Consider the following 225,170-nt stretch of genomic DNA (forward strand, 5'->3'; position numbering starts at 1 on the left):
CAGTGCCGCAACCAACTTCGAGTACGTTCATGTCCGGCGCAGGCTCCAGCCCCTCGATCAGCCGGTCGCGGCCAAGCAGGTAGTAGCGCCGCGTGATGTCGTAGAAGTGGCGCTGGGTGCGGTAGACGCGATCCATCAGCCTTGCATGGCCGTCCTCGCCCTTTTCCACCGCGCTCATCGCCGTCAATCCTTCAGCACATAGAGGTGGAAGCCGCCATAGATGGAGGAGCGGTCTCGCGCGGTGAAGGCGAGCGATTCTTCCGCCCGGTAGTCCCAGCGCGCGAGGATCGCATCGTCCACGCGGCCCGGCAGCAGCGTCGGCTCGGCGGCGGTGCGGAAGATCACGCGGGCGCCCTTCCTCGCGGTGCGGGTGATCTGCGACCAGAGATCGTTCAGCTGTGCATCCGTCATCCAGTCCTGCGCATCGAGCAGCACATAACGGTCGAAGTTCGCCTCCGGCGCCTCGCGCAGATGGTCAGTATAGGAGGCGTTCAGCACCTCGACATTTCCGGCATGCGCCTGCAGCGCGGCGAAATTCTCGCGCTTGAGATATGGCGGCAGCGGACCCTTGCCGCCCGGTGCGTATTGGCGGGCGAAGGCCTGCCAGGCGAAGTAATTTTCCGAAAGCGGGAATGCGCAGGTAAGGCGCTCCAGCCGTTCGCGGAGAACCACGCGCATTTCGCGCCCGCCGGCCAGCGCCTCATATTGCGCCGGCGGAATGCCGAGGCCGTAAAGCGTCGAATGGCGCGTCGTCAGCCATTTGATCGTCTTGCGCTCGAAAAGCGGCGCAAGCTTCTGGTCAAAGAACCGGCGCTGACTGTCAAGAGTCGGTGCCTCCAGCAATTCGCGGAAAGACACGCCATAGAGACGCGCCGCGAGATGCGCCCAGCCGATGAAATAGCCGAGCAGTCCGTGGCGGTAGAAGCCGCGCGCGAAAAGCGAGATGCGGCGGCGGAGCCCCATCGGCCGCTTGTCCCAATAGGCGCGCGTCGTCTCGTCGAGCTTCGGGCGCAGGAAGCGTCGATAGTCGGCAAGGTTCTCGCGCGCATCGGCTTCGCCGAAGAAGCGGTAGAAGTGGTCATGCGAGGGAAGGCTTCGCGCGCCTTCCCGCTTCAGACGGACAAGCGCCACATGGGCCGGATTGAGGTCTATCGCGGTCACGCGCACAGGTGCTGCCGTGACATAGGAGAGCGCGTTGCAGCCACCCGACGCAATGGCGACGACCCGCGTATCGGGGTTCATGTCCGGCGACAGCGCCATCGCCTCGATGTCCACCTCCGGGTCTTCCCAGATTTGCGGATAGACGAGGCCGGTAAAGAGCCAGGTGAATAGCCGCTCGGTGAGCCCCGCGCGCGACACTGGCTTGTGGCGGTGAACTGCTTCACCGAGCCTTTTCTTCACATCGTGGCGGGCGGCGGGCCTGAGCGTTTCGGTCGTGGCTTCGGCATAACTGTCCGGCAAGGCAGAACTCCGCTCGATAAGGATCGCGGGCGGCATGGCCCGCTTCTCACCTGCTGCTACCTCAGTTCCATGACGGCTGTACGACGATTGCAGGGAACGCGGCTTCCGAATCGCGCGGGCCCGCGTATAGTTGGAAAAACGACGTCAAACTCCCAAGGAAGCACAGCCCCTTTCCCATCTTCGGGTGGCGAGCGGGGCGCCGGCATCATCGTGGCGCGGGACCGCCCCTCGCCGAATAGCGGATGTTCCCCCGTGGAATCGCGCAGGCCGCCAGTGGATCGACAAGTCCATGGACACCCGCTTTGGCGGCTGGTGCCGCTTGTCCAGAAGCACAAATGGCGTTTCTGGGGCGGCATGTCGCTCATCAATGCGGGACGCCTCCTCGAAGCCTTCATGCCGCTTTTCCTGAAACTCGGCATCGATCGAATCGCGGCGGGCGACATGCGGCTGGCAATGCCTGCGCTTGCGATTCTCGGGCTGATGGTACTGCGCTATGCCGCCTTCAATGCGGGGCGCCGCTTCGTGCGCGAGGTCGGCGTCGATGCCGCCTTCGAGCTTCGCCAACGGCTCTACTGGCACCTCGAACTGCAAGGCCCGGCATTCTTCTCGAAATTCACGACCGGCGACCTGATGGCGCGGGCGATCAACGACATCATGCTGATCCGCCAGCTTATCGGCATGGGCACCCGGCTTCTCTTCGTGCTGGGCTTTTCCGGGATCATCGCCTTCATCTTCATGTTCACCCAGTCGCCCATGCTGACGCTGCTGCTGGTCCCGGCGTTGCCCGTCTTTGCGGTCATCGGCTGGGTCATCGCCAAGCGCATCTTCGATCAGTCGACGCTGGTGCAGGAGGGCTTCTCCAATCTTTCCTCGCAGGTGCAGGAAAACCTGAACGGCATCCGCACCATCCAGACCCATGCGCAGGAAGACCGCGAGACGGCGCGCTTCGAACAGGCGTCCGACCGCTATGCCAAGGACTACTACCGGCTGATGTCGCTCAATTCGGGCCTTACCTCGGCCATGCTGGTCGCCACCGGCTTCACCACGCTGGTCGTGGTCGGCTATGGCGGCATGCAGGTGCTTGAAGGCTCGATGACGCTCGGCACCTTCACGGCCTTCCTCTTCTATCTCAGCATGATGCTCGCGCCGATCCGCGAAGGCGGCATTATGGTAACGCTGTTCCAGCGCGGCGGCTCGGCGGCGGCGCGAATCTACGAAATTCTCGATCACGAGCCGGAAATCCGCGACGCGCCGGACGCCGCCCCGCTCGATACGATCGGCGGCGCGCTCACCGTTCACCATCTCTCCTACACCCATCCCGCGCAGAAAGGCGAAGGCTGGCCGGCGCTCAAGGATGTGTCGCTGGAAATAAGGAAAGGCGAGATGATCGCCCTGCTAGGCCGTGTCGGCTCCGGCAAGTCGACCCTGCTCCGCCTCATCGTGCGTCTGCTTGATCCGCCGCCCGGCTCCATCTATCTCGACGGGCGCGACATCCGCATGCTGCCGGTGGCGCAGGTGCGCGGACAGATCGCAATGGTGCCGCAGGATCCGTTCCTCTTTGCGACCCATATCGCGCAGAATATTTCCTACGACAATCCCGACCGCGCGACCGATGAAGTCTGGCGCGCGGCGGAAAGCGCCGATCTCGAAACCACGATCCGCCGCCTGCCGGACCGGCTTGAAACGCTGGTGGGCGAGCGCGGCGTGACGCTCTCCGGCGGCCAGAAGCAGCGCGCCAGCCTGGCCCGCGGCCTTATCCGCGAGACGCCCGTGCTGCTGCTCGACGATTGCTTCTCCTCCGTGGACACGGAGACGGAAGAGTTCATCCTCTCTCGCCTGAAGGAGCTTCGCGGCGGCCGCACCACAATCATGGTGTCGCATCGCGTCTCGACAGCGCGCCATGCCGACCGGATCATCGTGCTGGACGAAGGCCGCATCGCCGAGACCGGTACGCACAAGGAGCTGATCGAGCGCGACGGACTATACGCCACGCTGGAACGCCAGCAAGGGCGTCGCAACGAATTGCAACAGGCGCTTGAGCAGGAAAGCGGGGGTGGCGCATGAGCGAGCCGACACCCGGAAAAAGAGGGAAGCGCGACTACGCCGTTTTCGATGCCGACATCGAAACGCGCGGCTTCGATTTCGGGCTGCTCGTCCGCCTGCTCGCATGGATGCGGCCCTACAGGCGGCAAGGCCTCATTGCGCTCGGTTTCGTTCTACTGGCGGCGAGCTTTGCCGTGCTTGCGCCGGTCGTCATCAGCCGCGTGGTGGTGGACGGCATCCTGCTGCCCGCCTCTGGCGAGGAGGCGCCCGATTTCGGCCAGAAGGCGCTCAACTACGCTCTCGCCACCTCACTCGAAATCCATCCGATTCTTTCGGCCTGCATGCTGTTCGCGCTCTGGACCGTGCTCTGGGCCATCTTCGGGCATGGGTTCCGCATCATGCTGGCGCGCACGGTGCTCAACGGCTTGCGCGACCTGCGCCGCGATCTTTTCGCGCATCTCGAGAAACTGCCGTCGAGCTTCTATGACCGGGTCGCCGTCGGCCGCGTGATGACGCGGCTTACCAACGACATCGAGACGCTGTTCGAATTGCTGGCGGGTTTCGGCGTTCTGCTCGGCGAATTCGTGCCCTTCTTCGTCGCCGTCACGGTCATGTTCGCGCTCAACCCGGCGCTGACGCTCGAACTCATGGTGCTGCTGCCGGTCGCAGCGCTGGCGACATGGGTATTTCGCATGGTCTCGCGACAGGTCTACCGCAATATCCGCTCCACCATGTCGCGGCTCAACGAGAACCTGCAGGAAAATCTTTCCGGTATCGAGGTGGTGCAGCTTTATGGCCGCGAGGAGATCAACTATCAGCGGTATACCGGCATCAACGAGGAAAACCGGGTCGAGGAAAACAAGGCCGTCCGCATCGAATCCTATTACGGCCCTGCAATGGACAGCATGGCCTTCCTCGCCCTTGCCGCCATCGTCTGGTTCGGCGGCCAGCATGTCTTCGAAGGCGCGGCAACGCTTGGCAGCGTGATCCTCTTTGCGCAATTCGCCGACATGATGTTCCGCCCCATCGTGGCAATGGGCGAACAATGGAACGTCGTCTTCCGCGCAATGGCGAGCTGCGAGCGCATATTCCAGGCGCTCGACTGGGACGAAAAACTCGAAATTCCTGCCGAGCCGAAGCCCCTGCCGAAGTCCGGCGCGGGCCATGTCGTCTTCAACCATCTCACCTTCGGCTATACACCGGAGACAGTGATCCTCAAGGATGTGAGCTTCGATATAAAGCCCGGAGAGAAGGTTGCGATCGTCGGCCCTACCGGCTCGGGCAAAACAAGCCTCATCCGCCTTCTCTGCCGCTTCTATGATGTGCCTCGCAATTCAATCCTGATCGACGGTGTGGACATCATGGATGTGGCGCCGTCCGAGATTCGCCAGCGCATCGGCGTGGTGCTGCAGGATTTCCACATATTTTCGGGCACGGTCTACGACAACATCATTCTCGGAAATCCGGCAATCTCGCGCGAGGCGGCGCGGGAAGCCGCCCGCCTCGTTCATGCCGATCCCTTCATTCGCATGCTGCCGCAGGGTTATGACACGGTGCTGACCGAGCGCGGACGCAATCTGAGCCACGGCCAGCGCCAGCTTCTCGCCTTTGCGCGTGTGCTGGCCATGAACCCTGATATTCTCATTCTCGACGAGGCAACGGCAAGCATCGACACGGAAACCGAACTCATCATTCAGGACGCCCTGGCGAAAGTGACGGCGGGCCGCACCTCGATCATCATTGCTCACCGGCTTCAGACGATCCGCGAGGCAAATCGCATCGTCGTGCTGTCCGGCGGCGAGGTGCGGGAAGTGGGCTCGCACATAGAACTCATCACAGCAGGCGGTCTCTACAAGACGCTCTATGAACTGCAGGTACAGGATACGGCGGCGCATTGATGCGCCGCCGCGGCTTCAGCACTTCTGGATGACGGTGGCGCTGTTGTTGTTTCCGGTCTGGTTGGTCGCGGCGTAGTGGTTGTTGCCCTGCTGGATGATGCGCGAGCGATTGTTGTCGCCGGATTGATTGGCGATCGCGGTGTTGTTCATACCGGCCTGAACAACGCTGGCGCTGTTTGCACCCCGCAGCAGGCCGCCGCCGAGCGCTGGATAGACGAAGCTTCCGACCGGGCAGCCGCTGCGCGATCCGCTGAACTTGACGCCAACCGGCTGCGGCGCCCGAGTCGTGCTCAGCACGGCAACCTTTTCGGCCTGCTTGGCCTGATAGTGCTGCACCGTGCCGACCTGTGCGGTCGTCACCTTGGTGCCGTGCCGGTTCTGCACGACGAGCGTATAGCTCCCGTCGCCCACCTGGTCGACGGTGGCGCTGCTGCCCGCCCATGAAGGCGCTGCGAGCACGAGGGAGAGCATCGTCGCGGCAATGGCTGCTATCGGCTTTTTCATCGTCCTTCTCCTGCGATGTCGGCGTTCTCAGGCGAACGCATTGGATGTCTTTTTATGCCGTTTCCATTGACCGCCCGCTGAAGCCGCCATTCATCATGCGTTCAGCTTCGCCTGATAATCGCGCGCGTGATTCATCTCTGTTCATACAGCGCCGGAATTTTTCAAAAAATTCTCTGGTGAACGAAAAATGAATACGCGCTTCAGGCTGCACTCAGGCACCCCCCGATAAAAAGGCATCGTCAACAGGACGCGCCATACCGGACGGTCCCAACCAGGAGATTGCACCATGAAGAAGTTCCTTATCGCCTCGAGCGCCATCGCAGCCCTGCTCGCCGCCGGTATCACCGGCGCCAATGCCGGCAACTCGGCTTCGGTCTATCAGAGCGGCAAGTTCAACACCGGCGTCTACACGCAGAACGGCTACAACAACAAGGGCGTGATCGACACGGCCGGCAACCGCAACAGCTCCAAGGCCGTGCAGCAGGGCCAGTGGAACTACCTCTATCAGCAGCAGATCGGCAACCGGAACTCGGCGCTGACCGACCAGTATGGCCGCAACAACTACGCGGTGACGGGTCAGGAAGGCCGCAATCACACGGCGACGACGATCCAGACCGGCCGCAACAACACGTCGGGCATCGCGCAGATCGGCTCCAACCACACGGCGACGACCGATCAGCTCGGCACGAACAACACCGCCGCGACCATTCAGGTCGGCAATGGCCAGAAGGCCAACACCGTCCAGACCGGCCACGGCAATACCTCGGTCGTCATCCAGGGCGGCTACTAACAGGTCATCGACGGGAGGCAGCATCCCGCTGCCTCCCGCGCCTCGAAACGGGAGCAGACCCATGAGCATGAAACTTACATCGCTGGTGTGCGTACCCCTTCTCTTCGGCTGCGCGGCAGCGATCGCTTCCCCGCCCCTGCCGGCGGCGCCTTACGAGGAATGTGAAATCCGGGCCTTCGACTTGCCGGGCGGCGTGCTGCGTCTCGAAAGCGTCGTCTATGGCGCACCGGGGGCTTATGGCAGCTATCAGGTGTCGATGGTGCGCTCCGGCCCCGGCGGCACATCGAATGTTTCGCAGGGCGGCGACTATGAAATCGGCCCGGACGGCGATGCCGTCGTCTCGGTCACGGAAGTGAACCGCGGTCCCCGCGACCGCTACAGCGCCGTCATGACGATCAACAGCGCCTCTGGCCCCTATCGTTGCGAATTCTGAACGCCGGAACCGACCGGCAAATCGAGCCGCCGCCGGACTTCGGGTTCGGCGGCGTTCGCTTGTCCGGCAGGTGTGATATCTGGCTGGGGCGGGAGGGTTCGAACCTCCGAATGGCGGAATCAAAATCCGCTGCCTTACCACTTGGCTACGCCCCAGCAGGCGCAATGGCCCTTTCGGCAGGGCTCGCGAAGCGGGGCGGAACATACCGGCATCGACCGGGGGGCGCAACCGGCGCTACCCTCACGGAAAGCCGCCCGAAAGGCCCGGAATCGTTCGGGATCGCGCTTGCGGGCTGTGGGTTTGGCGGCTATAACGCCGCCTTCGAACCGGCACGGAGTGTGGCGCAGTCTGGTAGCGCACCTCGTTCGGGACGAGGGGGTCGCAGGTTCGAATCCTGCCACTCCGACCAGGTTCGAAAACGGAAAAAGGCTCCCGGCGCTTCATGGCGCGGGAGCCTTCCTCTTTTCCGGCGCTTGGACATGCCCGGCCTCTTTTGGCTACGATCCCGCCAAAACCCGCAAAAGGCGGACCAGCCCCGTTACAAATGACCGAGGAAGCGTCATGGCTCCCATTCTCTACGACTTCGCCCTTGCGCCGAGCCCGCGCCGCGCGCGCATCCTGCTCGCGGAAAAGGGCATCGCGCATGAGACCGTGCAGATCGATCTGGCGCGCGGCGAGCAGCTGAGCGAGGCCTACCGTTCGATCAATCCCGCTTGTACCGTGCCGGCGCTGAAACTCGACAGCGGCACGATCCTCACCGAGAATATCGGCATCGCCGCCTGGGCGGATGCCGTGAAGCCGGAGCCTGCGCTTCTCGGTTCGACACCGGAAGAAAAAGGTCTCGTGCTGTCCTGGAACGCGCGCATCGAATTCGAGGGCTTCATGCCGATTGCAGAAATTCTGCGGAACACCTCGAAGGGCATGGCCGGGCGCGCGCTGCCGGGTCCGCTCGATTTCGAACAGATCCCCGCCCTTGCCGAGCGCGGCTCGGTCCGCCTCAAGCAATTCTTCGAGATGCTGAACGGGCGCCTCAAAGGCCGCGATTTCATCGCCATCGACCGTTTCTCGCTGGCCGACATCACGGCACTCGTCTGCATCGATTTTGCGAAATGGGTGAAGCATGAGCCGAAGCCCGAACATGCCGATCTGCTGCGCTGGCACTCCGCCATGTCGGCCCGGTCGAGCGCCAAAGCGTAAAACGGCGAATTTGACAGGGGCGTCATTGTTCCTATGATGCGCGCCACTCGATGGTTCCGGGCGTTGCCGCTAGGCCGCGTCAGGAGGCAAGAGGGAACAGGGTGAGGCGTCTGACGCCGATTCCCTGGCTGCCCCCGCAACTGTAAGCGGCGAGGCTCCGTTCCACATACGTCACTGGCTGCACAGGTCCCCCAAGGGCTGGCATCCCGGGAAGACGGAACGAAGCCGATGACCCGCAAGCCAGGAGACCTGCCACCGGGTACGTCATCTGCCGTGGCCGGGGTCTGCCAGGGGGACGGCCTGCCTCTGGGCTACGTGCGCCTCGGGCGATCCGTTTCCATGTCCGTTTCTCCCGCGTCCGGCGCCATGCGGCCGGGGTGGCCGCGCATGAGAGACAGGACCTGAATTTCAATGAACAGGACAGGCTGGGGCGCGATTGCGGCCCTTACATTGGCGGCATATGCCTCCGCACCCGCGCAGGCGGAAGAGACTGAAATCACAACACCGGAACTTCTGATTTCCGCAGGCGTCGAACCAATCCCGACCAAGGAAGCGGCGTCGAGCTACACGATCATCACAGCTAAGGAGATCGAGAAGTTCCAGTATCGCGACGTGACCGACGCGCTGCGCTCCGTGCCGGGCCTTCACATCGTGGAATCGGGCGCACGCGGCACGCTCACCTCCGTCTTCACGCGCGGCGCGAATTCAAACCAGACGCTGGTGACGGTGAACGGGCTTGCGGTGAACGATCCATCCTCGCCGGGCGGGGCGGCCAATCTCGCTAGCGTCCCACTCGACAATATCGATCGCATCGAGGTGGTGCGCGGGCCGCAATCTGCGCTTTACGGCAGCCAGGCTGTCGGCGGCGTCATCAACATCATCACGAAGCGCGGCGGCGGCGATCCGCGCTCCACGCTGCGCGTCGAAGGCGGCACGCTTGGCACGCTCAACACCTATGCGAGCACGGGCGGCAGCTTCGGCGATACCGATTATTTCCTGTCGCTTGGCCGCGAGGCGACGAATGGCAACGATATCACGCCGTCACGCCTTCATGGCGGCATGGGCGGTGAAAAGGACGGCAGCGAACTCGTTTCCGCATCCGGCAGCCTTGGAAAAAAGCTGAACGAAAATCTGGCCGCATCGTTCTTCGTTCAATACTCGAATTCGGAAACGGATACCGATGATAACGGTTCCACTGCCGCCTTCGTCGACACCTATCAGAACTACGACAGCATTTTCGAGATGAAGCGCCTTTTTGTCTCGGGCGACATTTCCGGCAGCTTCTACGGCAACAAGTGGCGGCCGAAGATTTCGCTCGGTTATACGCGGCAGGGAACGGATTCATCCGACTTCCCGGATGCGGGCGGCTCGGTCAATCTGATCATCACCGAGAATGTCGGCAAGACGCTGACGGCAAGTTTCGACAATGCGCTCGACATTCATCCGTCGCATCGCCTCACCTTCGGCGTGTCGCATATGATCGACAAATTCGAGTCGAACGGATTCCGCGATTTCAACGGTTTCATCATCACGCTCAATTCCGAGGCAGACACCAAAAACACCGCTGTCTATCTTGCCGATCACATGACGTTCGGCGAGCGCTTCTTCGCCACGGTAAGCACACGCTACGACGTTCCGGAGGATCACGATAACCGCTTCTCCTTTACGATCGCGCCGGGCTACTACCACCCGGAAACGGATACGCGCCTCACCGTTTCCTACGGCACAGGCTTCAAGGTTCCCTCGCTCTATCAGCGGTTCGGTTTCGATCCCAACAATTTCGGCAATTTCTATATCGGCAATCCGAACCTCCGGCCCGAGAAGAGCAAGGGCTGGGAAGCGGGCATCGAACAGGGCCTCTTCAGCGGAAAGGCGCTTGCCGGCGCCACATGGTTCGAGACGGAATTGAAAGACGCCGTTGCCATCGTATTCATCGGCTTCGACTCGACGGCGGTCAATATCGAGGAGTTCAAGGCGAAAGGTATCGAAGCCTTTGTCGAGATCAATCCCCTCGACCGGCTGACGGCGCGCATCGACTACACATGGACGATCGTGGATGCCGATGTCTTCACCAACACCATGACGCGACGCCCGCGGCACAAGATCGGCCTCACCACGAGCTACGAGCCGTGGGCTGGAACGGTCTTCTCTGCCAATGCGCAGTGGATCGACCCGTACCGTGACATCCCGCGCGACGGCTTCGGATTCTATATCTACCCCGCGCCCTATACGGTCGTGAACATCGCCGCGTCGCACAAGCTCAGCGACAGCGTCAAGCTCACGGCGGCGGTGAACAACATGCTCGACAAGCGGTATGAGCCGATCCACGGCTTCGAGGCGCCTGGCATCGAGGCGCTGGCGGGTGTGACCTTCTCCTTCTGAAAAGCAGTGCAAAAAAGAAAGGCGCGGGAGCAATCCCGCGCCTTTTCGTTTCTGCAGCCGATGCGACTACCGGCCGGTGAAATTCGCCGTCCGCTTTTCGACGAAATGGGCGACGCCTTCCTTGAAGTCTTCGCTCGCAAAGCTCTTCTGCATTTCACTGTCGCCGATGGCCAGCGCCTCGTCGAAACTCTGGAAGGCCGCCTTCCAGACCTGCGCCTTCATAACCGCCATGGAGCGCGGCGAGACGGTTTCGGCCAGCATCGACGCATAATCCATGACATTCGCCATGAAGTTTTCCTGCGGGAAGGTCTTGTTGACGAGGCCCATGCGCTCCGCCTCATCCGCCATCACCTTGCGCGCCGACATCAGGAGATCGAGCGCATGGGCGGGGCCGACCAGCTGCGGCAGCAGCCAGGAAATGCCATGTTCGGCAATGAGACCGCGGCTCGCAAAGGCGGTCGTGAACTTTGCCTCCGAGCCTGCGAAACGGATATCGGCATAAAGTGCGAAAACAAGGCCCAGGCCCGCCGCCGGACCGTTGATCGCGGCGATGATTGGTTTCTTCACCTGCATCAGATAGCCGAAGCGGCCGCCATAATGCGGGCTCACATCGGGGCCAAGGCCGCTTTGGAAATCGAACTTTTCCTCGCGCGCGGCGGCGGCCAACTCGCGGTCTTCCCATGTCTCAGGCTTGATCTGCTGCAGGAGCCCCATATCCGCCCCGGCGCAGAAGCCGCGCCCGGCCCCCGTCACCACGATCGCGCGTACCTTGTCGTCCGCGACGGCGGCAGCCATCGCCTTTTTGACGCTGCGCTCCATGGCCGCCGTCCAGGCATTGAGCTTGTCCGGCCGGTTCAGCGTCAGCACGGCCACCCGGCCCTTCACTTCGTACAGCAGGTCTTCATATCCGGCCATTTCATCCTCCCTTTTCAGGTTCCCTTTGGGGCCAGTATAGGCAGAAAGGGAAGACCTCTGCGACAAACTGCGCCTGGCCCGCTTCACATGGCAATGGCGCCCCGCCCCGTCCAGGCGTAGACTGCAAATCATGGGGACGATCTCGACATATGGCTTTGGGGCCCGGCAGCGCATCGGTGCGGCGCAGCTTCTTGCCTTTCTGGCGATCTTCCTTCACCTCGCCACGCCGCTTTCGGCGCAGCTTTCCTCCGCCGCCGCCGATGGCCTGTTCGAAACCGTCATCTGTTCGGGCGGCGAGTGGAAGACGGTCTATATCGATGCCGATGGCAAGCCGGTCGAACATGCACCGGCCAAGGCGGTCCATGACTGCACCTCCTGCATCCATCATTGCGGCGGTGCCATTCTGTCGGCGCTTGCTGCGCTGCCCGTCCTGCATTGGACATTGCCGCTGCCTGTTGTTGCCGGTCAGACGGCACTCATCGAAGCCCATACGGGCAGCACGCATCCCCGCGGCCCGCCAGCCTGATCCAGCAGACCTGACTTTCGTCGATCGATAACGATGCCCGCCGCGCGCGCCGCGAGTGGGTACATCCCTGTCTGGAGCAGCAATATGAGTTTCCGTGCATCCCTGATGCGCAGCGCGGCCGCGTTGTGCTTCGTCCTTCCCTTGTCCTTCATGGCCCATGCGGCGGAGAACGAGACCGAAGGCAATATGCTTGAAATCGACATCTACCCGAAGAAATTCGAGCGCGAGACGAACCCGCTTTCGGGCCTTCCCGCCCTGCCCGAACGGCCGGGCACGCTCACCGTGCCGAGCGTCGTTCAGACGCAGCGCGAGATGGCCCGCACACCCGGCGCCGTCAGCGTCGTTCCGGCCGCGAAGTACCAGGACACATACGCCCACAACATCGAAGATGTGATGGATTTCACGCCGGGCGTATTCGCGCGCAAGCGGTATGGCGCGGAGGTTCGTCTCTCGGTGCGCGGCTCGGGGCTTTCACGCGGCTTCCATATGCGCGGCCTCGAACTGATGCAGGACGGCGTTCCCTTCAATCTCGCCGACGGCTCTGCCGATTTTCAGGAAGTCGATCCGCTGATCGCCCAGCACATCGAGGTTTACAAGGGCGGCAATGGCCTGCGCTTTGGTTCGTCCTCGCTTGGCGGCGCGATCAACTTCGTCATGCCGACAGCCTATTCGGCGGATGCGCCCAATCTTGTCCGGCTCGAAGGCGGCAGCTTCGATACCTACCGCGTCCACATGCAGGCGGCGCGCATCTACGACAAGACCGATGCCTTCGCTGCGCTGAGCGCCAATCAGGTGGACGGGTTCCGCGACCATGAGAAGGAGGAGAGCATCCGCTTTTCCGGCAATATCGGCCACCGCTTCAACGAGCGGGCGGAAACGCGCTTCTATGTCCTGTCCAATATCGTCGATCAGGAATTGCCGGGCACGCTCACGCTGCAACAGGCGCTCGATACGCCGGAGATGGCGGCGCCCATCAATGTCATCCAGCATCAGCAGCGCAATGTCCGCTCGATCCGCTTTGCCAACAGAACGGCAGTCAAGCTCGACAATGGCGGGCTTGTCGAATTTGGCGGCTATGCGGGCTACAAGCGGCTCTATCATCCGATCTTTCAGGTAATCGACCAGCGCGGCCCTCTCGCCGGCCTTTTCACGCGCTACCGGGACGAGAGCACGATTGCCGGGCACCGCAATATTCTGACGGTGGGCGGCGATCTCTCCTGGGGCGAGGTCGATGCAAAGCGTTTCGTGAACATTGCAGGCTCGCGCGGCGCGCTCACGGCGAGCAGCGTGCAAAGCTCCACCAATGCCCGCCTCTATGCAGAAAATCAGTTCTATGCGCTTGACGATGTGGCGCTGGTTGGCGGTCTGCAAGCGATCCATTCCTATCGCAAGTTCACGAACGATCTCGTGCCGGCGCAGAGCGACGCGACGGACTACTCCTCCATGAGCCCCAAGGCCGGCATATTGTGGGACGTGACGGACAATGCGCAGCTCTATGCGAATGTCACCCGCAGCTATGAGCCGCCGACCTTCTCCGAGCTTGTGCAGGCCACCGTTTTCCAGTTCGTGCCGCTCGATCCGCAGCGCGCCGTCACCTATGAAGTTGGCACGCGCGGCGCAACGGACAGGCTCGCCTGGGATGTCGCGCTCTATCATGCGCGGGTGAAAGGCGAGCTGGTGAACTTCACCGTCGGCGGCGGCATCCCCGCTTCCACCTTCAATGCGGACAGGACCGTCCATCAGGGCATCGAGGCATCGCTGACGCTCGATCTCGGCGCCGTCGGTCTCTCGGCCGCCTTGCCTGAAGGGAGCCGCCTGCTGCTCGAGCAGGCCTATACCTACAGCGATTTCCATTTCGAGGGCGATGCGGTCTATGGCGGCAACAAGCTCGCCGGTATGCCGCCCCATGTCTATGTCGCGGCGATCCGCTACAGATCGCCCGCGCCGAACGGTCTTGGCTGGGACATCGCGCCGAAAATCGAATGGGTGAAGGATGGCGGCTATGCCGACTATGCGAACAGGCTCAAGGTGCCGGGCTACACGATCATCGGCATCGACGGCGGCGTCGATCTGACGAAGGGCGTGCGTCTCTTCGTCGATGCGCGCAACCTGACGGACAGGAACTACATCTCCACCTACACCGCGATCACCGATGCCACGGCGGTCGCCACCAACATCTTCTATCCGGGCGAGGGCCGCAGCGTCTTTGCCGGGGTGCGAATTTCATTCTGAGGACATGAAACGATGAAACATCTTCTTGCCGTCATCGGCGCTGCCGCGATTTTCGCGGCGGCCGCCCTCCCCGCCTCCGCCCATGTCGTGCTCGATCAGGAGCAGGCCCCGGCGGGCAGCTATTTCAAGGCGACTTTCCGCGTGCCGCATGGCTGCGACGGGTCGCCCACCACGTCCATCTCGATCGCCATTCCCGAAGGCGTGATCGCCGTGAAGCCGCAGCCCAAGCATGGCTGGACGGTGAAGACCGAGAAAGCGGCCTACAAGAAGAGCTACATGCTCCACGGCAAGACCGTGACGGAGGGCGTCGTCCGCGTCACATGGGAAGGCGGCCCGCTCGCCGACGACATGTTCGACGAATTTGCCTTCATGACGAAGCTGCCGGACGACCCGGAGATCATGATGATCTTCTTCCCCGTGGTGCAGAGCTGCGAAGAGGGTTCCATCGCCTGGGACCAGCTTCCCGTTCCCGGCTCCGGCGAGCGCCTGCCCCGCCCCGCACCCATGCTGCATCTCACGCATGGCGGCGAGGATGGCGGGCATCATCACCATTGATGCGCCGCGCCGCCCTGCTAGTCTCTCCTGAACGAATGACAGGAGGGACGGCATGGGCACGACGCTGCCGAAAAAAGGCACCGAATGGGGCAAGCTGAAAGGCGAGATGGAGGCGCGCGGCGCCCTTGACGTCAAATGGCGCGAAGGCAAGACCGCCGTCTATGTCTTCAATGCCGGGCCAGATGTCGCAGAGGTCCAGAAAGAGGCCTACACGATGTTCATGTCGGAAAATGGCCTTGGACCGATGGCCTTTCCGAGCCTGAAGCAGATGGAGGACGAGGTCGTGTCGATGGGCCTCGGCCTGCTTCACGGACCCGAAGGCTCGGTGGGTAACATCACTTCCGGCGGCACCGACTCCATCACCATGGCCGTCAAGACGGCGCGCGATTATGCGCGCAAGGTGAAGGGCGTGACCGGGACCTGCAACATCGTCGCGCCCTGGTCGGCGCACCCCGCTTTCGACAAGGCGGCGAAGGTCATGGAAGTCGAGATGCGCCGCGTCGCCTGCGCCGATCTCCTTGCCGATGTGGCTGCGATGGAAAAGGCGGCGGACGCCAACACCATCATGATCGTGGGCTCCGCACCCTGCTTTCCCTATGGCCTCATCGATCCGATCGGGGCGCTCGGCGAGATGGCTGCGAAGCGCGGGCTCTGGCTCCATGTCGATGCCTGTGTCGGCGGCTATATCGCACCCTTCGTGCGGATGAATGGCGGCGACGTGCCGCCTTTCGATTTCGAGGTGCCGGGCGTCATGTCGATGTCGGCGGACCTCCACAAATACGGCTATTGCGCCAAGGGCGCCTCAACCGTTCTCTTCCGCTCGGAGGAACTGCGCGCCCACATGATCTTCGACTGCGCGGACTGGCCGGGGGGGCGCATGGTCACGCCGACACTTGCCGGCACGCGGCCGGGCGGCGCCATCGCCGCAGCCTGGGCGGTGATGAATTTTCTTGGCGAGGAAGGCTACCGCGCGAAGCACCGCCAAGTGACCGATGCCCGCGAGACGATCGAGGCGGGCGTGGCGAAGCTCGGCTTCCGCGTCCTCGGGCGTCCTCAGCTCGGCATCGTCTCCTTCACCCATGACGAGGTGGACCCCTTCGCCATCTGGGGCAAGCTTTTCGAGCGCGGCTGGTTCACAAGTCTCACCACCGAGCCCAAGGGCCTCCACCTCATGCTCTCGCCCTTCCACAATTCCGTCACCGGCACCTATCTCGCCGATCTCGAATGGGCGCTAGGCGAAGTGAAGGCCGGAAACGAAGGCAAGAAGCGCGAGGCGCGGTATAGCTGATCCGGATGAATGAAACGCCTGCCCCTTCTCGAGGCAGGCGTTTCATTTACCAGCGCGAGACGCTGTCAGTTGCCGAACGCGTCGTCGATTTCGCGGCCCGCTTCTTCCGCCGGGCCCGGCTCGTCGAAGGCATCCCGGATCGACTCCGCCGCATCGTCGATTGCCTCGCCCGCCTGTTCGGCAGGGCCGGGCTCGTCGCAGGCGGCAAGGCCGCCCGCCAGCGGCAGAATGAGAGCGATACCGAAGAGTGTCTTGCGCAACATCAGCTGTCTCCGTCTGTGGTGACTGAATGCCGGGTTTATTGCCGCCCGGCCGGTTGCCATGTTGAACGCGCGGCTCCGGGCCCGGTTCCATACGCAGGTGCAGCCATGCCGCAGCGGAAAGCATCGAATACGGAGCGCCCCTCCGTGAATCCGGTTTGCGGTTGCCCGGCGCCTGCTACACTCGCCCGCAAAACAACTGTCACCTGGGGAGGAGACGATGTCTGGAGCGATGATCAGGTCCGGCGCGCGCGCCGAGGAAATCACGGCAATCGGTTTGCGGGCGGCGCGGGCGGCGAGCGGTTTCAAGTCGCTCGGCATCGGCGCGGGCGATGTCGTCGCCGTCTATCTCAGGAACGACTTTCCATTCTTCGAAGCGTCCGTCGCCGCCGGTCTCGTCGGTGCCTATTCGACGCCCGTCAACTGGCACAATTCGCCGGATGAAGCGCGCTACATCTTCGAGAATTCCGGTGCCAAGGCCATCGTCATCCATGCCGATCTCCTGCGCGGCATCGAACAGGCGATCCCGAAGGATGTACCGGTCTTCATGGTGCCGACGCCGCCGGAAATCATGTCTGCCTACGGAATATCTGCGGAAGCGGCCAGGGCGCCCGCGGGCACGGTGGACTGGAGCGAATGGATCTCGAAGTTCCAGCCCATCAAGGCAGGCCCCGCCGAGCCCCCCGGCTCGATGATCTATACGTCGGGCACGACCGGCCATCCGAAGGGCGTTCGCCGCGCCGCGCCGACGGCGGAGCAGGCAGTTGCCTGGGCAAGCATCATCGGCAAGGTAATGGGCTTCAATGCCGAGCATGGCGAACCGCATGAAATGGTCACTGTCGTCACCGGGCCGATGTATCACTCCGCACCCAATGCCTATGGCCTGTTCGGCTTCCGCGTCGGCGCCAATGTGATCCTGCAGCCGCGTTTCGATCCGGAAGAACTTCTGCAGATGATCGAGAAGCACAAGGTCACGCATCTTCACATGGTGCCGACCATGTTCGTGCGGCTTTTGAAGCTGCCGGAGGAGGTGAAGAAGAAATACGATCTCTCCTCGCTCCGCTTCGTCGTTCACGCGGCGGCACCCTGCCCGGTTCACGTCAAGCAGGCAATGATCGAGTGGTGGGGGCCCGTCATCAACGAATATTACGGCGGGACGGAAACCGGCGCCGTCGTCTTCTGCAACTCGCAGGAATATCTCGCCCATCCCGGCACCGTCGGCAAGGCAGTCGACGGCGCGAAGGTCATGGTGATCGACGGGAACGGCAAGGAGCTCTCGCGCGGCGCGACGGGCGAAGTCGTCTGCCGCACCTCGACCATTCCCGACTTCACCTATCATGGCGACGACGAAAAACGCCGCCGCGCCGAAAAGGCGGGCCTGATCTCGCTCGGCGATATCGGCTATCTCGACGAGGACGGCTTTCTCTATCTCTGCGACCGCGCCAAGGACATGGTGATCTCTGGCGGCGTGAACATCTATCCGGCCGAGATCGAGGCCGAGCTTCACAAGATGCCGGGCGTCGGCGACTGCGCTGTGTTCGGCATCCCGGATGAGGAATTCGGCGAATCCCTCTGCGCCATCGTTCAGCCGCAACCGGGGGCGAGCCTGTCGGAGACAGACGTCAAAGCCTTCCTGCGGGGCAAGGTGGCCGGCTACAAGGTGCCGAAAAAGGTGGAGTTCAAGACCGATCTGCCGCGAGAGGATTCCGGCAAGATCTTCAAGCGGAAGCTCCGCGAGCCCTATTGGGAGGCGGCCGGGCGGCAAATCTGAGGCCTTCCCATCCCAAATTTATGCTGCGTCGCAAAATATTTTTAAACTGACATCTTGTCAGTTTGTGCAACGCAGCATACTCTATTCTCACCAGATGCAAGAACCGCCTTCAGGCGGCATCCCCGAAAGGGGTGGAAACGGACGGGCCGGGCTCTCAGTCACTCGTAGTATTTGAGGTAGCCCCATGACTTCCGCTCAGCATCTCGCCTCCCATGTCGCGGCGCATACGAGGTCTCTTGGCGCCGATATCCCCGCACTCCTCCGCCGGGTTCCGGCCGCTTTCCGCGCGCTGATTGCGCGTGGCGCCGCCACTTTCCACGCCGACGATGCCTTCGCCGCGGCTAGCTATACGGTCATCTCGCTTTATGCGGCGGGCCTCGTCGTCCATATCGCGACCAGCTACTGAACGGCCAATTTCCCGGCTTTTCGAGGCGCAGCGGCCCGGCCGCCGCGCCTCTTTTTGCACTCAGCCTCTGCTTGCGCTGCGTAAAGGCGATTCCATATAATGAGTAACCCTTATTAAGTGTGTGACACTTCAGTTTTGAAACGGTTTCAAATGTCCACCAATCAGAACCCTGAACGCAGCACGGGATTCCTGCTGCGCGACAATTCCCGCTTCATGAAAGCCGCCTTCAACGAACGCGTCAGCGGTCTCACCCAGGCGCAATGGGGCGCGCTCGCCCACCTGTCCCGCCATCAAGGGCTCAATCAGGTCGGCCTTGCCGATCTTCTCGAAGTGCAGCCGATCACCGTTGCCCGCCTCATCGACAAGCTGGTGGCACTTGGCGTAGTGGAGCGCCGGCCGGACCCGAATGACCGCCGCGCCCAGCAGCTCTTCCTCACCGGCAAGGCCCAGCCCCTGCTCGATCAGATGTGGGAAGCGGGCGACGAAATCCTCGATCACGCCTATGCCGGCTTCACCGAGGAAGAGCGCATGCAGTGCGTCGAAATGCTGGTGCGGATGCGCAACAATCTCGCGCGCCTGGCGCAAGGCGGCACCCGCAGCCGTCTCGCACAGCTGCAAAAGGCAAGCTGACCCGCCGCCTGTTGCAGCGGCCGCCCGAAGGGTCCAATCTGCGCCCAAACGGGAGGCCCCCATGGCAGTTCAGATTCCTTATGTGCGTGAGATCGAGTTCGAATATGGCGATTGCGACGAAGTCTCGCCGCTGATCCGGCGCGTCGTCGCGAAAAACCCTTCGGCCTTCACCTACAAGGGCACCGGCACCTATATCATCGGCCATGGCGACGTGGCGGTGATCGATCCGGGCCCGCTCCTCAACGGGCATGTCGAGGCGCTGCTGCGCGCGCTCGAGGGCGAAACCGTCAGCCATATCCTCATTACGCATACGCATAGCGATCACTCGCCGGCCGCAAAGCCGCTCAAGGCGCTCACCGGCGCCGAGACCTACGGCTTCGGGCCGCATGGTTCCGGCCAGCAGGGAAGCGACGATGTGCAGGTCGAGGAAGACGGCGACATGGATTTCGTGCCCGACGTGGAAGTCGGGCACGGCGACATCATCGAGGGCGATGGCTGGACGATCGAATGCGTCTACACGCCCGGCCACACTTCGAACCATATGTGCTTCGCGCTACAGGAAGAGAAGGCGCTCTTCACCGGCGATCACGTCATGGGCTGGTCGACAAGCATCGTCAGCCCGCCCGACGGCAATATGGAGCAGTACATGGCCTCGCTCCATCTGCTGCTGACACGCGACGATGAAATCTACTGGCCGACGCATGGCCCCGCGATCACCGACCCGAAGCCCTTCGTGCGCTCCTTCATCGCGCACCGCGAAGACCGCGAGCGCCAGATCATGGAGCAGCTTGCCACCGGCCGCACGCGCATCGAGGAGATGGTGCCCCTCATGTATGCGGCGGTGGACAAGAAGCTCTATCCGGCGGCGGCGCGCTCGGTACTCGCCCATATGGAGCATCTGGTCGCCCGCGGCGTGGTGCGCACGGATGGGCGCCCCACGCTTTCGAGCGATTACAGGCTGGCATAGACGAAAAAGAAATTGTCATTGCCGGGCTTGACCCGGCAATCCAGCAGGTGCGGAACGCGCCGTCTCTCTTCGCATGAATCTTCTGTTCGCGTGCATCGCGCATGTAACTCTGGACCTCCGGGTCAAGCCGGGGGTGACAGTAAAGAACGATGGATGAGATAGCCCCCTACCCCGCTTCCCCGAGCTTCACTTTCAGCGCATGGAGATAGGTGCGGATGCGGTTGGCATTGGCGCCGAGGTCACTTTCGCCGACACGCGAGACGGAGCGCACATCGACAGCCGCGCCTTCCGCCGTTTCGGTTATGCGGATTGCCACGTCGTCCCTGAAGTTCATCACGCGCGTCACTGCCACGGCCTCGATCGTGCCGCGCGCCGGATCGGCCGCAAGTATCTCCCAGCCCTGCGCCTTTGCCGTTTCGAGCGCCGTCTCGAAGATCTTGCCCGGATGTCCGCTCACATTGAGTGTGGCGAGATCGGGATAGGCCTGCCGCTGCAACTCGGCGAGATCGGGCGATGTACGGTCGAGCGGGTTCGAGCTTTCACCGCGCGCCGCAACCGCCGCCTCGAAGGCTGGAGGACTGTCGAGATCGGTCGTGATGTCGTGGATGCGCGGCACCTTTGCGCCCACCATGATCGCCTGTACCACGGGCGCTGCAACGAGTACGCCGAGCACAAGACCGGCAATCGCCGTCCTGAGGCCGGTGCGGCTGGTCACGAAAGTCAGGATCACACCCGCCGCCGACACGACGACGGCAATGATGCCGATCAGCGCCGCCAGCGCCATACCACGCACGGCAATGCCGAAATGCACAAGCTCCAGCCGGTTGCCGAGAATGGAAAGCACCAGCACCGCCAGCGCAACGACACCCAGCCACAATCCGGCGCTCGCGAAGCGCGATTTGCCATCACTCATCGAAATCGTCCCCCTGTTGGTCTCTGCCGCCGCAATGGCGGCGGAGCCTCGCACTCATGCGATTATTCGGCGGCGTTTGCCGTCGGCAGCTTGTAGTCCTTGAACTGCTCGCGCAGTGCGAGCTTCTGGATCTTGCCCGTCGCCGTGTGCGGAATTTCCTTCACGAAGACCACATCGTCCGGCATCCACCACTTGGCGATCTTGCCTTCCATGTAACGGAGGATTTCGTCCTTGGTCGGCTCCTCGCCTTCCTTCGCGATGACGATGAGCAGCGGGCGCTCGTCCCATTTGGGGTGCACCACGCCGATAACGGCGGCTTCAGCAACCTTCGGATGGCCGACTGCGAGGTTCTCGATCTCGATCGAGGAAATCCACTCGCCGCCGGACTTGATGACGTCCTTGGCGCGGTCCGTGATCTGCATGTAGCCCTGCGGGTCGATGGTTGCGACGTCGCCCGTGTCGAACCAGCCGTCCTTGTCGAGGATGTTGCCGCCCTCGCCCTTGAGGTAAGCGCCGGCAATCGCGGGCCCGCGCACCATCAGGTGGCCAAAGGCCTTGCCGTCCGATGGCAGCTCGTTGCCGTCATCGTCGGTGATCTTCATTTCGACGGTATAGATGGCGCGGCCCTGCTTCACCTTCACGTCGATCTGCTTTTCGAGCGGCAGTTCGTCCATGCCGGCCTTCAAGGCGCCGAGCGTGCCCATGGGCGACATTTCCGTCATGCCCCAGGCGTGGAACACCTTCACATCGTATTTCTCTTCGAAGATCTCGATCATGGAGCGCGGCGCGGCCGAGCCGCCGATCACCACGCGGTTGAGCGCAGGCAGTTCCGCATTGGTCTTTTCGAGATGCTGCAGCAGCATCAGCCAGACGGTCGGCACGGCCGCCGTCACCGAAACCTTTTCCTTGTCGAGAAGCTCGAAGATGCTCTGCCCGTCCATGTTCGCGCCGGGCATGACGATCTTCGCGCCGACGGCGGGCGCAGCGAAGGCGATGCCCCAGGCATTGGCATGGAACATCGGCACCACGGGAAGGATCGCGTCGGACGATTTCATGCCGAGCGCATCGCCCATATTGGCGGCCATGGAATGGATCACGTTGGAGCGGTGCGAATAGAGCACGCCCTTCGGGTTGCCCGTCGTGCCGGAGGTGTAGCAGAGGCCGCAGGCGGCGTTCTCGTCCACTTCCGCCCATTTGAAGTTGCCGTCTTCGGCTTCCACGATCTCCTCGAAGCAGAGCGCGTTCGGGAGTTTCGTCTGCGGCATATGGGCCTTGTCCGTCATGATGACATAGGCCTTCACCTTGGGCAGCTTGTCGGCAATGCCTTCGAGGATCGGCACGAAGGTGAGGTCGAGGAAGATGATCTTGTCTTCCGCGTGATTGACGATGTAGACGAGCTGTTCGGCAAAGAGGCGCGGGTTCAGCGTGTGGCAGACAGCGCCCATCCCCATGATGCCGTACCAGGCTTCGAGATGGCGGGCCGTGTTCCAGGCCATGGTGGCGACGATGTCGCCTTCCTTCACGCCGAGCTTCGTCAGCGCCTGGGCGACCTTCCGAGAGCGCAAATGCACCTCTTTATAGGTCGTCCGTGCAATCGGCCCTTCGACCGTCCGCGTCACGATTTCGCGGTCGCCATGGAAGCGCGCGGCGTGGTCGATGATCGTCGTCACGCGCAGCGGCCAGTCCTGCATCAATCCCTTCATGGGCATCCTTCCCCTTGTGTCTGACGCCGGGGTTTCCCGGCTTTTTCCCGTTTTGCGGGCAGTCTAGCGGCGAAGCCGGGGGCGGACAACGCTCGCTTCTGGGCCGCAGTCGGAATCCTTGCCTCGGGCAGCGGCACCCCCTCTAATGGGGGCAAAGAACAGCAAAAAGGCAGGGGGCCACCCATGAAAGAGCTTCATTTCCGCTCCGCATCCGAGCTTGGCCGCATGATGCGCCGGGGCGAGATTTCGAGTCTCGAACTCACCGATCACTTTATTGCGAGGATCGAGGCGCTGGACGGCAAGACCAATGCCGTGGTGGCGCGGGATTTCGGGCGCGCCCGGCAGCTTGCCCGCGAGGCCGATGCGGCGCTCGCCAGGGGCCAGGGCCTCGGCGCGCTGCACGGGCTCCCCATGACCATCAAGGATGCCTATGAGGTGGAGGGCATCGTCTCCACCGGCGGCGCGCCCGTCTGGAAGGATCATGTGCCTGCGAAGAGCGCGACCGCCGTCGAGCGGCTGCAGCGCGCCGGTGCCATCGTCATGGGCAAGACAAACGTGCCCTATCTTTCCGGCGACCTGCAGAGCTTCAACGATATTTACGGCACGACCAACAACCCTTACGCCCTCGATTGCGGGCCCGGCGGCTCGTCGGGCGGTTCGGCGGCCTCGCTCGCGGCGGGCTTCACCGCGGCCGAATTCGGCTCCGATATCGGCGGCTCGATCCGCACGCCCGCTCATCTCTGCGGCGTCTTCGGCCACAAGCCCACCTATGGCATCGTGCCGAAGCGCGGCCATCTGGGCCCTGCCCCCGGCTCGCTCCATGAAAGCGACCTTTCGGTCGCCGGTCCGCTTGCCCGCAGCGCCGAAGACCTCGCGCTGTTGCTCTCGCTCACGGCCGGGCCCGACTGGAAAGATGCCGCGGGCTGGAAGCTCGATCTGCCGGCGCCCCGCGCGAAACATCCGCGCGAGCTTCGCGCCGCCGTCTGGATCGACGATGAGTTCTGCGACATCGACCGCGAAAGCGCCGAGCTTCTTACCAATGCCGCGAAGGCACTTCAGGATGCGGGCGCGAATGTCGACTGGAACGCGCGGCCAGATTTCACGCTGGCCGAGATCACCGAGACCTATCTCGTGATGCTGCATTCGCAGACCGGCGCCGGCATGCCGGACAGCGTGCGGGCGCGCTGGGCGGAGATCCGCAAGAACGCCGCGCCCGGCGACAAGAGCCATCAGGTGCTGCAGGCCATCGGCGGTACGATGAATATTGCCGAGCAATTCATCTGGAAGGAGCGTCAGGCGCAGTTGCGCTGGAAGTGGCAGGACTTCTTCAAGTCATACGACGTGGTGCTCGCCCCGGTGCTGATGCGCACCGCCTTCAAGCATGACCACCAGTCGAACTGGCACAAGCGCGTGCTCGATGTGAACGGCATCACGCGCCCTTACATGGACGTGCTGATCTGGGCGGGCCCCGCCGTCGTCTCCTACCTCCCCGCCTCCGTCGCGCCGGTCGGCATCACCAGCGAAGGCAAGCCCGTCGGCATCCAGATCATCGGTCCGCATCTCGAGGACATGACGACGATTGCGGTGGCCGGGATGCTCGAGGAAATCCTCGGCGGGTTCACACCGCCGAAGGGGTGGTGAGGAGGTAAGGGTGAATTTGAATGTTTATCATATCAAATTCTTGCAAATGCTGGTGAGAGCAAATGCGCGCTTCATTGTGATCGGCGGTCAGGCGCGAATGCTCTATTCGGAACACTGCCCCAGAGACCTCGATATTTGGGTGGACATATCCGCTGATAGCCAAACTCAAATTTTGGATGTTTTGAACAACTGGTGGACAATACACCCTCTACATTCATCGGGAACTCTCCCGTTGAACCTCGGACCCAAAATCCAAATCCACATACCGGAGTGGGATGTCCATTTTCTTGATGACGGCGGCAATCAAGTGCAAATCACAGCAGACGATGGCATCGACATATTGACTAGTCTGCACGACTGGAACTTCGAAGCAGTTTTCCAGAGATGCGCTAGGCGCATTGAACACAACATGACCCTTTTCGTGCTCAATAAATGCGATTCAGCTCTTTCCGACTCTCTGCCCCGCTAACCCCATACCGTCATGGCCCGGCTTGTCCGGGCCATCCACGTCTTTCTTTTGACGATTCAGTAAGGAAGACGTGGATGACCCGCATAATGCGGGTCATGACGAATTAGAGAAATAGGGGTGACCAACCTCGCCCTTTGACACCTCCCGCTTCCCCTCCCATGATGCCCGCAAAGCCACACAAAATAACCTGAGGAGCTCTCCCATGAGCCTGTCCAACGCCGCCGTTCGCGACATCGAGACCGTGATCCATCCCTACACCAACCTCGACACGTTTCGCACAACGGGCCCGATGATCATCGAGCGCGGCGAGGGCATCTATGTGTTCGACAATGGCGGCAACAAATATATCGAGGGGCTTGCCGGGCTCTGGTGCACCTCGCTCGGCTATAACGAGAAGGAGCTGATGGAGGCGGCGGCGGAGCAATATCGCCAGATCCCCTTCACGCACACCTTCGGCGGCAAGAGCCATGAGCGCGCGGCGGAAGCTGCCGAGCGGCTCAAGGCCATCGCGCCCCATGCGGCTTCCAAGGTTCTCTTCTGCGGCTCGGGCTCGGAAGCGAACGACCAGCAGGTGAAGCTCGTCTGGTATTACAACAATGCGCTCGGCCGCACGAAAAAGAAGAAATTCATCTCGCGCATTCGCGGCTATCACGGCGTCACCGTGGCGTCCGCCTCGCTGACGGGCCTGCCCGCGAACCATCGCGATTTCGACCTGCCGATGGCGGGCGTCATCCATACCGACTGCCCGCATTACTACCGCTATGCGGAACCGGGCGAAACGGAAGACGAGTTCACGACGCGGCTTGCGAAGAACCTCGAAGAGACGATCATCCGCGAAGACCCGGACACAGTCGCCGCCTTCATCGCCGAGCCGATCATGGGCGCGGGCGGTGTCGTCGTGCCGCCTGCCGGCTATTTCGAGAAGATCCAGGCGGTGCTGAAAAAATACGACGTCTATTTCATCGCCGATGAAGTGATCTGCGGTTTCGGCCGTACGGGCAACATGTTCGGGTCGGAAACCTTCAACATGAAGCCGGACTCGATCTCGGTCGCGAAGGCTCTCTCATCCGCTTACTTTCCCATCGCCGCCGTCACGGTCGGCGAGGAGATGTATCAGGCGATGATCGAGGAGAGCAGAAAGATCGGCATCTTCGGCCACGGCTTCACCTATACGGCGCATCCGGTCGGCGCCGCCATTGCCGCGAAGACGCTCGAAATCTACGAGAAGCGCAACATTGTCGGCCATGTCCGCTCGGTGCAGCCCACATTCGAGGCGCGCGTCGCCCGGCTTGCCGATCATCCGCTGGTGGGACACACCCGCGCCTGCGGGCTCATCGGCGCCATCGAACTCGTCGCAAACAAGTCCGACAAGCGGGCATTCGATCCCGCCGCCGGTATCGGCGCTGCCGTTGTCGCCGCCGCGCAGCGCAACGGGCTCATCCTCCGCGCGCTGGCAGGCGACATCGTCGCCTTCTGCCCGCCGCTCATCATCACCAATGAACAGGTGAACGAGATGTTCGACGCGGTGGAAAAGGCGCTCGACGAAGTGGAAGCCCATGTGACGAAGGAAGGCTTGCGCGCCGCCTGATGCCCGAACTTCGCTATCAGCTTACCTTTGAAGGCACGGTTGCACCCGAAGACGAGATGGGCGAGCGGATGACGATCTCATCCGTCGCTGCCATACCGGCGGCGCTCAACCCCGTACTCGCGCAGAACGGCCACAGCGCCTATCTCAATGCCGTGGTCGAGACCGACGAATATGGCGGCTTCACCGAGACGGGTGAAATCAGTTTCGGCGCGGGCACCATCCGGTATGTAACGCGCGGCGAAGGCTTCATCGAGGACACGGATGAAGACGACATCCAGCAGGGCTGCGTCATCCGCCGGGTCGAAGGCGGCAGCGGTATTTTCGAGAATGCGACGGGCTATATCGTCTCGACCTTCACGGTCAGCACCAATGCCATCATCCGCGACAGCCAGAGCGCGGTGATCTTCACGATGTGAGGGGCGCAGCCCTCAAACGTGCTGGCCGCCATTGATCTGGATTTCGGCGCCGTTCACATAGCTCGACTGATCCGTACACAGAAAATAGATCGTGCGGGCGACTTCTTCCGGCGTGCCGAGGCGGCGCATGGGGATTTCGGCGACGATCTTGTCCGTTCCCGGCGAGAGGATCGCCGTGTCGATCTCGCCCGGCGCGATGGCGTTCACGCGGACGCCGAGGCGGCCGAATTCCGATGCCATTTCGCGCGTCAGCGCCGCGAGCGCCGCCTTCGACGTCGCATAGGCGCTCCCCGCAAAGGGGTGCACCCGCTCGCCCGCAATCGAGGTCACGTTCACAACCGATCCTTGCGCCGCTTTCAGCTCTTCGACGAGCCCGCGCGCAAGCATCACGGAGGCAAAGAAATTCACCTGAAAAACCTTCGCCCAGGTTGCGACATCCGTATCGAAGACGCCGAGCCGCGAACCGCCGGGCCCCTTGGGCGAAATCGCCGCATTGTTGACCAGCGCATGAAGCCGCCCGCCCTGATCCTTCAGCCGCTCGCGCATTTCGGCGATGGCGGTTTCGGTGTTTTTTACATCGGCCAGATCGACCTGGATATGGTCTTCCGGTCCGGCTTCCCAGGGGCAGTCTTCCGGGAAGGGGTGCCGCGAACAGGTGATGACGCGCCATCCCGCGCTCGAAAAACGTTTCACCGTGGCATGGCCGATGCCCCTGCTTGCGCCGGTCAGGATCAGCGTTTTCCGATCTGCATTGTCAATCTGTGTCATGGGCGCAATCTAGAGGAAGGCGGTCAGTGGCGCCAGCGCCGCCTTCAGCACTTCGTCCGGCGTGTCGGCGGCGTCCACGCAGGTCCAGTCCATTGCTCCCAGATTATAGGAAAGCTGGCGCCGCAGCACATCCACACCGGCATCGGACGGGTCGTCACCGCGCCTTTCGCGCGCCGCAACCCGCGCCTCCAGCACATCCGCCGGCGCTTCAAGCCAGAGCCCTGCAAATGGAAGCCTCCGCTCCGCCGCCAGACGGCCGATCATGGCGCGTTCCTCTTCCCGCGCGAAAACGGCGTCGAGTACGACGCTCGCACCCGCCGCCAGCGCCGCGCCTGCAAGGCGCAGCATTTCCCCATAGACGCGGGCACCCGCACCCGGCGCATAGGCGTCATTCGGCAACCGGTCCAGCGGCGCCACACCGAAAATCCGTTTGCGGATGATGTCGCTCCTCAAATGCAGCGCGCCGAGCGGCGCACCGATCCGCGCGGCGATCCCTTTCGCAACCGTCGACTTCCCCGTGCCTGACAATCCGCCAATGGCAACAAGGCGTGGCGAAGCGGGTTCAAGCAGTCTCTCCGCGAATTCGAGATAGGCGTTTGCGAGCTGCCTTGCCCCCTCGTCCTTCGCCTGCACCGCCGTCACCTTGGCGCGCACCACGGCGCGCGTCGCCGCGAAGAGCGGCAGGAGCGCGAGCCCATCAAGCGCCCTGCCGATTTCATCCTGCGTCAGATGATCGAGATATACATTGAGCGCCCGGCTCGCAAAGCCTTCGAGCCGCCTATCGCTTTCCGCGCGGAAAGCGATATCCATCAACAGGAAAGCGAGATCGTAAAGCATGTCGATCCGCGCGATGTGATCGCTGAATTCGATGCAGTCGAAGATGACCGGGTGCCCGCCGATCTCCGTCACATTGCCAAGATGAAGGTCGCCATGACAGTGACGGACCAGACCTTCCGCGCGCCGTCTGTCAAGCAGCGCATGATGCGTTTCGATCAGCGCCCGGCTGCTTGCCGTTACGCGCGCAGCGCGCTTTGCGTCCAGCACCGTGCCAAGCACGGGCTTCATGTCCTCCACACTGCCTTCGACGATCTTCAGAAAGTTTTCCGCGCCACCGAAGTCGCGCCGCACCTCCGCCTTGCGGTGAAAATCGGCAATGCCGCGCGCCAGCTCCTCCACCATGCCCATGGAAAGTTCGCCACGATCCGCCTTCGTTGCCAGCAACCCGTCATTGCCGAAGCGCCTCATCTCGACGAGCCAGTCGGCGATCTCGCCCTCGTCCCCGCCAAGCCGGAAGCAGCCACCCTCGCGCCGGACCGGCACCACGCGCAGATAGATTTCAGGCGCCGTGCGGCGGTTCAGCTCAATCTCGCTTTCGCAGGCGGCCTTCCGCCGTTCAAGCGTCGAAAAATCGAGGAAAGTGAATTTGACCCGCTTCTTCAGCTTCCATGCGCGGTCGCCGGCCAGAAAGACATGTGAGGCGTGGGTTTCGATATGTCCCACCTTCTCGTCCGCCGCCAAACCATAGGCCTCAGGCAGCAACAGGAAAGCGACGATATTCTGCTGTTCCTCGTCTCCGGTCACACTGCCCGCCTTCAGCTCATCTGGAACTTCGTCAGCTTCTCGGCGCCCGCCGGATCCTGATGGATGATGACTTCAGCCCCCGGAAAGGCAGCATGCACGTCGCGTTCCACCACGTCGGTTATTTCATGCGCGTCATGCAGCGACATCGCGCCATCGAGTTCGATATGGAACTGGATGAAGCTGTAGATGCCGGAGCGCCGTGTCTTCAGGTCGTGCAGGTTCAGCACTTCCTTGTGAGCATGGGCAATCTGCTTGATGCGCTCGCGTTCCTCTTCGGAGAATTCGTGGTCCATAAGCTGGTCGAGCGAGTTCATGACGATCTTGCCTGCGCTCCAGCCGATCAGACCTGCAATGACAAGACCGAATACCGCATCCGCGCGATGCAGACCGAAATAGCCGGACAGCACCAGCGCGGCAATCACCGAGAGGTTCATGAAAAGGTCGCCGCGATAATGGATCGAGTCCGCCTCGATCGCGAGCGAGCCCGTCTGCTTTACCACATGGCGCTGATAGGCGACGAGCCCGAGCGTCAGCAGGATGGCAATGATGACGACCGCGATGCCCGCTTCCGTCGATGCGACGGGCTTCGGCTCGATCAGCCGCGAGATGCCCTCATAGATGAGATAGCCGGCTGACCCGAAAATGAAGATCGACTGGCCGAGCCCAGCCAGCGCCTCCGCCTTGCCGTGACCGAAGCGGTGTTCCTTGTCCGGCGGCATCAGCGAGGCGCGCACGGCAACGAGATTGAGAAGCGAGGCGGCGCCATCAAGGAGCGAGTCCATCAAGGTGCCGAGCATGGCGACCGAATCCGTCGTCCAGTAAACCGCCGTCTTGAGCGTCACCAGCGTCACCGCGACGGCGACCGCGGCAAGGGCTGCCCGGCGCATCAGCCGGTCAGCAGCGCCATTGCGATCCGCGGGCGCGACAGCCGTCACGGAAAGAGCCTTTCCGTCCGCCACGGCGCCGTAGCGGAGTCGCGTTTGAAGACAAGGCGGTCATGCAGCCGGAAGGGCCGGTCGCGCCAGAATTCGATTCGCACCGGGGCAATGCGGAAGCCTGACCAATGCGGTGGCCGGGGCACCTTGCCGAACCCGAATTTCGCTGCAAAAACAGCCACCTGCTTTTCAAGCGCGAAGCGGCTTTCGAGCGGCCGCGACTGCTTCGAGGCCCAGGCGCCGATCTGGCTATCCCTTGCGCGCGAAGCGAAATAGGAATCGGCCTCCTCTTCGCTGACGGGTGCCACGTGGCCGCGCACGCGGATCTGGCGGCGCAGGCTCTTCCAGTGGAAACAGAGCGCAGCAGCCGGGTTTTCCTTCAGTTCCAGTCCCTTGGCGCTTTCGAGATTGGTGTAGAAGACGAAGCCTTCGGCATTTGCGCCCTTCAGCAGCACCATGCGGACATCGGGGAATCCTTTCGCATCCGCCGTGGCAAGCGCCATGGCGTTCGGGTCTTCCTGTTCCTTGTCGCGGGCGAGTTCCATCCATTCATGGAAAAGGGCGATCGGGTCTTCGCTGGTGAAGATTCCGGCCTCGTCCGCGCTGTCCTTGGTCTCGCTCATGTCATCCTTCCGGCTTGCGGATCGGCAGAAAAGCCCGGTTCTCTGCGGCATCCGGCGCGGCTCCCCGCTCCAATCTTGCCACAATTCAGCACTTATATAGGCCAGTCTTATCGCTAGGGGGCGACAAAGCACAGGATCGACACAATGAAATTGGTTAAGGGAATTGCCATTGGCGCCGTAGCGCTCGCGCTCGCCGCCTGTAACCAGAGCGGCTATGGCGGCGGCGGTGGAATCGACAAGCAGACGATGGGCACCGTTGGCGGCGCCGTCCTGGGCGGACTTGCCGGTTCGCAGGTCGGCGGCGGCTCCGGCCGTCTCTGGGCCACGGGCGCCGGCGTGTTGCTTGGCGCCATTGTCGGCGGCGAAATCGGCAAATCGCTCGATCGCGCCGACCGCCAGTATATGGGCCAGACCACCTATAATGCGCTGGAAACCGGCCAGTCTACACAGTGGCGCAATCCGGATTCCGGCCATTACGGCACGGTGACGCCGCAGCCGGCCTATCAGCAGGGCAATCTGACTTGCCGTGAATACACGCAGACGGTTTATATCGATGGCCGCAGCCAGCAAGCCTATGGCACGGCCTGCCGTCAGCCGGATGGTTCCTGGCAGATCAGAAACTGAATTCAATAATCGAGGGGTGGACCGGCAGGCATGAGATTCGTTCGGTCCACCCTTTTTGCCGCGAGCCTTTTCGTGGGGCTTGGCATTGCACTTCCGGGCATCGACACGGCTGCCGCGCAAGGCGCATCCGTCCGCGATCTGCTGGAGCAGGAACGGCCGTCTTCCGCCGAAAATGCAGCCCGCTTCAACGAGGGTGTCGCAGCCTACGATGCGGGCGATTTCACTCGCGCCTTCAATGTCTGGCTCCCCATCGCACAGGAAAACGATCTCGCCGCCATGCGGAACGTCGCCATCCTTCTGCGTGAGGGAAAAGGAGTCGAAAAAGACGCGCAGCGTGCGCTCTATTTCTTCGAACGTGCCGGAAGAGCAGGCCTCGTTTCCGCGCAGGTCAACACCGCTTTCATGTATCTCAATGGCGAAGGAACGGCGCAGGACTACAAGACGGCGTCCTTCTGGTTCCATGCGGCCGCCGTCGCCGGCGTGCCTGCCGCCCGCTACAATCTCGGTGTGCTTTATGAACGGGGCCTCGGCGTCGAGCAGGATCCGGCGCGCGCCCTCGCCTGGTATGCGCTTGCGGCACAAACGGGCCATGAGCTTGCGCTGAAAAGATTAACGGAACTGGTGCCGAGCCTGCCCGGCCCCGAGCCGCAGAAAGAGGAGGACCGGGCCGCTTCAATAACGGCGCCGCCGCCCGCGGAAGCCCGAATCGACACAATGAAGAACCCCGCGCCTTAACCAATTCGTATGCGCCCGCGCCTAGACTGGCCGCCGGTCCGGTTCTGGAGTGACAGCGCTTGCGCGACCCTTATGACATTCTCGGTTTGCATCCCGGCGCGAACAATGCCGAGGTGAAGGCTGCCTATCGGAGGCTTGCGAAGCAGCTTCACCCCGATGCGCAGCACTCTTCAGCCGCGCAGCATGCGCGCTTCCAGGAAGTCACAGCCGCCTACAATCAGCTCAAGGACGAGGCAAGCCGCCGCCGCTTCGAGGCCGAGCGGCTTGCGGAGGCCGCTGCTGCGCGGCAAAGGGCGTTTCATGCCGCTGCCGAAAGCGCCGAACCTCAAGGCGACGATCTCTTCACCGAACTTTTCGAAGGTATTCGAACGGCCGGCAAGCGCGTCTTCCGCGCCCGCGGCGAGGATCGAATCTATCGCCTTTCCGTGAGCTTCCTCGAAGCGGCGAAAGGTGCCACGAAGCGTGTGCGGCTTGCAGGCGACAGGATGCTCGATGCCGCCGTGCCTGCCGGCATCGAGAGCGGCAAGCAGATCAGGCTCAAGGGACAAGGCGGCGAGGGTCATGGCGGGGCGGAAGCGGGCGATGCGCTTGTCACCATCGAGGTGGAGCCCCATCCATGGTTTGAGCGCCGGGGGCAGGACATCCACCTGACCCTGCCTGTAACGCTTGCAGAGGCCGTTCTCGGGGCCAGGGTCGAGGTGCCGACCATCACCGGCATGGTGTCGCTTGCCATCCCGGCAGGCTCCAGCAGCGGCACACGGCTTCGCCTCCGCGGCAAGGGCATTGGCGGGGAATCTGGCGCCAAAGGGGACCAGTATGTGACCCTTTCGATTGCCCTGCCCGAGGCGCCGGATCGGGCGCTCAGGGATTTCGCCGCAAGCTGGGGGCAAGGGCTCAAGCATAATCCCCGAAAGGGTTTTTCCGGTTCCTGACCTGTCTCAAACTGTCGTGAAACGTGATCCCAACCCTCTGAAAATGAGGGGCTTTTTTGTTAGACGCTCCAAGGCTTTTGTGTAGGATGCGGCTCGATTTCAGCAAGTACAAATAGACGGGGACTAGATGAGCGAAGCCATCACCAGCACGGGCCCTGAGCTCAAGGGCAATCTGATGAAGGGCAAGCGTGGCCTCGTCATGGGTGTCGCCAACAACCGGTCGATCGCCTGGGGGATTGCCAAGGCCTGCGCCAACCAGGGTGCCGAACTTGCCTTCACGTTCCAGGGCGAGGCTCTGCAAAAGCGGGTCGTGCCGCTGGCAGAATCGGTCGGTTCCTCGCTCGTCATGCCCTGCGATGTGACGGACGCGGCAAGCATGGACGCCGTCTTCGAGCGGCTCCAGAAGGAATGGGGCCAGCTCGACTTCCTCGTTCACGCGATCGCCTATGCCAACAAGGAAGAACTCGACGGGCGCTATGTCGATACGACGCTCGGCAATTTCACCGCCTCGATGGCCATTTCCTGCTACTCGCTTGCCGCGCTTTGCCAGCGCGCCGAGAAGCTGATGACAAATGGCGGCTCGGTGGTGACGCTGACCTACTACGGGTCGGAAAAGGTCATCCCGCACTACAACGTCATGGGGGTCGCCAAGGCCGCGCTTGAGGCGAGTGTGCGCTATCTTGCGGTGGATCTCGGCCGCAACAATATCCGCGTCAATGCCGTGTCGGCCGGACCGATCAAGACTCTTGCCGCTTCGGGCATCGGCGATTTCCGCTACATCCTGAAGTGGAACGAACTCAATTCGCCGCTGAAGCGCACCGTTACGATCGAGGAAGTGGGCAACACCGCGCTTTATCTTCTCTCCGATCTCGGCTCGGGCGTCACGGGCGAAGTACACCACGTCGATGCGGGCTATCATGTCGTCGGCATGAAGGCCGAGGACGCGCCGGACATGAGTATCGTCTGACGGGCTCCCGCGCCTTTTCCACCCGCCGGTTCACCGCGTAAGGAAGATCCCCCGGGATCGGTCAAACAGGATGTCGCACAACACGTTCGGCCATCTCTTCCGTGTCACGACCTGGGGCGAAAGCCACGGGCCGGCGCTCGGCTGCGTGGTCGACGGCGCACCGCCGCGCCTCGCGCTCAAGGCGGAAGACATCCAGCACTGGCTCGACCGCCGCCGCCCCGGCCAGTCGCGCTTCACGACGCAGCGCCGCGAGCCGGACGAGGTGAAAATCCTGTCGGGCACTTTTGTCGAGGATGGTGCCGAGCTGACCACAGGTACGCCGATCTCGCTGATGATCGAGAATGTCGATCAGCGCTCGAAGGACTATGGCGACATTATCGAGAAGTTCCGGCCGGGCCATGCGGACTTCACCTATTTCTCGAAATACGGCATCCGCGATCATCGCGGCGGCGGGCGCTCGTCTGCGCGCGAAACGGCGGCACGTGTCGCCGCGGGCGCGGTTGCGCGCGCGGTTCTTGGCAGCGGCATCACCATTCGCGGCGCGCTGGTGCAGATGGGTCCGCACAGGATCGACCGCGCGAACTGGGACTGGAACGAGACGGAAAACAATCCCTTCTGGTGCCCCGACGCGAAGGCGGCCGCCGAGTGGGAAACCTATCTCGACGGCGTGCGCAAGAGCGGGTCGTCCTGCGGAGCAGTGATCGAGGTCGTCGCCTCGGGCGTTCCCGCCGGGCTTGGTGCACCGATCTATGGCAAGCTCGATGCCGATCTTGCCGCCGCGATGATGAGCATCAATGCGGTCAAGGGCGTCGAGATCGGCGACGGTTTCGCTGCCGCTGCGCTTTCCGGCGAGGAGAATGCCGACGAGATGCAGTCCACCAATCATGGGCTCGGTTTCTCGTCGAACCATGCAGGCGGGATTCTCGGCGGCATTTCGACGGGACAGGATGTCGTTGTCCGTTTCGCCGTCAAGCCGACCTCCTCCATTCTCTCGCCGCGCAAGACCGTGACCAAGGCGGGCGAAAACACCGAGATCGTCACAAAGGGCCGCCACGACCCCTGCGTCGGCATCCGCGCCGTACCTGTTGGTGAGGCAATGATGGCATGCGTGCTCGCCGACCATCTGCTCCGCCATCGCGGCCAGATGGGAGAGAGCGGCAATGAGTGACGCCGGCAAGACGGGCGACTACCTCACCGCGTCCTATTCCAAGGACAAGGGTGAGAGCGTCGTCTACAGCGCCGTTCTCGCCGCAGGCGCATTGGTCATCTTCGGTGTGCCGCGCGCGCCGGTGATTTCGCTCATCCTTGCGCTCGCCGCCGTCGCCGTTGCCCTCTATCACTGGCCCTATGTCGCGCGCGAGCGCCGCGCCATCGCCATCACGCCTGCAGGCATCATGGTCGACAGACTCGGGCTCCTGCCCTGGAACGCGATTTCCGATGTGCATCTTTTCGAGCGTTATGTCCGCATGATCCGCAATGCGGAACTGCGCATCGCGCTCCGCCGCCCGTTCGACAGCGCCATCGAGAGCCGCCCGGAGATCAATCTGCTTCGGCGCTACATGTATCGCTGCTGGACCGTGATTTCGCCGCAGGAAGTCGCGATCAAGCTGTCGACGCTCGACGCAAAGCCGGAAGCGGTGGAAGCCGCTGTCCGCCAGCACCTGCACCGGCCCGTCTGACGCTTCAATCGCGCCTGAAAACGCCCACCACTTCGAGATGCGGCGACCAGAGAAACTGGTCGACAGGCGTTATGCGCTCGAGCCTGTAGCCGCCATCGATGAGCGCGCGGGCATCGCGCGCGAAGGTTGCCGGATTGCAAGAAACGGACGCCACAACAGGCACCGGCGATTTCGCGATCTCCTCCGCTTGCGGCAGAGCGCCGGAGCGCGGCGGATCGATGACGATGGCGTCGAATTTTTCAAGCTCCGATGCGAGCAAGGGCCGCCGCGCCAGATCGCGCGTTTCGGTGGTCACGGGCTTCAGGCCGAGAGCGGGCCCCTGTGCGCGGATGGCGCGGTCAAGGGCGGCGAGCGCACACTTCTCGCCCTCCACGGCGTGGACGGTGGCGTCACGTGCGAAAGCGGCCGCGAATGTACCGCAACCGGCATAGAGATCGGCGATGCGCTTCGCCTTGCCGATCGCATTGCGGACAAGCCCCGTCAGCGCCGCTTCGCCTTCCGCCGTCGGTTGAAGAAATCCGCCGGGCGGCAGTGCCACGCGAAGACCCGAAAGATTGATCTCCGGCGGCAGACGCTCGGCAACGATCTCACCGTTCCATGAGAGACGCGCGAGACCGGCGGCGCTTGCCTCTCGCCCAAGATCGGCGCGCAGCGGCCCGTCGAGCGGCTTGCCGCCCGTCACATAGACATCGAGCCCGTTGATCGTGGAGGTCACCAGGAGAGACGCGCGCGAGCGGCGCGACAGGCCGCATGTGGCGATCGAAGCAAGAGCGGGAAGCACCGCCTCGATCTCCGGCACGACAAGCGGACACTCCACCAGCGGCACGATATTGTGCGTGCCCTGCATGTAGTAGCCGAGCGTTGCGCCGCTCTTCGTGCGCGTCGCGGCGAAGGTGGCGCGGCGGCGGCTTTTCAGATTCGCGCCGATAAGCGGCGCAATTTCCGTCTCGATGCCGCGCGCCTTCAGCGCGGCGCTCACAAGGCCGTGCTTCCATTCCGCATAGAAGTCAGGCGCGGCATGCTGCATGGCACAACCGCCGCAGCGTGTGAAGTGGCGGCACGCAGCGGCAATCCGCTTCGGCGATGGCGTGATGATCTTCAGAAGTTCCGCCCTGCCCTCGCCCAGCGGCCGGGCGCGCACAGTTTCGCCGGGCAGGACATAGGGCGCATAGAGCGGCCCGTCCGGCGTTTCCGCCACGCCGTCTCCTTGCGCACCGAGTGCGACTATTTCGACATCGATGTCATTTGTCATGGCGCGCCGCGATCAGGAATTCCACATTGCCGTCACCGCCCTCTATAGGGCTTTCCGTCAGCCCAAGCACGCGCCAACCGGCCTCGCCTTCAAGCCACTGTGCGAATTCGCTGCAAATCCGCTGCCGCAGGGCATCATCGCGGACAATCCCGCCCCGGCCGACATTCTCCGGCCCCGCCTCGAATTGCGGTTTGATAAGGGCAACGAGCGTTGCGCCTGGTTCGGCGAGCGCAAGCGATGGCGGCAGCGCCTTGCGAAGGCCGATGAAACTCAGATCGGCGACAATGAAGGAGATGCGTTCGGGCACCGCATCGCGCGTGACATCCTTCGCGTTCAAACCCTCGATGGACCGCACACGCGGATCGGCGGCGACTTCCTTCGCAAGCTGGCCGTGGCCGACATCGATAGCGATGACGCTCGCCGCACCGCGCTCAAGCAGCGCTTGCGTGAAGCCGCCGGTCGAGGCGCCGAGATCGAGGCATGTCGCGCCTGACGGATCGAGGCCGAACGTATCGAGCGCATGGATGAGTTTCAGCGCCCCTCGCGAGACGTAGGGATGTTCCAGACCGTCAATTTCAACGTCGTCGGTATCGCTTACCGTGTCGGAAGGTTTCGCCGCCACTTTTCCGCCGACGCGGACATGGCCTGCCTTGATCGCGCCTTGCGCGCGGGCGCGGGTCGGTGCGAGGCCGCGTTCGACCAGCGCGAGGTCGAGACGCTGCTTTTCCCCGGACATGAAATTTCTCAGACGAGTTTCGGCTGCGGCGCGATCTCGTGGAGGCTCGCAATCGCCGTTTCCTGCCCGCCCAGCGCCGCCAGCACCGTTTCCACGATCTGCGCCGCATTGAGCCCGGCAATGTCGTACATCACTTCGGGCTTGTCGTGATCGATGAAGATATCGGGCAGCGCCATGGGCCGCACTTTCAGCCCGCGGTCGAGTGCGCCGGAGCGGGCAAGGAAATCGAGTACATGGCTGCCGAAGCCGCCGATGGAGCCTTCTTCCACCGTCACCAGCACTTCGTGTTCGCGGGCAAGCCGCGCCACGAGATCCGTGTCGAGAGGCTTCACGAAACGCGCATCGGCAACCGTGGTCGAAAGACCGAGTGCGCCAAGCTGCTCCGCCGCCTTCAGAGCTTCCGCGAGGCGCGTACCGAGCGAAAGGATCGCAACCTTGGTGCCTTCGCGCATGATACGGCCCTTGCCGATTTCAAGCGGCGCACCGATTGCAGGCATATCGAGGCCAATGCCCTCGCCGCGCGGATAACGGAAGGATGAAGGACGATCGTCGATGGCAACCGACGTCGCGACCATGTGCTTCAGTTCCACTTCGTCGGCTGCCGCCATGACGACGAAATCCGGCAGACAGGCGAGATAGGTCACATCGAACGAGCCCGCATGGGTCGGCCCGTCGGCGCCGACAAGACCTGCGCGGTCGATTGCGAAACGCACAGGCAGGCGCTGGATCGCCACGTCATGCACGACCTGGTCATAAGCGCGCTGCAGGAAGGTCGAATAGATCGCCGTGAAGGGCTTGTAGCCTTCTGCCGCAAGGCCCGCGGCGAAGGTCACGCCATGCTGCTCGGCAATGCCGACATCGAAAGTGCGCGCGGGGAAACGCTCGCCGAAGAGATCGAGCCCGGTGCCCGAAGGCATCGCCGCCGTCACCGCGACGATCTTGTCGTCCTGTTCGGCATGGGCGATCAGGCTCTCGGCAAAGACCTTGGTGTAGCTCGGCGCATTGGCTTTCGCCTTCGCCTGCGTGCCCGTCACCACGTCGAATTTCGAGACGCCATGATACTTGTCGGCGGAGGCTTCGGCGGGCGCATAGCCCTTGCCCTTCTGCGTCACGACATGGACGAGGATCGGCCCTTCGCCCGCATCACGCACATTTTTCAGCACCGGCAGAAGATGATCGAAATTATGTCCGTCGATGGGACCGACATAATAGAGCCCCAGTTCCTCGAACAGCGTGCCGCCGGTTGCCATGCCGCGCGCATACTCCTCCGCCCGGCGCGCGCTTTCTTCCAGCCGCTTCGGCAGAAGCTGCGCAAGCTGCTTGGCGAGATGGCGCATCGAGCGGTAGGTGCCGCCCGACAGAAGCCGCGCGAGGTAGGCACTCATCGCGCCCACCGGCGGCGCAATCGACATGTCGTTGTCGTTCAGGATGATGATGAGGCGGCTGTCCATCGAGCCGGCATTGTTCATCGCCTCATAGGCCATGCCCGCCGACATCGCGCCATCGCCGATCACGGCGACGACATTGTTTGTGCCGCCCTTGAGGTCGCGTGCGACCGCCATGCCGAGGCCGGCCGAAATCGAGGTCGAGGAATGGGCGGCACCGAAGGGGTCGTATTCGCTTTCGGCGCGCTTGGTGAAGCCCGACAGGCCACCGCCCTGACGAAGCGTGCGGATGCGATCCCGCCGCCCCGTCAGCACCTTGTGCGGATAGGCCTGATGGCCGACATCCCAGATGATCCGATCTTCGGGCGTATTGAAAACATAGTGGAGTGCGACGGTAAGTTCGACCACGCCAAGCCCCGCGCCGAGATGCCCGCCTGTCTGCGACACGGCGTCGATCACTTCGGCACGCAATTCGTCCGCCACCTGCCGCAAATCGGATTCCGGCAGCGCGCGAAGCTCCGCGGGTGATGTCACCCGGTCAAGCAAAGGGGTCGGATTATCGCTGCTCAACACTCACCTCGGCCGTCAGGGGCCAGACAGGGCACAAGGCCCGTAGCGGGCGCCCGGAAGGGACCGCCCTCAGTTGCGGCGCGTTATAACGAAATGCGGCGCCAGACGCAAAAGATCGGCTCTTTCATCAAACAAATCAAGGTGTTGGACTGCCTGATCGGCGAGCATCCGGGCCTGGGCGCGGGCCCGTTCGACACCGAGGATCGAGACGAAGGTCGCTTTCCCCGCAGCCAAATCCTTGCCCGCTGTCTTGCCCAGCGTGGCGGCATCGCCCTCCACATCCAACAGGTCGTCGGCAATCTGGTAGGCAAGCCCGAGATCATGGGCATAGGCATGGATGGCCTGCAGCGCCTCGGGCGAAGCACGGCCGAGCACAGCGCCCGCCTCGCAGCAGAAGGAAATGAGGGCACCCGTCTTCAACTGGTGAAGCCGGGTCACACCGTTCATATCGAGTGCCTTGCCCTCGCTTGAAAGGTCGATCATCTGCCCGCCCACCATGCCGCGCGCACCGGCGGCGGCGGCGAGGCGCCGCACAAGTTCGATCCGCACCCGCGCGCGTTCATGCGTGTCCGTATCGCCGAGAATATCGAAGGCAAGCGTCAGCAGCGCATCGCCCGCGAGAACCGCCGTCGCCTCGTCGAACTTGCGGTGAACGGTCGGCGCGCCGTGGCGCATGTCGTCATCGTCCATGCAGGGCAGATCGTCATGGACGAGGGAATAGATATGCACGCATTCGGCCGCGGCGGCGGCGCGCAAGGCGGCCTCCCTGTTCACACCGAAAAGCGCCGCGCTCTGGCAGACGAGAAAGGGACGGAACCTCTTGCCGCCGCCCAGCGCCGCATAGCGCATGGCTTCGGCAAGCGGCGCCTCGGGACCGTCGGGCCGCGGCAGCAGCCGGTCGAGCATCGTCTCGACATCGCGCGCGCACTCACCGAGTGCCGCTTCGAACTTCCCGTCATCTGCGGGTGAGGTCATGCGGGATTACTCGACGTCGAGCGGTTCGGTGCCGGCCGCCTCGCCCGAGGCCGACAGGCGGATTTTTTCGACCTTGGCTTCGGCCGCTTTCAGCCGTGCCTCGCAATGAGCCTTCAGCGCCGTGCCGCGCTCGTAGAGTTCGATGGAATTTTCGAGTTCCGCATTGCCGGATTCAAGCTGGGAGACGATCTTCTCGAGCTGCGCCAGCGCCTCTTCGAAGCTCAGTTTCTCGATATCCTTGTGAGCATCGGCTTTCGCGGCGGCCATGTCGTTCTCCTCGCAGCTTCGGGCATCGGTTCAGGCGGTCAGCATCAGGGCGCGGACATGGGCCCGCGCGCTGGCCGCCAGCGCCTCCAAGTCATAGCCCCCCTCAAGCGCCGAGACAACGCGACCATGGCAAAGGCGGTCCGCCGCCTTCACGAGTTCCGCCGTCGCCCAGCCGAAATCCGCCTCGGTGAGCCGGAGATTCGCGAGCGGGTCCGCCATATGCGCATCGAAACCCGCCGAAATGAAGATGAAATCGGGGCGGAATTGCTCGATAGCAGGGATCACCGCATCGGACATCGCGGCGCGGAATTCCTCCGAGCCCGCGCCAGGCGGCAGGCAGCGATTGTATATATTGCCAAGCCCATGCTCGCTCGCGCGCCCCGTGCCCGGATAAAGCGGCCATTGATGCGTCGAAATATAGAGAAGCGAGGGGTCGCACTCGAAGGCGGCCTGCGTGCCATTGCCGTGATGGACGTCGAAATCCACCACCGCCACGCGTTCGCAGCCATGCGCCTTGCGGGCGTGGAGCGCGCCGATGGCAATATTGTTGAACAGGCAGAAGCCCATCGCCGTTTGCGGTTCCGCATGATGCCCCGGCGGGCGCACGGCGCAGAAGCCGTTGCGCGCCCTCCCCGCCATCACCTCGTCCACGGCATGGACCACCGCGCCTGCCGCGCGCCAGGCCGCTTCGAGCGAACCGGGCGACATCGACGTATCGGCATCGATCCGGCGGAAGCCTTCCTGCGGCGCGATCTCCTCAAGCCGCGCTATGTGGCTCTCGGGATGGACGCGGGCGATCTGCTCGCGCGTCGCGCGCGGCGCCTCCACCCGCTCCAGCAGCATGAACTCCTCGGCTTCGAGCGCGCCGAGGACAGCCCGCAGCCGGTCCACGCATTCCGGGTGGCCGGGCGGCGTTTCATGGGCAAAGCAGGCGGCATGGGTAACGAGAAGGGTGGGCATGGCTTCAGCCTAGCATGGGCAGGGCGCGGCCTTCACGCGCGGCGATACCAGTTCACGCCTTTTTCGTCGCGGCTTACCGTCGCGAGGCCGCGGCCGAGGAGGCAGTTGAGATGGGCGAGGCTTTCGCCCGTCGCCATGAAGAAGACTTCCGGGCCGATCTTGCGCCTGAAGAGCGCGGGGAAGACGTCGATGGCGCGTTTCGGCTCGCCGAGCATGGCGTGGAGTTTCGCAAGCCCGTCCTCATGTCCGTCGATCAATTGCGTCAGGCGCTGGTGGAGCCCGTAGAAGGGCTCGTTATGCGCCGGCAGCACCAGCGCATCGTCGGGCAGCGTGGCACGGAGCCGCTTGCAGCTTTCGATCCAGTCTTCCAGCGGATTCTCGTAGGCCTCGGTCGGATGAAGGCTGACATTGGACGAGATGCGCGGCAGCACCTGATCGCCGGAAATCAGAATGCGGTCTTCCTCGCAGAAAAGGCAGACATGTTCCGGTGCATGGCCCGAGCCGACGACGACGCGCCACGTGCGACCGCCGATGGTAATGTCGTCGCCTTCGCGCAGACGGCGGAAAATGTCAGGCAGCCGCGAGACGCGTTCGCCGAAACCGCCGAAGCGCTTGCGGTAGCTTTCGATGCCGCGCTCGCTGAAGCCCGCCGCGCGGTAGAAATCGAGTGCTTCCTTCGGCGCCTCGCGGCCCGTATCGAGCACGAGGTTGCGGCACATCAAAAAGTCGGTCCGCGACATCGAAAGTTCGATGCCCCACTTGCGCGTGAACCAGCCGGCAAGGCCGACATGATCGGGATGGAGATGTGTGACGATGACGCGCGTCACCGGCTTGCCACGGAGTCCGGTCTGAAAAATCTCGCGCCAGAGCGCCTTTACCTCGTCGGAAGCGACGCCGGTATCGACAACCGTCCAGCCTTCGCCGTCTTCCAGCAGCCAGAGATTGATATGGTCGAGCTGGAAGGGCAGCGGCATCCGTACCCAGTGAATGCCGGGCACCACTTCGATCATTTCCGCAGGCCCCGGCACCCGGTCGAAGGGATAGGTGAGACCGGTGCTTTCAATCGGGGCTTGCGAAATATCGGACATCTGAACTCTCGAAACGGGGCCGCCGGACAAGGCGGATCACCCTTTCGTGATAGGCGCATGGGCCCGAGACGTCAAACCGGCGCCGCGTGATGCCTGCCCGACGCTACGGCATCTTCCGCGCCAGCCGCTCGCCGACATAGATCCAGATGGCCAGCAGCAGACTCGTTGCGATCAGCATGGGCCAGGGGCCGAAGGCGAGGATGAGCGGCATGGCAGCCGCCGTGAAAAGGCCGCCGCCGACAATGGGCGCAAAGAAGAGCTGCTTGTAGCCGAAATTCTCGAGCCCGCCGGAACGGTTCTCCGGGTCTGCGATGCGGAAGAGCATGAGGCCGCTCACCGTCATGCCCATGGCCTGGCCGAAATGCGGAATACCCTGCGCGAACCAGTCGGGCCCGAGCATGCGCGGCGCGAGAACGAGCAGCGCCACGATATTCCAGACAATGCCTCCGATAGCGAGCCAGACGAAGGGGCCGAGATTTTCATGGATCGCGGAGAGCGAGAGGGTTGCCAGCGCCGCAACGATCAGAATGTCGAGTGCAGCGCCCGAGATGCGGTTCACCAGCGCACGGTCCACAAGGCTCATGCCGACATATCGGCTCACGATCACCTGCACGATGACACCGCCGAGCATGGCCAGCGGAAAGAGCGGCAGATAGGCGAGAATCCGTGTGCCGTCGCGGCCCCATGTGTTCGCTTCGAGCAGGATCAGCAATTGGTGCAGGCCCCAGCCGATGGCGATGGCAACGGCGAACAGGCCGAGATGGAGCGACATGGGGTCGATCGGCTGGGCGGCATCGCTGGTCTGCGGCCGGGCGGCAAGCTGCGCGGTCGTGTCGGCCGGCGGATCGGGATGAAGTTCCGGCGTCGGCTCCCGCACGCCGGAAGGATCGACGAGCCCGCGCCGCGCCGCCCAGTTGATGAGAACAAGGCCGATCAGCACCGAGCCGACCAGGCCGATGGTCGCAAGGCCGAGCGCGAGGTCCGTTCCCGCCGCAAAGCCCACCGCCTCGAATGTCGGCCCGAGGCCCGCCGCCGTGCCGTGGCCACCCTCGAAGGAAATCTCGATCAGTGCGCCCGCAACCGGCGGCGTCGCATAGAAGGGCGTCAGTACTGCAATGACGAGGCCGAGGCCGACGACATATTGGCCCCAGGCGATTGCCTGCCCGTAGGCGATGACGGGGCCTGCGCGGCGCCAGATCTGGCCGGGGCCCGGAATGATCTTGCCGAGAAATAGACCGGCGAAAACGACATTGATGAGAAGCGCGGGAAGCTGGCGCCAGATGTCGAGCACCCCTTCGGGAATGATCGAGCGGCCGACTTCCGGGCCGGCAAAGAGAAGAATGAAGCCTGCAACCACCGAACCGGGAATAAAGAGCCTCGCAAGCACGGCAAGACGCCAGCGCAGATATTTCGAGACGATCAGCATCACCCAGATGATGGCGAGCGCGAGCGATATCGTGCCGAAATCCGTCATCATCAGCCGAGCTCGTCAACTGCGAGGGCAAAGAGGCTTTCATCGCCCGCGGTCGCGGGGGCAAGCAGCCCATGCACATTGGGCAGGATATTCGCGGCGTAGAACTGCGCGATGGCGCGGCGCGCCGTTGCCGCCCTGTCGATCAGCGCGGCGCGCGCGAGATAGTGGCCGCCTGCCGCCGTCCCGAAGAGGCGCAGATAGGGCGTCGCGCCTGCGAGGCAATCATTCGGTGCGGATTTCAGATTGGCGAGCATGTAGTCCGTCGCCTTGTCGAGCGTATCGAGTGCCTCGTCGAGCGCCGCGCCCACGCCCGTCAGCACCTTGTCGTTCGACGAGCGCGCCTCCTTCGCCGTCTCGCGCATTTCGGCGATAAAGCCGCGCGCGACCTCGCCTTTGCCGAGCGGCAGTTTCCGCGTCACGAGGTCGATCGCCTGAATGCCGTTCGTGCCTTCATAGATCGGCAGGATGCGCGCATCGCGATAGAACTGCGCCGCGCCCGTTTCCTCGATGAAGCCCATGCCGCCATGGATCTGCACGCCGATGGAGGCCGCCTCGACGCCTATATCGGTCGAAAAGGATTTCGCAATCGGCGTCAGCAGGTCGGCGCGGGCCTGCGCCGCTCGGCGCGTTTCCTCGCTGCTGCCGCCATGCGCGCCGTCGATCGCGACTGCCGTCGCGTAGCAGATCGCGCGCGCCGCATCCGTCATCGACTTCATGGTGAGCAGCATGCGGCGGATATCGGGATGCTCGATGATCGGCGCCATTTCACCCGGCGCGAGGGTGGAGCCGAGCGGGCGGCCCTGCTTGCGCTCCTTCGCGTATGAAAGCGCATGCTGATAGGCGGCTTCGGCAATGGCGACGCCCTGCGTGCCGACGAGAAGGCGTGCATTGTTCATCATGGTGAACATGCAGGCGAGGCCGCGGTTCTCCTCGCCGATCAGCCAGCCTTTGGCGCCGCCCTTCTCGCCATAGGACATGACGCAGGTGGGGCTGCCATGAATGCCGAGCTTTTCTTCCAGCCCGATGCAATGCGCATCGTTGCGCGCACCCAGCGAACCGTCCTCATTGACGAGGAATTTCGGCACGAGGAATAGCGAGATGCCTTTTGTGCCCGCCGGTGCATCGGGCAGGCGCGCCAGCACGAGATGGACGATGTTCTCGGCCATGTCGTGGTCGCCATAGGTGATGAAGATCTTGGTACCGGTGATGAGATAGCTGCCGTCGCCCTGCGGCGCGGCCTTCGCCTTCAGCGCATTGAGGTCGGAGCCTGCCTGCGGCTCGGTCAGGTTCATCGTGCCGGTCCACTCACCGGAGATGAGCTTCGGCAGGTATCGGCGTTTCTGCTCCTCGGTCCCATGCGCCGTCAGCGCCTCGATGGCGCCTTGCGAGAGGATCGGGCAGAGGCCGAAGGACATGCAGGCCGCATTCCACATTTCCTGCATGGCGACGGCGAGCGCGGTCGGCAGGCCCTGCCCGCCAAATTCCGGCGTCGCGGCGAGGCTGCCCCAGCCGCCTTCCACCCATTTGCGGTAGGCATCGGCCAGCGCCGGATAGACGGAGACGCCGCCCTCGCCCAGTTCGATGCCGTGTCCGTCCACCGCGCGGTTGAGGGGTGCCAGCACATCGGCGGCGAGCTTCGCACCCTCTTCCATGACCGACGCGACGAGATCGGGCGAAACATCCTCGAAGGCGCCCTGCCCCATGAGGCCGGAAAGCCCTGCGACCTCGTTCAGCGTAAAAGCCATGTCGCGAACCGGCGGGCGATATGTCATGAAGGGCTCCTCAAACACGGGAAAGCGCGGGAAAAGGCTTGTTTCCGGCCTTTTACTGTATTCTCCGGCCCCTGTGTACCGGTTGAAGGAATGGGTTACGTGGCGGATTGCCTCAGCGCGACGGCAGAAGCGATCGAAAAGGCAGGCGTCGCGCTTCGCGAGGGGCGGCTTGTCGCCTTTCCGACCGAGACCGTCTACGGGCTCGGGGCCGATGCGACCAATGATAGGGCGGTCGCGCGGATTTTCGAGGCCAAGGGCCGGCCGCGCTTCAACCCGCTGATCGTCCATCTGACGGGCATCGCGGAGGCGGAAAAGCACTGCATTTTCAACGTCGAGGCGGAGTTGCTCGCCCGCGCCTTCTGGCCCGGCGGGCTGACGCTGGTGCTGCCGCGCCGCGCAGGTTCGCCACTTTCGCTGCTCGTCAGTGCCGGGCTCGACACGGTGGCGCTGCGCGTGCCTGCCCATGAGGTGGCGCAGGCGCTCTTGAAGGCGGCAGGCCGGCCCATCGCCGCGCCTTCCGCGAACCCCTCCGGCAAGGTGAGCCCCACAAGCGCCGCGCATGTCATGGAAGGGCTCGGTGCCGCGCCGGAACTTGCCTTCGTGATCGATGGCGGCCCATGTCCGCTCGGCCTCGAATCCACCGTGATCGGCTTTCCGGACGGCGTCCCAACGCTGTTCCGCCCCGGCGCCGTGGCGCGGGAGGAGATCGAGAAGGTTCTCGGGCGAAAGCTTGCGGATGCCGATGCCGGTTCCGGCGAGGAAGGCCGCGCCTCGCCCGGCCAGCTCGAAAGCCACTACGCGCCGGGCTCGCCGCTCCGGCTCGATGCGACGACAGTTGGAGATGACGAGGCGCTGCTCGCCTTCGGGCCAAACGCGCCGCGCGGCGCGATCTCGATGAACCTCTCGCCTTCCGGCGATCTCACGGAAGCCGCCGCCCATCTCTTCGCCATGCTGCGGGCGCTGGACAAACAGGCATCAGGCCGCACGATCGCCGTCTCGCCCATCCCCATGACGGGGCTCGGCGAGGCGATCAATGACCGGCTGAAGCGCGCGGCTGCGCCGAGAGGCTAGGCAGTTTCGCCGATCAGGAGCGTCGGCACACCGCAGGTCGGCTTGCGGATGGTCGAGACTTCGGTGCCGGGCTTGCGGCCGACACGGACCTCCGACACATCGAGCCCGGCCTTGCCGATACGCGCCGTGGCGGCTGCGACGGAATCCACCTTCCAGGCGATGCCCCAGAACCCTTCGGCCTTGGGCGCCTTCGCCTTGTCGAGCATTTCCACCACTTCGATGGTGAGGCCACCCGCACGGAAGAAAAGCTGGCGGACGCCCCATTCGGGCTTCGTCTGGTCGAGCGCGAGGCGGATGCCGAGCTTGCCGCCGAAGAGCGCTTTGCAGCGTTCGGCATCGGGCGTCATGATGACGACGTGGTCGCAGGCGGAAACCGCCTCACCTTCCGGCACGCCGGCCGAGAGCGGCGCAGGCGGCAGCGCGTCTTCCGGGCTCAGATGCTGGATACCCAGCATGAAAAGGCCGAGCATTTCGTCCTTCGGCATGGCGATGGTGCGCCATTCGCGGATCGCGCCCGTCACCTCGTCGCGGCCCTTGCCATCGACGGGCGCGCCGGATTTAAGCCCCCGCGCATTGAAGGCTTCGGTGGCGGCTGCCGCATCGGCAACGCCGAGCACGATGCCGTAGAGCCCTTCGCCATGCGCATCGAGATGGGCCTTCAGCGCATCGGCATTGGCGCCCTCGGCGATGGGGGCATAGAGTTCCACATAGGTATTCTTCAACCGGTACAACACGTTACCCGTGCCGACGCCGGGATGGACGCCCTTCCATGAGGGCTCGCGGCCGAAGATCGCCGTATAGGTTTTCTCCGCTTCCTTCAGGTCGCGGACGGCGATGATGATGTGGTCGACACAGGTGACTTCGCTCATGGGGCAAACTCCGGCTCGGAAAACGCGCGGCACTCTAGGAGCAAACCGGGCGGCCCGCCAGCGGCCTGAATCTGCAAGGCAATTTGCACTTATCCCCGGGTAGGACGAGTGGGGGTATGATCCATCTAAATCGGATCAAAGGAAATTCGCACCCATGCCCCATTCCCCTGCCCGCCTGAAAGAGATGCTCGACGAAGGCACACGCCAATTTTGCGTGCCGGGGGCGTCGCTTGGCGTATGGACGGGCGACACGCTTTCAGAAGCGGCGGCCGGCGTCTGCAATATCGAGACGAAAGTGCCGGTGACGCCCGAGACGCTTTTCCAGATCGGCTCCATCACCAAGCTCTACACGGCGGCGCTCGCCATGCAGCTTGTCGAGGAAGGAAAACTCGCGCTCGATGTGCCGGTGCGCACCCTGCTGCCGGATTTCAAGGTAAAGGATGAGAGCGTCGCCGCGCGGGTGACGCTCCGCCATTTGCTGTCGCATACCAGCGGCATCATGGGCGATTATTTCAAGGATGCCGGCCGCGGCGAGGACCGGGTGGCGAGGTTCACCGCCATGATGGCCGCGCTCGACCAGGTGCATGAGCCCGGCGAGATGTTTTCCTATTGCAATACGGGCTTCGTCGCCGCGGGCCGCATGATCGAAGTGGCAAACGGTACGACATGGGACAAGGCAATCCGCCAGCGGCTCGCCAAACCGCTCGACACGCCGTCCTTCTCGACGCTGCCGGAACAGGCGATGCGCTACCAGACGGCGATCGGACACCTGGGCCAGCCCGGCCGGATGATGGTGACACCCATCGCCTATCTCGCCGCATCGAACGGGCCTGCGGGCGCGACGCCGATGGCAAAGGCGCGAGATGTCGTCACCTTCATGCGGATGATGATGGCGCTCGGCGTGGCGGCGAACGGCAATCGCGTTCTCTCCGCCGGAAGCGTTGAAGCGATGCACAGCATGAATATCGTTTGCCCCAAGGGCATGAATATCGACGCCATCGGGCTTGCCACCTTCATGTGGGACTGGGATGGCGACGGAACCTATGAAGTGTTCGGCCATGACGGCTCGACCATCGGCCAGGCGGCCTGGGCGCGCTATCACCCGGCAAGCAGCACGGCTTTCTGCCTGCTCACCAATGGCGGCAATGGCAAGGCGCTTGCCGACCGGCTGATCCGCGAGATTTTTTCTGATGCCGCCGGGATTGCGCCGCCCGAATTGCCGAAACCGTACGCCGCTCTGGCCATCGCCCCGGCGCGCTATCTCGGCCGCTATGCAAACACGATGGAGGAAATCGAGGTGAGCGAGGAAGACGGCAAACTCGTCGTCACCGTCACGCCCGCGCCGGACTATGCCGTCATGTCCGGCGGGCCGAAACGCATCTCCCTTGAGCCGGCGAGTGCCGAACTCTTCCTCGGCGTCCCGCCCGGCATGACGCTGCCGCAAAGCTGGCACTTCCTCGGCGACGACGGCACCGGCCGCGCCCGCTGGCTTCATTCCGGCGTCCGCGCGCACAAGCGGGTGTGATAAGAGAAACCACATGAAACCCACACCAGAAATCCTCGCCCGCCTGAAAGCCGTCACCGGCGACAAAGGCTTCATCGCCGATGAACGCGACATGGCGTCCTATCTCGAGGAGCGGCGGGAGCTGTTTCACGGGCGGGCGGCGGCGGTGCTGAAGCCTGCCTCGACGGAAGAAGTCTCCGCCATCATGCGCATCGCGCATGAAGCGGGCATCCCGGTCGTGCCGCAGGGCGGCAATACCGGACTTGTCGGCGGGCAGATACCGGATCAGAGCGGCGAGGCAATTATCCTCTCGCTCTCCCGCATGAACCGCATCCGCGCCATCGACACCGCGAACAACACGCTCACCGTCGAAGCTGGCGTGACGCTCGCCGGGGTGCAAGCGGAAGCGGAAAAGGCTGGCCGGCTGTTTCCACTCAGCCTCGCCTCCGAAGGCACATGCCAGATCGGCGGCAATCTCGCCTCCAATGCGGGCGGCACGCAGGTGCTGCGCTATGGCAATGCGCGCGATCTCGTGCTTGGGCTCGAAGTGGTGCTCGCCAATGGCGATATCTGGAACGGGCTGACGGGCCTCCGGAAAGACAATACGGGCTATGACCTCCGCCATCTCTTTCTCGGTTCGGAAGGCACGCTCGGCATCATCACCGCCGCCGTGCTGAAACTCTTTCCGCGGCCGGAAGCCGTCTCGACCGCTTTCGCCGCCGTGCCGAGCGTCGATGCGGCGGTGAGCCTGCTCCGCATCGCCGACACAGTTTCCGGCGGGCAGGTTTCGACCTTCGAACTCGTGCCGCGCATCGGCCTCGATTTCGTGACGACGCATCTTGAAGGCATGGCGGACCCGCTTGCCGACCGCTCGCCCTGGTATGCGCTGATCGAGATGACGGCTGGAACGCGCGCCCATCTCGACGAGGCGATGGAAGCCTCGCTCAAGGAAGGGCTCGAACAAGGGCTGGTGACGGATGCCGCCATCGCACAATCGGGGACGCAGCATGCGGATTTCTGGCGTTTGCGCGAAAGCCTATCCGATGTGCAACGCCTCGAAGGCGGCAGCATCAAGCATGATGTATCTGTGCCGGTGTCCCGCATGGCGAATTTCATCACCATGGCGACGAAGGCCGTCGAAGAGCGCCTGCCCGGCATCCGCCCCGTGCCATTCGGCCATATCGGCGACGGGAATGTGCATTTCAATCTGAGTCAGCCCGTGACGATGGACAAGGCGGCGTTCCTCGATCTCTGGGGCGAGATGAACGGGATCGTTCACGGCATCGTCCGCGAAATGGGCGGTTCGATCAGCGCCGAACATGGCGTCGGTCAGTTGAAGCGCGACGAGATCGCAGCGACGAAATCGCCCGTCGAAATGGAGCTGATGCGCAGCCTGAAGCGCGCGCTCGATCCCAAGGGCATCCTCAATCCGGGCAAGGTCGTTTGAGATCAGTCCGCGCTCCGCGCCAGCGCGCTGCCGATGGGCAGGTTCTGCGCTGGCACAATCAGGATCTTGTCGATGCGGGGCCCATCCATATCGACGATCTCGAAGCGGTAGCCGTTCCAGGCGAAATAGTCGCCTTCCGTGGGCAGGCGGCCGAACCAGTTGAACATGACGCCGGCCAGCGTGTTCACCTCTGGGCTTTCGTCGCCGGGCAATTTTTGGAGCTTGAGCAGGCGGCGCACTTCATCGACCGAGACAACACCATCGATGATGAAGGAGCCGTCCTCGCGAATGGCAACGGCATTGTTGTTGTTGGCGGCATGGTCGGACAGATCGCCGATCATGGCGAAGAAGATTTCCGACATGGTGATGGTGCCGACGACATCGCCATATTCGTCGATGACGAAGCCCATGAACATGTTTTCGGACTGAAGGATGCTCAGGGCGCGCAATACGCTCGCCGTGCGCGGGATGTAAAGCGGCGGCGACATGCGGGCGAGGAGTTCTTCATTCGTGGCCGGGTCAAGGAACAGGTCCTCAAGCCGCACCATGCCGATGAATGGCCCGTTCGCGCCGCGGCGCACGGGATAGCGCATCTTCTGGTTCTGGCGGATGAGAGACAGGTTGTGTTCCACCGGCTCCGCTGCATCGAGCCAGACGAGCTGCACACGGGGTGTCATGATCTCGGCGACGCGCGTATCGCCGAGATGGAAGACCCGGTTCACGATATCGCGCTCGACATTCTCGATGGCGCCGGCGGCGGCGCCTTCCTCGATCAGATGGCGGATTTCGTCTTCCGTGACCTGCGGCACTTCGCGGCTGGCAAATCCATAGACTTTCAGCACTGCCTCGGTGGACCAGGAGAGGAAAGTGACTGCAGGCGACAACATGCGCGCGAGACGGCTCATGGGCCATGCGATGGCGGCAGCGATCGCTTCCGGGTTCGAGAGCGCGATGCGCTTCGGCACAAGTTCGCCAAGGATCAGCGAAAGATAAGTAATGGAGACGACGATGACACCGAAAGCGACGGGTTCTGCCCAGGGGCCGATGAAGGGCCAGTCCGACATTACCTCGCCCAGGGGCCCTGCCAGCATCGTACCGCCAAAGGCGCCGGCAAAGACGCCGACCATGGTGATGCCGATCTGGACAACGGAGAGGAAGCGGCCAGGTTCCCGGTTGAGGTGGAGAGCCGTTTCGGCGCCGGTGTGCGGAGCACCGGCCTGCTTGCGGCGGGCGACAAGGGCCTGCAACCGCTGACGGCGGGAGGAGACGACGGACATTTCCGACATCGCAAAAAACCCGTTCAACAGGATCAGAACGAGCAGGATGATGATGTTCGAAAGCATGGTGTCCCCGGGGGCTGGGAACCGAGTATAGGGGGAAGCGCAGGGGTTGGCGACGGGGTAAAAACCCCGAAAAAGAAGGTGGAATTCTTCCGCCGATCCGGCCCTGCCGCCGCTCTAGAAGAGACCCATCTGCCGCTTGTCGGGCGATTTGCGCGACCGGGGCTTTTCCGGCGCAACGGCAACAGGCTCGGCCCGCTCGATCAGCGAGGGGTCGTCATTCGCGGCGCGGTTGATCCGTGTACTGACGGAGATTGCTTCCAGAAGATCGTCCGGCGCGGGCCGGAGAAGCGCAAGAAGTTCCTTTTCGCTGGCCGCCGGGTCGAGCCAGATGTCCCAGTCCTTTTCGGCAAGGATCACCGGCATCCGGTGATGGATCGGCGCCAGGGTCGCGTTCGCCTCGGTCGTCACGACGGCACAGGTATCGAGTTCGCTACCATGCGGGTCCATCCAGTTTTCCCAGAGTGCCGCCATCGCAAAGGACGCGCCATCGCGGCGGCGGATGAACCAGGGCTGCTTCGGCCCCTTCCCTTCCGCCTTCCATTCATAGAAGCCATCGGCAGGCATGAGCGCGCGGCGATGGCGGAAGGCGCCGCGGAAGGACGGTTTTTCGGCGATTGTCTCCGCCCTTGCATTGATCAGGAGCGATTGCGGCATTTCCTTCGCCCAGGACGGAACGAGGCCCCAGCGCACCAGCATGAAGCGCCGCTGCCCGGCCTCGCGGATCACCACGGGCACAGGCTGCGTCGGCGCAATGTTGTAGCGCGGCGGGAAATCCGGCTCATCGAGAAAACCGAATAGTTCGCGCATCGCTTTCGGGGGCAAGGTGATTGCATATCGTCCGCACATGGGCGCGAGAATAGGACGAATCGTGCGCGGGGGCGACAGCGGCGATTGTTATGTTGTACCATCGGCAAAGACCGAAAGGAGACGGCATGGCAGCGCGCGGCGCGGTTCAGGCACATACGCATAATCACAAGGCCTGCATTGAGGATGCGCTGGCGACGGCGCGCGAACTCTGCGCCGAGCGGGGCGTGCAGCTCACACCCTTGCGCGAAAAGGTGCTGCAGATTGTCTGGAAGAGCCACAAGCCGGTGGGTGCCTACGACGTGCTGGACGAGCTGAGCCGCAGCCACAAATCGGCGCGGCCGCCGACGGTCTACCGGGCGCTCGATTTCCTGATCGGCGAAGGGCTTATTCACAAGATCGAGTCGCTCAATGCCTATCTCGGCTGCGTAGAGGCAGGCGCGCCCCATGCCGGCCATTTCCTGATCTGCCGGAAATGCGGCGCGACGGAGGAAATCGTCGATCCAAAGCTCGAGGCGGCACTCGACCAGGCGGCGAAACGCGCCCGTTTCCGCGCCGAAAGGCAGGTCGTCGAGATTTCCGGCCTCTGCGCCCATTGCGCCGCATAGGGCCATCGGGCAGGTCACGCCACCGTTTTGATCGGTGCGCGCGATGATCTAAGATTGTGTTTCTTGAGTTTCCCGCAGCGGAGCCCGCTTTTTCATGTTGTTCAGGACAGTTCTCCTATCGGCGGCGCTGACCGTGCTCGCCACAGGGCCGCTTGCGGCGCAGGACGGGCCGAAACCCGGCCGATTCGAATCGGGCTCACGGGCTGGGCCTTTCGTCGCCACGGACAAGTCGCTTACCGACCTCACGGGCGACGGCTACGAGATTCGCGGCAATCTCGGCACGTCACTCATTCTGCAGAAGGGCGTGTCGGTCTATTCCTGCCAGATCCCGCCTGACCCCGAGGCGCTCGGCTTCAAACCCTATTTCGTCTGCGCGGAGCTGCGCGAAGAGAAGCGCGACGCGACGGCAGCGGATGAGACGCCGCTCAGAGGGAATTGACCGCGACAGCGATGGCGCGGAAGCTGCGCCCCTTGAAACCGGAATACCAAGAAACGGGAACGCAAATCAGGGAGACGGAAAGATGAGCTACAAGCCTTTCGACCTTTCGGGGAAGGTGGCCCTTGTGACGGGCGGCAATGGCGGCATCGGCCTCGGCATGGCGGATGCGATTGCACAGGCGGGCGCCGATGTTGCGATCTGGGGCACCAATGAAGAGAAGAACAAGAAGGCCGCCGGCCAGCTCCGCGCGCATGGCGTGAAGGTCTATACGCGCAAAGTGGACGTGTCGGACGAAAGCCAAGTCGTCGACGGCATCGGCGCGACGGTGAAGGAGCTTGGCCGCATCGATTCCTGCTTTGCCAATGCGGGTGTCGGCTTCGGCGCGCCGTCCTTCGTCGAAATGTCGACGGAAGTCTATCGCAAAACGCTTGCCGTGAACCTCGACGGCGTGTTCTGGACGCTGCGCGAAACGGCGCGACACATGGTCGAACGCGCGCGCGGCGGCGACACCGGCGGCTCGCTGGTCGGTATTGCAAGCCTTGCAGCGATTGAGGGCGCGGCGCGCAATGAAGCCTATGCGGCGACCAAGGGCGGCGTGATCTCGATGATGAAAAGCATCGCGGTCGAACATGCGCGCTACGGCGTTCGCGCGAATTCGATCCTGCCGGGCTGGATCGCAACCGACATGACGGCGCAGGCGCAGGCCGCACCGGCCTTCGCCGAAAAGGTGATCCCGCGGGTGCCCGCCCGGCGCTGGGGTGAGCCGGCCGATTTCGGTGGCATCGCGGTCTATCTTGCGTCCGACGCTTCGGCCTATCATTCGGGCGACACTTTCGTGATCGATGGCGGCTACGCGATTTTCTGAGGACGAATGAGCGACAAGCGGAACGGCACGAGCGGCGGCGGCGAGACTGCCGATATCGACAGGCGCCTCATTCTCATGGCGCGCACCATCGTCGTGCTGTTCCGCGAGTTCGAGAAGATCGCGCGGGAACTCGACATCACCATCCCGCAATACCGCTTTCTCCTGTTCCTGAAACGGGGACCGAAGCGCGCGGGCGAGCTTGCCGTGGAAGCTGCGATCCGCAAGCCGACAGCGTCCGGCCTCATTGCCGATATGGAGAAGCGCGGGCTCATTGCGCGGGCGCCCGACAAGGATGACGGGCGCAGCGTCAAACTCAGCCTGACGCCGAAGGGGCTCCAGAAGCACCGCGAGTTCGAAGAGGCGCTTGCGCGTTATTTGCCTTCGCTCATCGATCAGGGCGACCCGGAGCGGATGCTGGAGGCTTTTTCCGAACTCGCCTATATCATCGACAGCAGGCGCGAAAATGCCGGCCCGGTCGCCGTGGACGATCTGATGGAGGATGCGGGCCGGGGTTGAAACTCGGCGCATGCGGAGGGGAGAAACGTCATGAGTCTCGATCTCAATCCTGTGTCGGTGTCCGACTACCGCGAATTCGCACGGCGGAGGCTGCCGACGCAGCTCTTCGACTATCTCGATGGCGGCTCCTATGCGGAAAAGACGCTGGCCGACAATGTGGATGCGTTCGCGCGGCTGAAACTGCGCCAGCGCGTGCTGCGCGATGTCGGCAATATCGACACGCGGGCGGAGATTTTCGGAGAGACATGGACGATCCCCGCCGCGCTTGCGCCGGTCGGCTTTGCGGGCATGTTCGCGCAGCGCGGCGAGGTGCAGGCGGCGAAGGCGGCGGAGGCGTTCGGCGTGCCCTTCACGCTCTCGACTGTCGGTATCTGCTCCATCGAGGAGGTGGCCGCCGCAACGACAAAGCCCTTCTGGTTCCAGCTTTATGTCATCAAGGACCGCGGCTATGCGCGCGAACTGATGCAACGCGCACACAAGGCCGGCTGCACTGCGCTTGTCTTCACGGTCGATCTTGCCGTGCTCGGTTCGCGCTACCGCGATGTTCGCAACGGGATGAACACCGCCATGTCGCTCGGCAAGCGGCTGAAGGTGGCCGCCGATTTCGCGCGGCGCGTCCACTGGATACGCCATGTGGCGCTGGGAGGCCGCCCGCTCGATTTCGGCAATCTGCGCGAGGCGGTGCCCAACGCAAAGGGCTTTGCCGAGTTCGGCGCATGGGTCGCCAAAAACCTCGATCCGTCGATGACCTGGCAGGATCTCGAATGGGTGCGCGAGAACTGGCCCGGCAAGATCATCATCAAGGGCGTGATGGACGCGGAAGACGCGAAGATGGCGATGCAGACGCTGTCGCCGGACGGGATCGTGGTGTCCAATCATGGCGGGCGGCAGCTCGACTCGACACCGGCGACCATCGAAGCCTTGCCCGCAATCCGCGAGGAAGTGGGCGACCGGACGGTGCTATTCCTCGATGGCGGCGTTCGCAGCGGGCTCGATGTGGTGAAGGCATTGGCGCGGGGCGCCGATGCCTGCCTGCTTGGCCGGGCTTGGGCATTTGCCCTGGCGGCACGCGGCGAGCAGGGCGTCTCCGCGATGCTCGGCACGATGCGCAGCGAAATGAATGTCGCCATGGCGCTGACGGGATTCACCAAAACCGGCGAAATAGACGGAAGCGCGATTGCTTGAACCTGCGCATTACTCCGCCTTCACGATGCGGAGCAGCTTGCCGTCTTCCTCATCGGTGAGGATGTAGATGGCGCCGTCGGGGCCCTGCCGGACATCGCGGATGCGCGAGCCCAGATCGGCGAGGAGCCTTTCCTCGCCCGTCACTCGCTCACCATTGAGGGTGAGGCGATAGATGCCGGGCCGCGCGAGGCCGCCGACAAGGAGCGAGCCCTGCCATTCGGGGATCGCATCGCCGGTGTAGAAGGCCATGCCGGAGACGCCGATAGAGGGCGTCCAGTGATGGATCGGGTCTTCCATGCCGGGTGCCGAGCTTTTGCCGGAGCCGACGGCGAGGCCGCTATATTCGCGGCCATGCGTGACGACCGGCCAGCCGTAATTCTTGCCGGCTTCGGGAATGTTGATCTCGTCGCCGCCGCGCGGCCCGTGCTCATTCGTCCAGAGCTTACCAGTTTCGGGGTGAAGAGCGGCGCCCTGCTGGTTGCGATGGCCATAGGACCAGATTTCCGGACGCGCGCCCTCGACGCCGGCAAAGGGATTGTCCTCAGGCACCGAACCGTCCGGCATGATGCGTACCACCTTGCCGAGATGGGAGTTCAGTTCCTGTGCTTCCTCGCGCATGCCGACGCGCGAGCGCTCGCCCAGCGCGACGAAGAGGTGACCTTCATTGTCGAAGACAAGTCGCGAGCCGAAATGGAGGTGGCTGTCCTTCTTCGGCTCCTGACGGAAGATCACTTCCACATTGCGAAGCTGGGGCGAGAGACTCTCGGTGAGATGTCCGCGCGCCACGGCAGTGCCGTTCGTGTTGCCCTCGCCTTTCTCCGCATAGGTGAGATAGACGAGTCGGTTTTTCTCGAAATCGGGATCAAGCGCGACATCCAGCAACCCGCCCTGCCCGCGCGCGACGACTTCCGGCACACCATAAAGCGCGCTGCTAACCTTGCCTTCGGGTGTGACGATGCGCAGGAAGCCCGGCCGCTCGGTGACGAGAAAATTGCCATCCGGCAGGAAAGCGACGCCCCAGGGATGTTTGAGGCCCGAGGCGACCGCCTCGACGCGGATGTTCGTCTTCTCCGTCTCGACGATCTGGGCGGCCGCCGGGGGGGCCAACGAAAGAGCGAGAAGGGAGACGGCGAAACGTAGCGGAAAGGTCATGAAACACCCTATTTCGATGGCTGGATGGGTCATTGTTGCGGCCCCGATAGACCAAAATATGGCGGCGGGGGCCGAAGGCGAGTCCGCGGCTTGACAGGCGCGGCGTGCAGGCGCTTTAGTTAGGTAACCGAACTAATTGACGGAGCCGGCAGGTGCCGCGCTTCCGCGCAGGGAGACTATTCATGGCGATCCGCACACCGCTTTGCGACCTTCTCGGCATCAAATATCCGATCATGCTGGCCGGCATGGGCGGCGTGTCCTACGCCGAACTTGCCGCTGCCGTATCCAATGCGGGCGGCTTCGGCACGCTCGGCATGGCGGGGCTCCAGCCGGAAGAAATCCGTGTGCAGATGAAGAAGGTGAAAGACCTGACCGACAAGCCGTTCGGCGTCGACCTTCTCGCCGCGGTGCCGGAATCGCTCGAGCGCACGGCCGATATCATGATCGAGGAAGGCGCTGCGGCGTTCATTTCGGGCCTTGGCGTTCCGACCAACATTCTCGACAAGCTGCACAAGGCCGGCATGAAGGTGATGAATGTCTGCGGCACGGTGAAACATGCCGTTGCCGGTGAAAAGGCAGGTCTCGATGCAGTCATCGCGCAGGGCACGGAAGGCGGCGGCCACACGGGTAAGGTTGCCGGCATGGCGCTCATTCCGCAGGTGGTCGATGCAGTCAAGACGATCCCGGTGATCGCCGCAGGTTCCATCATCGACGGTCGCGGCCTCGCTGCCGCTCTCGCCTTCGGCGCACAGGGCGTCTGGATGGGTACGCGCTTCATCGCAGCGAAGGAGAGCCACGCGGGCGACATGTACCGGCAGGTCATTGTGGAAGCGAAGGATACGGACACGATCGTGACGCGCTGCTATTCCGGCAAGACGATGCGCGTGTTCAACAACCCCTATGTGCAGGACTGGGAAAGCCGCCCACAGGACATCCAGCCCTTCCCGCAGCAGGCGATTATCTCGACCAAAGCCAATGTCATGGGCGGTATCGGCGGCCAGATCGAAGGCCTCGACCGCGACCGTTCCTGCTTTGCCATGGGCCAGGGCGCGGGCGGCATCCATGAGGTGCTGACGGCAGCCCAAATCGTCGAAAAGACGATGGAGGAGGCCGAGGCCGTTCTCGAGCGGCTCAAGAAATTCGGCTGAAGCGCCTGACGCCAGCGAAGGCCCGAATCCTGCACCTGCAGCCCTGAACAGCAGGGCTTCAGGTCACAGGAGGGCCTTCGGGGCGGAATGGGACGATTTCTGTCCAGATTCGGGACGTATTGCGGCCGCCGCCATGTCATGGCGGCGCTGATCACGCTGGCGCTCGCCCTGCCGGTTCCAGCTTCCGCGGCGAACGCCGCCCTGCCCGCCAAGGCCGCTCAGCTCGCGGAAATTCTGGGCGCCGTGCATCATTTGCGCGATGTGTGCGGCACGAACGAAGGCCAGCTCTGGCGGAACAAGATGATCGAGATGATCGGCGTACTCGGGCCTTCCGAGGCGGATCGGCAAAAGCTCGTCAAGAATTTCAACGACTCCTACTACCGCTACAAGAATTCCTATCCTGCCTGCACCGCCACGGCGGCCCGCCAGTCCGACAAGCTGATGCAGGATGGGCAGAAAATCGCCGAGGAACTCGCCGCCAGCGGCTACGGACGCTGAAACCGGCCATTTCCCCACTCGCCGCCGCGAATGACAGGTGACATGCCTCGCCACGCGTGCCCCTTTGTGACGGGCGTTAACCTCTCTTTCATGAAAGGAGAGACTTTCCGGGCCATTGTGTTACAAGGAAGGAAAGAGGTCCGTGTTTTCGGGCCCCGCAAAATCGCGTGAGATCGCCGGAAGAGAGGACAACATGGCCGGAAACTTTACGAGAGATGCCGGTCTTGGTCCGCTTGATGAGGACGGACACGATGCGTCGCCGCTGACCGAAGAAGAACAGCGGCGCATGGCGCTCCAGAATATTCTCGATGCCTGGGACGACTCGCTCGGCGAAGGTGTCGATGCCGACATTCTCGCGACCACGGCGATCTTCGCCGCCCTTTCGGACATGGTGGAAGCCTATGGCGAGGAAGCCGTTGCCGAAATGGCAAATGGTCTTGCCGACCGGGTGCGCCAGGGCGAATTCACGCTGAACCGCACGCTGAACTGAGACGTGCCTGCGCCAACGAAAAGGCCCGCCCTCCTGACCGGAGCGGCGGGCCTTTCCTTTTCGGGTGCCGCCACGCGCGGCACTACGATGACACGGACTGTCAGATCAGCACTTCGATAAGTCGCGGGCCCTTCTGCTTTACGGCGGAAGAGAATGCGTCGATGAAATCCTCGATGGTCTCCACGCGCGTCGACTCGACACCCATGCCGTTGCCAAGCGACGCCCAGTTCAGTTCGGGATTGTGCAGATCGAGCATGGATAGCGCCTTCGGGCCCGGATTTTCCGCGCCGACGCGCATCAGCTCGATGTTCAGAATGGCGTAGGAGCGGTTTGCGAAGATCACGTTCACGACGTCGAGCTTCTCGCGCGCCTGCGTCCAGAGCGCCTGCAGTGTGTACATGGCGCCGCCATCGCCATGAAGGCAGACGACCTTGCGGTTCGGCGCGGCGACGGCCGCACCCGTTGCGAGCGGCAGGCCCTGACCGATGGAGCCGCCGGTGAGCGAGAGATGATCGTGAGGCGCGGCATTCACCGTCGCGATCATGGAGCCGATACCGGATGTTGCCGCCTCATCGGAAATGATGGCGTTTTCCGGCAGGAAATGGCCGACGACCTGTCCGATGGTGAACTGGTCGAAGGAGGCGCCGGCTTTCGGCAGATCGGGCTTCTGCAGTGGCGCAACGCTTGCCGGCTCTTTCGGCGCGGCAATCGCATCGGCAACGGCTTCAAGCGCGGCGGTGCCGTCTTCATGGGGATGCGCAAGATAGATGATGTCGGCGCTCTCCGGCGTACACCAGCTCGGCTTGCCCGGATAGGCGAAGAATGAGACAGGCGGTTTCGAGCCCACAAGGATCAGCTGCTCGACGCTTTCGAGCGTCTCGACGATCTGTTCCGCAAAATAGGGAATACGCTCGATGACGACACACCCGGCGCCGCGCTGCAGGCGCGGAGCGAAGGTGTCGCACATGATGCGCGCGCCGGACTTTGCGGCGATGCGTCCTGCAGCAACAAGCCCCTGTTCCTTCAGCGCGTGCCCACGCACGAGGATCGCCGTCTTCTTGCCGTTCTTCAGCGCCTTGGCCGCGCGGTCCACCGCTTCGGGCGAGACAGTGGCAGGCGCTATGCGCGGCAGCGCGGGCGCTGCCTGTTCGGCATCCAGCCAGGCAGTGTCGGCCGGAAGGATCAAGGTCGCGATCTGGCCGGGCGGCTGCATCGCGGCCTGAACGGCGCGAGCGCCATCGGCGGCAACGGTTTTCGGCGAGGTGGAAGAATGGATCCAGCCGGAGACGGGGCGCGCGAAGCCTGCAAGGTCGGAGGCGAGCGGCGCGTCATATTGCGCGTGATAGGTCGCGTGATCGCCGACGATATTCACGATCGGCGTCTGCGCGCGGCGGGCATTGTGCAGATTGGCGAGGCCGTTTGCGAGGCCCGGTCCGAGATGGAGCAGCGTGGCGGCGGGCTTTTCGGCGATGCGGCCATAGCCATCCGCCATGCCCGTCACTGCACCCTCGAACAGTCCGAGGATTGCGCGCATACCATCGACCTTGTCGAGGGCCGCGACGAAATGCATTTCCGATGTGCCGGGATTGGAGAAACAGACTTCCACACCGGCGTTTACCAGCGTGCGCACAAGGCTTTCCGCACCGTTCATTTTCCCGATCTCCCTGATCTTATTTTGCCGTTTGACACAGCTTAGAACAAAAACCTGATGACGACACGCGCTAGCACGACGGCACCGAAGACGGCGATGAGCACGCCCGACACCTTGTTCACGATCCGCAGGAGATCGTCGCTCATGCGGTGACGGAACAGGCTGACAAAGCCCGACAGGCCTGCCCACCAGAGCGCCGAGCCCGCCATGACGGCGAGAACCACAGTGGCCGCATGGCCGTAATCGTCGCCGGCGCCGGCAAGGCCCGCGACGCCGCCGAAAATGGCGATAAAGCCGAGCATGGTGGCCGGATTTGTGATCGTGAGGACGAACGTCGTCACGAATACCGCCGCCATGGCGCCGGTATGCACTTCGGGTGGCGCTTCGCTGAAATGCGGCCGCGCAAACCAGGTACGAAGCCCGAGGAAGAGGAGGAAACAGCCGCCGGCGATCTGCAGCAGCGTCTCGATGCGAATCACGAATTCCATTGCCGCCGTGATGCCGAAGGCCGCGATGGCGGCGAAAATCGCATCGCCGAAGGCAGCGCCGCCGCCAGAGAGAAAACCGTTCAGCTGCCCGTAGCGCAATGTGCGCCGGATGACGATGAGATTGACGGGGCCAATGGGCGCCGCAACCGCCAGACCGATTGCAACCCCGTTCGCCGCCAGACCGATATCAACCATGCCGTAAGCCGCCCTTCCCGTCAGACGACCACGACATCATTACCCGGCGGTTCCGCATAGAGTTTTTCGACAAGCGCCGCGCGCCGGCCAAGCGCAACCGCCTGATTGATGTAGCCCTTGTCGGTAAGTTCGCCCGCATCGACGCTTGGCGGCTCAACCATCAACAGCGCGCGGACAACGCGAGTGCTCGAACCAGGATTGCCCTTGTTATGCGTGGCGAGCCCCGCCGCGAGGCGCGCGAGCACCGCCGGATGATGAACGAGATCTTCCACCGCAAGCGACTGGTCGCCCGCAATGTTGCGGCAAGCGGGAACGTTCGGGAACCCGAGAATGCCGATGAAGGAGCGGTCGAGCCCGGCGACCAACGCATCAGCAAGCACGCCATTCGAGCTTGCCACGACGTCGACACGCAGCTTGCCCGCGCTCACCCAGGTGCCGGTCGAGAGCTTGAAGTCTTCGGCAACGCGGCCATCGAAGACGAGGCCTTCTTCCGGGTGATCGGGATCGACGAAGCGTGCGCCGTCGCCCAGCCGGTAGAAGCCTTCTTCGTCGTAGGCTTCAGCGGTCTTTGCCGGGTTCTTGTGATAGCCCTTCGTGATGCAGTCGCCGCGGACGCGCACTTCGAGCTTTTCGCCGACGGGTGCAAGTTTCAGCTCGACGCCCGGCAATGGCAGGCCGAGAAGACCCATTCGCTCTGTCGGCCAATGTACATTGCAGATGGTGGGCGCGGTTTCGGTCGCGCCATAGCCCGACGAGAAGACGATGCGCTCGCCCGCGACGCGGATCGCAACCTGCTGGATGCGTTCATAGAGGTCCTGGCTCAGTGCCGCGCCGCCATAGGCAAGCGTACGAATGCGCGAGAAGAAGTTTCTCGCCAGCGCCTCGTCATTTTCAAGTTCATCCACCAGCATGGTGTAGGCGGCGGGGACGTTGGAATAGGCGGTGGGCGCGATCTCACGGAGGTTCTGCACCGTTTCGGCGAAACCGCCCGGCACCGGGCGGCCGCCATCGATATAAAGCGTGCCGCCGGAGACCAGCAGATTGTTCAGGATCGCGTTGCCGCCGAAGCAGTGGTTCCAGGGGAGCCAGTTCAGCAGTACGGGCGGCTCGTCGCCCTCCTCTTCCACATTGACGCTGCGCGGCATCACCGAGTTCACGCACATCATGCGCTGCGTCGTGATGACGGCCTTGGGCATGCCGGTGGAGCCGGAGGTGAAGAGATATTTCGCCACCATGTCGTAGTCGAGGCGGGCATAACTCTCCTCAACAGCCACACCCGGCTTTGTTTCCAGCAGTGCCGAGAAGGGCGTTCCCATCGAAGCGTCGACCGAGACGAGTTCGACGCCATCGAGCGGCAGCGCCGCAAGGCCGCGCGCGAAGGGCGCCGATTCCTGCATGAAGATGATCTTGGGCTCAACGAGATCGAAGACGTAACGCAGCTTGTCGAAATCCGAACTCATGGTGCTGTAGGACGGCGAAACCGGCGCAACGGGCACGCCTGCGAGGATCGCACCATATGTCATCAGCGCATGTTCGATCGAATTGCCGGAGAGGATCATGACTGGCGTGGTCTGATCCAGGCCACGGTTGAGCAGCGCCTGCGCGATGGCGTTCACCTTCGCATTTGCCTGCGCGTAGGTCAGCAAGTCCCACTCGCCGAAGCCTTCCCTTGCCGGAAGCCGCTTGCCGAGCCAGACGCGGTCCGGCGCTTCCGCCGCCCATTTGCGGATCGGCGCGATCAGGTTGGCAGGCGTTTCGCGCAACGGATGCGGATTGCGCAGCAGGATGGAGCCGTCGGCGCGGCGCTCCACTTCCACCTTGCGTTCGACATATTTCGGATCGCGGAAGGGCGGCAGATTCAGGTCCAAGATCGTCGCGCTCCCGTCAGGCGTTCACATCGACAATGGCGCGGCCGCGCACCTTGCCCGCCAGAATATCCTGACCGAGCTTCGGCACGTCATCGAGCTTCGCGCGGAAGCTCATGGCTTCGAGCTTCTTCATGTCGAGATCGGTGGCGAGGCGGCGATAGGCTTCCTCACGCTTTTCCTTCGGCGCCATGACGCTGTCGATGCCGGCAAGCGTGATGCCGCGCAGGATGAAGGGCGCGACGGAGGCGGGCAGGTCGAGCCCCTGCGCCAAGCCGCAGGCGGCGACGGCGCCGCCATATTTCGTCATCGAGAGAACATTTGCGAGCGTGTGGCTGCCCACCGCATCCACGGCACCTGCCCAGCGTTCCTTGCCAAGCGGCTTTGCCGGGTTCGACAATTCATTGCGGTCGATCACTTCATCGGCGCCAAGGCCTTTCAGGTATTCCGTTTCCGAGGTGCGGCCCGTGGAAGCAATGACGCGGTAGCCTAGCTTCGCGAGAATGGCGATGGCGACGGAGCCGACGCCGCCGGCCGCGCCCGTGACAAGCACGTCGGAGCCGGGCTTCACGCCGTTCTTTTCCAGCGCGAGGACAGAGAGCATCGACGTGTAGCCCGCCGTGCCGATTGCCATGGCCTGTTCATTGGAAATCGCATCGGGGAGTTTCACCAGCCAGTCGCCTTTCACACGCGCCTTTTGCGCATAGCCGCCATTTTGGCCCTCGCCGACCCCCCAGCCGTTCAGCACGACGCGCTCGCCGGGCTTGAAGTTCGGATTGTCGGATTTCTCGACCTTACCCGAGAAGTCGATGCCGGGGATAAGCGGCCAATGGCGGATGATGGGTGCGGCACCGGTGAGCGCGAGGCCGTCCTTGTAGTTCACGGTGGAATAGTCGACGGCGACAGTGACATCGCCTTCCATGAGGTCCGCTTCGGTGATGTTCACGAATTCGACCAGCGGGGCCTTTTCGCCCTTCGACGCGCGGATGGCGCGGAACGTCCCTGTCATTTCCCGTCCTGACTTCTGTTTGATGCCTTGATGGCTTTTTTGGATGCCTATTGGCCGACAAACGAACCCAAATCCGCCCTTCGGTCAAGCGAGCGGAAGGCGGGACGGCAAGACGCTGGCACTCGCCTTTGGTATCGAGTGCTAATGCTTTGATTTCATTGAACGAATCATCGCCGAAACAGAATTGTCAATATCGACGCGTGAATTTTTCGCGACTACGATTCTCGCACTGCGAAGCCCATTTGAGTGCGGCGTTGCCGTCTGGATTGTTCGATCTGGAGGATGAAGCGTGAGACAGGTTTCGGAACTCAAGAAGCTCCTCGATGGCTACCGGCTGGTGACGGCCGAAATTCTCTACCGGATGCCGGATCATCCCAAGCTCCTGCAAAGCTATATCTGGCAGGACTATGATCTCGAGCCGAAATATCCGGCGCTCTCCAAATTCCTCGATTTCTGGACCCGGGAACTCGAAGGACCGATCCACTCCGTGCGCGTGGGCACGAAGCGGCTGATCCATCCAAGCGAATTCCGGCATGCGGATTTCGTGGGGGCGATTCACTAGCGGTTCGCGCCGGTTCTAGCGTCCGAGTTTCGCCAACAGATCGCGCGCGGCCTTTTCGACGGTCTCGACGTCAAGGTCTTCCATGAAATTCTTGCCCGAAAACACGAAGTTTTCGCCCTCGTCCTGCCTGAGCTGATCCAGCGAGCGTGGCACGCGGACGGTGACGGATTTCGGGCCCCAGGGGGAATAGATAGCATCCGCCGTCGGTCCAAAAAGGCCGATGGTGGGCGCGCCTGCGGCGGCGGCGAGGTGCATGAGGCCGGAATCATTTCCGACGTAGAGCGAAATGCGCTCGAAAGCGGCTGCCGTTTCGTCGATGCCGGCGCCGACGAGATCGATACGGCGCTCGGGCGGCACAACGTCCAGAACCGGCTGACAGAGTTCCTGTTCGCCGGGGCCACCGGTAACGAGAAGGTATGCGCCTTCAAGCGGCGCACCTGGCGCAAGCAGGCGGCTTGCAAGTTCGGCGAAGCGGCCGACCGGCCACATCTTGTAGAGCCATGCCGCTGTGGGACCAATGGCCAGAACGCGCATGCCCTCCGGTATGATTTCGCGCGCATGGCGGCGGGCCTGATCGCCGGGCCAGACACGCGGGTCGGGCGGCGGGGACATGCCGACAACGCCCGCATTGTGCTCGACGCGGTGGAGTTCATGATCCGGTTTGAGGATGTGACGCTTCCGGGCGAAGGTCAGCCATGCGGTGGCCGAGCCTCGCAGATCCACCACCGCGATGAAGCGTCGGAAGGCAACTGCCTTCAGCAGTTTCACCCAATGGCCGCCGCGCTTTTCCTTCGGCATTTCGATGATGCGCGTCACGCCCGGCGCATGAACGAAGACGGGCTTTGCCAGCGGTCCACAGGCGATCCAGAATTCAGCGCCGGGATAGCGCTCCATCAGCCCGGCGAGAATGCCGGTCGAAAGCACGGCGTCGCCGATTCGATTGGAAGCGATGAAAAGGATGCGCATTCGGGTTCCGGCGGCGGCAGGCATGAGGGGACGCGATGGAACGGCATGACCGTTCTGGCTCTCAGCCCGGTTTATAGGTGGAGAGGCAGTCAAAGCCAAGTTTGCACCTGCCCCACCGGACGGCTTGCGGATCGGCCGGGCGAAGCCTAAATCTTGGTGTCAAACAAGGCGGGAACCAGATGACTGGGGCAAGGGCCTCGCGGCTTTCGGGGCGCGGCATAGTGCGGATCGGCGGGCCGGAGGCGCGGAGCTTCCTGCAGGGGCTCGTGACCAACAATGTGGACAAGGCCGGCGGGACGCAGCTCGTCTATTCCGCCCTCCTCACGCCGCAGGGCAAATTCCTCTTCGACTTCTTCATGACGAGCGATCCGGCGGACAAGGAAGCCGTGATGCTCGACTGCGACGGCGCGCGGGCGGGCGAATTCATCAAGCGTCTCTCCATGTACAAGCTCCGGGCAAAGGTCGAGATCGAGGACAAGAGCGACGGCTTTGCCGTCATCGCGTTCTGGAACGAAGATGGAAGCCCGATGCCGGACGGGCCGGGCCTGCCCGACCCGCGCCATCCGCAAATGGGGCGGCGCGCAATCCTGCCGGAAAAGGACGCCAATGCCGCTGTCGCCGCCGCGAAAGCAGAGGAAGCTCCCGAACAAGAATGGCACAGGCACCGGATTTCGCTTGGAATTGGCGAGGCGGCGGAAGATTTTGAACCGGATCGGACGTTTCCGCTCGAGGTGAATTTTGCCGAACTTAACGGTATCGATTTTCACAAGGGCTGCTTCATCGGACAGGAAGTGACATCGCGCACGAAGCGGCGCGGCAGCGTGCGCAAACGGCTCCTGCCCGTCCATGTGGAAGGAGACATGCCCGAGCCCGGAACGCCGGTGAAGGGCGGCGTGCGCGAAGTCGGCACGATCCATTCGACGGATGCGGAGTCGGAACGCGCGCTGGCGCTGCTGCGGCTCGATCTTATCGGCAGCGCCATTCTGGAAGCCGGTCAGGCCGAAATCCGGCCCGAAATTCCCGGCTGGCTCGAGGCAAGCATCGAGAGCGGGCATAGCGAAGATAGTGGCGGCGATGGCGACTGAAACCAAACGCTGCCCATGGCCGGGCGAAGACCCGCTTTATGCCGCCTATCACGACGAGGAATGGGGCGTGCCGGAATATGACGACCGGGCGCTGTTCGAGAAGCTGATCCTAGACGGGTTTCAGGCGGGGCTTTCCTGGATCACGATCCTGCGGAAGCGGGAGTCCTTCCGCGAGGCGTTCGATGGCTTCGAGCCGGAGACGATCGCGCGATACAAGCCTGCAAAGGTCGAGAAACTTCTCCAGAACCCCGGCATCATCCGTCATCGCGGCAAGGTCGAGGCGACGATCGGCAACGCGAAAGCCTACCTCGCCATGATGGACAGGGGCGAAGGCTTCGCGGATTTCCTCTGGAGTTTCACGGATGGTGTGCCGATCCAGAACAAGTGGACCAGCATCAAACAGGTTCCTGCCGAAACGCCGATGAGCGTCGCGATGTCGAAGGAACTGAAGAAGCGCGGCTTCAAATTCTGCGGACCGACCATCGTTTATGCTTTCGCGCAGGCGGTCGGCATCGTCAACGACCATCTTGTGACGTGCCCGCGCCACAAGACTTGCTCCGCAATGGCGCGAATTCAAAACCAATAATTAAGCGCGGTTATGCGCTGCTATGCAGGCGCAATCAATGTTCCGCCACATTGTCGGCACATGCGAGCCACGTTGCGCGCGTAGCTTCACGTCCGTTCCAGTCAGCGGAGGGGATTCAAGACATGTTCAAGCGCCCCAAGGGTGTTTCCGACATCGCATCGCCGCCTGCGCCGTCATCAACGCGCAGCGATAGCGAGCCGCCGTCGCCCACACCCGAAGACCCGCGGCCCGCGGACGCCCGCAGCACTGCACCCGATATCGCGGGCACGCGCGCCATCACTCCATCCTATCAAGCAAGGAAGCCGCCCGTGCGAACTCTCCAGCCATCTCCAATCAACACGTCGTCCAGCGCCGCGCCTGCCGCAAATCTGCATGTTGGACGCGGGCTGAAGCTCGAAGGCAAGATACAGTCCTGCGATTCGCTCGTGATCGAAGGCGATGTGCAGGCGACAATCGAAAGCGGCACGCTGACGATTACGGAAAGCGGCGAGGTGCGCGGCGAAGCAACCGTCGAGGAAGCCGAAGTGAACGGCAAGTTCGACGGCACGCTGACCGTGAAGAAGTGCCTCACCATCAATTCGTCCGGCCGCGTGACGGGCAATGTTCGTTATGGCGAACTGAAAGTCGAGCAAGGCGGCCAGGTGAGCGGTGAAATCCGCGCCGCCGAGCAGGACGAGAAGCCGGAAACGCCGCGCCTTGCCGCAAGCTCCGGACGGGAAGAAAAGAAGGCCGAGGAAGAGTCGGCGGCCAATCAGAGCCGCTCGGCCTCCATGGTCTGAGAACCGTTCAAGGCACAAGCCATTCGGCGTGTTCGCCATCCGCCTGAAAGCGGATGCGGGCGCGGCGGTGGCCTGCGCGCGACAGCACGACGATATCTGCCTCGGTCAGGCTGATCTCGACATAGGCAAAGTTTGCGCGGCCCTCCTCCATTCTTTCGAGCGAAGGGATGATGCCGGCAACATCCGCCGGCAGGCCCGAGACCGGCTCCGCCGACGGCGTACCCGGCGGCGCGGTGACGAGATAGGCACGGCGGGACGGAGGGGCCGCGCTCGCCCAGGCCGCTTCGTCGCCGACCCTGATCTCCGCCCGGCCCGAAAGGCGAAGCTGAATATCGCAGGCCGGATCGTAGAAGAGGAGTTCCGCGCGCGGTTCCGCCCCGAGTTCGGCTGCCTTGCGCGAGCGGGCATCCGTGAAGAGGCCCAGCTTGCGTGTGGCGAGGTCCACGGACCGCAAAATCACAGTTCGAACCGCCGGGGCGCCCGAGGCTTTCACCGTCGCAAGCGCCGGTTTACGCAAGGGAGAACTGGGGTTTTCCAGGCCCCGGCGCAGCATGGCGGCGGCCAATGCCACCATACCGTCCAGCGTCAGCGCCCTCAGTTCCGCGTCTTCCAGCGGCGCCGCCGGCAGCTCAGAGCCGCTTCCGTGCCTCTCGTCCATCTGGCTTCCCTTCCAACCTGCCTGCCGCTCCGCTGTAGCATCGGCGGGAGGGCTGTTCTATTTTACCTGCAGTGGCCTAGGGGAAGCCGCTTCGCCCTTCCGTGCAGAACGATAATCAAGCACGGGACGCGGGCGGGCGGCGAGATCAAGAACCGTCAGGTGAACAGTGACCAAAGTCGTCATCAGCGGGACGGGCGTTTTTACGCCGCCCAACTCCGTCAGCAATACCGAACTCGTCGAAACCTTCAACACCTATGTGCGGAAGTTCAACGCCGATAATGCCGCCGCGATCGAACGGGGCGAGGTGGAGGCACTTCAGGAGTCGAGCGTCGAGTTCATCGTCAAGGCGTCCGGCATCGAAGCGCGCTATGTGATGGACAAGTCCGGCATCGTCGATCCCGAGATCATGGCGCCGCGGCTGCGGCAGCGCTCCAACGACGAGCCGTCGATCCTTGCGGAAATGTCGGTCGATGCGGCGAGGAAGGCGATGGCGCGCGCGAACAAGACGCCAGCCGATATCGACGCGGTGCTCGTCGCCTGCTCAAATCTCGAGCGGCCCTATCCGGCGATTGCCGTTGAAGTGCAGGAGCTGCTCGGCATCGAGGGCTTCGGTTTCGACATGAATGTCGCCTGCTCTTCGGCGACCTTCGGCATCCAGACGGCTTACGACATGCTGCGGTCGGGTTCGGTCGATTGCGTGCTGATTGTCGACCCTGAAATCTGCTCGGGCCATCTCAACTTCCGCGACCGCGACAGCCATTTCATCTTCGGTGATGTGTGCACGGCGATCATTCTCGAGCGGGAGGAAACCTGCACGGCGAAAGGCGCGTGGGAAATCATCGGCACGCGGCTCATCACCAAGTTCTCGAACAATATCCGGAACAATTTCGGCTTCCTGAACCGTGCGACGCCGGAAGGCATCGGTGCGAAGGACAAGCTGTTCGTGCAGGAAGGCCGCAAGGTCTTCAAGGAAGTGGTGCCGATGGTGTCGCAGCTCATTCTCGACCACATGGCCGATGAAGGGCTCGATCCGAAAGACCTGAAGCGAATGTGGCTGCATCAGGCCAACAAAAGCATGAACGACTTCATCGGCCGCAAGGTGCTGGGCCGCGACCCGGAGCCGGGCGAGCAGCCGAACATCCTGCAGGAATATGCGAATACGAGTTCGGCCGGTTCGATCATCGCCTTCAGCAAGTTCAACGAAGACCTGAAGGAAGGCGATCTTGGCCTGATCTGCAGCTTCGGCGCGGGCTATTCGGCCGGCAACGTGCTGGTACGGAAACGGGCCTGACGGCGCGCTTCACACGTTGCAAGAACGCAAATGGCCGGGCTTTTGCCCGGCCATCGCATTTCGGGTGGCGTCTTCCTATTTCTTCAGCGGCTCGACGGTGACGATGCGGAAAGTCTGCATCTCGCCATCCTGTTCCAGCACCGACAGATATTCGCCGGCCTTGAATTCGTGGCGGTCGAGCTTGAAGAAGGGTTCGTCGCCTTCCGGCGTGGTGATGTCGTAGTCGATCACCCAGCCCCGGCCGATATGGCGCAGCAGGCCCTTCTGGTCCGGCTCGCCCTGCCAGAAACGGCGCACCGTGCATTCCTTCGAATGAGCCTTCCAGGCTTCCGGATCGAGTTTCATCTCGCCGTCGAGCGGCAGGACAATGTCATAGCCATGCGCGGAAGAGCCGTTCGGATGCACCTCGTTGCGGGCAAGGGTCATATGGACGTGATAGAGGGTCATTCAATTCAACCTTTGCTTACTTAGTGCGCCATGAGCACAGGGATGGTGGCATGCGAGCGGATGTGCTGCGTCGTGCCGCCAAAGAGGAATTCGATGAGGCGGCTCTGGCCGTAGCCGCCCATGACGAGAAGATCGGCCTTCGACTTCTCGGCCTGTTCGAGGAGCACCTCACCGACGGCGCGGCCCGCCGCATCGAGAATATGCACATCGGCCACGACGCCATGCAGCGCGAGAAAATCGGCGAGCGTGGAGCCGGGGCCCGGATCGAGCTCCTTGCCGCCAATGGAGAGAATGGTGACCTTCTTCGCGCGTTCGAGAAAGGGCATGGCGGCGTGAACCGCACTGGAGGCTTCGGGACTGTCGTCCCAGCCGATGCAGACCGAGCCGCCCGCCGGCGCCATCGCCTTTTTCGGCGCGATAAGCACAGGGCGATCGGCCGTCATCATCGCCGCTTCAAGCGCGGTGCCGCCGGCAACACCGGTCGTGCTCTCGCCGAAAACGATCAGATCCGAGAGGCGGCTATGCTTTGCCACCACTTCGTCGCGGCGGCCCGTGACATCGACAAAGCGGACGGAAGGCAATTCTGCCTCGCCGCCCTTGTCCGCCATCGGAATGCCAGCCGCGGCGGCGGCCTTTGCAAGCGACGCCTTCACGCGCGAGGCTGCCTCGTTCGCCCCTTCGCGGGCGGCCTGCATCAGATCCTCGATGACCTGACCCGACACACCATCACCGAGATAGGGCAACGCCTCAGTCGGGTCGGCGCGGGCAAATAGCGCCACAAGCTGTGCCTCGAAAGCCTTGGCAACGGAGAGCGCCGTCGCAAGCACTTCGTCATCTGCCGGCCTTCCAGCAAGCGGCACGAGAATTTTACGAACGGACATGTGTCAGCCTCCTCTTTTCTGCGGACCTTCGACGGGACCGCGTTCCTTTCCGAGCAGCAGCACCGGACAGCCGGCAGCTGCCGAAAGACGTGCAGCATCGTCATCATTGCCGAGCCAGCCGGCATCGACGACCAGAATTCCAACGCCGCCTTGCCGCGAGGCCGTGGCAAGATCGGCAGGCGAAAGGCCCCGCGCAGCAAGGCGCATGAACGGGGCGCCGATGCGCGCGGCTAGCGTTTCGGCAAAGGCGCTGCAGGCCTCGCCGGGGCTCGACCCATCATCGATCGCTGCCACCGGTCTGCCCGGCAGGGGCGATTGCAGCGTTCCGCGCATCGAGGGTGCGGGCGGGACCAGCGCACTTTTCATGCCTGCGCCGCGCGCGACCAGCAACACATCGGCATGCGCCTCGCGAGTGGCGGCCCGAACGGTCCTGCCCACTTCGCGTGAGCCGGTGCCGGCCGCACGGATGACCAGTGTGTCGTCTTCCACGGCATGTTCGGCGAGTGCGGCAAGCGGACGGCCGCGGCGCACGTCGAAGCTCCAGTCGATATGCGCTTCGGAGGCGATGCGAGCGAGCATGCGGCGCGCACTTTCGGCCTGCGCCTTCATGGCGCGGAGCATACGCTCGGCATCGAGTTCGCGGATTTCGCCCGAAAAGGAAATCTCGCGCGCGAATGGGAGGCTCGCTAGATGCAGCAGATTTTCATCCTCGACGAAAATACCCTTCAGCCGCGCATCGACCGAGGCTGCAAGCCGCGCGGCAAGCGCCAACGCATCGCGCGTAACAAGCGATGTGTCGAGGCCGACAACGATCCGCGCCTCTGGCGCATCGCCATTCTGCTCTGACTCTTTCGGGGCTGCCGCCATCACGACCCTTTCTTTCCCGGATTGTCGTCGGAACGCTGCGCAAAGCGGCGCTGATTGTCGGCGAAGGCAGCAAGGCGCTCTTCGGCGCGCGCATAGATCGTGCCCGCCGGGAAATGCCCGTCGGCACCACGAACACCGGCAGGCGCCCCCATCAGCAGTTCGACGCCCTCTTCGACATGCTCCACAGGATAGATCGCAAACATGCCGCGTTCCACCGCATCGACGACATCCTGACGGAGCATGAGATGCTTCACATTCGCGGCCGGGATGATGACGCCCTGGTCGCCAGTGAGGCCGCGCCGCATGCAGATGTCGAAAAATCCTTCGATCTTGTCGTTGACGCCGCCAATGGCCTGTACTTCGCCAAGCTGGTTCACCGAGCCCGTGACAGCAAGGCCTTGCGAAATCGGTGCTTCGGCGAGGGCCGAAATCAGCGCGTAAAGCTCTGCCGACGAAGCGCTGTCGCCGTCGATACCGCCATAGGATTGTTCGAATACCAGGCTCGCATTCATGGACAGCGGGATCTCGGGCAGGAACTGGCCTGAAATGTATCCGGACAGAATGAGCACGCCCTTGGTGTGGATAGGACCGCCGAGCATGACCTCGCGTTCGATGTCTATGACGCGGGTGCTGCCGAGCCCCATACGCACGCGCGCCGTTATGCGGCTTGGACGGCCGAAGGAGACGGCGCCCATGGAAAGAACGGAGAGGCCGTTCACCTGGCCGATGCGCTCCCCTTCCGTTTCGATGATGACGATGTCGCGGGTAATCATCTCAAGGCTGCGTTCGCGCAAACGGTCGGCGCGGCCGATCTGCGCCTCCACGGCTTCATCGACATGCTGCGCGGTAATCGCAATCGCGCCGGCGCTGCGGGCGATATGGTCCGCCTCGCACATGAGATCAACGAGGGGACGCATGACCGTCGAGAGCTTCTCCGCGTCTTCCGCCTGGCGCGACGACCGCTCGATGATGCGGCCGACGCCGGAGCGATCGAAGGGAAGAAGATTCTCCTCGCGGCAGGTGCCCGCGACGAGACGTGCATAGAGAACATCATTCTCCGTTTCGCGGTCGATCTCATCCTCGAAATCGGCGGCGACCTTGAAGAGTTCACCGAAATCGGGATCGAGTTCGCTCAGCATGTAATAAAGATAGCGATCGCCGAGCAGGATGATCTTCACATCGAGGGGGATGGGATCGGGCTCCAGCGTCACGGTGCTGACAAGGCTCAGATATTCGCCCGCGCTTTCGATGAGGATCTTGCGGCGGCGGATGGCGCGCTTCAGTGCATCCCAGGCGAGCGGCTCGCGCAGCAGCTTCAGCGCGTCGATCAGCAGATAACCGCCATTGGCGCGGTGCAACGCGCCGGGCTTGATGAGCATGAAATCGGTGACGAGGGCGCCCATCTGCGGCATGTGCTCAATGCGGCCGAGCAGGTTCGCCATGGTCGGATGATCCTCGTAGAGGATCGGCGCGCCGCCGCCGATATAGCCGCCGGCATCAGCAATATCCTGCGGGCGACGGCTCGTCGTCAGCGTGGCGCGGGCTTCCCTGCCATTGTCGACGGCGACATTCACCTCGTAACGGCGGAAGGGATCGGCGGCCGCAAAGCCGCCACCCCTGCCCTGCATCAGGGCCTGCATGGCCGCCATGACGCGCACCTGCTCCGGCGCCTCATCATTGCCGCCGCTTGCGAATGTCCCGATATTCTCCACGAGATCGGCCATCACCGCATCCAGCCATTTGATGACCTGCGGCAAGCCAGCGAACAGCGCGCGAAGATCGCGCATGGCGCGTTCGACGGAGCGTTCCGCAACTTCACGGTTCAGCTCGCGCACACGCTGATGATGTTCCTTCTGCCAGCCGGGCACATGCTCCAGCGTTTCGGCAAGCTCCTTCTGCAGCGACTGGATGGTCGTTTCGATTGCCTTGCGCTCGGCTTCCGGCAGGTGGTTGAATTCTTCCGGCTTCAGTACATTGCCATCGCGCACTGGCGCGAGCGCGAAGCCCGCAGGCGTGCGCAGCAGCGCAATGTTCTCGGCTTCCGCCTTGACGCGCAGTTCCTCGAAGGCCTGCTCCTGCTTCTCCTGAAACTCCTCGTCAATCGACTGGCGGCGGTTCTGGTATTCCTCGCTTTCGAGGATGGAGGGGATCGTCACGCGCAGATCGTCGACGACGCGGGCCATGCCCTCCTTGAGCTGCCGGCCCGTGCCGGCGCCAAGTTCCAACGCGGCCGGCTTGTGCGGCGTTGCGAAATTGTTGACGTAAACCCAGTCGGACGGCGCGCGCTCGCGCATTGCGACGCCCGCGAGAAAGCGAAGCACCGCTTCATGCTTGCCCGCGCCGTCCGGCCCCAGCACGAAAATATTGTAGCCTTGGCGGCGGATGCCGGTGCCGAAGCGCAGTGCATCGAGGACACGCTCCTGACCGACAAGGCCCGCATGATCGTCGAGTTCAGCCGTGGTCTCGAAATCGAACTGGCTCGTGTCGCAGGCGCGATAGAGGAGTTCTGAAGGTACGGGGTCGACCGCCATTCGCTGTGTTTGCCTCTTTGCGCTTATTCTGGTTCTCGGGCCGGGCGAGTGTGCAGCATATCCCTAGTACCATCATGGTCAAAACAGGGGTTCCGCCGCAATCGGACAGTTCCGCGCAGGCATTTGCCATTCGCGCAATCGACATAAATGACAAAGCTGCGTAAGTTGCGGCACCCATGAGCGCGCAGAAGAACAAACCATCCCGTCCGTCCCGATCGCAGGGGCAGCCCCGCGCATGGCAGCGCATGCTCAGCGGGCGCAGGCTCGATCTGCTCGATCCCTCGCCGCTCGATGTGGAGATCGACGATATTGCCCACGGGCTTGCCCGCGTTGCCCGCTGGAACGGGCAGACGGAGGGCGACCATGCCTTCACGGTTGCCGAACATTGCGTGCTGGTGGACGATATATGCGCGCGACTGCGGCCGGGCTGGCCCGCGAAGTGGCGGCTTGCGGCGCTGCTCCATGATGCGCCGGAATATGTGATCGGCGACATGATCAGCCCCTTCAAGGCGGCGCTCGGCATCGACTACAAGGCGTTTGAACACAGGCTTGCCGCCGCCATCCATATGCGCTTCGGCCTGCCCGCAGAGATCCCCCAGGCAGTCGAGGATCTCATCAAGCGGGCGGACCGGGCGTCCGCCTTTTTCGAGGCGACGCAGATTGCTGGGTTTTCGGATGCAGAAGCGGCAGAGATTTTCGGCCGGCCGCGCGAGCTCACGCCTTTCCAGCTTGAGCCGCTTTCGACAAAGCAGGCCCAAGCGCGCTTTCTCGCCCGTTTTCACCAGCTTTCAGACGCCCTCAGCGACGATAAGTGACCGTTTTCGCTCGACTTACGGCCCCCTTTGCACAAGTCTGTGTTATTCAGGTGGTAAAGTCGATTCAGGCGTAGATGCGGGTCCGATAACAGCATGATGATCTATGTAAGTCCCCTCAGTGCGATTGAAGATGCGATCCGCGAGGTTCGCCCTTCGCATCTCGTGAGCCTGCTCGACCCCGAAACCATGATCGACACGCCAGAGGGCATCGCGCGGGAGCGGCATCTGCGCCTTGGCGTGAACGACATTTCGGAAGAGATCGACACGCTGGTGCCGCCGGGCGCGGCCCATGTCGCCGAGCTCATCCGCTTTGTGCAGGGTTGGGACCAGTCGAGCCCGCTGCTCGTCCATTGCTGGGCGGGGATAAGCCGCTCGACGGCGGCGGCCTTCATCACGCTTTGCGCACTCAATGAGGAACATCCCGAAGAAGAACTCGCGCGGCTTGTGCGGGCGCGCGGCTCCCATGCCCATCCGAACAAGCTTATGGTGCGCCATGCCGATGCGTTGCTCGATCGTGGCGGCCGCATGCTGGCCGCGGTCGAGGCACTCGGGCCCGGCCGCTCCTGCTGGGAAGGCGAACTTTTTTCGCTGCCGCTTCGCCTCGAACAACGCTGAAGCAGCATGACGGCGAAACCGCCAAAAACGTCCGTCCAGTCCGCTGCCGAAGCGGCGATGCGCGCCGACAAGGCCGTCGTCATCGGCCTCAATGCCGCGATCGTGACTGTTTCCGAGAACGAGCCGAAAATCCTGATCGTGCCGCATGACGAGTCGGAAGATTCCGGCGGCTGGGACGCGCTGCCCTTCGGTCCGTTCAATCCGATGCAGCACCGCACGCTTGAAATCGGCCTGCGCTCCTGGGTGCAGGAACAGACGCATCTCGAACTCGGTTATGTCGAACAGCTCTACACATTCGGCGATCGCGGGCGCCATTCGCTCGAGGCCGATACACCGGGGGAGCATGTCGTTTCCGTCGGCTATCTCGCATTGACGCGCGGGCACGACGCGGAATTGCAGGGCGCGGCATGGAGCGACTGGTATCGCCATTTCCCCTGGGAAGACTGGCGCGACGGAAAGCCCGCCATCATCGAACAGGCAATTGTGCCGCTCTTGCGCGATTGGGTGTCGCGGCAGGCGGAAGCAACGCCCGACGAGCTTTCGCGCGGCAAGCGGCGCGACCGGATGCGGCTTTGCTTCGGCGTCGATGGCGTGGCGTGGGACGATGAGAAGGCACTTGAACGCTACGAGCTTCTCTACAGCGCCGGTCTCCTGCAGGAAGCGGCGCGCGACGGGCGGCCAAATGCGCTGACGCTGGCAGACCGGGGCGTGCCCCAGCTTGGACGGCCGATGCAATTCGACCATCGCCGCATTCTCGCAACCGCCATGAGCCGGCTGCGCGCCAAGATCAAATACCGCCCGGTGGCCTTCGAGCTGATGCCGCCCGCCTTCACGCTTTACGAACTGCAGAAGACGGTGGAGGCGCTGCTCGGCCTGCACGTCCACAAGCAGAATTTCCGCCGACTGGTCGAAAATGCGGGGCTTGTGGAACGGACGGGGCGCATGTCCACCCGGACAGGCGGCCGGCCCGCCGAACAGTTCCGCTTCCGCCGCGAAGTGCTGAACGAGCGCCCCGCGCCCGGCCTCCGCCTCGCCCCTTCGCGCAGCCGGGCGAACAGCTGAGATTTCACGAAATATTTTCCCCGCGCTTTTTTGCACGGGAAGGCGCTTGAAACGGGTGGCCGCCGCCCCATTATTTTTGGCGTTGACGGGTGTAATGCTCAGACGTAGCATAAGCCCTATTGGAGAACCCGGCCCCTTTCCGGTTCCACGGGAACATGAAGATGGGTGCCGGTGTTTTTGATACCCTATATATGCTCAAAATGAGTATATCAGGGACAGCGACAGGAGGTCGATATGGCCCTCGCAGGTGACATGCTGCAGAAGACGGGCACGAAGCCCGCGGCGCGCGCGTTCAAGCCGCTGGAGATGCCCGAGCTCGAATATACGCCCGGCCTCGCAAAGGAGATGGCACCTCTCTACGAGAAGGTGAAACATGTCATCCCCTCGGTCGAGTGGCCCTTCTTCGCGCCCTATATCCACGCGATCAACCGGCTCAAGAAAGAGCGCGGCGCCGTCGTGCTCGCGCATAACTACCAGACGCCGGAAATCTTCCACTGCGTCAGCGACATTGCGGGCGACAGCCTGCAGCTTGCCAAGGAAGCGGCGAAGGTCGATGCCGATGTGATCGTCCAGTGCGGCGTTCACTTCATGGCCGAGACGTCGAAGCTGCTCAATCCGCACAAGACTGTGCTGATCCCGGACTCAAAGGCCGGCTGCTCGCTTGCCGATTCCATCACCGGCGCCGATGTGCGGCTGCTCCGCGAAAAATTCCCCGGCGTGCCGGTCGTGACCTATGTGAACACATCTGCCGAAGTGAAGGCGGAGAGCGATATCTGCTGCACTTCCTCCAACGCATTGAAGGTTGTCGAAAGCTTCGGCACGGACCGGGTGCTCTGCATTCCTGACGAATATCTGGCGCAGAACATCGCCAAGCAGACCAGGGTGAATATCCTCACCTGGAAGGGTCATTGCGAAGTGCATGAGCGCTTCACGGCGGAGGAACTGCGCCAGTATCGCCGCGACGATCCGAACATCGTCATCATCGCGCATCCCGAATGCCCGCCCGAAGTCGTGGCGGAAGCCGATTTCTCCGGCTCCACTTCCGGCATGATCAACTGGGTGAAGGAAAACCAGCCCAAGCGTGTCGTCATGGTGACGGAATGTTCCATGAGCGACAATGTGGCGGTCGAGAACCCGAATGTCGAGTTCGTCCGTCCCTGCAATCTCTGCCCGCATATGAAGCGCATCTCGCTGAAGAATATTCTCGAGAGCCTCGTCTATATGCGCGAGGAAGTGACGGTCGATCCGGCGGTGGCCGTGCGTGCGCGGCAGGCCGTGGAACGGATGATCAATCTCGGCAACTGAGCCCGTCCTTTCTAGGCCGCTCATTCGGGAGGTGCCGTCATGGCACAAGGCAACATCGTCGATGCAGGCGACGTTCTGATCGTCGGCGCAGGTCTCGCGGGGCTTTTCACGGCTCTGAAGCTCGCGCCCCGTCCGGTGACCGTTCTCGCGGGCGCACCGATTGGTGATGGCGCGTCGAGTTCCTGGGCGCAGGGCGGCATAGCCGCTGCCATCGAACCGGGCGACACGGCAGAATCCCATGCCGCCGACACGATTGCAGCGGGTGCAGGCACGGTGGACGAGGAAGCCGCGCTGTCGATTGCACGCGACGCAGCCATCCGCATAGAAGATCTGCTGCGCCTTGGCGTGCCCTTCGACCGCGACATCGAAGGCAAGCTCACGGTCGGCCGCGAGGCCGCGCATAGCCACCGGCGCATCGTGCATGTGAAGGGCGACCAGGCCGGCAAGGCGATCATGCAAGCGCTTGTGGCTGCCGTGCGCGCCTGCCCCTCCATCCGCGTGATGGAAGGACTGTCTGCCTATGAACTTGCTATCGAGAACGGGCGCGCTGCCGGCGTTTTTGCACGGCCAGCCCATGCCGCGACGGCACCGCAGCCGCTGCTCATAAAGGCGCGGGCTGTCGTGCTTGCGTCTGGCGGCGTCGGCCAGCTTTTCGCCGTGACGACAAATCCACGCGAGGCACGGGGAGAAGGCGTCGCCATGGCGGCGCGCGCTGGCGCGGTGATCGCCGATCCCGAATTCGTGCAGTTCCACCCGACATCCATCGCCTCGACCCACGATCCTGCACCGCTTGTCACGGAGGCCCTGCGCGGCGAAGGCGCCGTGCTCATCAACAAGACCGGCCAGCGCTTCATGCTCACGATCCATGAGGATGCGGAGCTTGCCCCGCGCGACATCGTGGCCCGCGCGATCCACCGCGAGATCGCGGCCGGGCGTGGCGCCTTCCTCGATGCGCGGGCGGCCCTCGGCGCACGCTTCGCAGAGGCCTTCCCGACCGTTTACGAGACCTGCCGCTCGCTCGGCATCGACCCGGCTCAGTCTGCAATTCCGGTTGCACCGGCGGCGCATTATCACATGGGCGGCATTCTGGTGAATGCGCGCGGGCGCAGCACCATCGAAGGTCTGTGGGCCTGTGGCGAAGTCGCATCCACCGGCATGCATGGCGCGAACAGGCTCGCCAGCAACTCACTGCTCGAGGCCATTGTTTTCGGTGCCCGTATCGCCTCCGATATCGATGGTTCTGTGCCCGGCGCAAGAGCGGGCCACGACATCGCACCGCCGGTCATAGGTAGGCGAGAAGTGGCGGATGCGCCTTTCGTGCAGCAGCTCCGGCAGATCATGTCGGCACATGTGGGCGTCGAGCGCGACGGCGCGGGGCTTGCCCATGCGCTGACGGAAATTCAGCGCCTTGAGCGCGCGGCAGGTGCGGCGAGCCTATTCGGCAATATTGCGACGACGGCGAAACTCATAGCGGCTGCCGCCTTTGCCCGCGAGGAAAGCCGCGGTGGCCACTACCGCACCGATTTCGCCGAGCCGCGCGCCGCCTGGCGGCATCGCAGCTTCATCACGCTGAAGGAAGCAACGCGCATCGCCGACGCGGCGACGGAAGAATTCGCCCGATCGGGCGCCGAGGAAGCACAGGTTACCGCATGATACTGACGCCGCTGCCCCCGCTGATGATCGAGCCGGCGGTGCGCGCCGCGCTTCTCGAAGACCTTGGCCGCGCGGGCGACATCACCACGCAGGCGACGGTACCGGCGGAAGCGAAGGCACGCGTGCTCATCAATGCGCGCCAGCCGGGCCGCATTGCAGGGCTCGATTGCGCGCGCATGGCATTTCGCCTCATCGATCCGTCGCTCAAGGTCGCCGTGGTGAAGGGCGACGGCTGCGATGTGGAGCCCGGCGACACCATTGCCGCCATCGAAGGCCCGGCGCGTGGCATCCTCACGGGTGAGCGCGTGGCGCTCAATTTCCTCGGGCACATGTCCGGCATAGCGACCGCAACGCGCGAAATTGCGCGCGCCATCGAAGGCACGAAGGCGCATGTATGCTGCACACGGAAGACGACGCCGGGACTGCGCATATTCGAGAAGTACGCCGTGAAGGCCGGTGGCGGCATGAACCACCGCTTCGGCCTCGACGATGCCGTCCTCATCAAGGACAACCATATCGCCGTATCGGGCGGCATCGCGGCCGCCATTGCCCGAGCCAGGGAAGCGAGCGGGCATATGGTGAAGATCGAGGTGGAGGTTGACACGCTCGATCAGCTCGACGAGGCGCTTACCGCAGGGGTCGATGCGGTGCTGCTCGACAATATGACGCCGGAGCAGCTTGCCGAGGCCGTGCGCCGCATCGGGGGACGCGCCATCGCCGAAGCGTCCGGCCGCATCACGGCAGCCACAGCGCCGGCCATAGCGGCCGCCGGCGTCGACCTCATTTCCTGCGGCTGGATCACCCATTCCGCACCCTGCCTCGATATCGGGCTCGACTTCGACTCGCTGACCGCCTCCTGACCGCGCTTCCCGCTTTCCCGGCGGCTGAAACTGGACTACGGTCCATAAAATCAGAACAGCAAGCACGGGAGACTCCCTCATGGGACAGGCAAACGGACGGAAGTCCATTTTCATCACAGGTGCAGCGTCGGGCATGGGCCTCGAGACGGCGCGGCTCTTTGCGAGCAAGGGCTGGTTCGTCGGCGGCTATGACGTGAACGGCGCGGGGCTCGCCGCGCTCGAAAAGGAGCTTGGGCCGGACAATTGCATCGTGCGCAAGCTCGACGTGACCGACAAGGACGCCTATGAAGCGGCTGTCGCCGATTTCGGCGATGCGACGGGCGGCAAGATGGACCTGCTCTTCAACAATGCGGGCATCGGCGCAGGCGGGCTTTTCGCCGACATGGACTTTGCCGACAATCTGCGCGTGGTTCAGGTGAATTTCATCGGTGTACTGAACGGTATTCATGCCGCGCTGCCGCTGCTGAAAGCGACCGGCAATTCGCTCTGCTTCACCACATCTTCATCGTCAGCCACTTTCGGCATGCCGGGCATTGCGGTCTATTCGGCAACAAAACATGCGGTGAAGGGCCTCACCGAGGCGCTCTCCGTGGAGTTCAAGCTGATAGGTGTGCGCGCGGCGGATGTGCTGCCGGGGCTGATCGACACGCCGATCCTGCCGGAAGGCGCTGCTGCCAATGCGCCGAAGGAAGGCATGTTCCGCGCCATTCCGCCGGTCGAAGTCGCGAAGGTTGTCTGGAAAGCCTATGGCTCGGACAAGCTGCACTGGTATGTGCCGCCGGAACTCGTCGAACTCGACAAGATGGCGACCAATGCGCCGGAAGCGACGCGGGAACAATTCGCAACGACCGGTCCGCTCGCGGGGCTGCTGGCGCAGGCCGCAGAAGCTGCGAAGAACAAGGGCTGAATTTCAGCGTGATTATGGCCGAGAGGGCCGCTCGCTAGGATTTCATTGTTTCCATGAAACAATGAAATCCTAGCGACATTTGATTTGTCGCGTTTCCGGACGGTGAACCGGATTCCACTTCACCTGGAAATGCTTCAGGAGCGGCCTTCGCGTGCCGGACGATAGAAGATGTGGCGGCCAATCTTCGCCACTTCGACCATGCTCGACGCCCAATAGGGCTGCACATAGTCCGCATGGTAATACATGGCGGGTGCAAGCTCCTGCGCATCGATGCGGCCGAGCGTCACATATTCCGCCGTGCGGCGGGCCTTCGCCCAGGCGCGGCGCTCGTTCGGCCGCTTGTTGAGCGTTGCATCGCAGGTGAAGGAAAATTGGCAGCCGGTCTTGCGGCTCGCGCCCTGATAGACCACGCCGCAAATACTGTCAGGATAGTTCGGCGCGCTCACGCGATTGAGAATGACACGGGCAACCGCAAGCTGGCCTTCCACGGATTCGCCGCGCGCCTCGAAATAGATGCCCACGGCAAGGCAGCGGCGCTCCGCCTCGATCAGCTGCGCGCGCAGGCGAACCAGCGGCGTATCGACATCCATGGGCGAGCCCGGCGCCGGCAGGATGATGCTCGCATGTTCAAGCTGGGCGTCGAGGAAGGAATTGTCGCCTGCAAAGGCACCCGCAAGGTCGCGGCCATGCGAAGGGGCGAGCGCGGTCATCGGCAGGTCGGAGGAGCGGACGGCGACCACGGGGTCGGGCGTCGTCATGGCCGAGACGATGTTGAACGACACAAATCCCAGGCACAGGGCTGCCGCAGCCGTCTGCGCAGCGCCGGAGACAAGGTGGCCCAGGTCGAGCCATTGAAACAATCTACGCATCGTTCTCTAAACCGTCTCTGCTTTGTTGTTCTTGCAGACCCGACGACCACCCTCTCCGGGGTTTCCGGTCCGGCCCCTTTCGGGAACCTCTTTCAAGCCTGTCGGACAGCACCGCTATAAACGTGCCAGAGCCCGATGCCTCTTCGACACCTGGGCAAATATCACTCGTTAATCAGCGCGGGAGGTAACACGGCGATTCAGGCGCAACAATGTCATAATTGCGTCTTAGTGAATGACACGACTTATGTAATTGAAATGAAACGCTTTTCAAGGTGCGGCAAATCGCATCGCAGCAAAAATGCAACGCATGTGACGCAACGTAATATACGCCGCCCACGCATTTTACAGCGACTCAAAGCGTTAACAAACATGACTCAATTTTGCCCAATTTCTTAATCATCCGTATACACACCATCTCGAAACGGGACAATCCGTATCCGGACGATCAAGCAGCAGTTCAGGCCGTGGCGCCGCCGGAAACCGGATTACCACCGCCTGCAAGCGCAGATTGTGCCGTCGCCAGCCGCGCGATCGGTACCCGGTAGGGCGAGCAGGAAACGTAGGTGAGGCCTACTTCCTCGCAAAAGGCGATGGAAGCGGGGTCGCCGCCATGTTCGCCGCAGATGCCGAGCTTGATATCCGGCCTCGTCTCCCTGCCGCGCTCCACCGCAATGCGCACAAGCTCGCCCACGCCCTCGCGATCCAGCGAGACGAAGGGATCCTGCGAGAGGATTTTCTTGCCCATATAGTCGTTCATGAAATGGGCGGCATCGTCGCGGCTGATGCCATAGGTCGTCTGGGTGAGATCGTTGGTGCCGAAGGAGAAGAACTCCGCCGACTGCGCAATTTCGCGCGCCATGAGCGCGGCGCGCGGCAGCTCGATCATGGTGCCGATGATGTATTCGAGCTTCTGGCCTTTTTCCTTTTCGACTTCGGCCGCAACGGCAACGATCCGCTCTTTCAGGAAGTCGAGTTCGGCCTTCATGCCGACCAGCGGAATCATGATTTCCGGGATAACGGCGGCACCCGCCTTTTCGGCCGCGAGCAGCGCGCCCTCGAAAATGGCGCGGGCCTGCATTTCGTAGATTTCGGGATAGGAAATACCGAGGCGGCAGCCGCGATGGCCGAGCATCGGGTTCGTTTCCGCGAGATCAGCAAGGCGGCGGGCGAGCTTGTCCGCATCCGCACCCGTTTCCTTCGCGAAGTCCGCAATCTCCGCCTCGCCTTTCGGCAGGAACTCATGCAGCGGCGGATCGAGCAGACGGATCGTGACGGGAAGCCCGTGCATGATCTCGAAGAGCTGGCGGAAATCGTCGCGCTGCATGGGCAATATCTTATCGAGTGCGGCGCGGCGGCCCTTCGCGTCATCGGCCAGGATCATCTGGCGCACGGCGACGATGCGGTCTTCCTCGAAGAACATGTGTTCGGTGCGGCAAAGGCCGATGCCTTCGGCACCGAACTTGCGGGCCGTCTCGGCATCATGCGGCGTTTCCGCATTGGTGCGCACTTCCATGCGGCGGTGCCTGTCGGCCCAGGTCATGAGCGTGGCAAAATCGCCGGAGAGTTCCGGCTGCAGCGTCGGGATTTCGCCTTTCAGCACCTGCCCCGTCGAGCCGTCAACCGTGATGATATCGCCCTTCTTCACGGTGACTCCGGAGGCGGTGAATGTTTCCGAACGGTAGTCGATGCGGATCGAGCCTGCGCCGGACACGCAGGGCCGGCCCATGCCGCGCGCGACAACCGCCGCATGGCTCGTCATGCCGCCGCGGGAGGTGAGGATCGCGACCGCAGAATGCATGCCATTGATGTCTTCCGGGCTCGTTTCGACGCGCACCAGAATGACATTGCGGCCCGACTGGCGGAGCGCCGCGGCCTCGTCCGAACTGAAGACGACTTCGCCCGATGCCGCGCCCGGCGAGGCGGGAAGGCCCGTCGCCAGAACGTCGCGCGGCGCTTCCGGGTCGAGTGTCGGATGCAGCAACTGGTCGAGCGAGGCAGGATCGACGCGGGAGATCGCCGTCTGCTCGTCGATCAGGCCTTCGGCAACCATTTCCACCGCAATCTTCAGCGCGGCCTTTGCCGTGCGCTTGCCGGCGCGCGTCTGGAGCATCCAGAGCTTGCCTTCCTGCACGGTGAATTCGACGTCCTGCATGTCGCGGTAATGCCGCTCCAGCCGGTCGAAATTTGCCGCAAGTTCGGCGAAGGCTTCCGGCATCGCCTCTTCCATCGAAGGCAGCTTGTCGTTGCCCTCGATGCGCGCCTTTTTCGTCAGGCTTTGCGGCGTGCGGATGCCGGCCACCACATCTTCGCCCTGCGCGTTCACAAGGAACTCGCCGTAATAGGCGCGCTCGCCGGTGGATGGATTGCGCGTGAAGGCAACGCCTGTCGCGCTCGAATTGCCCATATTGCCGAAGACCATCGCCTGCACATTGACGGCGGTGCCCCAGCTGTCGGGAATATTGTGCAACCGGCGATAGGTCTCCGCGCGGCGGTTCCGCCACGAGCCGAAAACGGCGCCGATCGCGCCCCAGATCTGTTCATTCACATCCTGCGGGAAAGGCTTGCCGAGATCTTCCTGTACGCGCGCCTTGTAGCGGACGATCACATCCTGCCAGTCGGCGGCGGAAAGCTCCGTGTCAAGATTATATTCCTGCTCTTCCTTGTAGTATTCGAGGATTTCCTCGAAATTGTGATGATCGACGCCGAGCACCACATCGGAATACATGGAAATGAAGCGGCGATAACTGTCGAAGGCGAAGCGTTCGTCGCCCGCACGCTTCGCAAGCCCCGCCGCCGTCTCGTCGTTGAGGCCGAGGTTCAGCACCGTGTCCATCATGCCGGGCATGGAGGCGCGCCCGCCGGAGCGGACCGAAACGAGAAGCGGGTTCGCCGGATCGCCGAAGGCCATGCCGACCGCCTTGCCTATGGCGGCGAGCGCCTCTTCCACCTGGGCGCGGAGGCCTTCGGGGTAGTTCCGGTCATTGTCGTAAAAGGCGGTGCAGACTTCCGTGGTGATGGTGAAGCCCGGCGGCACGGGCAGGCCGATATTCGACATTTCGGCAAGGTTCGCGCCCTTGCCGCCCAAGAGATCGCGCATCGACGCCGCGCCTTCCGCCTTGCCGTCACCGAAGGAATAGACCCACTTCTTCTCAGCCATCGCACTTGCCTTTGGTTTGGGTGAAGTACCCAACACAACAAAATGTCATGCCCGGACTTGATCCGGGCATCCAGGGGCCGCTTGCTCAGAGCCTTGTAGCTCTGGATTGCCGGGTCAAGCCCGGCAATGACAACTGCTTTGGGTCGCGGGTCAGCCCTCGACCTTCGAAAAATCGGCGACCTCGTGAAGCGCGGCGCGAATTTGAGCCAGCAGCTTCAGGCGGTTTGCGCGAACCTTCGGATCATCGGCATTGACCGTCACCTTGTCGAAGAAGGCATCGACCGGCGCGCGGAGCGTGGCGAGCGCCGACATGGCAGCGGCGAAATCTTCCTGTGCCACGGCATCCTTCGCGCGGCTCGTGGCGGCGGCGATGGCGGCGGCGAGCGCCTTTTCCTCATCCTGAGCGAAGAGCGCGGCATCCGGCGTGGCGTCATAGCCCGCGCCGTCCTTCTTCTCCTCGATGCGGAGGATATTCACCGCACGCTTGTAACCGGCCAGCAGGTTAGCGCCGTCTTCGGTGCCAAGAAATTCCGACAGGGCTTCCACGCGCTTCACGATCAGCACGAGATCGTCCTGACCTTCGAGTGCGAAAACGGCATCGACCAGATCGTGACGGGCACCACGGTCTCGCAGATAGACCTTCAGGCGGTCTGCGAAGAAGGAGAGGAGATCGATCGATGTTGTTGAGACGCTCCGCCCCGACCAATTTTTCCTACCGCCGCCTATGCCAAATGTTCCACCTTTCGCTCGGGCTACGCTAGCTAATGTCAAGTCGATTTCATCGCGGCTAACTTCGAGAATATCGACAAGACGGACTCTCACCAAATTCTCAACAAAAATTCGCGTTACGCCTAGTGCAGCGCGTCTCAGCGCATAAGGGTCTTTCGAGCCTGTCGGCCTCTCGTAAATTGTCCAGAAACCGGCCAGCGTGTCGATCTTATCGGCGAGCGCAACGACCTTGCCGAGCGGTGTTGCGGGAACATCGTCGGTCGGGCCGAGCGGCGAGTAGTGTTCTGCAATCGCGTTCGCGATCTCGTCGCCGAGCCCGTCGTTTCGCGCGTAGTACGCGCCCATCAGGCCCTGCAATTCAGGAAATTCGCCGACCATGCCTGTGGTGAGGTCGGCCTTGGCAAGTTCGCCCGCGACACGCGCCTTCGCAGAATCCGCACCGGGCACGAAGGGCGCAAGCGCCTCGGCGAGCTTGCCGATGCGGATGGCCTTGTCATGCACCGTGCCCAGCTTCGCATGGAAGACGACCTCTGCCAGTTTCGGCAGGCGGCTTGTCAGCGTCTGCTTGCGGTCCTGATCCCAGAGGAAGCGCGCATCGGCGAAGCGGGCGCGCAGCACGCGTTCATTGCCGTTCACGATGGCCTTGCCGCCATCTTCCGCCTCGATGTTCGCCACCACGATGAAGCGGTTGCTGAGTTTCCCTTTCGCGTCGTGCAGCGCGAAATATTTCTGGTTTGCGCGCATGGTGCTTGTCAGCACTTCCTGCGGCACGGACATGAATTCATCATCGATCCTGCCGATCAGCGGCACGGGATATTCGACAAGCCCGGCCACTTCATGGAGCAGCGCCTCGTCCTCGACGAGCGTCAGGCCTTCGGCTTCGGCCAGCGCCTTCGCTCCCGCATGGATGAAATGGGCGCGCTTCGCCGGGTCGAGAACGACCTTCGCTTCCGTGAGCTTCATTTCGTAATCGGCAAAATCCTTCACCGCGAAGGCGGCAGGGGCCATGAAGCGGTGGCCGCGCGTCGTGTCGCCCGACCTGATGCCGTCGACCTCAAAGGGCACGACCTTGCCGCCGAGCAGGCAGAGGATCGAATGAAGCGGGCGCACCCAGCGCAACGTGCCGCCGCCCCAGCGCATCGATTTCGGCCAGGGGAAGGCGCGGATCACGCCGGGCACGATCTCGGCGATCAAATCCGCCGTCGCCCTGCCCTTCTTTTCCGTCACCGCGACATAGAAGGCGCCCTTCTTGTCTTCCTGCACCGTCGCCTGATCGATGGAGGCGAGGCCCGCCGCGCGGAGAAAACCGTCGATCGCCTGTTGCGGCGCGCCGACTTTCGGGCCCTTCCGTTCTTCCTTCACATCGGGCGTGCGCTCGGGCAGGCCGTCGATGACGAGCGCGAGGCGGCGCGGCGTCGCATAGGCGCGCGCATTCTTTCCATCGACGCCCGCTTCCTTCAGCGCCTCGCCGACAAGGCGCACGAGATCCTCTCCGCCACGCTTCTGCATCCGCGCGGGAATTTCCTCGGAGAAGAGTTCGAGAAGAAGCTCGCTCATGCGCGTGCCTCCTGCGACTTCACCCAGGCTTCGGCGCAGCCCTTGGCGAGGGTGCGGACGCGGCCGATATAGGCCTGCCGCTCGGTGACGGAGATCACGCCGCGCGCATCGAGCAGGTTGAAATTGTGGCTTGCCTTGATGACCTGGTCATAGGCCGGCAGCGCCAGCCCCTTTTCGAGAAGCGAGGCGCATTCCTTTTCGGCATCCTCGAAATGACGGAAGAGCATTTCCGTGTTCGCATGCTCGAAATTATGCGCGGAGAATTCGACTTCCGCCTGATGGAACACATCGCCATAGGTCACGCGGTCTTCGCCCATCGCGCCGTTGAAGTCGAGTTCATAGCCGTTGTCGATGCCCTGGATATACATGGCAAGGCGCTCGAGGCCGTAGGTGAGCTCGCCGGAAACGGGGTTGCAGTCGATGCCGCCCACCTGCTGGAAATAGGTGAATTGCGAGACTTCCATGCCGTCGCACCAGACTTCCCAGCCAAGCCCCCAGGCGCCGAGCGTCGGGCTCTCCCAGTCGTCCTCGACGAAGCGGATGTCGTGGTTCGCGGCGTCGATGCCGAGCACCTTCAGGCTTTCGAGATAAAGCTCCTGAATGTTTTCCGGGCTCGGCTTCAGGATCACCTGAAACTGGTAATAGTGCTGGAAGCGGTTCGGGTTCTCGCCATAGCGCCCGTCGGTCGGCCGGCGCGAGGGCTGCACGTAAGCGGCCTTCCAGGGCTTCGGGCCCAGTGCGCGGAGCGTCGTCGCCGGATGGAAGGTGCCCGCGCCCATCGCCATGTCATATGGCTGGAGGATGACGCAGCCCTGCGCGGCCCAGAACGCCTGCAGTTTCAGGATCAGGGACTGGAATGAATTGTCGGGCTTCGCCGTCATGTCGGGAGGCGCTTTCAAGCGGGATCGGCCAGCGGAATCAAGGCCCGCGACCGCGCTGCCTCGGGCGGGCGCAAACTAGCCGCCGCCCCGGTAAGGGTCAAGTTCATGGCAGGAAAAGGGATTTGCGCCCGTGCGGGGTCTCCCCGCCGGACGCAAGGCCGGAGGGCGAAGGCTCAGTCGCGGCGGCTGTGGTCCGGCACGTAGATGCCGTCGCCGCCATCGCGCAGCGTGCCGAGATCGCGCGGTTCCATGCGGTTCTGCGGCCGGGCGCGGGCAAAGGCTTCCCGCTGGCGCATCGCGGCGCGCTGGATCGCCTGATAAGCGGCGTAGAATGCCACCAGGAAAATGGCGGCAAAGACGATCTTCGTCATGTCATCGTCCTCTCAGTACTGGCAGGCCTGTGGCCAGGTGCCGGGCCCACTTGAGCCATTAAAGGCCAAAACGGCTCCAAAGGGAACGCCTCTCGGCTGCGGCAATGAGCCCATCGCCGAGTTCGGCGGCAAATCCCGCCCCAAGCCGGGCGAAAAGCCCCTCGCCGCGGCTCGAATCGACGCCACCGCCCGCCGATGGCCGCCACCAGGGCCCCCGCGAGGAGACGAGCTTCAAACGCACTTCCTTGCCGAAAAGCTCGCGCATCTTGCCGCGGACATCGCCAATGCCGTCGGCGAGGCCCCGGGCCACCGCGCCCTCGCCCGCCCAGAAGGCGCCAGAGAAGATTTCCGGGTCGTCCTTTTTTAGCCGCTCGCCGCGCGCGTCCGAAACTAGCTTCTTGAAGTAGTCATGCACGTCGCCCTGCAGCGCCTTCAGACGGGCAACCTCTTCGGGCTTTTCCGGCTGGAAGGGATCGAGCATGGCCTCGCTCTCGCCGGCCGTGTGCACGCGGCGCTCGACGCCCAGTTTCTCGATCAGGCCGGTGAAACCGAAACCCGCAGAAACGACGCCGATGGAACCGAGGACCGAGCTTTGATCGGCGTAAATCTCGTCAGCCGCGCAGGCGATCATGTAGCCGCCTGAGGCCGCCACATCTTCGGCAAAGGCATAGACCGGCACACCCTTCTCTTCCGCAAGCGACCGGATACGCTTGTAGATCAGAGAGGACTGGACGGGCGAGCCTCCCGGCGAATTGATGAGGAGTGCAACCGCCTTCACGCCGCGCATGGAAAAGGCAGCTTCAAGCGCGGCGGCGACGGCGGCGAGATTGAGCCCGCCGCGCAACGGCTGGGACGGGCCGATGATGCCCGATAGCCGCACCACGGCGACCACGGGTTTCGGGGACCAGCCAGGGGCGACACGGCGGCGGAGCGGGCCGGGAAGGAAAGGCGCAATTCGGTTTCTCATGCCACCATAGATAGGGTGGCGCGGCGGATGCGGCAAGCCGCGCCCTCCGGTGTTCAGCCCGGCTGATCAAGACGGAGGGGAGCACCCTCGCGCAGCAGGCCTTCGGCATGCGGCGTGAAGCGGCCATCCGCCCCATGCAGCAGGAGGCCGGGGCGAAGCGTCAGCGGCGCCCTGGAATCGCGCTGACCGCGCACGATCACGCGCGAGGCGGGCTTGCCTGCCGCCGGCCAGAGCGGAAAGACCTCGATGCCGCCGAGATGGCCCGACATGACGCCGAGCAGCGCCGCAAGCGCATCCGCCCGGTGGACGAATGTCACCGTGCCCTTGGGCCGCGCCATGACGCAGCAGAAACGCACCCAGTCGTCGAGATCGGAGCCGAGCGTCAGGTGATGCGATTGCGCCTTGCTGGCATCGGGCGGCGCGGGGCTCGCCGCCGGATCGTGAAACGGCGGATTGGCGAAAACATGGTGCCAGCTATTGGGCGCGAAGCCCGCCGCTGCGAGATCGCGCACGGGCAGGCCGATATCGCCCTCGGCGATCGAAACACGGTCCGCAAAGCCGTTGCGCGTGATGTTTTCGCCGGCGAGGCGGACGAGCTCCGGCTGCAACTCGAGGCCCGCGACTTCAAGCCCGCTCACACGCGAGGCGAGGCAGAGGCTTGCAACACCAACGCCCGCGCCCGCCTCCAGCACGCGCTCGCCTTCGCGCGCGGGCACGGAGGCTGCAAGCAGCACCGCGTCGAGCCCTGCGCGATAGCCTTTCGCGGGCTGCAGGATCTTCAGCCTGCCGCCGAGAAAGCCGTCATCGGTAACGTCATTGGCCGGCTTTTCATCTGCCCGTGTTGCGCTCATCAGCCGCTCCTCTGAACCTCGTCGAGAATGTTCCGTGCGCGCCCGTAATCGTCATCCACCACCATGATACGCTTTGGCAGGATGCCGAGCGAGCCTTCCGTCAGGCTCATATGGACATCCATTTCGAAGGGCTCAATACCCTCCTCGCGCAGCCTGTGCATGAGAAAGGAGACGAGCACCGGGTCGTTGGTTCGAATCAACTCTTTCAAGCCGATTTGCCCTTTCCCTCCGCGAGATGTGCGGCGAATTGCGCCGCGTTTCACGAGTTATCTAGGTCCTGCGGGCCTTGCCGCACAGGGGGTGTCAACCTATGCTCCCTCATGACGGCAAGATAACACAAGCCGGTTGTGGATAATTCGGGCTGCGAGGCGGCCTGTCCCGAAGCAGGAGTGGCGCGTGGGCGTTGTTGTTCCTCTTGATGAAGATCGCGGGCGCGGGCAGAACGCGATCGCGGAATTGCAGGCGCTGGTTCGCGGCGAGATGGAAGCGGTAGACGATTTCATCCGTGAACGGATGGCATCCGACGTGCCGATGATCCCCGAGCTTGCGAGTTATCTCATCAATTCGGGCGGCAAGCGGCTGCGCCCCATGCTCACCATCGCCGCCTCCAAGATGTGCGGCTATACCGGCAAGCATCACATCAAGCTCGCGGCGACCGTCGAATTCCTCCACACGGCAACGCTTCTCCATGACGATGTGGTGGATGAAAGCGATCTCCGCCGCGGCAAGGAAACGGCGCGGATGGTCTGGGGCAACCAGGCGAGCGTTCTCGTCGGCGATTTCCTGCTCGGACGCGCCTTCAAGCTGATGGTCGAGACGAAGTCGCTTCGCGCGCTCGAGATCATCGCGGATGCGGCCTCGATCATCGCGGAAGGCGAAGTGATGCAGCTTGCCGCCGCCAAGGACACGGGCACGACGGAAGACGCCTATATGCGTGTGATTTCGGCCAAGACGGCGGCGCTGTTTGCCGCGGCCTCGGAAATCGGCGCAGTGATCGCGCAGCGCGAAGGCACGGAAGCGGCGGCCCTTCACTCCTATGGCCGCAATCTTGGCATCGCCTTCCAGCTTGTCGACGATGCGCTCGACTATGGCGGCCGCGCGACGGCACTCGGCAAGAATACGGGCGACGATTTCCGCGAAGGCAAGATCACGCTTCCCGTCGTCCTTGCCTACCGGCGCGGCAATGCGGAAGAGCGTGCCTTCTGGCAGCGCACGCTGCAGGAAGGCAACCGGCAGGACGGCGACTTCGAACGCGCCGTTGAGCTGATGCACCGCCATTCAGCGCTGGAAGACACGATTGCACGAGCGAAGCATTATGGCGCCATCGCCATCGACGCGCTGGCGATCTTCCCGGAAAGCCCCTACCGCGACGCACTGACGAAACTCGTCGAATTCTGCATCAACCGGAACCACTGACGACAGGCGCCGCAACGGCCCACCAGCCGGGATGGGCCGTGGCGAATGCGCTTGCGGCGGCAAGTGCCTCTGCTTCCTTTGCATATATGCCGAAGCAGGTCGCGCCCGAGCCGGACATGCGCGCAAGGCGGCAGCCCGGCGTTGCGGCGATCTGACCGATCACATTGCCGACCACCGGCAGCAGCGCGCGCGCAGGCCGTTCGAGATCGTTCGGCTCGTTCTCGAGCCACGAAACGAGTCCATCGAGCATTACGAAGTCCGGCAAGGAAACGTCCTCGGGCGCAGAGGCGAGTGGCGGCGCGGCGAGCGCGCGAAAGACATCGGCTGTCGATAGGGCCGCGCCGGGATTGACCAGCAGCAGCCAGAATTCCGGCAGGCGCGGCAGTCGCACGATCTTCTCGCCGACGCCGCTCATCAGCGCAGGCGATGGATCGAGACAGACCGGCACATCGGCGCCGAGCGAGGCGGCAAGTCGCGTCAGCGCTGTCCCCTCGGGCGCAACTTTCCAGAGGCGCAACAGCGCGCGCAGCGTTGCTGCCGCATCCGCCGAGCCACCGCCAATGCCCGATGCCACCGGCAGGTTCTTTTCGAGCGTGATGTGTGCGCCTGCGTTGACGCCGCAGAGATCGCTCAAGTCGCGCGCAGCGCGCATAACCAGATTGTCCCGCCCGGACGAGAGCGCCGCGGCGAATGGGCCTTCTATATCGAGCGCCAGATCAGTGGCGGTGCGCGCCTCGATCCTGTCGGAAATGCCGGCGAAGACGACAAGACTTTGCAGCTCATGATAGAGGTCGTTCCGGCGGCCGAGCACGCGCAGGCTCAGATTGATCTTGGCGAAGGCGAGTTCCCGCTTCGGCGCGGACATCACGAGCCCGCTTGCGATTGCGCCTTGGCTTCCTGCTCGGCCTTTTCGCCGGCCTCAAGGCCGAAATCGAGTTTGGTGCGCAGGATTTTCTCACGTCCCGCCTCGGGTTCGAGCGACAAGGCATGGCTCCATTGATAGCGTGCCTCGATGCGGCGGCCGACCTTCCAGAAGGCATCGCCCAGATGCTCGTTGATCGTCGGATCACCGGGCTGCAATTCGACCGCGCGTTCGAGATATTTCACGGCGAGATCGTATTCGCCGAGGCGGTAGCGCGCCCAGCCGAGGCTGTCGACGATAAAGCCGTCATTCGGGCGGCGTTCGACCGCCTTCTCGATCATGGCAAGCGCCTCGTCGAGGCGGTGGTGCTGCTCGATCCAGGAATAGCCGAGATAGTTCAGCACCAGCGGATGTTCGCCGGATAGTTCCAGCGCGAGCTTCAGATCCTTTTCCGCCTTCTCCCATTCACCGAGCCGCTCGAAGCAGATACCGCGCGCGTAATAGAGCGTCCAGTCGCGATCCGTGGGCTCGCCCGCAATCGCGATGGCGCGTTCATACTCGGCCGCAGCCTCCGCATATTTTTCCTTGGTACGATGAATGTCGCCAAGCGCGACAAGCGGTTCGATACGATCTGGGTTTTCCCGCGCGACACGCTGCAGCACGCTGACTGCCTCTTTATTGCGGTCGAGCTTGTCGAGCGCCATGGCGGTCTGGATGCGCGCATTGAGATAAAGCGGCGACGTCTTGCCGATCTTGTCATAGGCGGCAACCGCATCCGCCCACCGCTTCTGCGCTTCATAGGCGCCGCCCAGCAGCGAGCGCGCAATGTCGAAATCCGGCCGCATGAACAGCGCGAGATTGAGATATAGTTCGGCCAGATTGCTCGACGTGTCGCCGGCAAGGGCGCTGCCTAGGCCGTACAGCGCCTCGGCCACACCTTCGCGCGCATTGGCGACGAGCGGCGGCAGCGCTTCGCCTGCTTCAAGGCGCTTGAGTTCATGTTCGGCCAGCGGATGCTCGCCGGACATTTCGAGGAAACTCGTGAGCGCGGAGCGGGCCTCATCGCGCCGCCCTTCGCGCGCGGCGAAGCTTGCATAGGCCTGCACCACGCGGATCGACCCGCCGCCACTTGTTTCCATCGACTTTTTATAGGCCTTTGCCGCGCCTTCACGATCGCCAAGCACATCGAGCATCAGCGCTTCATGGTAGGAGCGGAACAGAGCGAAAGCGGCGCGGCCTTCGAAGGCGGAAATCTTTTCAAGCGCCCGCTCCTTATCGCCCGCGCCGACAGCAGCCCAGGCATGGGTCAGCGTTCCGACAAGAGCCGTGAAGGGGCCGGGTGCCGCCGCGTCCATTTCGGCCGATGCGTCGCCAAAGCGCCCGTCGCGCAGCGCCGCCAATGCCAGCGTCAGCCGCGCCATGCGCTCATCGGGGTCGATGACAGCAAGGCGCCGGGCGAGCGGGACTGCACGCGTCATGTCGCCTGCGGTCAGCGCCGCCATGAAGGCCCGCTCCAGAATAGCCGGGTCGTCCGGCTGGTCGCTGAGTGCGCGTTCGTAAAAGAGGGCGGCCTTGCCGCTGTCATTCACATTGGTGGCATGACGGGCCGCGAGATAGGCGCCGAAAGGCGATTCCGCCTTTTCCTTCGAGAAGACAGAAAACCCATCTGTTCCGGCGCAGCCGCCGAGCACCGCGACGAGGCCTGCCATCGCCATCGCCCTCGCCATACGCAGCAACGGCGCTCCACCAAATCGCGCCGCATCGGAACTCATCATAAGGGGGCCTGCCTTCGCGCCTTCGGAATCAGCCGCTCGCGGGCGGCACAACATCCTGACATAAAAGCAAAAAAAACGGGGGCCGGATACAGCCCCCGTTTTCGGGTTGGTTTTACATATTCGGGTAATTCGGCCCGCCGCCGCCTTCCGGCACCGTCCAGTTGATGTTCTGGGCCGGGTCCTTGATATCGCAGGTCTTGCAGTGGACGCAGTTCTGCGCGTTGATCTGGAAGCGCGGATTCGAGCCGTCGTCGTCACGCACCACCTCATAGACGCCGGCCGGGCAATAGCGCTGCGCGGGCTCGGCGAATTTCGGCAGGTTGTAGCCGATCGGAATGGCCGGGTCCTTCAGCTTCAGATGAACGGGCTGGTCTTCTTCGTGGTTCGTCGCGGAGATGAACACGGAGGAGAGTTTGTCGAAGGAAATCTTGCCGTCGGGCTTCGGATAGTCGATCGGCTTGCAGTCCTTCGCTTCCTTTAGCGACTCGTAATCGGCCTTCTTGTGACGGAGTGTGAAAGGCAGGCCGATACCGAGGTTGTTCATCCACATATCGATACCGCCAAGGCCGATACCGAGGAAGGTGCCGAGCTTCGACCAGAGCGGCTTCACATTGCGAACGCGCTTCAGGTCCTTGTAGACCGGGCTCTTTTCATAAGCTTCCGGGTAAGCAGAGAGTTCGTCACCCTGCCGGCCATCCTTCACCGCCTCGAAGGCCGCTTCCGCGCCCATGATGCCGGTGAGCATCGCATTGTGACTGCCCTTGATGCGCGGCACATTGACGAAACCGGCCGAGCAGCCGATCAGCGCGCCGCCCGGAAAGATGAGCTTCGGCACCGACTGGAAGCCGCCTTCGGTGATGGCGCGCGCGCCATAGGCGATGCGCTTGCCGCCGGCGAACGTGTCCGCCACTGCCGGGTGATGCTTGAATCGCTGGAACTCGTCGAAGGGCGAGAGATAGGGGTTCTTGTAGTTCAGGTGAACCACGAAGCCGACGGAAACGAGATTGTCGCCGAAGTGGTAGAGGAAGGAGCCGCCGCCGGTCGAATTGTCGAGCGGCCAGCCCATCGTATGCTGCACGAGGCCCTTGCGATGCTTCGAGGGGTCGACTTCCCAGAGTTCCTTCAGACCGATGCCGAACTTCTGCGGCTCGCGGCCCTCGTCGAGCTTGAACTTGCGGATCAGCTCCTTCGACAGCGACCCGCGCACGCCTTCTGCGAAAAGCGTGTATTTGCCGCGCAGCTCCATGCCGGGCGTGTAGCTGTCCTTCTGGCTGCCATCCTTGCCGACGCCGAGATCGCCGGTGACGACGCCGCGCACCGAGCCGTCCTCGCCATAGAGCACTTCGGCGCCCGCAAAGCCCGGATAGATTTCGACGCCCAGCGCTTCGGCCTGTTCGGCGAGCCAGCGGCAGACATTGCCAAGACTTGCGATGTAGTTGCCGTGATTGTTCATCAGCGGCGGGAACAGGAAATTGGGAACGCGCAGGCTGCCAGCCGGGCCGAGATAGAGGAAATGGTCGGCTGTGACTTCGGTGTCGAGCGGGGCGCCTTTTTCGCGCCAGTCCGGGATCAGCGTGTCGAGGCCGATCGGATCGATCACCGCGCCCGACAGAATATGCGCACCGACTTCGGAACCTTTCTCGATCAGGCAGACCGAAATGTCGAAATCCTGCTCCGCCGCGAGCTGGCGCAGGCGGATCGCGGCAGACAGGCCCGCAGGACCGCCGCCAACGATTACGACGTCATACTCCATAAATTCGCGTCCGACCGCCGCCTCGCTCATTTTGTATCTCCCTTGGCCAGCTCACCGGGCGCGTGTCAACGCGCCGGACCGCCGGAAAAAACCGGGCTCCGTTATGGTGCGAATGACCTTCATGGTCAATATATTGGGGCGTCCTGTGCGTTAAGACCGCCAGTTGCGTGTAATTCTCAACAAACACCGGACAGAGCCGCGAAATGACTGTAAGTCTCGTCGACGCGGCGTCAAACTGCGCAGCAGAAAAATCCGAACAGGAACAGGAACCGTCCGGCCAGCCATGAGCCCGTCAGGCAACGAACAGCAGGAATTGTCGCGCGAACAGGCGGCCGCGCTTCTCGCCTTCTATGTCGAGGCGGGGGTGAGCGAGGCGCTGGGCGACGAGCCTGTGAACCGCTACGAGCTTGCCGATGCAACAGCCGCCGCGCCCTCGCGCGAGGCGCCGCCGCGCGGTGAGCCAGCGCGCGGAACGAGGCCCGACCCGCGTGGGACTGCCGCGCCGGCGCCCCGCGCTGCGGCACCTTCCTCCATTCCGCTTGAGGATACACAGGCCACCGAAAGCGCGCGCGAGGTCGCGGCGCGCTGCAAGACGCTTGATGCGTTGAGAGAGGCGCTGGCCGATTTCGAGGGCTGCCCGCTGCGCTACACGGCGAAGAACCTCGTCTTCGCAGACGGAAACCCGCAGGCGCGCATCATGCTGATCGGCGAGGCGCCGGGGCGCGACGAAGATCTGCAGGGGCTACCCTTTGTCGGCCGCGCCGGGCAATTGCTCGACCGGATGCTGACTGCAATCGGCCTCGACCGCACAAGCGTCTATATCATCAACACATTGCCTTGGCGGCCGCCCGGCAACCGCACACCGACACCGGCCGAACATGCCGTTTGCACGCCTTTCGTGGAGCGGCATGTCGAACTTGTGAACCCGGACATCCTCGTGCTTCTGGGCGGCGTTGCCACAAAACAGATGCTCGGGACCGATACGGGCATCATGCGGCTCCGGGGGAAATGGGCGAGCGTGAAACTGAGTGATCGGGACGTGCCTGCCCTGCCGACGCTCCATCCGGCCTATCTGCTGCGCCAGCCCGCCCAGAAGCAGCTTGCCTGGCGGGACCTCCTGTCGCTCAAGGCGCGGCTGCAGGGTTAACCAATCCTTTCTTAATTTGCCCCATTTCGACGCGATTCAACCCAGGCGGGCTTGCCGGACAGGTCTCGCCCGCTAAGATGACGCCCATGAAACGGGGGGCTTTTCATCTTGCCGCTGCGCGCGCAGCGGGCCGAATGCTTGTTGCGGCCGCGACAGGGGCCGCAATGCTTGTTTTGCCGACATTGTCTATCGGCGCGGGCGCACTCGCCAGCGAAACGCAAGCGAAGCAGGCATCAGGCATCTGGAGCCCGGAAATCCTCGACGGCGCGGACCGCGAGACCTATCGCAAGCTCTTCGCGGCCACCGAGCGCGGCAATTTCAAGGAAGCCGACAAGCTCGCCGCGCAGATCCGCGACAAGCGCCTGATGGGCCATGTCCTCCATGTCAAATATATGGGGCCGCATTACCGCACGAGCTATGCGGAACTGCGGGATTGGCTCGCGAAATACAACGATCATCCCGGCGCCGCCGACATCCACAAACTTGCGCTGATGCGCCGCCCGGCTTCCGCGGCCGCGCCCGAGCGGCCGCTGCCGCGGCGCTGGCGCCAGCCCGTTCACGCGACCTATGCCGTCGATGACGGCATTATCGAGCCGACGTCGCCGCGCTTCCGCGAGATCGACAAGGAAGTGCGCGATATGCTGCGCCGTGAGAGCGCGGTTCAGGCGGAAGCCTATCTGCGGCGGAAAAATGCCCGCAACACGCTGACAGGCGCGGAATTTGACAAGGTGCGCGAGCGAATCGTCGCCTCCTATTTTCTCGAGGGCCAGGACGAGCGCGCCTACAAGCTTGCGACTGAAATCCTGACATCGCATTGGCGCGAGGTTCCGCTTGCCGACTGGTATGCCGGACTTGCCGCATGGCGGATGGAAAATCACGCAAGCGCAGCGCGGCATTTCGAACGGCTGACGAAAAGCCAGCGCGTATCGCTCTGGACAAGGGCGGCCGGCGGCTTCTGGGCGGCGCGGGCCTATCTCGCGGAAGGAAAGCCCGAGAAAGTCGCGCCCATGCTCGAAGCTGCGGCAGATACCGGCGCGACCTTCTACGGCATTCTGGCGACGCGGCAGCTTGGCCGCGATCTCGCGATCGACTGGGTCGAACCCAGGCTCGACCAGGCATCCTTCCGTGCCCTGACCGAGACACCGGCCATCGCCCGCGCCGTCGCGCTGATGCAAACCGGCAAGCGCGATCTGGCGCGCGAGGAACTGATGCGCGCCCATGCGTTGATCGACCCCTCGCTCGATCAGGCGCTCATCGCACTTGCGACCACCTTCGCCCTGCCCGCCATTCAGCTGCAGGTCGCAAATGCCGCGCATCTGCCTGCGATGGGCACGCGCGATGGCCGCATCATGCTGAATTCGGGGCTCTTTCCGCTTGCCGACTATCAGCCAAGCAATGGCTACAAGGTGGATCGCGCCTTGCTGCTCGCCTTCATGCGGCAGGAAAGCGGGTTTCGGCCGGATGTGACGTCATGGGCAGGCGCGCGCGGGCTGATGCAGATCATGCCGGCAACAGCGAGCCACATCACGCAGGACAGTTCGCTTGCCGGCAGCAACCGCGACCGGCTCTACGATCCGTCCTTCAATGTGACGCTCGGTCAGGAATATATTTCCGAACTGATGGGCTCGGGCGAACCCAACGGCAATCTCTTCATGCTGACGACCGCCTATAATGGCGGGCCCGGCAATCTGTCGCGCTGGCTTTCGAGCATCGATTTCCGGGGCGATCCCTTCCTTTTCATCGAGTCGATCCCCGCTGCCGAAACGCGCGGCTATATCGAGCGCGTCGTTACCAATTACTGGATCTATCGCGAGCGGCTCGGCCAGCCCGTCGGCTCGCTCGATGCGACGGCCTCCGGCACTTGGCCGGTCTATGACAGCATCGGGCGCTGATTTACGCCTGCCGCGACACCCTTGCCCGTTTCGGCTATATGATGCGGCCTTCCCTTCGCGAAAGGCACGCCCATGCCCGGCATAGACGAGACACGCGACTTCATTTCCCTGAATATTGCCGTGCTGACGGTCTCCGACACCCGTACGCCCGAGGACGACAAGTCGGGCGACACGCTCGCTGACCGCATTACCAAGGCAGGGCATCGCGTGACCGCGCGGCGGATCGTGCTGGACGACGAGCCGCTCATCCGTGCCGCGCTCAAATCATGGATTGCGGATGAGACGATCGACGTCGTGATTTCGACCGGAGGCACCGGCCTCACCGGGCGCGACGTAACACCGGAGGCTTTCAAATCGGTCTATGACAAGGAGATCGACGGCTTCTCTGCCCTCTTCCACCGCATCTCCTACGACAAGATCGGCACATCGACCATCCAGTCGCGGGCGACGGCCGGCGTTGCGGGCGGCACCTTCCTCTTCGCCCTGCCCGGCTCGCCCGGCGCCTGCAAGGACGGCTGGGACGAGATCCTCGTCCACCAGCTCGACTTTCGCTTCCGGCCCTGCAATTTCGTCGAAATCATGCCCCGCCTCGAAGAACACAAGCAGCGCAAGTGAGCCGCAGGTTTTTCCCGTTGTCACTCCGCCCGTCACGGCGCACGATTTCCGCTCGAGCGGGAATCATCACGGCGGGAGGCCATTCATCATGCTCAAGGAATTTCGCGAATTTGCCCTGAAGGGCAATGTGCTCGACATGGCGGTCGGTATCATTATCGGCGCGGCTTTCACCACCATTGTCCGGTCACTGGTTGATGACATCATCATGCCGCCGATCGGGGCGCTCGTGGGCGGGGTCGACTTCAGCGACTATTTCATCGCGCTGACGCTTGCCGAAAACGGCCCCACCACCGTCGATGCAGCAAAGGCAGCCGGGGTGCCGGTGCTCGCCTATGGCCGCTTCATCAATGCGATCATCCAGTTCTCGATTGTCGCCTTCGCACTCTTCCTCGTGATCAAGCAGATGAATGCGCTGAAGGCGCGCATCGCAAAGGGCGAGGAGCCTGCCCCTTCAGCGCCGCCGCGCCAGGAAGTGCTGCTGGAAGAGATCCGCGACGCGATCAAGGCGCGCGGCTAGTCCTTCCGACGCATCACATAGAAGACATAGGAATACTGGCCGGGATTGTTCTCGAAGATGGCAATCTCGGCCTCTTCATTCGCAAGCACGCTTTCGGCATCCTCACCGTATATGCCGCGCATCTCCACGATCCGCTTGCGCATCGGCGTGTAATACTCGTCCCACCAGTCTTCCGGCGGCAGCACCTGCGTCGCCATCACCTCATAACCTGCGCGCTCCGCCGCCGCGGCATTCGACGCGATGGTGCCCATGGCCGGATAGGCCGCATCCCAGAAGCTGCGCGCCTCTTCCGAAGGGTTGTCCGTGAGCCAGGTGCATTCCGTGACGGCGACATGGCCACCCGGTTTCAGAAAGCGCCGCCAGAGCTTCAGTCCTTTTGCAAAGCCGACGAGATAAATGGCGCCTTCAGACCAGATAAGATCGAACTCGCCTTCATGGAAAGGCAGGGCCTCCATGTCGGCACGCCTGATGACGAGGCGCTCGTCGCCGATGCCTTCGCGCGAGGCGCGGGCATTGAGCTTTTCAAGGAAGGGCTCGTAAAGATCGACGGCCGTTACGGGCGCTTTCGTCAGCCGCAGCAGTTCGAAGGTGGAAGCGCCCTGCCCGCAGCCAACATCCAGAACTCTTGCGTTGTCGGATAGCGGGGGCAGAAGCGAGAAGGCCGCTTCCGTCGCGCGGCGGCTGCCCGGCCCATTGCGCGGCAGGCCGAGCTGCAGATCGAGAAAGATCTTGAAAGGGTCGAGATCGCTCATCTTGCCTGCCGCCATTTCCTGAAATCGTCGCCCGTATCGATATCGGCGAGTGTGCCGATGACCGCAAGGCTCAATCCCTGCCCGCGGATATTCTTCGCTGTGTCATTGAATGTGTCTTCGCTCGACCAGCGCACATCAGCGAATATCTCTGCGACGCGCGGGCGGCGGCGCAAACCCACCAGCCAATAACCGCCATCGTCAGCCGGGCCAAGCACTGCATCGTGCTGGCCGAGCGCGGCAAAGGCGGATGCGACATGTGTGCGCGTTATGCCGGGAATATCGGCGCCGATGATGATAACCGGGCCCGGCGGCAATTCGTGGAACAGGCGGCCCATGCGCGCGCCGAGATCGCCGTCACCTTGCGTCACGCGCGGAATATCTGCCGGCCAGATGCCGCGTTCATGAACCGCCAAGTCAGGCGCCACCGCAATCACCGTCTGCCAGCGCGGATCGCGCGCCACGCGGCGGATGAGAGATGCGCTGGCGCCCCTGAAAAAGCGCAGCGCCTCCGCGGCGCCTATATCGCGGGCAAGGCGCGTTTTCACTCGGCCGATCTGCGGCCTCTTCGCCATGATGATAAGCTGGGGGTCGAGCGACACGCGGGGCGGCGCCGGGTGCTATTGATAGACCCGCGCGATGACGCGGGGCGGCACGCGCAGATAGTAAAGTGCGAGGCAGAAGAGATTGCGCAGCGTGCGCATGAGGAAACCGTCGCGGATATAGCGTTGCGGGCTCGTGAGGGCCGCCGTGCGCAGCATAACGAGGCGGCGGCGCGGAATGCGGCGCACGAGGTCCACGTCCTCCATCAGCGGAATGTCGCGGAAGCCGCCGACGCGATCATAGAGCCTGCGGTTCACGAGAAGGCCTTGATCGCCATAAGGCAGGCGGAAGAGCGCGCAGCGCAGCGCCACCATGCGCTCCAGAAGCCGCGCCCAGCCCGAAAAATCATCCAGCGCGAAGCGGAAGGCCGCCGCCATCTCACTATCGCGGAAGCGGCCTTTCTCGATCTGCTCGAAGAACTTTTCAACCTCGGAAATCCAGCCGGGTTCCAGCACCGTGTCGGCATGAAGGAATAGCAGCCAGTTGCCTTTCGCCGCACGGGCGCCCGCAGCAAGCTGCTGACCGCGGCCCTTTGGCGAGCGGACAAGCTTTGCGCCGGCCGCCTCGACGATCTCCAGCGTTTCGTCGCTCGAGCCGCCATCGGCCACGATCACTTCCTGCACGAGGCCGCGCACAGCCGCCGTGACCAGCGGCGCCAGCGTGCGGGTCAAGGTCTCTTCTGCGTTCAGGGTCGGAATGATGACGGTCAGCATGGCGCGCAAGATAGCTGCCGCAGGCCGAATTTCAAAATTCGCGTCTAGCGCTGGCGATGCTCCGTGCCAAGGCCGGTGGTGATGAAGACGGCGGTCGCCATGCCTTCAATATCCGCCGTGTGCCAGACGCCCGGCGGATTGACCGCATATTGGCCGGGCGCAAGCGCGACCGTCCGCGTGCCTTCCGGCAATTCCTGATGCAGCACCATGCGCCCCGCGACGCAGAGCACGATCTCCTCGCCCGCCGGATGCATTTCCCAGATTTCCCAGGGCGCCGTGAATGTGAACATCGAGACCAGACGGCCCTCCACGCCGTCATCGTCATGGCGGTCGCCATAGGCCATGTACCAGTCCATGCTGCCGGTGAATTCGGGCTGCACCAACGCCCTGCCGCCAGGGCCCAGATGGACCGGGTTTTTCTCCAGTTCGAATGTGCTCACAGCCGTCTCCTCCCGTCGTCCAAGCCTCTTTCGCCGGAGGGTAGCGGCCCTCGGCACGGGAAACAATGTTCTTGTTATGTTCTTGTGTTTGGCTATACTCAGCACATGACGACGAGTCGCGAAACAGCGCCCCCCGGCCACCCCGCGCCCCATGCCGATTCCCCGGTCGGCACCCGCGCGGCCAAGCGGCCCCACGGGCTCACGGACCATCGCCCTGTCCCCCGCAGGGCGCCCCTCGTACCCCCGAGCGTCCGCGAGCCTCATTTGCCCGAGAGCGGCCGCCGTGGCCGGGGCGCGCTGACCAACCGGAGCGGCCGCTACGAGCCGCAATCGCGCGAACTCGCCGATGACGGCTGGGACAGTCTGGAAGAATTGCCCGCGCTGAAGACGCAGGTGACGGAAGAAGCCGCACGCCACATCATCACGCGCAATTCCTCGCCGGACATTCCCTTCGACCGTTCGATCAATGCCTATCGCGGCTGCGAACATGGCTGCGTCTATTGCTTCGCGCGGCCGACCCACGCCTATATGGGTCTGTCACCCGGCCTTGATTTCGAGAGCAAGCTTTTCGCCAAGCCGAATGCGGCACAGCTTCTGGAAAAGGAGCTGGCCAAGCCCGGCTATGAAGTTGCGCCCATCGCCATGGGCACGAATACCGACCCCTATCAGCCGATCGAGCAGCGATACCGCATCACGCGGAGCCTGCTGGAAGTGCTGTCGGCCTATAACCACCCGGTCACGATCCTCACCAAGTCGGCGCGAATCGTGCGCGACATCGACATTCTTTCATCGCTCGCTGAGCGCAATCTCGTGCGCGTGGCACTATCCGTCACCACTCTCGATCCGAAACTTGCCCGTGCGCTCGAGCCGCGCGCCTCCACGCCCTCGCGGCGGATGGAGGCGATCAGGCTCCTGTCGGAGGCGGGCATTCCCACAAGTGCGATGATCGCGCCGATTATCCCTGCGCTCAACGACATGGAAATCGAGAAAATCCTGACCGGGCTTTCCTATGCGGGCGCCAGGGAAGCGAATTTCGTCATTCTCCGTCTGCCGCTCGAAATCCGCGACATTTTCGTCGAATGGCTGCACGAGCATGTGCCGGACCGCGCCGCGCATGTGCTCTCCCTCATCCGCCAGATGCGCGGCGGCAAGGAGTACGACGCGACATGGGGCGAGCGCCAATCCGGCACCGGGCCCTATGCCTGGCAGATTGCGCGGCGCTTCGAGATCGCAACGAAGAAACTTGGCATCGGCTACGGCCGCCGCGAAATCCGCTCCCTCGACTGCACGCAATTCCGTGTGCCGGGGAGAGGCAAGCAACTCGCATTGCTTTAGATTTTGCACGCAGAGGCGCTGGCCCCCGCCGCTGACTCGCGGCACACTCGGGCGCATGCCTCGCAGGACGACAAAATCCGCGCTGCCCGATTATGCGCTCGAAACTGAAGCGGGGGCGCCGGCGCGTCTTGTCTGCGGTGTGGACGAAGCCGGGCGCGGGCCGCTGGCGGGGCCGGTAGTGGCGGGCGCCGTCCTTCTCGATCCGGCAAATATCCCTCCGGGCCTCAACGACTCGAAGAAGCTCGATACTGCGCGGCGCGAGGCGCTCTTTGCCGCGCTTCAGCCCGTTGCCGAAATCGGTATCGGCATTGCGAGCGTCGAGGAGATCGACCGGCTCAACATATTGCAGGCGACCATGCTCGCCATGACGCGCGCCATCGCCGCGCTGCCGCGCGCGCCGCAATTCGCGCTGATCGACGGCAACCGTGCGCCGAAGCAACTCCCCTGCCCGGCGCGCAGCATCGTCAGGGGCGATGCCACCTCGCTTTCGATCGCGGCGGCCTCCATCGCCGCCAAGGTCACGCGCGACCGGCTTATGCTCGTCCTTGCCCAATCCCATCCCGGTTATGGCTTCGAGCGGCATATGGGCTATGGCACGGCGGCGCATCTTGAGGCGATTTCGCGGCTCGGACCGACGCCCGCCCATCGCCGCAGCTTCGCGCCGATACGCAACATCTTGAGTCCGACGCCCTGACGGGGACTCGATCTTGTGTTCCTCGAATCCGTTAACTTATTGATTCAAAAAGATTATTGACCGCGAATCCGCGCTGACTCATGATCGCCGCCTTGTCATTTCCAAGGGGTAGTTCGAGTGGGGCGCGTCAGCGAGAAGTCCGGGGCGAAGAAAGAAAATCCGGCAGAAATCATCATTCAGGGCGACTGCATCGAGGCGATGAACGCATTGCCCGAGAAGTCGGTCGATCTCATTTTCGCGGACCCGCCCTACAACCTCCAGCTTGGCGGCGAGCTGACCCGGCCCGACCAGTCCAAGGTCGATGCCGTCGATGACGATTGGGACAAGTTTGCGAGCTTCGCGGATTATGACACCTTCACCCGCAACTGGATGCAGGCCGCGCGCCGCGTGCTGAAGGACACAGGCGCAATCTGGGTGATCGGCTCCTATCACAACATCTTCCGCGTCGGCGCGACGATGCAGGATCTGGGCTACTGGATCATGAACGACGTGGTCTGGCGCAAGTCGAACCCGATGCCGAATTTCCGCGGCACCCGCTTCACCAATGCGCATGAAACGCTGATCTGGGCGACGCGCGACGCAGCCCAGAAAAAATACACCTTCAACTACGACGCCATGAAGGCGCTCAATGACGATCTGCAGATGCGTTCCGACTGGATGCTGCCGATCTGCACCGGCGGCGAGCGGCTGAAAGACGATGAAGGCGGCAAGGCGCATCCGACGCAGAAGCCCGAAGCCCTGCTCCACCGCGTATTGCTCGCGACAACCAACCCGGGCGATGTCGTCCTTGATCCCTTCTTCGGAACCGGCACCACGGGCGCCGTCGCCAAGAAGCTCGGCCGCAAGTTCATCGGCATCGAGCGCGAGCAGCGCTACATCAAGGTCGCGCGCGAGCGCATCCGTCAGGTGAAGACGGGTGACGCAGAAGACCTGAAAGTCACGACCTCGAAAAAGGCCGAGCCGCGCGTGCCCTTCGGCACCATCGTCGAGCGCGGGCTGCTGGAGCCCGGTACCGTTCTGACCGATCCGCAGCGCCGCCACGCCGCGCGCGTCCGCGCCGATGGTTCCATCGTCTGCCGCGACGCCACGGGCTCGATCCACAAGATCGGCGCCCATGTGCAGGGGCTCGATGCCTGCAATGGCTGGACCTTCTGGCACTTCAAGACCGACGGGAAACTCAAGCCCATCGACATCCTGCGCCAGAAGGTCAGGGCCGAAATGGGCGAGGCGTAATCAACGCTTCGCGAAGAGCGGCCCCACATCGGGCATGGCGTGGGCGGCGACTTTCCGCATGACGGTCGGCAGCGCCTCGCCGGCCAGCATGCCAAGCGGCACCCATTCCCCGCCGCCCGGCACATGCTTCTTTCGCGTCGTCGCGGTGTAGACGTCGAGCACCAGATGGAAATGGGTGAAGGTGTGTTCGACCGAGCCCGGCACGCGCTTCCACTCCGCCTTGAGCGGAGCGTGATCGAGGCCGGGCTGCGCGCCTTCCGCCGCGCGGCTGTCCCAGGGCGAACCCGGCACTTCCATCATGCCGCCCAGCAGCCCCATTTCCGGGCGGCGGCGGAGCCAGACATGTTCGCCCTTCATCAGCCAGAAGCACGCGCCGTGCCGCACGGGCCTTTCCTTCTTCGGCGCGCGGGCAGGCAGACGCGCGGCGATATCTTCCGCCTTTGCATCGCACATTGCTTCCAGCGGGCAGCGGTTGCAGGCCGGGTTTTTCGGCGTGCAGATGGTCGCGCCGAGATCCATCATCGCCTGCGCGAAGTCGCCGGCGCGATTTGCCGGCGTCAGCGTCGCGGCCCTGGCGCGAATTTGGGGCTTCACCTGCGGCAGGGGGTCACGCAGCGCAAAGAGCCGCGCCACCACGCGCTCGACATTGCCATCTACCACGGTCGCCTGTTTGCCGAAGGCGATGGCTGCGATAGCGGCCGCCGTGTAGGGCCCGATGCCGGGCAGCTTCGAGAGGCCATCCACATCCTCTGGGAACTTCCCTCCGTAGCCGGATGAAATGGTCTTCGCGCAAGCATGGAGGTTCCGCGCCCGGCTGTAATAGCCGAGCCCCGCCCATTCCTTCATCACCTCTTCCACCGGCGCGGCGGCAAGCGCCTCCACCTTCGGCCAGCGGGCGAGAAAACGCATGAAATAAGGCCCGACAGTCGCAACCGTCGTCTGCTGCAGCATGATTTCGGAGAGCCAGACGGCGTAGGGGTCCGCCCGCTCGCCTTTCCGCGCCCGCCACGGCAGCACGCGGGCATGGCGGTCATACCAGCCGAGCAAGGGCGCGGCGGCGGCCTTCGCTGCGGTGTCCGCTACAATTTTCGGGGCATTTCCGGGCGTCCTTGGCATGGCTCCCTTGTCGCCTGCCGCGCCCCGGCCAGTCAATTCACCCTGGCAATTCGCGCTTGGGCCGATTTCGAGTCAGAATGCGCGCCATGACCCAATATGGCCGTCCTGTCGCATCCATGCGCTACCGCCCCGCGCCCATCGGCGCGCGGGTGCTTGGCGTTGCCCGTTCGGCCTTTGCAAAACGCGGCTTTGCCGAAGCCCATATCCTTGCCCATTGGCCAGAAATCGTGGGCAGCGGGCTTGCCGAGTTTTCTTCGCCGGAAAAGCTCGTCTTTCCGAGGGTTTCCGGCGAGGAGGCCAAGGCGCGGCGGCAGGGGGCCACGCTTGTCCTGCGGGTCGACGGGCCGGTGGCGGTGGAAATCCGGCATCTCGAGCCGCAGATCATCGACCGGATCAATGGCTATTACGGCTATAGCGCGGTCCAGCGGCTGAAGCTCGTGCAGGGGCCGCTGCCGCCGAAACCACGGCCGCGCTACCGGAAAATCCGGTCGCTGAAGCCGGAGGAGCGTCAGGCGCTCACGCAAGACCTTGAATCGATTGAGGAACCGGCGCTCAAACAGGCGCTGGAAAAACTGGGCGAGCGCGTGATTGGCGCAAGCCGCAAGACCTAGCCTTCGCGAGTCCCGATTCTCGCGCCATGGCAACAGAAAGGTTTGGTTGAGGGGTCCGTCCCTCGCCGCCATAATGCCCCAACATCTGGTAGGAACGTGTTCCCGTGAATCAAAATAAAGCAATCATCGCAGGCGCCGCCGCCGTTCTTGTGCTTGTTCTCGGCGTCCTCGCCTATTTCTTCATCGGCTCCAATGGAGGCGCCGGGGCGCCCGGCCGCGCGGGCGACACAGCCCTTGAGCGCGAGCTTCTGGTGGCCGGCCCCCTTGGCGATATGGTCAAGGGCGACCCGGATGCGCCGGTGACGGTGATCGAATATGCCTCGCTCACCTGCAATCATTGCGCGAATTTCTCGGTCAACACGCTGCCGCATCTCGTCGAGAATTATGTCGAGACAGGTCAGGTCCATTACATCCTGCGGGAGTTCCCCTATGACCCGGTCGCGACCGCGGGTTTCATGCTGGCGCGCTGCGCGGGCGACGAGCGCTATTTCGGCTTTGTCGACACGCTGTTCGAGCGGCAGACGCAATGGGCCTTCACGCAGACGCCGATTGAGGATCTGAAGGCAATTGCCCGGCAGGGCGGCTTCTCGGAAGAGCGGTTCGACCAGTGCATGAAGGATGAAGCGATCTTCAACCACGTGAAGGAAGTGGCGACACGCGGCCGCGACAAGTTCGCCGTCGCCTCCACGCCGACCTTCTTCATCAATGGCGAAAAGGTCGAGGGCGCGCTGCCCTGGAGCGAATTCGAACCGATCATCAAGAAGGCGCTCGCGGCACGCGGCAAATAATACGGACAGAAGACCGGCGAGGCGCTCTGCCCCGCCGCGCAACAACAGAAGATCGAGACAGACAGTGAAGTTCAACCGCCTCCGCCTTTCCGGCTTCAAATCCTTCGTCGACCCGACCGATCTCATCATCGAGCCGGGCCTTACGGGCGTTGTTGGGCCGAATGGCTGCGGCAAGTCGAACCTGCTTGAAGCCATGCGCTGGGTGATGGGCGAAAACTCGTTCAAGAACATGCGCGGCTCGGGCATGGAAGACGTGATCTTCGCCGGTACGACGGGACGGCCTGCGCGCAATCATGCCGAAGTCGTGCTTTATATCGACAATTCGGACCGTTCTGCGCCTGCTGCCTATAACGAGTTCGACATGATCGAGGTATCGCGCAAGATCGAGCGCGATCAGGGCTCGACCTATCGCATCAACGGGCGCGAAGTGCGCGCACGCGACGTACAGCTTCTCTTCGCCGATGCCTCGACCGGCGCGCATTCGCCCGCCCTTGTGCGGCAGGGACAGATTGCCCAGCTCATCTCCTCGAAGCCGATCAACCGCCGCCGCATTCTCGAAGAAGCGGCGGGCATTACCGGTCTTTATACCCGCCGCCACGAGGCTGAACTCCGCCTCAAGGCCGCGGAAACGAACCTGACGCGCCTCGACGACGTCGTAGCGCAGGTCGAATCCCAGCTTGCGAGCCTGAAGCGTCAGGCGCGACAGGCCGTGCGCTACCGGAACCTTTCGGGCCAGATCCGCGAGACTGAGGCGATCCTCCTTCATCTGCGCTGGGAACATGCCGTTGGCACACTGAAGCAGTCGGAAGAAAAACTCGCCGAGACCGACCAGCGCGTGACGGAACTGACGCGCGAAGCCGCCGCCGCAACGACGATCGAGGCGGAAGCCGCAGACCGTCTGCCGCCGCTCCGCGAAAAGGAAGCGGAAGAAGCTGCGCGCCTCCACCGCCTCACGGTCGAGCGCGAAAACCTCGATGCCGAGGAAGCGCGCGCGAAGGAACAGGCGACGCGGCTCACCGCACGGCTCGACCAGATCGGCCAGGACCTCGCGCGCGAGCGGCATCTGATCGAGGACACGCAGGGCGCGATGGCGCGTCTCGATACGGAAGCCGGGGAACTGCGCGCGGCCGAAGAAGGCCAGGCGCAGGCCCAGCAGAAGGCAGAGACCCGCGTCGAGGAAACACGCGTCACACTGGAAGCGGCCGAAAGCGAACTCGACCGCATCAATCAGGAAATCGCTGCGCTCAATGCGGAGCGCACGAGCCTTGTGCGCAGCGTCGAGCAGGGCCGCCAGCGGATCGAAAAACTGGAGCGGCAGCTCGCCGAAATCGCGCGCGAACGCGAAACCCTGTCGGACGCAGAAGAAAAGAAGGCGCAGATCGCGCTGCAATCGGCCGAGCTCGATGAGGCGGCGGCGCACGTTGCCGAAGCCGAGCGGCTTGCGCTCGAAGCGGAAGAAGCGCGGCGCAAGGCGCAAGACGATGAGAAAGTCTCGCGCGAACCGATGCAGGCGGCAGAGCGCGCCGCGGGCGACCTTGCCGCCGAAGCGAAGACCTTAGCCGACCTTCTCGCCGTCGGCGAGAGCGATCTCTGGCCACCGGTGATCGACGCGATCACTGTCGAGCATGGCTATGAAACGGCGCTTGGCGCCGCGCTTGGCGACGATCTTGCCGTGCCGGAAGATCAGGCTGCGCCCATCCACTGGGGAACGCTTGCGCCTTTCGACTCAGCGCCTGCCCTTCCCGACGGCGCAACGCCGCTTTCCTATTTCGTGAAGGCACCCGCCTCGCTTGCGCGGCGCCTGTCGCAGATCGGCATTGTGGTGTCGGTGGAAGAAGGCCGGCGCCTGCAGACGCAGCTCATGCCCGGCCAGCGCCTCGTCACGCAGACGGGCGCGCTCTGGCGCTGGGACGGCTATACCGCTGCCGCCGATGCACCGACGGCGTCTGCCCGCCGCCTCGAACAGCGCAACCGCCTTGCCGATCTCGAGAAGGAACTCGCGTCAGCGCGCGCCATTGCGGCCGAAGCGCGCGGCGCATTCGATGCAGCTCGTGTTGCAGCCGAAGAGGCGATGCAGCAGGAGCAGGCCCGGCGCGCCGCTCTCCGCGAGGCGCAGGTTGCACAGAACCGCATCCGCGATGCGCTGGCCGCTGCCGAGCGCGCAGCCTCCGCGCAGCTTTCGCGGCTTGCCGCCCTCGCCGAATCCGGCGAGCGGCTTTCGGGCGACAAGGTGGAAGCGTCGCGCGCGCTGGAGGAGGCCGAAATTGCGCTGCAGAACCTGAAGCCCGACGAGGAGCCCCGCGCAAAGGCTGCCGAACTCCGCGACCGCGTGGCCGCGCTCCGTCTCGAGCTGTCGGAAGCCCGCGCCGAGCATGAGGGGCTGCGCCGCGAGGCCGAGCAGCGCACCAGGCGTCTCTCCGCCATCGCGCAGGAGCGCGATGCTTGGCAGCTTCGCGCCACCAATGCCGAACGCCAGATCGGTACGCTGGATGAACGCAAGGCGGAAGCCGAGACCGAACTCAGGGCGCTTGAAGGCGTGCCTGCAGCAATCGAGGAAAAGCGCCGGGCGCTTCTGACGCTGATTTCGGAAGCGGAAACGGCGCGCGGTCAGGCGGCGGACGATCTTGCCACTGCAGAAAAGACGCTGGCGGAAGCGGTGAAACACGCAAAGGACGTGCAGCACCAGCTTGGCGATACGCGCGAGGAACGCGCGCGTATCGACGGGCTCGTCACCGGCGGGCGCGAGCGCCGCGCAGAAGCCGAGGAGCGCATCCGCGAAGTGCTCGAATGCGAACCGGAAGCGGCCCTTGCTCAGGCCAATCTCGAGGACGGCGCGACCTTGCCCGATCTCGAACAGATCGACTCCAAGCTTGAAAGGCTCAAGCGCGAGCGCGAGAGCCTTGGCGGCGTCAATCTGCGCGCCGAGGAAGAATCGCGCGAGCTGACCGAACAGCTCGAAACCATGACAAGCGAGCGCGAAGACCTTGTCAGCGCTATCGCAAAACTGCGTCAGGGCATCGGTAGCCTCAACCGCGAAGGCCGCGAGCGCATGCTCGAAGCCTTCGAGAAGGTGAATGCGAATTTCTCGCGTCTCTTCACCCATCTCTTCGGCGGCGGCGAAGCGCATCTGAAGCTCACCGAGTCCGACGATCCGCTGGAAGCCGGCCTCGAAATCATGGCGCGGCCGCCGGGCAAGCGGCTCCAGGTGATGTCGCTGCTTTCGGGCGGCGAACAGGCGCTCACCGCCATGTCGCTCATCTTCGCGGTGTTCCTCACCAACCCCTCGCCCATCTGCGTTCTGGACGAAGTGGACGCGCCGCTCGACGATTCCAACGTGGAACGCTTCTGCGACCTGATGGACGAGATGACGCGGACGACGGACACCCGTTTCCTCATCATCACCCACCACGCGCTGACAATGGCCCGCATGAACCGCCTCTATGGTGTCACGATGCAGGAACGCGGCGTCTCCACGCTGGTCTCGGTCGATCTCGACCTCGCCGAGACGATGCGCGAGGCGTCCTGACGGCCCCGTAGCACAAGCTTACGCAAGGGAAAGGCCTCCGCTTCCGGGGGCCTTTTTCATGCCCTCGGGAGAGCACAAAAGAGACTCGCGTGCCGCCATTGGCGAGGCCGAATGACGCATGCGCGAAAGGCGTCTGAAATCGCATTCATATCAATGACTTAAACCCCCTCCAGCGGTCCTTGACAGCGTATGACCCTGACAGTAGGGTGCGCGCGGCTTCGGTCCGGAGCGGGGCTCCGAAAGGGCATTTCTGACGGCGGGGCTTCGCTTTGAAACGGAACGAAGACTCCGGCTCTCCCACGGATGGCGAGAAGGCCGCCCAGAAGAGAGAACTCGATCTCCTGGAGGCCCGTATCGCGGCCGCGCGCAAGACGCGAGGCGACGAGCCGACGGGCGGAACGAGGCCGGCGCCGACAGGCAAGATGTCCGATATGGGCGTTGCCATGAGGCTCTCCTCGGAACTCGTGGCCGGGGTGCTGCTCGGAGCCGGCATCGGTTGGTTCCTGGACTGGCTAGTCGGCACGTTGCCGATCTTCCTGGTGATCTTCACCGGGCTTGGAACGGTGGCTGGCGTAAAGAACGTGCTTCGCTCGACGCAGGCGATGAATGCGACGGCGGCGAAGACGACAACGGAATCATCCGGGCAAGCGCCCGGCGACGCAACGGCCGGACGAAAACCCGGCGATACGAACTGAGGCTGAGGCAATACCGTGGCAACAGGCGCCGAACAAGCTGGCGGTTTTCCCGTCGATCCCCTGCACCAATTCGTTGTGCAGAAATACATCCCCCTCAATATTGGCGGCCTCGATGCCTCCTTTACCAATGCCAGCCTCTGGATGGTGCTGACGGTCGTCGTCATTACCCTGTTCACAACGCTCGGTATGGGCAAAGGCTCGATGGTGCCGGGGCGGATGCAGTCGGTGGTCGAGGGCTTCTACACCTTCCTCGCCGACATGGTGCGCGACAATGCCGGCCATGATGCGATGCGCTTCTTCCCCTTCATCTTCTCGCTCTTCATGTTCATCTTTTTCGCGAACATGCTGGGCATGATCCCCATCGCCTTCACGGTGACGAGCCATATCGTCGTCACCTTCGTACTCGCGATCACGGTTTTCATCGGCGTGACGCTGACCGGCTTCGTCCTGCACGGTCCGCGCTTCCTCAAGGTCTTCGTGCCGAGCGGCGTTCCCATCGCGCTTCTGCCGCTCGTCGTCGCAATCGAGGTGATCTCCTATTTCTCCCGTCCCATCAGCCACTCGGTCCGTCTCTTCGCCAACATGCTGGCGGGCCACATCATGCTGAAGGTGTTTGCGGGTTTCGTTCTGACCTTCATGGCAATGGGCGCGGTCGGCTTTGTCGGCATGATCCTGCCGCTCTTCATGATTGTCGCTCTGACGGCGCTCGAGTTCCTCGTCGCCGCCCTGCAAGCCTATGTCTTCACCATTCTGACCTGCATGTACCTTCACGACGCATTGCATCCGGGCCACTAAGGCACGGGCGCGGGGCGCCAAGTTAAACAACGAAATGGTTGCGGCTCCTTGGCCGTTCCCTAACCTTCCAAACGTCCTAACAGGAGCACCTGATCATGGAAGCAGAAGCAGCAAAGTTCATCGGCGCCGGTATCGCCTGTCTCGGCATGGGTGGCGCAGCCATCGGCGTGGGCAACATCTTCGGCAACTACCTCGCCGGCGCCCTCCGCAACCCCTCGGCCGCCGACGGCCAGTTCGCCCGTCTCATCTTCGGCTTCGCCGTGACGGAAGCGCTCGGCATCTTCTCGCTGCTCGTTGCGCTGATCCTGCTCTTCGTCTGATTGATCGCGGTTCGGCCGGCCGGCTGTTCCTTCAGGGGCAGCCGGCGGCAGGCCGCCTGACCGACCGGAGTTTCCAATGATCGACGAAGCAGTGGCTCAGGAAGCGGGTGGAGAACTCGTCGCCGGAACGGAAGTTCCGGCCGATGCGCATTCCAGCAGCTTCCCGCCTTTCGACTCCTCGTCCTTCGAGTCCCAGATCGTCTGGCTGGTTCTGAGCTTTGTCGCTCTCTACCTGCTGATGTCCCGTGTGGCGCTGCCCCGCATCGCCACGGTGCTCGAGGAACGCCGCGACCGTATCGCGGACGATCTCGACCAGGCCGCCCAGTACAAGCGGCAGACGGAAGAGGCGATCGAGGCCTATGAGACCGCGCTTGCCGAAGCCCGCGCCAAGGCGCAGGGCATCGCGCAGGAAACGCGGGACCGCCTGCAGGAAGAGACGGAGCGCCAGCGCGTTTCCATCGAAGCCCGCCTCGCGGAAAAGATTGCGGATGCGGAGAAGCAGATTGCGGCGACGCGCGATGCGGCCCTGCAGAATGTCCGCGCCGTTGCCGTCGATGTGGCGGACACGATCGTTACCCGGCTTCTCGGGGAATCCGACCGCAGCGCTGCCGAACGCGCCGTCGATCGCGAACTGGCCTGAGCCAAGGAGAAAGACACATGTTCGCGTCTGCTGAGTTCTGGATCTTTCTTTGCCTCGTCGCCTTTTTCGGCATCCTTGGCTATTTCAAGGTCCACCGCACCGTGGCGTCCTCGCTCGACAAGCGCGCGGCCGACATTGCGGCGGAACTCGATGAAGCACGCCGGCTCCGCGAAGAAGCGCAGCAGCTGCTCGCCTCCTACCAGCGCAAGCAGCGCGAAGCGATGAGGGAAGCCGAGGACATCGTCGCCCAGGCGAAGACCGAGGCCGAAAATCTTGCGAAGGAAACCCGCGCCAATATGGAAGCGCAGGTCGAGCGCCGCACGAAGATCGCCCAGGACAAGATCGCCCAGGCGGAAGCCCAGGCGGTTGCCGATGTCCGTTCGGTTGCCGCCGATGTGGCCATCGGCGCGGCGCAGCGCGTCATCGCCGAAAAGGTCGATGCCGGAGCCGACGCGAAGCTGATCGAGAAGTCGATTTCCGATCTCGCGACGAAGCTCCACTAAGGGCAACGCTCCGCAAAGAACCCGCCCGGCGAAAGCCAGGGCGGGTTTTTTGTTGCCCCTCAGGCCGGGATCACCGTCAGCTCCGGCCAAATCGCCTTCCAGCGTCCGGCCTTTTCCGCATAACGTGCGGCGCTGAAATTCGCTGCCCGGTTCGGGCGGATGGTCATGGTCTCTATGTCGCCAAAGCCGTGTGGTGCGTAGACGCGGCCATTGGGCGCGATCCCCACCATGCAGGCCGGTGCAAGAAAGCGGTCGATGCCCTCGCAGGATGAGCGGAGCAGCGGATAGTCCGTGCCGAATTTCGTCTCATACCAGAGATGGACGCGGGCCTGATTGCGCAGCTCCACTTCAAGGCCGAGCGGCGCGAAGAGGCTGCGTGCCTGCGCAATCGCACAGTCCTCCGCCTCGAAACTCGTATCCGCATCGAAATAGAATACGTCGTAATCCTTGATGCCATAGCCGGGGCCGCGGCCCGTGAGCCCGTTCCAGACGGACTGAAAGAGCGAGCCCGAAACGAGCCAGCAATCCCCAAGGCCGAGTTCGGGCAGGCGCGCGAGGATCGCGCGGTTCCTCTCATTGGCGAGCGCCAGAGAGAGGAACCGCGCCTCGTCCATTACTCCGCGGCCTGTGCCGGCGAGGGCGGCGCCCAGCGCAGCACCGGCTTGCGGGCGGCGGCCGTCTCGTCGAGACGGCGGCGCGGCGACATATAGGGCGCGCCGGTGAAGCGGGCCTTGTCGTTCGATTTCGCCGCGCGGGCGAGATCCTTCAGCGTCGCGATGAAGAGATCGACCGATTGCTTCGATTCCGTTTCCGTCGGCTCGATGAGCAGCGCGCCGTGGACAACCAGCGGGAAATACATGGTCATCGGGTGGTAGCCCTCGTCGATCATCGCCTTGGCGAAGTCGAGCGTCTCGACGCCCGTGCCCTTCAGGAAGCGGTCGTCGAACAGCGCCTCATGCATGCAGGGGCCCTCGAAGGACGGCGTAAGGTCGTCCTTCAGCGAGGCCAGCACGTAGTTCGCATTGAGTACGGCATCTTCCGCCACCTGGCGCAGGCCGTCCGAGCCGTGACTCAGCATGTAGGAGAGCGCGCGGGTGAACATGCCCATCTGGCCGTGGAAAGCGGTCATGCGGCCAAAGGGCGAGGTGCCGTCCGCTTCCGCATCGGCTTCCGATTCGACGAGACGGAAGCTGCCATCCTTTTCCTTCACCACATAAGGCAGCGGCGCGAAAGGCGCGAGTGCCTCTGAGAAGACCACCGGGCCTGAGCCCGGTCCACCGCCGCCATGCGGCGTCGAGAAGGTCTTGTGGAGATTGATATGCATGGCATCGATGCCGAGATCGCCCGGCCGCACACGGCCGACGATTGCATTGAAGTTTGCGCCGTCGCAGTAGAAATAGGCGCCCACTTCATGCACTGCCTTGGCGATTTCCACGATGTCGCGCTCGAAAAGGCCGCAGGTATTCGGATTGGTCAGCATGATCGCCGCCACATCCGGCCCGAGCTTCGCCTTGAAGGCTTCGAGATCGACGCGGCCTTCGGCATTGGCCGGGATCGCATCCACCTTGTAGCCAAGAAGCGCAGCGGTTGCCGGGTTCGTGCCATGAGCCGATTCCGGCACCAGCACGCGCGAGCGGCTCTCGTCTTCCCCGCGCGCAATGAGCGCCGCGCGGATCGCCATCATCCCGCAAAGTTCGCCATGAGCGCCTGCCTTGGGCGAAAGCGTTACGCCCGGCATGCCGGTGAGTTCCTTCAGCCAGTGGCCAAGCTCATACATGAGTTCCAGCGCGCCCTGCACCGTCTTTTGCGGCTGCAGCGGGTGCACGTCGCCGAAGCCCGGCAGCCGAGCCATCTTTTCGTTAAGGCGCGGATTGTGCTTCATCGTGCAGGAGCCGAGCGGATAGAGCCCCGCATCGATCGAGTAATTCTTCGAGGAGAGCCGCACGAAGTGGCGCACCACTTCAGGCTCCGACACGCTTGGCAGGCCGATGCGGCCCTGCCGCGCCAGATTGCCGAGGCGCGATGTGTAGTCTTCCGGTTCATCGAGATCGACGCCGCAGGCGCCCGGATTGTCGATCTCGAAGAGCAGCGCCTCTTCCAGCTCCAGCGCCTTGTTGCCTGTGAAGGTGTTGTGAGTGCCGCCATGCGCGGTATTCGCAATGGAGGTCGGGCGGCCTTGCTTGTTCATGCCAGACATCACAGCACCTCCCGCAGCGCGGCTTCGTAGGCGGCGCGGTCTTCTTCCGTATTGATTTCTGTCGAGGCGACGATCAGCAGATCCTCCACCTCCTTCACCCCCGGCAGCAAGCGCGAGGCGCGCACGCCGCCGATCACACCCTTGTCCGCCAGCGCATCCACGACTTCCACAGCCGGCTTCGGCGTGCGCAGCGTGAACTCGTTGAAGAAATTGCGATTGAGAATTTCGACGCCCGGCACTTTCGCCAGCCTGTCGGCAAGTTTCGAAGCGGCGGCGTGGTTGATGCGCGCCAGCCGCTTGTAACCCTCTTCGCCCAGCAGCGACATATGGATCGTGAAGGCAAGACAGCAAAGGCCGGAATTCGTGCAGATATTCGAGGTCGCCTTCTCGCGGCGAATATGCTGCTCGCGCGTCGAGAGCGTCAGCACGAAGCCGCGATTGCCGTCCGCGTCCACCGTCTCGCCGCAGAGGCGGCCCGGCATCTGACGGACATATTTTTCACGCGTCGCAAAGAGGCCGACATAGGGCCCGCCGAAATTGAGGCCATTGCCGATCGACTGGCCCTCGCCCACCACGATGTCGGCGCCCATTTCGCCGGGCGGCGTCACCGCGCCGAGCGAGAGAATTTCCGGCACCACAGCTATAAGCAGCGCGCCCTTCGCATGCGCCGCATCGGCAAGCGCGCGCAAATCATGCAGCTCGCCGAAAAAGTCCGGCGTCTGCACGACGACGCAGCTCGTCTTGTCGCAGATACGCGAGGCAATATCCTCGGCCGTGCCCGGCAGCACGGGCGGCATGATCTCGAGTTCGTGGTCGGCGAAATCGGACAGGTTCTTCACGACTTCGGCATATTGCGGGTGAAGCGCGCCCGAAAGCACCGCCTTGCGGCGCTTCGTCACGCGATGCGCCATCAGCACCGCCTCGCCGCAGCCCGTCGAGCCGTCATACATGGAAGCATTGGCCACGTCCATGCCGGTGATCATCGCCACCATGGTCTGGAACTCGAAGAGATATTGCAGCGTACCCTGCGTGATCTCGGGCTGGTAGGGCGTGTAGGAAGTGAGAAATTCCGAACGCTGGATCAGATGGTCGACAGATGCCGGCACATGATGACGATAGGCGCCCGCGCCCACAAAGAACGGCACGGACCCTGCGGAGACATTCTTTCCAGCCATACGGCCGAGAATGCGCTCAACCTCCAGCTCGCCTTTCCGGCGCGGCAGATCGACAAGCCCGTCGCGCCGCGCGCTTTCGGGCACGTCGCGGAACAGTTCGTCGACGCTTTTCACGCCGATCACGCCGAGCATTTCGCGCCGGTCGGTTTCGGTCAGAGGCAGATAACGCATTTCCCGTTGTCCTTTCGCCCGTCAGGCGGTTTCCGGTTACCGATTATTCGAGGCTGGCGACGAATTCGGCATAGGCCGCTTCGTCCATGAGCTTGTCGAGTTCGGAAGGGTCGGCGAGGCGGAGCTTCACGAACCAGCCGTCGCCCATCGCGTCTTCGTTGACGCCGGCAGGCGCTGCCTCGATCTCGCCATTCACGTCGATTACCTCGCCGCTGACGGGCGAATAGACCTCGCTCGCCGCCTTGACGCTTTCGACAACGGCGGCTTCATCGCCCGCTGCCAGTTCCTTGCCGACTTCCGGCAGCTCGACGAAGACGACGTCGCCGAGCTGTTCCTGCGCATAGTCGGTGATGCCGATGGTCGCGATGTCGCCATCGACACGCACCCATTCATGCTGATCCGTAAAACGAATATCGCTCATGACTTTCCCCTGATCCTCTTTGATCCGCCGTAATTGCTAATTGGCAGGCTTGTGAAAACGCTTCTTGACGAAGGGCATGGATGCCACCTTCGCCGGGCGGCCCTTGCCGCGCACCATCAGTTCGACGGCGGTATCGACCCTGGCGGAACCCGCCTCGACATAGCCCATGGCGATCGGCCCGCCGAGGCTCGGCCCATAGCCGCCGCTCGTCACAACGCCGATGACGCGGCCCTTGGCATCGGTGATTTCCGTGCCTTCGCGGGCAGGTGCCTTGCCTTCGGGCAGCAGCCCCACGCGCTTGCGCGCAGCGCCATTTGCGATCTGGCCTAGAATGATCTTCGCGCCGGGGAAGTTCGCTTCCTCGCGGCGGCGCTTGCCGATCGTCCAGGTCAGCGCGCCTTCGACCGGCGTCGTCGTCTCGTCGATGTCATGGCCGTAAAGGCAGAGCCCGGCTTCGAGGCGGAGCGAGTCGCGCGCGCCGAGGCCGATCGGCTTCACCTCAGCTTCCGCGAGCAGCTTTTTCGTCAGCGCCACGGCGTCCGCTTCCGGCACCGAAATTTCGTAGCCGTCTTCGCCGGTGTAGCCCGAGCGGCTCACCATGCAGGGAATGCCCGCGACATTCATGTCCATGCCGGTCATGAAGGCCTGCGTGGCGGCCTCCGGCGCGAAGCGGGCGAAGACATCCGCCGCCTTCGGTCCCTGCAGCGCGATCAGCGCGCGTTCGGGCAGGCGCTGAAGCGCCACGCCGGCGGGCAGGTGCTTTTCGATATGGGCGAAATCGGCATCCTTGCAGGCCGCGTTCACGACGAGGAACAACACGCCGTCCTTCGCTGTCCGCGTTACCATCAGGTCGTCGAGAATGCCGCCCTTCTCGTTTAGAAGCAGCGTGTAGCGGATGGCACCGAGGGCGAGGTCGCGAATATCGCCCGGCACCAGCGCCTCGATGGCGGCGGAAACGGCGGCATGGTCCGGCCCCTTCAGGAAGGCCTGGCCCATATGCGATACGTCGAAAAGCCCCGCCGCATCCCGCGTATGGAGATGCTCGGCAAGTACGCCCGCCGGATATTGCACCGGCATGTCATAGCCCGCGAAGGGAACCATCTTCGCGCCAAGCTCCACATGGAGGGCATGAAGCGGCGTGGTCTTGAGGGATTCCGTCATCGGGCTTCCAGGTTCCGTCCCGTTGGGACTTTGCGAATCGAGATGGCGGCTGCCCAGCGGATTGCTCCACCTGCAGCGCCCCACTCTGTCGCTTAAACCTGAGAGATTTCGCGCCGGGCAGAGCCCGTCACTTACGCCCGTCGGTGAGGACGGACATTTGGGTCCGGCCTGCTTTCCAGAGATTCATCCCCCTGCGGTCCTTTTGCCTGAGAGTTTCCGGGGCGGTTGCTCCTTCGGCGCCGGATATGGCCCAAAGGGCCGGGTCCCGGTCTCTCCCGCAGAGTTCGTCTGTGTAGGGGCGATAATATGGACCGCCCCGCAAGAGTCAAACGAGATACCCCCTGAAAGGCCGGAAAACCGCCGATTTCCGGGGATAAATTGCCTATCGGATCGGTGTATAGGGCACTGTCCGGTTATATTCGAGCTGCTGCGCGGTGAGTTGGAAACCGATCAGGATCTGGTAGATGCGGCCATCGGCCTGCCCGCCATAGGGAATCACGGTTCCGTCGATATTCTGCACGAACCGCATCCGGTTCTGGCCCGGCTCGAAAGTCACCGGCACCTGATAGACCTTCTTGTTGTCGAAGGCATCGAAGCGGCGTGTCACGGCAACGAAGGTGTCGAGCACCAGCGAGCGGGAAGTCGCGGCCGGCCCGAGTTCGGCAATGCCTTCAAAGGCGATATCGACCGTAATGGTCGAGTCGCTCGTGTTGTATTCGCATTTCGAAACCACACGGCCCAACTCCGCCTTTGCCATCACATCCGTCAGGTCCGTGCCAGCACCGCGCACCAGCGTGATGTGGTCCGCGCCCTGAAGCACACCGACAGCAGGACACGGATATTGCGTCGTGCCGCCGGTTTGCGTGCTGCCGCCGAATATGCCGCCGATGGAGCTGCAGCCCGCAAGCGCGAGCGCAGCAACGGTCGCGACAACGGGCGCTAGACCTCCCCGGAGACGGGAGCGGAAAATCGGCAGGCGGCGAAGCTCGGTCGGAAGCGGCATGTGGGTCACTCGATCTGTTGGCTGGGCGGGGCCTCCCGGCGGCGGCAGGCTTTCTTGACTTTCCTTCGGCAGACCCCTCTATTACCGGGCGTGGATGGCCCCTAAAGCCTTGCATTTCATAGGGTTAGGCAAGGCAGGAAAGCCCCCGGCGGCGCCGAAACTCTAACGGAGCGGGACCGGACTCACAAGCTGGACAAGCGCCTCGCCGGCGCCCGCGAGCGAAAGACATGAACGAGACTCTGGCAAAGCCCCCTCTCACGCTGCTGCTGGCAAGCCCTCGCGGCTTTTGCGCGGGCGTGGACCGGGCCATCCAGATTGTCGAGCTTGCCATCGAGAAATTCGGGCCGCCCGTCTATGTGCGCCATGAGATCGTGCATAACCGCTATGTCGTGGAAGAGCTCGAGCGCAAGGGTGCCGTCTTTGTCGAGGAACTGGACGAGGTGCCGGCCGGCGCGAAGGTAATCTTCTCCGCGCATGGCGTTCCGAAATCCGTGCCCGAGGACGCGAAGGCGCGCGACCTCTTCTATCTCGACGCCACCTGCCCGCTCGTCTCCAAGGTTCATGTCGAGGCGGAACGGCTCCATGCGCGTGGTCTCGAGATCCTGCTGATCGGCCATGCCGGGCACCCGGAGGTGATCGGCACGATGGGACAATTGCCCGAGCGCGCGGTGAAGCTGATCGAAACCGTGGCCGATGCGGAGCGTTTCCGGCCCGCCGACCCGGAAAAACTCGCCTTCGTGACGCAGACCACGCTATCGGTTGACGACACGGCGGAAATCGTTTCGGCGCTGCGGCGCCGCTTCCCCTCCATCGCAGGCCCGCACAAGGAAGACATCTGCTATGCGACGACGAACCGGCAGGAAGCGGTGAAGGCCATCGCGCCCCGCGCCGAGGCCGTGCTCGTCATCGGTGCGCCGAACTCGTCAAACTCGATGCGGCTTGTCGAAGTCGCTGAGCGCGCGGGCTGCCGCTATTCGGCGCTGGTGCAGCGCGCAAGCGATATCGACTGGGCGGCACTTGGCGATGTGAAAAGCGTCGGCCTCACCGCCGGCGCAAGCGCACCCGATGTGCTGGTCGAGGAAGTCATCGCCGCCTTCGGCGAGCGTTTCGACGTGACGGTGGAAGAAACCGCCGCCGCCCGCGAATCCGTGCAGTTCAAGCTGCCGCGCGCGCTCGCAGGCTGACGGGGGACAGATGGCTGTCTACACGGAAGTGCCCGACGAGGAACTCGAAGCCTTCCTCGCCAATTACGGGATCGGCAGCCTTCTCTCCTACAAGGGGATAGCCGAAGGCGTCGAGAACTCGAACTACATGCTGCACACCGACAAGGGGGTCTTTTTCCTGACGCTCTATGAAAAGCGCGTGGCGGCGGGCGATCTTCCCTTCTTTCTGGGGCTCATGAACCATCTCGCGGAAAACGGCATCAATTGCCCGACGCCGATCCGCAATCGCGCGGGCGAGATGCTGGGCGAGCTTGCCGGACGGCCTGCCGCCATCATCAGTTTCCTTGAAGGCGTGCATGTGCGCCGGCCGCAGCCGCGCCATTGTGTCGAGGTGGGCGCGGCGCTGGCGCGGATGCATCTCGCAGGCAAGGACTTCAAGCTCACGCGGCCCAATGCGCTCAATGTGGATGGTTGGGGGCCGCTGTTCGATTCCTGTCGCGCGGGTATCGATGGCTATATGCCGGGTCTGGCGCAGGAACTCGACCGTGAACTTGCGGTGATGGCGCGCGAATGGCCGCGCGATCTTCCCGCCGGCGTCATTCACGCCGATCTCTTTCCCGACAATGTGTTCTTTATCGGCGACCGGCTGTCCGGCCTCATCGACTTCTATTTCGCCTGCAACGACGCTTTCGCCTATGATCTCGCCATCTGTCTCAACGCTTGGTGCTTCGAGATCGACGGCTCTTTCAACATCACCAAGGCGCGCGGACTTCTTCAGGCTTATGCGCAAGTGCGCCCCCTCAGCGCGGCGGAGCTTGCGGCGCTGCCGCTTCTCGCGCGCGGATCGGCCATGCGCTTCTTGCTGACGCGGCTTTATGACTGGATCAACCATCCCCCTGGAGCCTTCGTTCGGCCGAAGAACCCCAAGGAATATCTCACCCGGCTTCGCTTCCACCGCGGCGTGACCTCGCCGGCGGGCTATGGGCTCGACGCATGAGTGGTGCCGTCGATCTCTATACGGATGGTGCCTGTTCGGGCAATCCCGGCCCCGGCGGCTGGGGCGTTCTCATGCTCTACAAGGACAATGAGAAAGAGCTTTGCGGCGGCGAACCGGCCACCACCAACAACCGCATGGAACTGATGGCCGCCATTCAGGGGCTCGAAGCGCTGAAGCGCGGCGTAAAGGTGCGCATCCACACGGACTCGACCTATGTTAAGGATGGCATCACCAAATGGATTCACGGCTGGAAGAAAAACGGCTGGAAGACATCTGCGAAAAAGCCCGTCAAGAATGCCGAGCTCTGGCAGCGGCTCGAAACGGCGATCGAGCGGCATGACGTGTCATGGCATTGGGTGAAGGGCCATTCCGACCACCCGGAAAACGACCGCGCCGACGCGCTGGCGCGGCAGGGCATGGCACCCTATCTCGCAGACAAATGAAAAGGGCCCCGCAAGCGAGGCCCTTTCCGTGAATAGTCCGCAGCAGATCAGAGCTGGCTCAACAGGTTTTCCGCGCCGGAGATTTTCGCCTCGCCGGGATTTGCTTCCTTGTTGAGGCTTTTCACCACACCATCCTCGACAATCATCGAATAGCGCAGCGAGCGCCGGCCCATGCCGAAGCCCGAGCCGTCGAAATCCAGTCCGAGCGCCTTGGTGAAGTCGCCATTGCCATCGCCGAGCATCGTCACCTTGCCGTCCGCGCCCTGCTGCTTGCCCCAGGCGCCCATAACGAAGGCGTCGTTGACGGAGAGACAGACGATCTCGTCCACGCCCTTCGCCTTGAAATCATCCGCGCTCTTGATGAAGCCCGGCAGGTGCTGGTTCGAGCAGGTGGGCGTGAAGGCGCCGGGCAGCGCGAAGACCGCGACCTTGCGGCCCTTGAAGAACTCGCCGGTCTTCACGGGCGCGGGGCCCTTGTCCGTCAACTGCATCAGGGTAGCTTCGGGAATCCTGTCACCGACATTGATGGCCATATGCGCCTCCTCATCTGTTGCCGACGCGTGCCCATTGGCGCGCGATGTTGGCGGCATTAAAGCCCCAATCGGCAGCCCATGCCAGCCCGGCAGGCGGCTGTTTCAGGTCACAATTTCTTGTGGACGGTGAAGGCCCCGGCGGGGCTCAGAAACAGGAGTTCCACATCCTCGCCCTCGATCATGGCGGGCGAGAGCGTCTCGACCTCCATCGCATAGCGCAGCGCATCGCCCTCGCGCACCATGCGCGGCACGCCGAACCAGACATTGCGCGGGCCATCGACGATGAGTGCGGGCGGCACGCAGCCCTTCCCGCATCCCGCCAGCCGCACTTCGAGGACCGGCGCAGAATTTTCCCTCCAGCTCACCGTCACTCGCTCCGGCTCTTCAAGCGGCAAGGGCACGCGGGCAAGGGCGGCGCGCAGCATTTCCGCATCGCCCGTTTCTGCGAGCGCGATGCCCTCTCCGCCTGCAGCCACGATGAGCGACAGGGCGCTGTCGCGCGGGATACAAAGATCGGCGCAGACACCGTAGTGCATGGAAAGGTTCAGCACCACCGGCGCACCGGCATCTTCCGGCACAACGTGCAGCGGCCAGCCTACGCCTTGCCTGTATCCGAATGTCGTGTCGCCCGGATCGTCGAAGCGTTCCGGTGCCGGCCAGCGCAACTCGACCGAGGCGACATTTTCCGATCCCGACCAGTCGAATTCCGGCGCGATGCCCGAATCACCGGGCCTGCGCCAATAGGTTTTCCAGCCGGGTGCAAGCGCCATATCTATCCCGGCAAGGAAAGCGCCGTCATGCCGCTCCACAGCCGCGACGAGGCGCAGATGTGTCACCGGGTCGAACGCCGCCGCCGGCGCGGGGTGAAACAGGAATGCCGCTATTGCAAAAAATGCGGCGAACCTTGCCAATATCGTCATTACCGATCCGTCATGTTTGGCGCGCGCACCCGGGCGCGTCATTGTGCCATGTATGTTTCTAGCATGATCTGCCTGCGCCCTGCCTGCCAACAAGGCGTGACATCGGACGCCCAAGGGTGCAGAATTTTCCGGCAGGCGCCTGTTGCGCCCCATCGACGCGGAGGCAACGCAAGTCATGAGCCTTATGTCGTCCGATCTGAGTTGCCGCCCCGGCGAGGATGGCTTCCTTGAGGGCAAGATGCTGATCGCCATGCCCGGCATCGGCGATCCGCGGTTCGAACGCACGGTCATCTATATGTGCGTTCACAATCCCGACGGCGCCATGGGCATCGTCGTCAACAAACCGGCAGACAACATCACCTTTCCCGATCTCCTCAACCGGCTGTCGATCAGTGCGCCGGGTGCGCGTCCACCGAAGGACATCCAGTGCCCCGTGCTCGCTGGCGGGCCCGTCGAGATGGGGCGCGGCTTCGTGCTTCATACACAGGACTACTTCTCGGAGGAGTCGACGCTGCCGGTCGATGAGAATGTCGGCCTGACCGCGAGCGTCGACATTCTGCGCGACATGGTAACGGGCCGTGGACCAAGCCGCGCGCTTCTCGCGCTCGGCTATGCCGGCTGGGCGCCTGGCCAGCTCGATGCTGAAATGCAGGCGAATGGCTGGCTTCATTGCGACCCGGACCCTGAGCTGCTGTTCGGCCTCAACCTCGAAGCGAAATATCACGACGCGCTGGAGAAGCTCGGCGTGAACATCTCGCTGCTTTCCCCGGAAGCAGGACACGCCTGAGGCTGCGGCATCAGCGCTTCCAGTAATGGGCGATAAAGTCCAGTGCCTCCGAGGCGCGCATGGGCTGGCCGAAATAATATCCCTGCCCATAGTCGCAGCCCATCGCTGCGAGATCGGCTGCCTGACTCTCGCTTTCCGTTCCTTCCGCGACCACTTCCATGCCAAGATCGTGGGCGAGCGTCACCATGGAGCGGATGATGAGCGGCGTTTCGCGGTCGGCCGACATGCCGGCGACGAAGGAGCGATCCACTTTCAGCGTGTCGAAGGGGAAGCGTTGCAGATAAGACAGGCTTGAATAGCCAGTGCCGAAATCATCGAGCGAGAGACCGGCGCCGAGGTCCTTGAGGCGTTTTAGCATGGTGGCTGCAAATTCCGGGTTCTCCATGACGAGCGATTCCGTCACTTCGAGCTTCAGCGATCCGCGCTCAATGTCGATGCGGTTGAGCACGCGCTTCACATCCTCGATGAGATCGTGGCGGAGCAACTGCCGGCTCGACACATTGACGCTCGCAAAAAGCGGCTGATCCATTGGAAACAGCTTTTGCCAGGTCGCCAGTTCTTCGCTTGCGGCACGCAATGCGAAACGGCCGATATCGGTGATGACACCGATCTCCTCGGCAAGCGGCACGAAACTGTCCGGCGTCAGCAGACCAAGTCTTGGATGGTTCCAGCGGATCAGTGCCTCGAAGCCGCGCACCGCACCATCGGTGAGCGACATGATGGGCTGGTAATAAACCTCCAGCTCTTTTCGCTCGATCGCCATTCGCAGATCGGTTTCGAGCGAGAGATGATCGTCCGCCTCCTTGCGCATGCCCGGCTCGAAGAGCTCGATCCGCGCCTTGCCGGAACGTTTCGCGCGATACATAGCGATTTCAGCTTCGGTAAGCAGCTCTTCGGGATGTTCATGCGCATCCTCGCAGACCGCTACGCCGACCGAACTGGTCGGATAGACATCGTGACCCGCAACCTCGATCGGCTGACGCAGAAATTCGCTCGCCTGCTCGGCAAAGGCGAGCGCGTCCTCGCGCTCCGTGCGTGTCGTCAGCAGCACGGCAAAGGCATCGCCGTCGATCCGCGCCACCGTGTCGTCGATCGTCACGAGCGATTCAAGCCTGCGCGCAATCGCGATCAGAAGCGCGTCGCCGCCCGAGTGGCCCAGGCTGTCGTTCACGGTCTTGAAGCGGTCGAGATCGATCAGCAGCAACGCGGCGCGCGGGCGCTCAAGAAACCCCCGGCGGCGGATCGCGCGTGCCATACGATCCATGAAGAGCGCGCGGTTCGGAAGGCCGGTCAGACTGTCATGTACACTGTCATGCATCAGCCGTTCTTCGGCGAGCTTCTGTGCAGAGACGTCGCGTACCGTGCCGATGCAGCGCGTTGCAAATTTCTCCGGTCCGGCAACGCAGCTTGCCGTCAACGCCACCCAGCGAAAGACGCCATCTGAGTGACGCATGCGAAACTCAAGCGAGAAGGAGACATTGCCGCGTTCGATATAGGCATTGAGCGCATTGCGATAGGTTTCGCGGTCGGCCGGGTGCATATGCTCCCGCCACGATACTTCGTTCCCTTCCAGCGTCCCCGCATCGAGACCCAGCATCGCCTCGACGGAGGGCGACACATAGAGCTTGTCGTTTGCAATATCCCAATCCCAGACGCCCATGCGGGCGCCGGTCAGCGCGAAGGCGTGGCGCTGCTCGCTGCGAAGTGTGCCGATATCGGCGCGGCGGCGTCCGCCCTGCGCGTGATAGGCGGCCGCAAAGGCAAAGAGCGTCAGCGCGGTGGTAAACACGCCGGCGTTGAACGCAGTCGCAACGAATGTGGGCATCCAGCCCGCCGCGTGAAGCGCCGACAGGAAGCCCGCCAGCGAGAAGAGCGCCGCGCCGGGGATGAGCAGTTGTGCCGGGCGAATACCACGCAGCGCCGCCATGACGACAAGCGGCGCACCGGCAACAAGCGCAACAGCAAGGAAAAGCCGCACATAAAGCGCCGCGGCGGAGACCGAAAGGAAGGCCAGCGGAATGGCGGCGAGAACGGCATAGGAAAGAAGGCGCGCGGCCTGCGACAGACGCACCGAATGGCGCTCGCTTTCGAGGAAGAAACGCTCCAGCGAGAAGACGGTGGACGCGAACAACGACAGAACGGCGGTCCGTGTGACGAGATCCCACCAGGGCGACATCGAGAAGATGGCGGCGAAATAGCCAAATTCCGCTAGCAGCACGAGGAAGCCCGCGCCAAGCAGCGCCGCCGTGGCGCGTGCGGCGGCAACGCGGGTGAGTATGCCAAGCGCCGTCATGTAGATCGCGAAGGCGGCGATCACGGCAAGCATGCCGCCTTCGACGAGCGCGAGGCGCTGCGTGTAGCCGGTCCATGCCTCTTCGTGCCAGAGATAGAGACCCGGCTCGCCCGCGCGGTCCGCATGTAGCGCGATCGTCATGCTGTTTTGCGGGTCGCCGTAAAGACCATAGACCGCAAAGCCTGAGCGTTCGCGATCTGGCAGCGGCATCGGGTCCTCGCCGCCCGCCGTCATCGCCTTGTCGAAGCTCCTGTATGGCCTCGGCCAGAAAAAACCGGCAAGCCCTTCGCCGCGCCTGTCTGCGACGAGAAAACGGATCACCGGATCTTCAGCGCGATTGCGCAGCGCAAAGACATGCCAGACGCCCGTGCCCGTGCCTTCGCCATCCTCGAGAATGATAGTGCCGTCGTCGAGCGCGCCTTCTTCCATGTCGCCTGCATCGGCTGCATCTTCGCTGCCGATGGCCGCTTCGCCATTGACCGGCGGTTCGATGGTGAGGCGCCGTCCATCGGCCTCGTAGCTTTCGGCGAAGGGTGAAATGTCGATGACGGGATGCGGGTCGTCCATGGCGATGGCATCGAGCGCGAGCGCCGTGCCGCTGCCGAGCCCGACCGTCAGCAGCAAAGCTGCAAGCGCGCCTTTCATGCGCGCCGCTCTCTGGCCCCCTTGCCGCATCCCCTCAGAACTCCTCTTCAACTTGTCAGCGCCGCGGATCGTCGCGCAAGATTGCGTAGACGACATGATCGCGCCAGGCGCCGTTGATCCGGAGATAGCCCCGTGCAATCCCCTCTTCCGTGAATCCGCATTTGCGCAACACGGCTCGGGATCGATCATTCTCCGGCAGACAGGCCGCCTGAAGCCTGTGCAGTTTCAACTCCTCGAACACAAAGGGAATGAGCGCCCTCACCGCCGCAGTGACATAGCCGCGGCCGGCATGGCTCTCACCCGCCCAATAGCCCAGTGTGCAGCTTTGCTGCACACCTCTTTGCACGCCCGAAAGCGTGCACCCACCCAGCAAAACATCATCTTCCTCACGAAAGATGAAGAAGGGGTGCGCGTGGTCTTGGCGGATTTCGCGCTGATAGCGGCGCAGACGGCGGCGGAAGGACGGTTTCGTCAGGTCGTCAGGAGTCCAGGTCGGCTCCCAGGGTGTCAGGAAGTCCCGGCTGCTCTCCCGCAGCGCCGCCCATTGCGCGAAGTCGCCAATCTGCGGATTTCGCAGATAGACCCCGTGACCGAGGATTACCGGCGCTACATCGGGCTTCGATATCGAGCGGAGAAATGCCATGAACCGGAGCGCCTCGCCTGCGCGGGGGGCGCCATCAGGACTGCCCCCTCCCCTGAAATCGCGGCCGCCGCGACTCTAATGTGCGAATCTTGCCGCGATACGGTCGTAGGATTCAAGTCCGCCATCCCGGCCATGAAGCGGGCCGATGGCGGAAAGGGCAAGTCCGGGGCCCTTCAACAGGCGGCCGGCATAGCGGCGGACAGCTGCGGCGTCGACGGCGTCGACCTTCTCGATCAGTTCCTCGATCGGCAGGACGCGGCCATGGATCATGTATTGCCGCGCGATCTGCTCCGAGCGCGAGGAGGAGCTTTCAAGCCCCATCATCAGCCCGGCCTTGATCTGTGCGCGGGCGCGGGCAACTTCTTCCTCTGTCGTATCATGGCCGAGGCGGCCAAGCTCGCCCGAGAGAACCGGCATCAGTTCGGCCACATCGTCAGGCGAGGTGCCGGCATAGATGCCGAAGACGCCGGTATCGGCGAAGGACCAGGAAAAGGCAAAGACGGAATAGCAAAGGCCCCGCTTCTCGCGAACTTCCTGAAAGAGGCGGGACGACATGCCCCCACCCAGCACGCCGGAGAAGACCTGCGCAGTGTAATAGTCCGGGTCGCCATAGGTCGGGCCTTCGAAGGCGAGAGCGAGATGCACCTGTTCGAGATCGCGCCCCTTGCGCCGTTCGCCGGCGCGGAAGATCGCCGTCTCGGCGCCATTCGTCTTGCGGTTCGGCAGCGCGCCGAAGCGTTCGCTTGCGAGCTTCACCATTTCCTCATGGCCGACCCCGCCTGCGGCAGCGAGCACCATGCCGGGCGCGAGATAGCGCTGACCCATATAGCCCTGCAGCTCGTCGCGGCTGAAGCCCGACACCGTGTCCACCGTGCCGAGGATCGAGCGGCCAAGCGGCTGGTCCTGATAGGCCGCTTCCAGCAGATCGTCGAACACCACATCGTCCGGCGTGTCATGCGCCTGCCCGATTTCGGAAATGATGACGCCGCGCTCGCGCTCGACCTCTTCCGGATCGAAGACGGAGTTCTGCAGGATGTCGGCAAGAATATCGACCGCAAGCCCCGTATCCTGCTTCAGCACACGGGCGTAGTAGGCGGTCGCTTCATGGGTCGTATGCGCATTCAGGTGCCCGCCCACAGTCTCGATTTCCTCGGCGATGGCGAGCGCCGAGCGGCGCTCCGTACCCTTGAAAGCCATGTGTTCGAGCATGTGCGACACGCCATGCTCATGTGCGGTTTCGTGGCGCGCGCCGGTGTTCACCCAGACGCCCACTGAAGCGGTCTGCAGATGGGACATGCTGTCGGTCACGACAGTGAGGCCGTTATCGAGGCGGGTCACTTCAACGGACATGGGCACACTCCTTCATTTACGCGCACTTCTTAGAAACGGACGGCGAACTCAGGCGGCGACGGACCGCGCGCGTTCGCGGATAAAGGCTTCGACGGCGCCAAGGTCGTTCGGCAGGGCGACAAGCCGCTCCTTGCGCGCGAACAGATCGTGCATGGCGGGCGGTAGATCGGGATGGATGCCCGTCGCCGCCTTCACCGCATCCGGGAACTTCGCCGGATGCGCTGTCGCCAGCGTCACCATCGGCACGGTCACATCGCCGCGCAGCCTTGCCGCAGCGGCAAGGCCGACCGCCGAATGAGGATCGACGAGCTCGCCCGTCTCATCGCGCATCCTCGCAATCATCGCCGCCGTCTCCTTCTCGTCGACGCGCGCGGCGCCGAACTGGGCGCGGATGGCGCCGAGGCGGACAGCGTCGATTTCAAAGCCGCCGGACTGGCCGAGGCTCTGCATGAGCCGCGTCACCGCCGCGCCGTCACGCCCATAGGCATCGAACAGCAGCCGCTCGAAATTGGACGAGACCTGAATATCCATGCTCGGGCTGATGGTGGGGATAACTTTTCCCACCTCGTAGCGGCCAGTCTCGATGGTGCGGGCGAGAATGTCGTTCACATTGGTCGCAACGATGAGCTTCGCGACCGGGAGCCCCATGCGCGCCGCAGCGTAGCCTGCGAAAATGTCGCCGAAATTTCCCGTCGGCACGGAGAAGGCCACGGGCCGCGCGGGCGCGCCGAGCGCCACGGCGCTTGTAAAGAAATAGACGATCTGGGCCATGACACGGCCCCAGTTGATCGAGTTGACGCCGGCCAGGCTCACCTCGTCGCGGAAGGCATGGTCGTTGAACATTGCCTTCACCAGCGCCTGGCAATCGTCGAACGAGCCTTCGATGGCGATGTTGTGGACATTGGCGTCCAGCACCGTCGTCATCTGGCGGCGCTGCACTTCGGAGACACGGCCCTTCGGGTGCAGGATGAAAATGTCGGTCGTGTCGCGGCCGCGAAACGCCTCGATCGCGGCCGAACCCGTATCGCCAGAGGTCGCGCCGACGACCGTGATGCGGCGGCCGCGCTTGGCCAGCACATGGTCGAAGAGGCGCGCAAGAATATGCATCGCCACGTCCTTGAAGGCGAGCGTCGGCCCGTGGAAGAGTTCGAGCAGCCAGTCATTCGCGCCCGTTTGCCGCAGCGGCACAATCGTGCGGTGGCGGAACGTCGCGTAAGCGGCGGCGATCATCTCATGGAGGTCGGCCTCGGCGATGCTTGCGCCGATATACGGCTGCATGACGCGGAACGCCGTCTCCTCGTAGGAGAGGCCCGCCAGCGCCCGGATCTTGCGGTCGCTCATCTGCGGCCATTCCGCCGGCACATAGAGGCCGCCATCGCGGGCGAGGCCCGTGAGCAATGCGTCCTCGAATTCAAGCTCCGGGGCCACGCCCCGCGTGCTGACGTATTTCACCATAATCTCCAGGATGGCCTGCCGCCGGAAGAGACCGGGGCCGAACGGGCGTAACCTAGCCGGGGCCGCTGAGGCTTGCAAACCCCTTCGGCACTACGCGGATAAGTCCAACATTTTCAATTATTTACCGAGGTATCGGGCCTCGATATGGCGGCGGAAGGCGGCAGTGCCGAGGGGCTGGCCGGTGGCCTCCTCGATGATGCCATCGGGCGTCAGGCGGGAGCCCTGACCGTGCACCTTTTCACGCACGAAGCGCGTCAGCGGCGCGAAATCGCCTTCGCCGAGCGCCTCTTCAAGCGCGGGTTCCACATCTTTCGCCGCAGCGAAGAGCTGCGCGGCGGCGAGCGCGCCGAGCGTATAGGTCGGGAAGTAGCCGAAGGAACCGGACGGCCAGTGAATATCCTGCATGCAGCCCTGCGCATCGTCCGCCGGACGGATGCCGAGCAGCTTCTCCATGCCCTCATTCCACGCGGCGGGCAGGTCCGCCGCGCCGAGATCGCCCGAGATCATCGCGCGCTCGAGCCGGTAGCGCAGCATCACATGCAGCGGATAGGTCACCTCGTCCGCCTGCACGCGAATGAGGCTCGGCCGCACGCGGCGATAGTGTCGGAGAATATTGTCCGGCGCCCAGGCCGGGCCCTCGCCGCCGAAGGCCGCCTTCAGGCGCGGCGCAAGAAAGGCTATGAAGGCTTCTGTGCGCGCCGCCTGCATTTCGTAAAGCAGCGACTGGCTTTCATGGATCGTCATGCCGCGCGCCCGGCCGACGGGCTGGCCCCGCCAGTCGCGCGGCAGACCGCGCTCATAGAGGGAATGGCCGGTCTCGTGGATCACCGCCATCAGGCTTTCGGTGAAGTCGCGCTCGTCATAGCGCGTGGTGATGCGGCTATCGTCCGGCACGCCGCCGGTAAAGGGATGATGGCTCACATCGAGGCGGCCATGAGCGAAGTCGAAGCCCATCCGGTCCATGATGTCGCGGCCAATCTTCTCCTGCAGCGAGATAGGGAACGGGCCTTCGGGCACAAGCGCCGGTTCGCCCTTTGCCTGATGCGCCATCACCTCCTGCAGCAGGCCAGGAAGGAAGCCCTCAAGCTCCGCAAACAGCCGGTCGATATCGGCGGCGCGGCGGCCGGGGTCGTAGCTGTCGAGCAGCGCATCATAGGGATCGAGACCCAGAGCATCGGCCTTGGCGGCCGCCTGTTCGCACGTCAGCGCGAGGAGCTTGTCGAGTGCCGGTGCAAGGCCCTCATAGTCGTTTGCCGCCCGCGCTTTCCGCCAGATCATCTCGGTCTGCGACTTCTGGCGCGACAGCCGCGTCACGAGATCGGCCGGCGTCGCTGTCGCATGGGCGTGGATGCGTTGCATCTCGCGAAGGTTCGCGCGGTCCCATTCGGCGAGCCCGTCGCCGGCTTCCGCTGCGCCCGAAAGAAGCTCGCCGGTTTCGGGCGCGGTCAGCGTTTCATGTGCGATCAGCGAGAGCACCGCCTGCTGTTCGGCGCGCGCTTCCGCACCGCCTTCCGGCATCATGGTGGCGCGATCCCAATGAAGCACGGCCTGCGCGCCGCCAAGGGCGGACAGTCTGGCGAACCGGTCTTTCAGCGCCTCATAGGCGGCGGTTGAATTGCGCGACGTCATGACGGTCTGCCGATGCGCCCGTTGGCGCGGTGATAAAGCACATAGATCACGATGAGCACGAGGGCGAGACCGCCCCATGTCAGCGCATAGTCGAGATGATTGTTCGGGATGTCGATGCGTGTGCGCCCGGCCTTCGGCCATTCGCCGGGGAAGGCGCCAGCCTCAGCTTCGACGATAAAGGGCGCGATACGCGCCTCGCCAAGCCCCGACCCCATGATCGCCGGATCGCGCACCATCCAGACATTCTTTTCCGGGTCGTCCACGCCGTCGAACATGCCGCGCTCGGATGGCGCGCGGATGATGCCGGTGAAGTTCAGTTCGCCTTCCGGTACGCCACCGCGCAAAGCCGCCTCTTTCAGGGCAACGGGTACGAAGCCGCGATCGACCAGGACAAGTGCGCCATCGGCAAGTTCGAGCGGCGAGATCACGGCATAGCCGGGCGCGCCCCTTTCACCTTGCGTGAAATAGTGGAACTCGACGGAGAGAAACCGGCCCTCGACAACAACGCGCGTATATTCCTCTTCCCGCGCGTCGTAATCCGCCCAGTCTGCGCTCGCGGGCAGTGGCACCGCTTCCGCGTCCATGCGCGCGGCGATCTTTGCCAGCAAGCCCTCTTTCCATTCGAGGCGCTCCACCTGCCACAACGACAGGCCGATCAGCACCGGCAAGGCCAGAATCGTGAAAAGCGTCGGCCAGAAAAGCGGACGGAAGAAGCGGTTGTTCATGGCTCGAGTTTGCCCTCCGCTGCCTTGTGCCGGTATTGCTGCGCGACAAGCCAGCCCTTGAGCGGGCGGATGAGGCCGATGGTCAGCGCAAGCGTCAGCGGAATCCAGAGCAGCGCGTGAACCCAGTAGGGCGGCGACCAGGTGAACTCCACCCAGAGCACGAGGCCGACGATGACAAAGCCCGCGATCATCATAATGAACACGGCCGGGCCATCGCCTGAATCGGCAAAGCTGTAATCGAGACCGCAGTTCCCGCATTTCGGCGCGAGGTCGATGAAGCTCCCGAACAGCTTTCCTTCGCCGCAGCGCGGGCAGCAGCCGCGAAGTCCTACTTCGAGCGAAGACGGCATGGGCCGCACTTGCGTCATCTGCATGCTCCTGAAATCACAAGGGCGGACCGCTTGCAGCGGCCCGCCCCATATTGCGTCTTTTGCAGACGGCTGTCCTCAGTGCGGTGCGATCGGCGCGCCGTGGCCGCCCCACACATAGATGGCGAAGAACAGGAAGATCCACACCACGTCGACGAAGTGCCAGTACCAGGCAGCCGCCTCGAAACCGAAGTGAGCCTTCGGCGTGAAGTCGCCCTTCATCGCGCGCAACAGGCAGACAATCAGGAAGATCGTGCCGACGATCACGTGGAAACCGTGGAAGCCGGTCGCCATGAAGAAGGTCGCGCCATAGATGCTGCCGCCGAAGGAGAAGGCCGCATGCGCATATTCATAGGCCTGCACGCCGGTGAAGACAAGGCCGAGCGCAACGGTCCACGCAAGGCCCTGCACGAGGCCCTTGCGGTCGTTATGCAGCAGCGCGTGATGCGCCCATGTCACCGTGGTGCCTGAGGTCAGCAGGATCAGCGTATTGATGAGCGGCAGGTGCCAGGGGTCAAAGACCTCCACACCTTCCGGCGGCCACTTGCCGCCGGTGAACTCGGCGCGTGCAACCTGATGCACTTCATCGGGGAAGAGGCTCGCATCGAAGAAGGCCCAGAACCAGGCGGCGAAGAACATCACTTCGGAAGCGATGAACAGGATCATGCCGTAGCGCAGGTGAAGCTGCACGACCGGTGTGTGATCGCCCTTGCGGCCCTCGCGGATCACATCCCGCCACCAGCCGAACATGGTGTAGAACACGATCGCGAAGCCGAGCAGCATGATCCATGACGACGAGCCATGCATCCACTGCACGGCGCCGATGGCCAGGATGAATGCGCCGACCGAGCCGACGAACGGCCAAGGGCTCGGGTCTACGAGGTGGTAGTCGTGATGTTTGGCGTGGGCGTCAGCCATGTCCCCTCTTCTCCGCTTCAGTGCGCTGCCCCGGGGCCGCGCCACCAATCAAATCCCTTTTGAGCCAATTCGCGCCCGGTTTCAGAACGGCCGGTTCGCGACATTGCCTCCAAGTTTCACAATCGTCACAACGAAGAACAGAACGATAAACGCAACCAGCGTCCACGCGATTGCGCGGTTGCGCTGGCGGCGGCGCTCGATCAGTTCTTCGGTCCAGATGGGCGCCTCGATCTTGTGGCGTCCGAGATCGTCGTCTTGCATCCCGCCCTCACATTCCGATCAGCCGCTCGACGAGGAGCAGCGAGAAAACGAGGAAGAGATAGAGAATGGAATAGGCGAAGAGGCCCTTTGCGGCCTTGTCCTGCGCGGCGCCCGGCGCCGTGCGCCAGACGCGGATGGCGAAGGCGAGGAAGACCGCGCCCAGACCCGCCGTCGCCGCGGTATAAAGCGCACCGGCAAAGCCCATCAGGCCCGGCAGCAGCGTGACCGGCACGAGCAGCGCCGAATAGATCATGATCTGGCGACGCGTTTTGCGTTCGCCGGCCACCACCGGCATCATGGGCACGCCGACCTTTTCATAGTCGCCGGACCGGAAAAGAGCGAGCGCCCAGAAATGCGGCGGCGTCCACATGAATATGATCGCGAAGAGGACGATACTTTCGAGCGATACCGAGCCCGTCACGGCGGCCCAGCCAATCACGGGCGGGAATGCACCGGCGGCGCCGCCAATCACGATGTTCTGCGGTGTGCGGCGCTTCAGCCACATGGTGTAGATGGCGACATAGAAAAAGATGGTGAAGGCAAGGAGCACAGCCGCCACCCAGTTCACCAGAACGCCCATCGTCATCACGGAGAAAACGGAGAGGACGGAACCGAAGACGGCGGCTTCCTGCGGCGCCACGCGGCCTGACGGGATCGGCCGGTTCGCCGTGCGCACCATCTTCGCGTCGATATCGGCGTCATACCACATGTTGAGCGCGCCGGACGCACCCGCGCCGACCGCAATACAGAGCAACGCCGTGAAGCCGATCACCGGGTGAATGCCGCCCGGCGCCAGCGCAATGCCGACAAGCGCGGTGAAGATCACCAGCGACATGACGCGCGGCTTCAGCAGCTCGAAGAAATCGCTCGCGCTGCCTTCGCCGCCCTGGCGCAGGACATCCGCACGATCGTTGCTGTAGGCCGTATCCGACATGACTTCGCTTTGAACCTTCTACGCGCGCACTGGTCTTGAAAGAGGCTCCGGCCGGGAATGACCCGGCCGGAGCGGCTTGTCACTTGATCCGCGGCAGTTCCGAGAACTGGTGGAACGGCGGCGGCGAGGAGAGCGTCCACTCGAGCGTGGTTGCGCCTTCGCCCCAGGGATTGTTCGCGGCCTTTTCCTTCTTCATGAAGGCGTGTGCGACGCCCGCCAGGAAGATCAGCACGCCGAAGGCCGAGATGTAGGAACCGATCGACGAGATGTAGTTCCAGTAGGCATAGGCGTCCGGGTAGTCCGCATAGCGGCGCGGCATGCCCTGCAGGCCGAGGAAGTGCTGCGGGAAGAAGATCATGTTCACGCCAATGAACGTGACCCAGAAGTGCAGCTTGCCAATGAACTCGGAGTACATATAGCCGAACATCTTCGGGAACCAGTAGTACCAGCCCGCGAAGATCGCGAAGACGGCGCCGAGCGACAGCACGTAGTGGAAGTGAGCCACCACGTAATAGGTGTCGTGGAGCGCGCGGTCGACACCGGCATTGGCGAGCACGACGCCCGTCACGCCGCCGACCGTGAACAGGAAGATGAAGCCGATCGCCCAGACCATCGGCGTCTTGAACTCGATGGAGCCGCCCCACATGGTGGCAATCCAGGAGAAGATCTTGACGCCCGTCGGAACCGCGATGACCATGGTGGCCGCAACGAAATAGGCCTGCGTGTTGACGGACATGCCGACCGTGTACATGTGGTGCGCCCACACGATGAAGCCGACAACGCCGATCGCGACCATGGCGTAGGCCATGCCGAGATAGCCGAAGACCGGCTTCTTCGAGAAGGTCGAGATGATGTGCGAGATCATGCCGAAGCCGGGCAGGATCAGGATGTACACTTCCGGGTGACCGAAGAACCAGAACAGATGCTGGAACAGGATCGGGTCGCCGCCGCCTTCAGGCGAGAAGAAGGTGGTGCCGAAGTTGCGGTCGGTAAGCAGCATGGTGATCGCGCCGGCGAGAACCGGGAGCGAGAGCAGCAGCAGGAACACCGTCACGAGAATCGACCAGACGAAGAGCGGCATCTTGTGCAGCGTCATGCCCGGTGCGCGCATGTTGAAGATCGTCGTGATGAAGTTGATCGCGCCGAGGATCGACGAGGCGCCGGCGATATGGAGCGAGAGGATCGCGAAGTCCATCGCCGGGCCGGGGGTGCCGGTCGTCGAGAGCGGCGCGTAGATCGTCCAGCCGCCGGCGACGCCGTGGCCGCCGGGAACGCCGGGAACAAACATCGAGATCACGAGCAGGCCGAGCGCCGGAGGCAGCAGCCAGAACGAGATGTTGTTCATGCGCGGAAAGGCCATGTCCGGCGCGCCGATCATCAGCGGCACGAACCAGTTGCCGAAGCCGCCGATCATCGCGGGCATCACCATGAAGAAGATCATGATGAGGCCGTGCGCCGTCACCAGCATATTGAAGAGGTTGTAGTCGCCGCCGAGAACCTGATCGCCCGGGAGCTGAAGCTCCATGCGCATGACGACCGACATGCCGGCACCGATGACCCCCGCGATGATCGCGAAGATCAGATACATCGTGCCGATGTCCTTGTGGTTCGTCGAATAGACGTACCGCTTCCAGCCCGTGGGGTGGTCGGCGTGATCGGCGTGCGCCCCTGCAGCTTGACCTGCCATCTCTCTAAACCCTTCGTTCTTGCTTCACTATCGCAGGTGGAAGACAGCGCCTCAGCGCAGTTCCGTCCCGGCGATCTCGGCGACCTTCACATTATCGTTGGAGACGGCAGCCTGCTGCTGCTGCGTCCATTCCTCGAATTCTTCCTTCGTCACGACGAGCACGTTGATCGGCATGAAGGCGTGACGTGTGCCGCAGAGTTCCGAGCACTGGCCGTAATACACGCCGGTCTTCTCGGCGCGGAACCAGGTTTCGTTCAGGCGGCCCGGAATGGCGTCGATCTTGACGCCGAAGGGCGGCACCGCGAAGGCGTGGATAACGTCGGCGGCCGTCACGATCACGCGGACCGTGGTGTCGACGGGAACGACCATTGCTTCGTCGGCCGCGAGAAGGCGCGGCTGGCCGGGCTGAAGGTCTGCATCCTCGATCATGTTCGAGATGATCGAAATGTCGCCGTGATCGGGATATTCGTAGCCCCAGTACCACTGGTAGCCGATCGCCTTCACAGTCAGCTCCGCCTCGGGCACGACGACCTGCTTGTAGAGCAGGCGGAAAGAGGGGATCGCGATGATAACGAGAATGATGACGGGGATGACCGTCCAGGCAATCTCGATAAGCGTGTTGTGTGTCGTCTTGGACGGCACCGGGTTCGCCCTGGCGTTGAAGCGCACCATGACGATGATGAGCAGCGCCAGCACGAAGAGCACGATCGCGGTGATGATCCAGAGCAGGAGATTGTGGAAGGCGATGATGTCGCGCGCTACTTCCGTCACCGGCGCCTGGAGCCCGATGCCGCGCTCGACCGGTTCCGCATGCGCCACGGCGCCACTGAAAAGCGTCGCCATGAATGCGACGGCGTAAAGGCCAATTCCGTTCAGAAACCGCATGCTTGTCCCCAGCTAGTCAAATCAACGTCCGGACCCAGATCCGCGCACGGCCCCGAAAGGCAGGCGGCGGGATTTGGCCGTCAGAAACCATAAAGCGCCGCTGCCCGCAAGTTCCGACGCGGGCTTGCTTATTCTTTTCCCCGGGCGACGGTTTTCCTGCCATCCTGCGGGAAGGCGACTCGTGGCGAGGAGTATAGTCGACGCGCGGCATCAAACCACAGGCGCGGCCCGGTTTTGCGACGTTTTGCCACAACAACCGGGCGAATCCCGCCCTGGAACTGCCCCGGCCGGTGAAATTCGGGTTCCGGCCTTTATACGGGGCCGAAAAGTCCTAGAATTACGGTTGGATATTTCGCTGGGAGAATCGTTTAGCCATGCGCGACGAGGCGCTGATCCATTTCCATCTTGGCCGCCGGATCTCGGCGGGACTGCTGCTGCCGCAAAATGGCGGCGCGGCACCCGAGCTCTTGTCCGAGGCGGCCCCCTGGCTCGATCCGCGCGATCCCGGCCGCTGCGTGGTCGGCTTCTGCGCCGCCCATCCCGACCTTGTCGGCGATGTCATCGCCCCGCCCCCGCCCGGCTGGGAAAACTGGCGCTTTGTTGAATGGGACGACTGGTTCGGCCGGATCAACGGTGTGTTTCTGGTCGACCTTGCCTCGCTCAAGGTGACGCAGTACCCGCTTTACAGCTGCTCGCCGCATATCGTGCCCTGCGACCTTTCCAGCCTGCCGCGAAGGCTCGTGCCGGTCGAGGAATGGCTCGCGCGCTGACGCTTCTCTCAGATGGACCGATAATGACCGCTTCCTCCGACGATCTTTTCTTCAGCCGCACCGGGCTCGACCGTGCCCGCGTCTCCTCGCTTGTCGGCGATACGCTCAAAGGCGCCGATGATGGCGAGATCTTCATGGAGTTCCGCCAGTCGGAAGCCCTCGGCTTCGACGATGGCCGCCTGAAGACCGCGAGCTTCGACACCAATCAGGGTTTCGGGCTTCGCTGCGTCGCTGGCGAGGCGACCGGATATGCCCATGCGTCTGAATTTTCCAAAGCGGCGCTGAAGCGGGCCAGCGATGCCGTGCAGGCGGTGAAGACGGGTCACACCGGCGTTGCCGCGGAGGCGCCCGCCCGCACCAATACGCATCTCTATTCGGATGAAAATCCGCTGGGCGCACAGAGCTTCGAGGAGAAGGTGAAGCTTCTCGCCGAGATCGACGCCTATGCCCGCGCGAAGGACAAGCGCGTGCAGCAGGTTTCCGCCTCGCTTGCGGGCGAGTGGCAGGCGGTCGAGATCATCCGCGCCGACGGCACATCGCTCCGGGACATCCGCCCGCTGGTGCGCCTCAACGTCGCCATCGTGGCGGGCGAAGGCGACCGTCAGGAAACGGGCTCCTTCGGCGTCGGCGGCCGCATGGGCTATGACGTTTTCATCGATCCCGCGCGCTGGCAGGGACAGGTGGACGAGGCGCTGCGCCAGGCGCTGGTGAACCTTGAAAGCGTGCCGGCGCCTGCCGGTGAAATGGATGTGGTGCTCGGGCCCGGCTGGCCCGGCATCCTGCTCCACGAAGCGATCGGCCACGGGCTCGAAGGCGATTTCAACCGCAAGAAGACCTCGGCCTTTGCAGGGCTGATGGGTGAGCGCGTCGCCGCGCCCGGCATCACGGTCGTCGATGACGGCACGCTGGCCGACCGCCGCGGGTCGCTCACCATCGACGATGAAGGCACGCCGACATCGCGGACCGTGCTGATCGAGGACGGTATTCTTAAGGGCTATATGCAGGACCGGCTCAATGCCCGCCTCATGGGCATGGCGCCGACAGGCAACGGACGGCGCGAATCCTACGCACATCAGCCCATGCCGCGCATGACCAACACCTACATGCTCTCTGGCAATCACGAGCCCGGCGAAATTCTGGCCTCAGTGAAAAAGGGCCTTTATGCCGTTTCGTTCGGCGGCGGGCAGGTGGACATCACGTCGGGCAAGTTCGTCTTTACCTGCACCGAAGCCTATATGATCGAGGATGGCCGCGTGACGCGGCCCGTCAAAGGCGCAACGCTGATCGGCAACGGGCCGGACGTTCTCACCCGCGTCACCATGATCGGCAACGACATGGCGCTCGATCCCGGCATCGGTACATGCGGCAAGGCAGGACAGGGCGTCCCCGTCGGCGTCGGCCAGCCGACGCTGCTTGTGAAGGGGCTTACCGTGGGCGGCACGGCGCGGGCGGCCTAGAGCGCATCAAGAAAATTCGTAATCTCCGCATCGCTCCGCAGGCGGAACACTTGTGCATGGGCGGCGTCGCTGGCCAGCGTCTCTTCCATCGTCGCGTCATGCGTACGTTTGAAGTGCCAGATGAATCGGTAGAAGCCCGGATCGAATTTCTCCGGGCAGCCCGGCGCGAGGTCGGCACGGTTTCTGCCGAATTGCATCAGCGTCCGGCGGAAGGCACGCCACAGGCAGACACGGCGCGGCTGATCCACCCAGATCACCGTGTCCGCGCGCGGCAGGCGAATGTCGAAGGTACGGCTGAAATTGCCGTCGATGATCCAGCGGTCTTCCGCCACGGCTGCAGCGATCTTCGGCCGGAACTCCTCGTAACTGCTTTCGACCCAGCCCGGCTTCCAGAACAAGACGTCCAGATGCACCACGGGCAGGGAAAGTTTCTCGCCGAGCTTTCGCGCAAGTGTCGACTTGCCGCCGCCCGAGCAGCCTATGACGAGGATGCGCCTCACCCCTTCTTGCTGTGGCAGACCGCCTGCAGCTTGTTGCCTGCGGGATCGCGCACATAGGCGCCGTAATAATTCGGATGGTAGTGCGGGCGGAGCCCCGGTGCGCCTTCGCTTGTGCCGCCAAGTTCCAGCGCCCTGGCATGGAAGGCATCCACCGACGCACGGTCGGGCGCGAGAAAGGCGACATGGCCGCCATTGCCCGGAACATGCGCCTCGCCGTTGAAGGGCTTCAGCACGAAGACCTTGGGGCCCGCCGCCGTACCGTAGCTCAAAGTGCCCGGCAGCTTGAAGAAGGGGACGATGCCGAGCGTCGCCAGCACCGTGTCATAGAAGGCTTCCAACTTTTCCGGCTCATCCGCACCGATGGTGACGTGACTGAACATTGGCAAGCTCCCTCTCCAATCATGTTACCCCCGGGGGTCCAGAAGCCGCCACTGGCGGCGTCCAACTTAAAAAAAAAAGTGGTTGCAGCTTCACTTGCCGCCCTGGATGCCCGGGTCAAGCCCGGGCATGACATCCTGTTGTTGGCAGTTTTGAATGACCTCAGAACGCGTATTCCTTGAACACCGGATCGACCGAGCCGCCCCAGCGACCGTGATAGAGGTCGAGCATCTCTTCGGCGGGCGACTTGCCCTTCTCGACGATCTCTTCCACGGCGCGGAGATGGATTGCCTCGCTTGCGCCGACGCCGTCGCCATTCGCGCGCGCATCGAGCCCGGCGCGGGAAATCGCCACGGCCTTGCGCGCCACATCAAGCATCGTGCAGCCCCGGAACGGTGTGTGGAGCCCGTGCTTCGCCACCTTGTCGCGCAGCGCCTGCCGCTCTTCCGCCGTCCAGTCCTTCACGAGATCCCACGCCGCATCGAGCGAGGACTGATCGTAGAGCAGCCCCACCCAGAAAGCCGGCAGCGCGCAGATACGCGCCCAAGGGCCGCCGTCTGCGCCGCGCATTTCCATATAATTCTTGATTCGCGCTTCCGGGAAAATCGTCGTCAGGTGATTGTTCCAGTCGCCCCGTGTCGGCACCTCGCCGGGCAGCGCCGGGAGGCGGCCTTCAAGGAAGTCGCGGAAGCTCTGGCCCGTCGCATCGATATATCTGCCGTCGCGATAAACGAAATACATCGGCACATCGAGCGCATAATCGACCCAGCGTTCGAAGCTGAAGCCATCCTCGAAGACGAAAGGCACCATACCCGCGCGCTGGTTGTCCGTATCGGTCCAGACATGGGAACGGTAGGAGAGATAGCCGTTCGGCTTTCCCTCCGTGAACGGAGAGTTCGCAAAGATCGCAGTCGCGACCGGCTGCAGCGCGATGCCTACGCGCAGCTTCTTCACCATGTCCGCTTCGGACGAAAAATCGAGGTTCACCTGCACCGTGCATGAGCGGTACATCATGTCGAGACCCATCGTCCCGACCTTCTTCATGTATTCCGTCATGATCTTGTAGCGGCCCTTGGGCATGACGGGGATTTCGTCGCGCCGCCAGTTCGGCGTGAAGCCGAGGCCGAGAAAGCCGATGCCGTGTTCGGCGCCCACTTCCTTCACCTGCGCCAGATGGTCGTGCAGCTCGGCGCAGGTCTGGTGCAGCGTTTCGAGCGGCGCGCCCGAAAGTTCGAACTGGCCGCCGGGCTCCAGCGAGATGTTCCCGCTCTTGTCGCTTTCGAGGCCGATCAGCGTTTCGCCTTCGAGGACAGGACGCCAGCCGAAGCGTTGCAGCCCTTCCAGCATGGCGCGGATGCCATGATCGCCGCCATAGGGGATGGGCGTCAGGTTCTTCGTGCAGAACGGGAACTTCTCGTGCTCGGTGCCGATACGCCAGTCGCTTTTCGGCTTGTTGCCGCGCTCCAGCGCAGCCACGAGATCGCGACGGTCGGTGATGGGCTCGGGCCCGGCAACGAGAATGCTCATGCGAGCCCCTTTCCTCCGCGGACCTTGTTGCTCGCGGGGCCAGCCACCTGCCCGACGACGGTCCTCTTACGCGCCGGTCACTGAAGGCTCCGGCATCGCCCAGATGTAGGAGCGCCCATGCCTCATGGCAAGCGCCAATCTCAGTTCAAAAAGTAACAGCGGAACTGGCCACCGGAACAGGCCCAATGCAATTGAGAATTGTTCGAGGGTGCCATCTGCGCGGGGCCGCCTCGCCCCCTCACCAGTCCCCCAGCACCAGCCCCACCGCCGCCAGCGCGGCGATGGCAGCCGTATCGGCACGCATGATGCGGGGACCAAGGGAGATCGAGAGCGTATCGCTCCGCTTGCGGAGCATGTCGCGTTCGGCAGGTGAGAAGCCGCCCTCCGGTCCGATAAGCACGGCAAGCGGGGCGCCTCTCTTGCCTTCGGCTGCGAGCCGCTCCAGCGTCGCGCGCGTGGCGCCGGGGCCTTCGTTCTCGTCGCAAAATAGAATGAGCCGGCCCGGCGCCGTCTCGTTCCATTTCGCCAGGATGTTCGAAAGCTTTTCGGACTCGCGCACTTCCGGTACGGCGACGAGGCCGCATTGCTCCGCCGCTTCCACGGCATTGGCCTGCAGCCGCTCATCTTTCAGCCGCGTGACCACGGTCCGTTCCGTTATGACAGGCTGGATTACGGCGGCGCCCATCTCCGTCGCCTTCTGGGCGATGAAGTCGAGGCGGGCGCGCTTCACCGGCGCGAAGAGGAGCCATATATCGGGCAGCGGCTCCTGCGCCCGCGCCCGGCCTTCCAGCTCCAGGACGCAATTCTTCTTGTGGGCTTCGGCAATCCGCGCCGCCCATTCGCCGTCGCGCCCGTTGAACAGCAACACGCGCTCGCCCTCGCCCATGCGCAGCACATTCACAAGATAATGCGACTGGTCCTTGTCGAGCGTCAGGCTCGCCCCGGCGCCAAGGCTCTCCACCACATATAGGCGCGCCTTGCCGCTTGCGCAGCGCGCGTTCCCATCCAGGCCATCTTCATCTTCGCGATTCTTCATGGGCGGAGTATCCATTCTTTTCCGGTCCCATACAGCCATTCGAGCGCCCCATGCACCCTCGCAAGACCGTCCGCGTCCTACTGCTCGATCCGGCGGATCGGCTCCTCCTCATCCGGATGCACGATCCGAATGTCTCCGATGCGTCGGGGCGGGTGCTCCCGCATGCCTATTGGGTGACGATAGGCGGTGAATGCGAGCCGGGAGAGGATATTGCCACAACGGCAAGGCGCGAGATTCTGGAGGAAACCGGTCTGACGGATGTCCGGCTCGGGCCTCCCGTCTGGACCACCGAGCATGTACTTTGCGTCCATGGCAAGAATCGGCTGATGCAGGAGACTTTCATCCTGGCCCACACCGATACAACCACCCTCAACCGGGACGGGTGGACCGAACTCGAGTGGCATGTCATCCATGAGATGCGCTGGTGGCGCCTTGACGAGCTGCAGGCAACGTCCGAGATGATCTTCCCGGCTTCGCTCGTGCAGCACCTCCCCGGCCTGATCGCAGGGGATTTGCCCGCCTCCCCCATCGCCATCGCGCCCTGAGCAGGGCTGGAATCGAAAGCGAATCGGGGGCAGAACTTTCACCATGAACGAGATGAAGCAGGATCAGGCCCGCGTGGCCGATGCGCAGCCCGAAAACTGGGTGGACACGCACGCACCAGCCTGGGTGCGGCCTTTTGCGCGCCTTGCGCGGCTCGACCGGCCGATCGGCTGGTGGCTGCTGCTGCTGCCCTGCTGGTGGTCCGTCGCGCTTGCAAGCGAGGGCTGGCCTTCGCTCGTGCTTCTCCTCCTCTTTTTCATCGGCGCTGTCGCCATGCGCGGCTCGGGCTGCACATGGAACGACATCGTCGACCGAGATATCGACGCTGCCGTGGCGCGCACGCGGTCGCGCCCGCTGCCCTCCGGCGCGGTGACGCTCAGGGGCGCGCTTGCCTTCCTCGTCCTGCAATGCCTGATCGGGCTGGGCGTTCTGCTCTCCTTCAACAGCTTCGCCATTCTTCTCGGCTTTTCGTCGCTGATCCTCGTTGCGATCTATCCCTTCATGAAGCGCATCACCTATTGGCCGCAATTCGTGCTCGGCCTTGCCTTCAACTGGGGGGCGCTATTGGGTTGGGCGGCCGTGCACGGCTCGCTTTCGGCAGCGCCGCTGCTGCTCTATCTCGGCGCCGTCGCCTGGACCATCGGCTATGACACGATCTATGCGCATCAGGACAAGGAAGACGATGCGCTGATCGGCGTGAAATCGACGGCGCTGAAATTCGGCGAGACGACCCAGAAGTGGCTCTGGTTCTTCTATGGCATTGCGCTCATCGCCTTTGCGGGTGCAGGCGCGGCGGCAGGGCTCGGGCCCTTCTTCTATCCGGTGCTTGCCGTCGGTGCGGCGCTTCTTGTCTGGCAGATCGTCACGCTCGACATCGACGACCCGGCGCGGTGCCTCCGGCTCTTCCGCTCCAACCGCGATTTCGGCCTGCTGCTTTTCGTTGCGATTGTCGCGGGCCAGGTGGCATAGGCGCGGTTCAAGCGACGGGTTTCACATCCGACAGCCTGTCGACTTTCCTCAGGTCCGGGAAGAGCCACATCCAGATCCCGACAACGCCAAGCGTGCCGACGCCGCCGATCAACACGGCCGGCACGGTGCCAAAAAGGGCCGCAGAGACGCCGGCACGGAAATCGCCAAGCTCGTTCGAAGCACCGATGAAAAGCATTTCCACCGCCGTAACGCGGCCCAGCATCTGCTGCGGCGTTGCAAGCGGGATCAGCGTCGAGCGGATATTCACACTCACCATGTCGGAAGCGCCCATGATTGTGAGCGCAATGAGCGTGAGGATGAAATTTTCCGACAGGCCGAAGACAATGGTGGCAGCCCCGAAGATCGCGACACAGGCGAACATGATGTGGCCTGTGCGGCGGCCAAGCGGACGCCAGACAAGCATGAGGCTCACCACAATGGCGCCAACGGCCGGCGCTGCGCGCATGAAGCCGAGCCCCGTCGGTCCGACATCGAGAATGTCGCGCGCATAAATCGGCAGCAGCGCAACCGCGCCACCGAGCAGCACCGCGAAGAGATCAAGCGAGATCGCGCCGAGGACGATGGGCGAACGGCGCATATAGAGGATGCCGGCAATCGCGCGCGACATGGCGCCGACACCCGGTTCCTGCGGCTCCACCTTCGTTCGCGTGCGGATGGCGAGGAAGGCAACCGACACGCAGAGGAAAAGCGCACAGCACGTCGCGTAGACAGTGACCGGTCCCCAGAGATATAGGAAGCCGCCGATCGCCGGTCCGAGGATCACCGACATCTGGAAAGTGGAAGAACTCACCGCAATCGCGCGCGGGAGCTGCGCCTTCGGCACAAGCAGCGGCACGAAGGAGCGCGAGGCAGGCGCCATGATCGCCCGCGCGGTACCGAACAGCGCCAGTGCGGCATAGAACCAGGTGACGTCGCCCGAATGCGTGATCGTCAGGAGAATGAGCCAGCCGGCAGACACCGCTTCCAGAATCCCCGCTGCCGCGACAATGAACCGCCGGTCGATGCGGTCGGCAATGTCCCCCGCTGGCAGCGTCAAGAGCAGCATCGGCAGGAACTGTGCAAGGCCGACATAGCCAAGCGCCAGCGCACTTTCCGTTATGTCGTAGACCTGCCAGCCGACCGCTACCGACATGATGAGCATGCCGAGCGTGCCGAGGAAGCGCGCCGAGATGTAGAGCCGGAAGTCGCGCAGGCGGAATAACGCGGCGGTGGTCGTTTGGTTTTCGGGGAGGTCGTTCATGTCAGTCGCGGGCGGGCCAAGTTTTGCCCCTTATGCCCGAAGCATCGGCGGAAGTCGTGCCTCATCCTCGCAAGTCGTTTTGCCGCAGGGCCGAGACGTTGAATTCGGCGAATGCAGTGTTAGACATGTTGCATCGCAACAATTCTCCGTAAGGAGGAAAATATGAACAAGTTCGTCAAACAGTGGCTCCACTATGCGGCGCTCGCCGCCGAGACCTTCACGGGTCAGGCGCAGTGGTATGAGGCCGAGCAGGCCAAGGCCGCACCGGCCCGCTGCGAGGCGGCAAAGACCCGTGACGAGGCCGATTTTGTGCCGGTTCTTCGCGCCGCCGACTAAACTTCGACTATCGGCATAAGCCCCGGGTTTCCGTGCCCTTCTTGAAGACACGGAACCGGGGCTTTGTCTTGCGCCGGATTCCGGGATTTGCGCACCGCTTGACGTCCATCCCTGAACCATGGTTCATTTCTTGGAGAGTGAACGGAGGTTCATAGCTTGGCTTACCGGCAGACAGACAAGGTGGCGGCGCGGCTCGCGGAAACGCGGGCCGGTATTCTCGATGCCGCGCGCGGGCTCGTGGCCGAGGGCGGTTTTGCTGCGGTGCAAATGTCGGAAGTCGCCCGCAAGGCAGGCGTCGCGACGGGCACTCTCTACCGCTATTTCTCATCCAAGGAAGCGCTCTGCCGCGAAGTGTTCCGCGAAGTGTCCTCGCGCGAGATGGGCAAGCTCGCGGAAATCGCCTTGAGCGATGAACCGGCGAGCGAGCGGCTTGTTGAAGTCCTCCGCACATTTGCCGGCCGTGCAGTCAGAGGCCGCCGCCTCGCCTATGCGTTGCTGGCCGAGCCGGTCGATGTGAATCTGGCCGAGGAGCGCGCCTTCTTCCGCCGCACTCATGCCGACATATTCGCGCGCATCCTCGAAGATGGAATCGAGAATGGTGAGTTGCCCGAAATCGACGTGAAGATCGCGGCGGCCTGCATTGCAGGCGCCATTCCCACCGCGCTGATCGGGCCGCTGGCGCCGCAATCGCATGAGCTCGACCGGAACGCCGATCGCGTGGTCGAGCAAATCGTCAAATTCTGCCTCGCTGGCGTGGGCATCACCCTTGCGGCAGGTGCGGTGAATACCAGAGAACGGAGAACAGTCGCATGAGAGTTCTGGCAAAGGATCTCTTGAGCCCGGAACAGATTGCCCATGTGCGCAAGCGCTCGGACCTGCGCGGCACCTGGCTTGTCTTTCATGCCTGGGCCGTCATTTTCGGCGCGATGGCGGTTTTCGTCGCCTTCCCCAATCCGCTGACTTTCGTTCTTGCGGTCATGGTGATCGGGGCGCGGCAGCTTGGCCTCGCAATCCTGATGCATGACGGCGCACATGGCATTCTCACCGAGAACCAGAAGCTCAACAATTTCCTGAGCCAGTGGTTCTGCGCCTATCCGATGATGGCGGAGACCGGCGCCTATCGCCGCTATCACCTGAAGCACCACGCGAACACGCAGCAAAAGGAAGACCCCGACCTCATTCTCTCGGCACCCTTCCCGATCACGCGCAAGAGCTTCCGGCGCAAGATGATCCGCGACATTACCGGCCAGACCGGATACCAGCAGCGGAAGGCGCAGATCCTCAATGCGCTTGGGCCCGCAGACTGGCCGCTCGCTCAACGCCTCTCGCACTACTGGCAGAAGCTCGGCCGCGCGACGCTCGCCCAGATCGCCGTCTTTGCGGTACTTGCTGCAAGCGGACACTGGTATCTCTATTTCATTCTCTGGCTCACACCGTTCCTCACCTGGCATCAGGCGATCACGCGCATCCGCAACATCGCGGAACATGCCATGGTGCCGGACAATGACGATCCGTTCCGCCATGCGCGGACGACGCTCGCCAATCTGGTCGAGCGGGCGCTGATCGCTCCCTACTGGGTCAATTATCACGTCGAGCACCATCTGATGATGTGGGTGCCCTGCTACAACCTGCCGATGGCGAGGCGCTTCCTCATTGCCAATGGCTATGGCGGACGGATGGAAACCAAAGACAGCTATGCGCAAGTGATCCGCATGGCAACGTCACGGCCCGACGATCAGGATCAGCGGGGGGAAGTGATCCACAATGCACGAAAGCGCCGTGTTTCGGGCATCACGTCGGAAGGTTTCACCGAGGATCAGAACGCCGCCTGAGCAGCGCCAAGCCGGCGCTGCATCCGGCGGGGCCGCCTTTGCGGGCCAGTCTCGCCATGCTAAATCTCTCACCAACAAGGAATTGTCATTCGGGGAGAGAGATATGGCCGAGGCCGGAGCCGCCGCACTGGAAACAACACCTATTCGCGAGGCGCACCGCTTCGATGTGAAGCGGCTTGAAGCCTATTGCAGGGACGCGGTGGACGGCTTTCGTGGCGACCTCGAGGTACGCCAGTTCGAGGGCGGACAGTCCAATCCGACCTTCCTGCTCACGACGACTGGTGCCGGCGGCAACAAGCGCTATGTCATGCGCAAGAAACCGCCCGGGCAGCTTCTCGCCAGCGCACATCAAGTCGACCGCGAGTATCGCGTGATGAAGGCGCTTGCCGATACCGACGTTCCGGTGCCGCATATGTATGCGCTGTGCGAGGACGAAAGCGTCATCGGCACCTCCTTCTATGTGATGGACTATCTCGAAGGCCGGGTTTTCCGCGAGTCCGCGATGCCGGACTCCACCGAAGGGGAACGCCGTGCGGTCTATGCCAATCTTGCCGAAAATCTCGCGAAACTTCACAAGGTCGATTACGAGAAAGTGGGTCTTGGCGACTTCGGCAAGCCCGGCAACTATTTCGAACGGCAGATCGGCCGCTGGATCAAGCAGTATCGCGGCGCGCAGACGGCCGATGTGCCATCAATGGAAGAACTCATCAAATATCTGCCGGAGCACATACCCGACGAGCCGTCGGTCACGATCGCACATGGCGACTACCGGCTCGGCAACACGATGTTTCATCCGACCGAGCCGCGCATGATCGCCGTGCTCGATTGGGAACTCTGCACCATCGGTCATCCGCTTGCCGATGTCGCCTATTGCTGCATGTACGACCTGCTGGGCGTTGCAGGCGGCGCCACGGAGATCGACCGCACGAAAACGCCGGGCGTTCCGACAGAACAGGAATTCGTTGCCGAATATTGCCGCCATGCAGAACGCGGCGGTATTCCGCACTGGAACTTTTACCTTGCCTTCTCGATGTTCCGTCTCGCCTCAATCAGCCAGGGCGTCTACAAGCGCGGGCTTGACGGCAATGCGAGCTCGGAGCGCGCTATGACGCTTGGCGATGCCTGCCGGAATCTCGCCGATCACGCTTGGCAAATTGCCCAGCGGCCCGGCTAATATCGTTTTGCGCCATAAACAGGGTTAGCAACGGGTTAATTTGGCCCTGCGCTCAAGGGAAATTTAAAGAAGTCGCTCTAGGATTCCCCAATCGAGGACAGAATTCGTCCGTGTCGTGAAGGCCGGCAGAATGCCGGATTGGGGAAGAGTGATGAAACGTGCCGTGGGCAAAGGGCCGCAAGACCAGCGCGCCGAATGCGATGCGGCAGCGTCATGTCCGGCTTCCGGCGAGCGCTTCTACCGCGCGCTGGTCGAGAACACCGGCGATATTCTGACCATTCTCGATCGGAATGGCAGGGTCATCTTCCAGAATCCCGCCGTGCGTCATCTGCTCGCCATGACGGAAGAATCGTTCACCGGCAAGCTGGCGCGCGATTTCATTCACCCCGACGATCGCGAACGTATTCAGAAGCGGATACTGGACTGTGCGGGCTCACCGGGTTCGGAATTCGTCGAGGTCTTGCGCCTGTCGCACAAGCACGGGAGTTGGCGCCGGGTCGAGACGCGCGGCCGCAATCTGCTCGACGATCCGAATGTCGCAGGCATTCTCTGCGTCTCTCGCGACGTCACCGAGGCGCATCAGCTCGAACATCAGTTGCGCGAAGCCGAACAGCTTGCCCGCTTCGGGCATTGGCGCTGGATCAAGGGCGCACCTGCGCCGCAATGGTCGAAAGGCGTGGCGCGCATTCTCGGGCTCGAGGAAGACAGGCTGCCCGCCGGCGGCGACTGGTACGAACAGCTGGTGCATCCGGAGGATTGCGACGAATTGCTGTCGAAGTTTCTCGATGCCTTCGAGACGCATGAGCCCGTCACCTGCATCACGCGCCTCCGCTCGGGCAATGGCGACTATCGCCATATCAAGACCTATGCCTATGCGGAAGTGGATGCCTTCAACGAGATCGGGGCACTGGTGGGTCTTGCGGAAGACGTGCACGAGGAAATTGAAGCAGCCGAAGCTCTCAAGGCGAGCGAGGCCAAGTACCGCTTGATGACGGAGCAGGCATCGGACGTCGTCGCACACTACGATGCCGAATCGCGGATGATGTTCATCTCGCCCGCCGTCGAGAACATTCTGGGACGCAAGCCGGAGGAATTCATCGGCAAGCCGGTCTCCGAGGAAATGATCCATCCTGACGACTTCGCCCGCGCGCGCGACGCCTTCGTACAATGCGTCACGACGGGCGATCCGGTCCATTTCGACTACCGGTTTCTGCACAACCAAGGCCACTATATCTGGCTTGAGACGACAATGCGCCGCGCAGTGAATGCCGAGGGCAAGCGCATGGCGGAAGTCGTTGGTGTCACCCGCGACATCAGCGAACGCAAAAGATACGAGATCGACCTTCTCGATGCACGCGAGCGCGCGGAAGCGGCCAACCGAACAAAGTCCCGATTCCTTGCAAATATGAGCCACGAGCTTCGCACACCGCTCAATGCCATTATCGGCTTCTCGGAAATATTGCGGATGCAGATGTTCGGGGAACTCGGCCACCCCCGGTACAACGAATATGCGCAGCTCATCAATGAAAGCGGCGCGCTGCTGCTCGACCTGATCAGCGACATTCTCGACATGTCGAAAATCGAGGCAGGCAAGTATGAGCTTCATGCCGAGGAGCTCGATGCCGCCGCGTTGATCGATTCCTGCGTCCGCCTCGTTCGCGGGCGCGCCGAGGAAAATACCATTCAGCTCGTGAAGAGGATCGATTGCTCGGCAGGCGGCGCGATCACCGCGGATGAGCGCGCCGTGAAGCAGATCCTGCTCAATCTGCTGTCTAACTCGATCAAGTTCACACCGTCGCATGGCGTCGTGACGATCGAAGCCATCGCATCCGAACATTCGATCCGGTTCGTCGTGCGCGACACGGGGCGCGGCATACCGGAGGATCAGATTACGCGCCTCGGGCAGCCCTTCGAGCAGATCGTCACTGACGCCGCCCTTGCCAAGCAGGGAACGGGCCTCGGACTGGCGCTGGTGCGTTCGCTTGCGGAACTGCACGGCGGAAGCATGAAGATCGAAAGCGAAGCCGGCGCCGGCACCTCGGTCACGATCGATCTTCCGAAAGTGCCCTCCTGCCGGATTGGCGGCGATACGGCCCCAGCGGAAGCACCGGACGGAAACGGAGGCCTGCGGCGCGCCGCAGGCTGAAACTTAGCCCGCCATCATGCGCCGAAGGGCTTCGTCCAGCTCGGCAACCACCTTTGCAACGACCGGGTTCTTGCCGATCGCCGCATAATAGGCCTCGGTGCGCGGCAGGCCGTTGAACGGCTGCTCCTGTCCGAACATCGGACCGATTTCCCGGAAGAAAAAGAGAACCGGAACAAGCGCGCAATCGGCCAGCGTCAACTGCCCTGCGACGGCGAAGTCCGGCCCTTCAATATAGTGCTCAAGCCATCCCATTGCCTTGCGCAGTTCGACGAGTTCTTTCGCGACGAGCTGCTGGTCGCGTCCAGCCGGATTGATCTGGCCAAACAGTTTCCCCATCGGACCCATGACATAGAGATCGCCGATGCGGCCGATCAGGCGCATCTTCGCCCGGTCCGCCGGCGCGTCGGGGCGCAGCGACACACCGAGCCCCTTGTCCTCAAGATATTCGCAGATCGTATCCGACTCCGGCACCACGGTGCCGCCATCGACAAGCAGGGGAATCTTTCCCATCGGCGCGAGGCTTGTGAATTCGGCTTCGTGCGCAGGGTCCGGCAGGTCGATCAGCCAGACATCGAGATCCTTCGCATAGATCACCATGCGGCATCGGGCCGCAAACGGCGAGAGCTGCGAATTGTACATCTTCATGCCGGTCTGAATGCTCATCTGCGCTACCTGCCTGTCGCAAATCGTCACTGAAACGGCCGGCCCTTGCGGGACCGGCCGTCTTAACTCTCAGTCAGCCGCAGGCAGTTTGCCCGCGAAAGTCACGGCGCGGCGCCATGATTACTCGGCCGCCGCGCGAAGCTTCGACTGATGCTTCTTGAACTCGAGCTTCGCAATGGTGCGCGCATGCACTTCGTCCGGGCCGTCCGCAAGGCGGAGCGTCCGCATGCCGGCATACATCTTCGCGAGGCCGAAATCCGTGGTCACGCCGCCGCCGCCATGGGCCTGGATCGCGTCGTCGATGACCTTGAGCGCGATATTGGGCGCAGCCACCTTGATCATGGCGATTTCGGCGCGGGCGACCTTGTTGCCCACCGTGTCCATCATGTAGGCGGCCTTCAGCGTCAGCAGGCGCGCCATTTCGATGTCGATGCGGGCGCGGGCAACACGCTCTTCCCAGACCGAATGTTCGGCGATCTTCTTGCCGAAGGCTTCGCGGGTGAGGAGGCGCTTCACCATGATCTCAAGCGCGCGCTCGGCAACGCCGATCGTGCGCATGCAGTGATGGATGCGGCCCGGCCCGAGACGGCCCTGGCTGATCTCGAAGCCGCGGCCTTCGCCGAGAAGCAGGTTCTCGGCCGGCACGCGAACATCCTTCAGGATCACTTCCGCATGGCCATGCGGCGCATCGTCATAGCCGAAGACGGGAAGCATGCGCACGATCTCGATGCCCGGCGCATCCATCGGCACGAGGATCTGCGACTGCTGACGATAGGTGTCGGCCTTCGGATCGGTCTTGCCCATCAGGATCGCGATCTTGCAGCGCGGATCGCCCACGCCCGACGACCACCACTTGCGGCCATTGATGACGTATTCGTTGCCGTCGCGCTCGATTCGGGTCGAAATGTTCGTCGCGTCGGACGAGGCCACATCCGGTTCGGTCATCAGGAAGGCGGAGCGCATCTTTCCTTCGAGCAGCGGCTCCAGATATTCCTTCTTCTGGCGCTCATTGCCGTAGCGCTCGATCACTTCCATGTTGCCGGTGTCGGGCGCGGCGCAGTTGAAGACTTCCGACGACCAGCCGACGCGGCCCATGATCTCGCACAGCGAGGCATATTCGAGATTGGTGAGGCCGCCACCGCGTTCCGATTCGGGCAGGAACAGGTTCCAGAGGCCGGCTTCCTTTGCCTTCGGCTTCAGATCCTCGAGGATCTGAGGCACCTGCCAGGGATTGCCCGCCTTGCGGAAGGCATCCATCTGGTCGGCATAGGTCTTTTCGTTCGGGTAGATGTACTCGTCCATGAACTTCTCGAGGCGAGCGAGCAGTTCCTTGGTTTTGTCGTTGTGTTCGAAATTCATTGTTCTCCCCTTGGCAGTTTTTCTGGGCGGGAGGATCTGTGCCTCCCGTCGCAATGTCGAATGGCGGCACTCTATCGGGTTGGGGGGAGCAAATCACGCAGAAAGCCGCGACGGAAGATCGCGGGGCTCAGCTTCGCCGCACTGCGAAAAAATCACGCAGCAGCGACGCTGCGGCCGTCTCGCCGATGCCGCCATAGACCTCGGGGCGATGGTGGCAGGTCGGTTGTTCAAAGATGCGCGGCCCGTGGTCGACGCCGCCGCCCTTTTCATCTGCCGCGCCATAATAGAGCCGCCGCAGCCGGGCAAAGGAGATGGCCCCTGCGCACATGGGGCATGGCTCAAGGGTTACATAGAGGTCGCAGCCGGTCAGGCGTTCCGAGCCAAGCACCTGGCAGGCCTCGCGGATCGCCAGCAATTCGGCATGAGCCGTCGGGTCCTTCAGTTCGATTGTCCGGTTGCCCGCCTGGGCAATAACCTCCCCTTCCGGGCCGGTAATGACGGCGCCCACCGGCACCTCGCCGCGCGCGGCCGCGGCTTCTGCTTCGGCGAGCGCGAGGTCCATCGGTCGCAAGGCGGCTGCGGGTTCCTTTGTCATGGCCGGACCCTGCCCCGCCGGTCCGGCCATGGCAAGCGGCACCTTCCGGTTCGCCCTTCTGCCTGATAAAGATGGGCCATGACACCTGCTCCCACCCGCTTGCCAGCCAAATCAGTCGAGGCGCCGGACGGCGACCGCATTGCGAAAGTGATTGCGCGCGCCGGCATCTGCTCGCGCCGCGAGGCGGAAAAGCTCATCGCCGATGGCCGCGTCACCGTGAACGGCAAGGTCATCTCCAGCCCCGCGCTCAATGTGACGGGGCGGGAGAAGATCACCGTCGACGGCAAGGAGCTCCCCGCGCAGGAGCCGGCGCGGCTCTGGCGCTATTACAAGGAGCCCGGCCTCGTCACCACGGCGCGCGATCCGGAGGGCCGGCCGACCGTTTTCGACAAGCTGCCCGCCAACATGCCCCGTGTGGTGTCTGTGGGAAGGCTAGACGTGAATACGGAAGGCCTGCTGCTCCTCACCAATGATGGCGAACTCGCAAGGCTGCTCGAATTGCCGTCGACCGGCTGGACGAGGCGCTACCGTGTGCGCGCCTATGGCGTCGTGACCCAGGCCGACCTCGCTCGCCTGAAGGACGGCATCACGGTCGAAGGTGTGCGCTATGGCCCGATCGAGGCAACGCTCGACAAGGTGCAGGGATCGAATGTCTGGCTGACGCTCGGCCTCAAGGAAGGCAAGAACCGCGAAGTGAAGCGCGTGCTCGGGGCCCTCGGGCTTCGCGTGAACCGGCTTATCCGGCTTTCCTTCGGCCCCTTCCAGATCGGCGACATGCAGCCTGGCGAGGTAAAGCAAGTGCCGAACCGTGTGCTGATGGATCAGCTCGGCGCCCATGCGGCGCAGTTCGAGCAGCAGGCTGACGCTCCGGCGCCGCGCCCAATGCAGAAGGCGGGTCACGCGGGCGCAAAGCCCTCGGGTCCGAAGTCCGGTGGCGGCAAGCCCACAGGCAAACCGCCACGCCCGCATCGCGCCGGTGCGCCCGACAAAAAGGGCGGACCGGACAGGAATGCTGCGTCCGGAAACAGGGGTGGTGACAAGAGAGGCCCGGCGCAAAAGGGCCTGGCAAACAAAGGGCCGACGAGCAAATGCCCGATGAACAATGGAAAGCCCCATGCGGATCGTAGGCGGCGCCCTTAGAGGCCGCGCCATCGCAGCGCCGAAGGGCGATCTCGTGCGGCCGACCGGCGACCGCACGCGCGAGGCGCTGTTCAACATTCTCGCTCATGCGGATTTCGACGGCTTCGCGCTCGAAGGCGCGCGGGTGCTCGATCTCTTTTCCGGTTCCGGCGCACTTGGTATCGAAGCCATTTCGCGCGGCGCTTCTTTCGCGCTCTTCGTGGAGGAGCATGCGGAGAGCCGCGCCGCCATTCGCGAGAACCTCGAAACGCTCGGCCTGAACGGGAACGCAAAAATCTACAAGCGCGATGCAACGAAGCTCGGCCCCCGGCCCGGCAGCGTCGGTCCTGCTTTCATGCTGCTTTTCGCCGACCCTCCCTATGGAAAGGGGCTTGGCGGCGCGGCGCTCCTTTCCGCGCGCGAGGGCGGCTGGCTCACCGGGGATGCGCTTTGCGTTGTCGAGGAAAGCGCGCTTGCCGATTTCGAGGCGCCCGATGGCTTCGAGGAAGTCGACCGGCGGCGCTATCGCGACACCGAAATCATATTCATGCGGCTCCGCTGATCGCCGCCCCGCTGCCTGAGGAAATTCAAGTGACCCTGCTTTCCGGCCTTTCCGCCCTTGCCGACGACTATGATGCGCTGCTCTGCGATGTCTGGGGCGTGCTGCACAATGGGCGCGTGGCCTATCCGGGTGTGGCCGATGCCTTGGCGCGCTTCCGCGCCAAGGGCGGGCATGTGCTGCTGCTTTCAAATGCACCGCGGCCTTCCGATGCGCTGCCGGTCATGTTCCGCCAGATGGGCATTCCCGAAGATGTCTATGACGGCATCCTGACCTCAGGCGATGCCACGAAAGCCTTCCTCGCCTCGCATGAACTCGGGACATGCTGCTATCACATCGGGCCCGAGCGCGATCTGCCGCTTTTCGAGAGCACCAATGTGGAGCGCGTCGGCGAGGCATCGGCGGGGTTCATTCTCGTCACCGGCCCGTTCGACGATGAAGTGGAAGTACCGGAGGATTACAGGGCGAGCTTCGAGCAACTGACGGCGCGGCGGCTGCCGCTGATCTGCGCAAACCCGGACATCGTGGTGGAACGCGGCGACCGCCACATCTATTGCGCCGGGGCGCTGGCAAAGCTCTATGGCGAAATGGGCGGCAAGGTCATCTATTTCGGCAAGCCGCATGGCCCGGTCTATGGCATTGCGAGGCAAAGGCTTGCTGCTTTTGCGGGAGCGGCAATAGAGGACAGCCGCATTCTGGCCGTGGGTGACGGGCCCCTGACCGACATCAAGGGCGCTAACGATGCCGGGATCGACGCCCTCTTCATCACCGGGGGCATTGCGGCGGCGGATTGCGGGCAATCCCCCGAAAATCCGGAGGAAGACAGGGTTTCGCATGTCCTGACCCGCGCCGGCGTGCGCGCTGTCGGCGCCATGCCGCGCCTCGTCTGGTGATGCAAGGCGATTTGCGGGGCTGCCCCGCATACTTGACGCTCCTCGGCCGATCCGCCATGACCTGTGGCCTGACATTCCTCCCGGAGCCTCCACCCCGTCCATGAAGATCATCCGTCATTACGAGCAGATACCGCCCGGTCTCCGGGGCGCGGTCTATGCGCTCGGCAATTTCGACGGCGTACATCGCGGTCATCAGGAAGTTATCGGGCGGGCGGCCGAGATCGCGCGGGAGCTTGGCGTACCGCTCGGCGTCCTCGTCTTCGAGCCGCATCCGCAGCAATTCTTCTTTCCCGAACGGCCCTTCTTCCGGCTGACGCCATTCCGCGCCAAGGCGCGGCTCCTCGAGCGCATTGGGGTCGACGTTCTGGCGGCGCTGCCATTCGACGACCGCATGTCGAAAATGCTGGCGCCGGAATTCGTCATGGACGTGCTGGTAAACGGGCTTCAGGCCGTGCATGTCGTGGCGGGCTACGATTTCCGCTTCGGCAAGGGGCGCGGAGGCGATGCGGCGGCACTCGGCTATCTCGGCCACGTGGAAGGGTTTGGAGTCGACATCGTCGATGAAGTGAAGAATGGCGGTGTCACCTTCTCATCGACACGCATCCGCGAACTGCTCGGCAAGGGCGATCCGCGCGGCGCGGCCGAATTGCTCGGCCATTGGTGGACCGTCGAAACGCATATCCAGCAGGGTGACCAGCGCGGGCGCACCATCGGATTCCCGACCGCAAACCTGCCGCTCGAAGATCATGTCGAACCTGCCCTCGGCGTCTACGCGGTGAGGGTCGAGATCGAGGACGGGCCGCACAAGGGCACATATGACGGGGTGGCGAATGTCGGCCGCCGTCCGACCTTCGACAAGCAGGATGTGCTGCTTGAGGCCCATATCTTCGAGTTCGCGGGCGACATTTATGGCGTCCATGCTGCCGTGTCCTTCATCGAATTCATCCGGCCCGAGCGGAAGTTTGACGGGCTCGACAGCCTGAAGGCGCAAATCGCGAAGGACAGCGAGAAGGCGCGCGAAATCCTCGCCGCGCTGCCAAAGGACGCATGAGCGCCGCCTGTGCCGATCCCGCCAGCTTTATCCGCCGCAATACAGCGCTGCACGAGCCGCCGCTTGTGCCCGAGGTGAAGCTCCACCTTGCCACCGAAATTGTGCCCATATGGCAAATGACCGAGGAGGAGCTGGAGAAATCCGGTCTACCCCCTCCCTTCTGGGCCTTTGCCTGGGCCGGAGGTCAGGCGCTTTCCCGCTACATCCTGGACAATCCCGAGATTGTTGTCGGCAAGAGCGTTCTGGATTTTGGGGCCGGTTCGGGACTGATCGGCATTGCCGCGGCCAAGGCTGGCGCAACGAGAGTTCTTTCTGCGGATATTGACGTATTTGCCGTCGCGGCAATCCATCTCAATGCCGCCGCCAACAATGTGAGTATTCAAGGTACCGCTGAGGATCTTGTCGGTGTGGCGAACATGGGTTGGGAAGTCATTCTGGTGGGCGACATGTGCTATGAGCGGCCGCTTGCGGAGCGGATCGAGACCTGGTTGCGGCGCCTTGCAGGCGAAGGCGTCACGGTTCTGATCGGCGATCCGGGGCGGACCTATCTACCCAAGACGGGTCTCGAAAAACTTGTCTCCTATGCCGTGATGACGACGCGGGAGCTTGAGGATACGGATGTCCGAAATACAAGCGTCTGGCGTGTCCTGCCCGGCTGAGTGTTCAGATTTCGACGGCTGAGGTTATTTCCCTGCACAGGGCCTTGCGCGGATTCCTGCTTCCCTGACCCAAGGTCAGGTGATAATTCCGAAACAGAACTTATTGCGGCATCTATATCTGCCGACAGGAGGACGGAATGACCGAGCATGTGCTGAGGGCGATCGACAAGGGCGTGATGACTGTCACGCTGAACCGCGCCGACAAGAAGAATGCTCTGACAGAAGCCATGTATGCGGCGCTTGGCGATGCGCTGGAGGCGGCGGCGAAGGACGCTTCGGTCAAGGTTGTCCTGTTCACGGGCAGCGGCGACAGCTTCACGGCGGGTAACGACCTTGGCGATTTTGCTGCCGCTGGCTCGAAGCCCGTGGACGCCAATGAGGGTGAGCGCCCGGTGGGCCGCTTCCTCCGTCTTATTGCCACAGCGGAAAAGCCACTGATCGCCGCTGTGAACGGCCTTGCCGTCGGAGTCGGCGTTACCATGCTTCTGCATTGCGATCTGGTCTATGCAGCCCAAAGCGCCAGTTTCCAGACGCCCTTCGTTAATCTGGGCCTTGTGCCGGAAGCGGGGTCCACGCTGCTGATGCCCAGCCTTGTCGGCAACCAGAAGGCGGCCGAACTTTTCCTTCTTGGCAAAAAGATCGGAGCAGAGAAGGCCGAACGGATCGGGCTGGTGGCGGATGTGCTGCCGGACGCCGAACTTCTCGCCCGCACGACCGCCATCGCTCAGGAACTTGCCGCCAAGGCACCGACGGCCGTGAAGCTCACCAAGCAGCTCCTGCGGGGCGCCTCGCGGCCCGACGTTGCCAAGCGGATGTCAGAGGAAGGTGCGCATTTCGCGGCCCAGCTCCGCTCGGCGGAAGTGAAAGAGGCGATCAGCGCCTTTTTCGAGAAGCGGGCACCGGATTTTTCCAAGGCAAGCTGATGAGGCCTATAGCGGCCCGCCCAGGGCGGCGAGGCGGCGGCGGATTTCGGCCAGGAAAAGCTGGGTCGGCAGGGTCTGGTCGGCTTCGGGCCGGGTGACGAGGTAGAGCAGGTAGCTCGGCAACATCGGCGCCGGGAGGAGCGGCCAGAGCGTATCGCGCCGCGCCGTCTCTGCCACCGATGTCGGCAGGAAACCGATCCCGACGCCTATGCCGATGAGACGTTTGGCTTCCTCGAGGTTTTCCGCCTCGCCCGCGGGCTCAAGCCCAAGCCTGTAACGCATGCGGAAATGGCGGACATCGTCCGGTTCGTCGGTGCCGGTGACGATGAACCGCTCGCTGCCAAGCATTTCGGGGTTCTGGATGCAGGAGCCGTATAGCGGATGGGAACGGCCGCAATAGAGCTGCTGGTATTCGCGCATCAATGGCTCGTAGAGAAGGTCGCTGCGCGGGGCGCTGTCGAAGGCGATGCAGACTTCGGCCTCGTCCTTCAGCAGGGCATCCACCACGATGCCGCAAGGCGCGATATCGATCCGCAGCCTGATCCGCGGGTGGCGGCGGCGCATCGTATCGAGCGTGGCGTCAAGCTCCGGCGAGTGTACGGCCGAAACCGAGCGGATGGTGAGAAGGCCTTCCACCTCGCCTGCCACCTGGGCCATTTCCCGGGGCAATGCCTGCACCTGCTGAAACAAATGCTCGGCAAAGGCCGCGACGATGCGCCCTTCCGGCGTAAGCGTCACGCCGCGCGCGGAGCGGATGCAGAGTTCCGCATCGAGGTGACCCTCCAGCCGCTTCAGCGCAAGGCTGACTGCCGGCTGCTGCAGGTTGAGGCGGCGCGCAGCCGCGCCGATACCGCCTGAACGGGCGATTTCGAGCAAAATCTTGAAGAGATTGAGGTCGATCCGGTGAAACAGCGCCGGGTCGATGCGGATGTCCTTCTTACGCAACGTGCCATCCTTTCAAGGCGTCCGGTCCCATCCTGCGCCGTCTCATAAATTCGATCAATGCCCGGCATTGACCGTTTCCGTCTTCGACGGCCCAAACCCTCTTGGCAGTCTCACCTGCAGCGGAAAGGAGCCTGCAGGTGAGACGGTTCGGGAATCGGCGGGTTGTCGTGACAGGCGCGGCAAGCGGTATCGGCAAGGCCATCGCCGAGGCATTTGCGAAAGAAGGCGCGATGACGATCGGGCTCGATCTTGCGCCTCAATCCGGCGACGGCTTCGACATTCTCGCCGCCGATGTCACGGATGAAGCCGCGGTGAACGCAGGTGTTGCCGAAGCGGCGGCCCGGCTCGGCAGGATAGACGTGCTCGTCAATTGCGCCGGCATCGAGATCCAGTCGGCCATCGACGCGCTCGAAACTTACGCTCTCGACCGGATGCTCGCCGTCAATCTGCGCGGGCCTATCCTCATGATGCGGGCGGCACTGCCGCATCTCGCGCCCGATGCGCGCATTATCAACATTGCGTCCGAGCTTGCCTTTCTCGGTCGCGCAGGATCGTCCGTCTATGCGGCGACGAAGGGCGCGATGCTTTCGCTCACGCGCTCTTGGGCGCGCGAATTTGCGCCCGGCATTCTCGTCAATGCGGTTGCGCCCGGTCCCGTCGACACGCCGCTCCTCGATTTCGTGAACATGGACCCGGCGTTGAAGGCGCTCGAAACATCGAACCCCCTTCGCCGCATCGGCCGCCCCGAAGAAATCGCAGGCGCGGTGCTTTTCCTTGCAAGCCCGGAGGCGGGCTTCATCACCGGACAATGTATCGGCGTCGATGGCGGCGCCGCGATGAGGTAGTCATGAGTCAATCCGTTCTGATGCAGGAAATCACCTGGCCCGACTTCGAGGCGAAGACGAAGGCGCGCGCGCCCTTCTTCCTGCCCGTCGGTGCAACGGAGCAGCACGGGCCGCACCTGCCGCTCGGCACGGATGTGTTCCTGCCAACGCATATGGCGAAGGAAGTCGCCAAGCGGGTCGGCGGCGTGGTCGCGCCGACCATTCCCTATGGCTACAAGTCACAACCGCGCTCGGGCGGCGGACAGGCCTTTCCCGGCACGACGAGCCTTGCCGCGAACACGCTCACCCTCGTCGTGCGCGATGTGCTGCACGATCTGGCACTTCATGGCGCACGGCGCTTTGTGGTCGTGAACGGGCATGTGGAAAATGCCTGGCCGATCATCGAAGGGATCGACCTTGCGCTGCGCGAAATGCGGCGCGACGGGATTAGCGACGCCGAAGTGGTGCGGCTCGAATATTGGGACTTCATCAAGCCGGAGACGCTCGACCGGCTGTTCCCCGATGGTTATCCCGGCATCGATCTCGAGCATGCCGCGCTCATCGAAACATCGCTGATGCTGCTGATCCGGCCCGATCTCGTGGACGTGCCGAAGACGCCGACTCATGGCCATGCCGAATTTCCAACCTATGACCGCTATCCGGTGCGCCCCGGCCTTGTGCCCGCGACTGGCGTGCTCGCCCGCGCGGCAGGCGCAAGCGCCGAAAAGGGCGAATGGCTGGCGACCGACCATATCGACGGCATCACCGCCGCACTTCTCAAGGAATTCGATCTCTGATGGAGGTATTGCCATGACCGCTTCTGCGAAACTCGATGCGATCCTGAAAGATGTTGCGACGGTGGCCTCACTGCCGCTCGAACGCGCCACGACGCTGCCGCGCGAAACCTATATCGACGAGGAGTTCTTTGCCTTCGAGCGCGACAACATCTTCAAGAAGGACTGGATGTGCCTTGCCCATGTCTCCCAATTGAAGACACAAGGCAGCTTCGTCGCGATTGACCTTTTCGACGAGCCGCTTGTCGTGGTGCGCGGCCATGACGACAAGATTCGTGTGCTGTCGCGCGTCTGCGCGCATCGCGCCATGGACATCATGCCGGAGGACCCCTCCTTCCCGCGCGAGGGCGAGACGCGGCTTCTCGTCTGTCCCTACCACAAGTGGTCCTACGATCTCGACGGTTCGCTTCGCGGCTGCTCCCAGATGCACAAGGCCGAAGGCTTCGAGAAGAAAGACTGGCAGCTTTCCGAGTTCCGCAGCGAAGTGTGGAACGGATTTGTCTTCGTCAATTTCGACGGCGAGGCAATGCCGCTTGCAGATCAGTATGAGGAATTCGGCCGCCTGACTGCGCCGTGGAACGTGGCCGAGATGGAAATCGCCATCGATTTCGAATGGGAATGCGACTTCAACTGGAAGGTGATGGTCGAGAACTGGATGGAGTCATATCACCACATCGGCACGCATGCGACGACGCTCAACCCGAGCATGCCGGGCGAACTCACATGGGCGGATGCAGAGCGGCCCTATTTCATCCGCGCACATCTTCCCTATACGAATAAACTCCGCGCCGAACTGAAGGCTTCGGCCACAGGCGAAGGGCCGAAAGTGCCGGGCTTCAAGCCGATTGCAGGAATCGACGACAATCAGGCAAATGAATGGGGCCTTTATCTCGGCTTTCCCTGCTTCATGTTCCTGACGACGCATGACCGCGCCATCTGGTACCGCCTGCTGCCGGTCTCGGCCGGGCGCTGCAAGCTTCTCACGACGACACTTGTTGCGCCATCGGCGAAGGAAGACCCGGACTATGAGATGGCGCTCGCAAGCGAAGGCGAGATGCTGCGCACTTTCCATTCGGAAGACATGGTGGTGAATGCCGCCGTACAGCGCGGGCTGAAATCGTCGCGCGCGGTGCGCGGGCGGCTCAGCCATCTGGAAGAACCTGTCTGGCTCATCCAGCGCTATCTGGCCGCGCGGGCGGAGGGACGCTATCCGGAGAAGGCAAACCGCGCGCCCTATCACGGGCCGCAGTCAATGCAGGCAGCGGAATAGGGATCAGTAGGCGTGCGGGCGGCCGCCAACGGCAAGGCGGCTGCCCCAGAGCCGCGGCTGTCCGGACTGGCCAAAGGCAAGCGGGCGGCGGGCGGAAAGCGGGCTCGCACCGGCATGGGGCTGCGGATTGGCAATCTGGATGGCCCCGAGCCGGCGTTCGGCGGGGTGGAGCGTACCTTCGCGGTCCTCGACAAGAAGCGGCAGGTTCAGCACACGGCCCCAAGCGCGCCAGCGAGCCGAGGCGTCGACCCCATCCTCACCGGCATAGACAACAAGGCTGCGGGACTCATGGCTGCGATGGCTGAGTTCCACGATGGCAACGAAGGACTTCGACTGCCGGTCGCAGGGCAGGATACGGAGCGCCACGCCGTCATAAGCCGACATGGGCTCCGACCACTCAAACCGGCCAAGAATGGGCGAGCTGTCATAGGCCGTGATGGCATCGCGATAGATGGTGGCAAAGCGGATGAAGCCGAAGGCGCGCTCGACCGGGCCGGTTGCCTTGACGGCAACATGGCACGGCAGGGCGAACGGATCGGCGTCAAACTCGCCACCCCGCCAGATGCGCTTGCGCCGCTTCTGCTGAACCGCTTCTTCGCCTGACAAGGGCAGCTCCCGGTAAAACTCATGACACTTCAACGAGAATATTCCGGTAAGGGTTGGCGGCTCCTTAACGGAACCGCCCATTTCGGCACATTATTTTAGGGGCAGGAGAGACGCACCTTTGGCTTTGGCCGGGCTTTGCGGCATTCTCAGGCCCGCAAGCAGCCCTGAAAATCCGCCGAAAGCCAAGCAAGCCAATGTCCTATGCCTCCCTGCGCGAATTCCTCGACAAGCTCGAAGCGACGGGCGACCTCATCCGTGTGAAGGAGCCTGTTTCGACCGTTCTGGAGATGACGGAGATCCAGACGCGGCTTCTCGCCGAGGAGGGCCCTGCCGTGCTGTTCGAGGCGCCGCTAATGCCGGACGGGAGCCCGGCCTCGATGCCGGTTCTCGTCAATCTGTTCGGCACGGTGGAGCGGGTGGCGCGGGGCGTGACAGCGAATTTTGCGGGCGGCAGCCCGGTCGAGCGGACGCGAGCGCGGGATCTGCGTGAAGTTGGCGAGGCGCTCGCCTTTTTGCGCCAGCCGGAGCCGCCGGGCGGCTTCCGCGAGGCGGTGTCGATGCTGCCGATCCTCAAGACCGTGATGGCGATGAAGCCGAAGACGGTCTCCTCCGCGCCCTGCCAGGAAGTTGTGCTGACGGGAGACGATATCGACCTCACCGCCCTTCCCGTCCAGACCTGCTGGCCGGGGGAGCCCGCGCCGCTCATCACCTGGCCGCTTGTCGTGACCAAGGGGCCGAAGGGCACGAAGGAAGACGACTTCAACCTCGGCATCTACCGGATGCAGGTGCTCGGCCGCGACAAGACGATCATGCGCTGGCTCGCCCATCGCGGCGGCGCGCAGCATCATGCGCGCTGGAAGAAGGAGAGGCGCGAGCCGCTGCCGGCGGCCTGCGTAATCGGCGCGGACCCCGGCACGATCCTCGCCGCGGTGACGCCCGTGCCCGACACGCTTTCCGAATATCAGTTCGCCGGCCTCCTGCGCGGCAAGAAGGTCGAGCTTGCCGACTGCAAGACGGTGCCGCTGAAAGTGCCGGCGGAAGCGGAGATCGTGATCGAGGGCTATGTCTCGCTCGACGAATATGCCGATGAAGGGCCTTATGGCGACCATACCGGCTATTACAATTCGGTGGAGCAGTTCCCGGTTTTCACCGTGACGGCGATCACCATGCGGCGCGAGCCGATCTATCTGTCGACCTTCACGGGACGGCCGCCGGACGAACCTTCGGTGCTGGGTGAGGCGCTCAACGAAGTGTTCATTCCGCTGCTGCAGCAGCAATTCCCGGAGATCGTGGATTTCTGGCTGCCGCCCGAGGGCTGCTCCTATCGTATCGCCGTCATCTCGATGAAGAAGGCCTATCCGGGTCACGCGAAGCGCGTGATGATGGGCGCGTGGTCCTATCTCCGCCAGTTCATGTACACGAAATGGCTGATCGTGGTGGATGACGATATCGATGCGCGCGACTGGAAGGATGTTATGTGGGCGATCTCGACCCGCATGGACCCGGTGCGCGATGTGACGCTGATCGAGAACACGCCGATCGACTATCTCGACTTCGCCTCGCCGGAAAGCGGGCTCGGCGGCAAGATCGGCCTCGACGCAACGAACAAGCTGCCGCCCGAAACGAAGCGCGAATGGGGCCGCGAAATCCGAATGGATGACGAAGTGATCGAGGCTGTGACGAAGAAATGGTCGAAGCTCGGATTGCCGGGCACAGGCAAGCCGATCTGGAAATAGTTTCATGATCCCCGTCACCGACAGGCTCGCCATCGAAGAGGACGAAATCTCGATCAGCTTCATCCGCGCGGGCGGGCCGGGCGGGCAGAATGTGAACAAGGTGTCGAGCGCGGCGCAGCTCCGCTTCGATGCTCGGCATTCGCCTTCGCTGCCGGAGCGGGTGCGGGCAAGGCTCGAGCGGATCGCGGGCACGAAGCTCACCAAGGATGGTGTCATCGTCATCACGGCAAACCGCTTCCGCACGCAGGAGGCGAACAAGCGAGACGCCGTGGAGCGGCTTGTCGAGATGATCGCCGAGGCGGCCCATCAGCCCAAGTTCCGCGTGCCCACGAAGCCGAGCAAGGCCGCCAAGGCCAAACGGGTCGAGGAGAAGGTGAAGCGCGGCACGGTGAAGAAACTCCGGCGCGCGCGGACAGACGACTAGCCGCCATCTTTCGGCCGATCAGGGCGAGTGCCATGCCGGTTTTCCCGTGCTAGCGTCTCCAGGCCCGGCATCGAATCACGCCACGGCGCGGCGGGCAAATGCGCTGCATATCCGCAATCACGTGGCTCACCATCGGAGGACCCCATGGGCTTTTATTCGACGTCGCTCGGCCTTGTCGGCATCTATGCCGGCCTCAACATCCTCATCAATCTGTTCCTCGCCTATCGCGTGTCGGCGAACCGCGTCCGCTCCAAGGTCATGACCGGAACGGGCAATGACGATCCGCTCTACAATGCGTCACGCGCGCATGTCACCAATGTCGAATACACGCCGATCGGGCTGATCGGCCTTGTGGTGCTGCATCTCCTTGCCGCGTCGATCTATGTGATACATGTCGTCGGCCTTGCGCTTACGATGGGCCGCGTCCTCCATGCCATTGGCGTGTCGCGCACGGGCGAGTCCACGCCGCCGCGCCTTGTCGGTACGCTGCTCACCTGGCTTTCACAGCTTGTCGCTGGCGTTGCCTGCCTGTGGTACGTCCTTCTCTGATCCTGCAACTTTCCGGTCTTTCCCATGCGTTCTTCCACCACCCTTCCCGCCGACACCGCGCTCGACATAGCTTCCATGCTGGTCGAGCGGGCAAAGCGGGCGGGAGCGGAAGCGGCGGAGGCGCTTGTCGTCGAAGGAACGTCGCTTGGCGTTTCATGGCGACTCGGCAAGCTTGAGGATGTGGAACGATCGGAAGGCCGCGATCTCGGGCTGCGCGTCTTTATCGGCAAGCGGCAGGCGAGCGTTTCCTCGACCGACCTGACCGAAGCCGCGCTCGGCCCGATGATCGAGCGCGCGGTGGCTATGGCGCGCGTTGCACCGGAAGATCCTTATTGCGGCCTTGCCGAGCCGCATCTGCTTGCCCGCGACTGGCCCGATCTCGACATCGACGACAGATCGGACCCGCCTTCCGCCGAAGACCTTGCCGCCGTGGCGGCGGAGGCGGAGGAAGCGGCGCTCGCCGTCAAGGGTGTCACGAATTCCAGCGGCGCGGGTGCAAGCTATGGCCGCTCGGGCGTGACGCTCGTCACCAGTGCCGGTTTTGCCGGCGCCTATGCCGGCACGTCGAGTTCTTTTTCCTGCTCGGCGCTCGCGGGGGAAGGCACGGGCATGGAGCGCGACTATGAATTTTCGAGCAGGCGCCATGCCGCCGATCTCGACAAGGCTGCCGATATCGGCCGCAGGGCGGGAGAGAAGGCCGTGCGGCGGCTCAACCCGCGAAAGGTGAATTCGCAATCGGTGCCCGTGGTCTACGACCCGCGTGTTTCGGGTGGATTGGTGGGGCATTTCTCCGGCGCGATTTCCGGCGCGGCGATCGCGCGCGGCACGAGCTTTCTCAAGAAGGCGATGGGTGCCGGGGTCTTCTCAAAGAGCATTTCCATCGTCGATGACCCGCACATGAAGCGGGGCCTGCGCTCCAAGCCGTTCGATGGCGAAGGCGTGAAGAACAGGCGGACGATGCTGATCGAGGAAGGCAGGCTGACCACATGGCTCCTCGACACCGCGACGGCGCGTCAGCTTGGACTCGAAACGACAGGTCATGCCGCGCGCGGCACAGGCGGACCGCCCTCACCTTCCACGACCAACCTCTACATGGAAGCCGGTTGCCTGACCGTCCGTGAGCTCATCGCGGATATCAGGCAGGGACTCTACGTTACCGAAATGATCGGCATGGGCGTCAATGGCGTGACCGGCGATTACAGCCGCGGCGCATCGGGCTTCTGGATCGAGAATGGCGATATTGCCTTCCCGGTGAGCGAGATCACGGTGGCGGGCAACCTGAAAGACATGTTCCTCAACATGACGCCGGCCGACGATCTCGAGTTCCGCTATGGCACCAATGCGCCGACCGTTCGCGTCGAGGGGATGACCATTGCCGGCACCTGACACGCGCGAGGAAGATTTCGCGCTGATGAAGGACGCAGTGCAGGAGGCCGGCGCGCTCGCCATGCGCTTCTTCCTGACCGACCACAAGCAATGGTCGAAGGCGCATGACAATACGCCCGTCACTGAGGCCGATATCGAGGTCAACGAGCTGCTGCATCGCCGGCTCGGCGGCGCGCGGCCAAGCTATGGCTGGCTCTCCGAAGAAACCGAAGACGACAGTTCGCGCCTCACGCAGCCGCATGTATGGGTGGTGGACCCCATCGACGGCACACGCGCCTTTGCCAAGGGCAAGCCGCATTTCGTGATTTCGGTTGCCCTTGTCGAAGAGGGACGGCCCGTGCTTGGCGTTTTGTTCAACCCTGCGACGGACGAATTTTTCGAAGCCTCGGAAGGTGGCGGTGCCTTCCTCAACGGCAAACCCATCCATGTGAGTGGGGTCAGCAGAATCGAAGGTTGCAGAATGGCGGCCTTTGCTCCGATGTTCAAACATCCGGCATGGCCCGCACCCTGGCCCGAGATGGAAATTCTTGAACGGAATTCGGTTGCCTATCGCATTGCCCTTGTTGCCTGCGGCGCAGCGGATGCGGCCCTTGCACTCAACAGCAAGAGCGACTGGGATATCGCCGCCGCCGACATCATTCTGCGTGAGGCAGGCGGCCGGATCACCGCGCATGACGGATCCACATTCTTCTACAATCGCAATTCTACCCGTCATCCAAGTCTGCTCGCGGCGGGCCCTGCGTTATATGAAGCGATTTTCGCCAAAGTGGGGGCGATACGCATTCCTTCCTCGCGCTAGGCATCGCGCGGGCGCGGAAGGCCGTGCTATCATCATCGCATATGGCGCTGCCGAAGGCCCCCTTCGGTGCGAGACGTTCGACCGGAGGACCTTCATGCCGCAGCAGCAATTGCTCCACCTCGTTTTTGGCGGCGAGCTCACCCATCTGGACGCCCATGACTTCAAAGACACGTCCAAGCTCGACATCGTGGGCATATACCCAAGCTATGCCGAAGCGCATCGGGCATGGAAAGCAGCCGCGCAGCGCACCGTAGACAATGCGCATATGCGATATTTCATTGTCCACCTGCACCGGCTGATGGACCCCGACAAAAAAGAAGAAGGTCAGCATGAGCACTGAACCCTCAACGCAGGCGCAGCCAAGCGCCCTCGTATCCCTCCTCTATCTCTTTGTCTTCCTGATCGCTGTATTCCTGGCCGCGGCAGCCGGTGGGGCCATCACTGCAACAAGCGTGGACGGCTGGTATCAGACGCTGCAAAAGCCCGCGCTCACGCCGGCACCCTGGGTCTTCCCGATCGTCTGGAACCTGCTCTACTTCATGATGGCGATTTCCGCCTGGCTTGTCTGGCGGGCGGCGGGCAGTTTCGACCGGGCCGGTTTTGCGCTCGCCCTTTTCGGCGGGCAGCTGTCTCTCAATCTTGCCTGGAGCATCGTGTTCTTCGGCCTGCAAAGCCCCTGGCTCGGTGTGGCCGTCATCGTGACACTCGATGCCGCCATTGTGGGGACCATATTGGCGTTTGCCGCCCATAGCCGCCTGGCCGCGCTGCTGCTGGTGCCCTATCTCGCCTGGACGCTTTTTGCCACCTATCTCACCGTGGCAATTGCCATTCTCAACAGTTGATCCGGCGGAAAAAGCCAATCGGTTGATGTATTTACTATATTTCGGCCTTTATGGCGGTGTTTGGCAGGCCATGATATTGTCCGCGCAACCCGCATAACGGGCAGCGCAGGCGCGCCCGCCAGAGACAGGCCAGAATGCCGAAAGCGACAAGCGATACCTCCCCCCGCCCAAACGGACAGGGCGCCGGGACCGATTCCGGGAACACAGCGCTTCCGACCGTGGATATCACACTGGGCGAGGTGATCGCACGGATGGCGCGCGAATATCTGAAGCCGCACTGGAGGCTCGCCGCCGTCGCACTGCTTGCGAGCATAGTCGTGGCCAGCGCGACGGGCGCTGTCCCGCTTCTCATCAAGCATGCGCTCGACAATATCGTCGGTACAGATTCCTGGATGCTGCTTCTGGTCGCGGGCGGCGCCATTGTTGCCACCACGGTTCAGGCGATCGGCACCTATGTCGCGCGCTCCAACATGGCCACGATCGGCCAACTCATTGTGGCCGCCGTTCAAAAACGCATGTTCGCCCGCATCATGCATGCCGACCTCGCCTGGGTCTCTCGAACCCATTCCGGGCGCTTCCTTTCGAGCTTCCTCTACGATGCCAATCGCGTTCGCGACAGCATCACCGTCACGGTAATCGATCTCGGCCAGAACCTCCTGACGGTCATCGCATTGATCGGCGCCATGTTCTGGCTGAACTGGAAGCTGGCACTGATCGGCTGCACGGTCATTCCCTTCGTGGCCTTCGTGATTCGCAAGCTGGGAAAGCGCACCCGCAAGGCGACAAAACGCAATCTCGAGGGATCGGGCGACCTGACAGCCGTCATCTCCGAAGCGCTCAAGGGCATTCGCATCGTCAAGGCCTATGATCAGGAAACGACGGAAATTTCACGCGCCGCCAACGTCGTCGATATGGTGTGCGCCACCGCGCTGAAGGCAATCAAGAGCCGCAACATGGCGAGCCCGATTACGGGGATGCTGTCCGGTATCGGTATCGCTGCCGTCATCTATTTCGGCGGGCGGAGTGTCCAGACGGGATTCCTCACCATTGGCGATCTTGGTGGCTTTCTCTCCGCCATGCTGCTCGCCTATGAACCATTGAAGAAACTCGCCAATACGCAGACGCTGATGCATGAAGGCGCGGCCGCCGCGTCGCGCATCTTCCCCATTCTCGATATCGAACCGTCCATCACCGTGCCCGCGGATGCGAAGCCTCTCACGGTGAACGACGGATCGATCCGCTTCGAGAACGTGCATTTCCACTATGGAGACGGCACACCGGCGCTGAACGGCATAGACATCGAGATTCCCAAGGGGCACACGCTGGCACTTGTCGGCCCGTCCGGCGCCGGCAAGAGCACGATCCTCAACCTCGTGCCGCGCTTCTACGATCCGACCCAAGGCCGGATTCTGATCGACGGGCAGGATGTGCGGAACGTCACCTTGTCTTCGCTCAGGGCTGCAAGCTCGCTCGTGACGCAGGAGCCCTTCCTCTTCGACGATACGATCCGCGCGAATATCACCTACGGCACGTCGCATGCGAGCGACGCCGAAATCGAGGCTGCAGCGCGCAACGCAGCAGCGCATGAGTTCATTGCAGCATTGCCGAACGGCTACGACACGATGGTCGGCGAAGCGGGATTCAAGCTATCCGGCGGCCAGCGTCAACGCATTGCCATCGCCCGCGCCATGCTGAAGGATGCAGCGATCCTGCTTCTCGATGAGGCGACATCGGCTCTCGACACGGCGTCGGAGCTGCAGGTGCAAAGCGCCCTCACCCGCCTCATGCAGGGGCGTACCACTCTCGTCATTGCGCACCGGCTGTCGACAATCAAGCACGCGAACATGATCTGCGTCATAGACGAGGGCCGGGTGGTCGAACGCGGCTCGCATGACGAGCTGGTCGCAATGGGAGGGCTCTATGCCGAACTTTCGCGTTCGCAGTTCATCGCCGAACCCGCACCTGGGCCGGCAGATGCCGATCCCGCCATTGCCGTTGCCGGAGAATAGGTTTCAATGTCGGTTGCGAAGAAACTTCTGAAAAGCGATGCCTTCACGACATTTGTGGCCTGGCTGATCGCATTGTTCATCAAGCTGGTGCGCCGGACCGGACGTTTCGAAATCCGGCGCGGCGAGATTGCCGCCAGTTTCTGGACCGATGACAAACCTTTCGTTGCCGCCACATGGCATGGCCAGAACATGATCCTGCCAACCTTCTGGCACAACTGGCGCGAGATGCGCATTCTCGTTTCGCGGCATGGCGATGGCGAGATCGTTGCAGGTGTTATGCATTTTCTTGGCGTCGGAACCATTCGCGGCGCGGGCGTGCCCAAGGGCGAAGAGCGGCTCCACAAGCAGAAGGGCAAGGGCGGCGCGGGCGCCTTGCGGGCGATGGTGCGGGCGCTCGGCGAAAATGTCTCTATCGGCCTCACGGCCGATTTGCCGCCCGGTCCGGCCCGGCAGGCGGGAGAGGGCATTGTCATGCTGGCGCGGCTCTCGGGCCGGCCTATCGTACCCGTTGCCGCGACGACGCGTGCGCGTATCCGCCTCAACAACTGGGACAGCTTCACGATCAACCTGCCCTTTTCCAAAGGTGCGCTTGTCTGGGGCGAACCCATCTATGTGGCGCGCGACGCAACGCCGGAAGAGATCGAAGTAGCGCGCCAGCGCGTGGAAGACGGGCTGAATGCCGTCGCTGTCGAAGCGGAGGAGATATGTGGCCGCGCGCCTGCCTCGCGCGGTCAAGGAGCGGCAGCGCATTGAGCCGCCGGGCCGGGATGGAAAACAGGTCATCGTCTCTCGCGCTGCCCGTGTACCGCTTGATGACGCGCGCGCTGGCGCCGATTGTACCCTTGCTGCTTTCCCGGCGTGAGGCTCGCGGCAAGGAAGACCCGATGCGCCGCGGCGAACGCTTCGGTTTTGCATCGGCGCAGCGCCCCGGCGGTACTCTCATCTGGATCCATGCGGCAAGCGTCGGCGAATCTCTTTCCGTTCTGCCGCTGATCGACAATCTGATCGCGGGACCGGCCTCGCCTTGCATTCTCGTCACGACGGGCACGGTCACTTCGGCGAAACTCATGCAGGAGCAGTTGCCCGATACGGCGATCCACCAATTCGTGCCGCTCGACCATCCTGAATATTGCGGACGTTTTCTGGATCACTGGAAACCGGATCTCGGCATCTGGGTCGAATCCGAGTTCTGGCCAAACCTCATCGTCGAGGCGAGCAAGCGCGGCATTCCGCTTGCCCTGGTGAATGCAAGGATTACCGAACGTTCGTTCCGCAACTGGCAGCGAGCGCCAGGCTTCATCGGCGACCTGCTCTCCCGCTTCAGGCTCTTGCTGGCACAAGATGGAGCAAGCGCGCAGCGCCTGCGCGAACTGGGTGCCGATACGGTGGCCGAACCGGGAAACCTCAAGCACGATGCATCGCCGCTGACTTACGACCCCGCCGAACTCACGCGGCTGCGGAAGATGACGGGCACGCGGCCGCTATGGCTCGCCAGCAATACGCATGAGGGCGAGGAACGCACCGCAGCGGAAGTTCACAGAATTCTTGCGTCGCGCCATCCGGGCCTTCTCACGGTAATCGTCCCGCGCCATCCCGTGCGCGGTGAGGCAATTGCGCGCGAACTTCGCGCGCTTGGGCTCACCGTTGCGCGCCGCACAGCCGGAGATACCATATCGGCGGAAACCGGCATCTATATCGGCGATACGCTTGGCGAAATGGGGCTCTTCTATTCGCTCTGCGATACCGTGTTCATCGGCGGTACGCTCAACAATACCGGCGGACACAATCCGTTCGAAGCGGCGCGTCTCGGCTGCGCCATCGTGACCGGTCCCTCCGATTTCAACTTCGCGGAGACCTATGCAGACTTCATTGCGAACGGGGCCATGTGCCGCGTTCGCAACGCAGCCAGCCTTGGCGATGCAATCGGCATGCTGCTGACGGATGCAGGCGAACGCCGCCGCATGTCCAGCGCAGCCCTGACGCTTGCCAGCGCCGGCAGCGGTGCGACCGGACGCACGGCAGAAGCGTTGATCGCGCTTTTGCCCGCAACGGCACAGAGGAGCGCCGGCAATGCGTGAACCTCGCTTCTGGTATCCAGAGAACCGCGACTCCGTGCCGCTCGCTTCGCGCCTGCTCGCACCGGCTGGCTATCTTTATGGCCTCGCTGGCCGCATCAGGCGAGGTTCAGGAACGCCGGAACGTGCGGCCGTCCCCGTGATCTGCATCGGCAATGTAACAACCGGCGGCGCAGGCAAGACGCCGGTCGCCATGACCATCGCCTCCCATCTCGTCGGGAAGGGCGAGCAGGTCCACTTCCTCACACGCGGCTATGGCGGGCGCGAAATCGGCCCGATCCGCGTCGATCCTGCGCATCATGGCGCAGAAGATGTCGGCGACGAACCGCTCCTGCTTTCGCAGATTGCGCCGACATGGGTTGCCGCGAACCGGCCCGAGGGCGCTGCGGCGGCGGTGCGCGGCGGTGCGCGCCTTATCGTCATGGATGACGGATTTCAGAACCCGTCGCTGACCAAGGATTTTTCGATCCTCGTCGTCGATGCGGCGGCGGGTCTCGGCAATGGCAGGCTGATGCCGGCCGGGCCGCTTCGCGAGCGGGTGGACGACGCGCTTGCCCGAACAAATGCGCTTGTCATTACCGGGCGCGGCCATGCCGCAGACGGAATTGCAGCGCGTGCAAGGGCGCGCGGTCTGCCGGTATTCAATTCGATCGTTCGACCGCCGGTATCCATCCAATTGGGCGACGGTCCTTATGTCGCCTTTGCCGGTATCGGCAGGCCGGAGAAATTCTTTCGTACGCTTCGCGATATTGGCGTGGAACTCGCCGACGCGATTTCATTTCCCGATCATCACCCCTTTAGCGACCGGGATGCGCGGGCGCTCCTGGTTCGGGCGCGCGAACTCGGCGCCCGGCTGGTCACGACCGAAAAGGATGCGGCACGTCTCATTCATGCGGCCACCGCAAGCCCTCGGGCGCGCCTCGCCGAGGCATCGGAAACGCTGCCCGTGCGTGCGCTGATCGCCGATATGGACCGGTTGATGGAACTTCTTTCCGATGCCGTCTCCCGCGCAAGACGGCGCTGAAGCTGCTATAACCCATTCCCGGCACGAACAAGAAGAATCAACCGGCATGGCCTTCAAGGGCAAAACCAAACATCTGGCTGAGTTTGTGGCACTGCGGCTCGCGCTGGCCTTTTTCGGCTCCATGCCAGTCGATCGTGCATCCGCTGTTGGCGGCTGGCTCGGCCGCACCATCGGGCCGAAGATGGGCGTCTCCAAGAAGGCTCGACGCAATATCGGGCTTGCCATGCCTGAACTCGGCCCGGCCGAGATCGAACGCATCATCTCCGGCATGTGGGACAATCTGGGCCGCACTGTCGCGGAATATGCGCATCTGCCGGTTTTTGCGAAGCCCGAAGAACGGCATCGCCTTGAAGTCGTTCACGCGGAGCTGCTGCGGTCTCTTGCGGCCTCGGGCAATGGCGGTGTCATTGTCTCCGGGCATTTCGCAAACTGGGAAATGCTCCCCGCTGTCATGCAGTTCGAGGGGCTTCATGGTGGCGAAGTCTACCGTCATGCCAACAACCCTTATGTCAATGACTGGCTGATCCGCCTGCGGCAGAAGGTTACGCAGGCAGTGCAGATCCCGAAAGGTGGTGCGGGCGCGCGCGTCATCGTTCGATTGATGATGGAAAAGAAATTCATCGCCATGCTGACGGATCAGAAACTGAATGACGGGATCGAAGCGCGTTTTTTCAATCTGCGTGCCATGACCGCAGGAGCGCCAGCCGGACTTGCGACACGATATGGCGATCCGATTTTCCCCACATTCATCGAGCGTCTCGAAGGCGCTCATTTCCGCGTCACCGTCTATGACCCGATCGTGTCCCGGCCGGATGCGGACCCCGCAGCGGAGGTGCTACGCATCACGCAGGAGATCAACGATTTTCTCGAGGCGCGTATCCGCGAACGTCCCGAGCAATGGCTCTGGCTGCACGCCCGCTGGTCCGAAAAGCGCTGGACGCAGATGAAGAAGCTGGCACAGCGCGGCTGAGACTGGTCAGTTGCCGCCTGTTGCCGCGGCAGCCGAAGGCATGGGCCCCACAAGCCGCTCGGGATCAAGCCAGGCACCGCGCCAATAGAGCCCCCAATGAAGGTGCGGGCCCGTGGCACGGCCCGTGCCGCCGACGGCTCCGAGCAGATCTCCCTGCTCCACGCGGTCGCCCGTCTTCACATCGATCCGGCTCATATGCATCATCAGGCTGGTGACGCCCTGGCCGTGATCGAGAAAGACAAGTCCACCCTCGAAATACATGTCCATGTCGGCAAGCGTAACCACGCCGCCGGCTGGCGCGACGATGGGTGTGCCGGTGGGCGCGGCGACATCGACGCCATAATGAGGGCGGCGCGGTTCGCCGTTGTAGTAGCGCTGCGATCCGAAGACGCCCGAGATCGGCCCGGTGGCGGGCCAGATGAATCCGTCGCGGAACCAGCTCCCTTCCGCGCGCGTCTTGCGCGCCTCATTCTTCACGCGGGTGCTGCGCGCGATCGCTTCCATGGCCTCCGGCGGCGGCGTCACGAATTGCTGCGGCACGCCTTCGACACGCTGAATTTTCCATTCGCGCGGCGCAACGGCAAGGTCGCGCTCGATGGTGCCGCCATCGGGAAGAGTTACGACGAGTTTCGCTGTAGCGCCGTGATCGCGGTCGAAACCGAAGGCAAAAACGCCCTCCTCGTCCGTATCGAGCGCTGTGCCGTCGAGAACAATCTTTGCCCCCGGCACCGCCTTTCCGACTACAAGGCCACCCTGTTCGAGATTGCCCTCGAGTTCCAGCGCGGCTGCAGGCATCGCCAGCACAAGAGAAAAAAGCAGGGCGGCGAACGTCTTCATGCCTTGCCCCGGATTTCCTGCATCCGCTTCAACGATGCCTCCGGTGTTGCATATGGTTCCTGCAGATCGACATTCCAGTAGCGCAACTCGTCCAGAGGAATATGCACGCCCGTCACCGCGCAAGTGACATAGGCGCCCGGATTCACCACGTGATATTCGCCGTCGCCATAGACGAGCTCTGCTTCGCCGCCACCGATCTTGTCGATCCTGTTCATACGCAAACCCTCTTTTCCGGCACTCTAGCCTTTCGAGCCCCGCCGATCAAAGCAGCGTCCCCTGTATAGCGCCGGTCCGTTCAGGTGCGGGCTTTTTCGGCTCTGTGGCGGGCGCAGCGCCTGCCACGGTGACGCAGAGGCGATCGGACGCGAATTCGATTTCGAGAGAAGCACCCGGTGCCTGCCCTGCCCCCGCGCGAACCGGTTTGCCGGCTGCGTCGCGGACGACTGCATATCCCCGCTTCAGAACGCCATGATAGGAGTAACTTTCAAGGAGCTTGCCCGCACCATCGAGCCTGCGGCCCAGATCGGTGAGCTGCCGCCGCTCCGCGCGGCCCAACCTTTCGGCGAGTTGCGGCAAGGCCTTTCTCTCATTTGCAATCTTCATGCGGATCGGCTGGGGCGAAAGTCGCCCGGCGGCATTGTCCAGCTTCGCGCGTTTCACCTCCGCCGCACGCGTCAGCGCTCGGGTCAGCCGCTCGGCTGCATTGTCGAAGCGCTGGCGTGGCAATGACACAATGTCCTGAATGCGCGGCAACCCTCTGGCAAGGCCGCGAAGCTGAGTCCGTGCATTGTCGATTAGCCGCGCTTCGGCGCGCATCAGCCGCGTCGCGCGATCGCGAATATCGGCGATGAGTTCGGCGCGCACAGGCACCGCCATTTCTGCGGCGGCGGTCGGAGTCGGTGCACGGCGGTCGGAGGCAAAGTCGATCAGCGTCGTATCGGTCTCGTGGCCGACAGCGGAGATGAGCGGGATCGTGCTTTCCGCCGCCGCGCGCACTACCACTTCCTCGTTGAACGACCAAAGGTCTTCGATAGACCCGCCACCGCGCGCGACGATCAGCACGTCCGGCCGAGGGACCGGCCCGCCCCTCTCCATCGCGTTGAAACCGCGAATCGCGGCGGCGACTTCCGCCGCACTGGTCTCGCCCTGAACACGCACCGGCCAGACGAGAACATGACGAGGAAAGCGGTCTTCCAGCCGGTGCAGAATGTCCCGGATCACGGCGCCGGTCGGGCTCGTCACCACGCCGATTACCTCCGGCAGATAGGGCAATGCGCGCTTGCGCTCCGGTGCAAAGAGGCCTTCGGCGGCGAGTTTCTTCCGCCGCTCCTCGAGCAGCGCCATCAGCGCGCCGACGCCGGCGGGCTCCAGATGTTCGATCACGATCTGGTATTTCGAACTGCCCGGATAGGTGGTGAGTTTGCCGGTCGCGATCACTTCCATGCCTTCTTCGGGCTTGAAGCGGAGCTTGCCGAAATTCCCTTTCCAGATCACAGCGTCCATCCGCGCCTTGTCGTCCTTCAGGCCGAAATAGCAATGGCCGGAGGAATGGGGACCGCGATAACCGGTGATTTCGCCGCGCACCCGGATATGGCCGAAGGTTTCCTCCACGGTGCGCTTCAGCGCGAAGGAAATCTCGCTCACCGAGAATTCGTGAGCATTGTTGGCGGCACTTTCCGGAGGGGTCATCTGGCTCTTTTCTGGCTCTGCTTTGGACCTGCCCGCGCCGGTTTGCCGGAGCGGAGCCCCATGTTACAAGGGTGCCCTTCGCGCCCCAACCCCTTGCCGGGCGGGCCTGAGCGAATTCCAGGGGACGGCACCCATGAATATTCTCGTCATCGGCTCAGGCGGCCGGGAACATGCACTTTGCTGGGCAATCGCGAAAAGCCCGCTTTGCCAACAGCTCTACTGCGCGCCGGGAAATGGCGGCATCCGTCAGGTCGCCGAATGCGTGTCCCTTTCCCCCACCGATTTCGACGCCATTATCGCCTTTATCCGCGAAAAGGAGATCGGTTTCGTCGTGATCGGGCCGGAAGACCCGCTGGTGAAGGGCCTTGCCGACAGGCTCGACGCGGAGGGCATTGCAAGCTTCGGTCCCTCGGCCAAGGCGGCACAGCTTGAAGGCTCGAAGGGCTTCACCAAGGATCTCTGCGCCGAGTGGGACATCCCGACCGCCGCCTATGGCCGCTTCTCGGACGCCGCCAGCGCCAAGACCTTCATCGCGAAGAAGGGCGCCCCCATTGTCGTAAAGGCAGACGGGCTTGCCGCCGGCAAGGGCGTCATCATTGCGGAATCCGTGGAACAGGCGAACGACGCCATCGACGATATTCTGGGCGGGCGCTTCGGCGTGGCCGGCGCGGAAGTCGTGGTGGAGGAATTTCTCGAAGGCGAGGAAGCGAGTTTCTTCGCCCTGTGCGACGGCACGAACGTGCTGCCGCTCGCCACGGCGCAGGATCACAAGCGCGTCTTCGACAACGACCAGGGCCCGAATACGGGCGGCATGGGCGCCTATTCGCCCGCGCCCGTCATGACGCCGGGCCTTTCGGTGCGCGTGATGCGCGAGATCGTGGAGCCGACGGTACGAGCCATGCGCGACAAGGGCATGCCCTTCAAGGGCGTACTCTATGCGGGGCTCATGATCACGAAGGATGGACCGAAGCTCATCGAATACAACGCCCGCTTCGGCGATCCCGAATGTCAGGTGCTTATGATGCGGCTCGACTGCGATGTGCTGCCGCTGCTGATGGCCTGCCACGCGGGTACGCTCGACAAGGCGGCGCTGCGCTGGAAAGACGAAGTGGCGCTGACCGTCGTCATGGCGGCGGAAGGCTATCCGGGCGACTACAGGAAGAACACGGAAATCAAGGGTCTCGCGGAGGCGGGCGCGGAAGCAGGCGTGCAAATCTTCCACGCGGGCACGAAGGCCGATGGCGGGCGCATCATCGCGACAGGCGGGCGCGTGCTGAACGTGACTGCAACGGGCAAGACAACGGCCGAAGCTCAGGCGCGCGCCTATCGCGCTGTCGAGCGGATCGAATGGCCGGAAGGCTTCTGCCGCCGGGACATCGGCTACCGCGCGATAGAGCGCGAAAAGCTGAACGCCTGAACGAAACAAGCATAGAAAATAACCGGGGAGTGACATGACCATGAGCGCAGCAGAGCCAAGCCGCCAGGAACAGTTTTCCGGCACAAAGGACGTTGCCGACAGCCACAAGTTCGACGAGAAGCGCCTCGAGAAATATATGCAGGCGCATGTCGAAGGTTATGAAGGTCCGCTCACCGTCCAGCAGTTCAAGGGCGGCCAGTCGAACCCGACCTATCAGCTCGTGACGCCGAAGCAGAAATATGTGCTGCGCCGCAAGCCGCCAGGGAAGCTCCTGCCTTCCGCTCATGCAGTCGACCGCGAGTACAAGGTAATCACCGCGCTCCACAGCATCGGCTTTCCGGCGCCGCGCACCTTCTGCCTCTGCGAAGACGACAGCGTCATCGGCACCATGTTCTACATCATGGAGATGGTGGATGGCCGGGTGCTCTGGGAGCCGCTGCTTCCGGGACAGGACAAGGAAACGCGCTGGAAGATCTACGATTCGCTCAACGAAACAATGGCGCAGCTGCACATGGTCGACTACGAAAAGGTCGGCCTTGGCGATTTCGGCAAGCCGGGCAATTACTTCGCGCGCCAGATTTCGCGCTGGACAAAGCAGTATGTTGCCTCCGAAACGGAATCCATTCCGGAGATGAACAAGCTCATGGAATGGCTGCCTGCGAATGTGCCGCAGGATGAGTCCAATTCGATCGTCCACGGCGACTACCGGCTCGACAACACCATCCTCCATCCCTCTCAGCCAAAGGTGATTGCGGTTCTCGACTGGGAACTTTCGACGCTCGGACACCCGCTTGGCGATTTCACCTACAGTCTGATGCAATGGGTGATGCCCGGCCAGGGCACGGGCGGCGGCACGGGTTCGATTCGAACTGCCAATCTGAAGGAACTCGGCATCCCGACGCTTGAGGAATACATCGCCATGTATTGCGAGCGGACGAATCGTTCCGGTATCGAAAATCTTGATTTCTATTTTTCGTATAATTTCTTCCGTCTAGCCGGTATCCTTCAGGGAATCGCGGGGCGGGTGAGGGACGGGACAGCTTCCAGTGAGCATGCAAAACAGATGGCGGCGAATGTGCGTCCGCTGGCTCAGGAAGCATGGCTCTATGCCCAGCGAGCTGGTGCACAATAACAAGAACAAGAGAGTGAGTAGCGTATGAGTTCTGCCGGCATTTCTTCCTGGGCCAGACACGGCTTCGAAATCAACACCGACAAGTCGAAACTCGACAGGGATTCGATCCTGAAGATGCTTGGTGCGACCTACTGGGCGCGCGATGTTTCGCCGGAAAACCTCTGGACCAGCATCCAGAATTCACGCGCCTACGGGCTCTATTCGCCGCAGGGCGAGCAGGCGGGCTTTGGCCGTATGGTCACCGACATGACGCGCTTTGCCTGGATGAGCGATGTCTACATCCTGCCTGTCCACCGCGATGCGGGCCTCGGCAAATGGATCGTCGAGACCATGGTGAACGATCCGGCGCTGGCCTCCGTTCACCGCATCATGCTTTCGACGACCGATGCTCACTCGCTTTATGAGCGTCTCGGCTTTGTGACCATTGGTGAAGATGGCGAAGCCCGGCAATTGATGCAGCTCAAGCGGTAGAACTCAGTAGAAGAACATCGGATTGCCGAGCACTTTCGCGATGCGCGGGCGATAGGATTCTGCATCATAGAATGCGGCAACGTCGACGCGCTTCTTGCCTTCGGTGCATAGGCTTGCGGGCACTGTCGCATACTGGCCGTCGCGCAGAGCCGTCATGAAACCCGAGCGGCCTTCGGCGATTTCCTGCACGGCCATGGTGCCGAAACTTTTCGCCACCATGCGGTCGAGCGCATCGGGGGCGCCCGCGCGCATGAGATAGGCGAGCGACTGGTTGATTGTGTCGATGCCGGTGAGGCGCGTAAGTTCGGCGCCAAGAATCTGGCCGATGCCGCCAAGCCGCTTGCGGCCATATTCGTCGGCCTCTCCGTAATGCTGCCGCTCACCGCCTTCCATCCTTGCGCCCTCCGAAACCACCACCATCGCGTACCGGGCGGGGTTTTCCATCCGGTCTGCGGCGACGAGATCCGCGAGCCGGGCCGGATCGAAGGGCACTTCGGCGATGATCGCCCGGTCGACATCGGCGAGATAACTCGCGATGAGCGCCGTCTCGCCGGAATGGCGGCCGAAGAGTTCCACGACCGCGATCCGCTCATGACTGCCCGTCGATGTGCGCAGCGCATTGATGTATTCAACGGAGCGGGAAACCGCAGTCGAGAAGCCGATGCAGTAGTCCGTGCCATGGACGTCATTGTCCATTGTCTTCGGGATGGATACGGTCTTCACGCCCTGTTCGCCCAAATGCGCGGCATAGGCGAGCGTGCCGTCGCCGCCGATGCAGACCATGACGTCGATGCCGAGATGCTCGATCACGCGCAGGATATGGGGCGTTGCATCTACCGTCCCCTTTTCCGAGGGTTTGAACCTGCCCTTCAGGAAATCCGGCAGATTCTCTTCTAACATCCAGTAGGGATCGATGCGCGTTGTGTGCAGCACCGTGCCGCCCTCGCGGTCGATGGTGCGCACGACCTCGCGGTCGAGGCGCATCAGATGTTGCTCGCTCCCATCCGGGTCATCGGGATTGTAGTAAAGGGGGCCGGACCAGCCACGCCGGAAGCCGATCACCTCCCAGCCGAGTTCGCCTGCGCGGCGCGTCACTGCCTTGATGCAGGGATTGAGGCCGGGCACGTCTCCGCCGCCAGTCAGGATTCCTAGTCGCATGCCGCCGCTCCCCTGTTTATGCACTGCACCCGCGGTTGACCGACGGAAAGTGCTTCACACGTCCCTTCCGCCCGCGCATCCTTGTCATTGCAGCACATTCTAACAGCAAGAACCGCCTCACATGACAACAAGCGGCACCTACACCATCGCCGTCGCGGGCCTCGGGCGCCGGATTGCCACCGTGATCCGCAATCTCACCGCCGCAGCGCCGAACATGCGAATCGTCGCCCATGCGGACCCGGCGCCCACCGGTCTTTCCATGCTCGAAAAGCGTGGCATCGATGCAGGCCGGGCCTTTGGCGATGTCGCCGCCATGCTGCGGAAGACGGGGCCTGACCTTCTGATGGTCGGCTCGCCGAACCACCTCCATCTCGAACATATCAAGGCGGGCCTTGAGGCGGGCGTGCGCGTCTTCACGGAAAAGCCTGTCGTGCGTACCGAGGACGAGACCTGGGAACTTGCCCGGCTCCTCCGCAAGCATGGCCAGAATGCCGTGCTCGTCGGCCTTGTGCTCCGTTCCGCGCCGCTTGTTGCTGCTGTGTCGAAAGCCTTGCAGGACAAGCTTGGCACGCTTGTCAGCTTCGAGGGCAACGAGCACCTCCACCCGGAACATGGGGCCTTTCTGATGCGGGACTGGCGTCGGCATGAGATGCATGGCGGATCGTTCCTGCTCGATAAATGCTGCCATGACTTCGACCTCTACCGGCTTTTCGCCGGCGCCCTGCCCTCGCGCGTCGCAAGTTTCGGTGGGCGCAGCATATTCACGCCGGAGAATGAAGCACTGGCAGATCGCCAGCATGATGGCGGCAAGCCGGCCTATACGCTCTGGCGCGGCGGCTGGAACGCGGGGGAGAGCACATTCCGCTCCGACGCGGATGTTGCGGACAACCAGGTCGTGCTCATCGAATATGAAAATGGCGTGCGGCTTTCATTTCACGCGAACAGCCACGCCGGCATCCTTCAGCGGCGCTGGTATTTCGCGGGGCTCAATGGCGCGCTAGAGGCCGATCTCGTGACGAACCGCCTCACCTTCCGCGATGCTATCGGCGTCCATCCGCCGGAGGTGCAGGAATTTCCGGCGAGCGTCGAAGGCCATTACGGCTCAGACGAACAGATGGGCCGCGACCTCGCCGCGCATCTTCTCGATGGTGCGCCGTTTCCCGTCCGCGTTCACGACGCAATGGTCGCGGGTCTGACCGTGATGGCCGCCGACCGGGCGATGCGCGAGGGAACCGTCGTCGATTGCCGCCCTCTCTGGGCGCGGCTCGATGAGGAACTTGGACGAGGATGATCCTCAGGCGCTGCGCCCGCGTGCCTCGATCGGCCAGATATCGACCAGCACGTCGCTGCGGACCACGTGATAGGCGTCATAGAGGTTCACGGTCGGGTCGCAGTGCGGGGTCATGGCGGTCAGCGTCGCGCCGAGCGCGAGGCACGCGCCATCCGGCAACAGAATGCCGCCCTGCTCGTCGCCGAAGAAGAAATAGCCCGCCCCTTCCGGCGCACCGGAGAGAAGTTTCGGCGGCTCGGCGTCGGTCGAGAAGGATTTGAAGCCGGCATCCGTCGTTGCGAGGTTCTTCGTGTTGTTCGACACGACAGACATCTGCACGAAGAGCGAGGTTTCGAAGGGGAAGCTCGCGCCATTGCCCAGCGCGACATCGTGATACTGCTTGTCCATGAAGACATAGGAGCCGCCTTGCAGCTCCGTCAGCACGCTCGCTTCGGGATCGATATTATATGTGCCAGTGCCGCCACCCGTGACGATGTCGCAGCATAGCCCCGCCGACTTCAGCGCATCGCGCTGATCGCCCAGCACCTTCATTGCGGCAAGCGACTTCTCGCGGCGCTCGGCAAAATCATGGATATGCATGAGATGGCCGCCATAGGCCTGCAGCCCGCGCAGTTCGAGAAATTCTGCGGCGTCGAGCAGTTCGGCGAGTTCGGTCGCGTCATCGCCGGGGCGGATGCCTGTGCGATGAAGGCCGATGTCGAGATCGACAAGAACCTTCAGCACGCGCTTTTTTTCCGCGGCCGCGGCGGCGAGCGCGCGGCCGTTTTCAGGATTGTCGACCACGACCATGAGATCGGGCAGCTTCGCATTGAGCGCCATCAGGCGTTCGATGCCCTGCGCCGTCACGACGGGCGAGGTGATGAGGATGCTCTCGATGCCGCCGGCCGCCATCGCCTCTGCCTCGCCGAGCTTGGCACAGCATACGCCGAGTGCTCCTGCCGCGATCTGCGCTTTCGCAACCGTCACCGATTTGTGCGTCTTGGCGTGAGGACGGAGGCCCAGACCGTTCACCTTGCAGTGTTCGGCCATGCGCGCGACGTTTCGCTCGAAGGCATCCAGATCGAGCACCAGTGCCGGCGTCGGAATCCGCGCCCTTGAGCCCGGCTCCCCGATCATCGCCCGTGCCGCCGCCAATGCTTCGCTGGTCATCACTTTTCCCCCCGGTCCGGTTTGCGCCGCGCATCCTACATGCTCAGCCGGGCGGGACAAATGGCCGCCGAAATGGCGATTGAATTTCCCTGGCCGGAGCGCGACGCTATAAAAGGCGGGGCAGGACATTGTCCTCAGGGGACACAAGGGGTTGGAACATGGATTCGATCACGCTACCGGGCATGATGCTCCTGGCCGCGCTGGCCACGGGTGGCGGCGACGCAAATGTCAGCAAGCCGGAGCTGGCCGGACAACAATATGCCTCGGCGACATGCTCGCTCTCCGGGCAGGCGCGCGCAGGTGCCCGCAAAATCTGCTATTACGACTGCGGCGGCTTCACGCGCAGCGTGGCGATCCCGTCGGCAAAGGTTTGCGCGCACACGATCAGGCGATAATCGGCATGTCGACGGTCAGAAATACTGTTGCCGCACAGAAAGCAGGCGGGCCGGACAAGCGCGAAGTCATCACCACGGCTGCGCTCGACCTGTTTCGCCACTATGGCTACCGCCGCACCTCGATGGAGGACATCGCGCGGGCGGCGTCGGTCGCCAAGGGCACGCTCTACCTCTATTTCGAGAGCAAGGACCGGCTTTTCGACGCGATATGCCGCTCGCTGGCCGAGCAGGTTTCTGAAAATCTGGCCGAAGTGGAGGCCCGCGGCCTGCCGCTGGAAGAGAAGCTGCTGGCGCTGATGGAAGCGAAATTCGGCTTTGTCTACAGTCTGATCCTTTCGAGCCCCCATGCTGCGGAACTCATCGAGTCGAGCCACCAGCTCCCGAGCGCGCCTTTCGAGGACGTCACGGCGGAGTTCCATGACGCCATTCTCAAGCTCGTAAGGCGGGGAGTGAAAAGCGGCGAACTCGACCCGAAGAAGGCCGGTCTCACCGAAAAGGAAGCGGCCGAAACCCTCATTTCGGCCGTTGCCGGCGCCGAAAAGGCCCCTGACGAAGAAAGCTTCCGCAAGCAGCTCAAGGCGACCGTCAGATTGACCCTGCGCGGCCTGAGGCCCTGATTCCCCCGTCCGTTAACTATTTCCGGCTCCGAAGAATCGGCGCCTGAATCCCGGCCGCCTCCTTGACAGGGCCGGGGGGAGCGCCTATCTGTCCGGCTGGCGTTGGCACTCATATCGGTCGAGTGCTAACAAACCAAAAAATACTCAAAACTTTCCGCATCTTAGCGGTTGGGACACAGGAGAAGCCAGAGATGAAGTTCCGTCCTCTGCATGACCGCGTCGTGGTACGCCGGGTCGAGGAAGAAGCCAAGACAGCCGGCGGCATTATCATTCCGGATACGGCGCAGGAAAAGCCCTCGCAGGGCGAAGTTATCGCAGTAGGCCCCGGCGCCCGTGGCGACGACGGCAAGATCATCGCGCCCGACGTCAAGGTCGGCGACCGGGTGATCTTCGGCAAATGGTCGGGCACCGAGGTCAAGATCGACGGCCAGGACCTGCTCATCATGAAAGAGAGCGACATCATGGGTGTGCTTGAAGGCGCCGCGAAGAAAAAGGCAGCCGCCGAGTAAGGCTCACAACCGGACAAACCCGGCGGCGGGCCTTTTCGCTGGCCCGGCCGGACCATCCGATTCAAGAATTCAGAAGGATCAAGGAAAAATGGCTAAGGAAGTCAAATTCGGTCGCAGTGCCCGTGAGCGTATGCTCAGGGGTGTCGACATTCTCGCCGATGCGGTGAAGGTGACGCTCGGTCCGAAGGGCCGCAACGTCGTGATCGACAAGGCCTTCGGTGCGCCCCGCACCACGAAGGACGGCGTGACGGTTGCCAAGGAAATCGAACTCGAAGACAAGTTCGAGAACATGGGCGCCCAGATGGTCAAGGAAGTTGCTTCCAAGACCAACGACACGGCGGGCGATGGCACGACGACGGCGACGGTTCTCACCCAGGCGATCGTGCGCGAAGGCGCGAAGTCGGTTGCCGCCGGCATGAACCCGATGGACCTGAAGCGCGGTATCGAAATCGCGGTCCGGGCTGCCGTCGAAGACATCACCAAGCGCTCCAAGAAGGTGAAGTCGAACGACGAAGTTGCGCAGGTCGGCACAATCTCCGCCAACGGCGAATCCGAAATCGGCGCCATGATCGCCCAGGCGATGGCGAAGGTCGGCAATGAAGGCGTGATCACCGTCGAGGAAGCCAAGTCGCTCGACACCGAACTCGATGTCGTCGAAGGCATGCAGTTCGACCGTGGCTACCTCTCGCCCTACTTCATCACCAATGCAGACAAGATGGTTGCCGAACTCGACGAGCCGCTCATCCTGCTCCACGAGAAGAAGCTGACCAGCCTGCAGCCGATGCTGCCGGTTCTCGAAGCCGTTGTGCAGTCGGGCCGTCCGCTCCTCATCATCGCGGAAGACATCGAAGGCGAGGCGCTTGCCACGCTCGTCGTCAACAAGCTCCGTGGCGGCCTCAAGGTCGCGGCCGTCAAGGCGCCGGGCTTCGGCGACCGCCGCAAGGCCATGCTCGAGGACATCGCGATCCTCACGGGCGGTCAGGTCATCTCCGAAGACCTCGGCATCAAGCTTGAGTCGGTCACGCTCGACATGCTCGGCAAGGCCAAGCGCGTGTCGATCACGAAGGAAGACACGACGATCGTCGATGGCTCCGGCAAGAAGAAGGACATCGAATCCCGCGTCGGCCAGATCAAGCGGCAGATCGAGGAAACGACCTCCGACTACGACAAGGAGAAGCTGCAGGAACGCCTCGCGAAGCTCGCGGGCGGCGTTGCGGTGATCAAGGTCGGTGGTGCCACCGAAGTGGAAGTGAAGGAGCGCAAGGACCGCGTCGACGACGCGCTGAACGCGACCCGCGCTGCCGTTGAAGAAGGCATCGTTCCGGGCGGCGGCACGGCGCTTCTGATGGCGTCCAAAGCCGTCGGCAAGCTCGTCGACGACAACCGCGACATTCAGGCGGGTATCAACATCATCCGCAAGGCCCTCGAAGCACCGATCCGTCAGATCGTCGAGAATGCCGGCGTCGAAGGTTCGATCGTCGTGCAGAAGGTGCTCGAGTCGAAGCAGCCGAATTTCGGCTTCGACGCGCAGAAGGAAGAATATTGCGATCTCGTTGCCGCCGGCATCATCGACCCGACCAAGGTAGTGCGCACGGCGCTGCAGGACGCTGCTTCCGTTGCCGGCCTCCTCATCACCACTGAAGCCATGATTGCCGACGCGCCAAAAAAAGACGGCGGCGCACCGGCCGGCATGCCTGGCGGTATGGGCGGCATGGGCGGTATGGGCGGCATGGACTTCTAAGTCCTGCCTCTCACCGAGAGACAAGCGAAGGGCCGGTGAAAACATCGGCCCTTTTGCTTTGTCACATTTCTGCGATGTTACGTTGCGGCACCTCACTTCCCCTGCCTGACGAAGGGCGGGGCAGCCGCTACACTCCCCTCAAACGACATTCGGGAGGACGGCAGATGGATTTCACATTCTCCGAAAAGGACGAGCAGTTCCGCATGAAGGTGCGGGATTTCTTCGAGCATGAATATCCGCGCGACATCATCGAGAAGACGGCGAGCGGCGCCTCGCCCTCGAAGGAAGATTATCAGCGCTCCGAGCGCGCGATGGCGGCAAAGGGCTGGCTTGCCGTCAACTGGCCGAAGGCCGATGGCGGCACGGGCTGGAGCGCCAACGAGAAATACATCTTCGACGAAGAACTGGAGCGGGCGGGCGCGCTCAATGTCGTACCGATGGGCCTCCTCTATGTCGGCCCGGTGATCTATACCTTCGGCACGGAAGAGCAGAAGAAGCGTTTTCTGCCGGGCATCCTCAACAGCACGACATTCTGGGCGCAGGGCTATTCGGAACCGGGCTCTGGCTCCGACCTTGCCTCGCTGCAATGTTCCGCCGTGTCAGATGGCGACGACTATATCGTCAACGGGACGAAGATCTGGACGAGCCTTGGCCAGCATGCGGACTGGATCTTCTGCCTGCTGCGGACGAGCCAGGAGGAGAAGAAACAGGAGGGCATCACCTTCCTGCTGATCGACATGAAAACGCCCGGCATCACCGTCAATCCGATCATCACCATCGACGGCAAGCACTCGCTGAACAGCGTCACCTTCGACAATGTGCGTGTGCCGAAGGAGAACCGCATCGGCGAGGAGGGCAAGGGCTGGACCTATGCCAATTACCTCCTAGGCCATGAGCGCACCTCTTATGCGCATGTCGCGGGCAAGAGGAAGCAGCTTGCGAATACGCGCGCCGCAGCGCGCAAGCGCGGTCTCCTCGAAGATCCTGCCTTCGTGGAAAAGCTCTCCTCGCTCGAGGCGCGGCTCGACGCGCTCGAAATCACGGTGCTCCGAACGCTTTCTTCGGTCGCCGAGGGCGGCGCGCCGGGGATCGAATCCTCGATCCTGAAGATCATCGCAACCGAACTCGCGCAGGACATCACCGAACTCGGCATGGAGGCCTTCGGGCCCTATATGCAGCCGGCTTTCCCGGACTCGGTTGCGCCTGCATGGACCGGAAATACGGCACTTCCCGCAGGAGCAGCCCCTTCCGTCGCCGCCTATCTCGGCGCCCGCGCGCAATCGATCTATGGCGGATCGAACGAAATCCAGAAGAACATCATCGCCAAGCGGATACTGGGTCTCTGACGGGGGAATTGACTCGCGGCCGGAAACGGGTCTCTACTCCCCCTGTTTCCGGTCGCACATATCCTCCGCGCGACTGGCGAAATCAGATGGGTCACCATCGGGGAGCGCGGAGACTGGTCTTTCGAGCCGATCGCCTGGGCAGCAATTCAAGATGCTGGCCGGGCGTTTTTGTTTTGGCTCGAAGGAGGCTCAGATGCCGACATCAGATCAACGGGCGCAACTTGCGCAGAGCGACCATGAAATCTTCCTCGCGCTGAAGGGCGAGGAAGCCCGCCAGCGCGCGGGACTCGAACTCATCCCGTCCGAAAACTATGCCTTTCCCGAAGTGCTGACGCTGCTCGGCTCGGCCTTCACCAACAAATATTCGGAGGGCTATCCGGGGAGGCGCTATTACGGCGGGCAGGAACATACAGACCGTATCGAGACGCTGGCCCGCGACAGGGCCAAGGCTCTGTTCCGCGCGGAACACGCCAATGTGCAGCCGCTATCCGGCTCGCCGATGAACCAGGCTGTCTATCTCGGCCTGCTTGAGCCCGGCGACACGATCCTTGCGATGGACCTCAGCCATGGTGGACACCTCACGCATGGCGCGCCGGTCTCCCATATGGGCCGGCTTTTCAACTTCGTGCGCTACAAGACCGATCCGTCGACTGGCGCGATCGATTTCGACCAGCTTCGCGCCGTTGCACGGCAGACCAGGCCGAAGCTTGTTGTATGCGGCTATTCCTCCTATCCACGCGACTACGACTATGCGGATTTCAGGCGCGTCGCCGATGAAGTGGGCGCGCTGACGATGGCTGACGTCTCGCATATTGGCGGGCTGATCGCGGCAAATGTCATGCGCAATCCGCTCGATGCGGGCTTCGACTTCATGACGACGACAACGCACAAGTCGCTCAGGGGCCCGCGTGGCGGACTCATTCTCTGCAAGGAGAAATTCGCGAAGAAGATCGACGCGTCGGTCTTTCCTGGCCTTCAGGGCGGTCCGCACATGAACCAGGTAGCGGCGGCGGCTGTCACTTTCCGGCTTGCCGCCCTGCCCGCCTTCCGGGCCTATGCGGAGGCGGTGCTTGGCAATGCCAAAGCGCTGGCCGAGGCGCTGCTCGCGCGGCGGGTGCGGCTCGTCACTGGCGGCACCGACAATCATCTTCTCGTGATCGACACGGTTCAGAGTTTCGGCATCGATGGCGCGGTGGCACAGGAGGTGCTCGACCGGGTTGGCCTCACCACCAACAAGCAGGTGATCCCTGACGATCCGAACCCGCCCATGCGTCCTTCCGGCATTCGCCTTGGTACGCCCGCTCCTACGGCGCGCGGCATGGGCGAAGCGGAGATGGCGGAGATTGGCGCGATCATTGCCGAGGCACTGGCCGCCAATGGCGACCACGCAGCAGAAGAGAGCCTTGCCGCCCGCACCCGCGCGCTGACATCGCGCTTCCCCGTGCCGGGGCTTTGAGGCAGTTCAGCGCGCGAGCAGACTTTCCAGTTCGCGGCGCATCATGCCGCGATATTCGGCGATGAGGCGGTCGCCCTGCTTTCGCTCCACGGCGATGGCAAGGCGCACCGCAGCGCCGGAGAGCTGCATCAACAGGAAGGAGGCCGCTTCGAGCCGTGCATGATCGCGCTTCGGCACGAGATGTTTCAGCGCATCGAAAAAGAGCCCTGCGTTCTCGCGGCTGTCCTCGATGTCGAGCGCCTGCAGGGCCTTGTCCGACTGCGTTCCCGACCAGATATCGCGCGTGACCGGCTCATCGAGAAACAGGTCGTAATAGCCCTTGAGCAGCTGATCCACGCGAGCAAGCGCATCGTCGCGGCCCGTCACATCTTTCAGGCTCGCGGCGAGCCCGCCGCGCACACGCTCCATCACGGCGAGAGCAAGGGTGCGCAGGATCGCAGGCTTGTCCGGGAAATACTGGTAGAGCGAACCGATGGGCACGCCTGCCCGCTCGGCGAGCTCTGTCATGCGCATGGCGTCGCTCCCCGTCTCAGCGATCATTTCCGTTGCCGTTGCGAGAATGCGCTCCACCCGCTCGCGGGCGCGAGCCTGGGTCGGTTTGCGGCGCTGGAATGCCGGATCGCTCATGGGTTTCCCTGTCTTTCCTCTTGCGCCGGAAAATATGAGGGTTTATCACTTATTACAAATGTGAGGATTGTTCACTTTATTGATGGAGCTTCGGATGAGCGGGATCGGGCGCGTATGTGTGGTGGGTGGCGGACCGGCGGGGCTCAGCCTTGCGCGGACATTCCTGCGCCACGGCATTCCCTTCGATGTCCATGAGCGGCATTCGGATGTGGGCGGGCTCTGGGACCGGTCCAATCCCGGCTCGCCGGTTTACGACTCGGCGCATTTCATCTCGTCCAAGACCCAGTCGCATTATCACGACTTCCCGATGCCGGATGACTACCCCGACTACCCTTCGGGCAAGCAGATCCATCGCTATATGCAGGGCTTCGCGGACGCTTACGGACTGAAGAGCCATATCCGATTCAACACGTCAGCCGAGAAGACTGAAATGCAGAAGGACGGAAGCTGGCAAGTGACGCTCTCCACCGGCGAGACGAAGCCCTATGCGGCGCTTGTCTGTGCGAATGGCACCAACTGGCATCCGGTGATGCCGGAATATCCCGGCACATTCACCGGCGAGATGCGCCATGCGGTCAGCTTTCGTTCCATGGACGAATTCAAGGGCAAGCGCGTGCTCGTCATTGGCGCTGGGAACTCCGGCTGCGACATTGCCTGCGATGCGGCAAAGGCCGCGGATGCCGCTTTCATAAGCCTCCGGCGCGGCTATCACTTCCTGCCAAAACATCTTTTCGGCATTCCGGCGGATGTCTTTGCGCATGAAGGTCCGCATCTGCCGATGTGGCTGACGCAGCGCATCTTCGGCGTCATCCTGCGCATCCTGAATGGCGATATCACGCGGCTCGGGCTGCAGAAGCCGGATCACCGCCTGTTCGAGAGCCATCCCATTCTCAATACGCAGCTCCTCCACTATCTCGGTCACGGCGATATCAAGGCAAAGCCCGATGTCGCGCGTTTCGAAGGCAACAAGGTTCACTTCAAGGATGGCACGTCGGAGGAGATCGACCTCGTGCTCTGCGCCACCGGCTATACCTGGCGCGTGCCATATGTGGACCCCGGCCTTTTCGACTGGAAGGAAGGGAGGCCCGATCTCTACATGAACCTCTTCAGCCGCAGGAATCCGACGCTCTACGCGCTCGGCTTCATGGAAACGAATGGCGGCGCCTACAAACTCTTCGACGAGATGGCCGATCTCATCGCCCGCACCATCCTCGCCCGCGCGGCCGGCACCGCCGGTGCGCTGAACGAGCTGATCGCCACGGATCGGCCCGATCTTTCCGGCGGCATCAAGTTTGTCGGTTCGGCGCGGCATGCGACCTATGTCGAGATCGACGCCTATCGCAAGCATATGAAGCGGCTGCGCAAGCGTTTCTGCTGGGAAGACCTCATGCCCGGATGTTTCGATGCGTTGCGCACAGACAGGAGCCTGATTGCCGCCTAGAATTCCTGCTTCAGAAGCAGCTCGAGGCCCTGCCAGATGAGGATAGCGCCCAGTACGAAGAGGATGTTGCGGCTCCAGCTTTTGAACTGACCGTCATTCATCCGGTCGAGCACCATCTTGCCGAGCGTCGTACCGAGCATGGCAAGCGGTGCGACCATGACATAGACCCACCAGGGAAGCCCCGCCTCGGGCAGGAGATGGGCTGCAAGCAACCCGAAATAGAGCAGCTTCGTCAGATGCTGCAGCGTCTGCGTCACGGCCTTGGTGGCAACGATCTGATGCCGCGTGAGGTGGCTTCGCACGAAGAAGACATCGAGGATTGGCCCCGCGACGCCCGCCGTCAGCGTGAGTGCCGTCACCACGAAACCGCAGATCGGCGAAATGAAGGGCCGGGTTATATCGAGGCCCCAGCTTTTCGGGATCGAGAAGGCGATAAAGGGGATGGCGCCGAGCAGCAACAGCACTGTCGCCTTGTCCGGTACAAAACTCATCAGGAGAAAGAGAGCGAGGGCGAGTGCCGCACCCACCATGTTCGTTGCGACGATGGGCCAGACGATGTCGCTGCGGTTGATGACGGCGCGATAGCCGTTCGAGACGGCCTGCGTCACGCCATGCAGCATCATCGCCGCGCCAACCGGAAAGGCGAAGGCAAGGAAGGCCATGAGGATCATGCCGCCCGCCATGCCGAAGATGCCGGACAATATCGCCGTCACGAGAACCACAATGGCTGTCGCGACGGCGAGCATGGGCGTCATGATTTCAGTTCCGGCTGTTGAGCTTTTCGAGCAGGCGCTCGCGGAGCGGGTTCTTTGCTTCGAAGACGTAGTCCGCACGGGCAGCCGTCACCGTTTCGCGTCCCTTCGCATAGAGGAAGGAGACGAGATCGTAGAGGCGGGCCTCCGGGCAGTGGGCGATGCGCACCGGCCCGCCCGCATTGGAGCCGAAGGGCAGCGTCACGCCGAAGCGGCTAGCGATTTCGCCGATCAGCGCCGCGTCGTCGGAACCGCTTGCGAAGCGGACCTCCACGGTCTTCGCGGCGCGCGCCTGCGCAGAGACGCGATCGAGAATTTCTCCCACCGCCGCCATTGCCTTGTCGTTCCACTCCGCGCCGAGACTCGCAACGAGGTTCGCCTGGCTTTTCAGCATCGTGCCGTCGTCCAGCACTTTCAGATTGTTCGCGGCAAGCGTCGCGCCTGTGGAGGTGATGTCCACGATCACCTCCGCCGTGCCGGATGCAGGCGCACCTTCAGTCGCGCCGAGGCTTTCCACGATGCGATAGTCGGTCAGGCCATGCGCGGCGAAGAAGTTGCGCGTCAGGTTGAAGTATTTTGTGGCGACACGGAGCCTGCGCCCGCGCTTCGTGTGGAATGCAAGCGCGACATCGTCGAGATCCGCCATGGTGGCGACGTCGATCCAGCTTTGCGGCACGGCAACCACGACATCTGCATGGCCGAAGCCTAATGGCAGCAGCAGTTCCACATCGCGCTCGGGCGCGGAAAGTTTCTCGCGGATCAGGTCTTCGCCCGTCACGCCGAGGTGAATGATGCCCTGCTCGAGCTGGCCTGCGATTTCGGACGCAGAGAGAAAGGCAATTTCGACATTGGCGATGCCGTCGAGGCGGCCCGTGTAACCACGGCCGCCATCCTGCTTCACGCGCAGGCCCGCCCGCGCGAAAAAGGCATTCGCGTTTTCCTGAAGCCTGCCCTTCGAGGGAAGGCCGATGATGAGTTTATCGCTCATTGGCCCTTCTCCCTTGCGACTGCGGCAAGGAGCCGTTCGATCCCGACAGCGCAACCGACGGCAGGGACCGGCTTTTCCGAACCGAGCGCCGAGAGCAGATCGTCATAGCGCCCGCCGCCGCAGATCATCGCGTCGGGTCCGAGGGCGGGCACGCGAAACTCGAAAACGAGACCCGTGTAATAAGCCATGTTGCGGCCAAAGCCGGTGGCGAAGTGCGCGCGGGAAAGATCGACGCCCGATTTCGCGGCGAGTTCCATTCGCCGCTCGAAACGCGCGATCGCCGCGTCGAGCGAGATGTCCGCAGCCTTTGCGAGCTTCTTGATCTCCGCGATGCAATCCTTCGGCGCGCCGGAGACTGCGAGGAAATCGGAAATGAGCGTCGCCGCCGCTTTCGGCACGCCGGAGGCTGCAAGCTCCGCCTGCTCGATCAATCGTTCGGCGACTTCCTCCACCGTGCGGCCGCCGACAGGCGCAATGCCCGCGAGCTTCAGCACATCCTCGATCACGTCCTTTGCCTGAGTTTCATCGAGGCCCGCGAGCGCCGAGATCAGCGCCTGCCGCTCACCACCATCTTCCCCGGCATCGCCGGCGGCGAGACGGTCGAGCAATTCGCGGAAATAATCGGGCCGCCAGAAGTGGCGCTTCAGCCGCGCGCGCCAGCCGGGCGGGAGATCGAGCGCATCGACAAGCGCATCGAATAGTGCGAGGTCGCCCATCTCGATATCGTAGGTCTTGAGACCCGCTTCCGCGAGCGCCGCACATGCAAGCGCCATCACTTCGGCGTCTGCGGCCTCTGCATCCATAGCACCGAGGCATTCGAGACCCGCTTGCGTGAATTCGCGCAGCTTCGCCGAGCCCTTCTGCTGAAAGCGGTAGACGGGGCCGATGGAACAGAGCTTCTTCGCGCCGCCGCCTGCTTCGAGATAGAGGCGGCAGACGGGGATGGTGAGTTCCGGACGCAGGCATAGCTCATCGCCCGCCGGATCGGCGAAGACATACATGCGGCGGCGAATATCCTCGCCGGACATGTCGAGAAAGATGTCGGCGGGCTGGAGCGCGGGCGCAGAGACTGGCTCGTAGCCCGCCCGCTCGAAGCCGCCGCGCACGGAAGCCGCCAGCGCCTCGCGGGCGCGCAGCCTATTGCCGTCCATTGCCGCCATGGATGTCAGAGACATATCGAATACTTCCCGGCCCGCCGGGGCCTCCCCGGTCCGGGCCTTATCTAGCATGGAAATGGTAAATTTGAAGAAAGGGGAATAATGGCTTTTCAGCCGTGATGCGGGCGATGGCGGGCCAGCATGGCGCGAACTTCTTCCATCAGCCGGGCGCGGGGCACGGAAATCTGGGCGGGCTGGCCTTCGCGCCAGGCCGTATTGTCCTCGATTTCCTTCGACATTTCGGCGCCGAGGATGAGGTCTTTCAGCGTCACTTCGCCCTTCGCGCGTTCATCTTCGCCCTCGATGACGGCGATCGGGGCGCCTCGCTTGTCGGCATATTTCATCTGCGCCTTCATGCCCGAGCCGCCGAGATACATTTCGGCGCGGATGCCCGCGGCACGAAGTTCGGAGACCATCGCCTGATAGCCCGCCATATTGGCCGCATCGAGCGTCAGTACCACGACGGGCGCCTCTACGGTTTCGATATCGAGCTTGCCGAGCAGTTCGAGTGCAGTCTGCAGGCGGCTCACGCCGATGGAAAAGCCGGTCGCCGGTACCTTCACACCCTTGAAGCGCTCGACAAGCCCGTCATAGCGCCCGCCGGAGCCGACGGAGCCGAAGCGCACGGGATTGCCCTTCTCATCCTTTACCTCAAAGAGCAGGTCGGATTCGAAGACGGGACCGGTGTAATAGCCGAGGCCGCGCACGATCCAGGAATTGAACTCGATCCGGTCGGTGCCGTAGCCCGCCGCGGTGAAAAGCGCACCCATCTCGGCAAGTTCGTCGATGCCTTCGCGGCCGATGACACTGTCTCCGACAACCTTGCGCCAGCCTTCGAGCACGAGCTTTCGGTCCGTCGCGCCTTCGCCGACGCCCGACTCCACATAGTCGAGAACGGCAGTGATCTGCGAGGGGGACAAGCCCGCACCTTTGGTAAAGTCGCCCGACTCGTCCTTGCGGCCCGGCCCGAGCAGCAGCTCGACGCCCTGCCGCCCGAGGCGGTCATATTTGTCGATGGCGCGCAGCACGGTCATATAGGTCGCGCTGCCCGGCTCGCCGTCGAGGCCGATGGTTTCCAGAAGGCCATCAAGCACCTTGCGATTATTCGCGCGAATGCGATAGCTGCCGCGCGGGATGCCGAGCGCCTCGAGGCAGTCCGCACCCATCATGCACATCTCGGCATCGGCGGCGACGCCGGGCGCGGCCACCGTGTCCGCATCGAACTGCGTGAACTGGCGGTAGCGGCCCGGACCCGGCTTCTCGTTCCGCCAGACGGGGCCTGTCTGATATCGGCGGAAGGGCTTTGGCAGCGCGTCGTAATTCTCCGCCACATAGCGGGCGAGCGGCGCCGTCAGGTCGTAGCGCAGAGAGAGCCACTGTTCGTCGTCGTCCTGAAAGGAAAAGACGCCTTCGTTCGGCCGGTCTTCGTCGGGCAGGAACTTGCCGAGCGCGTCGGCATATTCGAAAGCGGAGGTCTCCAGCGGGTCGAAACCATAGCGTTCATAGACCTCGCGAATGCGCGCAAGCATGCCCGCTTCCGCACGCACCAGCGCGGCAGGCATGTCGCGAAGCCCCTTCGGCACACGCGCCTTGGGGCGGAAGGTCTTTTCTTTCTTGCTCATGGTCTACCCTTCGGGGGGGGCCCGATGGTGGCCGCAATCCGCGCTTTTCCGGCGCGGGCGCATACCTAGCCCATAGGCCGCAGTGTCACAAGCGCCCGCTAAATAGAGCCCATTAACGAATCAAGGCTAAGGAAACGGCAGGATTGCGACAACGCGACCCCCAAAACAGCCCGGTGACGCCGGAATCGGTAAAAAATCACAGGTTAATGACACCGAGGCGCAAATCAGTAAAAACGGCGTTAATCTGCCCATTTTGGAGTGAAATTCGGCGCGTTCGCTTGTGGCCCATAACACCGGCAGCCACTAGATAGGCTCGGCGTTTACCTTCTGTTTACGAAAGAATCGCATCGTTAACCGGAAGGACGAAATGCCGCCTTGCTCGGCATATATGTATTGAGTTGCGGGGCCGTGTGGGGGCCGGAAGACAGGTGGAAACCTTGGCGTATCCAGGCATCGCAATGAACCGTTTTACTGGTCCAGCCGCCGGGCAGTCTGCGCCTCTGACGGCCCATGTCGTGAGCAATTCGGCGGCGCTTTGCAGCGGCCTCGCCCGATTGTCGGCAACCGGCGAGGCCGGCCTTTTCCAGTTCGGCTTTTCCAGCATTCATGAAGGCATCGATCCCCTGCTCGCGCCGGGGATCGACGCCATCATCATCGACATTGGCGCCGGAGAGCCCGCGGCCTTCGATTTCCTGCGCCGCGTGGTGGCTCTCGGGCCCGATGCGCCCGTCGTTGCGATCGGCGCAGACGACCCTGCATTGCAGTCGGATGCGATCGGGGCCGGCGCCGAAGACTGCCTTGGCTTCGAGACCAACTCCCACCGCGCGCTTGCCCTTGCCATTCGCCGCGCGGTTGCGCGCCGCCGCGCCCGCGAGGGACAGGGGGCCGCACCTGCCGCCGCACAGGCCGAAGAAAAGCCGCAGGTCACGCTCATTCAGGAAACACCCGAAGCCATCGTCATTCTCGACAGCCAGGGCATCGTCCGCTTCGTCAACGGCGCCGCGCAGGAAATTCTCGGCCGCAGTTCGGAAGAACTCGTCGGACATAATTTCGGCCTGCCGGTCGATCCGGGCGAGCACGATGTCACGATCAACCGGCCCGATGGCGACAACCGCCTTGCCGAAATGCGCATCGTCGACACGCGCTGGGGCGGCGTGCCTGCCCGCGTCGCCGCGCTCAACGACGTGACCGTGCGGCGCAAGCTCGAGCAGACGATGCATGACGCCGAGGCGCGCAGCCGCGAAACGCGCAAGCGAAGCCAGAGCTTCTTTTCCAACGTCAATCACGATCTCCGCACGCCGCTGACGCATATCATCGGCTTTTCGGAAATGATGAAGAATGAGCGGCTCGGTCCGATGGGCACCGACCGCTACAAGGAATATGCGAACGACATCTATTCGAGCGGCACGATGCTGCTCGACATGATCGAGGATCTGCTCGGTATCGCCGAAGCGGAGATGGACCATATCGACCTGACCGACGAGATCGTCAATCTCGGCCAGCTTGCGGAAATCGCGGTGGCAAGCCAGCGCCAGAGCGCAGCGCAGGAAGGCGTGACGATCAAGGTTTCCTGCCCCGAACACCTGCCGGGCCTACGCGGCGATGCAAGGCGGCTGCGCCAGGGGCTTTTCCGCCTTCTCGCCGAGGCGGTTCACACCGCGCATCGCGGCTCGGTGATCCACCTCATTGTTGCCGAAGACAAGGCAGCCAAGGGCGGCATTTCGATCACGCTCACCGAAGAACGCGATCCGGCCTCGCTCGCTGCCGAGCAGGATGCCCTGCCCTGGTTCGACGGCATGGAAGATCCTTTCGTCAGCGCCGAGGACAGCAGCGCGCCGCGCGAGGAAAGCCTCGCCCTGTCGCTCACGCGCAAGGTGATGGAACTGCATGGCGGTTCGCTCGATGTGACGGGCGCCGACCGCAGCCGCCCCGGCATCGCCCGCGACGCAGGCATGAAGATCGGCCTGCATTTTCCGGCCGAGCGCGTGATCCGCTGATATCAGGGAGGCTAGCGTTCCCTTACCGGTACGCCGAATGGCGAGATGCCGCGCACATGGTCCTCGACCGTCAGCCGATGCTTCAGCGGCGGGAAGGCGCGTTGTGAGCAATCGAGCCTTTCGCAGAGCCTGCAATTGACGCCGATGGGCGTTGCCGCGCGTTCGTCGTCGAGGTCGTAGCCCTGGCTGTAGACGATGCGGCGCGCATGCGCGATGTCGCAGCCAAGCCCCACCACATATTGGTCGCCCGGTACGCCGATGCCGGAGCCCGCGCGGCTCACCGTCCGCGCGATGGAGAAATAGCGCGTGCCATCCTCCATCTGGATCACCTGGCTATAGACCTGGCCGGGCACACGAAAAGCATCATGCACGTTCCAGCGCGGGCATGTGCCGCCGAAGCGCGCGAAATGGAAGCCTGCCGCCGAAAAGCGCTTCGAGACATTGCCGGCATTGTCCACGCGGATGAGGAAGAAGGGGATACCGCGCGCGCCGGGCCGTTGCAGCGTCGTCAGCCGGTGGCAAACCTGCTCGAAGCTCGTGCCGAAACGGCGCCCGAGCAGGCGCAGATCGTAGCGCGTCGCTTCCGCGGTCTTGTGGAAGGCGCCATAGGGCATCAGCAGCGCAGCCGCGAAATAATTGGCGAGCGCCACGCGGCAGAGGCGCTGTGCCTCCTCGCTGTCGAGGCCGGAGGATTCCACAATGTCCTCGATCGCCCGGGACTGTTCGAAATAGCCGAGCTGATAGGCAAGCTGGAAGGACCGGCCCGGCTGGTCGAGAAGTTCGGAGAGGAAGATCGTCTGGCGGTGCCGGTCGTAACGCCTGAGCTCATGCGGCATGAGATCGGCAGGCGCGATGCGGGTCGAGACGCCATGCATGTCGCGCAACGCCGTGCGGAGCGCGACATAGGGTTCTTCCGCGCCGATGCCGGCGCTCGCATAGAGCCGCTCGGCGGCATCGTCGAGATCGGGGAAGTGGTTGTTGCGGCTGTTGATGAAGTCGCGCACCTCTTCGAGCGGCAGGCCCGGCGCTTCCGCCCCGTCCAGCATGTCGCGGCCGGCCAATTGCTCGGCAAGCATGGAACCGCTGGTGACGCTTTCCTGATAGGCGCGGTAGAGGCTCGATATCGCATCCGCCACGGCAGGGCTTGCCGAGGCAATCTCGCGCAGATCCTGAATGCCGAGGCCTGCATCGCGGAACAGCGGATCGGAAAAGACCTCGCGCAGCACGGTCAGCGCCTGCGCCTCATCGTCGCCCCCGAGCGTTCTCAGCTCCACGTCATAGACATCGGCGAGCTTCAGCAGCACCTGAACGGAGACGGGGCGCTGGTCGCGCTCGATCAGATTAAGGTAACTCGCGGAAATGCCGAGATCGGCGGCCATGCGCGCCTGGGTGAGCCCGCGCTCGCGGCGGAGCCGTCTAATCCTCTGACCTGCAAAGACTTTTTTCTCCGTGGCCATGCGGCAGCTCCCTCGCTACTGCCGCCAAATGAGGCAGTACACGTCACTTTAATTTACAAGATTTACATTTTCAACAGAATCGCACAGGATTCTTGTTAAGTTCTTTACTTCAATATTTTCAATGACTTAGGAAATATTGGACAAGCGCCTGTCGCGGTTGTATGACCGCGCGCAAGCGAACCCCGAAAGCGATCCGAAGGAGGCGAGCGAGCATGAGCAAGGCAGCAGCCACGACCATTGCCGACGGCATCATCGTCAAAGGCACCATCAAGCCGGGCTATGAGCGCGTGCTGACGCCGGAGGCGCTTGCCTTTGCTGCCACGCTGGAGCGCAAGCACGGCGCGCGGCGGCGCGAGCTTCTGGCCGCCCGCGCCGAACGCCAGGCGAAGTTCGATGCCGGCGCGCTGCCCGACTTCCTGCCCGAGACGCAGCATATCCGCGAGGGCGACTGGAAGGTTGCGCCGATCCCGAAGGATCTGCTCGACCGCCGCACGGAAATCACCGGCCCTGTCGACAACCGCAAGATGGTCATCAATGCGCTCAATTCCGGCGCGCAGTCCTACATGACCGACTTCGAAGACGCCGCCTCCCCGACATGGGACAACATGATCGGCGGCCAGATCAACATGATGGACTACTGGAACAAGTCCATCGGCTTCACCGACGAGTCCAATGGCAAGCGCTACGACGTCGTCGCGAAACCTGCGACGCTGATCGTCCGTCCGCGTGGCTGGCACCTCGAAGAAGCCCATGTCGAGATTGACGGCAAGCCGATGTCCGGCGGCATTTTCGATTTCGCGCTTTATTTCTTCCACAATGCGAAGAAGCAGATCGCTTCCGGCTCCGGCCCCTATTTCTATCTGCCGAAGATGGAGAGCCACAAGGAAGCGCGGCTCTGGAACGATATCTTCGTCGATGCGCAGAAGGCGCTCGGCATTTCGAACGGCACGATCAAGGTCACCGTCCTCATCGAGACGCTGCCTGCCGCCTTCGAGATGCACGAAATCCTTTACGAGCTGAAGGACCACATTGTCGGCCTCAATTGCGGCCGCTGGGACTATATCTTCAGCTATATCAAGCGGCTCGGAAAGAACCCGAACTTCATCCTGCCGGATCGCGCGCAGGTCGTGATGGGCAAGGGTTTCCTCAACGCCTATTCGCTTCTTCTTGTGAAGACATGCCATGAGCGCGGTGCCTTTGCGATGGGCGGCATGGCGGCGCAGATCCCCGTGAAAGGCGACGAGGCCGCGAACGAGGCTGCCTTCAACAAGGTGCGCGCCGACAAGGAACGCGAAGCCAATAACGGCCATGACGGCACCTGGGTCGCCCATCCCGATCTCGTGAAGGTCGCGATGGAAATCTTCGGCAAGCTCGAAGGCCCGAACCAGCTCGCCCGGCAGCGCCAGGATGTGAATGTCGGTCAGAAGGAGCTGCTGGAGCCGCATACGGGCGAGCGCACCGAGGAAGGCATACGCGAATGCTGCCGCGTCGGCGTGCAGTATATCGAAGCCTGGATCGGCGGCCGCGGCGCAGTGCCGCTCTACAATCTGATGGAAGACGCTGCCACGGCGGAAATCAGCCGCACGCAGATCTGGCAGTGGATCTATCACGGTGCATCACTCAGCGACGGCCGCAAGGTGACGCCGGAGCTCTTCGAGGAAGTGCTCGCCGACGAAATGAAGACCTTGCGCGAAACGCTTGGCGAGGAGCGCTGGACTTCCGGTCACTTCGAACAGGCGGTCAGCCTCTTCTCCGAAATGACCACGGCCCGGGAATGCGAGGAGTTCCTGACGCTGCCGGCCTATCGCCTCATTCTCGAAAACGAAGCCTGAACCGAAACCACCCTCCGAACCCGAGGACTGTTCCATGAGCAAGAAGACCTTCTACGATCTGATCCCGAGCGCGCCGAAGGGCCGTTTCGACAATGTGAAGCGCAATTACAGCGTCGAGGACGTTGAGAAGCTGCGCGGCTCCTTCCCGATCGAGCACACGCTTGCCACGCGCGGCGCGAACAAGCTCTGGGACCTGCTGCACACGACCGACTATGTGCACTCGCTCGGCGCTCTCTCGGGCAACCAGGCGATGCAGATGGCGCGCGCCGGCCTGAAGGCGATCTATCTGTCGGGCTGGCAGGTTGCCGCCGACAACAACACCGCCGGAACGACCTATCCCGACCAGTCGCTCTATCCGGCGAACTCAGGCCCGGAACTTGCCAAGAAGATCAACCGCACGCTGAAGCGCGCGGACGAGATCGAGCATTCGGAAGGCGGCGCGAAGCGCGACTGGTTCCTGCCGATCGTTGCTGACGCGGAAGCCGGCTTCGGCGGCCCGCTCAACTGCTTCGAAATCATGAAGGCCTATATCGAAGCGGGCGCCGCAGGCGTTCACTACGAAGACCAGCTTGCTTCGGAAAAGAAGTGCGGCCATCTCGGCGGCAAGGTGCTGATCCCGACCCGTGCGCATGAGCGCAACCTGAACGCCGCGCGCCTCGGTGCCGACGTCATGGGCGTGCCGACCCTCATCATGGCGCGCACCGACGCGGAATCCGCGAACCTCATCACGTCCGACATCGACGAGCGCGACCACGAGTTCATCGATTTCGACGCGGGCCGCACGGTCGAAGGCTTCTACCGCCTGAAGCCGGGTATGGGCGTCGACCATTGCATCAAGCGCGGCCTCTCCTTCGCGCCTTATGCGGACCTGCTCTGGTGGGAAACCTCGAAGCCGAACCTCGACGACGCCAAGCGTTTCGCCGAAGCGGTGAAGAAGGAATATCCGGATCAGATGCTCGCCTATAACTGCTCGCCGAGCTTCAACTGGGAAGCCAATCTGGACAAGGCGACCATCGCGAAGTTCCAGAAGGAAATCGCGGCGATGGGCTACAAGTACCAGTTCGTCACGCTGGCTGGCTTCCACCAGCTCAACTACGGCATGTTCCAGCTCGCTTCCGGTTACCGCGACCGCGGCATGGGCGCTTATTCGGAGCTGCAGCAGGCCGAGTTCGCCGCTGAGAAGGACGGCTACACCGGTACGCGCCACCAGCGCGAAGTCGGCACGGGCTATTTCGACCTCGTCGCGCTTGCGGCGGGCGGCGGCGAAAGCTCGACAACCGCTCTCGGCGACTCGACCGAAGCCGACCAGTTCCACTAAGCCTTACCGGAACTGCCTCAAATGCAAAGCCGCCGGGGAAGCCCGGCGGCTTTTTCTTTCGCGGCGTCTCAACCTTCCCGCTTCAACCCGAAGAACTGCAGATCGGCGAAGATGGTGACGGCGAGTGCCTGTGCCGCCACGAAAGCGATGCCTAGGACCGTCAGACCGAAGGGATCGAGGACGATGACTGCGATGCTGGCAAGCACCCAGAGCGCGTTGAGGGCGATCACGGTTTCGACCGCGCCGCCCGCCATTCGGTCCTTGCGGGCGATGAGGACGAGTGCCGCCATCCAGGGCATGAGCGCGATCCCCGCCCAGAAGAGGAAGGCGGCGGGAAGGCCGAGCAGGCCCGAAAGCGGGCCCGAAGCGGCGAAGAGCAGAACGCCCATTGCGCCGCTGATGATGCCGTCGGCCAAGACCGCGTGACGAAGCGAGATTGAATTGGTGAGTCCCGCAAGTGTCATGTGCATTTTCCTTGTGCTGTTTGGCCGCTTTCCGGCCCTTGCCAGCAGAATTGGAGATCGGGCTACCCCAGGTCGATTACGCGGGAGGTAATTGCGGCGCTTCCCGGGCGGCGCTAGCGTCTTTCCATGAACATGCACACACAGCCTGTGGGCGAGATGATCCGCGAGTGGCGCCAGCGCCGCCGGTTGAGCCAGCTTGCCTTTGCCTGCGAGGCGGAAATTTCGGCGCGCCATCTGAGTTTCCTAGAAACCGGGCGTTCACGGCCGAGCCGCGACATGCTGCTCCATCTCGCCGAGCGGCTCGACATGCCCTATCGCGAGCGGAACGCGCTGATGCTCGCGGCGGGCTTTGCACCGGTCTATTCGGAAACCGGGCTCGACAATCCGGATGCGGCGGCTGCGCGGCGCGCAGTCGACCTGGTGCTGGCAGCGCATGAGCCTTTCCCTGCCATTGCCGTCGACCGGCACTGGAATCTTGTGGCGGGCAATGCGGCGCTGCCACTTTTCCTTGCCGGAATCCCGGAGGAACTTCTCGCGCCGCCCGTCAACGTGCTGCGCCTCAGCCTTCATCCGCAGGGGCTTGGCAGCCGCATCGAGAATCTCGGCGAATGGTGCGCGCATGTTTTCGAGCGGCTGCAGCGCCAGATCGACCTCACCAATGATGAAAGTTTGACGGCGCTTCTGGCCGAACTGAAAGCCTATCCGGCGGCGGCGCAGGCGCTCGAGCCGATCAATCCCGAATATGGCGGCATCATCATTCCGCTGCGCCTCAGGACGGATGCGGGCAAGCTATCCTTTTTCACAACCACCACGGTATTCGGCACGGCGGTCGATATCACCTTTTCAGAGCTGGTGATCGAGACCTTCATGCCGGGCGATGAATTCACCGCCGCGACGGTCAGGGCGATCATGGCATGAATGGCAGAGGGCGGGGACAGGTCCCGCCTCTTCGCCGGCCGCATCGACGAAAAGGGCAGCTCCGTCGGGAACCGCCCTTTTTGTCTCGTTGCACGGAAAGACGCCCTTACCTATTCCGCGGCGGCGACCTTTGCGCCGGCGCCTGCGCCTGCACCCTGCGAGGAGGCCGTGCGGGCACGCAGGTTGAATTCCGCAAAATCCGGCCGGCGCGTCCGCCACCAGTATTTGAAGGTGTAGTTCGCCCAGTTGTTCGTGACCTTGCCGCTCTCGGTCTTGTACCAGCTCGTGCAGCCGCTTGCGAAAACGGAGTTCGCATTGTCGGCCTGCACCGCCTCGTTCGAGGCGCGCTGGGCTTCGGGCTTCACGTCCATGTAGAGAAGATTGTCGCTTTTCAGCTTCTCCACACATTGGGCGATGTAGTTCGCCTGGCACTCGATCATGAAGATGATCGAGTTGTGGCCGAGATTGGTGTTCGGCCCGTAGAGCATGAAGAAATTGGGGAAGCCCGACACCGTCATGCCGTGATGGGCTTCGGCGCCCGTCGCCCATGCGTCCTTGAGGTCGCGGCCGGCAAGGCCCTTCATCGCCATCGGCCCGAGGAAGTGGGTCGTGTCGAAGCCCGTGCCATAGACGATGATGTCGAAGTCGCGCTGCTTGCCGTCCTGCGTGTGGATGCCGGTCTCGTTGATCGCCTCGACGCCTTCGGTCACCACATCGACATGCTCCATGCCCATGGCGGGCCACCAGTCATTGGCAAAGAGGACACGCTTGCAGCCCGGTTCGTAATCCGGCGTGAGCTTCTGTTTCTTCACGGGATCGGTGACGTAAAGGTTCATCTCGTCGAGCGCCATCTGTTTCATCTTGTCGCCCGACGTATGGAAGGCGCGGAACAGAAGCTCGCCGAACCAGTAGATCTTCCAGCGCTGGATCTTCATGGTCCAGGGCAGCGCCTTGTAGATCGCCTTTTCCCAGCCGTAGAATTCGCGCTGCGGGCGCGGCAGCACCCAGCTTGCGGAACGCTGGAAGATGGTGACGCTTGCCGCTTCCTTCGCAACCTCCGGCACGAACTGGATGGCGCTCGCGCCATTGCCGATCACGGCGACGCGCTTGCCTTTCAGGCTGACGGCATGGTTCCACTGTGCGGAGTGCCAGTGATCGCCCTTGAAGCTTTCGCGGCCGGGAATATTCGGCCAGATCGGACGATGAAGCTGGCCGGTGCCGGCGGCGAGGACATTTGCCTCGAAGGACCGGCTGCCCGATTTTAACGTCCAGACGCCCGACTGCTCATCAAAGCGCGCCTCGTCGATTTCGGTATTGAAGACGATATGGCCGCGAAGGCCATATTTGTCGACGACGGATTCCAGATAGGCCTTGATGTCCTGCGCGAAAACAAACTTCTTCGTCCATTCCGGGCGCATATCAAAGGAGAACTGATACATGTGCAGCGGCACGTCGCAGGAGCAGCCCGGATATGTGTTGTCCCGCCAGGTGCCGCCTATCTCGCTCGCCTTCTCGTAGATCGTGAAATTCGTGAAGCCCTTTTCCTTGAGCTTGATCGCGGTGCAGATGCCCGCAACGCCCGCGCCAAGAATGGCGACGCTCGGGCTCGAGGCCGCGGCTGCCCGTGCCGACACATCGTGAGCCAGTGCCATTATGTTTCTCCTCCCATCCGTTGACCGGCCTCCCTCAAGACCGGCTTCCGGCATTTTTGAAATCCGGATTCCGATGGCGAAAGCCTAAACCCTTTTTTTTGGGTACGAAACCGCCCCAAGGAGTGGTCCGCTCGCAATCATCGCAAGGGGGAGACAGAAGGACTGTAACACGCTAAAGGAAGCGCAGCGCCGCTGGGGAAACCTGACATGACACAGACCAAGACACCCGCCACAGCCGACCTCTCCGACGAGTTTCCGGCCCTGGTCCGGCATGCCCAGCCGCTGTTCCGCGACTATGGCGGACATGGTTCATTTTGCGGGCCTGTGGCGACGCTGCGCGTGCCGGACGACAACAGTCTGGTGCGCGCGGCCGTCGAGAGGCCGGGCAATGGCCACGTTCTCGTGGTCGATGGCGGCGGGGCGATGGAATATGCGCTCTTCGGCGGCAATCTCGGCAAGCTTGCGGAGGAGAATGGCTGGGCGGGTGTTGTCGTTCATGGCTGTGTGAGGGACGCAGCGGAACTTCGCCAATGCCAGATCGGCGTGAAGGCGCTGGCGACGCACCCGAAGCGCAGCGACAAGCGCGGCTTCGGTGAGAGCGATGTGGTACTGCGCCTTGCCGGCGTGACCATAGCGCCTGGCGAGTGGCTGTACGCCGATGAAGACGGGATTGTCGTCTCAGCCGAAAAGCTCGGCTGAGACCGAAACCGATCCGGCCCGCCGACGGTTACACCTCGACGATATCGAGCACATAGCGCGGCAGCGCGAAGGCGGCCTTGTGAACTTCCGGCGTGTAGTAACGCGTGGAAAAGCCTGCCGCGGCGAAGCGGCTTTCAAGCTCGGCCAGCGGCACCGATTTCAGCGTCTCGTCATCCGTGCCCCAGCCCATCGCCATCGGCCCGCCGACATAGGTCGGGATGGTTGCGAGGTAGCAGCTTGCGACCTTGAAGATGCGACGGAACTTTTCGATCGTGCCTGCAAGCTCGGCGCCCTGCATGAAGGGAACGCCGTTCTGCGTGACGATCACGCCGCCGGGCGTGAGGCAGCTCGCGGCCGCGCGATAGAACTCTTCGCGGAAGAGCACTTCGCCGGGGCCGACGGGGTCGGTCGAGTCGACGATGATGACGTCGAACTTGCGATCCGTTTCCTCGACGAATTTCGCGCCATCAGCAAAGACGAGATCGAGGCGCGGATCGTCGAAGGCGCCGGCGGAAATTCCCGGCAGATGCTTCTTGCAGAAATCCGTCACGGCAGGGTCGATTTCGACCATCGTGACATGCCCGACCGATTTGTGGCGCACGACCTCGCGCAGGATACCGCCATCGCCGCCGCCGATGATGAGCACGTTCTTCACGCGGCCATGCGCGAGGATGGGCACATGGGTCATCATCTCGTGATAGATGAACTCGTCGCGCTCGGTCACTTGGGTGATGCCGTCGAGCGCCATCATGCGGCCGAAAAGCGCATTGTCGAAAATCACCAGATGCTGCTGCCCGGTCTCTTCCTCGTAGCGCACTTCATCCGCGCGGAAGGAGCAGGTGAAACCCTCTTTTTCATAGAGGGTTTCAACCACCCAGCGTTCCTTCGGCGCCTCGGCCATCAGACCATGCCCTCGCCGCGGAAGTGCTCGCCGACGCGGATTTCGGACGGCCTGAAGGCTTCGCGCAGCACTTCGATCGAATTGTGGGGCTCGGCCTCACCGCACATGAAAACGTCAAGCGCGGCATAGTCGGCTTCCGGCCAGCTATGGATCGAGATATGGCTTTCCGACAGCACGGCCACGCCCGACACGCCACCATTGGGCGTGAAGTGATGGAGATGGATGTGCAGGAGCGTCGCCTTCGACACCTCGACGCAGCGGCGCAGCGCCGCCTCGATATGGGCAAGGTCATCCAGGCGGCTCGCGCCGATCAGATCGATGATGAGATGCGTGCCGGCAAAGCGCTTGCCGTCGCGCTCGATGAAGAAATCCTTTCTTTCATCGGACGTGGTGCATCGATCCGCAGCCTTGTCGGCAACGGCGTGAACGGGAAACTCGAGAACTTCCGCCTGGGTCTTGCTTGAAACGCTGTTCAAGTCGATCCCCAATTGGAAGAGGGCATTGGATTCGGACATATTTGCCACTCCCCAACCAGTAGATGGACGAAGCCCTGCGGGATGCGCGATATCGCGGTCCGCACGGGGCCGGTGAAACTATTCGCGTGGATAAACGCTTTGCGGCTCCTCACGGAACCTTGCCGATTTTCCGATGCCGGGCTGCGATCGCTCGCCCGGCTTGCACGTCTTCAGTTGCGGGAAAATGCAACAGGCGTGCTCGGATTGATCCCGGGCGTCAGCCCCTCAGACTGGAACCGGACATATGCAATCTCCCTCGAAACCCGGCGGAGGTAACGAAACGATGCCAAAGGGCATGCCGCCGAAATTGTCCAAAGAGACGCGTACGCCGTTACATAACCCAGACTGGCCAGTGGCACGTGCGATTGCGTTCGGGCGGTGTGTAGCGGCAGGGGGCCCCGCTGTCAATGAAAAACCCGAGGCAAAGCCCTGACTTGCCGCCGCCTGCCGGCCAGGCATTCAGCCGAAGCTGCGCGAACCGGCCAGCGACCCCATGCGCGCGGTAATCTCGAAAAACTCCGCGACCGTATCGTCGATGATGTCCTTGGCACTCTTCACTTCGTTGATGAGACCTGCCGTTTCACCGGCGAGGCCGACAGCCGCCTCCATGTCGCCGCCGAAATAGAGGTCGAGGATGCGGGCGAAGGTGTCCGGCGGCATGAGGCCTTCTTCATGGATGGCCGCCGTGCGGTTCGTTTTCAGCGCACGGATGCAAGGCGTCGATTTCTTGTTCAGCACATAGGTGCCGGTTTCCTTCGCATCGATAATCGCCTGCTTGTAGTTGTGATGAACCGGGCTTTCGGCACAGCTCACAAAGCGTGTTCCCATCTGCACGGCTTCCGCGCCGAGCGCAAAGGCCGCCGCCATGCCCTTGCCGTCGCAGATACCGCCGGCCGCAATCATCGGAATGTCGGTTTTCGCTCGGATCGCCTGAAGAAGCACGAACGTTCCGACCTCCTCCGGATTCTTGAAGCCGCCGCCTTCCGTGCCCTCCACCACGAGACCGTCGATCCCGGCTTCAACGCACTTCATGGCCGCATCGACCGTCGGCACGGCGTGATAGACGGTGATGCCCGCATCGTGAAGCGGCGCGATGAACTTCGCGGGGCTGCCGGCAGACGTCGTCACGAATTTCACACCAGCGTCACAAACGAAGCGAAGCATCGCATCGTCCTTCAGAAAGCGGATCGGCAGATTGACGCCGAAGGGTGCATCTGTGAGTTCCCGCATCTTCAGGATCTCGGCCTTGCAGGCTTCGGTTTCGCCGGATGAAGTTTCGATGATACCGAGGCCGCCGGCCTTCGAGACGGCGCTGGCAAGCTGCGAGCGCGCGATCCAGCCCATCGGTGCCTGGACGATCGGATATTTTGCGCCGGTATGCGCGAGGACACGGTTCATGGATTTTCCCCCGATAGTCATATGAATGTCGCGATGGGGGAAGCAGGCCACAGCCGCACCGACGGCGCAAGCGGCGGACAGAAAAAAGGCGCGGGTGCCGATGGCTGCCCGCGCCTTGCTTCAACTCAGCTTCCGCCGGTCAGCGGAAATGGCCATAGGCCCTGACGACCGCATCGGAGAGTTCCTTGTAGGCTCCCTCGACGCCGGTCCTGATCTCGTCGAATGCGCCTTCACCCTGCTTTGCAAGTTCGCCGAGGCGCGAGCGCAGCTTGGCACGATCGGACTTGAGCTGCTTCAGGAGACCCGCATAGCGCTTTTCGGTCGCCTTCAGTGCCTTTTTCGCTTCCTTCTCGGCCTTGTCGACCTCCTTCGAAAGCTTTGCCACCTGCTTTTCAAGCTGCTTCTTCAACTTCGCCTTTTCGGGCGAAAGCTTCGATGACTTTTTCTTTGCAGCAGGCTTTTTCGCGCCTGCCTTTTTGGTGACAGCTTTCTTGGGAGCCGCCTTTTTGGCCGCCGGCTTCTTCGCCGCGGACTTTTTTGCAGCCGCCTTCGTCGGGGCTGCCGCTGCCGGGGTGCCGGTTGCTTCGGCCGCTACCACCGTTCCGGCCCGGCGAGACGCCGTCTTGCTTTGCGCTGCCTTCGCTGCTCCGCGCTTCCTGCGAGTGTCGCTCATGATCGAATGCCTCGATGTGATGTTCCGGCCGCCTTCTTCCTGACCGGCAAATCACAGTGACCCGATTGCCCTTCCGTTTCAAGGGGTGACAGCGCGACGAGCGGGCGCCGTGACGACATGTCATTTGCGAATTCGCAACCGGTTTCGCCGTCTACTCGCACGGAGAACCGGCTGGCGTCCGTGCATGCCGGGCCATCGTTCCCTTCGGAATATGAGGCGTAATGAATGCCGTTCACGGTGGATTGCTTGGCGGAACTTCCAGTCATTCCTTGAGACGCGTGGCTATCGCGTGATCGTACCGGCGCTGCGCCATCACGACGGCACATCCGGCGGCGTCCACCCCGCGCTCGGCCGCAGCAGCATTGCCGACTATTTCGCCGACCCTGTTCAGGAAACGGACAAGCACGGCGAAAAACCATTTGTCATCGGCCATTCGATGGGCGGCCTTCCGGCACATATGCTCGCGGCGCGCGGCCTGGTCAGGGCCGTGGTGGGACGGGCGGCGGCCGCAGCTCCCATCGCTCGACGCCATGCGCTATGGCGTGCTGAACCGGGTGCCAATGCGCGAGCAGGAAGAACTCTATTCGGGCTTCCAGCCTGAATCCGGCCGCGCCGTCTGCGAGATCGCCTACTGGTTTCTTGACCGCCGCCGCACGACCTGGATCAATCCAGCGGATGTTGCCTGCCCGATGCTCTTCATCACAGGAAAGGAGGACCGGTCAACCCCGCACTGGCGCACGGCACGGGATGCGGAGCCCTATGGCGGGCGATTGAAGGTCGAGGTGCTGAAGGGCCATGCGCATTGGCTGCCCGCCGAACCCGGCTGGGAGAGGATCGCGGAGCGCGCGGTGTATTTCTTCGAGAAGGAAGCCGCCGCGATGGCGCGGAATCTCTGCTGGCGGCAGGGCGGCCTGCCCGCAGGCGAACTCGCGCCCGCGGGCTAGACCTCCCGGATATTATTCGGCTGCGGCGCGCAGTGGCGAGGGCCGGTGGCCGCGCACGAGCTTGCCCGGCAGCGCGCCTGTCGGCTTGCCATCGCGGTAGATCACTTCGCCGCTGACGATGGTGGCGACATAGCCTTCCGCTTCCTGCATCAGACGGCGCGCCCCGGACGGCAGGTCATAGACCATGTGCGGCGGCAAGAGACGCAACCGCTCGAAATCGATCACATTGAGATCGCCTTTCATGCCCGGCGCAATCAGCCCGCGGTCGAGAAGGCCGACGGCTTCGGCCGTATCGCGCGTCTGGCTCTTCACGACGAAGGGAATGTCGAGATGCTCGCCGCGCGAACGGTCGCGGCACCAATGGGTGAGCATGTAGGTCGGCACGCTGACATCGCAGATGACGCCGACATGCGCACCGCCATCCGACAGGCCGAACAGCGTGTTCGGATTGCGGATCATAGTCAGCGCATTGTCGAGGCTGAATTCGTAGTAGTTATGGAGCGGGAAGAAGAGGAAGTTGCGTCCGCCATTCGCCGTCAGAATGTCATAGACGATGGCATCGGGGTTCACGCCGTCGCGCTTTGCACGCGCGCCGATGCTTTCTTCCGGGGCGGGCTCATAGTTCGGCGGGTCGCCAAGCTCGAACATCTTGTGATAGGCGCCGGCCAGCGAATTGAGGAAAGGGTGGCCGGGCTCGAGGCTTTCCGACAGAAGCTGTTCGCGGAAGGCGGGATCGCGCATGATGGCGACCCGCTCCTCGAGCGCTTTGTCGGCGATGGCGCGGTAGCTCGGCCGCGTGAGGAAAGGGTGGACCGAGCCCTGCAGGCCGAGCATGAGGCCGACGGGACGGCCCTGAACCTGCGCCTTGATGGGCAGGCCCTTCGTGGCCGCATTGTCGAGACGGGAGAGAAGATCGCGCCACTGGTCGGGCATCACATCCGCCTGCACGAGCGAGAAGCTCAAGGGACGGTCCGAGACCTCGACGAGTTTTTCGACGAGCGAAAACTCGTGGTCGATCTCGCGGAAGTCCGACACCCATTGCAAGACACCCGCGCCTGCTTCCTTCAGGCCTTCGGCAATCGCGATCATTTCCTTGTCGGCGGCGCCGATGGTTGGCGTCAGATCGCCGTCGCTCGTGCGATGCGCCACGGTGCGCGAGGTGGAAAAGCCGATGGCGCCCGCCTTGATGGCATCGCGGACGATGGCGCGCATTTCGGCGACCTCGGCATCGGTTGCCGCTTCGCGCTTCGCACCGCGCTCGCCCATCACATAAACGCGGACCGCGCCATGCGGCACCTGCATGGCGACATCGACGTCATGAGGCAGTTTTTCGATGGCGTCGAGATAATCGGCGAAGCTCTCCCACTGCCATGAGAGGCCCTCATGGAGCGCGGCGCCCGGAATATCCTCCACACCTTCCATAAGGCGGATGAGACGGTCGTGATCGGCCTTGCGAACCGGAGCGAAGCCGACGCCGCAATTTCCCATGACGACTGTGGTGGACCCGTGAATGGAGGACGGCGTCATGCGGCTGTCCCATGTCACCTGGCCGTCATAGTGGGTGTGAATGTCGACCCAGCCCGGCGTGACGAGAAGGCCTTTCGCGTCGATTTCCTCGCGGCCCCTGGCCATGACCGTGCCAACTTCGACGATGACGCCCTTGTCGACCGCCACATCGGCGACGCGCGGCGCACCGCCCGTGCCGTCCACCACCGTGCCGCCGCGGATGACGAGATCCATTTCGCTCATGATTTCCTCCTCGACATTCCGATTTCTTGTTGAGGGCATGATAGCGCGGGCGGGTGCCTTTCCGAAACCCAAAGGAGGGCCTCAGGAAAGGCGCAAATTGCCTGTTTTTCAATCCGCCGAACGATTGATCGCGGCCTCCTGTGCGAGGCGGGTGTTGCGGCGCTCGATCAAGCCCTGCAGGCGCTTCTGGCGCTCGGCCGTCAGCGGGTAGGTCCAGGTGAGGTAGAGCGCAGCGAGGAAGAAGAGCGAGGGGATCACCGCATAGGCGAAGGCGAGCCACCACATCTCGTCCGGGCCGTTCACGACGCCCGGCACCGGATTGAAGCCGAAGAAGGCGACGACATTGAGCGAGATGCCGGTGCCGAAAGCGGTGGCGAGCTTGGTCGTCATGCCGGAAATGGCGAAGAAGGTGCCGGCGCGCTTGCCCTTGGAGCGGGCGGTATCGACATCCACCACATCGGCGAGCATGGCGAGCGGCAGGAACTGCAATCCGCCGAAGCATAGACCCTTGGCAATGAACATCGCGGTGAAGATCTGCGTCTGGCCGGGCACGAGGAAGAAAGCGATGGTGGAAAGCCCCGCCGCCGCCGTCATGCAGATTGCGAAGGCCTTGTGCTTGCCCATCTGGCGGCCGAGCCAGAGCCAGCCCGGAATGGCGAGGAGGCCGGCAGCAAAATAATAGAGGTAGAGCATGCCGATGCCGGTGACGCCGATATAGTCGCGCATGAAGAAGAGCGAGAGCGCGTTGCGGAAGGCCTCGCCGCCCGTGACGATCAGCACGATGGCAAGCACGCGCACCATCGGACCGTTCTTGCCGACATGGCGCAAACCTTCAATGAGCGGCACCTGGCGCGAGACCTTCACATGGGCTGGCTCCGCAACGCGCCAGCAGACGAGGAAGACGGTGAGCGGCGTCAATATGACGATCGTCCAGCCCATTGCCATGAGCACGGGCTTCGGCGTGGCCGGAACGCCCATGAAATAGGGCAGCAGCGCCGGGATGAGCGCCGAGAGCATGAGCCCCACCAGCACATAGAATTCCCGCGAGGCGGTGATGCGCGAACGCTCGTGATAATCCGGTGACAGTTCCGCGCCCCAGGCGAAATAGGGGATGTAGACCAGGGTGGAGCCGATGAACATGATCCCGAGCCAGGCAAGCAGATAGACGCTGCCCACCGACGTGAAGCCGAACATGTAGGGCATGAACAGGAAAAGCACGCCGGTCATCAGGATCGGCAGGCCAAGCAGCATGAAAGGCTTGCGGCGGCCGATGCGCGTATGCGTGTGGTCGGAGAAATAGCCGATCAGCGGGTCGGTGACGACGTCGGTGAGGCGGGCCAGCATGATCATGGTGCCGACGGCGGCGAGCGAAACGCCGAGTTCCCCCGCATAGAAAGGCGGCAGCCAGACGGCCACCGGATAGCCGAACATGGCGATGGGCAGGCCGATGGAACCGTGAATGTAGATGCTGGAGCGCGAAAGCGGCGCAGTCATGCAGTCAATCTCCCTTCGCGTGCCGCTCCCCCTGCGGCGCGGCACCGCTTCATTTTCGTCATTTTTTCGATGCGCGATTATAGGGACGCCGTCCCTTCGCCCAAGCGAAATCGGCCGGTTGACGCTGCGCCAAGTTTCGTTGCGCGCGGGGGCATCAGGGAATAGACTCCGCACCTAGGGTGTTCACCCTAAACGGGACATGAGGGCCGCGCCGTTCGAGCGCGAAAAAATGCCCTCGGGAGGAGAGGAAACGGCACATGAAGTTCACATGGTTCAACCTGATGCCATGGCCCTATCTGCCGGACGATTTCCGGGAGAAGCATCGCTCCGTCTGGGTCGATATCGACTCGCGGCTTTTCGATCCTGCGAAGAGCCACGAAGTCTACAACTCCTACATGGACATGCTCGAATATGCCGGCACGCTCGGCTTCGACGGCATCGGCGTCAACGAGCATCACCAGAACGGCTATGGCATCATGCCGTCGCCCAACATCATTGCGGCGGGGCTGGCGCGGCGCACATCGGATGTCGGCCTCGTCGTGCTCGGCAATTCGATCGCGCTCTACAACCCGCCGGTCCGCGTGGCGGAAGAATTCGCGATGCTCGACTGCATTTCGGGCGGTCGGCTCGTCGCCGGCTTCCCTGTCGGCACGTCGATGGACACCAACTACTGCTATGGCCAGATACCTGCGCTGACGCGCGAGAAATATCAGGAGGCGCATGACCTGATCCGCCGTGCATGGTCCGATCCTGACCCCTTCGCCTGGAACGGGCGCTACAACAAGCTGCGCCACGTCAACATCTGGCCGCGGCCGATCCAGGACCCGCCGCCGATCCATATTCCGGGCGGGGGTTCGGTTGAGACCTACGACTTCTGCATCGACAATACCTATTCCTATTCCTACCTCTCCTTCTCCGGTTACATCCGGGCGAAGGCGCTGATGCAGGGCTATTGGGACCGCGTGGCCGAGCGCAATGCGCCCGACGAAAGCCCCTATCGTGCGGGCTTTGCGCAGACGATCTGCGTCGCCGAGACGGACGAGGAAGCAGAACGCCTCTACTCGGAGCATGTCAGCTATTTCTACAACCGCTGCCTCCATGTCTATGGCGGCTTCGCCGATGCGCCGGGCTACCGGACCATCAAGACGATCCAGACCGGCGCGCTCTCACAGTATGCGCCGCCCATCGACGGCTATTCCTCGCTCACCTGGAAAGACCTTACCGAACAGGGCCACGTGATCGCGGGAAGCCCGGAAACGGTGCGCCAGCGGATGGAGGAACTCATCAAGAGCCTCAATGTCGGCAACATCTTCTGCCTGCTGCATGTGGGCAACATGCCGATGGACAAGTGCATGTATTCGACGAAGCTCTTTGCGGAAAAGGTCATGCCGCATCTGCGTGACATATTCCCCGACTACAAGGACGACAACCGCTTCTGGTGCAAACCGCTGAAGAAGCAGGCGAAGCCCGGCAGCCTGCCCGCTGAGCAGCAGGTTGCAGCACTGGTGGGAGGGAAAGACTGATGGAATCGAAAACGATCGACACACAGCACGTCCCCGTCCGCTATTTCGAAGGCGGAAAGGGAGAGCCGCTCGTCTATCTCCACGGCGCCGGTGGTGTGACAGCCGATGACCCGTTCCTTGCAAAACTCGCGGAGCGGTATCACGTCTATGCGCCGCTGCTTCCGGGCTATGGCGACTCGCAGGAATGTGGCGAGCTGCGCGACATGCTCGACGTCACGCTCCACACTTGGGACGTGGTGGAGGCGCTGGGACTGAACGACCCGATCCTTGTTGGTCATTCGATGGGCGGCATGATTGCCGCCGAGATGGCGGCGGTAGCCCCGAACGATGTGTCACGGCTGGGGCTCATCTGTCCGGCGGGGCTCTGGCTCGACGATCATCCGATCCCGGATATTTTCGCGATGCTGCCTTACGAGCTTCCGGCGATTCTGTTCCATGATGTGGAGGCGGGCACGGCGCTGATGACGGCGGGTGTCCGCATCGACGATCCCGAATGGCTCAAGGGCTTCCTCGTGCAGAATGCACGCCAGCTTGGCATGGCGGGGAAGATCCTCTTCCCCATTCCCGACCGCGGCCTGTCGCAACGTCTTTACCGTGTGAAGGCGAAGACGGTTCTCGTCTGGGGCGATGGCGACAAGCTGATCGCGCCGGCCTATGCCCATGCCTGGAAAAAGGCGATCAAGGGCGCGGAGCTCGTCTCGATCCCGGAAGCGGGGCATTTGATGACGCTCGAGAAACCCGATCATGTAGCGAAGGCGCTCGCGAAGCTCGGCTGAGACTTGATATCGGCGTCCAACAACAAGAACAGACGCGGATAGGAGCGAAGGGCCGTCCAACAGGGCGGCCCTTCTGCATTGACGCTCTATTGCGTCTCAGATCTTCTTCTCGCCCTGCCAATAGGCATCGCGGATGACGCGGCGGAGCACCTTGCCGGATGGCATGCGCGGCAGTTCGGGCACGAAATCGACTGAACGCGGGCGCTGATAGCCGGGTAGATTGGCGGCGGCGAAATCGAGAAGTTCCTTCGCCATGTCGCTGTCGGGACTGTAGCCCTCGTTCAGTTCCACGACGAGCTTCACCTCCTCGCCCCATTCCTCATTCGGCACGCCGACGGCTGCGGCATCGGCAACGGCGGGATGCTTCAGCACTTCCTGGTCGATCTCCGCCGGGTAGATATTCACGCCGCCCGAGATGATGACTTCGGCGCTCCGGCCCGTGAGAAAGAGGAATCCATCCTCGTCGATGAAGCCCATATCCCCCATCGTGTAGAAGTCGCCTCGATAGGCGCCTTCGGTTTTTTCCGGCGCCTTGAAATATTCGAAGCGGCCCACTTCCGGCGCCTTGAAATAGACGGTGCCGACTTCGCGGGGCTTCAGCTCGCGGCCTTCCTCGTCGCGGATTTCCAAGATGACGCCGGGAAGCGGCTTGCCGACGCTGCCCTTCTTCGTGGGGAATTCGTGGCTGTCGATGAAGATGCCGCCGCCTTCCGTCGCCGCATAATATTCAAAGACCACGGGGCCGAACCAGGCGATAGCGCCTTCCTTCACATGGACGGGACAGGGCGCGGCGCCATGCAGGATCCAGCGCAGGCTCGACGTATCGTATTTCGCCTTCGTCGCATTGGGCAATTGCAGCATCCGGTGCAGCATGGTCGGCACGACATGGGTATGCGTGATGCGATATTCGGCAATGAGGCGGAGCGTTTCTTCCGCATCCCATTTGTCCATCAGCACGCAGCCGACACCGGCATTGAGCGGGAAGGAGAAATTGAGCGCGAGCGGCGCCGCGTGATAGAGCGGGCCGGTGACGAGCGCAAGATCGCCTTCGCGGAAGGCCGCCGTCTCGGTGAGTTTCACCAGCAGCGGCGAAACGGGCGCGGCCTGCTTGCGGTAAACACCCTTCGGGTGGCCGGTGGTGCCGGAGGTGTACATCATCTGCGTGCCGAGGACGGGATCTGCGATATCGCTCCCCTCCTCTGCCGCGACGGCTGCTTCGCAATCCTCGAAGCCTTCGATTGCGCCGCCGATGGCGAGCTTTGCGGCAAGGCCGGGCGCGAGTTTCGCCGCCTCGATGGATGAGGCCGGGAAGCGCGCATCCGTGAGAAACGCCTTCGCCTCGCAATTATCGACGATGTAACCGACTTCCGAGCCCTTCAGATGCCAGTTGATCGGCGTTATGCGGAAGCCCGCGCGCTGGCAGGCGGCGATAGCCTCGGCAAATTCCGGCCGGTTGGAACACATGAGCGCCACCGCATCGCCCGCCTTGAGACCGCGGCGGCGGAGCGCGCGGACCAGCCTGTTCGTCCGCTCATTCAGTTCGCCGAATGTACGATTGCCGTGTTCGGAGACAATGGCGGGCCTGTCCGGCGCCTGAGCCGCATGCCAGGCGAGAACCATGCCGGCTGCCGCCGCCTCTTCGCGGGTCCACCCCTTCGCCGCTTCCGCCAGTGCCATGCCGCTCTCCCTTATTGTTGTTGCCGGTCGCCTTGCTGGCGCCTTTTTGTTCGCTACATTCCGCGCATCGATATTGGACAGGTGTGGGCTCCCCAGCGTCAAGCTGGTTTGCGGAGCTTTCATCCGTAAATTGGGGAAATCCGGCATGGCACTGAAGAGAACCGGGGCGTCGGCTCTCACTGTCCTGCTGGCGCTGGGCGCTGGCACCCTGCCCGCCCAGGCGCTGGGCGATGCGGGCGGCGACCGCGCCTTCATCACCTTTCAGGTCGAGAACGACCTCTTCGCCAATTTCGCGAATACCGACCGGCATTACACGAATGGGCTGCAGGCGGCGTGGCTGTCACGGCCGCGGCGCGACCTGCCGCCATGGCTTGCCGATTTGTCCTCGCCTCCGTTCTATTCGCTGCTCTTCCCGACCGGAAATTTCGACCGGAAAAGCCACCGCACCGGCATCGCCATCGGCCATGCGATCTTCACGCCGGATAATACGGCGACCACGGCCTATCTGCCGGACGAGCGGCCCTATGCCGCTTGGCTCCACATGACCTTTTCGCTGCAGAGCGTGCGCTCGAGCAGCGTCACGGGCGAGGCGTGGCAGGATCAGTGGAAGCTCGATCTCGGCGTCGTCGGCCCCTCGGCGCAGGGCGAATTCGTGCAGAACGAATGGCACAAGGTGATCGGCGCGAACAAGGCGAATGGCTGGGACAACCAGATCAAGGACGAGGTGGGCGTCAATCTAAGTTTCGAGCGCGCATGGCGGAGCTCCACCCTCGATGCCGCGCCCGAACGCGGTCTGCAGACTGACTTCATTCCCTACACAATCGTCTCGCTCGGCAATGTGCAGACCTATGCGGGGATCGGCGGCACGTTCCGCCTCGGCTTTTCGCTGCCGGACGATTTCGGCCCGACGCGCATCTATCCGGGCGTCGGCGGCTCGGAATGGTTCGAACCCAAGTCGGCCGGCTGCAACTGCTACATCTTTGCGGGCTTCGAGGGGCGGGCCATTGCGCGCGACATATTCCTCGACGGCAATACGTTCCGCGACAGCGTGAGCATCGGCAAGAATCACTTTGTGCATGACCTGAAACTCGGCACCGTGTTCGTTCTCTGGAATGCCCGCGTTTCCTTCACGCATGTCTTCCGCAGCAAGGAATACAAGGCCCAGCCGAAGGC

The 225,170-nt window shown here is 63.1% G+C and carries 218 protein-coding genes, 2 tRNA genes and 3 riboswitches (2 of these 223 cut by a window edge); of the genes, 119 read left to right on the forward strand and 101 right to left on the reverse strand.

What is annotated here, in order from left to right:
* Both ACK4FH_RS00595 and ACK4FH_RS00600 read right to left on the reverse strand, forming a co-directional pair.
* Positions 1–178 carry the 5' end (the start) of a class I SAM-dependent methyltransferase gene (locus ACK4FH_RS00595; protein ID WP_409810131.1) on the reverse strand. Its footprint begins 500 nt before the window's first position, so only the first 178 of its 678 coding nucleotides appear in the window; the start codon lies at positions 176–178; its stop codon lies beyond the left edge, outside the window.
* Positions 179–183: 5 nt separating this feature from the next.
* Positions 184–1,497: a DUF3419 family protein gene (locus tag ACK4FH_RS00600; RefSeq protein WP_409810134.1), complete on the reverse strand. Its 1,314-nt coding sequence runs from the start codon at positions 1,495–1,497 to the stop codon at positions 184–186.
* A gap of 237 nt (positions 1,498–1,734) precedes the next feature.
* Between ACK4FH_RS00600 and ACK4FH_RS00605 the strand changes: the two genes are divergently transcribed.
* Together ACK4FH_RS00605 and ACK4FH_RS00610 are read left to right on the forward strand one after the other, a co-directional pair.
* Entirely contained in the window at positions 1,735–3,525 is a 1,791-nt protein-coding gene (locus ACK4FH_RS00605) for an ABC transporter ATP-binding protein (RefSeq protein ID WP_409810137.1), read from the forward strand.
* Positions 3,522–5,402 (forward strand): ABC transporter ATP-binding protein, encoded by a 1,881-nt coding sequence (locus tag ACK4FH_RS00610; RefSeq protein WP_409810140.1) that lies wholly within the window; start codon positions 3,522–3,524, stop codon positions 5,400–5,402. Before ACK4FH_RS00605 ends, ACK4FH_RS00610 begins: the two co-directional genes overlap by 4 nt.
* A gap of 15 nt (positions 5,403–5,417) precedes the next feature.
* Here the strand turns inward: ACK4FH_RS00610 and ACK4FH_RS00615 are convergent, their stop codons facing one another.
* Entirely contained in the window at positions 5,418–5,906 is a 489-nt protein-coding gene (locus tag ACK4FH_RS00615; RefSeq protein WP_409810143.1) for a hypothetical protein, read from the reverse strand.
* 286 nt (positions 5,907–6,192) lie between these two features.
* Here ACK4FH_RS00615 and ACK4FH_RS00620 point away from each other — a divergent pair, with 286 nt between their 5' ends.
* Positions 6,193–6,696, forward strand: coding sequence for a hypothetical protein (locus tag ACK4FH_RS00620; RefSeq protein WP_409810146.1), 504 nt, complete (start codon positions 6,193–6,195; stop codon positions 6,694–6,696).
* A 61-nt stretch (positions 6,697–6,757) separates the two neighbouring features.
* On the forward strand, positions 6,758–7,129 hold the full coding sequence (gene csgH / locus ACK4FH_RS00625) for a curli-like amyloid fiber formation chaperone CsgH (protein ID WP_409810149.1): 372 nt from the start codon (positions 6,758–6,760) through the stop codon (positions 7,127–7,129).
* A gap of 80 nt (positions 7,130–7,209) precedes the next feature.
* Here the strand turns inward: csgH and ACK4FH_RS00630 are convergent.
* A tRNA-Gln gene (locus ACK4FH_RS00630) sits at positions 7,210–7,284 on the reverse strand.
* A gap of 177 nt (positions 7,285–7,461) precedes the next feature.
* Here ACK4FH_RS00630 and ACK4FH_RS00635 point away from each other — a divergent pair.
* The 3 genes from ACK4FH_RS00635 (at position 7,462) to ACK4FH_RS00645 (ending at position 10,708) form a co-directional block, all read left to right on the forward strand.
* Positions 7,462–7,538, forward strand: a tRNA-Pro gene (locus ACK4FH_RS00635).
* Positions 7,539–7,690: 152 nt separating this feature from the next.
* On the forward strand, positions 7,691–8,326 hold the full coding sequence (locus ACK4FH_RS00640; protein ID WP_409810152.1) for a glutathione S-transferase family protein: 636 nt from the start codon (positions 7,691–7,693) through the stop codon (positions 8,324–8,326).
* Positions 8,327–8,360: 34 nt separating this feature from the next.
* Positions 8,361–8,598, forward strand: a riboswitch (cobalamin riboswitch).
* 139 nt (positions 8,599–8,737) lie between these two features.
* A complete protein-coding gene (locus ACK4FH_RS00645) occupies positions 8,738–10,708 on the forward strand; it encodes a TonB-dependent receptor plug domain-containing protein (RefSeq protein ID WP_409810155.1) in 1,971 nt (656 codons plus the stop codon).
* 66 nt (positions 10,709–10,774) lie between these two features.
* Here ACK4FH_RS00645 and ACK4FH_RS00650 read toward each other — a convergent pair whose 3' ends face one another.
* Positions 10,775–11,623 (reverse strand): enoyl-CoA hydratase, encoded by an 849-nt coding sequence (locus ACK4FH_RS00650; RefSeq protein WP_409810158.1) that lies wholly within the window; start codon positions 11,621–11,623, stop codon positions 10,775–10,777.
* Between the two features lie 130 nt (positions 11,624–11,753).
* Here ACK4FH_RS00650 and ACK4FH_RS00655 point away from each other — a divergent pair, with 130 nt between their 5' ends.
* The 4 genes from ACK4FH_RS00655 to ACK4FH_RS00670 all read left to right on the forward strand — a co-directional run bounded on the left by ACK4FH_RS00655 (position 11,754) and on the right by ACK4FH_RS00670 (position 16,224).
* Positions 11,754–12,149: a DUF2946 family protein gene (locus tag ACK4FH_RS00655; protein WP_409810160.1), complete on the forward strand. Its 396-nt coding sequence runs from the start codon at positions 11,754–11,756 to the stop codon at positions 12,147–12,149.
* 84 nt (positions 12,150–12,233) lie between these two features.
* Positions 12,234–14,381 (forward strand): TonB-dependent receptor family protein, encoded by a 2,148-nt coding sequence (locus tag ACK4FH_RS00660; protein WP_409810163.1) that lies wholly within the window; start codon positions 12,234–12,236, stop codon positions 14,379–14,381.
* A 12-nt stretch (positions 14,382–14,393) separates the two neighbouring features.
* Entirely contained in the window at positions 14,394–14,936 is a 543-nt protein-coding gene (locus ACK4FH_RS00665) for a YcnI family protein (protein WP_409810166.1), read from the forward strand.
* Positions 14,937–14,988: 52 nt separating this feature from the next.
* Positions 14,989–16,224 (forward strand): pyridoxal phosphate-dependent decarboxylase family protein, encoded by a 1,236-nt coding sequence (locus ACK4FH_RS00670; protein ID WP_409810169.1) that lies wholly within the window; start codon positions 14,989–14,991, stop codon positions 16,222–16,224.
* 65 nt (positions 16,225–16,289) lie between these two features.
* Here ACK4FH_RS00670 and ACK4FH_RS00675 read toward each other — a convergent pair whose 3' ends face one another.
* A complete protein-coding gene (locus ACK4FH_RS00675; protein ID WP_409810172.1) occupies positions 16,290–16,487 on the reverse strand; it encodes a hypothetical protein in 198 nt (65 codons plus the stop codon).
* Between the two features lie 217 nt (positions 16,488–16,704).
* On the opposite strand from ACK4FH_RS00675, the gene ACK4FH_RS00680 reads away from it, so the two are divergent.
* From ACK4FH_RS00680 to ACK4FH_RS00695, 4 genes are all read left to right on the forward strand, one after another.
* Positions 16,705–18,255: an acyl-CoA synthetase gene (locus tag ACK4FH_RS00680; protein WP_409810175.1), complete on the forward strand. Its 1,551-nt coding sequence runs from the start codon at positions 16,705–16,707 to the stop codon at positions 18,253–18,255.
* A gap of 184 nt (positions 18,256–18,439) precedes the next feature.
* Complete coding sequence (locus tag ACK4FH_RS00685) at positions 18,440–18,661, forward strand: hypothetical protein (RefSeq protein WP_409810178.1); 222 nt, start codon at positions 18,440–18,442, stop codon at positions 18,659–18,661.
* Positions 18,662–18,811: 150 nt separating this feature from the next.
* Positions 18,812–19,291: a MarR family winged helix-turn-helix transcriptional regulator gene (locus ACK4FH_RS00690; RefSeq protein WP_409810181.1), complete on the forward strand. Its 480-nt coding sequence runs from the start codon at positions 18,812–18,814 to the stop codon at positions 19,289–19,291.
* Positions 19,292–19,352: 61 nt separating this feature from the next.
* On the forward strand, positions 19,353–20,258 hold the full coding sequence (locus ACK4FH_RS00695; protein ID WP_409810184.1) for an MBL fold metallo-hydrolase: 906 nt from the start codon (positions 19,353–19,355) through the stop codon (positions 20,256–20,258).
* A gap of 166 nt (positions 20,259–20,424) precedes the next feature.
* Here ACK4FH_RS00695 and ACK4FH_RS00700 read toward each other — a convergent pair whose 3' ends face one another.
* Together ACK4FH_RS00700 and ACK4FH_RS00705 are read right to left on the reverse strand one after the other, a co-directional pair.
* Entirely contained in the window at positions 20,425–21,171 is a 747-nt protein-coding gene (locus ACK4FH_RS00700) for a DUF1499 domain-containing protein (RefSeq protein ID WP_409810187.1), read from the reverse strand.
* Between the two features lie 62 nt (positions 21,172–21,233).
* Positions 21,234–22,874 carry a 3-(methylthio)propionyl-CoA ligase gene (locus ACK4FH_RS00705; RefSeq protein WP_409810190.1) on the reverse strand — a complete coding sequence of 547 codons (1,641 nt, stop codon included), beginning with the start codon at positions 22,872–22,874 and terminating at the stop codon, positions 21,234–21,236.
* A 183-nt stretch (positions 22,875–23,057) separates the two neighbouring features.
* Between ACK4FH_RS00705 and ACK4FH_RS00710 the strand changes: the two genes are divergently transcribed.
* From ACK4FH_RS00710 to ACK4FH_RS00725, 4 genes are all read left to right on the forward strand, one after another.
* A complete protein-coding gene (locus ACK4FH_RS00710; RefSeq protein ID WP_409810193.1) occupies positions 23,058–24,515 on the forward strand; it encodes an amidase in 1,458 nt (485 codons plus the stop codon).
* Positions 24,516–24,525: 10 nt separating this feature from the next.
* The gene (locus tag ACK4FH_RS00715; protein ID WP_409810196.1) at positions 24,526–24,984 is read left to right on the forward strand and encodes a hypothetical protein; all 459 of its coding nucleotides are present in this window, start codon (positions 24,526–24,528) and stop codon (positions 24,982–24,984) included.
* Positions 24,985–25,186: 202 nt separating this feature from the next.
* Positions 25,187–26,572: an aminotransferase gene (locus ACK4FH_RS00720; RefSeq protein WP_409810199.1), complete on the forward strand. Its 1,386-nt coding sequence runs from the start codon at positions 25,187–25,189 to the stop codon at positions 26,570–26,572.
* Complete coding sequence (locus tag ACK4FH_RS00725; protein WP_409810202.1) at positions 26,572–26,988, forward strand: hypothetical protein; 417 nt, start codon at positions 26,572–26,574, stop codon at positions 26,986–26,988. Before ACK4FH_RS00720 ends, ACK4FH_RS00725 begins: the two co-directional genes overlap by 1 nt.
* 12 nt (positions 26,989–27,000) lie before the next feature.
* On the opposite strand, the gene ACK4FH_RS00730 is transcribed toward ACK4FH_RS00725, so the two are convergent.
* From ACK4FH_RS00730 to pdxH, 4 genes are read right to left on the reverse strand one after another with little or no spacing between them, the layout of a single operon-like run.
* Positions 27,001–27,756, reverse strand: coding sequence for an SDR family NAD(P)-dependent oxidoreductase (locus ACK4FH_RS00730; RefSeq protein WP_409810205.1), 756 nt, complete (start codon positions 27,754–27,756; stop codon positions 27,001–27,003).
* 9 nt (positions 27,757–27,765) lie between these two features.
* A complete protein-coding gene (locus ACK4FH_RS00735) occupies positions 27,766–29,337 on the reverse strand; it encodes an AAA family ATPase (RefSeq protein WP_409810208.1) in 1,572 nt (523 codons plus the stop codon).
* A gap of 11 nt (positions 29,338–29,348) precedes the next feature.
* Complete coding sequence (locus ACK4FH_RS00740) at positions 29,349–30,272, reverse strand: cation diffusion facilitator family transporter (protein ID WP_409810211.1); 924 nt, start codon at positions 30,270–30,272, stop codon at positions 29,349–29,351.
* The gene (gene pdxH, locus ACK4FH_RS00745; RefSeq protein WP_409810214.1) at positions 30,269–30,895 is read right to left on the reverse strand and encodes a pyridoxamine 5'-phosphate oxidase; all 627 of its coding nucleotides are present in this window, start codon (positions 30,893–30,895) and stop codon (positions 30,269–30,271) included. Before pdxH ends, ACK4FH_RS00740 begins: the two co-directional genes overlap by 4 nt.
* A gap of 144 nt (positions 30,896–31,039) precedes the next feature.
* Here pdxH and ACK4FH_RS00750 point away from each other — a divergent pair, with 144 nt between their 5' ends.
* From ACK4FH_RS00750 to ACK4FH_RS00775, 6 genes are all read left to right on the forward strand, one after another.
* Complete coding sequence (locus ACK4FH_RS00750) at positions 31,040–31,519, forward strand: RT0821/Lpp0805 family surface protein (protein WP_409810217.1); 480 nt, start codon at positions 31,040–31,042, stop codon at positions 31,517–31,519.
* A 30-nt stretch (positions 31,520–31,549) separates the two neighbouring features.
* Positions 31,550–32,254, forward strand: a complete 705-nt coding sequence (locus ACK4FH_RS00755; RefSeq protein ID WP_409810219.1) for a tetratricopeptide repeat protein — start codon at positions 31,550–31,552, stop codon at positions 32,252–32,254.
* Between the two features lie 59 nt (positions 32,255–32,313).
* Positions 32,314–33,186, forward strand: coding sequence for a DnaJ C-terminal domain-containing protein (locus tag ACK4FH_RS00760; protein ID WP_409810222.1), 873 nt, complete (start codon positions 32,314–32,316; stop codon positions 33,184–33,186).
* A gap of 127 nt (positions 33,187–33,313) precedes the next feature.
* On the forward strand, positions 33,314–34,153 hold the full coding sequence (gene fabI, locus ACK4FH_RS00765) for an enoyl-ACP reductase FabI (protein ID WP_409810225.1): 840 nt from the start codon (positions 33,314–33,316) through the stop codon (positions 34,151–34,153).
* Between the two features lie 70 nt (positions 34,154–34,223).
* Complete coding sequence (gene aroC, locus ACK4FH_RS00770; RefSeq protein ID WP_409810228.1) at positions 34,224–35,321, forward strand: chorismate synthase; 1,098 nt, start codon at positions 34,224–34,226, stop codon at positions 35,319–35,321.
* The gene (locus tag ACK4FH_RS00775) at positions 35,314–35,832 is read left to right on the forward strand and encodes a hypothetical protein (protein ID WP_409810231.1); all 519 of its coding nucleotides are present in this window, start codon (positions 35,314–35,316) and stop codon (positions 35,830–35,832) included. The genes aroC and ACK4FH_RS00775 overlap by 8 nt, the downstream gene beginning before the upstream one ends.
* A gap of 4 nt (positions 35,833–35,836) precedes the next feature.
* Here ACK4FH_RS00775 and ACK4FH_RS00780 read toward each other — a convergent pair whose 3' ends face one another.
* The 9 genes from ACK4FH_RS00780 to ACK4FH_RS00820 all read right to left on the reverse strand — a co-directional run bounded on the left by ACK4FH_RS00780 (position 35,837) and on the right by ACK4FH_RS00820 (position 46,311).
* Positions 35,837–37,084, reverse strand: coding sequence for a class I SAM-dependent RNA methyltransferase (locus ACK4FH_RS00780; protein WP_409810233.1), 1,248 nt, complete (start codon positions 37,082–37,084; stop codon positions 35,837–35,839).
* A complete protein-coding gene (locus ACK4FH_RS00785; protein WP_409810237.1) occupies positions 37,074–37,820 on the reverse strand; it encodes a TlyA family RNA methyltransferase in 747 nt (248 codons plus the stop codon). The genes ACK4FH_RS00780 and ACK4FH_RS00785 overlap by 11 nt, the downstream gene beginning before the upstream one ends.
* A gap of 8 nt (positions 37,821–37,828) precedes the next feature.
* Positions 37,829–39,778, reverse strand: a complete 1,950-nt coding sequence (dxs, locus tag ACK4FH_RS00790; protein ID WP_409810240.1) for a 1-deoxy-D-xylulose-5-phosphate synthase — start codon at positions 39,776–39,778, stop codon at positions 37,829–37,831.
* A gap of 66 nt (positions 39,779–39,844) precedes the next feature.
* Positions 39,845–40,750: a polyprenyl synthetase family protein gene (locus ACK4FH_RS00795; RefSeq protein WP_409810243.1), complete on the reverse strand. Its 906-nt coding sequence runs from the start codon at positions 40,748–40,750 to the stop codon at positions 39,845–39,847.
* Between the two features lie 6 nt (positions 40,751–40,756).
* Positions 40,757–41,017, reverse strand: coding sequence for an exodeoxyribonuclease VII small subunit (locus ACK4FH_RS00800; RefSeq protein WP_409671704.1), 261 nt, complete (start codon positions 41,015–41,017; stop codon positions 40,757–40,759).
* A 30-nt stretch (positions 41,018–41,047) separates the two neighbouring features.
* Positions 41,048–41,977, reverse strand: coding sequence for a histone deacetylase family protein (locus ACK4FH_RS00805; RefSeq protein ID WP_409810246.1), 930 nt, complete (start codon positions 41,975–41,977; stop codon positions 41,048–41,050).
* A 32-nt stretch (positions 41,978–42,009) separates the two neighbouring features.
* Positions 42,010–43,065 (reverse strand): MBL fold metallo-hydrolase, encoded by a 1,056-nt coding sequence (locus tag ACK4FH_RS00810; protein ID WP_409810250.1) that lies wholly within the window; start codon positions 43,063–43,065, stop codon positions 42,010–42,012.
* Positions 43,066–43,168: 103 nt separating this feature from the next.
* Positions 43,169–44,542, reverse strand: coding sequence for a sodium/glutamate symporter (locus ACK4FH_RS00815; RefSeq protein ID WP_409810253.1), 1,374 nt, complete (start codon positions 44,540–44,542; stop codon positions 43,169–43,171).
* Complete coding sequence (locus ACK4FH_RS00820) at positions 44,542–46,311, reverse strand: acyl-CoA dehydrogenase (protein WP_409810256.1); 1,770 nt, start codon at positions 46,309–46,311, stop codon at positions 44,542–44,544. The genes ACK4FH_RS00815 and ACK4FH_RS00820 overlap by 1 nt, the downstream gene beginning before the upstream one ends.
* 90 nt (positions 46,312–46,401) lie before the next feature.
* Here ACK4FH_RS00820 and ACK4FH_RS00825 point away from each other — a divergent pair, with 90 nt between their 5' ends.
* Complete coding sequence (locus tag ACK4FH_RS00825) at positions 46,402–47,382, forward strand: L-threonylcarbamoyladenylate synthase (RefSeq protein WP_409810259.1); 981 nt, start codon at positions 46,402–46,404, stop codon at positions 47,380–47,382.
* Here ACK4FH_RS00825 and ACK4FH_RS00830 read toward each other — a convergent pair.
* Complete coding sequence (locus ACK4FH_RS00830; protein ID WP_409810262.1) at positions 47,379–48,251, reverse strand: VOC family protein; 873 nt, start codon at positions 48,249–48,251, stop codon at positions 47,379–47,381. The genes ACK4FH_RS00825 and ACK4FH_RS00830 overlap by 4 nt on opposite strands.
* A gap of 154 nt (positions 48,252–48,405) precedes the next feature.
* Between ACK4FH_RS00830 and ACK4FH_RS00835 the strand changes: the two genes are divergently transcribed.
* Entirely contained in the window at positions 48,406–49,776 is a 1,371-nt protein-coding gene (locus tag ACK4FH_RS00835; RefSeq protein WP_409810266.1) for a serine hydrolase domain-containing protein, read from the forward strand.
* 13 nt (positions 49,777–49,789) lie between these two features.
* Complete coding sequence (locus tag ACK4FH_RS00840) at positions 49,790–51,202, forward strand: FAD-binding oxidoreductase (RefSeq protein ID WP_409810269.1); 1,413 nt, start codon at positions 49,790–49,792, stop codon at positions 51,200–51,202.
* 2 nt (positions 51,203–51,204) lie between these two features.
* On the opposite strand, the gene ACK4FH_RS00845 is transcribed toward ACK4FH_RS00840, so the two are convergent.
* A complete protein-coding gene (locus ACK4FH_RS00845) occupies positions 51,205–52,545 on the reverse strand; it encodes a hemolysin family protein (protein WP_409810272.1) in 1,341 nt (446 codons plus the stop codon).
* A gap of 114 nt (positions 52,546–52,659) precedes the next feature.
* On the reverse strand, positions 52,660–53,391 hold the full coding sequence (locus ACK4FH_RS00850; RefSeq protein ID WP_409810275.1) for an SOS response-associated peptidase: 732 nt from the start codon (positions 53,389–53,391) through the stop codon (positions 52,660–52,662).
* 86 nt (positions 53,392–53,477) lie between these two features.
* Between ACK4FH_RS00850 and ACK4FH_RS00855 the strand changes: the two genes are divergently transcribed.
* The 5 genes from ACK4FH_RS00855 (at position 53,478) to ACK4FH_RS00875 (ending at position 56,962) form a co-directional block, all read left to right on the forward strand.
* Positions 53,478–53,957 (forward strand): Fur family transcriptional regulator, encoded by a 480-nt coding sequence (locus ACK4FH_RS00855; protein WP_409810278.1) that lies wholly within the window; start codon positions 53,478–53,480, stop codon positions 53,955–53,957.
* 94 nt (positions 53,958–54,051) lie between these two features.
* Positions 54,052–54,396 carry a hypothetical protein gene (locus ACK4FH_RS00860; protein WP_409810281.1) on the forward strand — a complete coding sequence of 115 codons (345 nt, stop codon included), beginning with the start codon at positions 54,052–54,054 and terminating at the stop codon, positions 54,394–54,396.
* A gap of 82 nt (positions 54,397–54,478) precedes the next feature.
* Positions 54,479–55,261, forward strand: a complete 783-nt coding sequence (locus ACK4FH_RS00865; protein ID WP_409810284.1) for an SDR family NAD(P)-dependent oxidoreductase — start codon at positions 54,479–54,481, stop codon at positions 55,259–55,261.
* Positions 55,262–55,267: 6 nt separating this feature from the next.
* Positions 55,268–55,777 (forward strand): MarR family winged helix-turn-helix transcriptional regulator, encoded by a 510-nt coding sequence (locus ACK4FH_RS00870; protein WP_409810287.1) that lies wholly within the window; start codon positions 55,268–55,270, stop codon positions 55,775–55,777.
* Between the two features lie 30 nt (positions 55,778–55,807).
* Positions 55,808–56,962, forward strand: a complete 1,155-nt coding sequence (locus ACK4FH_RS00875; RefSeq protein ID WP_409810290.1) for an L-lactate dehydrogenase — start codon at positions 55,808–55,810, stop codon at positions 56,960–56,962.
* Between the two features lie 9 nt (positions 56,963–56,971).
* On the opposite strand, the gene ACK4FH_RS00880 is transcribed toward ACK4FH_RS00875, so the two are convergent.
* The gene (locus tag ACK4FH_RS00880; RefSeq protein WP_409810293.1) at positions 56,972–58,147 is read right to left on the reverse strand and encodes a PQQ-dependent sugar dehydrogenase; all 1,176 of its coding nucleotides are present in this window, start codon (positions 58,145–58,147) and stop codon (positions 56,972–56,974) included.
* A gap of 149 nt (positions 58,148–58,296) precedes the next feature.
* Between ACK4FH_RS00880 and ACK4FH_RS00885 the strand changes: the two genes are divergently transcribed.
* From ACK4FH_RS00885 to ACK4FH_RS00895, 3 genes are all read left to right on the forward strand, one after another.
* Positions 58,297–59,262 (forward strand): NAD(P)H-dependent flavin oxidoreductase, encoded by a 966-nt coding sequence (locus ACK4FH_RS00885; protein WP_409810296.1) that lies wholly within the window; start codon positions 58,297–58,299, stop codon positions 59,260–59,262.
* Positions 59,263–59,400: 138 nt separating this feature from the next.
* On the forward strand, positions 59,401–59,760 hold the full coding sequence (locus ACK4FH_RS00890) for a TIGR02301 family protein (protein WP_409810299.1): 360 nt from the start codon (positions 59,401–59,403) through the stop codon (positions 59,758–59,760).
* 193 nt (positions 59,761–59,953) lie between these two features.
* A complete protein-coding gene (locus tag ACK4FH_RS00895) occupies positions 59,954–60,250 on the forward strand; it encodes a hypothetical protein (RefSeq protein ID WP_409810302.1) in 297 nt (98 codons plus the stop codon).
* Between the two features lie 100 nt (positions 60,251–60,350).
* Here the strand turns inward: ACK4FH_RS00895 and ACK4FH_RS00900 are convergent, their stop codons facing one another.
* Genes ACK4FH_RS00900 through ACK4FH_RS00915 form a run of 4 tightly spaced genes read right to left on the reverse strand, consistent with a single transcriptional unit; the run spans position 60,351 to position 65,458 of the window.
* A complete protein-coding gene (locus tag ACK4FH_RS00900; protein ID WP_409810305.1) occupies positions 60,351–61,901 on the reverse strand; it encodes an acetolactate synthase large subunit in 1,551 nt (516 codons plus the stop codon).
* Between the two features lie 41 nt (positions 61,902–61,942).
* A complete protein-coding gene (locus ACK4FH_RS00905) occupies positions 61,943–62,584 on the reverse strand; it encodes a LysE family translocator (RefSeq protein WP_409810308.1) in 642 nt (213 codons plus the stop codon).
* A gap of 20 nt (positions 62,585–62,604) precedes the next feature.
* The gene (locus tag ACK4FH_RS00910) at positions 62,605–64,452 is read right to left on the reverse strand and encodes an AMP-binding protein (protein ID WP_409810311.1); all 1,848 of its coding nucleotides are present in this window, start codon (positions 64,450–64,452) and stop codon (positions 62,605–62,607) included.
* 16 nt (positions 64,453–64,468) lie between these two features.
* Positions 64,469–65,458, reverse strand: a complete 990-nt coding sequence (locus ACK4FH_RS00915) for an MDR family oxidoreductase (protein WP_409810314.1) — start codon at positions 65,456–65,458, stop codon at positions 64,469–64,471.
* A 289-nt stretch (positions 65,459–65,747) separates the two neighbouring features.
* Here ACK4FH_RS00915 and ACK4FH_RS00920 point away from each other — a divergent pair, with 289 nt between their 5' ends.
* Complete coding sequence (locus ACK4FH_RS00920; protein WP_409810317.1) at positions 65,748–66,020, forward strand: usg protein; 273 nt, start codon at positions 65,748–65,750, stop codon at positions 66,018–66,020.
* A 15-nt stretch (positions 66,021–66,035) separates the two neighbouring features.
* Here the strand turns inward: ACK4FH_RS00920 and ACK4FH_RS00925 are convergent, their stop codons facing one another.
* A complete protein-coding gene (locus ACK4FH_RS00925) occupies positions 66,036–66,986 on the reverse strand; it encodes a glycosyltransferase family 9 protein (protein WP_409810320.1) in 951 nt (316 codons plus the stop codon).
* A 179-nt stretch (positions 66,987–67,165) separates the two neighbouring features.
* On the opposite strand from ACK4FH_RS00925, the gene ACK4FH_RS00930 reads away from it, so the two are divergent.
* The 3 genes from ACK4FH_RS00930 to ACK4FH_RS00940 all read left to right on the forward strand — a co-directional run bounded on the left by ACK4FH_RS00930 (position 67,166) and on the right by ACK4FH_RS00940 (position 69,436).
* The gene (locus ACK4FH_RS00930) at positions 67,166–68,071 is read left to right on the forward strand and encodes a YgfZ/GcvT domain-containing protein (protein WP_409810323.1); all 906 of its coding nucleotides are present in this window, start codon (positions 67,166–67,168) and stop codon (positions 68,069–68,071) included.
* Positions 68,061–68,657, forward strand: a complete 597-nt coding sequence (locus ACK4FH_RS00935; RefSeq protein WP_409810326.1) for a DNA-3-methyladenine glycosylase I — start codon at positions 68,061–68,063, stop codon at positions 68,655–68,657. The genes ACK4FH_RS00930 and ACK4FH_RS00935 overlap by 11 nt, the downstream gene beginning before the upstream one ends.
* Before the next feature lie 122 nt (positions 68,658–68,779).
* On the forward strand, positions 68,780–69,436 hold the full coding sequence (locus ACK4FH_RS00940) for a polymer-forming cytoskeletal protein (RefSeq protein ID WP_409810329.1): 657 nt from the start codon (positions 68,780–68,782) through the stop codon (positions 69,434–69,436).
* Positions 69,437–69,443: 7 nt separating this feature from the next.
* On the opposite strand, the gene ACK4FH_RS00945 is transcribed toward ACK4FH_RS00940, so the two are convergent.
* Positions 69,444–70,094, reverse strand: a complete 651-nt coding sequence (locus tag ACK4FH_RS00945; protein WP_409810332.1) for a pyridoxamine 5'-phosphate oxidase family protein — start codon at positions 70,092–70,094, stop codon at positions 69,444–69,446.
* 166 nt (positions 70,095–70,260) lie between these two features.
* Here ACK4FH_RS00945 and ACK4FH_RS00950 point away from each other — a divergent pair, with 166 nt between their 5' ends.
* Positions 70,261–71,385: a beta-ketoacyl-ACP synthase III gene (locus tag ACK4FH_RS00950; RefSeq protein WP_409810335.1), complete on the forward strand. Its 1,125-nt coding sequence runs from the start codon at positions 70,261–70,263 to the stop codon at positions 71,383–71,385.
* Between the two features lie 75 nt (positions 71,386–71,460).
* Here the strand turns inward: ACK4FH_RS00950 and ACK4FH_RS00955 are convergent, their stop codons facing one another.
* From ACK4FH_RS00955 to ACK4FH_RS00970, 4 genes are read right to left on the reverse strand one after another with little or no spacing between them, the layout of a single operon-like run.
* Entirely contained in the window at positions 71,461–71,832 is a 372-nt protein-coding gene (locus ACK4FH_RS00955) for a hypothetical protein (RefSeq protein WP_409810338.1), read from the reverse strand.
* A 20-nt stretch (positions 71,833–71,852) separates the two neighbouring features.
* A complete protein-coding gene (locus ACK4FH_RS00960) occupies positions 71,853–72,713 on the reverse strand; it encodes a universal stress protein (protein ID WP_409810341.1) in 861 nt (286 codons plus the stop codon).
* Positions 72,714–72,716: 3 nt separating this feature from the next.
* Complete coding sequence (locus ACK4FH_RS00965) at positions 72,717–73,583, reverse strand: hypothetical protein (RefSeq protein ID WP_409810344.1); 867 nt, start codon at positions 73,581–73,583, stop codon at positions 72,717–72,719.
* Entirely contained in the window at positions 73,580–76,111 is a 2,532-nt protein-coding gene (locus ACK4FH_RS00970) for a Lon protease family protein (protein WP_409810347.1), read from the reverse strand. The genes ACK4FH_RS00965 and ACK4FH_RS00970 overlap by 4 nt, the downstream gene beginning before the upstream one ends.
* A 176-nt stretch (positions 76,112–76,287) precedes the next feature.
* Between ACK4FH_RS00970 and ACK4FH_RS00975 the strand changes: the two genes are divergently transcribed.
* The 7 genes from ACK4FH_RS00975 to ACK4FH_RS01005 all read left to right on the forward strand — a co-directional run bounded on the left by ACK4FH_RS00975 (position 76,288) and on the right by ACK4FH_RS01005 (position 83,328).
* Positions 76,288–76,926: a hydrolase gene (locus ACK4FH_RS00975; protein WP_409810350.1), complete on the forward strand. Its 639-nt coding sequence runs from the start codon at positions 76,288–76,290 to the stop codon at positions 76,924–76,926.
* Positions 76,927–77,019: 93 nt separating this feature from the next.
* Positions 77,020–77,541: a tyrosine phosphatase family protein gene (locus ACK4FH_RS00980; protein WP_409810353.1), complete on the forward strand. Its 522-nt coding sequence runs from the start codon at positions 77,020–77,022 to the stop codon at positions 77,539–77,541.
* 57 nt (positions 77,542–77,598) lie between these two features.
* Entirely contained in the window at positions 77,599–78,603 is a 1,005-nt protein-coding gene (locus tag ACK4FH_RS00985) for an NUDIX hydrolase (protein WP_409815082.1), read from the forward strand.
* A gap of 252 nt (positions 78,604–78,855) precedes the next feature.
* Positions 78,856–79,908 (forward strand): quinolinate synthase NadA, encoded by a 1,053-nt coding sequence (gene nadA, locus ACK4FH_RS00990; protein WP_409815085.1) that lies wholly within the window; start codon positions 78,856–78,858, stop codon positions 79,906–79,908.
* 39 nt (positions 79,909–79,947) lie between these two features.
* Positions 79,948–81,561, forward strand: coding sequence for an L-aspartate oxidase (locus ACK4FH_RS00995; RefSeq protein WP_409810355.1), 1,614 nt, complete (start codon positions 79,948–79,950; stop codon positions 81,559–81,561).
* On the forward strand, positions 81,558–82,421 hold the full coding sequence (nadC, locus tag ACK4FH_RS01000) for a carboxylating nicotinate-nucleotide diphosphorylase (RefSeq protein WP_409810359.1): 864 nt from the start codon (positions 81,558–81,560) through the stop codon (positions 82,419–82,421). The genes ACK4FH_RS00995 and nadC overlap by 4 nt, the downstream gene beginning before the upstream one ends.
* 79 nt (positions 82,422–82,500) lie before the next feature.
* A complete protein-coding gene (locus ACK4FH_RS01005) occupies positions 82,501–83,328 on the forward strand; it encodes an SDR family oxidoreductase (protein WP_409810362.1) in 828 nt (275 codons plus the stop codon).
* A 134-nt stretch (positions 83,329–83,462) separates the two neighbouring features.
* Here the strand turns inward: ACK4FH_RS01005 and ACK4FH_RS01010 are convergent, their stop codons facing one another.
* From ACK4FH_RS01010 to ACK4FH_RS01045, 8 genes are all read right to left on the reverse strand, one after another.
* A complete protein-coding gene (locus ACK4FH_RS01010) occupies positions 83,463–84,197 on the reverse strand; it encodes a cell wall hydrolase (RefSeq protein WP_409810365.1) in 735 nt (244 codons plus the stop codon).
* A 457-nt stretch (positions 84,198–84,654) separates the two neighbouring features.
* The gene (gene ppdK / locus ACK4FH_RS01015; RefSeq protein WP_409810368.1) at positions 84,655–87,354 is read right to left on the reverse strand and encodes a pyruvate, phosphate dikinase; all 2,700 of its coding nucleotides are present in this window, start codon (positions 87,352–87,354) and stop codon (positions 84,655–84,657) included.
* A 150-nt stretch (positions 87,355–87,504) separates the two neighbouring features.
* The gene (gene glyS / locus ACK4FH_RS01020) at positions 87,505–89,640 is read right to left on the reverse strand and encodes a glycine--tRNA ligase subunit beta (protein ID WP_409810371.1); all 2,136 of its coding nucleotides are present in this window, start codon (positions 89,638–89,640) and stop codon (positions 87,505–87,507) included.
* A complete protein-coding gene (locus ACK4FH_RS01025; RefSeq protein ID WP_409815088.1) occupies positions 89,637–90,521 on the reverse strand; it encodes a glycine--tRNA ligase subunit alpha in 885 nt (294 codons plus the stop codon). Before ACK4FH_RS01025 ends, glyS begins: the two co-directional genes overlap by 4 nt.
* 173 nt (positions 90,522–90,694) lie before the next feature.
* Positions 90,695–90,892, reverse strand: coding sequence for a hypothetical protein (locus ACK4FH_RS01030; RefSeq protein WP_409810374.1), 198 nt, complete (start codon positions 90,890–90,892; stop codon positions 90,695–90,697).
* Between the two features lie 58 nt (positions 90,893–90,950).
* The gene (locus ACK4FH_RS01035; protein WP_409815091.1) at positions 90,951–91,859 is read right to left on the reverse strand and encodes a S49 family peptidase; all 909 of its coding nucleotides are present in this window, start codon (positions 91,857–91,859) and stop codon (positions 90,951–90,953) included.
* A gap of 53 nt (positions 91,860–91,912) precedes the next feature.
* Positions 91,913–92,710 carry a tRNA1(Val) (adenine(37)-N6)-methyltransferase gene (locus ACK4FH_RS01040; RefSeq protein WP_409810377.1) on the reverse strand — a complete coding sequence of 266 codons (798 nt, stop codon included), beginning with the start codon at positions 92,708–92,710 and terminating at the stop codon, positions 91,913–91,915.
* A complete protein-coding gene (locus ACK4FH_RS01045) occupies positions 92,710–92,919 on the reverse strand; it encodes a DUF2007 domain-containing protein (protein WP_409810379.1) in 210 nt (69 codons plus the stop codon). Before ACK4FH_RS01045 ends, ACK4FH_RS01040 begins: the two co-directional genes overlap by 1 nt.
* Positions 92,920–93,106: 187 nt before the next feature.
* Here ACK4FH_RS01045 and ACK4FH_RS01050 point away from each other — a divergent pair, with 187 nt between their 5' ends.
* Positions 93,107–94,126, forward strand: a complete 1,020-nt coding sequence (locus tag ACK4FH_RS01050) for a polyprenyl synthetase family protein (protein ID WP_409810381.1) — start codon at positions 93,107–93,109, stop codon at positions 94,124–94,126.
* On the opposite strand, the gene ACK4FH_RS01055 is transcribed toward ACK4FH_RS01050, so the two are convergent.
* The 3 genes from ACK4FH_RS01055 to ACK4FH_RS01065 all read right to left on the reverse strand — a co-directional run bounded on the left by ACK4FH_RS01055 (position 94,110) and on the right by ACK4FH_RS01065 (position 98,546).
* On the reverse strand, positions 94,110–94,991 hold the full coding sequence (locus ACK4FH_RS01055; protein WP_409810383.1) for a 4-(cytidine 5'-diphospho)-2-C-methyl-D-erythritol kinase: 882 nt from the start codon (positions 94,989–94,991) through the stop codon (positions 94,110–94,112). The genes ACK4FH_RS01050 and ACK4FH_RS01055 overlap by 17 nt on opposite strands.
* A complete protein-coding gene (locus ACK4FH_RS01060) occupies positions 94,991–96,703 on the reverse strand; it encodes a tetratricopeptide repeat protein (RefSeq protein WP_409810385.1) in 1,713 nt (570 codons plus the stop codon). The genes ACK4FH_RS01055 and ACK4FH_RS01060 overlap by 1 nt, the downstream gene beginning before the upstream one ends.
* Before the next feature lie 172 nt (positions 96,704–96,875).
* Positions 96,876–98,546 (reverse strand): electron transfer flavoprotein-ubiquinone oxidoreductase, encoded by a 1,671-nt coding sequence (locus ACK4FH_RS01065; RefSeq protein ID WP_409810387.1) that lies wholly within the window; start codon positions 98,544–98,546, stop codon positions 96,876–96,878.
* A gap of 253 nt (positions 98,547–98,799) precedes the next feature.
* On the opposite strand from ACK4FH_RS01065, the gene ACK4FH_RS01070 reads away from it, so the two are divergent.
* The 4 genes from ACK4FH_RS01070 (at position 98,800) to mscL (ending at position 102,687) form a co-directional block, all read left to right on the forward strand.
* Entirely contained in the window at positions 98,800–99,663 is an 864-nt protein-coding gene (locus ACK4FH_RS01070; protein ID WP_409810389.1) for a uracil-DNA glycosylase family protein, read from the forward strand.
* Between the two features lie 164 nt (positions 99,664–99,827).
* Positions 99,828–101,555, forward strand: a complete 1,728-nt coding sequence (locus ACK4FH_RS01075) for a transglycosylase SLT domain-containing protein (protein WP_409810391.1) — start codon at positions 99,828–99,830, stop codon at positions 101,553–101,555.
* A gap of 72 nt (positions 101,556–101,627) precedes the next feature.
* Positions 101,628–102,170 carry a molybdenum cofactor biosynthesis protein B gene (moaB, locus tag ACK4FH_RS01080; protein ID WP_409810393.1) on the forward strand — a complete coding sequence of 181 codons (543 nt, stop codon included), beginning with the start codon at positions 101,628–101,630 and terminating at the stop codon, positions 102,168–102,170.
* 88 nt (positions 102,171–102,258) lie between these two features.
* Entirely contained in the window at positions 102,259–102,687 is a 429-nt protein-coding gene (gene mscL, locus ACK4FH_RS01085; RefSeq protein ID WP_409810395.1) for a large conductance mechanosensitive channel protein MscL, read from the forward strand.
* Here the strand turns inward: mscL and ACK4FH_RS01090 are convergent.
* From ACK4FH_RS01090 to ACK4FH_RS01105, 4 genes are read right to left on the reverse strand one after another with little or no spacing between them, the layout of a single operon-like run.
* Positions 102,684–103,439, reverse strand: coding sequence for a class I SAM-dependent methyltransferase (locus ACK4FH_RS01090; protein ID WP_409810397.1), 756 nt, complete (start codon positions 103,437–103,439; stop codon positions 102,684–102,686). The two genes, mscL and ACK4FH_RS01090, sit on opposite strands and share 4 nt — an antisense overlap.
* Entirely contained in the window at positions 103,436–104,038 is a 603-nt protein-coding gene (locus ACK4FH_RS01095; RefSeq protein WP_409810399.1) for a TIGR04282 family arsenosugar biosynthesis glycosyltransferase, read from the reverse strand. Before ACK4FH_RS01095 ends, ACK4FH_RS01090 begins: the two co-directional genes overlap by 4 nt.
* Before the next feature lie 18 nt (positions 104,039–104,056).
* Positions 104,057–104,752 (reverse strand): TIGR04283 family arsenosugar biosynthesis glycosyltransferase, encoded by a 696-nt coding sequence (locus ACK4FH_RS01100; RefSeq protein WP_409815093.1) that lies wholly within the window; start codon positions 104,750–104,752, stop codon positions 104,057–104,059.
* A gap of 44 nt (positions 104,753–104,796) precedes the next feature.
* Positions 104,797–105,192: a hypothetical protein gene (locus tag ACK4FH_RS01105; RefSeq protein WP_409810401.1), complete on the reverse strand. Its 396-nt coding sequence runs from the start codon at positions 105,190–105,192 to the stop codon at positions 104,797–104,799.
* Positions 105,193–105,456: 264 nt separating this feature from the next.
* Here ACK4FH_RS01105 and ACK4FH_RS01110 point away from each other — a divergent pair, with 264 nt between their 5' ends.
* From ACK4FH_RS01110 to ACK4FH_RS01120, 3 genes are all read left to right on the forward strand, one after another.
* Positions 105,457–106,527: a PA0069 family radical SAM protein gene (locus tag ACK4FH_RS01110; RefSeq protein ID WP_409810403.1), complete on the forward strand. Its 1,071-nt coding sequence runs from the start codon at positions 105,457–105,459 to the stop codon at positions 106,525–106,527.
* A gap of 55 nt (positions 106,528–106,582) precedes the next feature.
* A complete protein-coding gene (locus ACK4FH_RS01115; RefSeq protein ID WP_409810404.1) occupies positions 106,583–107,221 on the forward strand; it encodes a ribonuclease HII in 639 nt (212 codons plus the stop codon).
* Positions 107,222–107,338: 117 nt separating this feature from the next.
* The gene (locus ACK4FH_RS01120) at positions 107,339–108,454 is read left to right on the forward strand and encodes a site-specific DNA-methyltransferase (protein WP_409810406.1); all 1,116 of its coding nucleotides are present in this window, start codon (positions 107,339–107,341) and stop codon (positions 108,452–108,454) included.
* Here ACK4FH_RS01120 and mutY read toward each other — a convergent pair whose 3' ends face one another.
* Complete coding sequence (gene mutY, locus ACK4FH_RS01125) at positions 108,455–109,570, reverse strand: A/G-specific adenine glycosylase (RefSeq protein ID WP_409810408.1); 1,116 nt, start codon at positions 109,568–109,570, stop codon at positions 108,455–108,457.
* A gap of 77 nt (positions 109,571–109,647) precedes the next feature.
* Here mutY and ACK4FH_RS01130 point away from each other — a divergent pair, with 77 nt between their 5' ends.
* From ACK4FH_RS01130 to ACK4FH_RS01165, 8 genes are all read left to right on the forward strand, one after another.
* Positions 109,648–110,181 (forward strand): DUF721 domain-containing protein, encoded by a 534-nt coding sequence (locus tag ACK4FH_RS01130; RefSeq protein ID WP_409810410.1) that lies wholly within the window; start codon positions 109,648–109,650, stop codon positions 110,179–110,181.
* 104 nt (positions 110,182–110,285) lie between these two features.
* Positions 110,286–110,969, forward strand: coding sequence for a DsbA family protein (locus ACK4FH_RS01135; protein ID WP_409810412.1), 684 nt, complete (start codon positions 110,286–110,288; stop codon positions 110,967–110,969).
* Positions 110,970–111,033: 64 nt separating this feature from the next.
* A complete protein-coding gene (smc, locus tag ACK4FH_RS01140; RefSeq protein WP_409810414.1) occupies positions 111,034–114,495 on the forward strand; it encodes a chromosome segregation protein SMC in 3,462 nt (1,153 codons plus the stop codon).
* Between the two features lie 269 nt (positions 114,496–114,764).
* Positions 114,765–115,190, forward strand: coding sequence for an AtpZ/AtpI family protein (locus ACK4FH_RS01145; protein ID WP_409810416.1), 426 nt, complete (start codon positions 114,765–114,767; stop codon positions 115,188–115,190).
* A gap of 15 nt (positions 115,191–115,205) precedes the next feature.
* Positions 115,206–115,985: a F0F1 ATP synthase subunit A gene (locus ACK4FH_RS01150; protein ID WP_409810417.1), complete on the forward strand. Its 780-nt coding sequence runs from the start codon at positions 115,206–115,208 to the stop codon at positions 115,983–115,985.
* A gap of 95 nt (positions 115,986–116,080) precedes the next feature.
* The gene (locus ACK4FH_RS01155; protein WP_011995610.1) at positions 116,081–116,305 is read left to right on the forward strand and encodes a F0F1 ATP synthase subunit C; all 225 of its coding nucleotides are present in this window, start codon (positions 116,081–116,083) and stop codon (positions 116,303–116,305) included.
* Positions 116,306–116,381: 76 nt separating this feature from the next.
* On the forward strand, positions 116,382–116,945 hold the full coding sequence (locus ACK4FH_RS01160) for a F0F1 ATP synthase subunit B (protein WP_409810419.1): 564 nt from the start codon (positions 116,382–116,384) through the stop codon (positions 116,943–116,945).
* A gap of 17 nt (positions 116,946–116,962) precedes the next feature.
* Positions 116,963–117,448, forward strand: coding sequence for an ATP F0F1 synthase subunit B (locus ACK4FH_RS01165; protein ID WP_409810421.1), 486 nt, complete (start codon positions 116,963–116,965; stop codon positions 117,446–117,448).
* 59 nt (positions 117,449–117,507) lie between these two features.
* Here ACK4FH_RS01165 and ACK4FH_RS01170 read toward each other — a convergent pair whose 3' ends face one another.
* From ACK4FH_RS01170 to ACK4FH_RS01195, 6 genes are all read right to left on the reverse strand, one after another.
* A complete protein-coding gene (locus ACK4FH_RS01170) occupies positions 117,508–118,062 on the reverse strand; it encodes a nucleotidyltransferase family protein (RefSeq protein ID WP_409810423.1) in 555 nt (184 codons plus the stop codon).
* Entirely contained in the window at positions 118,062–119,636 is a 1,575-nt protein-coding gene (gcvPB, locus tag ACK4FH_RS01175; protein ID WP_409815096.1) for an aminomethyl-transferring glycine dehydrogenase subunit GcvPB, read from the reverse strand. The genes ACK4FH_RS01170 and gcvPB overlap by 1 nt, the downstream gene beginning before the upstream one ends.
* 8 nt (positions 119,637–119,644) lie before the next feature.
* Positions 119,645–120,991: an aminomethyl-transferring glycine dehydrogenase subunit GcvPA gene (gene gcvPA, locus ACK4FH_RS01180; RefSeq protein WP_409810425.1), complete on the reverse strand. Its 1,347-nt coding sequence runs from the start codon at positions 120,989–120,991 to the stop codon at positions 119,645–119,647.
* Between the two features lie 43 nt (positions 120,992–121,034).
* Positions 121,035–121,412 carry a glycine cleavage system protein GcvH gene (gcvH, locus tag ACK4FH_RS01185; protein ID WP_409810427.1) on the reverse strand — a complete coding sequence of 126 codons (378 nt, stop codon included), beginning with the start codon at positions 121,410–121,412 and terminating at the stop codon, positions 121,035–121,037.
* Positions 121,413–121,448: 36 nt separating this feature from the next.
* Complete coding sequence (gcvT, locus tag ACK4FH_RS01190) at positions 121,449–122,573, reverse strand: glycine cleavage system aminomethyltransferase GcvT (RefSeq protein ID WP_409810429.1); 1,125 nt, start codon at positions 122,571–122,573, stop codon at positions 121,449–121,451.
* Positions 122,574–122,757: 184 nt separating this feature from the next.
* Positions 122,758–122,861, reverse strand: a riboswitch (glycine riboswitch).
* 94 nt (positions 122,862–122,955) lie between these two features.
* Positions 122,956–123,576 carry a hypothetical protein gene (locus ACK4FH_RS01195; RefSeq protein WP_409810431.1) on the reverse strand — a complete coding sequence of 207 codons (621 nt, stop codon included), beginning with the start codon at positions 123,574–123,576 and terminating at the stop codon, positions 122,956–122,958.
* Between the two features lie 227 nt (positions 123,577–123,803).
* Here ACK4FH_RS01195 and ispH point away from each other — a divergent pair, with 227 nt between their 5' ends.
* From ispH to rnhA, 3 genes are read left to right on the forward strand one after another with little or no spacing between them, the layout of a single operon-like run.
* Positions 123,804–124,760: a 4-hydroxy-3-methylbut-2-enyl diphosphate reductase gene (gene ispH / locus ACK4FH_RS01200; RefSeq protein ID WP_409810433.1), complete on the forward strand. Its 957-nt coding sequence runs from the start codon at positions 123,804–123,806 to the stop codon at positions 124,758–124,760.
* Between the two features lie 10 nt (positions 124,761–124,770).
* Positions 124,771–125,736, forward strand: coding sequence for a homoserine kinase (locus ACK4FH_RS01205; protein ID WP_409810435.1), 966 nt, complete (start codon positions 124,771–124,773; stop codon positions 125,734–125,736).
* On the forward strand, positions 125,733–126,179 hold the full coding sequence (gene rnhA, locus ACK4FH_RS01210) for a ribonuclease HI (protein WP_409810437.1): 447 nt from the start codon (positions 125,733–125,735) through the stop codon (positions 126,177–126,179). Before ACK4FH_RS01205 ends, rnhA begins: the two co-directional genes overlap by 4 nt.
* Positions 126,180–126,226: 47 nt before the next feature.
* Here the strand turns inward: rnhA and ACK4FH_RS01215 are convergent, their stop codons facing one another.
* Complete coding sequence (locus ACK4FH_RS01215; protein WP_409810439.1) at positions 126,227–126,712, reverse strand: peroxiredoxin; 486 nt, start codon at positions 126,710–126,712, stop codon at positions 126,227–126,229.
* A 107-nt stretch (positions 126,713–126,819) separates the two neighbouring features.
* Positions 126,820–127,632, reverse strand: coding sequence for a protein-disulfide reductase DsbD domain-containing protein (locus ACK4FH_RS01220; RefSeq protein ID WP_409810441.1), 813 nt, complete (start codon positions 127,630–127,632; stop codon positions 126,820–126,822).
* A 175-nt stretch (positions 127,633–127,807) separates the two neighbouring features.
* Between ACK4FH_RS01220 and ACK4FH_RS01225 the strand changes: the two genes are divergently transcribed.
* Positions 127,808–128,419 (forward strand): YqgE/AlgH family protein, encoded by a 612-nt coding sequence (locus ACK4FH_RS01225; protein ID WP_409810443.1) that lies wholly within the window; start codon positions 127,808–127,810, stop codon positions 128,417–128,419.
* 10 nt (positions 128,420–128,429) lie between these two features.
* Here ACK4FH_RS01225 and ACK4FH_RS01230 read toward each other — a convergent pair whose 3' ends face one another.
* The 12 genes from ACK4FH_RS01230 to coxB all read right to left on the reverse strand — a co-directional run bounded on the left by ACK4FH_RS01230 (position 128,430) and on the right by coxB (position 142,212).
* On the reverse strand, positions 128,430–131,357 hold the full coding sequence (locus ACK4FH_RS01230; protein WP_409810445.1) for a putative bifunctional diguanylate cyclase/phosphodiesterase: 2,928 nt from the start codon (positions 131,355–131,357) through the stop codon (positions 128,430–128,432).
* A 55-nt stretch (positions 131,358–131,412) separates the two neighbouring features.
* Positions 131,413–132,000, reverse strand: a complete 588-nt coding sequence (locus ACK4FH_RS01235; protein WP_409810447.1) for a GNAT family N-acetyltransferase — start codon at positions 131,998–132,000, stop codon at positions 131,413–131,415.
* A gap of 75 nt (positions 132,001–132,075) precedes the next feature.
* Positions 132,076–133,350, reverse strand: a complete 1,275-nt coding sequence (locus tag ACK4FH_RS01240) for a M16 family metallopeptidase (protein ID WP_409810449.1) — start codon at positions 133,348–133,350, stop codon at positions 132,076–132,078.
* Positions 133,351–133,398: 48 nt separating this feature from the next.
* The gene (gene thrC, locus ACK4FH_RS01245; protein ID WP_409810451.1) at positions 133,399–134,802 is read right to left on the reverse strand and encodes a threonine synthase; all 1,404 of its coding nucleotides are present in this window, start codon (positions 134,800–134,802) and stop codon (positions 133,399–133,401) included.
* Between the two features lie 120 nt (positions 134,803–134,922).
* Positions 134,923–136,434, reverse strand: coding sequence for a carboxypeptidase M32 (locus ACK4FH_RS01250; protein WP_409810453.1), 1,512 nt, complete (start codon positions 136,432–136,434; stop codon positions 134,923–134,925).
* Positions 136,431–137,159: an SURF1 family protein gene (locus tag ACK4FH_RS01255; RefSeq protein WP_409810455.1), complete on the reverse strand. Its 729-nt coding sequence runs from the start codon at positions 137,157–137,159 to the stop codon at positions 136,431–136,433. Before ACK4FH_RS01255 ends, ACK4FH_RS01250 begins: the two co-directional genes overlap by 4 nt.
* On the reverse strand, positions 137,156–137,527 hold the full coding sequence (locus tag ACK4FH_RS01260; RefSeq protein ID WP_409810457.1) for a DUF983 domain-containing protein: 372 nt from the start codon (positions 137,525–137,527) through the stop codon (positions 137,156–137,158). Before ACK4FH_RS01260 ends, ACK4FH_RS01255 begins: the two co-directional genes overlap by 4 nt.
* Positions 137,528–137,605: 78 nt before the next feature.
* A complete protein-coding gene (locus ACK4FH_RS01265) occupies positions 137,606–138,445 on the reverse strand; it encodes a cytochrome c oxidase subunit 3 (protein WP_409810459.1) in 840 nt (279 codons plus the stop codon).
* A gap of 81 nt (positions 138,446–138,526) precedes the next feature.
* On the reverse strand, positions 138,527–138,706 hold the full coding sequence (locus ACK4FH_RS01270; RefSeq protein WP_409810461.1) for a hypothetical protein: 180 nt from the start codon (positions 138,704–138,706) through the stop codon (positions 138,527–138,529).
* A 7-nt stretch (positions 138,707–138,713) separates the two neighbouring features.
* The gene (locus ACK4FH_RS01275) at positions 138,714–139,640 is read right to left on the reverse strand and encodes a heme o synthase (RefSeq protein WP_409810463.1); all 927 of its coding nucleotides are present in this window, start codon (positions 139,638–139,640) and stop codon (positions 138,714–138,716) included.
* Positions 139,641–139,719: 79 nt separating this feature from the next.
* Entirely contained in the window at positions 139,720–141,327 is a 1,608-nt protein-coding gene (ctaD, locus tag ACK4FH_RS01280) for a cytochrome c oxidase subunit I (RefSeq protein WP_409810465.1), read from the reverse strand.
* A gap of 51 nt (positions 141,328–141,378) precedes the next feature.
* Positions 141,379–142,212 (reverse strand): cytochrome c oxidase subunit II, encoded by an 834-nt coding sequence (coxB, locus tag ACK4FH_RS01285; RefSeq protein WP_409810467.1) that lies wholly within the window; start codon positions 142,210–142,212, stop codon positions 141,379–141,381.
* A 374-nt stretch (positions 142,213–142,586) separates the two neighbouring features.
* Between coxB and ACK4FH_RS01290 the strand changes: the two genes are divergently transcribed.
* On the forward strand, positions 142,587–142,982 hold the full coding sequence (locus ACK4FH_RS01290; protein ID WP_409810469.1) for a hypothetical protein: 396 nt from the start codon (positions 142,587–142,589) through the stop codon (positions 142,980–142,982).
* Positions 142,983–143,005: 23 nt separating this feature from the next.
* Positions 143,006–144,439, forward strand: a complete 1,434-nt coding sequence (gene tldD, locus ACK4FH_RS01295; RefSeq protein ID WP_409810471.1) for a metalloprotease TldD — start codon at positions 143,006–143,008, stop codon at positions 144,437–144,439.
* Here tldD and ACK4FH_RS01300 read toward each other — a convergent pair.
* The 4 genes from ACK4FH_RS01300 to ACK4FH_RS01315 form a co-directional block, all read right to left on the reverse strand.
* Entirely contained in the window at positions 144,436–144,939 is a 504-nt protein-coding gene (locus ACK4FH_RS01300) for a topology modulation protein (RefSeq protein ID WP_409810473.1), read from the reverse strand. The genes tldD and ACK4FH_RS01300 overlap by 4 nt on opposite strands.
* A complete protein-coding gene (locus tag ACK4FH_RS01305; protein WP_409810475.1) occupies positions 144,936–145,319 on the reverse strand; it encodes a VOC family protein in 384 nt (127 codons plus the stop codon). The genes ACK4FH_RS01300 and ACK4FH_RS01305 overlap by 4 nt, the downstream gene beginning before the upstream one ends.
* A gap of 160 nt (positions 145,320–145,479) precedes the next feature.
* A complete protein-coding gene (locus tag ACK4FH_RS01310; protein ID WP_409810477.1) occupies positions 145,480–146,844 on the reverse strand; it encodes a glutamate--cysteine ligase in 1,365 nt (454 codons plus the stop codon).
* 238 nt (positions 146,845–147,082) lie between these two features.
* Complete coding sequence (locus ACK4FH_RS01315; protein WP_409810479.1) at positions 147,083–147,880, reverse strand: 16S rRNA (uracil(1498)-N(3))-methyltransferase; 798 nt, start codon at positions 147,878–147,880, stop codon at positions 147,083–147,085.
* Positions 147,881–147,930: 50 nt separating this feature from the next.
* Between ACK4FH_RS01315 and ACK4FH_RS01320 the strand changes: the two genes are divergently transcribed.
* Both ACK4FH_RS01320 and ubiA read left to right on the forward strand, forming a co-directional pair.
* Positions 147,931–148,425, forward strand: coding sequence for an NUDIX hydrolase (locus ACK4FH_RS01320; RefSeq protein WP_409810481.1), 495 nt, complete (start codon positions 147,931–147,933; stop codon positions 148,423–148,425).
* Positions 148,426–148,477: 52 nt separating this feature from the next.
* Entirely contained in the window at positions 148,478–149,392 is a 915-nt protein-coding gene (gene ubiA / locus ACK4FH_RS01325) for a 4-hydroxybenzoate octaprenyltransferase (protein ID WP_409815099.1), read from the forward strand.
* 7 nt (positions 149,393–149,399) lie between these two features.
* Here the strand turns inward: ubiA and ACK4FH_RS01330 are convergent, their stop codons facing one another.
* The gene (locus ACK4FH_RS01330) at positions 149,400–150,653 is read right to left on the reverse strand and encodes an MFS transporter (protein WP_409810483.1); all 1,254 of its coding nucleotides are present in this window, start codon (positions 150,651–150,653) and stop codon (positions 149,400–149,402) included.
* 162 nt (positions 150,654–150,815) lie between these two features.
* On the opposite strand from ACK4FH_RS01330, the gene ACK4FH_RS01335 reads away from it, so the two are divergent.
* The 5 genes from ACK4FH_RS01335 to ACK4FH_RS01355 all read left to right on the forward strand — a co-directional run bounded on the left by ACK4FH_RS01335 (position 150,816) and on the right by ACK4FH_RS01355 (position 156,141).
* Entirely contained in the window at positions 150,816–150,989 is a 174-nt protein-coding gene (locus ACK4FH_RS01335; RefSeq protein ID WP_409810485.1) for a hypothetical protein, read from the forward strand.
* Positions 150,990–151,145: 156 nt separating this feature from the next.
* A complete protein-coding gene (locus tag ACK4FH_RS01340; protein WP_409810486.1) occupies positions 151,146–151,802 on the forward strand; it encodes a TetR/AcrR family transcriptional regulator in 657 nt (218 codons plus the stop codon).
* Positions 151,799–152,821: a fatty acid desaturase family protein gene (locus ACK4FH_RS01345; RefSeq protein WP_409810488.1), complete on the forward strand. Its 1,023-nt coding sequence runs from the start codon at positions 151,799–151,801 to the stop codon at positions 152,819–152,821. The genes ACK4FH_RS01340 and ACK4FH_RS01345 overlap by 4 nt, the downstream gene beginning before the upstream one ends.
* 103 nt (positions 152,822–152,924) lie before the next feature.
* The gene (locus tag ACK4FH_RS01350) at positions 152,925–153,995 is read left to right on the forward strand and encodes a phosphotransferase (protein WP_409810490.1); all 1,071 of its coding nucleotides are present in this window, start codon (positions 152,925–152,927) and stop codon (positions 153,993–153,995) included.
* Between the two features lie 151 nt (positions 153,996–154,146).
* Positions 154,147–156,141, forward strand: a complete 1,995-nt coding sequence (locus tag ACK4FH_RS01355; RefSeq protein WP_409810492.1) for a PAS domain S-box protein — start codon at positions 154,147–154,149, stop codon at positions 156,139–156,141.
* A 3-nt stretch (positions 156,142–156,144) separates the two neighbouring features.
* On the opposite strand, the gene ACK4FH_RS01360 is transcribed toward ACK4FH_RS01355, so the two are convergent.
* From ACK4FH_RS01360 to ACK4FH_RS01370, 3 genes are all read right to left on the reverse strand, one after another.
* Positions 156,145–156,804: a glutathione S-transferase family protein gene (locus tag ACK4FH_RS01360; RefSeq protein WP_409810494.1), complete on the reverse strand. Its 660-nt coding sequence runs from the start codon at positions 156,802–156,804 to the stop codon at positions 156,145–156,147.
* A 120-nt stretch (positions 156,805–156,924) separates the two neighbouring features.
* The gene (locus ACK4FH_RS01365) at positions 156,925–158,163 is read right to left on the reverse strand and encodes an acyl-CoA dehydrogenase family protein (protein WP_409810496.1); all 1,239 of its coding nucleotides are present in this window, start codon (positions 158,161–158,163) and stop codon (positions 156,925–156,927) included.
* Between the two features lie 127 nt (positions 158,164–158,290).
* Positions 158,291–158,758 carry a nucleoside deaminase gene (locus tag ACK4FH_RS01370; RefSeq protein WP_409810498.1) on the reverse strand — a complete coding sequence of 156 codons (468 nt, stop codon included), beginning with the start codon at positions 158,756–158,758 and terminating at the stop codon, positions 158,291–158,293.
* 78 nt (positions 158,759–158,836) lie between these two features.
* Between ACK4FH_RS01370 and ACK4FH_RS01375 the strand changes: the two genes are divergently transcribed.
* From ACK4FH_RS01375 to ACK4FH_RS01400, 6 genes are all read left to right on the forward strand, one after another.
* On the forward strand, positions 158,837–159,898 hold the full coding sequence (locus ACK4FH_RS01375; protein ID WP_409810500.1) for a pseudouridine synthase: 1,062 nt from the start codon (positions 158,837–158,839) through the stop codon (positions 159,896–159,898).
* Positions 159,873–160,439, forward strand: coding sequence for a 16S rRNA (guanine(966)-N(2))-methyltransferase RsmD (gene rsmD / locus ACK4FH_RS01380; RefSeq protein ID WP_409810502.1), 567 nt, complete (start codon positions 159,873–159,875; stop codon positions 160,437–160,439). The genes ACK4FH_RS01375 and rsmD overlap by 26 nt, the downstream gene beginning before the upstream one ends.
* Positions 160,440–160,468: 29 nt before the next feature.
* Positions 160,469–161,329 carry a TIGR01459 family HAD-type hydrolase gene (locus ACK4FH_RS01385; RefSeq protein ID WP_409810504.1) on the forward strand — a complete coding sequence of 287 codons (861 nt, stop codon included), beginning with the start codon at positions 160,469–160,471 and terminating at the stop codon, positions 161,327–161,329.
* A 100-nt stretch (positions 161,330–161,429) separates the two neighbouring features.
* Positions 161,430–162,380, forward strand: coding sequence for a bifunctional riboflavin kinase/FAD synthetase (locus ACK4FH_RS01390; protein ID WP_409810506.1), 951 nt, complete (start codon positions 161,430–161,432; stop codon positions 162,378–162,380).
* The gene (locus ACK4FH_RS01395) at positions 162,377–163,039 is read left to right on the forward strand and encodes a class I SAM-dependent methyltransferase (protein ID WP_409810508.1); all 663 of its coding nucleotides are present in this window, start codon (positions 162,377–162,379) and stop codon (positions 163,037–163,039) included. The genes ACK4FH_RS01390 and ACK4FH_RS01395 overlap by 4 nt, the downstream gene beginning before the upstream one ends.
* 137 nt (positions 163,040–163,176) lie before the next feature.
* Positions 163,177–163,962, forward strand: a complete 786-nt coding sequence (locus ACK4FH_RS01400; RefSeq protein ID WP_409810510.1) for an enoyl-CoA hydratase — start codon at positions 163,177–163,179, stop codon at positions 163,960–163,962.
* Positions 163,963–163,968: 6 nt separating this feature from the next.
* On the opposite strand, the gene ACK4FH_RS01405 is transcribed toward ACK4FH_RS01400, so the two are convergent.
* Positions 163,969–164,907: a LysR family transcriptional regulator gene (locus ACK4FH_RS01405; protein ID WP_409810512.1), complete on the reverse strand. Its 939-nt coding sequence runs from the start codon at positions 164,905–164,907 to the stop codon at positions 163,969–163,971.
* A gap of 137 nt (positions 164,908–165,044) precedes the next feature.
* On the opposite strand from ACK4FH_RS01405, the gene ACK4FH_RS01410 reads away from it, so the two are divergent.
* The 3 genes from ACK4FH_RS01410 to ACK4FH_RS01420 are packed head-to-tail and all read left to right on the forward strand — an operon-like array spanning position 165,045 to position 167,795.
* Complete coding sequence (locus ACK4FH_RS01410; protein WP_409810514.1) at positions 165,045–165,752, forward strand: SDR family NAD(P)-dependent oxidoreductase; 708 nt, start codon at positions 165,045–165,047, stop codon at positions 165,750–165,752.
* Positions 165,753–165,754: 2 nt separating this feature from the next.
* Positions 165,755–166,528, forward strand: coding sequence for a creatininase (locus ACK4FH_RS01415; RefSeq protein WP_409810516.1), 774 nt, complete (start codon positions 165,755–165,757; stop codon positions 166,526–166,528).
* A 13-nt stretch (positions 166,529–166,541) separates the two neighbouring features.
* Positions 166,542–167,795, forward strand: a complete 1,254-nt coding sequence (locus tag ACK4FH_RS01420; protein ID WP_409810518.1) for an aromatic ring-hydroxylating oxygenase subunit alpha — start codon at positions 166,542–166,544, stop codon at positions 167,793–167,795.
* 3 nt (positions 167,796–167,798) lie between these two features.
* Here ACK4FH_RS01420 and ACK4FH_RS01425 read toward each other — a convergent pair whose 3' ends face one another.
* The gene (locus ACK4FH_RS01425; protein WP_409810520.1) at positions 167,799–168,401 is read right to left on the reverse strand and encodes a DUF6101 family protein; all 603 of its coding nucleotides are present in this window, start codon (positions 168,399–168,401) and stop codon (positions 167,799–167,801) included.
* Positions 168,402–168,595: 194 nt separating this feature from the next.
* On the opposite strand from ACK4FH_RS01425, the gene ACK4FH_RS01430 reads away from it, so the two are divergent.
* The 12 genes from ACK4FH_RS01430 to ACK4FH_RS01485 all read left to right on the forward strand — a co-directional run bounded on the left by ACK4FH_RS01430 (position 168,596) and on the right by ACK4FH_RS01485 (position 180,215).
* Complete coding sequence (locus tag ACK4FH_RS01430) at positions 168,596–170,137, forward strand: UbiD family decarboxylase (RefSeq protein WP_409810522.1); 1,542 nt, start codon at positions 168,596–168,598, stop codon at positions 170,135–170,137.
* 4 nt (positions 170,138–170,141) lie between these two features.
* Positions 170,142–170,561 (forward strand): alternative ribosome rescue aminoacyl-tRNA hydrolase ArfB, encoded by a 420-nt coding sequence (gene arfB, locus ACK4FH_RS01435; RefSeq protein ID WP_409810524.1) that lies wholly within the window; start codon positions 170,142–170,144, stop codon positions 170,559–170,561.
* 144 nt (positions 170,562–170,705) lie between these two features.
* Complete coding sequence (locus ACK4FH_RS01440) at positions 170,706–171,110, forward strand: MAPEG family protein (RefSeq protein WP_409810526.1); 405 nt, start codon at positions 170,706–170,708, stop codon at positions 171,108–171,110.
* Between the two features lie 24 nt (positions 171,111–171,134).
* A complete protein-coding gene (locus ACK4FH_RS01445) occupies positions 171,135–172,496 on the forward strand; it encodes a TldD/PmbA family protein (protein WP_409810528.1) in 1,362 nt (453 codons plus the stop codon).
* A complete protein-coding gene (locus ACK4FH_RS01450; RefSeq protein ID WP_409810529.1) occupies positions 172,483–173,295 on the forward strand; it encodes a 3'(2'),5'-bisphosphate nucleotidase CysQ in 813 nt (270 codons plus the stop codon). The genes ACK4FH_RS01445 and ACK4FH_RS01450 overlap by 14 nt, the downstream gene beginning before the upstream one ends.
* A 94-nt stretch (positions 173,296–173,389) precedes the next feature.
* Complete coding sequence (locus tag ACK4FH_RS01455) at positions 173,390–173,635, forward strand: DUF4170 domain-containing protein (RefSeq protein WP_409810531.1); 246 nt, start codon at positions 173,390–173,392, stop codon at positions 173,633–173,635.
* Entirely contained in the window at positions 173,625–174,137 is a 513-nt protein-coding gene (locus ACK4FH_RS01460) for a TspO/MBR family protein (RefSeq protein WP_409810533.1), read from the forward strand. The genes ACK4FH_RS01455 and ACK4FH_RS01460 overlap by 11 nt, the downstream gene beginning before the upstream one ends.
* Before the next feature lie 218 nt (positions 174,138–174,355).
* Complete coding sequence (locus ACK4FH_RS01465) at positions 174,356–176,146, forward strand: ABC transporter ATP-binding protein (protein WP_409810534.1); 1,791 nt, start codon at positions 174,356–174,358, stop codon at positions 176,144–176,146.
* A gap of 6 nt (positions 176,147–176,152) precedes the next feature.
* Positions 176,153–176,899, forward strand: a complete 747-nt coding sequence (locus ACK4FH_RS01470) for a lysophospholipid acyltransferase family protein (RefSeq protein WP_409810536.1) — start codon at positions 176,153–176,155, stop codon at positions 176,897–176,899.
* 14 nt (positions 176,900–176,913) lie between these two features.
* Positions 176,914–178,224, forward strand: a complete 1,311-nt coding sequence (locus tag ACK4FH_RS01475; RefSeq protein WP_409810538.1) for a 3-deoxy-D-manno-octulosonic acid transferase — start codon at positions 176,914–176,916, stop codon at positions 178,222–178,224.
* Positions 178,217–179,245: a tetraacyldisaccharide 4'-kinase gene (gene lpxK / locus ACK4FH_RS01480; RefSeq protein ID WP_409810539.1), complete on the forward strand. Its 1,029-nt coding sequence runs from the start codon at positions 178,217–178,219 to the stop codon at positions 179,243–179,245. Before ACK4FH_RS01475 ends, lpxK begins: the two co-directional genes overlap by 8 nt.
* Before the next feature lie 46 nt (positions 179,246–179,291).
* Entirely contained in the window at positions 179,292–180,215 is a 924-nt protein-coding gene (locus ACK4FH_RS01485; protein WP_409810541.1) for a lysophospholipid acyltransferase family protein, read from the forward strand.
* Positions 180,216–180,221: 6 nt separating this feature from the next.
* On the opposite strand, the gene ACK4FH_RS01490 is transcribed toward ACK4FH_RS01485, so the two are convergent.
* The 3 genes from ACK4FH_RS01490 to xseA are packed head-to-tail and all read right to left on the reverse strand — an operon-like array spanning position 180,222 to position 182,741.
* Positions 180,222–181,052 (reverse strand): M23 family metallopeptidase, encoded by an 831-nt coding sequence (locus tag ACK4FH_RS01490; RefSeq protein WP_409810543.1) that lies wholly within the window; start codon positions 181,050–181,052, stop codon positions 180,222–180,224.
* Entirely contained in the window at positions 181,049–181,267 is a 219-nt protein-coding gene (locus tag ACK4FH_RS01495) for a DUF2093 domain-containing protein (protein ID WP_409810545.1), read from the reverse strand. Before ACK4FH_RS01495 ends, ACK4FH_RS01490 begins: the two co-directional genes overlap by 4 nt.
* A 46-nt stretch (positions 181,268–181,313) precedes the next feature.
* A complete protein-coding gene (xseA, locus tag ACK4FH_RS01500) occupies positions 181,314–182,741 on the reverse strand; it encodes an exodeoxyribonuclease VII large subunit (protein WP_409810546.1) in 1,428 nt (475 codons plus the stop codon).
* Between the two features lie 133 nt (positions 182,742–182,874).
* Here xseA and purD point away from each other — a divergent pair, with 133 nt between their 5' ends.
* From purD to ACK4FH_RS01515, 3 genes are read left to right on the forward strand one after another with little or no spacing between them, the layout of a single operon-like run.
* Positions 182,875–184,158: a phosphoribosylamine--glycine ligase gene (purD, locus tag ACK4FH_RS01505; protein WP_409810548.1), complete on the forward strand. Its 1,284-nt coding sequence runs from the start codon at positions 182,875–182,877 to the stop codon at positions 184,156–184,158.
* Between the two features lie 40 nt (positions 184,159–184,198).
* Entirely contained in the window at positions 184,199–185,290 is a 1,092-nt protein-coding gene (locus ACK4FH_RS01510; protein WP_409815101.1) for a phosphotransferase family protein, read from the forward strand.
* Between the two features lie 24 nt (positions 185,291–185,314).
* A complete protein-coding gene (locus tag ACK4FH_RS01515) occupies positions 185,315–185,761 on the forward strand; it encodes a GNAT family N-acetyltransferase (RefSeq protein ID WP_409810550.1) in 447 nt (148 codons plus the stop codon).
* 3 nt (positions 185,762–185,764) lie between these two features.
* Here the strand turns inward: ACK4FH_RS01515 and ACK4FH_RS01520 are convergent, their stop codons facing one another.
* Complete coding sequence (locus tag ACK4FH_RS01520; protein ID WP_409810552.1) at positions 185,765–186,919, reverse strand: 6-phosphofructokinase; 1,155 nt, start codon at positions 186,917–186,919, stop codon at positions 185,765–185,767.
* A 121-nt stretch (positions 186,920–187,040) separates the two neighbouring features.
* Here ACK4FH_RS01520 and ACK4FH_RS01525 point away from each other — a divergent pair, with 121 nt between their 5' ends.
* Complete coding sequence (locus ACK4FH_RS01525; protein WP_409810554.1) at positions 187,041–188,210, forward strand: Gfo/Idh/MocA family protein; 1,170 nt, start codon at positions 187,041–187,043, stop codon at positions 188,208–188,210.
* A gap of 3 nt (positions 188,211–188,213) precedes the next feature.
* Here the strand turns inward: ACK4FH_RS01525 and ACK4FH_RS01530 are convergent, their stop codons facing one another.
* Entirely contained in the window at positions 188,214–189,359 is a 1,146-nt protein-coding gene (locus tag ACK4FH_RS01530) for a DSD1 family PLP-dependent enzyme (protein ID WP_409810556.1), read from the reverse strand.
* 158 nt (positions 189,360–189,517) lie between these two features.
* On the opposite strand from ACK4FH_RS01530, the gene ACK4FH_RS01535 reads away from it, so the two are divergent.
* From ACK4FH_RS01535 to glyA, 6 genes are all read left to right on the forward strand, one after another.
* Positions 189,518–189,754 carry a hypothetical protein gene (locus ACK4FH_RS01535; RefSeq protein ID WP_409810558.1) on the forward strand — a complete coding sequence of 79 codons (237 nt, stop codon included), beginning with the start codon at positions 189,518–189,520 and terminating at the stop codon, positions 189,752–189,754.
* A 5-nt stretch (positions 189,755–189,759) separates the two neighbouring features.
* Positions 189,760–190,371 (forward strand): TetR/AcrR family transcriptional regulator, encoded by a 612-nt coding sequence (locus ACK4FH_RS01540; protein WP_409810560.1) that lies wholly within the window; start codon positions 189,760–189,762, stop codon positions 190,369–190,371.
* A gap of 191 nt (positions 190,372–190,562) precedes the next feature.
* On the forward strand, positions 190,563–190,880 hold the full coding sequence (groES, locus tag ACK4FH_RS01545; RefSeq protein ID WP_409810562.1) for a co-chaperone GroES: 318 nt from the start codon (positions 190,563–190,565) through the stop codon (positions 190,878–190,880).
* A gap of 88 nt (positions 190,881–190,968) precedes the next feature.
* On the forward strand, positions 190,969–192,621 hold the full coding sequence (gene groL / locus ACK4FH_RS01550; protein ID WP_409810564.1) for a chaperonin GroEL: 1,653 nt from the start codon (positions 190,969–190,971) through the stop codon (positions 192,619–192,621).
* 164 nt (positions 192,622–192,785) lie between these two features.
* Positions 192,786–193,967 (forward strand): acyl-CoA dehydrogenase family protein, encoded by a 1,182-nt coding sequence (locus ACK4FH_RS01555; RefSeq protein WP_409810566.1) that lies wholly within the window; start codon positions 192,786–192,788, stop codon positions 193,965–193,967.
* Between the two features lie 59 nt (positions 193,968–194,026).
* Positions 194,027–194,114: riboswitch (ZMP/ZTP riboswitch) on the forward strand.
* A 46-nt stretch (positions 194,115–194,160) separates the two neighbouring features.
* Positions 194,161–195,423, forward strand: coding sequence for a serine hydroxymethyltransferase (gene glyA, locus ACK4FH_RS01560; RefSeq protein ID WP_409810568.1), 1,263 nt, complete (start codon positions 194,161–194,163; stop codon positions 195,421–195,423).
* A 6-nt stretch (positions 195,424–195,429) separates the two neighbouring features.
* On the opposite strand, the gene ACK4FH_RS01565 is transcribed toward glyA, so the two are convergent.
* Positions 195,430–196,050, reverse strand: a complete 621-nt coding sequence (locus tag ACK4FH_RS01565) for a TetR family transcriptional regulator (protein ID WP_409810570.1) — start codon at positions 196,048–196,050, stop codon at positions 195,430–195,432.
* 94 nt (positions 196,051–196,144) lie between these two features.
* Here ACK4FH_RS01565 and ACK4FH_RS01570 point away from each other — a divergent pair, with 94 nt between their 5' ends.
* Positions 196,145–197,491 (forward strand): flavin-containing monooxygenase, encoded by a 1,347-nt coding sequence (locus ACK4FH_RS01570; RefSeq protein WP_409810572.1) that lies wholly within the window; start codon positions 196,145–196,147, stop codon positions 197,489–197,491.
* Here ACK4FH_RS01570 and ACK4FH_RS01575 read toward each other — a convergent pair.
* The 4 genes from ACK4FH_RS01575 to hisS form a co-directional block, all read right to left on the reverse strand.
* Positions 197,488–198,246 (reverse strand): TSUP family transporter, encoded by a 759-nt coding sequence (locus tag ACK4FH_RS01575; protein ID WP_409810574.1) that lies wholly within the window; start codon positions 198,244–198,246, stop codon positions 197,488–197,490. The two genes, ACK4FH_RS01570 and ACK4FH_RS01575, sit on opposite strands and share 4 nt — an antisense overlap.
* 4 nt (positions 198,247–198,250) lie before the next feature.
* Positions 198,251–199,231, reverse strand: coding sequence for an ATP phosphoribosyltransferase (gene hisG, locus ACK4FH_RS01580; RefSeq protein ID WP_409810576.1), 981 nt, complete (start codon positions 199,229–199,231; stop codon positions 198,251–198,253).
* On the reverse strand, positions 199,228–200,406 hold the full coding sequence (locus ACK4FH_RS01585; protein WP_409810578.1) for an ATP phosphoribosyltransferase regulatory subunit: 1,179 nt from the start codon (positions 200,404–200,406) through the stop codon (positions 199,228–199,230). Before ACK4FH_RS01585 ends, hisG begins: the two co-directional genes overlap by 4 nt.
* 92 nt (positions 200,407–200,498) lie before the next feature.
* Entirely contained in the window at positions 200,499–202,010 is a 1,512-nt protein-coding gene (hisS, locus tag ACK4FH_RS01590) for a histidine--tRNA ligase (RefSeq protein ID WP_409810580.1), read from the reverse strand.
* Positions 202,011–202,468: 458 nt separating this feature from the next.
* Between hisS and ACK4FH_RS01595 the strand changes: the two genes are divergently transcribed.
* A complete protein-coding gene (locus ACK4FH_RS01595; protein WP_409810582.1) occupies positions 202,469–204,007 on the forward strand; it encodes a histidine kinase dimerization/phospho-acceptor domain-containing protein in 1,539 nt (512 codons plus the stop codon).
* Positions 204,008–204,018: 11 nt separating this feature from the next.
* On the opposite strand, the gene ACK4FH_RS01600 is transcribed toward ACK4FH_RS01595, so the two are convergent.
* Entirely contained in the window at positions 204,019–205,464 is a 1,446-nt protein-coding gene (locus tag ACK4FH_RS01600) for a short-chain fatty acyl-CoA regulator family protein (RefSeq protein ID WP_409810584.1), read from the reverse strand.
* Between the two features lie 212 nt (positions 205,465–205,676).
* Here ACK4FH_RS01600 and aceB point away from each other — a divergent pair, with 212 nt between their 5' ends.
* Both aceB and aceA read left to right on the forward strand, forming a co-directional pair.
* Positions 205,677–207,296, forward strand: coding sequence for a malate synthase A (gene aceB, locus ACK4FH_RS01605; RefSeq protein ID WP_409810586.1), 1,620 nt, complete (start codon positions 205,677–205,679; stop codon positions 207,294–207,296).
* 34 nt (positions 207,297–207,330) lie between these two features.
* Positions 207,331–208,614, forward strand: coding sequence for an isocitrate lyase (gene aceA, locus ACK4FH_RS01610; protein WP_409810588.1), 1,284 nt, complete (start codon positions 207,331–207,333; stop codon positions 208,612–208,614).
* A gap of 68 nt (positions 208,615–208,682) precedes the next feature.
* Here aceA and ACK4FH_RS01615 read toward each other — a convergent pair whose 3' ends face one another.
* On the reverse strand, positions 208,683–209,078 hold the full coding sequence (locus tag ACK4FH_RS01615) for a hypothetical protein (RefSeq protein ID WP_409810590.1): 396 nt from the start codon (positions 209,076–209,078) through the stop codon (positions 208,683–208,685).
* Between the two features lie 126 nt (positions 209,079–209,204).
* On the opposite strand from ACK4FH_RS01615, the gene ACK4FH_RS01620 reads away from it, so the two are divergent.
* Positions 209,205–209,996, forward strand: coding sequence for a helix-turn-helix domain-containing protein (locus tag ACK4FH_RS01620; RefSeq protein WP_409810592.1), 792 nt, complete (start codon positions 209,205–209,207; stop codon positions 209,994–209,996).
* Between the two features lie 110 nt (positions 209,997–210,106).
* Here the strand turns inward: ACK4FH_RS01620 and ACK4FH_RS01625 are convergent, their stop codons facing one another.
* Positions 210,107–211,648 carry a flavin-containing monooxygenase gene (locus ACK4FH_RS01625; RefSeq protein ID WP_409810594.1) on the reverse strand — a complete coding sequence of 514 codons (1,542 nt, stop codon included), beginning with the start codon at positions 211,646–211,648 and terminating at the stop codon, positions 210,107–210,109.
* Between the two features lie 207 nt (positions 211,649–211,855).
* Here ACK4FH_RS01625 and rraA point away from each other — a divergent pair, with 207 nt between their 5' ends.
* The gene (gene rraA / locus ACK4FH_RS01630) at positions 211,856–212,347 is read left to right on the forward strand and encodes a ribonuclease E activity regulator RraA (RefSeq protein ID WP_409810596.1); all 492 of its coding nucleotides are present in this window, start codon (positions 211,856–211,858) and stop codon (positions 212,345–212,347) included.
* 28 nt (positions 212,348–212,375) lie between these two features.
* Here rraA and speE read toward each other — a convergent pair whose 3' ends face one another.
* The 4 genes from speE to ACK4FH_RS01650 form a co-directional block, all read right to left on the reverse strand.
* Positions 212,376–213,248 (reverse strand): polyamine aminopropyltransferase, encoded by an 873-nt coding sequence (gene speE, locus ACK4FH_RS01635; RefSeq protein WP_409810598.1) that lies wholly within the window; start codon positions 213,246–213,248, stop codon positions 212,376–212,378.
* Positions 213,248–213,763, reverse strand: a complete 516-nt coding sequence (speD, locus tag ACK4FH_RS01640) for an adenosylmethionine decarboxylase (protein WP_409810600.1) — start codon at positions 213,761–213,763, stop codon at positions 213,248–213,250. Before speD ends, speE begins: the two co-directional genes overlap by 1 nt.
* A gap of 459 nt (positions 213,764–214,222) precedes the next feature.
* Positions 214,223–215,161 (reverse strand): NAD(P)H-dependent flavin oxidoreductase, encoded by a 939-nt coding sequence (locus ACK4FH_RS01645; protein ID WP_409810602.1) that lies wholly within the window; start codon positions 215,159–215,161, stop codon positions 214,223–214,225.
* Positions 215,162–215,300: 139 nt separating this feature from the next.
* The gene (locus ACK4FH_RS01650; protein WP_409810604.1) at positions 215,301–215,834 is read right to left on the reverse strand and encodes a hypothetical protein; all 534 of its coding nucleotides are present in this window, start codon (positions 215,832–215,834) and stop codon (positions 215,301–215,303) included.
* Positions 215,835–216,045: 211 nt separating this feature from the next.
* On the opposite strand from ACK4FH_RS01650, the gene ACK4FH_RS01655 reads away from it, so the two are divergent.
* Together ACK4FH_RS01655 and ACK4FH_RS01660 are read left to right on the forward strand one after the other, a co-directional pair.
* Positions 216,046–216,435, forward strand: coding sequence for an alpha/beta fold hydrolase (locus tag ACK4FH_RS01655; protein ID WP_409810606.1), 390 nt, complete (start codon positions 216,046–216,048; stop codon positions 216,433–216,435).
* Positions 216,395–216,778 carry a hypothetical protein gene (locus tag ACK4FH_RS01660; RefSeq protein WP_409810608.1) on the forward strand — a complete coding sequence of 128 codons (384 nt, stop codon included), beginning with the start codon at positions 216,395–216,397 and terminating at the stop codon, positions 216,776–216,778. The genes ACK4FH_RS01655 and ACK4FH_RS01660 overlap by 41 nt, the downstream gene beginning before the upstream one ends.
* Before the next feature lie 12 nt (positions 216,779–216,790).
* On the opposite strand, the gene ACK4FH_RS01665 is transcribed toward ACK4FH_RS01660, so the two are convergent.
* Positions 216,791–218,527: an N-acyl-D-amino-acid deacylase family protein gene (locus tag ACK4FH_RS01665; protein ID WP_409810609.1), complete on the reverse strand. Its 1,737-nt coding sequence runs from the start codon at positions 218,525–218,527 to the stop codon at positions 216,791–216,793.
* A 108-nt stretch (positions 218,528–218,635) separates the two neighbouring features.
* A complete protein-coding gene (locus ACK4FH_RS01670; RefSeq protein ID WP_409810611.1) occupies positions 218,636–220,021 on the reverse strand; it encodes an MFS transporter in 1,386 nt (461 codons plus the stop codon).
* A 257-nt stretch (positions 220,022–220,278) separates the two neighbouring features.
* Between ACK4FH_RS01670 and ACK4FH_RS01675 the strand changes: the two genes are divergently transcribed.
* Together ACK4FH_RS01675 and ACK4FH_RS01680 are read left to right on the forward strand one after the other, a co-directional pair.
* Positions 220,279–221,544, forward strand: coding sequence for an LLM class flavin-dependent oxidoreductase (locus ACK4FH_RS01675; protein ID WP_409810613.1), 1,266 nt, complete (start codon positions 220,279–220,281; stop codon positions 221,542–221,544).
* Positions 221,544–222,320, forward strand: a complete 777-nt coding sequence (locus tag ACK4FH_RS01680) for an alpha/beta fold hydrolase (protein WP_409810615.1) — start codon at positions 221,544–221,546, stop codon at positions 222,318–222,320. The genes ACK4FH_RS01675 and ACK4FH_RS01680 overlap by 1 nt, the downstream gene beginning before the upstream one ends.
* 96 nt (positions 222,321–222,416) lie before the next feature.
* Here ACK4FH_RS01680 and ACK4FH_RS01685 read toward each other — a convergent pair whose 3' ends face one another.
* Positions 222,417–223,997, reverse strand: coding sequence for an AMP-binding protein (locus ACK4FH_RS01685; protein ID WP_409810618.1), 1,581 nt, complete (start codon positions 223,995–223,997; stop codon positions 222,417–222,419).
* A 145-nt stretch (positions 223,998–224,142) separates the two neighbouring features.
* Here ACK4FH_RS01685 and ACK4FH_RS01690 point away from each other — a divergent pair, with 145 nt between their 5' ends.
* Positions 224,143–225,170, forward strand: partial view of a lipid A deacylase LpxR family protein gene (locus ACK4FH_RS01690; RefSeq protein ID WP_409810620.1) — the 5' portion only. The gene runs 40 nt beyond the window's last position; the window shows 1,028 of its 1,068 coding nt (coding positions 1–1,028); the start codon lies at positions 224,143–224,145; its stop codon lies off the right edge, out of view.

This window comes from Parvibaculum sp. (assembly GCF_046297875.1).
GTDB lineage: Bacteria > Pseudomonadota > Alphaproteobacteria > Parvibaculales > Parvibaculaceae > Parvibaculum.

Bases quoted from the DNA above. Each gene is read 5' to 3' on its own strand.
- ACK4FH_RS01330 (WP_409810483.1), bottom strand. From the start codon at position 150,653: ATGAACGACCTCCCCGAAAACCAAACGACCACCGCCGCGTTATTCCGC.
- ACK4FH_RS00845 (WP_409810272.1), bottom strand. From the start codon at position 52,545: ATGCTTTCGAACATCATCATCCTGCTCGTTCTGATCCTGTTGAACGGG.
- ACK4FH_RS00620 (WP_409810146.1), top strand. From the start codon at position 6,193: ATGAAGAAGTTCCTTATCGCCTCGAGCGCCATCGCAGCCCTGCTCGCC.
- rnhA (WP_409810437.1), top strand. From the start codon at position 125,733: ATGAGTGGTGCCGTCGATCTCTATACGGATGGTGCCTGTTCGGGCAAT.
- ACK4FH_RS01420 (WP_409810518.1), top strand. From the start codon at position 166,542: ATGACCGCTTCTGCGAAACTCGATGCGATCCTGAAAGATGTTGCGACG.
- ACK4FH_RS01495 (WP_409810545.1), bottom strand. From the start codon at position 181,267: ATGAACAGGATCGACAAGATCGGTGGCGGCGAAGCAGAGCTCGTCTAT.
- ACK4FH_RS00700 (WP_409810187.1), bottom strand. From the start codon at position 21,171: ATGAGTGATGGCAAATCGCGCTTCGCGAGCGCCGGATTGTGGCTGGGT.
- ACK4FH_RS00600 (WP_409810134.1), bottom strand. From the start codon at position 1,497: ATGCCGCCCGCGATCCTTATCGAGCGGAGTTCTGCCTTGCCGGACAGT.
- ACK4FH_RS01250 (WP_409810453.1), bottom strand. From the start codon at position 136,434: ATGACGTCGCGCAATTCAACCGCCGCCTATGAGGCGCTGAAAGACCGG.
- ACK4FH_RS00685 (WP_409810178.1), top strand. From the start codon at position 18,440: ATGACTTCCGCTCAGCATCTCGCCTCCCATGTCGCGGCGCATACGAGG.
- ACK4FH_RS01395 (WP_409810508.1), top strand. From the start codon at position 162,377: ATGAGCGCCGCCTGTGCCGATCCCGCCAGCTTTATCCGCCGCAATACA.
- ACK4FH_RS01680 (WP_409810615.1), top strand. From the start codon at position 221,544: ATGGAATCGAAAACGATCGACACACAGCACGTCCCCGTCCGCTATTTC.
- ACK4FH_RS01520 (WP_409810552.1), bottom strand. From the start codon at position 186,919: ATGCGACTAGGAATCCTGACTGGCGGCGGAGACGTGCCCGGCCTCAAT.
- ACK4FH_RS00860 (WP_409810281.1), top strand. From the start codon at position 54,052: ATGTTGTTCAGGACAGTTCTCCTATCGGCGGCGCTGACCGTGCTCGCC.
- ACK4FH_RS00660 (WP_409810163.1), top strand. From the start codon at position 12,234: ATGAGTTTCCGTGCATCCCTGATGCGCAGCGCGGCCGCGTTGTGCTTC.
- speE (WP_409810598.1), bottom strand. From the start codon at position 213,248: ATGGCCGAGGCGCCGAAGGAACGCTGGGTGGTTGAAACCCTCTATGAA.
- ACK4FH_RS00875 (WP_409810290.1), top strand. From the start codon at position 55,808: ATGAGTCTCGATCTCAATCCTGTGTCGGTGTCCGACTACCGCGAATTC.
- ACK4FH_RS00925 (WP_409810320.1), bottom strand. From the start codon at position 66,986: ATGCGCATCCTTTTCATCGCTTCCAATCGAATCGGCGACGCCGTGCTT.
- ACK4FH_RS01100 (WP_409815093.1), bottom strand. From the start codon at position 104,752: ATGCTGACCGTCATCATTCCGACCCTGAACGCAGAAGAGACCTTGACC.
- ACK4FH_RS00680 (WP_409810175.1), top strand. From the start codon at position 16,705: ATGTCTGGAGCGATGATCAGGTCCGGCGCGCGCGCCGAGGAAATCACG.
- ACK4FH_RS01540 (WP_409810560.1), top strand. From the start codon at position 189,760: ATGTCGACGGTCAGAAATACTGTTGCCGCACAGAAAGCAGGCGGGCCG.
- ACK4FH_RS01305 (WP_409810475.1), bottom strand. From the start codon at position 145,319: ATGTTCAGTCACGTCACCATCGGTGCGGATGAGCCGGAAAAGTTGGAA.
- ACK4FH_RS01345 (WP_409810488.1), top strand. From the start codon at position 151,799: ATGAGAGTTCTGGCAAAGGATCTCTTGAGCCCGGAACAGATTGCCCAT.
- ACK4FH_RS00720 (WP_409810199.1), top strand. From the start codon at position 25,187: ATGAGCCTGTCCAACGCCGCCGTTCGCGACATCGAGACCGTGATCCAT.
- ACK4FH_RS01205 (WP_409810435.1), top strand. From the start codon at position 124,771: ATGGCTGTCTACACGGAAGTGCCCGACGAGGAACTCGAAGCCTTCCTC.
- ACK4FH_RS01570 (WP_409810572.1), top strand. From the start codon at position 196,145: ATGAGCGGGATCGGGCGCGTATGTGTGGTGGGTGGCGGACCGGCGGGG.
- hisG (WP_409810576.1), bottom strand. From the start codon at position 199,231: ATGAGCGATAAACTCATCATCGGCCTTCCCTCGAAGGGCAGGCTTCAG.
- ACK4FH_RS00710 (WP_409810193.1), top strand. From the start codon at position 23,058: ATGAAAGAGCTTCATTTCCGCTCCGCATCCGAGCTTGGCCGCATGATG.
- pdxH (WP_409810214.1), bottom strand. From the start codon at position 30,895: ATGAGCGAGACCAAGGACAGCGCGGACGAGGCCGGAATCTTCACCAGC.
- ACK4FH_RS01260 (WP_409810457.1), bottom strand. From the start codon at position 137,527: ATGACGCAAGTGCGGCCCATGCCGTCTTCGCTCGAAGTAGGACTTCGC.
- ACK4FH_RS01445 (WP_409810528.1), top strand. From the start codon at position 171,135: ATGCGTTCTTCCACCACCCTTCCCGCCGACACCGCGCTCGACATAGCT.
- ACK4FH_RS00615 (WP_409810143.1), bottom strand. From the start codon at position 5,906: ATGAAAAAGCCGATAGCAGCCATTGCCGCGACGATGCTCTCCCTCGTG.
- gcvT (WP_409810429.1), bottom strand. From the start codon at position 122,573: ATGACGGAATCCCTCAAGACCACGCCGCTTCATGCCCTCCATGTGGAG.
- ACK4FH_RS01090 (WP_409810397.1), bottom strand. From the start codon at position 103,439: ATGAGCGATCTCGACCCTTTCAAGATCTTTCTCGATCTGCAGCTCGGC.
- ACK4FH_RS01675 (WP_409810613.1), top strand. From the start codon at position 220,279: ATGAAGTTCACATGGTTCAACCTGATGCCATGGCCCTATCTGCCGGAC.
- ACK4FH_RS01650 (WP_409810604.1), bottom strand. From the start codon at position 215,834: ATGAGCGACACTCGCAGGAAGCGCGGAGCAGCGAAGGCAGCGCAAAGC.
- ACK4FH_RS01060 (WP_409810385.1), bottom strand. From the start codon at position 96,703: ATGGCGATGGCAGGCCTCGTCGCGGTGCTCGGCGGCTGCGCCGGAACA.
- ACK4FH_RS00840 (WP_409810269.1), top strand. From the start codon at position 49,790: ATGAAACCCACACCAGAAATCCTCGCCCGCCTGAAAGCCGTCACCGGC.
- ACK4FH_RS01160 (WP_409810419.1), top strand. From the start codon at position 116,382: ATGATCGACGAAGCAGTGGCTCAGGAAGCGGGTGGAGAACTCGTCGCC.
- ACK4FH_RS00995 (WP_409810355.1), top strand. From the start codon at position 79,948: ATGGCACAAGGCAACATCGTCGATGCAGGCGACGTTCTGATCGTCGGC.
- ACK4FH_RS00725 (WP_409810202.1), top strand. From the start codon at position 26,572: ATGCCCGAACTTCGCTATCAGCTTACCTTTGAAGGCACGGTTGCACCC.
- ACK4FH_RS01290 (WP_409810469.1), top strand. From the start codon at position 142,587: ATGCGCGACGAGGCGCTGATCCATTTCCATCTTGGCCGCCGGATCTCG.
- ACK4FH_RS01375 (WP_409810500.1), top strand. From the start codon at position 158,837: ATGACACCTGCTCCCACCCGCTTGCCAGCCAAATCAGTCGAGGCGCCG.
- ACK4FH_RS00900 (WP_409810305.1), bottom strand. From the start codon at position 61,901: ATGAACGGTGCGGAAAGCCTTGTGCGCACGCTGGTAAACGCCGGTGTG.
- ACK4FH_RS01365 (WP_409810496.1), bottom strand. From the start codon at position 158,163: ATGAATTTCGAACACAACGACAAAACCAAGGAACTGCTCGCTCGCCTC.
- ACK4FH_RS01315 (WP_409810479.1), bottom strand. From the start codon at position 147,880: ATGAAGAATCGCGAAGATGAAGATGGCCTGGATGGGAACGCGCGCTGC.
- ACK4FH_RS01400 (WP_409810510.1), top strand. From the start codon at position 163,177: ATGACCGAGCATGTGCTGAGGGCGATCGACAAGGGCGTGATGACTGTC.
- ACK4FH_RS01515 (WP_409810550.1), top strand. From the start codon at position 185,315: ATGAGTTCTGCCGGCATTTCTTCCTGGGCCAGACACGGCTTCGAAATC.
- ACK4FH_RS00980 (WP_409810353.1), top strand. From the start codon at position 77,020: ATGATGATCTATGTAAGTCCCCTCAGTGCGATTGAAGATGCGATCCGC.
- ACK4FH_RS01035 (WP_409815091.1), bottom strand. From the start codon at position 91,859: ATGAGAAACCGAATTGCGCCTTTCCTTCCCGGCCCGCTCCGCCGCCGT.
- ACK4FH_RS00945 (WP_409810332.1), bottom strand. From the start codon at position 70,094: ATGGACGAGAGGCACGGAAGCGGCTCTGAGCTGCCGGCGGCGCCGCTG.
- xseA (WP_409810546.1), bottom strand. From the start codon at position 182,741: ATGACCCCTCCGGAAAGTGCCGCCAACAATGCTCACGAATTCTCGGTG.
- ACK4FH_RS00880 (WP_409810293.1), bottom strand. From the start codon at position 58,147: ATGACCCATCCAGCCATCGAAATAGGGTGTTTCATGACCTTTCCGCTA.
- ACK4FH_RS01510 (WP_409815101.1), top strand. From the start codon at position 184,199: ATGAGCGCAGCAGAGCCAAGCCGCCAGGAACAGTTTTCCGGCACAAAG.
- ubiA (WP_409815099.1), top strand. From the start codon at position 148,478: ATGAAGCAGGATCAGGCCCGCGTGGCCGATGCGCAGCCCGAAAACTGG.
- ACK4FH_RS00820 (WP_409810256.1), bottom strand. From the start codon at position 46,311: ATGACATATCGCCCGCCGGTTCGCGACATGGCTTTTACGCTGAACGAG.
- gcvPA (WP_409810425.1), bottom strand. From the start codon at position 120,991: ATGCGTTATCTGCCTCTGACCGAAACCGACCGGCGCGAAATGCTCGGC.
- lpxK (WP_409810539.1), top strand. From the start codon at position 178,217: ATGCGTGAACCTCGCTTCTGGTATCCAGAGAACCGCGACTCCGTGCCG.
- groL (WP_409810564.1), top strand. From the start codon at position 190,969: ATGGCTAAGGAAGTCAAATTCGGTCGCAGTGCCCGTGAGCGTATGCTC.
- ACK4FH_RS01645 (WP_409810602.1), bottom strand. From the start codon at position 215,161: ATGAACCGTGTCCTCGCGCATACCGGCGCAAAATATCCGATCGTCCAG.
- mutY (WP_409810408.1), bottom strand. From the start codon at position 109,570: ATGCCAAGGACGCCCGGAAATGCCCCGAAAATTGTAGCGGACACCGCA.
- ACK4FH_RS00670 (WP_409810169.1), top strand. From the start codon at position 14,989: ATGGGCACGACGCTGCCGAAAAAAGGCACCGAATGGGGCAAGCTGAAA.
- ACK4FH_RS01255 (WP_409810455.1), bottom strand. From the start codon at position 137,159: ATGAACAACCGCTTCTTCCGTCCGCTTTTCTGGCCGACGCTTTTCACG.
- ACK4FH_RS01555 (WP_409810566.1), top strand. From the start codon at position 192,786: ATGGATTTCACATTCTCCGAAAAGGACGAGCAGTTCCGCATGAAGGTG.
- mscL (WP_409810395.1), top strand. From the start codon at position 102,259: ATGCTCAAGGAATTTCGCGAATTTGCCCTGAAGGGCAATGTGCTCGAC.
- purD (WP_409810548.1), top strand. From the start codon at position 182,875: ATGAATATTCTCGTCATCGGCTCAGGCGGCCGGGAACATGCACTTTGC.
- ACK4FH_RS01310 (WP_409810477.1), bottom strand. From the start codon at position 146,844: ATGAGCATTCTCGTTGCCGGGCCCGAGCCCATCACCGACCGTCGCGAT.
- ACK4FH_RS01595 (WP_409810582.1), top strand. From the start codon at position 202,469: ATGAACCGTTTTACTGGTCCAGCCGCCGGGCAGTCTGCGCCTCTGACG.
- ACK4FH_RS01115 (WP_409810404.1), top strand. From the start codon at position 106,583: ATGCCTCGCAGGACGACAAAATCCGCGCTGCCCGATTATGCGCTCGAA.
- ACK4FH_RS01275 (WP_409810463.1), bottom strand. From the start codon at position 139,640: ATGTCGGATACGGCCTACAGCAACGATCGTGCGGATGTCCTGCGCCAG.
- ACK4FH_RS01530 (WP_409810556.1), bottom strand. From the start codon at position 189,359: ATGACCAGCGAAGCATTGGCGGCGGCACGGGCGATGATCGGGGAGCCG.
- ACK4FH_RS00975 (WP_409810350.1), top strand. From the start codon at position 76,288: ATGAGCGCGCAGAAGAACAAACCATCCCGTCCGTCCCGATCGCAGGGG.
- ACK4FH_RS01240 (WP_409810449.1), bottom strand. From the start codon at position 133,350: ATGTCCGTTGAAGTGACCCGCCTCGATAACGGCCTCACTGTCGTGACC.
- ACK4FH_RS01350 (WP_409810490.1), top strand. From the start codon at position 152,925: ATGGCCGAGGCCGGAGCCGCCGCACTGGAAACAACACCTATTCGCGAG.
- ACK4FH_RS01615 (WP_409810590.1), bottom strand. From the start codon at position 209,078: ATGACACTTGCGGGACTCACCAATTCAATCTCGCTTCGTCACGCGGTC.
- ACK4FH_RS01170 (WP_409810423.1), bottom strand. From the start codon at position 118,062: ATGGACGAGGCGCGGTTCCTCTCTCTGGCGCTCGCCAATGAGAGGAAC.
- ACK4FH_RS01670 (WP_409810611.1), bottom strand. From the start codon at position 220,021: ATGACTGCGCCGCTTTCGCGCTCCAGCATCTACATTCACGGTTCCATC.
- ACK4FH_RS00800 (WP_409671704.1), bottom strand. From the start codon at position 41,017: ATGGCCGCCGCGAAAGCCGATGCTCACAAGGATATCGAGAAACTGAGC.
- ACK4FH_RS01625 (WP_409810594.1), bottom strand. From the start codon at position 211,648: ATGGCACTGGCTCACGATGTGTCGGCACGGGCAGCCGCGGCCTCGAGC.
- ACK4FH_RS00865 (WP_409810284.1), top strand. From the start codon at position 54,479: ATGAGCTACAAGCCTTTCGACCTTTCGGGGAAGGTGGCCCTTGTGACG.
- ctaD (WP_409810465.1), bottom strand. From the start codon at position 141,327: ATGGCAGGTCAAGCTGCAGGGGCGCACGCCGATCACGCCGACCACCCC.
- ACK4FH_RS01040 (WP_409810377.1), bottom strand. From the start codon at position 92,710: ATGAGCGCAACACGGGCAGATGAAAAGCCGGCCAATGACGTTACCGAT.
- ACK4FH_RS01230 (WP_409810445.1), bottom strand. From the start codon at position 131,357: ATGAAAGGCGCGCTTGCAGCTTTGCTGCTGACGGTCGGGCTCGGCAGC.
- ACK4FH_RS01575 (WP_409810574.1), bottom strand. From the start codon at position 198,246: ATGACGCCCATGCTCGCCGTCGCGACAGCCATTGTGGTTCTCGTGACG.
- nadC (WP_409810359.1), top strand. From the start codon at position 81,558: ATGATACTGACGCCGCTGCCCCCGCTGATGATCGAGCCGGCGGTGCGC.
- ACK4FH_RS01155 (WP_011995610.1), top strand. From the start codon at position 116,081: ATGGAAGCAGAAGCAGCAAAGTTCATCGGCGCCGGTATCGCCTGTCTC.
- ACK4FH_RS00705 (WP_409810190.1), bottom strand. From the start codon at position 22,874: ATGAAGGGATTGATGCAGGACTGGCCGCTGCGCGTGACGACGATCATC.
- ACK4FH_RS01360 (WP_409810494.1), bottom strand. From the start codon at position 156,804: ATGAGCATTCAGACCGGCATGAAGATGTACAATTCGCAGCTCTCGCCG.
- ACK4FH_RS01025 (WP_409815088.1), bottom strand. From the start codon at position 90,521: ATGACGGCGAAGCCCGACAATTCATTCCAGTCCCTGATCCTGAAACTG.
- ACK4FH_RS00850 (WP_409810275.1), bottom strand. From the start codon at position 53,391: ATGTGCGGACGATATGCAATCACCTTGCCCCCGAAAGCGATGCGCGAA.
- ACK4FH_RS01355 (WP_409810492.1), top strand. From the start codon at position 154,147: ATGAAACGTGCCGTGGGCAAAGGGCCGCAAGACCAGCGCGCCGAATGC.
- ACK4FH_RS00930 (WP_409810323.1), top strand. From the start codon at position 67,166: ATGACTGGGGCAAGGGCCTCGCGGCTTTCGGGGCGCGGCATAGTGCGG.
- ACK4FH_RS00645 (WP_409810155.1), top strand. From the start codon at position 8,738: ATGAACAGGACAGGCTGGGGCGCGATTGCGGCCCTTACATTGGCGGCA.
- ACK4FH_RS00985 (WP_409815082.1), top strand. From the start codon at position 77,599: ATGCGCGCCGACAAGGCCGTCGTCATCGGCCTCAATGCCGCGATCGTG.
- ACK4FH_RS01415 (WP_409810516.1), top strand. From the start codon at position 165,755: ATGAGTCAATCCGTTCTGATGCAGGAAATCACCTGGCCCGACTTCGAG.
- ACK4FH_RS00855 (WP_409810278.1), top strand. From the start codon at position 53,478: ATGGCAGCGCGCGGCGCGGTTCAGGCACATACGCATAATCACAAGGCC.
- ACK4FH_RS01535 (WP_409810558.1), top strand. From the start codon at position 189,518: ATGGATTCGATCACGCTACCGGGCATGATGCTCCTGGCCGCGCTGGCC.
- ACK4FH_RS00870 (WP_409810287.1), top strand. From the start codon at position 55,268: ATGAGCGACAAGCGGAACGGCACGAGCGGCGGCGGCGAGACTGCCGAT.
- moaB (WP_409810393.1), top strand. From the start codon at position 101,628: ATGCCCGGCATAGACGAGACACGCGACTTCATTTCCCTGAATATTGCC.
- groES (WP_409810562.1), top strand. From the start codon at position 190,563: ATGAAGTTCCGTCCTCTGCATGACCGCGTCGTGGTACGCCGGGTCGAG.
- ACK4FH_RS01565 (WP_409810570.1), bottom strand. From the start codon at position 196,050: ATGAGCGATCCGGCATTCCAGCGCCGCAAACCGACCCAGGCTCGCGCC.
- ACK4FH_RS01685 (WP_409810618.1), bottom strand. From the start codon at position 223,997: ATGGCACTGGCGGAAGCGGCGAAGGGGTGGACCCGCGAAGAGGCGGCG.
- ACK4FH_RS01525 (WP_409810554.1), top strand. From the start codon at position 187,041: ATGACAACAAGCGGCACCTACACCATCGCCGTCGCGGGCCTCGGGCGC.
- ACK4FH_RS00755 (WP_409810219.1), top strand. From the start codon at position 31,550: ATGAGATTCGTTCGGTCCACCCTTTTTGCCGCGAGCCTTTTCGTGGGG.
- ACK4FH_RS01600 (WP_409810584.1), bottom strand. From the start codon at position 205,464: ATGGCCACGGAGAAAAAAGTCTTTGCAGGTCAGAGGATTAGACGGCTC.
- ACK4FH_RS01225 (WP_409810443.1), top strand. From the start codon at position 127,808: ATGAGCCTTATGTCGTCCGATCTGAGTTGCCGCCCCGGCGAGGATGGC.
- ACK4FH_RS01455 (WP_409810531.1), top strand. From the start codon at position 173,390: ATGCCGCAGCAGCAATTGCTCCACCTCGTTTTTGGCGGCGAGCTCACC.
- ACK4FH_RS01270 (WP_409810461.1), bottom strand. From the start codon at position 138,706: ATGCAAGACGACGATCTCGGACGCCACAAGATCGAGGCGCCCATCTGG.
- ACK4FH_RS00690 (WP_409810181.1), top strand. From the start codon at position 18,812: ATGTCCACCAATCAGAACCCTGAACGCAGCACGGGATTCCTGCTGCGC.
- ACK4FH_RS00750 (WP_409810217.1), top strand. From the start codon at position 31,040: ATGAAATTGGTTAAGGGAATTGCCATTGGCGCCGTAGCGCTCGCGCTC.
- ACK4FH_RS01335 (WP_409810485.1), top strand. From the start codon at position 150,816: ATGAACAAGTTCGTCAAACAGTGGCTCCACTATGCGGCGCTCGCCGCC.
- ACK4FH_RS01055 (WP_409810383.1), bottom strand. From the start codon at position 94,991: ATGTCCGCGCCGAAGCGGGAACTCGCCTTCGCCAAGATCAATCTGAGC.
- ACK4FH_RS01220 (WP_409810441.1), bottom strand. From the start codon at position 127,632: ATGACGATATTGGCAAGGTTCGCCGCATTTTTTGCAATAGCGGCATTC.
- ispH (WP_409810433.1), top strand. From the start codon at position 123,804: ATGAACGAGACTCTGGCAAAGCCCCCTCTCACGCTGCTGCTGGCAAGC.
- ACK4FH_RS00695 (WP_409810184.1), top strand. From the start codon at position 19,353: ATGGCAGTTCAGATTCCTTATGTGCGTGAGATCGAGTTCGAATATGGC.
- ACK4FH_RS00775 (WP_409810231.1), top strand. From the start codon at position 35,314: ATGAGTGACGCCGGCAAGACGGGCGACTACCTCACCGCGTCCTATTCC.
- ACK4FH_RS01665 (WP_409810609.1), bottom strand. From the start codon at position 218,527: ATGAGCGAAATGGATCTCGTCATCCGCGGCGGCACGGTGGTGGACGGC.
- ACK4FH_RS01475 (WP_409810538.1), top strand. From the start codon at position 176,914: ATGGAAAACAGGTCATCGTCTCTCGCGCTGCCCGTGTACCGCTTGATG.
- ACK4FH_RS00780 (WP_409810233.1), bottom strand. From the start codon at position 37,084: ATGACAAATGACATCGATGTCGAAATAGTCGCACTCGGTGCGCAAGGA.
- ACK4FH_RS01470 (WP_409810536.1), top strand. From the start codon at position 176,153: ATGTCGGTTGCGAAGAAACTTCTGAAAAGCGATGCCTTCACGACATTT.
- ACK4FH_RS01440 (WP_409810526.1), top strand. From the start codon at position 170,706: ATGGGCTTTTATTCGACGTCGCTCGGCCTTGTCGGCATCTATGCCGGC.
- ACK4FH_RS00955 (WP_409810338.1), bottom strand. From the start codon at position 71,832: ATGACCCTCTATCACGTCCATATGACCCTTGCCCGCAACGAGGTGCAT.
- ACK4FH_RS01195 (WP_409810431.1), bottom strand. From the start codon at position 123,576: ATGCCGCTTCCGACCGAGCTTCGCCGCCTGCCGATTTTCCGCTCCCGT.
- fabI (WP_409810225.1), top strand. From the start codon at position 33,314: ATGAGCGAAGCCATCACCAGCACGGGCCCTGAGCTCAAGGGCAATCTG.
- ACK4FH_RS00915 (WP_409810314.1), bottom strand. From the start codon at position 65,458: ATGACAGGGACGTTCCGCGCCATCCGCGCGTCGAAGGGCGAAAAGGCC.
- ACK4FH_RS01490 (WP_409810543.1), bottom strand. From the start codon at position 181,052: ATGAAGACGTTCGCCGCCCTGCTTTTTTCTCTTGTGCTGGCGATGCCT.
- ACK4FH_RS01660 (WP_409810608.1), top strand. From the start codon at position 216,395: ATGCGCGAGCAGGAAGAACTCTATTCGGGCTTCCAGCCTGAATCCGGC.
- arfB (WP_409810524.1), top strand. From the start codon at position 170,142: ATGATCCCCGTCACCGACAGGCTCGCCATCGAAGAGGACGAAATCTCG.
- ACK4FH_RS01390 (WP_409810506.1), top strand. From the start codon at position 161,430: ATGAAGATCATCCGTCATTACGAGCAGATACCGCCCGGTCTCCGGGGC.
- rraA (WP_409810596.1), top strand. From the start codon at position 211,856: ATGACACAGACCAAGACACCCGCCACAGCCGACCTCTCCGACGAGTTT.
- ACK4FH_RS01320 (WP_409810481.1), top strand. From the start codon at position 147,931: ATGCACCCTCGCAAGACCGTCCGCGTCCTACTGCTCGATCCGGCGGAT.
- ACK4FH_RS01005 (WP_409810362.1), top strand. From the start codon at position 82,501: ATGGGACAGGCAAACGGACGGAAGTCCATTTTCATCACAGGTGCAGCG.
- ACK4FH_RS01485 (WP_409810541.1), top strand. From the start codon at position 179,292: ATGGCCTTCAAGGGCAAAACCAAACATCTGGCTGAGTTTGTGGCACTG.
- speD (WP_409810600.1), bottom strand. From the start codon at position 213,763: ATGTCCGAATCCAATGCCCTCTTCCAATTGGGGATCGACTTGAACAGC.
- ACK4FH_RS01030 (WP_409810374.1), bottom strand. From the start codon at position 90,892: ATGACGAAGATCGTCTTTGCCGCCATTTTCCTGGTGGCATTCTACGCC.
- ACK4FH_RS00815 (WP_409810253.1), bottom strand. From the start codon at position 44,542: ATGATGACGGATTTCGGCACGATATCGCTCGCGCTCGCCATCATCTGG.
- hisS (WP_409810580.1), bottom strand. From the start codon at position 202,010: ATGAGCAAGAAAGAAAAGACCTTCCGCCCCAAGGCGCGTGTGCCGAAG.
- aceB (WP_409810586.1), top strand. From the start codon at position 205,677: ATGAGCAAGGCAGCAGCCACGACCATTGCCGACGGCATCATCGTCAAA.
- glyS (WP_409810371.1), bottom strand. From the start codon at position 89,640: ATGAGCGAGCTTCTTCTCGAACTCTTCTCCGAGGAAATTCCCGCGCGG.
- ACK4FH_RS00610 (WP_409810140.1), top strand. From the start codon at position 3,522: ATGAGCGAGCCGACACCCGGAAAAAGAGGGAAGCGCGACTACGCCGTT.
- ACK4FH_RS01130 (WP_409810410.1), top strand. From the start codon at position 109,648: ATGCGCGCCATGACCCAATATGGCCGTCCTGTCGCATCCATGCGCTAC.
- ppdK (WP_409810368.1), bottom strand. From the start codon at position 87,354: ATGGCTGAGAAGAAGTGGGTCTATTCCTTCGGTGACGGCAAGGCGGAA.
- ACK4FH_RS00665 (WP_409810166.1), top strand. From the start codon at position 14,394: ATGAAACATCTTCTTGCCGTCATCGGCGCTGCCGCGATTTTCGCGGCG.
- ACK4FH_RS00650 (WP_409810158.1), bottom strand. From the start codon at position 11,623: ATGGCCGGATATGAAGACCTGCTGTACGAAGTGAAGGGCCGGGTGGCC.
- ACK4FH_RS01620 (WP_409810592.1), top strand. From the start codon at position 209,205: ATGAACATGCACACACAGCCTGTGGGCGAGATGATCCGCGAGTGGCGC.
- tldD (WP_409810471.1), top strand. From the start codon at position 143,006: ATGACCGCTTCCTCCGACGATCTTTTCTTCAGCCGCACCGGGCTCGAC.
- ACK4FH_RS01460 (WP_409810533.1), top strand. From the start codon at position 173,625: ATGAGCACTGAACCCTCAACGCAGGCGCAGCCAAGCGCCCTCGTATCC.
- ACK4FH_RS01265 (WP_409810459.1), bottom strand. From the start codon at position 138,445: ATGGCTGACGCCCACGCCAAACATCACGACTACCACCTCGTAGACCCG.
- ACK4FH_RS00830 (WP_409810262.1), bottom strand. From the start codon at position 48,251: ATGAGCGAAGTCACCTGTGTCGACCACATCATCATCGCCGTCCGCGAC.
- ACK4FH_RS00785 (WP_409810237.1), bottom strand. From the start codon at position 37,820: ATGTCCGGGGAAAAGCAGCGTCTCGACCTCGCGCTGGTCGAACGCGGC.
- rsmD (WP_409810502.1), top strand. From the start codon at position 159,873: ATGCGGATCGTAGGCGGCGCCCTTAGAGGCCGCGCCATCGCAGCGCCG.
- ACK4FH_RS00835 (WP_409810266.1), top strand. From the start codon at position 48,406: ATGCCCCATTCCCCTGCCCGCCTGAAAGAGATGCTCGACGAAGGCACA.
- ACK4FH_RS01010 (WP_409810365.1), bottom strand. From the start codon at position 84,197: ATGCGTAGATTGTTTCAATGGCTCGACCTGGGCCACCTTGTCTCCGGC.
- ACK4FH_RS00730 (WP_409810205.1), bottom strand. From the start codon at position 27,756: ATGACACAGATTGACAATGCAGATCGGAAAACGCTGATCCTGACCGGC.
- ACK4FH_RS00970 (WP_409810347.1), bottom strand. From the start codon at position 76,111: ATGGCGGTCGACCCCGTACCTTCAGAACTCCTCTATCGCGCCTGCGAC.
- gcvPB (WP_409815096.1), bottom strand. From the start codon at position 119,636: ATGAACAAGCAAGGCCGCCCGACCTCCATTGCGAATACCGCGCATGGC.
- ACK4FH_RS00885 (WP_409810296.1), top strand. From the start codon at position 58,297: ATGGCGATCCGCACACCGCTTTGCGACCTTCTCGGCATCAAATATCCG.
- ACK4FH_RS01585 (WP_409810578.1), bottom strand. From the start codon at position 200,406: ATGTCTCTGACATCCATGGCGGCAATGGACGGCAATAGGCTGCGCGCC.
- ACK4FH_RS01655 (WP_409810606.1), top strand. From the start codon at position 216,046: ATGAGGCGTAATGAATGCCGTTCACGGTGGATTGCTTGGCGGAACTTC.
- ACK4FH_RS01165 (WP_409810421.1), top strand. From the start codon at position 116,963: ATGTTCGCGTCTGCTGAGTTCTGGATCTTTCTTTGCCTCGTCGCCTTT.
- aroC (WP_409810228.1), top strand. From the start codon at position 34,224: ATGTCGCACAACACGTTCGGCCATCTCTTCCGTGTCACGACCTGGGGC.
- nadA (WP_409815085.1), top strand. From the start codon at position 78,856: ATGCTGCAGAAGACGGGCACGAAGCCCGCGGCGCGCGCGTTCAAGCCG.
- ACK4FH_RS00655 (WP_409810160.1), top strand. From the start codon at position 11,754: ATGGGGACGATCTCGACATATGGCTTTGGGGCCCGGCAGCGCATCGGT.
- csgH (WP_409810149.1), top strand. From the start codon at position 6,758: ATGAGCATGAAACTTACATCGCTGGTGTGCGTACCCCTTCTCTTCGGC.
- ACK4FH_RS00810 (WP_409810250.1), bottom strand. From the start codon at position 43,065: ATGTCCGATATTTCGCAAGCCCCGATTGAAAGCACCGGTCTCACCTAT.
- ACK4FH_RS00795 (WP_409810243.1), bottom strand. From the start codon at position 40,750: ATGACCTCACCCGCAGATGACGGGAAGTTCGAAGCGGCACTCGGTGAG.
- ACK4FH_RS00895 (WP_409810302.1), top strand. From the start codon at position 59,954: ATGGCCGGAAACTTTACGAGAGATGCCGGTCTTGGTCCGCTTGATGAG.
- ACK4FH_RS01065 (WP_409810387.1), bottom strand. From the start codon at position 98,546: ATGAGCGAGGCGGCGGTCGGACGCGAATTTATGGAGTATGACGTCGTA.
- ACK4FH_RS01075 (WP_409810391.1), top strand. From the start codon at position 99,828: ATGCTTGTTTTGCCGACATTGTCTATCGGCGCGGGCGCACTCGCCAGC.
- coxB (WP_409810467.1), bottom strand. From the start codon at position 142,212: ATGCGGTTTCTGAACGGAATTGGCCTTTACGCCGTCGCATTCATGGCG.
- aceA (WP_409810588.1), top strand. From the start codon at position 207,331: ATGAGCAAGAAGACCTTCTACGATCTGATCCCGAGCGCGCCGAAGGGC.
- ACK4FH_RS01070 (WP_409810389.1), top strand. From the start codon at position 98,800: ATGAGCCCGTCAGGCAACGAACAGCAGGAATTGTCGCGCGAACAGGCG.
- ACK4FH_RS01235 (WP_409810447.1), bottom strand. From the start codon at position 132,000: ATGGCATTTCTCCGCTCGATATCGAAGCCCGATGTAGCGCCGGTAATC.
- ACK4FH_RS00960 (WP_409810341.1), bottom strand. From the start codon at position 72,713: ATGTCCGTTCGTAAAATTCTCGTGCCGCTTGCTGGAAGGCCGGCAGAT.
- ACK4FH_RS00940 (WP_409810329.1), top strand. From the start codon at position 68,780: ATGTTCAAGCGCCCCAAGGGTGTTTCCGACATCGCATCGCCGCCTGCG.
- ACK4FH_RS01370 (WP_409810498.1), bottom strand. From the start codon at position 158,758: ATGACAAAGGAACCCGCAGCCGCCTTGCGACCGATGGACCTCGCGCTC.
- glyA (WP_409810568.1), top strand. From the start codon at position 194,161: ATGCCGACATCAGATCAACGGGCGCAACTTGCGCAGAGCGACCATGAA.
- ACK4FH_RS01430 (WP_409810522.1), top strand. From the start codon at position 168,596: ATGTCCTATGCCTCCCTGCGCGAATTCCTCGACAAGCTCGAAGCGACG.
- ACK4FH_RS01215 (WP_409810439.1), bottom strand. From the start codon at position 126,712: ATGGCCATCAATGTCGGTGACAGGATTCCCGAAGCTACCCTGATGCAG.
- ACK4FH_RS00675 (WP_409810172.1), bottom strand. From the start codon at position 16,487: ATGTTGCGCAAGACACTCTTCGGTATCGCTCTCATTCTGCCGCTGGCG.
- ACK4FH_RS00905 (WP_409810308.1), bottom strand. From the start codon at position 62,584: ATGGTTGATATCGGTCTGGCGGCGAACGGGGTTGCAATCGGTCTGGCG.
- ACK4FH_RS00890 (WP_409810299.1), top strand. From the start codon at position 59,401: ATGGCGGCGCTGATCACGCTGGCGCTCGCCCTGCCGGTTCCAGCTTCC.
- ACK4FH_RS00805 (WP_409810246.1), bottom strand. From the start codon at position 41,977: ATGCCCACCCTTCTCGTTACCCATGCCGCCTGCTTTGCCCATGAAACG.
- gcvH (WP_409810427.1), bottom strand. From the start codon at position 121,412: ATGAGCGATATTCGTTTTACGGATCAGCATGAATGGGTGCGTGTCGAT.
- ACK4FH_RS00935 (WP_409810326.1), top strand. From the start codon at position 68,061: ATGGCGACTGAAACCAAACGCTGCCCATGGCCGGGCGAAGACCCGCTT.
- ACK4FH_RS00825 (WP_409810259.1), top strand. From the start codon at position 46,402: ATGGGTTACGTGGCGGATTGCCTCAGCGCGACGGCAGAAGCGATCGAA.
- ACK4FH_RS00640 (WP_409810152.1), top strand. From the start codon at position 7,691: ATGGCTCCCATTCTCTACGACTTCGCCCTTGCGCCGAGCCCGCGCCGC.